Raw genomic sequence first — 230,686 nt, 5'->3', positions numbered from 1 at the left:
AGTGAACCGACACGATCCCAGGGGGTCCGGCGGGCAGCACGACAGCCCGACGATGCCGATCAACCGCAACCCGCGGCAGGGGCAGGCGGGCCCGAACGAGCGGCACGGCTGGCACGTCGCCGAGACGCAGCCGATCTCCGCCATCCCCGCCGAGCCCGGACCGGACCAGGCCTTCGAGCAGTCCGCCGAGCAGACCCAGGTCATCAGGCCGGTGTCGCCGGGCAAGCCGTCGCTGCTCAAGGCCAGCGGTTCGATGGCCATCGCCACCCTGATCAGCCGGATCACCGGCTTCCTCTGGAAGCTGCTGCTGGCGTTCGCGGTCGGCTTCGGCGTCGTCAACGACTCGTTCAACGTCTCCAACACGCTGCCCAACAGCATCTTCGAGCTGCTCATCGGTGGCGTGCTGACCAGCGTCGTGGTGCCGGTGCTGGTGCGCTCGCAGAAGGCCGACGCCGACGGCGGGCAGCGGTTCGTGCAGCAGATGATGACGCTGGCCGTGGTGGTGCTGGGCATCGGCACGCTCATCGCCGTCGTCGCCGCGCCGCTGCTGACCTGGATCTTCGTCACCGAGTCGGACACCTCGAACACCGAGCTGGTCAACGTCCTGGCCTACCTGCTGCTGCCGCAGATCTTCTTCTACGGCCTGTCCGCGCTGGCCGGCGCGATCCTGCAGTCCAAGCAGATCTTCAGCCCGCCGGCCTGGGCGCCGGTGGTCAACAACCTGGTCGTGATCGTCACGATCGGCGTGTACATGCTGCTGCCGGGCCAGATGTCGCTGAACCCCGTGTCGATGACCGACGCGCACGTGCTGGTGCTCGGCATCGGCGTCACGCTCGGCGTCGTCAGCCAGGCCGCGATCCAGATCCCGGCGCTGCGCGCCACCGGTTTCACCTTCCGCTGGCGCTGGGGCTGGGACTCGCGGCTGTCGGAGTTCGGCGGGCTGGCGCTGTGGATGCTGGCCTACGTCGCGGTCAGCCAGGTCGGCCTGGTCGCGCTGAGCCGGGTGGCCTTCACCGGTGACGAGGGCGGCTGGTCGACCTACAACTACGTCTGGATGCTGCTGCAGCTGCCCTACGGCGTCATCGGCTTCTCGATCATGACCGCGATCCTGCCGCGGATGTCGGCGGCCGCGGCGGACGAGGACTACGCCAAGGTGATCGACGACCTGTCGCTGGGCAACCGGTTGTCGACGGTGACCCTGATGCCGGTCAGCGCGGTCATGACCGCGCTGGGCGTGCCGCTGGCGCTGTCCCTGTTCGCGCTGCGCGGCGAGACCGGCTCGGCCACGACGCTCGGTGTGGCGCTGGCGATTTCGGCCTTCGGCGTGCTGCCGTACGCGCTGACGATGATGCAGATGCGGACGTTCAACGCGCTCAGCGATGCCCGCACCCCGACGCTGATCATGGTCGTGATGACCGCGGCGAAGGTGCTGCTGGCGATCCTCGTCGCGGCGATCCTGCCGTCCGATCAGATCGTCTACGGCCTGACCTTCGTCAACTCCTTCACGTTCATCGTCGGGTGGTTGGTCGGCGAGGCCTGGCTGCGGCACCGGCTCGGACCGCTCGGCAGCGGCCGATTCCTGGCCACAGCGGGGAAATCGCTGGTCGCCTCGGTGATCGGCGGACTCGCCGCGTGGGGTGTCGCCGTCGGCGTCGACGCGCTGATCCCGGGTGCGGCCGGGGCGGGGACCGGGTGGCTGCAGCTGCTGATCGGCAGCGCCGTCGGGTTCGCGGTGATCTTCGGGTTGATGTCCATGCTTCGAGTGGCGGAACTTCAGCCTGCGATCGGGCGCCTCACCGGTTTGCTACGTCGTCGCTGACTTTCACGTCACGTACCCTCGTCTACGAAGTCTCCTTCCGTGAGGGCAACCCGTAGGCGGACCGGAAGGAGCGGGAGAGGGAAGGTGACCAGCAAACCCACCGAGCGGATCGCGGCGGACAGCGACGACGAACCGGGAGCCGATGCTCCGGCGGAGCAGCTCACACCGGGCCGGGTCTTGGACCACGGCCGGTATCGGCTGCTCTCCCAAGTCGGCTCGGACGAACGCTGCAACGCAGAACTGTGGCGTGCCAAGGACGGAGTCCTCGGCCGCGACGTCGCGCTGACGATCCTGGTCGGGGATCGCGCGGACGCCGAGGCCGCCACCAACGCGCGACGCACCCTGGAACGCGCGATGCACGCCAGCACCTTCAACCACGTCGGCGTCGCGCGGGTGCTCGACGTCGTCACCTCGTCCGCAGGCGACCCGCCCGGAGTCCTCGGTCTGGTCATCGCCGAGTGGACCCACGGCACCGATCTGCTGGACCTGGTCGCCGAGGGCCCGCTGCCGCCCGGAACCGCCGCCCGGCTGATGCAGCCGCTGGCCGCGGCCGTCGAGGCGGCGCACCACGCCGGGCTCGTCCTCGGGGCCGATCACCCGCAGCGCATCCGGGTCACGCCGGAAGGCGAAGTGCGGATGGCGTTCCCGGGTCCGCTGGCGCACGCCACCTCCAGCGACGACGTGCGGGGGCTCGGCGCCGCGCTGTACCTGCTGCTCACCGGGCGCTGGGCGCTGGGCGACGCGCCCGAGGGGCTGCCGGCGGCACCGACCGGACCGGACGGGAACCTCGTCGCGCCGCGCACGCTGCGCCCGACCGTGCCGATGGAGCTGTCCACCGTCGCGGTCCGCGCGCTCGGCAACCCGGACTCGACCGGCACCACCGGGGGAGTCCGCACCGGCGCCGCCGTGCTGCGGGTGCTGGAGCAGTACGCGACCTACGAGCCGACCAACACCCTGTCCAACGGCGCCCCGCCCGCCGAGTCCAACGAGGTGTGGCGGCGCGAGGACCCGAAGCCGGACAAGACGCGGAACAAGAAGCTCGCGGTCAGCGTCGGCGTGCTCGCGGTGGCGACGATCCTGGTGATCGGCTGGATCGCGGTCGGCGTGATCGGCATCTTCACCGAGTCGAACCAGTCCAGCGGCACGGGCACGGTGATCAGCGGCAACAACCCGGGGACGTCCGCCCAGCAACCGTCCCCGCAGGCGGCACCGGTGCGGATCTCGGAGGGCACGTCGTTCACGGCGCAGGGCAATCCCGACGCGCCCGCGCGGATCAACAACCTCTTCGACGGCGACCCGAGCACCTACTGGTCGACCTTCGGCTACTTCCAGCAGCTGGGCCCCGGCGGCATCAACACCGCCACCGGTGCCGTGCTGACACTGGAGCGCCCTGCGGTGCTGCAGCAGGTCGTCATCAACTCGCCGAGCGCCGGTTCCAGGGTGGAGATCCGCCAGGTCGACGGCTCGCCGAGCATGAACTCCAAGCTGCTGGGCAGCGCGACCCTCAACGCCGGTGACACGCCGATCAAGCTGGAGGCGGTCGCCCCGAGCAGCAAGATCATGGTGGTGCTCACCCAGCTCGCGCAGGACGGCGGCGAGTACAGCTCCAAGATCAACGAGATCACGGTCTCCGGAAGCGCCGCCTGACCGGGAGAACCCGACGAAGCGGATGTGATCGCAGTCACGATCACATCCGCTTTTTCGTTGACGACCAGCGGAATTCGGTCACAATTCCGCACTCCGCCCTGGCGCCGACTCACGGTCAGTATTGTCTTGAGCCGTGTCTGTCCCTGCCCCTTCCGACGCCGAGCTCATCGCGGCGCACACACACGGGGATCCGCATGCGTTCTCCGAGCTCTTCCGACGACATCGGGATCGGCTGTGGGCCGTGGCCCTGCGGACCATGCGCGACCCCGACGAAGCGGCGGACGCGCTGCAGGACGCGATGATCTCGGCCTTCCGCAACGCCGCGTCGTTCCGCGCCGAGTCCCAGGTCACCACGTGGCTGCACCGGATCGTCGTGAACGCCTGCCTGGACCGGATCCGCCGCCGTCAGGCGCGGCCCACGGTCCCGCTGCCGGAGACCGGACCCGAACCGGCGGTCCCGCGCGACGCGATCGCCGATCAGGACACCAGAATGGCCGTGCAGGACGCGCTGGCCCAGCTCCCGGAGGACCAGCGCGCCGCGATCGTCCTGGTCGATGTGGAGGGGTATTCGGTGGCCGAAACCGCCGTGATGCTCGGGGTCGCCGACGGCACCATCAAGAGCCGGTGCGCGCGCGGTCGAGCCAGGCTCGCGAAACTTCTGGGGCACCTGCGGAACCCAAGTGCAGATGCGAACGTCCCAGATGACGCGATGGCAATGCGTCGACGGGAGGGACGATGAGTGGGGAGAGCGGGCGCGCGGGGGCGCCGCAGGGACCTCCTTGGTCCCTGGACCTGCTGGCCGATCTGCACGCGGGAGTGCTGGACGGCCCGACCGCCGACGAGCTGCGCCGCCAGGTCGAGGCCGACCCGGAGGCGCGGGAGATCATGGCCGCGCTGGACGCCACCAGCGCCGACCTCTCCGACCTGCCCCCGCTGACCATCCCGGACGACGTCTCGGCCCGGATCGACGCGGCGCTGCAGGACGAGGTCCGCGCCTGGACCGCCGAGCAGGAGCCGACCCGGCCGGTGCCAACGATGTCGACCCCGGTGACCAGCCCGGCAGCTGCGACCGGCGGCTCGGCGCAGGTCGTCGACTTCGCCGCGGCCAAGGCCCGCCGTCGCCGCCGGATGACGCTCGGCGCCGGGCTCGTGGGCGTCGCGGCGGCCGCGGCGGCGGTGATCTTCGCTGTCCTGCCCGGCACCGGGAGCGACAGCCACACCGCGCAGCCACCGGCCCCGTCGCACCAGCACGGGAACCAGGGCGCACCGCTGGCCCTGTCCGGCGACCAGGTGCACCTCGACGGGCAGCAGTTCTCGCAGGTCATGTCCTCGGACCAGTACGTGTCCGCGCTCGCCGACCCGCAGCAGCTGATCGGCTGCCTGCGGGCCAACGGCGTGCAGGGCGGCACACCGATGGGCGCCCGCGAGATCACCCTCAACGGCAAGCCCGCGCAGCTGCTGATCCTGCCGGGCGGTGGCCTCGGCAAGTTCCGCCTCTTAGCGGTCGGCCCCGACTGCGCCAGCGGCAACCCCTCGACCATCTCCGACAGCACGTTCGGCGGCTAGGTCGCGGCGTCCGCGACGCGCCCGGTTTCTCCCGCATCGTGGGAGGGACCGGGCGCGTTGTGCGCTGCGGCACCGGGTCCCGGAGATCGGGAACATCGCCGAATAGGATCGCGTTGATGCCAATACGGTCGCGCTCCTTGCGCGGCGCAGACGCGACGAGGGAAGGGGCACGGTGACCAGCGACGTCCGCAACGTGATCATCGTTGGTTCCGGTCCGGCCGGCTACACCGCTGCGGTGTACGCGGCCCGGGCAGAGCTGGAGCCGGTGATCTTCGAGGGAACCCAGTTCGGTGGCGCCTTGATGACCACCACCGAGGTGGAGAACTACCCGGGGTTCAAGGACGGGATCATGGGTCCCGACCTCATGGAGCAGATGCGCTCCCAGGCCGAGCGCTTCGGTGCCGAGCTGCGCACCGAGGACGTCGAGCGCATCGACCTCGCCGGTGACGTCAAGACCGTCGTCGCCAACGGGGTCGAGTACCGGGCTCGCGCGGTCATCCTCGCGATGGGCGCCGCGGCGCGCTACCTGGGCGTCCCGGGCGAGGAGACGCTGCTCGGCCGCGGTGTGTCCGCCTGCGCGACCTGCGACGGGTTCTTCTTCCGCGACCAGGACATCGCCGTCATCGGCGGCGGTGACTCCGCGATGGAGGAGGCCACCTTCCTGACCCGCTTCGCGAAGTCGGTGACGATCATCCACCGCCGCGAGGAGTTCCGCGCCTCCAAGATCATGCTGGAGCGCGCGCGGGCCAACGAGAAGATCAAGTGGCTGACCAACAAGGCCGTCGACGAGGTGCAGGGCGAGGGCAAGGTCGCCTCGCTGAAGCTGCGCGACACCGTCACCGACGAGACCTCCGAGCTGGCCGTGAGCGGCATGTTCGTGGCCATCGGCCACGACCCGCGCAGCGAGCTGGTGCGCGGTCAGGTCACCCTCGACGACGAGGGCTACGTGCAGGTGCAGCAGCCCAGCACGCACACCGGCATCCCCGGCGTGTTCGCCTGCGGTGACCTGGTGGACCACACCTACCGGCAGGCCATCACCGCCGCCGGTTCCGGTTGCTCCGCCGCGATCGACGCGGAGCGCTGGCTCGCCGAGAACGAGACCCCGCAGGCCGAGATCGCCTCCGAGCTGGTCGGCGGCGGCTACGGGGCCTGAGGCCCGCCGTCCCCGACACCCAGACCACCCCACTTTCAACACAAGGGAGATGAGCATGGCCGGCAACACCGTGACCGTGGACGCCGATTCCTTCAAGAGCACCGTTCTCGACAGCGACAAGCCCGTGCTGGTCGACTTCTGGGCCACCTGGTGCGGCCCGTGCAAGATGGTCGCCCCGGTGCTGGAGGAGATCGCCGACGAGCACGCCGACAAGATCACCGTCGCCAAGCTCGACATCGACCAGAACCCCACCGTTTCCCGCGACTACCAGGTGATGTCGGTCCCGACCCTGCTGGTCTTCAAGAACGGCGAGCCGGTCAAGCAGATCGTCGGTGCCAAGCCGAAGGCCGCGCTGCTGTCGGACCTCGAGGACTACCTCTGATCGCGAACCTGTGATTTCGCTGTGAAATCAGCCTCGTTTCGAGGCAACCGAATAACGCGGACCCGCCGTCTTGTCGATAGGACAGTGACGGCGGGTTCGTGTTTTCACCGCCGTGCGGGATCAGTCGTGTACGGTCCGTCGTCGCACGTCCGACCCACTGCCCCTGGGCCGCAGCGCCGGGGTGCGCAGCACAAGGCACAATGACCCGACGGGTCCGCCGGCAGCGGGCCCGCTCCGCAAACGCAGAACTCGGGGCAACCCGATCATCCTCCGCGTCGGTGTCGCGCCGACGCCTGAATCGAGCGAGGAGTGCATGCAGCTGCTCCACCGCGGTGACGTCGGTCCGGCCGTTGCCGAGATCAAGAACACCCTTGCGTCGCTGGGACTGCTGCCGGCCAACGGTCGGCCGGGGTCCGCGATCTTCGACGAAGCGGTGGAACAAGCGGTACGCGGATTCCAGCAGCAGCGCGGCCTGATCACCGACGGCGTCGTCGGCCCGGCCACCTACCGCGCTCTCACCGACGCCCGCTGGCGCCTCGGCGACCGCTCGCTCGCCTTCCTGGTGTCCAAGCCGGTCAGCGGCGACGACGTGTTCGCCCTGCAGGAGCGGCTCCTGGAGCTGGGCTACGACGCGGGACGACCGGACGGCATCTTCAGCGCCGAGACGGAGCAGGCGCTGCGCAGCTTCCAGCGCGACTACGGGCTCACCCCGGACGGCATCTGCGGCCCCGGCACCCTGCGCGCCCTCAAGCAGCTCGCCCCCAAGGTCCGCGGCGGCCGCCCGGTGTTCCTGCGCGAGCAGGAGAAGGTCCGCCGGGCCGGTCCGCGGCTGCGCGGCAAGCGCATCGTGATCGACCCGGGTCACGGCGGTTCGGACCGCGGTGTGACCGTCGGCGACGTCTCCGAGGCCGACCTGACCTGGGACCTGGCCCGCCGGCTGGAGGGCCGGATGGTGGCCACCGGCATGGAAGCGCTGATCACGCGCGGCCCGAACGCCTGCCCGCCCGACGCCGACCGCGCCGCGTTCGCCAACGAGGCGGGTGCCGACATGTTCCTGTCGCTGCACCTGGACGCCAACCCGTCGCCGCTGGCCGACGGCGTCGCGAGCTTCCACTTCGGCACCGGCAACGGCACCACCTCGACGGTGGGGGAGGCGCTGGCCGGGTTCCTGCAGCGCGAGATCGTGGCCCGCACCGGCATGCGCGACTGCCGGTCCCACCCGAAGACCTGGGACGTCCTCCGGCTGACCCGTATGCCCGCGGTCCGGATGGAGCTCGGCTACCTGACCAACGAGGCCGACCGCAGCCGCCTGCTCGACCCGTCGTTCCGCGACGTGGTGGCCGAGGGCCTGCTGGTCGCGGTCAAGCGGCTCTACCTGCTCGGCAAGGACGACCAGCCCACGGGCACGTTCACCTTCGACGACCTGCTGCGCCACGAGCTGGCGCGCGCTGAGGGCGCCTGAGAGCTTCCGAACCGCTCTTCAGGGAACCACCCGCCGCCGCGGGTTCTGAGCGGCTCTCCGGTGAGGACAGCCGCAGCGCCGTGCATCGGCGATACACCGGTCTCGGCTCCCGGAGTCGGCGAACCGATCACCCTCCGACGGCGGGTTCCGCCGTCTTGATGGTGACCGACGTCAGGAGGCGCTCCAGGGCCGCTTCGACGTCTTCCTTCCAGCTGATGGCGGTCCGCAGCTCCAGCCGCATCCGCGGCCACTTCGGGTGCTGGCGGACCGTCTTGAAGCCCACCTGCTGCAGGAAACCGGCCGGGATCACGCAGCTCTCGGCCTCGCCGGTCAGATCGCCGAACGCCTCGACCGCCTTCACGCCGCGCCGGGTCAGGTCCTTGGCGACGTCTGCTGCACCAGGACGCGGCCCAGGCCGCCGTCCTCGAACTCGGGCGTGACCTTCAGAGCCGTGAGCAGCACGGCATCAGCGCTCACCGGGGCGGTCGGGAAGGACGCGGCGCGCGGCACGGCGGCGGGAGGCGCGTAGATCGCGTACCCGGCCGGGACGCCGTCGACGTAGATGAGACGGCCGCAGGAGCCCCACTCCAGCAGCACGCTGGAGACCCAGGCCTCCTTCTCCAGCTCGGTCTCGCCGAACTCCTCCGCCTGCTCCCTGATGTGCGGCGCCAGCTCCCAGTAGACGCACCGGCGGCACTTCGGGGGCAGGTGGTCGAGGTTGTCCAGCGTGACGCCGACCACGCGTCGCGACACCTGACCTCCTGGCAAGCCGCACCAACCCGCGCTCTGCTCGGCGGGAGTACCGCCAGAATAGGCCGCTCACCTGCCCGACGGGAAGCACCGCTACGCACCCGGAACTTCTCGATGGGGTGAGATCCCTAACCGCAACCGAAACATGATCCACGGGCGGACGAGCGCGACCGGGACCAACCTGATGTTCCACGTGAAACGACGACAGCACAGCCCGCGGCCGCCAGGCGGCCGACCAGCGCCGACGAGAGGCCTGTTACACAGGCGATACCGCACGACGATAGGGCCTATAGAATCGCCCGAATCTTGGTGCGCCTAACCGAAACGGGAGCGCGATATGTCGGATCAAGGAAGCCAACCGGACCAGCCTGACCAGTCGCTGGACAAGGCCGCCCGCAACCTGGACGCCTACCGAGCTCGCTACGCCGAGCGCACGGCCGGGATGACCGCCTCCGAGATCCGAGCTCTCTTCGCCGTCGCCAGCCGCCCCGAGGTGGTCTCGTTGGCGGGCGGCATGCCCAACCTCGCCGCCCTCCCGCTGGACTCGCTGGCCACCGAGGTCGCCCGCCTGGTGTCCGAGGACGGGCAGGTCGCGCTGCAGTACGGCTCCGCGCACGGCGTGCCGGAGCTGCGCGAGCAGATCTGCGAGGTGATGGCCCTCGAAGGGATCAGCGCGCACCCGGACGACGTGGTGGTGACCGCCGGTTCCCAGATGGGCCTGGACATGGTCACCCGCATCTTCTGCGACCCGGGCGACGTGATCCTGGCCGAGGGCCCGTCGTACGTGGGCGCGCTGGGTTCCTTCGGGGCCTACCAGGCCGAGGTCGTCCACGTGGCGATGGACGACGACGGGCTTCAGCCGGAGGCGCTGCGCCAGGCGATCGACGAGGTCGGCAAGCAGGGCAAGCGGATCAAGTTCCTGTACACGATCCCGAACTTCCACAACCCGGGCGGCATCACGCTGGCGGTGAACCGGCGGGCGGAGATCCTGGAGATCTGCCGCCAGGCCGACATCCTCGTGGTCGAGGACAACCCGTACGGCCTGCTCGGCTTCGACGGCAAGCCCTACCCGGCGCTGCGGAGCATGGACCCGGACAACGTGGTGTACCTGGGGTCGTTCTCGAAGACCTTCGCCTCGGGCCTCCGCGTGGGCTGGGTGCTCGCCCCGCTGGCCATCCGGGAGAAGCTGGTGCTCACCGCCGAGTCCGCCACGTTGTGCCCGCCCACGTTGAACCAGATGATCGTCTCCCGATACCTGTCGACGCACGACTGGCAGGGCCAGATCAAGATCTTCCAGGAGCAGTACCGGGAACGCCGGGACGCGATGATGGCCGCGCTGGAGCAGTACATGCCTGCCGGGTGCACGTGGACCAAACCCGAGGGCGGCTTCTTCGTCTGGCTGACCGTGCCGGAGGGCGTGGACACCAAGGCGATGCTGCCGCGGGCGGTGACCCAGCGGGTCGCCTACGTGTCGGGCACCGGCTTCTACCGCGACGGCTTCGGCAGCAGGCAGATGCGGCTGTCCTACTGCTACCCGACGCCGGAGCGGATCCGCGAGGGCGTGCGCCGGCTCGCCAACACGCTGTCCGAGGAGATGGAGCTGGTCCGCACCTTCGGTACCGTGCCGCCCAGGAGCGTGCCGGGCCCGCAGGCGCCGTCGCCCGACACCGCGTGAGTTTTCCCCATCCACACGACCGGTCCACTGCGCCTCTCCGGGTGCGGTGGACCGCTACTTTTCCGAGGTGCTTGAAGAGTGTCTGATCGCTGGGTTGCCGTGCTCGCCGGTGGGCTTTCGCACGAGCGCGACGTGTCGCTGCGTTCCGGCCGCCGGCTGTCCGCCGCGCTGCGCTCGGTCGGCATGACCGTGGCGGAGTGGGACGCGGACGCGCGCCTGCTGTCGCGTCTCACCGAGGAGCGCCCGGACGCCGTGGTCATCGCGCTGCACGGAGGGGAGGGGGAGAACGGTTCGGTGCAGGCCGTGCTGGACATGCTCGGCATCCCCTACGTCGGCACCGGGCCGCACGCCTCGCGTCGCGCCTGGGACAAGCCCACTGCCAAGGCTGAGTTGGCCCGTGCGGGCCTGACGACGCCGGACTGGGTGGCTCTCCCGCACGCGACCTTCCGCGAGCTGGGGGCCCAGCACGTGCTCGACGCGCTCGTCGGCAAGCTCGGCCTCCCGCTGATGCTCAAGCCGGACCAGGGCGGCTCGGGGCTGGGCGCCCAGGTGGTGCGGGACGCCGAGGGCCTGCCGTCCGCGATGGTCGGCGCGCTGTCGTACGGCGACGCGGTGCTCGTCGAGCGCTTCATCGAGGGGACCGAGGTCGCGATCACCGTCGTCGAGGGACCGGACGGGCCGGAGGCGCTGCCGGCCGTCGAGATCGAGGCCGCCGACGGCGTCTACGACTACACGGCTCGCTACACGGCCGGGCTCACCAACTACCGGGCTCCGGCCGACATCTCCGCCGACACGGCGGCGGCCGCGGGAGAGCTCGCGATCGCGGCGCACAAGCTGCTCGGGCTCCGCGACATCTCCCGGACGGACGCGATCATCGACACCGACGGCGTCCCGCACTTCCTCGACGCGAAGGTGTCGCCGGGACTCACCGAGACCTCGCTGCTGCCGATGGCGGTCGAGGCGGCCGGTCGGTCGCTCGGGGAGACCTACGCCGGACTCGTCGAGCGGGCGATCAAGCGCGGCGCGTGACTCGCGCCTGTTTCACGTGAAACAAAAGCGGCGGACTCCGCGGAGTCCGCCGCTTTTTCGTCGGTAGCCGATCGTCACCGAGATCGGCTCATGTGATGACGGAACGTCATCGTCACCGTGACGTAAAGCCCTGGTGTCATTCCTCGCTGATTCCGCGGGCTTCCTGACCCAAGATCATCTCCGCGATGCGCTCAAGATCATCGACCGACCCGTACTCGATGGTGATCTTGCCCTTCCGGGTCCCGCGGGTCACCTTCACCTTGGTGTCGAAGTGGTTCGCGAGCCGATCCGCGAGCCGATCGAAGCCGGGGGCCTGGATCGGCTTCTTCGCTGCGGCCTTCTCCTTCGCCGGGCCCTCGGACTTCTTCAGCGTCACCTGCTCCTCGGTCGCGCGGACCGACAGCCCCTCCGCGACGATCCGCTTCGCGAGGTCCTCCTGGTGCCCGACGTCCTCCAGGCTCAGCAACGCGCGGGCGTGACCGGCCGAGAGCACCCCGACCGCCACCCGGCGCTGCACCTCCAGGGGGAGACGCAGCAGCCGGATCGTGTTGGTGATGACCGGGCGGCTCCGCCCGATCCGATCGGCGAGTTCGTCGTGGGTGACGCCGAACTCGTCGAGCAGCTGCTGGTAGGCGGCCGCCTCCTCCAGCGGGTTGAGCTGCACGCGGTGGATGTTCTCCAGCAGCGCGTCCCGGAGCAGCGCGTCGTCCTTGGTCTCGCGGACGATCGCGGGGATCTCCTCCAGACCCGCCAGCTGCGAAGCGCGCCACCGGCGCTCGCCCATGATCAGCTCGTACTGATCGTCCTCGATCTCGCGCACCACGATGGGCTGCATGAGCCCGAACTCGCGGATCGAGTGCTCCAACTCGTTGAGCGCTTCCTCGTCGAAGACCTGACGAGGCTGCTTCGGGTTGGGAGTGATCGACGCGATGGGGATCTCTTTGTACACGGCACCGGCGACGGACCCCTGCACCGTCTCCTCGGTTTCACGTGAAACAGGGGAGCTCTGCTCGGGAGTTCCGTACGCCGGCCCACCGCGAACCCCGGACGTCACCCCGCCCAGCGTGGCGCCATCGGCACCCGCCGGGGGAGCGCTCGGGATCAGCGCGGCGATACCGCGTCCCAGACCACCTCGTCGCTCGGTCATGCTGTCTTCCTTTCGGCACCCCGCTCCGCGATCTCTCGCGCCGCGTCCAGGTAGCTCATCGAGCCTCGTGATCCCGGATCGTAGGTCAGAACCGTCTGACCGAAGCCCGGAGCTTCAGAAATCTTCACGCTACGCGGGATCACGGTCCTCAGGGTGAGATCACCGAAGTGACCTCGCACCTCGGCGGTGACCTGATCCGCGAGCTTGGTGCGACCGTCGTACATGGTCAGCAGGATCGTCGAGACCCACAGCGCCGGGTTCAGGTGCGACTGCACCAGCTCGATGTTGCGGAGCAGCTGGCCCAGGCCTTCCAGCGCGTAGTACTCGCACTGGATCGGGATCAGCACCTCGTGCGCCGCGACCAACGCGTTCACCGTGAGCAGGCCGAGCGACGGCGGGCAGTCCACGAAGACGTAGTCGAAGTCCAACGCCTCGACCGCTTCGGCGTTCAGCGCCTCCTTGAGGCGGCCCTCGCGGGCGACCATCGTGACGAGCTCGATCTCCGAACCCGCCAGGTCGATCGTCGCGGGCACGCAGAAGAGGTTGTCGGACTGCGTGCTCTTGGCGGCCGCGTCCGCCACGCTGATCTCGCCGAGCAGCACTTCGTAGACCGACGGGACGCCACCGCGGTGCTCGACGCCCAGCGCCGTGCTCGCGTTGCCCTGAGGGTCGAGGTCGATCACGAGCACCTTGAGCCCGTGCAGCGCGAGACCGGCCGCGAGGTTCACCGTGGACGTCGTCTTGCCGACGCCGCCCTTCTGGTTGGCCACCGTGATGATCCGCCGGTTCTTGGGCCGGGGGAGGTCCAGCTCGTCGGGGTGGAGGACGCGCGTCGCGCGCTGCGCCTCCTCCATGATGGGAGTCCAGCCGATGTCGTCCCGGCCGAAGCTCATGGCGTTGCTCTCCGGGCCGGAGGGGAATCGCATGGCGCCCATCGCGCGCCCCCTTGTTTCACGTGAAACCCGACCCGCTCCGTTTTCCTCCGGATTCACCGTCCACGTTCCTTTCTCGCTCGACGTGCGTCACGACGCCGACCGGACGAGGTTCGGGCCGCCGCGACCCGCTCCACCACGACAACGGTCGTCGGCACCTCCAGTGCGCCGACACCGCATGATTTGACTTCGCCACGACCGCCACCGGCCGCGGCGATCGCCGCCGCATCCCGTTCGAGTTCCTCGGCCGCGCTTTCGCCCTTCATGGCGAGGAGGAGGCCGTTCTGTCGCAGCAGCGGGAGAGACCACTTCGCGAGCCGTTCCATCGGCGCCACGGCGCGCGCGGTCACGACGTCCTGATCGGCCAGTCGTTCGCGCACCGGACCCTCCTCGGCACGACCACGCACCACCTCAACGGTGAGTGCCAGCTCGGTGATGACTTCCTGCAACCACGTCACCCGCCGAGCCATCGGCTCCAGCAAGGTGAGGGTGAGATCCGGGCGAGCGATCGCCAACGGGATGCCCGGCAACCCCGCCCCTGAGCCTACGTCGACAACCCGGCTTTCAGGGGGGAGCAACTCCGCAATCACAGCAGAGTTCAGCAGATGTCTTTCCCAGAGTCGATCCAACTCGCGGGGACCGATCAATCCACGGCGGATTCCGTGCTCCTGGAGTAACTCGGCGAACCTCTCCGCCAGCTCCACCCGCTCACCGAAAACGACCCGCGCCGCCTCGGGCACCCCTGCGGTCAAGACACTCACCCCGCTGTTTCACGTGAAACCGAAGACTTCGCGTCTAGCCTGCCGGATCCACATCCAGCGTCATGCACCAACCCGCAGTTTCACGTGAAACACGCCGAACGAGTCCAGCGAACGCACCAACCATTCAGCCAGACCAGAGTTGCAAAACCATCGCGCCAAGACCCCAGGACCGCAACCAACCCAACCGCCGAAGGCGGTTTCTCAGTACCACGCAACCGGCGAAGCCGGTTTCTCCTTACCCCACCTGAACAACCGGCACCGCCGCGGGTTCTGACACGTCTTCTGGGGAGGACAGCCGACGTGCCGTGCATCGGCATACACAAGCCTCGGATCCCGGAGCCAGAAGGCGTGTCAGGTTCCGCTTCTGGCACCGCCAAGCAGGGTGGCCACAGAGTTCTTGATCAGTAAACCGGACCAGGACAAAAAGGTGTCCCCACCGGAACAGCCCGGTAGGGACACCAAACAGGGGAGTGAAAGATCCCTAGCTCTTGAAGATGACGACCTTGCGGTTGGGTTCTTCTCCTTCGGACTCCGAGTGCACCCCATCGATCGCCGCCACGGCATCGTGGATGATCTTCCGCTCGAACGGCGTCATGGGCCGGAGCCGAGCGGCCTGCCCGGTCTTGAGGACCTCCTCGGCCGAGGACCGGCCCATCTCCGACAGCTCTTCGCGTCGACCGGCCCGCCAGCCGGCGACGTCGAGCATGAGGCGGGACCGCACGCCGGTGTCCTGCTGGACGGCGAGGCGGGTGAGTTCCTGCAGCGCTTCCAGCACCTGGCCGCGGCCCCCGACGAGCTTCTCCAGGTCGGATCCGCCGTCGATGCTCACCACCGCGCGACCGGCCTCGACGTCGAGGTCGATGTCGCCGTCGTAGTCGAGCAGGTCGAGGAGCCGTTCGAGGTAGTCGCCGGCGATGTCGCCCTCCTGCACCAGCAGGGCCTCGGTGTTGGACACCTCGGCCGAAGCCGCCTCGGGGGAGGACTCGTCGGTGGCGGGGGAGTCGGTGGCCTCGGCGACGGCCGGGCTCTCCTGCACAGTTTCAGACACTGGGTGTCTCCTCTCCAGGGGTTCGTGATGCGGTCAGCGGGTCTCGCCCGGCTTGTCCGCATCGCGAGCGCGGTCTTCGATCACCCCGGGGATCTCACCGGGTTGGTCAGCGGACGCCTTCTCAGCGGTGGTGTCGCCGGTCGTCGACTCGACGGTCGACTCCACGGCGGCGGATTCGACGACCGCGGGCGCGTCAGCGGACGCAGCCTCCTCGCGATCGATCCGGCGGTACACCACTCGTTGCTGTCCCAGCGTCCAGAAGTTGTTGGCGAGCCAGTAAATCAGAATGGCCAGCGGCAGGAACGGACCACCGACGATAGCGAACATCGGGAAGATCCACAGCATCAGCTTGTTGGTCATCGCCGCCTGCGGGTTGGCGGCCGCGTCGGCGCTCTGGCGCTGCAGCGAGTGCCGGGCGGTGAAGTGGGTCGCGATCGCGGCGGCGATCATCAGCGGGACGCCCACGGTCATCATGGCCACGCGGTCGGTGCCGAAGGTGGCGAGCAGCTCGGGCGCCTGGCTGATGGTGTTGGAGAGCTTCGCCCCGAACAGGTCGGCCTCGACGAAGGAGGCGACGTCGGCCGCGTTGAAGACGAAGTTGCCGGGGGCGCCGGGCTTGAACCCGTTGAGGACGTGGAAGAGGCCGATGAAAACCGGGATCTGCACGAGCATCGGCAGGCAGCCGGACAGCGGGTTGAAGCCCTGCTCGGTCTGGAGCTTCTGCATCTCCGCGGCGAGCTTCTGCTTGTCGTCGCCGTGCTTCTCCTGCAGTTCCCGGACGAGGGGAGCGAACTCCTGCATCTTCTTCATCGACCGCACCTGGTGCACGAACGGCTTGAACAGCAGCGCGCGCAGCGTGAAGACGAGGAAGATCACCGAGAGCGCCCAGGCGAACCCGCTCGACGGTTCGAGCACGTACCCGAAGACCTTGTGCCAGAACCAGAGGATGGCCGACACGGGGTAGTAGATGAAGTCCAGCACGCGGGCTACTCCTCGGCGGGTTGGTCGGGAAGGCGAATGCCGGCTCGCCGCTCACGGGGTGGTGGGACCGGGTCCAGTCCTCCGGGGTGCCAGGGTCCGCAGCGCAGGAGCCTGCGGAGGGTGAGCCATCCGCCGCGGAACAGCCCGTGCGTGGTCAGCGCCTCGACGGCGTAGGCGCTGCAGCTGGGGTAGAACCGGCACATCGGCGGCAGCAGCGGGGAGATGACCTTGCGGTAGGCGTGGACGGGGCCGAGCAGGAGCCACGCGGGCGCACCGGCCTTCCGACCCGCAAGACTTTCGTCATGCGTATCGTCATGCCGACTTTCCGGTGCCATCTCCTACAACCCCGCCATCAACCGCTGTCCGGGCCCTCCAGGTACCGAACGCGAAGCTTCTTCAGCGCCGCGTCGATGTCCGATCCCAGCTCTCGGCTGGACGCGTCCGCTGCCGGGGGCAGCGCCCGGACCACCACCAGTGTGCCAGCGGGCAGGTCGGGGAGGCGGTCTCGCATCAGGTGCCGCAGACGGCGGGCGACGCGGTGGCGGACCACCGCCACGCCCACGGCCTTGCTTACGACAAAACCCACCCGGGTCGAGGCAGTCGAGTCCCGGGTGGGTGCCGTATTAGCTTGAGCCTCCGGCCGGGCCTCACTCACTCGAGCCCGGTACTGGTCCGGGCGCAGGACGTGAACCACCAGTCGGGGACGTCCGGCCCGACGACCACGACGGACCACCAGGCGGAAGTCCTGGTTCCTGGTCAGCCGGGCTGCCGTGGGAAGCACGGCCGGACGCGATCAGGCAGACAGCTGCGCGCGGCCCCGGCGACGGCGCGCGGCCACGATGGCCCGGCCGGCGCGAGTGCGCATGCGCAGCCGGAACCCGTGCTTCCTGGCACGGCGGCGGTTGTTCGGCTGGAAAGTGCGCTTGCCCTTGCTCACGGTCGGATCTCCCGGTTACTACAGGCACCGATGGTCGCTTGTGAACCACGGTTCGGTCTTGGTGTCCCCGGTTCTTCAACCCGCAGGTCCGCAGGTGCGGACCGAGAGCCGCAAGGCCGGGCGTGATGTCGGCGCGCCGACATGCCCGCTGCACAAGCGGGGGACTGTAAGAGGGTACGTCAGAGCCAACAGCGGGTGCACAGCCGGGGTGGCTTCCAGCGGTCTCGGCGCCATAACGAAGGCCACCGGTCCCGGCGAAGCGAGGTCGCCGGGTGAAGATCCAGGTCAGCGCAGGTGATCGGATCACCGCTCGTCGACGCACAACAGCCTGCCACATCACGATCACCGGGAAGCCCCCGGGATCTGCTTGTGGCGGCGCCCGCCGCTTGTTAGCGTGCCTCCCTGCGATGGCGCGGCCGGTGGGTGGGAGCATCGGTCGGCAGTCAGGGGGACTGACCTCGATCGCAGTGGGTACTACGGCCCCAGGGGGAGACACCGGAGCGGCCTGCCGTACCTTCATACACACGTTGTGGACAACTCTGTGGACACGTGTGTCCATCGAGTCGCCCACCTGTCCCGTGGTACCCGCTGCCCGTGCAACTGTGAGGGCTGGGGACCCGGGTCGCAACCGGGGAGCATCAAGCGAGGGGAGGGGAGCAGGCGGTGTCCGACCACCAAGCCGATCTCGGTCGAGTTTGGGAAGAGGTGGTGCAGGAGCTGTCCTCCGGCACGCTCTCGCCGCAGCAACGCGCGTGGATGCGGGTCACCCGCCCCATCGGCCTGCTCGACGGGACCGCGCTGCTGGCCGCTCCGAGCGACTTCGCGAAGGAAGCCATCGAGCGCGCGCTGCGCGACCCGATCACCGATGCCCTGTCCCGCCGCCTCGGCCGCGACGTCTCGCTGGCCGTCAAAGTCGACACCGCGGTGCCCGCGCCGACCCGTCCGGTCGCCGCGCCCGCGCCGGAGACCTGGAGCCCGCGCGGCGGGGACGAGCAGTCCCCGGCCGGCTACATCTCGGTGCCCGGCTTCGGCGGCGACAGCTCCTACGGTCACACCGCCCACACGGGCTCGATCGGGCACACGGGCTCGATCCCGATCGTGCCCAGCACGCCGGACACCCGGAACACCCCGGAGCGAGCGCCGGAAACGCGCAGCTCGGAGGGGCAGGGCAAGCACGCCGCGCCGGAACCGCACCCGGCTCCGGCCGCCAACATCGACTTCCCGACGGCCGAGTTCAAGTGGCCCAACGGGGAGATCCCCAAGCCGCCCGCGGCCAAGCCGGAACCCGAGGGGGAGGCCGAGGCGGACGCGGTTCCCGAAGAGGAGCCCGCCGAGCAGGAGGCTCCCGAACCCGCCGAGCAGGCCGCCGACGAGGGCGTGTGGCCGACCTTCGGCCGAGGTCAGGGGGCCCAGAGCGGTCCCGGCGGCCAGAACGGCCCGGGTGCCCAGAACACCCCGGGCGTGCAGACCTCGCAGACGATCCCGTCGGCCGAGCCGCAGCAGGGCCAGCCGTTCACGGCGCCCAAGCACGCGCCGCCGACGTCGCAGACCAGGCTCAACGCCAAGTACACCTTCGACACCTTCGTGATCGGTTCATCGAACCGGTTCGCGCACGCAGCCGCGGTCGCCGCGGCCGAGGCGCCCGCCCGGGCGTACAACCCGCTGTTCATCTGGGGCGAGTCGGGTCTCGGCAAGACGCACCTGCTGCACGCGGTCGGGCACTACACGCAGCGGTTGTTCCCGGGGATGCGGGTCCGCTACGTCTCGACCGAGGAGTTCACCAACGACTTCATCAACTCGCTGCGCGACGACCGGCAGGTGGCGTTCCAGCGCCGCTACCGCGACGTCGACGTGCTGCTGGTCGACGACATCCAGTTCCTGGAGGGCAAGGAAGGTACTCAGGAGGAGTTCTTCCACACCTTCAACACGCTGCACAACTCGAACAAGCAGATCGTGGTGTCGTCCGACCGGCCGCCGAAGGGGCTGCGCACGCTGGAGGACCGGCTGCGCACCCGCTTCGAGTGGGGCCTGATCACCGACATCCAGCCGCCCGAGCTGGAGACGCGGATCGCGATCCTCCGCAAGAAGGCGGCCCAGGACCGGATGAACGCGCCGGCCGACGTGCTGGAGTTCATCGCTTCCCGCATCGAGCGCAACATCCGCGAGCTGGAAGGCGCGCTGATCCGGGTCACGGCGTTCGCGTCGCTGAACCGGCAGCCGGTCGACCTGCAGCTGGCCGAGATCGTGCTGCGCGATCTGATCCCGGACTCGCAGACCCCGGAGATCACCGCGCCGACGATCATGGCGGTGACCGCGGACTACTTCGGCGTGACCATCGACGACCTGTGCGGACCGGGCAAGACGAAGGCGCTGGCCCAGGCTCGGCAGATCGCGATGTACCTGTGCCGGGAGCTGACGGACTCGTCGCTGCCGAAGATCGGCCAGTACTTCGGCAGCCGTGACCACACCACCGTCATGTACGCCGACAAGAAGATCCGCAAGGAGATGGCCGAGCGCCGGCGCGTGTACGAGCACGTCCAGGAGCTCACCGCCCGCATCAAGCAGCAGTCCCGCTGAACCACCGAACCTCGCCGAGGGCAACCGCCGTCCGAGTCGTCCTGCGTCCGCTTCCGCGCCGCAGGCCCGCTCCGAGGCGTTCAAGCCAACTCTCTGACCTGCACTTTTACACCGTCAGCCGCTCATTTGGCCGCTGACGGCATTTTTCGGGTCCCCCGGTGTGATTCCCTGGCCCGCGCGCGCTCGAACTTTCTGGTAGCGCGGCCTGCTCCGAGCCACCCGCTCCAGCAGTAAAGTTCCGCCGCCACGACGCGCCCCCACCCCCGCGCCCGACGCCCGCCCGGAGGCGCCGGCGTCGAAAACCGCAACATTCGCGCGTCGAAAACCGGGGTTTTCGACGCGCGAATGTTGCGGTTTTCGTCCCCGGGAGGGGAGTCGCGGGGTTTCTGATCGGGTGGTGGGGTCCGGCCGGAGGGGTGGAGCAGAAAGAATCGCGCTCCTGCGGGGGCTTCCGGACGCCCGTGCGCAAGAGTTGGGCGCCAACTTCACCACTTCCAGTGTTCATCCGAACGCGGTGCGTGGGACCGGGAACATTCACAGCCAGAACTTTTCTGCCGGGGCCCGTGGGCTTCACCTCACCCCGGCGGCAGAAAACCGGCCGGAACCGCCGACTGTCCACAGAAAATCGATCCCCAGGGTTGACCAGCCCTTTTCCCCACCCCATCCACAAGCTGTGCACAGGCTGCCCACATGGTTCGGACCGGTTGCCAACAGAGTTCCCACAACTCTGCCCACAACCCGACGGGTGGAGAAGGCTCGATCCACCCGGGGATGGGTACAACCGGGGGTCCGACTGTGGATGGGGGTGTGGACAACTGGGGATGGTTGTGGAGGAACTCGATGCGGCCAGAAGTTGTCCACCACCCGGCTGTCGCAGTCCCCGGTTACTTCCAGTGGCCATCCACACCGGCGCAGGCCACTCGACCAGCCCAAACGACGGTTGTCCCCACAACTCACAGGCCTTACTACTACTGCGGACATTTCTTCTCTTTGAAGAAAAAAGAAAAAGAGAACTAGGGGCGGTGGATAAGTGGACAACTCCCGGCCTCCCGGCTCGATCCGGCTCGGACCGAGTGCCCAGACCCGGATGCGGAGATCCGTGAGCACGCTCTACGGTGGAACTCCCGCAGCGAGAAGCCCTTGCCCGAACTCCTCGCGAAGTTCAGGCCGTTCTCGATGCGGGTCGCTTCGCCCCCGATGCGGAGCACACCGAACCTTCCAGCCGCGCACGGCTCGACACAGTTCTCGGCAGCCGAGCCACGGCTGAAACCGAAAGGACACCCATGAAGATCCGCGTGGAGCGTGACGGTCTTGCCGACGCCGTCGCCTGGGTCGCGCGCAGCCTGCCGTCGCGGCCACCGGTTCCGGTGCTGGGCGGGGTGCTGCTCGATGCGAGTACCGGGGAAGCGCTGACCATTTCCGGCTTCGACTACGAGGTTTCGGCTCAGGTCACTATCGACGCCTCGATCGACGCCAGCGGCAAGACCCTGGTCTCCGGGCGCCTGCTGGCCGACATCACCAAAGCGCTGCCGGCGCGCCCGGTCGAGCTGACCGTCGACGGTTCCCGGGTGACGATCACCTGCGGCAGCTCGCGGTTCAGCCTGCCGACCATGCCGGTCGAGGACTACCCGGCGCTGCCGGAGATGCCCGAGCACGTCGGCTCGGTGCCCACCGACCTGTTCAGCGAGGCGGTCGGCCAGGTCGCCATCGCCGCCGGCAAGGACGACACCCTGCCGATGCTGACCGGCATCCGGATGGAGATCGACGCGGACAAGCTCACGATGGTGGCCACGGACCGGTTCCGGCTGGCCATGCGCGAGATCACCTGGGAGCCGGGCACCAGCATCGAGCCCACCCAGGTCCTGGTCCCGGCCAAGACGCTCGCGGACTCGGCCAAGACGCTGGGCGCCGGTGCGAGCAAGGTCGAGATCTCGCTGGCCTCCGGCGACGGACTGCTCGGCCTGTCCGGCACGAGCCGGCGGAACACCAGCCGCCTGCTGGACGCGGAGTTCCCCAAGTACCGCCAGCTGCTGCCCTCCGAGACCGCGCTGACCGCGAACATCGACGTCGCGCCGCTGGCCGAGGCGATCAAGCGCGTGTCGCTGGTCGCCGAGCGCGGCACGCAGGTCCGGCTCGAGTTCTCCGACCGCCTGCTGCGGCTGTCCGCCGGCGGTGACGACGAGGGCAGCGCCGAGGAAGAGCTGCCGATCGAGCTCGACGGCGGCGAGGAGCTGACCATCGCGTTCAACCCGGCCTACCTGCAGGACGGGCTCAGCGCGCTGAAGTCGGAGCGCGCCCAGCTGCAGTTCACCACCGCCAACCGACCGGCGTTGATCAAGCCGATCGGTGACGACGGCCAGGTCCAGGAGGGCTACCTGTACCTGTTGATGCCGGTCCGGCTGCCCGGCTGACGTCCGCCCCGATCGCGGCGGTCCGCCTCGGGGTGGTGCGCGGCTCACATCCGGCGCACCACCCGGGCGGCCGTCCGGGTCCGCGGTCGTAGGCTCCGGCCAGATCGATTCAGCGGGTTCGCCCGCAGCGCGGCCGGCCACGCGCCGACCTCCACAAGTCGACACACAGTTCGGATAGGGAGTTCCAGTGCAACTCGGGCTTGTCGGCCTCGGCCGAATGGGTTTCAACATGCGCGAGCGGCTGCGGGCCGCCGGTCACGAGGTCGTGGGGTACGACCGCAACCCGGACGTCAGCGACGCGGCGTCCGTGGCGGAGATGGTCGAGAAGCTGTCCGGTCCGCGGATCGTGTGGATCATGGTTCCGCACGGCGACCCGACCCGGCAGACCGTCGAGGAGCTGTCCGGGCTGCTGTCCGCCGGTGACCTGGTGATCGAGGGCGGCAACTCGAAGTTCACCGATGACCAGGCCAACGCCGCGCTGCTCGCCGAGAACGGCATCAAGTACGTCGACGTCGGTGTGTCCGGCGGCGTGTGGGGTGCGCGGAACGGCTACGGCCTGATGGCCGGTGGCGATGCCGAGGACGTCGAGCGCGCGATGCCGATCTTCGACGCGCTGCGCCCGGAGGGGCCGCGCGACCAGGGCTTCGCGCACTCCGGTCCGGTCGGGGCCGGTCACTACGCGAAGATGGTCCACAACGGCATCGAGTACGGCCTGATGCAGGCCTACGCCGAGGGCTTCGAGCTGCTCGCCGCCTCCGACGTGGTCACCGACGTGCCGGCCACGATCAAGGCCTGGAGCCAGGGCACCGTCGTGCGCTCCTGGCTGCTCGACCTGCTGGTCCGCGCCCTCGACGAGGACCCGGAGCTGGCCGAGCTGCGCGGTTACGTGCAGGACTCGGGCGAGGGCCGGTGGACCATCGAGGAAGCGATCAACAACGCGGTCCCGGCCCCGGTCATGACCGCCGCGCTCTACGCCCGGTTCGCCTCGCGCCAGGAGGACTCGCCCGCCATGAAGGCGGTCGCGGCGCTGCGCAACCAGTTCGGCGGGCACGCGGTCCAGAAGTCCGAGGGCTGACCTCCCGCTTCCCGGGGTGGGGTGGTTCCACGACGACTTCCCCACCCCGAGGACCGGGGATTTGTCGACAAGTCGCCTTGTCCCCGGCGGCCGCGGACGTCCGCGCTGGTCGCGGTCGCGGACCGGGTGTCCGGCCCAGGTGTCCGGTACGGCCGGACACGTCACTTCGGACGGTGCCGGACGGCGTGACCGCGCGTCCCGGCACGAACCCGCCCGGCAAGAACAACTAAGTTGGATCGCCGTGTACGTGCGCCATCTGCAGGTGAACGACTTCCGGTCGTGGCCCCTGGCCGACCTAGAGCTCGAACCCGGGGTCACCGTGCTGGTCGGCTCGAACGGTCAGGGCAAGACGAACCTGGTCGAGGCGGTCGGCTACGTCGCCACGCTCGGTTCGCACCGGGTCTCGAACGACGCGCCGCTGGTCCGCTACGGAGCGGGCCGGGCGGTGGTGCGGGCTGCGGTCGTGAACCACGGCCGGGAGCTGCTGGTCGAGCTGGAGATCACCCCGGGCAAGGCCAACCGCGCCCGGATCAACCGCGGCGCCGCGGGTAAGCCGCGCGACGTGCTGGGAATCCTGCGCACCGTGCTGTTCGCGCCGGAGGACCTGGCGATCGTGCGCGGTGACCCGGGTGAGCGCCGCCGGTTCATGGACGACCTGCTGGTCGCGCGGGCGCCGCGCTACGCCGGTATCCGCTCCGACTACGAGCGGGTGCTCAAGCAGCGCAGCGCGCTGCTGAAGTCGGCGGGTGCCGCGCGCCGGGGCGGGGGCAAGGCGGATCTGAGCACCTTGGCGGTCTGGGACGGTCACCTCGCGCGCTTCGGCGCCGAGCTGCTGGCCGGCCGGTTGTCCCTGGTGTCGGCGCTGGCCCCGCACGTGACCGCGGCCTACGCCAACGTCGCCGCGACCGACGAGGCGAGCACGCCCTCCGGCCGAGTCGCCGACCTGCGGTACCGCAGCAGCCTGGGGGAGTCGCTGCCGGAGCGCTACGGGGTGCCCGGGGGACCGGAGGTCCCGTGGGACGAGGCGGTGCCGGAGCTGGAGGCGGCGCTGCTCGCCGAGCTGGAGCGGGTCCGGCCGCAGGAGGTCGAGCGGGGCGTGTCGCTGGTCGGCCCGCACCGGGACGACCTGGACCTGCTGCTCGGCGAGCTGCCGGCGAAGGGCTACGCGAGCCACGGCGAATCGTGGTCGTTCGTGCTGGCGTTGCGGCTGGCTTCCTACCACCTGCTCACCGAGGATGGCGCGGAACCGGTGTTGATCCTGGACGACGTGTTCGCCGAGCTCGACCGGCGCAGGCGCTCCCGGCTCGCCGAGCTGGTCTCGGGAGCCGAGCAGGTCCTGGTGACGGCTGCGGTCGGGGAGGACGTCCCGCCGGAGCTCGCCGGTACCCGATTCGACGTCCGGGAAGGTGAGGTGCACCGTGCCGCCTGACGGAAACGGACGAAAAACTACACGCAGAGTGACGGCAACCACGGAGTCATCCGTGGAACTACCCACATCTGGGGATAACCCTGTGGATGGTGTGGATAACTCGAAGGCCACTCGCGGCACCGACGGCGCCTCCTTGCCCGGGATCGAAACCCCAGGCCAGGGCGTTGACGGCGGCGAGCTGGCGGGCCCGGACCTGGCTCGCGCGGCGCTGCAGGCCGCGCGCGAGCAGTCCGCGGCCAAGCGCAAGTCGAGGGGCGCCGCGGGCAAACCGGGCAAGCTGCGCACCGCCCGGAGGCGTCGCGGCTGGACCGGCGCCGGGCCCGACGACCGCGACCCGCAGCCGCTGGGCAGGCTCGCCGCCCGCATCGCCAAGGACCAGGGCTGGACCGAGCACCTCTCCGGGGGTCAGGTCTTCGCGCGGTGGAACTCGCTGGTCGGCGAGGAGATCGCCGAGCACACCAAGCCGGTGCAGCTCAAGGAGGGCGAGCTGACCGTGCAGGCGCAGTCCACTGCTTGGGCCACCCAGCTGCGGCTGTTGCAGCGGCAGATCCTCAAGCGCATCAGCGACGGGGTCGGGCGCGACGTGGTCAAGCGGATCAAGGTGCAGGGACCGGCGGCGCCGAGCTGGCGACACGGCCCGCGACACGTCTCCGGACGAGGCCCGAGGGACACCTACGGCTAGTAATCTCCGCGCTGCGCGACGTCGAGGGGCCGAACCGGAGGCCTCGGAGCGCAGGTGGGAATCGTCGGGCGGCCGATCGGCGCGGAGAATTCCGAGCGGGTCTCCACGGCTCTCCGATGGTGGATAGATCCGAGTTCTCGACTCTGTGAGCAAGCTAGGGGCGTCCTTGCCCCACTTCTGCGGCGGGGGACCAGTAGAATCGCAGTGGGTGTGACCCGACGCGCTCCCCGGTCGTGAGAGGCGAGGGGTCCTGACCGGGCCGCGCCGGGGTGCGGCGCCGGCAGCCGAGTCGCCCCGAAGTGGTCGCAGAGGTGCGCCGGAGCCGGTAACCGGGCCGGCATCGACCGATCACCGTGACAGCACAGTCGGCTTGAGGAGAAATCGAGGCCCGTGGCACCGAAGAAGAGCGAATACAACGCTTCATCCATCACCGTTCTTGAGGGCCTGGAGGCCGTCCGCAAGCGACCCGGCATGTACATCGGTTCCACCGGTGAGCGGGGTCTGCACCACCTGGTGTGGGAGGTCGTGGACAACTCGGTCGACGAGGCGATGGCCGGGTACGCGAGCAAGGTCGAGGTCACCCTGCTCGCCGACGGCGGCGTCCGGGTCACCGACGACGGCCGAGGCATCCCCGTCGACATCCACCCGGTGGAGAAGAAGCCGACCCTCGAGGTCGTGCTGACCGTGCTGCACGCGGGCGGCAAGTTCGGCGGCGACTCCTACGCCGTCTCCGGTGGTCTGCACGGCGTCGGCGTGTCGGTGGTCAACGCGCTGTCGACCGTCCTCGAAGCCGAGATCCACCGCGACGGTCACGTGTGGCGCCAGCGGTACGAGGACTCCAAGCCCGTCGCCGATGTGGAGAAGGGCGAGAAGACCTCCCGGACCGGCACCAGCATCACCTTCTGGGCCGACCCGACGATCTTCGAGACCACCACCTACAACGCCGAGACGGTCTCCCGGCGGCTGCAGGAGATGGCGTTCCTGAACAAGGGCCTGACCATCTCGCTGCGCGACGAGCGGGTGGAGGAGTCCGCGGAGGGCGAGGACGCCGAGGGCGCCCAGGCCAGGGTCAAGGAGCGGACCTTCCACTACCCGGGCGGCCTGGAGGACTTCGTCAAGCACATCAACGCGACGAAGGAGCCGATCCACAAGAAGGTCGTCGCCTTCAACGCCTCCGGCAAGGGGCACGAGCTCGAGGTCGCGCTGCAGTGGAACTCCGGCTTCAACCAGTCGGTGTACACCTTCGCGAACACGATCAACACGCACGAGGGCGGTACCCACGAGGAGGGCTTCCGGTCCGCGCTGACCCGCGTGGTCAACGCCTACGCCAAGGACAAGAAGCTGCTCAAGGAGAAGGACGGCAGCCTCACCGGTGACGACGTCCGCGAGGGCCTCGCCGCGATCGTGTCGGTGAAGGTCTCCGAGCCGCAGTTCGAGGGCCAGACCAAGACCAAGCTGGGCAACACCGAGGTCAAGTCGTTCGTGCAGACCACGGCGTTCGAGTGGCTGACCGACTGGTTCGAGCGCAACCCCGCCGACGCGAAGACGATCGTGAACAAGGCGGTGTCCTCGGCGCAGGCCCGCGTCGCGGCGCGCAAGGCCAAGGAGCTGGTCCGGCGCAAGAGCGCGATGGACATCGGCGGCCTGCCCGGCAAGCTCAAGGACTGCCAGTCCAACCAGCCCGACGAGTGCGAGCTCTACATCGTGGAGGGCGACTCCGCGGGCGGCTCGGCGAAGGAGGGCCGCGAGTCGCGCTTCCAGGCGATCCTGCCGCTCCGAGGCAAGATCATCAACGTCGAGAAGTCGCGGATCGACAAGGTCCTCAAGAACAACGAGGTCCAGGCGATCATCACCGCGCTGGGGACCGGCATCCACGACGAGTTCGACCTGTCCAAGCTGCGGTACCACAAGATCGTGCTGATGGCCGACGCCGACGTCGACGGCCAGCACATCCGGACCCTTCTGCTGACGCTGCTGTTCCGCTTCATGCGCCCGCTGATCGAGAACGGCCACGTGTTCCTCGCGCAGCCGCCGCTGTACAAGATCAAGTGGCCGCGCTCCGAGCCGGAGTACGCCTACAGCGACAAGGAGCGCGACGCGCTGCTCGCCCAGGGCGCGGCCGACGGCCGGAAGCTGCCCAAGGACGACGGCATCCAGCGCTACAAGGGTCTCGGCGAGATGAACGCCGACGAGCTCTGGGAAACCACGATGAACCCCGAGTCCCGGCTGCTGCTGCAGGTGTCGCTGGACGACGCGGCCACCGCGGACGAGCTGTTCAGCGTGCTGATGGGCGAGGACGTCGAGGCCCGCCGCTCGTTCATCACCCGCAACGCCAAGGACGCCGGCTTCCTGGACGTGTGAGCCGCGCGCAGGTCACCCACCGAACTCTCCGAACCAGCAAGGGAAGAGCATGACGGACATCCTGCCGCCGGAGCATGGCCGGGTCGAGCCGGTCGAACTCCAGCAGGAGATGCAGAACTCCTACATCAACTACGCGATGAGCGTCATCGTCGCCCGCGCCCTGCCGGACGTGCGCGACGGTCTCAAGCCGGTGCACCGGCGCGTGCTCTACGCGATGTACGACTCGGGCTTCCGCCCGGATCGCGGGTACGTGAAGTGCTCCCGCGTCGTCGGCGACGTGATGGGCAACTACCACCCGCACGGTGACTCGGCGATCTACGACACCCTGGTCCGCCTGGCCCAGCCCTGGTCGATGCGGCACCCGCTCATCGACGGCCAGGGCAACTTCGGCTCGCCGGGCAACGACCCGGCCGCCGCCATGCGATACACCGAGTCGCGGCTTGCCCCGTTGGCGATGCACATGCTCGCCGACATCGAAGAGGACACCGTCGACTTCTCCGACAACTACGACGGGCGCACCCAGGAACCCGACGTGCTGCCGTCGCGGTTCCCGAACCTGCTGGTCAACGGCGGTGGCGGCATCGCCGTGGGCATGGCGACCAACATCCCGCCGCACAACCTGCGCGAGGTCGCCGACGGCGTCGTCTGGGCTCTGGAGAACCCCGACGCCGACGACGAGCAGCTGCTCGAAGCGATGATGGAGCGGATCAAGGGACCGGACTTCCCGACCCGGGGTCTGGTGCTGGGCACCAACGCGATCGCCGACGCCTACCGGACCGGTCGCGGCTCCATCAAGATGCGGGCCGTCGTCGCCGTCGAGGAGGACAGCAAGGGGCGCACCACGCTGGTCGTCACCGAGCTGCCGTACCAGGTCAACCCGGACAACCTCATCGAGAACATCGCGGGGATGCACCGGGAAGGCAAGATCACCGGCATCTCCGACATCGCCGACGAGTCCAACAGCCGGCGCGGCATGCGGATCGTGATCACCCTCAAGCGGGACGCGATCCCGAAGGTGGTCCTCAACAACCTCTACAAGCACACCCAGCTGCAGACGACCTTCGGCGTCAACATGCTGGCGCTGGTCGACGGCGTGCCGCGCACGCTGCGCCTCGACCAGGTGATCCGGTACTACGTCAAGCACCAGATCGAGGTCATCGTCCGCCGGACCCGGTTCCGGCTGCGCAAGGCCGAGGAGCGGGCCCACATCCTGCGCGGTCTGGTCAAGGCGCTGGACATGCTCGACGAGGTCATCGCGCTGATCCGCCGCTCGCCGACGGTGGACGACGCGCGCACCGGCCTGATCGAGCTGCTCGACGTCGACGAGATCCAGGCCAACGCGATCCTGGAGATGCAGCTGCGCCGCCTGGCCGCCCTGGAGCGCCAGAAGATCATCGACCAGCTGGCCGAGATCGAGCGGGAGATCGAGGACCTCAAGGACATCCTCGACAAGCCCGAGCGGCAGCGGCAGATCATCCGCGACGAGCTGATGGAGATCGTCGACAAGTACGGCGACGACCGCCGCACGAAGATCGTCCCGTTCGAGGGCGAGGTCTCGATGGAGGACCTCATCGCCGACGAGGACGTGGTCGTCACGATCACCCGCACCGGCTACGCCAAGCGGACCCGCACCGACCTGTACCGGGCCCAGAAGCGCGGCGGCAAGGGCGTGCAGGGCGCGGCGCTGAAGCAGGACGACATCGTGTCGCACTTCTTCGTCTGCTCCACGCACGACTGGATCCTGTTCTTCACCAACAAGGGCCGGGTCTACCGCGCGAAGGCGTACGAGCTGCCGGAGGCCAACCGGACCGCGCGCGGTCAGCACGTGGCCAACCTGCTGGCGTTCCAGCCGGACGAGCAGATCGCCCAGGTCATGCAGATCAAGGACTACACCGCGGCGCCGTACCTGGTGCTGGCGACCAAGAACGGTCTGGTCAAGAAGTCCCGTTTGACGGACTTCGATTCCAACCGATCGGGTGGTCTTATCGGCGTGAACCTGAAGGACGAGGACGAACTCGTCGGCGCCGTGCTGTGCTCGGCCGACGACGACCTGCTGCTGGTGTCGGCGGAAGGCCAGTCGATCCGGTTCCACGCCTCCGACGAGGCGCTCCGGCCGATGGGCCGGGCCACCTCGGGCGTGCTGGGCATGCGGTTCAACTCCGGTGACGAGCTGCTCGCGATGGGTGTGTGCCGCGATGACCGGTACGTCCTGGTCGCCACCGCGGGCGGTTACGCGAAGCGGACGCCCATCGAGGACTACCCGGTCCAGGGGCGTGGCGGAAAGGGCGTGCTGACTCTCCAGTACGACCGCAAACGTGGCAGGCTTGTGGGGGCGCAGATCGTCGAGCTGGAGGACGAGCTCTACGCCATCACCTCGTCCGGCGGGGTCATCCGCACCACCGCCAAGGAGGTGCGCAAGGCCGGTCGCCAGACCAAGGGCGTCCGCCTGATGAACCTCGACGAGGGGACGACGCTGCTGGCGGTGGCGCGCAACGCCGACGAGGCAGCGGATCCGGACGCCGCGCCGGAGCCCAAGCAGGCGTGAGCCCGCGCGGGTCGCGCTGAAGAACTGAACATGCCGTGGTATCCCACGGGGCACATCGACGCCGACGATCACCGAAGGATCGCTCGTGACTAGTTCCGAGAAGCCGGAGTCCTCGGACCCGCAGCAGGATGCGGGCCGGACTTCGGTCAGCACCCAGACAGTCGACGACAAGGTCTCCACGACCGGTTCTGAGGCTGCTGCCTCTGCGGACGGGACCGAGGAGTCCGGCTCTACCGCCGAGCCCACGACCGCCGACAGCGGTGCCGGCGAGCGCGCCGACGAGCTCGACGGCACCGACTCGCCGCCGCCGTGGCAGCGCGGCACCGCCACCGCCGCGGACGATTCCGACGGCGGTGCGGAGTCGAGCAGCCTCTCGGGTTCGCTGGCGGCGGGTGCCCTCGGCGGCACCGCCGGTGCGTCCGCGTCGTCGAACAGCGGCGTGGAGGACACGCAGACGATCCCGAAGGCGGTCACCGATCAGGAGACGGTCCGCACGCAGATCCCGCAGGCCTCGCGCACCCAGGTGTCCTACACCGGTGCCGGGGCCGGCGCGGGAGCGGGAACGCAGCAGCGCAGCACTCCCGGCGCCTCCGCGCGTCGCCCCAGCCGGGGCCCGCGGCGGGCGAGCCTCCAGGTCAAGCGGCTCGACCCGTGGTCGGTGCTGAAGCTGGCCCTGGTGCTCAGCGTCGCGCTGTTCTTCGTGTGGATGATCGCCGTCGCGGTGCTCTACGGCGTGCTCGACGGCATGGGCGTCTGGGACCAGCTCAACGGCACCTTCACCGAGCTCACCCAGCCCGACGACGCGGTCAACGAGCCGCTGATCAGCGCGGGCAGGGTCTTCGGCGTCGCCTCGATCATCGGTGCGATCAACATCGTCCTGATCACCGCGCTGGCGACGGTGGCCGCGTTCATCTACAACGTGGCGGCCGACTTCGCCGGCGGCATCGAGATCACGCTGTCCGAGCGCGAGTGACTCGCTGACCGTGCCGTGGCGGCGTTTTCCGAGGTCGGGGAGCGCCGCCACGGCACCGGCGGGACGAGGTGACCCCCCGTGACGCGGGCCGGGGACCGTCCTGTAATGTTTGCAGCACAACGAACGAGGGCCTATAGCTCAGGCGGTTAGAGCGCTTCGCTGATAACGAAGAGGTCGAAGGTTCAAGTCCTTCTAGGCCCACTCGGGAAGTTTTCCCTTTCTCCACAGACTCGAACATCACTGGCATGGATGCCACGTAGGAGGCGACCGGAATGAAGAAGCTGCTCGCACTCGCCGCAGTTGCCGGAGTCGTGCTGTTCGTCGTCCGTCGCAACAAGGCCGCCAAGGCCGAGGCCGACCTCTGGCGCGAGGCCACCGCCGAGGCCTGATCCTCAGGCCGGGGGCCCTGACCTCCGCCGCCATTGGGGGACGTAGCTCAATTGGCAGAGCACCGCCTTTGCAAGGCGGGGGTTAGGGGTTCGATTCCCCTCGTCTCCACGCAGCGATTCGAACGCCCTGCTCAACGCAGGGCGTTTTCGCTTTTGACCGCTCCGTCATCATCCGGGTGCGTCAGTTCCCCGGGCCTGGTCATCGACCAGCGGTTTCGTGCTCTCGTGATGCCACTGACTTCGCAGTAGTCGGTGGATGCACTCGCTATTAATGCTGAGCGTGGAAAAGCCGGGCCGTCGGGCCCGGCTTCGCGGTGCTGCTGGTCAGTGGGTTGGTGGCGTTGACCTGCGGGTTTCCACCTTCTCCTGGTGGCCGTCCGTCTCCGCGGGGGCGCGGTGGCGGGGTTGCGGGGCGCCCGGGGTGTGGGCGTCCCAGGGCTCGTCCTCCGCCGTCGCCAGCGGGAGCTCCTCCGGGCGGCGGGTCAGGGCGATCGCCGCTGCGGCCGCGCCCAGGAGCATCAGCACCAGCAGCGCCCACGGCCAGCGGCGGTGCTTCTTGGCCGGGGTCGGGTCGATCCGGGCCGCCAGCTTCTTGCGGGATTCCTTCGTGCGCTTCTCCCACGCCTTGCGGGCCTGCTTGGCCTGCTTGGCGAGCTCCTTGCGGGACTTGCCGGTGGCGCGCTGGGCGATGAGCTCCTGCAGCTCCTCGGTCGAGTAGCCGCGCTGGGCGAGCTCCTGCTCAGCTCGCGCCGCCGCCTGCTTGGAGAGCACCGCACCGGTCTCGCCCGCGCGCTTCGCGCCGTGGCGGGCCTGCTTGATGCCGGTGCCGACCGCCTTGCCCACGGTCTCGCCGGCCCTGGCCATCGCCTTCACTTCATCCATCGCCTGTTGACCTCCTCGGCCTGGCTTCTTCCACCAGATCGGGTTTCCCGGGATGAGCTCACGCCAATCGCCCGCCCGGCTCCGGAGCGTGGGAGAGCCGGGTAAAGGGCGCGGACCCGCCCATACTGCACCCAGACACCGCAATCGGCCCGCTCGATGGCAGGATGGTCGGGTGGCTGAAGACAACGGATCGCTCGTTGGGACGAAGTTGACCGCGACCCTGCACACCTCGCAGGGCGACATCCGGATCAACCTGTTCCCCGACCAGGCGCCCAAGACCGTGAAGAACTTCGTGGGCCTCGCCGAGGGACCCAGGAATACACGGAGCCGAACGCCAAGGGCGAACGCTCCGGGCCGTTCTACGACGGCGTGATCTTCCACCGGGTCATCGAAGGTTTCATGATCCAGACCGGTGACCCGACGGGCACCGGCCGGGGTGGCCCCGGATACCAGTTCGCGGACGAGTTCCACCCCGAGCTGCAGTTCACCAAGCCCTACCTGCTCGCGATGGCCAACGCGGGGCCGAACACCAACGGCTCGCAGTTCTTCGTGACCGTGGCGGCGACGTCGTGGCTGAACTACAAGCACACCATCTTCGGCGAGGTCGCGGACCAGGCGTCGCGCGAGGTCGTCGACACGATCGCCGGCACGGCGACCGGTCGCAACGACCGCCCGGTCAACGACATCGTCATCGAGAAGGTTTCGATCGAGCGCGGCTGACAGCGCCCGGGAAAGCAGGTCTCACCCGTGACTGTGCCACCCGGAACGACGCCCGGACCGGACGGGGCGCCGCCGCAGTTACCGACGTGCGTGCGGCACCCCGACCGGCCGACCGGCCTGCGTTGCACCCGGTGCGAACGCCCGGCCTGCCCGGAGTGCCTGCGCGACGCCTCCGTCGGGCAGCAGTGCGTCGACTGCGTCCGCGAGGCGGGCGCGTCGGTGCGGCGGCCGGTGACGGTCGCCGGAGCGCGGCTGCGCGACAAGCCGATCCTGGTGCCGCTGCTGATCGCGGCGAACGTCGTCGCCTACGTGGCCACCGCCGTCCAGGCGGGCAACTTCGGCGCGAACTACCACTCGAACCTGTTCATCGACTACGCCCTGGTGCCGATCACGGTGGCGGGCGGTCAGTGGTGGCGGCTGGTCACCTCGGGCTTCCTGCACATCGGCGTGGTGCACCTGGTGATGAACATGCTCGCGCTGTGGGTGATCGGGCGGGACCTGGAGCTGCTGCTCGGTCGCGCGCGGTTCGCCGCGGTCTACGGGTTGTCGCTGCTCGGCGGCAGCGCCGCGGTGTTCCTGCTGGGAGCGGGCGACAGCCCGGTGGCCGGTGCGTCGGGTGCGGTCTACGGCCTGATGGGCGGTATCGCGGTCGCCGCGCTGAGGCTCAAGGTGAGCCTGCGGCCGGTGGTCACCGTGATCGCGCTGAACATCGTGGCCAGCGTGCTCATCCCCGGCATCTCGCTGCTCGGGCACATCGGCGGGCTGATCCTCGGCGCCGCGTCGACGGCCGCCCTGGTCTACGCGCCGCGCGAGCGCCGCAACCTCGTCCAGGCCGGTGCGCTGATCGGGTTGCTGGTGGTGCTGCTGGTCGTGCTGTTCGTCCGCGACACCGGCTACGGCGACCTGTCCTGCGTCGGCTCCGGCTACGAGGTCGCCTGCGGCTGACGGATCACCTGCGCCCGAATTAGCCTGCGCAGGGCTCACCTGCGCAGGGCGTGCAGGGCGTCGGCCGCGGTGTAGGGGTCCTCGCCCAGGTCGAGGCGGGTGAGGACCGTGAGGTCCGGGTCCGCGTCGAGCTCCAGGCTGGCGCTGGTCAGGCCCAGCCTGCGGGTCTCCCGGACGCGGATGGTGACCTGGTCCCACGCGAAGTGCCTGCGGCCGGTCAGCGTGCGCACCGTGATGCCGGTGGCGTCGGCCTGCAGCCGGGGCCGGCAGAGCGTGCCGAACAGCGACGCGGCCAGCAGCGCCAGCGCGAGCACGCCCGCGAAGAGCCGGTCGGGCGGGCTGTCGGCGAGGATCGCCCAGGTCAGCGCGCCCGCGGCGAGCACCCAACCGCAGCCGACCAGGGCCGCCGGCGGTCCCCAGCGCTTCGCGTCCATCGTTGTCCACCCGCTATCGACGAGTTATCCACAGGACTTATCCCCACTGGGGACTAGTTACACACGTGTGTTTCGCTGACCGTCTGTCAAGACGGCGATGGGATGAGTGAGCTCCGAAGGAGTTCACCCCTTCGGAGCTCGTGCACGAAGCGTCGTGGTGCCCCGCGCGTCCTCGGCGCTCGAATTGCGCGTCCGGCCGACCGGCCTTACGACGCGGTCGAGGCCGGTGGACACCGCAGGTCAGCGGGTCGAGTCAGCGCCACCGCATGGTCATCAGCAGGCCGACGATCATGAACGCGAAGCCCACGGCGAAATTCCACCCGCCCAGGTCGCTCATGAATCCGATCTTGTCGCCCGCGATGTAGTTGACGACCAGCCAGAGCAACCCGATGATCATCAGGCCGAGCATGACGGCGACGTAGATCGGGTGCGACGGGCCGACGGCCTTCGCCTTCACCGGCGTGCGGCGATCGACAGCCGGGTTGGAGTCGTCCTTCTTGCGGACCTTGGACTTCGGCATAGGTGTCCTCGCCAGGTGATGCGGCACCGCCGTTCCGCGACATCACCCGATCCAGGGGCGGCGGAACGGCTCCTCTTCCACCTACCACGTTAACGTAATCACAGCGCTGATCGAGCACCCCTCGCAAAGCCGTGACCGGAGAGGAACGTCGTGGTTTCGTCCGTGCAGAGCCCGCCCCAGTCGCCGCCGCCGGAGCGGAGCCGGGTGCACGCCGTGATCCGGGTCGTCGGCGAGCTGATGATCACCGTCGGACTGGTGCTGCTGCTGTTCGTCTTCTACGTCGTCTACGTGACCGACCTGTTCACGGCGCGGGACCAGGCCAGCGCGACGGGCCGGATGCACGACCGGTGGCAGGCCCAGCAGCTGCACCCGATCGCCGAGCCACCGCCGCCCGCGCACGGCGCCGGGTTCGCCCAGCTCTACCTGCCGACGTTCGGGCCGGACTTCGACTTCACCGTCCTGGAGGGCACCGACCTCAAGACGCTCGCCCGCGGTCCCGGGCACTACGCCGGCACGGCCTGGCCGGGGGAGCAGGGCAACTTCTCGGTCGCCGGGCACCGGATCGGGCGCGGCGCGCCGTTCAACGAACTGAACGAGCTGCCCTCGTGCGCGCCGATCGTCGTGGAGACCGCGACCCACTGGTACGTCTACCGGGTGCTGCCGATGGGCGACGAGGTCGCGAGCTGGAACGGGCGCGGCGGCGACCCCCGCTGCCAGGGCGTCGCGCCGATCCCCGCGCCCTACGACCACGTCGTCGGCAGGCACGTCGTCCGGCCCGCGCAGGGCGAGGTGATCTTCCCCGTGCCCGGGGTGGAGCCGGCGGCGGTCCCGCGCGAGCAGCAGACCCGGCTGATCACCCTGACCACCTGCAACCCGGAGTTCTCCGCGCGGGAGCGGCTGATCGTCCACGGCGTGCTCACCAAGCAGTACCCCAAGGTCGCCGAGCACCCCGACCTGCGACCCCCGGAACTGGAGGAGCGCTGATGTACGCGTGGATCTGGCGGCACCTGCCCGGCCCGTTCCCGGCCAAGGCGCTGATCGCGCTGGTGCTCATCGCCGCGGTCGTGGCGCTGCTGCTGTTCGTGGTGTTCCCCTGGGCCGAGCCGATCCTGCCGTTCAACGACGTCACCACCGGCTGACCGGGTAAATCCCTTGTCGGGACCGCGTACCCTGACGGGGTGCGTGTTCTGGTGGTCGACAACTACGACAGCTTCGTCTACAACCTCGTGCAGTACCTCGCGCAGCTCGGCGCCGAGTGTGTGGTGCGCCGCAACGACGCCGTCACCGACGACGACGTGGCCGCGGCCGACGGGGTGCTGCTGAGCCCCGGTCCGGGCACTCCGGACCGCGCGGGCCGGACGATGGAGCTCATCCAGCGCTGCGCCGCCGAGCGCAAGCCCGCCTTCGGCGTGTGCCTCGGGCACCAGGCGATCGGCGCTGTCTGGGGCGGCACGGTCGAGCGCGCGCCCGAGCTGCTGCACGGCAAGACCAGCGAGATCGAGCACTCGGGGGCCGGCGTGTTCGCCGGGCTGCCGCAGCCGTTCATCGCGACCCGCTACCACTCGCTGATCGTCCGCGCCGACACGATCCCGGACGACTTCGAGGTCACCGCGCGCACCGAGTCGGGCATCGTGATGGGCATGCGCCACCGCGAGCTGCCGATCGAGGGCGTGCAGTTCCACCCCGAGTCGGTGCTCACCGACGGCGGCCACCGGATGCTCGCCAACTGGATGGCCGCCGCCGGCCACCCGGTCCCGGATCACCTCGTCGACCAGCTCGAAGCCGACATGCGCAAGGTCGCGGCAGCCGCTCGCTGACCCGCCTGAACGCGGAACGGGGCGGTGGCCGCGATGGCCACCGCCCGTTCCGCTTCGTCAGGATCAGGGGAACGGGAAGAACCCGCCCCCGTTGCCCGGCGGGGTGCTCGTGGACGAGCTGTCGTACTTGCCGACGTAGATCGTGATCGACTGGTTCTTGCTGATCTTCTGACCGGCCTGCGGCGAGCTGCCCACGACCTTGTCGTCCTTCGAGGAGTCGCCGGTCGGCTGCTCGGACTCGCTGAGCGAACCGCTCCAGCCCGCCGCCTTCAGCGCGGCCTCGGCCTCGTCCTTCGACATGCCCTCGAGGTTCGGCATGCTGATCTGGTTGCCCTTGGAGACCACCAGCGTCACCGTCGAACCGGTCCGGGCCTTGGTGCCGCCGGAGGGGGACTGGTCGATGACCGTGTTGGCCGGCTGGTCGGAGTCGCGCTGGTCGACCTTGACCTGGAACCCGGCGCCGACGAGGAACGCCCTGGCCGTCTCCAGCTGCTGACCGCGCAGGTCCTGGACCTCCGTCTGCGGGATGGCCTTGCCGACGACGACGTTGATCGTGGTGCCCTTGGCGACCTCCGTGCCCTTGCTGTCCCAGTCCATGATCTTGTCGACCATCGAGGAGTCGGAGGTCTCCTTCGTGTCCGGGGTCAACCCGATCTTGAGACCGACCTTCTCCAACTCCTGCTGGGCCTGGGTCATGGTCATCCCGGACAGGTCCGGGACCGGCGTCGACTCCGGACCGGTGCCCGAGCACAGCTCGATCTTGGTGCTCTCCTTGACGCCGAGCGCACCGGGCCGGGGGTTCTGCTCGACGATCGAGCCGACCTTGTCCTCGGGCGACGGGCACGAGCGCGGCAGCACCATCCAGCCCTCGGACTTGGCCTTCTCGTTCGCCGCCTGGGCGGTCATGCCCATCAGGTTCGGCACGGCCACCCGGTCCGGTTCTCCGGCACCGACCAGCATCGTCACCAGCCACGCGGCCAGCGCGAACACCGCCACGCAGGCCAGGGTGACCAGGGCGACCACGGCGTTCTTGCTGCGCCGCCGCTCCGGCGGGCCCGCCGGGTAGTCCTCGACGTCCTCCGAGCGATGCCTGCCGGAACCGATCATCTCGGTGGCGCCGCCCTGGCCGAGCATCGCGGTGTGCTCTTCCTCCGACATGATCATCGGAGCCTTCGGGCGCTGACCGGACAGCACCCGCACCAGGTCGGCACGCATCTCCGCCGCCGACTGGTAGCGGTTGGCCGGGTTCTTGCTCAGCGCCTTGAGCACCACCGCGTCCAGCGACGCCGGGGTCGCCGGGACGACGTCGGAGGGCTTGCGCGGCTCCTCCCGGACGTGCTGGTAGGCGACCGCGACCGGCGAGTCACCGGTGAACGGCGGCTCCCCGGTGAGCAGCTCGAAGAGCACGCAACCCGAGGCGTAGACGTCGCTCCGCGCGTCCACCGCCTCGCCGCGCGCCTGCTCGGGCGAGAGGTACTGGGCGGTGCCGATGACCGCCGCGGTCTGGGTGACCGCCGCCTGGCCGTCGTGCAGCGCACGCGCGATGCCGAAGTCCATCACCTTCACCGCGCCGGAGCGGGTGATCATGATGTTGGCCGGCTTCACGTCGCGGTGCACGATCCCGTGCCGGTGGCTGAAGTCCAACGCCGCCGAGGCGTCCGCCATGACCTCCATCGCCCGCCGGGGCGACAGCGGCCCCTCGGTCTTGACGATGTCGCGCAGCGTCCGGCCGTCGACGTACTCCATCACGATGTACGGGAGCGGCCCGTTCTCGGAGTCCGTCTCGCCGGTGTCGTAGACCGCGACGATGGCCGGGTGGTTCAGCGCGGCCGCGTTCTGCGCCTCGCGGCGGAAGCGCAGCTGGAAGGTGGGGTCCCGGGCGAGGTCGGCACGAAGGATCTTGACCGCGACGTCTCGGCTCAGACGGGTGTCGCGGCCCTTGTGCACCTCCGACATACCGCCGTAACCGAGAGTCTCGCCGAGCTCGTAGCGGTCGGAGAGAAGTCGAGGTGAACTCATCGAATCGTCGTTCCGATCCTTGTCAACGATCGTCCCATCTCACCCGCGGGAGGCATTCCGATCATGGGTTCCTGCCGATGCGAAGTCTGTCCCAAACCGTTCGTGGAATCCAGGCTCGGGGTGGCCACCGGACCGCGTCCGGCCATGCCCAGGTCGAAGCGGGGTACCGCCCAGTAGGTGAGCAGACCGATGGCGACCAGCAACACTACCGCCAGGAGCGCGATCAGAATCCACGCGACGACCCTGGTGTTGGCGTTCGTCCGGTGAGCATTGCCACCCATCGCCCCGGCCGCGCCCGCGGTGGGCATCGGCATCGGGGCCTGCTGTTGCGCGACCTGCTGTTGTGAGACCTGGTGTTGCTGAACCGCCTGCTGCGCCGGTTGCTGCTGCGCCGGCTGTTGTTGGGGCGCCTGCTGCTGCGCCGCCGGCTGCTGGGGTGGGATCACCCCGGGCGGGTAGGTGTTGCCCATCGGCGGCGAGCCCGGCGGAACCGGGTGCACCCCGGTCCCCGGCCCGGTCGCGCTCGCCGGTCGTTGCTGCTGTTGCTGCTGCGCGACCAGCGCGGACGGGGTCGGCAGCGGCCGACCCGCGCGCACCGCGGCGACCGCCGAGGCGAACTCCCCGCCATCGGCGTAGCGCCGCCACGGGTCCTTCACCAGGGTCGCCTCGACCAGCGCCCGCACCGCCGGGGGCACGTCCGGCGGCAGCGGCGGTGCGATCTCGCGGATGTGCATCATGGCGACCGTCACCGCGTTCTCGGAGAGGAACGGCCGGTGCCCCATCAGGCACTCGTAGCCGACCACCGCCAGCGAGTACACGTCGCTGGCCGGCGTGGCGTCGCTGCCGAGCGCCTGCTCCGGCGCGATGTAGTGCGCCGTACCCATCACCATCCCGTTGCGGGTGACCGGTGCCGCGTCGGCCGCCTTGGCGATGCCGAAGTCGGTCAGCTTCACCTTGCCCTCGGGGGTGATCAGGATGTTGCCGGGCTTGACGTCCCGGTGCACCAGGCCGCGCTCGTGCGCGGCCTGCAGCGCCTGACCCGCCTGCTCCAGCATGTCCATCACGTGATCGGTGTTGATCCGTCGTTCCCGAGCCAGGATCGCCGCGAGCGGCTCCCCCTCGACCAGCTCCATCACCAGGTAGGCGGTGTCCTCCGGACCGTCCGGGACGGCGGCGGTCTCACCGTAGTCGTGGACCGCCGCGATGCCCGGGTGGTTCAGCGACGCGGTCGTGCGGGCCTCGGTCCGGAAGCGGTGCAGGAACTCGGCGTCCCCGCACAGCTCGGCCTTGAGGACCTTGACCGCGACGGTCCGGTCCAGCCGGACGTCCACCGCCTCCCACACCTCGCCCATGCCGCCGACCGCGATGCGGCGGCCGAGGCGGTAGCGCTCGGCGAGTAACTGGCCGGTGGTCAGCACGGATCAGCCACCCCCTCGCAGACCGGCCCGGATGACCTCCCGGCCGATCGGGGCGGCCAGCGAACCGCCGGTGGCCTCGGCGCCCTCGTCACCGCCGTTCTCCACGATCACCGCGACGGCGATCGTGGGGTTCTCGGCCGGTGCGAACGCGACGTACCAGCCGTGCGGCTTGTCACCCGGGTCGCCGTGCTGCGCGGTCCCGGTCTTGGAGGCGATGTCGATACCGGTGATCTTGCCGGAGCCCTTGGTGTTCTTCTCCGACTGCAGCATCATGTCGCGGATCTTGCTCGCGATGTCGGGCGAGACGGCCTGGCTGAGCTCCTCCGGGCGGAAGGAGTCCAGCTCCTCCATGTCCGGGGCGCGGGTGGCCTTCACCAGCTGCGGCTTCATCACCTTGCCGCCGTTGGCGATCGCGGCGGCCATCATCGCGTTCTGCATCGGCGTGACGCGGACGTCGCGCTGGCCGATGCCGCTCTGGTACAGCGACGCGCCGTCGGCCATCGGACCCATGTCCGACTTGGCCACGCTCATCGGGATCTGCAGGTCCTGGCCGAAGCCGAAGGACGCCGCGGTCTCCCGCAGCTTGTCCGCGCCGACCTTGCCCGCGATCTCGGCGAACGCGGTGTTGCACGAGTGCGCCAGCGCCTGGGTCAGCGTGTCGCCCGCGCACTGCTTGCCGCCGTAGTTGGGCAGCGGCGTCGAGGACTGCGGCAGCGTGATCGAGGCGGCGTCCTGAACCTTGCTGTCCGGGTTGTACCCGTTCTCCAGCGCGGCCGCCGTGGTGATCAGCTTGAACGTCGAGCCGGGCGGGTAGATCTCGGACACCGCCCGGTTGGCCATCGGGTTGCCCTCGGCCTTCTCCAGCTCGGCCCACTGGTTGGCGACCTCGTCGTTGTCCGTGCCCGCGAGCCGGTTCGGGTCGTACGACGGGGCGTTGGCCATCGCCAGGATCTCGCCCGTCGACGGGTTCAGCGCCACGACCGAGCCCTGGTAGCCCTTGCTGGTCAGCTGGTCGTAGGCGACCTGCTGCATCTCCGGGTTGATGGTCAGCTCGACGCTGCCGCCCCGCGGGGCGTTGCCGGTGATCATGTCCGAGAACCGGCCGAACGCCATGCTGTCGTCGGTGCCGTTGAGGATCTTGTCGTCGGCCCGCTCGATGCCGTTCGACCCGTAGAAGAACGAGTAGAACCCGGTGACCGGCGCGTACAGCGGACCGTTCGGGTAGTTCCGCTGGTACTTGTAGCGGTCGTTGTCGATGGGCTTGGACGTCGCCAGCGACTGACCGGCCGCGATGATCTGCCCGCGCTCCCGGGAGAACTCCTCCAGCTGGGTGCGCGTGTTGCGGGCGTCGTCGCGGTACTCGTCGGCCTTGATGACCTGGACGTAGGTCATGTTGCCCATGAGCAGCAGGACCATCGCCATCATGGCCAGCGCCACGCGGCGCAGCGGCTTGTTCATCGAGGACGCTCCACCAGTTCCGTGTGTGCTTCGGCGATCGGCGCCTGCTTGGGCTTCGGCTTCGCCGGGGCCTGCGGGCGGCGGGCCGCGTCGGAGATCCGCAGCAGCAGCGCGATCAGCACGTAGTTGGCGAGCATCGACGAACCACCGGCCGCCAGGAACGGGGCCGTCAGACCGGTCATCGGGATCAGGCCCGTCGAACCGCCCGCCACGACGAACAGCTGCAGCGCGATGGTGAACGACAGACCGCCGGCGAACAGCTTGCCGAAGGAGTCGCGCACCGCCAGCGCGGTGCGCAGGCCGCGCATCATCAGCAGCACGTAGACCAGCAGCACGGCCATCATCCCGATCAGGCCGAGCTCCTCGCCCAGCGCCGGGATGATGAAGTCGCTGAACGACAGCGGCGTGATGTTCGGCATCCCGTTGCCCAGACCCGAACCCGGGATGCCGCCGTGCGCCATCCCGAACAGGCCGGTCCGCAGCTGGTAACCGGGGTCGGAGTCACCGTCCGGCACCCGCATCATCGGGTCCAGCCAGGTGTTGACCCGGACCTGGACGTGCGAGAACAGGTTGAAGGCGAGCACCGCGCCCGCCGCGAACAGCGACAGGCCCAGACCGACCCACACCGCGCGCTCGGTGGCGATGTAGATCATCACCAGCACGATGCCGAAGAACAGCAGCGAGGTGCCCAGGTCCTTCTCCAGCACCACGATGCCGATCGACAGCAGCCAGGCCACGAGCACCGGGCCCAGGTCGCGCGGCCGCGGCCAGTCCACGCCGAGGAACCGCTTGCCCGCCGTGGTGAACAGCTCGCGCTTGCCCACCAGGAACGACGCGAAGAAGATCAGCAGCAGGATCTTGGCGAACTCGCTCGGCTGGATCGAGATGAAGCCCAGGTTGACCCACAGCTTGGCGCCGTTGGCCTCCGAGATGCTCGACGGCAGCACACCGGGCAGCGCCAGCAGCGCCAGCCCGACGAAACCGCACGTGTAGCCGTACTGCGCGAGCGTCCGGTGATCCTTCACCAGCCACAGCACGGCGATGAACAGCGCCACGCCGGCCGTCGTGAACAGGATCTGCTTCGGCGTGTACGGCGCCCCGGGCACCGGGGCCAGGTCCAGCCGGTGCAGCATCACCAGGCCCACCCCGTTGATCAACGCCACCAGGGGCAGGATCAGCGGGTCGGCGTAGGGCGCGAAGTAGCGCACGCCGAAGTGCGCGGCACCGTAGAGCACCAGGAACGCGACACCGTAGAACAGCAGCTCGCGGGTGAGGGTCTGCTCCTGGGCGAGCTCCACCACGACGAGCGCCGCGGTGACGATGATCGCGGACAAAACGAGCATGAACAGTTCGGTGCCCCGCCGAGTGTTCACTCGGGGGGCCCCGTTGACTGCTCCGGACGTAGCGGCCGGTTCGGACATCAACTCACCGTCCGGCAGTTCACGCCCGGCTTCGGCTCCTCCGGTTGCAGCGGCGTGGCGTCCGCCGCGGACGGGTCCTGCGGCAGGGCCTGACCAGGCACCGGCGCACCCGGGGTGGGCGGCACCGACGGCTGACCCGGAGGAGGTGGTGTCGGCGCACCGGTGGTCGGCGCACCCGGCGTCGGGGAGCCCGGAACGGGCTGGCCCGGCACGGACGGGGGCACGGTCGGCACCGACGGCTCGGGGGTGGCGCACTCCGGCAGCAGAGCGGTCATCCGCAGCCGCCGCATCGCCTCCCGGGCCTCGGTGAGGCCGTTGACCTCGGTGATCCCGTTGCGCACGTCCGGACGCTGGGCTTCCTGGAGGTCGTCCAGCTTGATCGGCTGGCAGTCCTTGGCGGAGTCCGGCGGGCACGAGGTCTCGACCTGCCAGTTCAGCGCCACGCCCAGCGTGGAGCCCTGAACGCCCTGGTAGATCACGACCTCATCGGCGCTGTTCGCGCCGATGTAGTACTGGTTGAGCACCCACCAACGCCCAACCAGCGCGACAGCCGCCAACACGATGAGCACGCCGCAGGTCACCAGCAGCGACGTCAGCCAGCGCCGTTTGCGCGGCTGCTCCGCCGGAGGTGAGGTGGGCTCGAAACGCTTCGGCTGCGGCCGCGGCATGGTCACCGCGGACGCGCGCGCCGCCGACGAATCGGGTTGCGGATGCTCATCGCCATTTCCCGCCGCACCCCCCACTATGGGGGCGTCGTCGCCGAACTCGACGTCGACGACGTCGGCGATGATCACGGTCACGTTGTCCGGACCGCCACCTTTGAGCGCCAGCTCGATCATCCGGTCCGCGCACTGCTGCGGGTCCGGGATGCGCAGGGCCTCCGCCATCGTCTCGGTGCTCACCGGGCCGGTCAGGCCGTCCGAGCAGAGCAGGTAGCGGTCGCCCGCGCGCGCCTCGCGGATCGCCAGGCTCGGTTCCACCTCGTGGCCGGTCAACGCGTGCAGCAGCAGCGAGCGCTGCGGGTGGTTGGCGGCCTCCTCCTCGGTGATCCGGCCTTCGTCGATCAGCGACTGGACGAAGGTGTCGTCGTGGGTTATCTGGGTCAGCTCGCCGTCGCGGACCAGGTAGGCGCGGGAATCGCCGACGTGCACCAGACCCAGCTTGCTGCCTGCGAACAGCACAGCGGTGAGGGTGGTGCCCATCCCGTCCAGCTCCGGGTCGTTGGCCACCAGCTCGGCGATCGCGCTGTTGCCGTCCAGCACCGCGCCGCGGAGCTGTCCGAGCAGGTCGTCACCCGGTTCGTCGTCGTCCAACGGCGCCAACGCCGCGATGACGACCTTGCTGGCGACCTCACCGGCGGCATGTCCACCCATGCCGTCCGCGAGGGCGAGTAGTCGTGGGCCGGCATAGACCGAGTCCTGGTTGTTGGAGCGCACCAGGCCGCGGTCGCTGCGGGCTGCGTAGTGAAGGACGAGGGTCATGAGCGCAGCTCGATCACCGTCTTGCCGATTCTGATCGGAACGCCGAGCGGGACCTTGGTCGGCCCCGTGACCTTCGCCCGATCGAGGTATGTGCCGTTAGTGGAGCCTAGATCCTCCACGTACCAATCGGAGCCGCGAAGCGACAACCGAGCGTGCCGGGTCGACGCGTAGTCGTCGTCCAGCACCAACGTGGAGTCATCGGCTCGGCCGATCAGGATCGGCCGGCCGTCCAGGGAAATGCGCGTGCCGGCGAGAGCGCCGTGCGTCACCACCATCTGGCGGGGCGCCTTGCTCTTGCCCCGGGGCTGTTTGCCCGGGGCCCGACTCGCACCTGGCATCGGGACGCGCATCCCCGACGCGGAGTAGAGATCTGAACGAACCACGCGAAGCGCAGCCAGCACGAACAACCAGAGCAGGGCGAGGAACCCTGCTCTGGTCAGCTGAATCATCAGCTCCGGCACTTGTTGTGAACGCTCCTACTCGTAACGGGGATCGGCGATCCGCGCTCAGCCCTGCTGGGCGCGGAAGACCAGGGACGAATGCCCGACCCTGATCACGTCACCATCTGCCAACTGCCAAGTCTGCACCGGAGTGCCGTTCACCGTGGTGCCGTTTGTCGAACCGAGATCAGCCAGCATCGCGCTCTGACCATCCCAGGTGATCTCGATGTGCTTGCGCGAGACCCCCGTGTCGGGCAGCCGGAACTGGCCTTCCTGTCCGCGGCCGATGATGTTCGAGCCGTGCTGCAGCGTGTACGAGCGGTTCGACCCGTCGTCCAGGTGCAGCGTGGCGGTCATCTGACCACGCGGGCCGCCGGCCGGGTAGCCGCCGGGGGCGCTCTGCGGGTAACCGCCGCCGGGCTGGCCGTAGCCGCCCTGGTCCGGGAAACCGCCCGGGGCGCTCTGCGGGTAGGCACCGCCCGGCTGGCCGTAACCCTGGTCGAAACCGGGCTGCTGCGGGTAGCCCTGGTCGAAGCCCTGCTGCGGCTGGCCGTAGCCCTGGTCGAAACCGGGCTGTGCGTAGCCCTGGTCATAACCCTGCTGCGGCTGCCCGTAGCCCTGGTCGTAGCCGGGCTGCGGGGGCTGGCCGTAGCCCTGGTCGAAACCGGGCTGCGGGGGCTGCCCGTAACCCTGGTCGAAACCCGGCTGCTGCGGCGGCTGGCCGTAGCCCTGGTCGAAACCGGGCTGCTGACCGTAACCCTGGTCGTAGCCGGGCTGCTGCGGCTGGCCGTAGCCACCCTGCTGGTCGTAGCCGGGCTGCGGCGGCTGGCCGTAGCCACCCTGCTGGTCGTAGCCGGGCTGCGGCGGCTGGCCGTAGCCCTGGTCGTAGCCGGGCTGCTGGCCGTAGCCGTAGTTGGGGTCCTGGCCTTGGCCGTAACCCTGGTCGTAGCCGTACTGCCCCTGCTGGTTGTACGGATCTCCCTGGGGGTAGTGGCCTGGTGGCTGGCTCATGGGTCGGTCTCCTGCGGTACGCGGTTGTGTCGGCCGTCGTGTTACGTCGGGGTCGACGGTCGAACTGATTCGAAACTGTCCCGTGTGCAGCGTCTCAGAGCGCTCCAGGGAGACTACGACGTCACCATATGTGTCCCACCCCTGCTCGGTGAGATGCTCCTGAACGCAGTCGGCGAGAAGGTCCGTCACCCGGGCCTCATCGCCGGTGAGCCGATCATGGTCCGACGGGCTCAGTTGCACAACGTAGTGGTTACAAGCGAGCAACCGTCCACCGGCAAGCTCCCTGACCTTCAGCTCGGCATCGCGCTGCAAGGCCTGGGCGACTTCCTGCGGGACTACGTTCCCGCCGAACACGCGCGCAAAGCCGTTGCCGACGATGCCTTCGATCCGGCGCTCAAAGCGCTGCACGAGGCCCACGGCAACATCCCTCCACGCGTACGACTCCTGCTGACCATCGTATCTGGGCCAACGGCCCGAGACACCGCCCAGTTCCCAACTTCCTGACCCCCCTGCGCAGACCCCTCTCGGGGCCGTGCTAATGTTCTTCTTGCCAACAGGGCAGCAGGGAAAAGCGAAAGCAGACCCCGGTGCCCAGCGGTGAAAAGCGGCAAGCTAAGCTTCTCATCGTGCCACGGGCGAGTGGCGGAATGGCAGACGCGCACGGTTCAGGTCCGTGTGTCCGAAAGGACGTGAGGGTTCAACTCCCTCCTCGCCCACTTCGAAGGCCCCACCGGCTCATGCTTCGCCGGTGGGGCCTTCTTCGTATTCGTATTGGGGGGTCGAACCCCCCATGCCCCCCACGGTGCGGCTGGGCTCGTTCTTCCTGGTTGTTGCGTTCGTTTCGTGCTTGGCCTGCTCACGTAATGCCTCTTCTGCTCGGCTTCGCCGTCGCCGTGTGCTGGGGTCGTCCTCCTCCTCCTCCTCCTCGTCTTCCTGCTGGTTCTTCTTGGTTCCTTGCCTCTCCTTCTTGTGCTTTTCGGGTGTGCGGTTTGTCATGGGTGGGGTTCAGCGTTGAGCGAAATCTTTTCGTGACCTTTCTTGGTGTTCGGTTTGTCGTGTGCTGGGGTGGGGGTGTCCGGCTGGGGGTTGGGCCGTGGCTCGGAGGTGCCTCGTGGCGGGAAACAGTCGGGATCCTGGGCGGTCGGTGACCGCTCGGGCCTTGAGCGTGCTGACCGCGTTCGACGCCGAGCACGCTCGGCTCACGCTGACCGCCATCGCGCAGCGGGCCGACATCCCGTTGGCGACCGCGCACCGGTTGGTGCGGGAGCTGGAGCTGTGGGGTGCGCTGCAGCGCGACTCCGACGGGCGGTACGTCATCGGTCTGCGGCTGTGGGAGATCGGGCTGCTGGCCCCGGTGAACGGGCGGCTGCGCGAAGCGGCGCTGCCCTACATGCAGGAGCTGTGCGAGACCACGCACGACAACGTGCACCTGGCCGTGCGGGACGGGCTCGACGCCGTGTACGTGGAGAAGCTCACGACGCCGCGGGCCGTGCCGATCATCTCCCGGACCGGCGGGCGGCTGCCGATGCACGCGACCGGGGTCGGCAAGGTGCTGCTCGCGCACGCGCCCGCGACGGTCGTGCACTCCTGCTGCGAGCACGGGCTGACCCGGCACACCGCCTACACCATCACCGAGCCCGGCCGGCTCGGCCGCGAGCTCCAGGGCGTCCGCTCGCGCGGCTACGCCTCCGCCAACGAGGAGATGACCCTCGGGAACTGCTCGGTCGCCGTGCCCGTCCAGGACGCCTCCGGAACGGTCGTCGCGGCGCTCGGCGTCGTCGCCCACAGCGTCCGCGCGGACGTCACCCGGCTCGTCCGCTCACTGCTCCCCGCGGCCGACGGCATCCGGCAGCGGCTGGCTGACGGCGAACGGGTCAACCTCGACGCCATTCATCGGTGAATAATCTTCCGCTTACCGGTCGAATAATCCGTCAACTGTACATTTGTGCAGGTCGTATGACCGGCGCCGATATCATGCGGCGATTTTCCAGGCCACGAATGATGGGCGGGAGGCGTTGTCGTGCGGGTGTCGGGTAGCGATCACCCGTCTGGCCGCATCGCTGGGCTGAAGCCCCCATGTCATTCGTCGACCGGTCACCGACAGCTGCCCGCCGCCGATCGCAGCGACCCCCGATGAGCAGCGCAGAACCGCCTCGGAGCTGTTTTAGTCAACGTGGCCCCCGCACCGGTGACTGCCCCGCACCGGCGCCGGGGGGAGACGAAGACGCGGAGTGCACGTAGCCGAGGGAGGCGGAACGCTGTGACCGGAATTCCCGGACAAGCCTGGTCCGAAGACGAGCTCCGAGCCTGCTCGACCACGCAGGTCCGGTCGCCGCTGGGGCTGGCCGCCTCCGTGGGGGCGCTCGCCCAGCGGTCGGTCGACGCGCTGGGCTGGACCGGCAGCACGCTGCCGCCGGTCAAGCTGCTCGGGCGTCAGATCATCGCCACCGCGGAGCTGGTGCCCGACGCCCACGCCGAACGCCTCGTCTTCGGCAGCGGGCCCGTCCTCGACCGCGCGGAGATCGCCACCTGGGTCTGGCCCGAGATGGACGGCCGGGTGCCCCCGCCCGCCGCCCGGATCACCGGGTTCCTCGCGCCGGCCCGGCACTGGCGCACGGCGCTCACCGCCGCGGTGCCCTTCGCGCGGTTCGCCAACGCGGCGATCGTGGTGCCGCGCTCGGTGGCGGTCGCCCCCGACTTCACCGCGACCTGCCTGATCCGCGCCCGCCAGTTCGGCATCGCCGTGCTCAGCTCCGACGGTGACGACGTGCGGGAGGAGCTCCCGGGGCGCAGCTTCGACGACGCGCCGCCCGTGGAGCACACCGCTGTCTCGCGGTGGGTGAACGAGGTCGTCTACCAGCAGCTGCTGTCGGCCGAAGCGCCGGCGCCGTCGCGCAGCTGACAGGCCCCTGGGGGCCGCAGTTCCAGTTGGACCGGGGGGCTTCAACTGGAACTGCACCTACCAACCGGCGGGCGGGGGGCCAAGCCTGCTGGAGGGGGAGAGAAGCGGACGGAGACCCGCCGCGCGCACCGCGCAGCGTGGGGTGGGACTCCGTCCGCTGAGTTGTCCACAGATCTGTCCACAGGTGGGTTATCCCCAGGAACGGGGAGTTGTCCACAGGCCGTGCTTGAACGGTTGAGGAGCGTCATCGGACCTACCGTGGGGGCATGCGCATCGTCATCGCCGGAGCCCACGGGAAGATCGCTCGGCCGCTCGGCCGGCTGCTGTCCCAGCGGGGCGACCAGGTCCTCGGAATCATCCGCAACCCCGACCACGCGGCCGACCTCGAAACCGACGGGGTCGAGCCGCTGGTGCTCGACATGGAGAACCTCTCGGCGGCCGATCTGGCGGGCCGTCTGTCCGGAGTGGACGCCGCCGTGTTCCTCGCCGGCGCGGGCCCGGGCAGCGGTGCCCCGCGCAAGGACACAGTGGACCGCGGGGCGTCCGTGCTGCTCGCGGATTCCTGCCAGCGGGCGGGGATTCGGCGTTTCGTGCAGGTGAGCTCGATGGGCACCCGCACCCCCAACCCACCCGACGTGGACCCGGTGTTCGGGGCCTATTTGGACGCCAAGCGCGCCGCCGAGGAGGACCTGCGCGGGCGCGATCTGGACTGGACGATCCTGCGCCCCGGTCGGCTCACCGACGACGAGCCGACCGGCCGGGTGACGCTGGCTCCGGAGGTCGGCCGGGACGCGGTCACCCGCCGCGACGTGGCCGCCGTGCTGGCGGCTCTGCTGCCCGAAACGGGGACCGTCGGACGGGCCCTGGAACTCGTCAACGGTGACGTTGCGATCACCGAAGCGGTACGGGCCGCGGCGGCGTAATCAGTTCGGGTTATCCACAGGGCCGAGGACGCGCTCCAGGTACGCGTTGTGGAAGATCCCGCCGGGATCGACCGAGTCGCGGACCTGCCGAAACTCGGTGAACCGGGGGTAAAGGCCGGACAACGCCGTCGCGTCCAGGCGGTGCATCTTCCCCCAGTGCGGTCGCCCGCCCGCGTCCCGGGCGATCGACTCGAACGCGTCGAAGTAGGACCGGTACGGCATGCCCAGGTACTGGTGCACCGCGACGTAGCCGGTGTCCCGGCCGTGCGCCGTCGACAGCCACACGTCGTCGGCGCGGGCGACCCGCACCTCCACCGGGAACATCACCGGATCGGCCAGCCGCTCGGTCGCCGCCCGCAGCTCGCGCAGCACCTCCGGGACGACTTCGCGGGGGAAGGCGTACTCGGACTCGACGAAGCGGATCCGCCGCGGCGTGGTGAACACCCGGTACGAGCGGTCCCGGTAGGAGCGGGCCGACCAGGTCGACGCGCAGAGCCGGCTCAGCGGCCGGACCAGGGCCGGCACCGCGCGCCCGATCCCGCAGACCGCGCCGAACAGGCGGTTCTCCATCACCTCGTACTCCAGGAAGTGCCGCGCCGGGCTCAGCGGGCGCGGCGGTCCCGGGTGCCGGTTGTTCCGCTTGACCATCGCGTGGTGGCTGTGCGGGAACCAGTGGAACTCGAAGTGGTCGTTGGCCGCGGCCAGCCCGTGGAAGTCGCCGAGCACCTCCTCCAGCGGCGCCGGGCCCTCCTCGGCCGACAGCGTGAAGGACGGGACGCAGCGCAGGGTCACGGTGGTGATCACGCCGAGCGCGCCGAGACCGAGCCGTGCCGCGGCGAACAGCTCGGGGTTCTCCGCCGCCGAGCAGCTCACCTCGGAACCGTCGGCGAGCAGCAGGTCGAGCGCCTCCACCTGGGTCGACAGCCCGCCGAGACCCGCTCCGGTGCCGTGGGTCCCGGTGGAGATCGCCCCGGCGAGGGTCTGCCGGTCGATGTCGCCGAGGTTGGCCATCGCCAGCCCGAGCCCGTCGAGCTCGGCGTTGAGCACGTGCAGCGGTGTGCCGCCGTGCGCGGTGACCAGCCCGGTCGCCGGGTCGGCGTGGACGATCCCGGTGAAGTGCTGCAGGTCCAGCGCCACACCGGATTCCGGTGAGGCGACCGCCGAGAACGAGTGCCCGGAGCCGATCGGGCGCACGCGCAGGCCGTCCCGGGTCGCGGCGGCGATCACCTCGGCGGCCTCGTTGGTGTCGCGCGGGGTCGCGGTCCGCGCGGGGCGCGCGGTGGCCGTGCGGCCCCAGTTGGTCCACGGCCGTGCGGTGTTCGGATTTCGGGGGTTCGGATCGCGGGGGGCTGGACTGCCGGGGGCCAGATCACGCTGCATGCCGGGCCTCCAAGAGGGTGGCGCGCTCCAACGGGTGAGGTGCTCGGCGCGATGGGCTGAAGTTATGTGAAACCAATTCACATAACAAGCCCTGCGGCCTACGGTTGTCAGCGTGCGCCGGATCGAGGAGATCACCCGCGAAATCGAGCCACCGTTCGCCGCGGTGGACTTGGCAGCCTTCGACGACAACGCCCAGGACATGGTGCGCCGCGCGGCCGGTGTGCCGATCCGGATCGCCACCAAGTCCGTCCGGTGCCGGGAGCTGATCGCCCGCGCGCTGCGGACGGACGGCTACTCGGGCCTGATGTGCTACTCCCTCGCCGAAGCCCTGTGGCTGCACGGCGAAGGGCTCAGCGACGACCTGCTCGTCGCCTACCCGACCGCCGACCGCGCCGCGCTGCGGGAACTCGCCGCGAACCCGGCCGCCGCCGCGGCGATCAGCGTCATGGTCGACTCCACCGACCACCTCGACTTCATCGACGCCGCTACCGGTCCCGACCGGCCCGACATCCGGCTCTGCGCCGAGGTCGACGCGTCCTGGAAACCCCTGCCCGGCGTGCACATCGGCACCCGCCGATCACCCCTGCACAGCCCCGCGCAGGTCCGGCGCTTCGCCGAGACCGCGCAGCGCCGCAGGGGATTCCGGCTGGTCGGGCTGATGGCCTACGAGGGGCAGATCGCCGGGCTCGGCGACGTGCCGCCCGGCAGGCCGCTGCGCGGGGCGCTGCTGCGCGCGATCCAGCGGCGGTCCGCCGCCGAGCTCGCGCAGCGGCGCGCGGCGGTGGTGCGGGCGGTGCGCGAGGTCGCGGACCTGGAGTTCGTCAACGGCGGCGGCACCGGAAGCCTGGAGCGGACCGCGGCGGAAGAAGGGGTCATCACCGAGGTCGCGGCGGGGTCGGGGCTGATCGGCCCGACGCTTTTCGACGGGTATCGCGGCTTCCAGCCGCGTCCGGCGGTGCTCTACGCGCTGCCGGTGGTGCACCGGCCGGCGCGTCGCATCGCGACGCTGTTCGGCGGCGGCTACATCGCGTCGGGTCCGCCCGGGGCGGATCGGGTTCCGGCGCCGCACTGGCCGAAGGGGCTGGGGCTGCTGGGAACCGAGGGCGCGGGTGAGGTGCAGACGCCGGTGTCCGGCGCATCGGCACGTGACCTGCGGATCGGTGATCGGGTCTGGTTCCGGCACGCCAAGGCGGGCGAGCTCGCGGAGCGGTTCAACCGGTACCACCTGATCGACGGCCGCCTGGTGAGCGTGGGGCGCTCGGCCGTCGAGGAGGTGCCGACCTACCGCGGGGAAGGCAGGTCGTTCGGGTAGTTCGACACGATCGTCGGCCCGATCGGAGTCGAGGTCACCCGGTGTTCTTCGGTGATCCGGTTGGACAGGTACCCGCGGACCAGATCCTTGGCCTCGGCCAGGATCGCCTGATCACCCTGCGGATCGCGGCGGAACGCCAGGTGCAGCACGGCGTCCGCGGCCTCCACCGCGATGGTCAGCGGGAGAGCGAGATCGGCCGGGTCGAGCTGGAACTCCTCGGCGATCAGGCCGGTCAGCTTCTCCGCGATGACCGCGTTGTTGTCCTTGCCCGGGTCGAGCAGGCGCAGGTCGACCACGTCCCCGAAGTGCAGCCGGCTGAACGCCGGGACCTCGCGGTGCATGGTCAGGTAGGTGTCGAAGACCGCGTCGACGGCATCCCACCAGTGCGCCAGCTCGAGCTGCTCGAAGCGGCTGGACACGGTCCGCACGAACCGGTCCAGGTTGCGCAGCGTCAGCTCTTGCACGACTGCGCGCTTGTCCGGGAAGAACTGGTAGAGCGATCCGACCGCGACGCCCGCGCGTTCCGCGATCAGGGTGGTCGTTAATCCGTCGTATCCCACCTCGTCGATCAAGCCGGCGGTCGCGGCCAGCATCTTCTCCACTCGCTGGGCACTCCGCTGCTGCACGGGCTTGCGCCGCAGCGGGGCTATTTCTGCAGGCAATGCGCCTCCCTGGTTGGAGTTGTGCCGACCAGTCTGGTGCTGAGCCGACATCCGTGCGTTCCGGACATGCCGCGACACCGTCAGGCGAAGGGGTGAAATCGGCAAGCGTTGCTTGATTTTCGCCCAGTGTTACATCCCGTGCGGGTGAAAACGCTGATCGGCCTGGTGATCCGCCAGCGTTACAGGAAATCGGTATGCATTGAGTCATGTTGTCAACGCGGAGGGTCGCTATCTAGTGTGACGAGGGTCGTCATTCTCCGTGACAGAAGGGTCATTGTGGGTTACTGCACGGCTGCCCTCCGTCTGCTCGCCGTACTCGGGTTCGCCCGCCGGTGTGCCGAGACCACCCGCTCGGTCCCGGGTCCGCTCGGTGCCCCGGGTCCGTTCGGTGTGCGGCGTCCGTTCGGTGTGCGGCGTCCGTTCGGTGTGCGGCGTCCGCTCGGTACGCCGTGACGGCTCGGGATGGCGTGACGACTCGACAGGTGGAGGCGGAACTGCCGCTGCTGGAGGACGACTGGACGGTGGCCGAGATCCCGGCCCCCGGACCCTGGCGCGCGCTCACCCTCGCCGAGGCCAACGACCTGCTCACCGCGGGCGGCTACGGCCTCTGGGTCGAGCAGGGCCCCGGCGGGGCGCTGCTGCTCGCCGGCGTCGGCACCGGGATCCCGCTCGGCGAGGCCGCCACCTGGGCCGACCTGTACCGCGCGCTGGTCCGGCTCCGCCGCACCCGGCGGGTCTTCGACGCGGCGTGGCTGAACCGGCTCACCGGCGCCCTCGACCCGGAACCCGCCCGATCGCCGCAGATCACCGAGGTCCCGGCGGACCGGGTCGACCTGCTCGCCGGAACCGATCGCGAACTCGCGCACCGGGTGCTGGCCTCGCTGCGCGGCCCCGCCACCGGCCCCACCGTCCCGTTCCCCGAAGCCCGGGTGACCGTCGGCCGACGGGAACGCGCCGTGCGCGTGCAGGCCGTCGACTCCCGCGACCGCGCGCTGCGCGAGCTGCGCGGCTGGGAGCGGCTCGCCGCCGTCGTCAACGACGACCCCGAGCTGCGGATGCACTGCGCGACCCAGCCCGTGCCCGGCGCCGTCGTCGACACCGGCACCGGCAGCACCGCGCTGCTGCGCGTCGTCGACCCCGCGCCCGCGCACCCCCGGCACCCCGGCGGCACCATCGCCGCCGACCTCGACGCGCTGCTGCACCCCGGCTCCGACGGGACGCCGAAGCTGCTGCGCGTCGTGCTCGACAACCGGTTCGCGCGCCGCGAGGACGAGCTCGACCACTTCCTGGAGCACCTCGTCCGACCGCTGCTGCGGGTGTTCCGGCGCGCCCTCGACACCCACGGGCTCGGGATGTTCGCGCTGGACGAGACCGGGTTCGCCGTCGAGCTCTCACCCGAGCTGCAGGCCACCGGCCGGATCGTGGTCACCGACCACGAGCGGATCACCGCCGAACCCACCCGCGCCGAGGTCACCACCGGAGTCCGCGCGCTGGTCAGCACCCTGGAACGGCTCGGCGAGGGCTTCGCCGCGCTCGGCGGGGCCGACCGGGCCTGCGAGGTGCGCGACGCGGTCCGCCGGATCACCGGCGAGGAGCTGCGCTACCTCGCCCCGCACACCGCCGAGCTGCTCTCCGGCGAGCAGCCGCTGCAGAGCTACGCGCACACCGTCCCGGAGAGCCAGGACGCCGTGCTCAAGTCGGTCCTCGACCGCGTCCAGCAGGGCACCCGCCGACGGCGGTGGGACCCCGACGCGCCCCGGCCCGCCGTGGTCGTCGACGTCGACCTGTGCGGGCTGATCCCGCTGCAGCGCATCGCCGACGCCACCCGCGCCATCTCCGGACCCCGCCCCGGCGCGCCGGGCGGCATCCTCGAACTCGCCGGACCCGCCACGCTCCCGGTGCTGCCCACGCACGTGCCCGGCAGCTGGGAGAACTTCGTGCGGGCCAGCGGGCTCGGAGAGCGCTACCCGGGCGTGGACTGGGAAGCGCTGCGCGGCGACTTCCTGCGCGCCTTCCAGTCCCGGCCGCGCGAACGGCTCGGCACCGACCGCGTCAACGCCGGGCTCGCCCGCTTCGTCTGGGACGTGCACGACGCCGGGGGGCAGGTCGTGTTCTGCACGGCCCGCAAGGAGCGGTTCCGCGAGGTCACCGCCGAGGTGCTGGCCGAGGCCGGTGTCCCCGACGCGGTGCTGCTGGTCGTGCCCGACGAGGCGATCCGGCCGATCGCCGAGGTCAAGGCCGAGCGCATCCGCGCGCTCGGCGGTCTCGACGTCGTCGCCGTCTTCGACGACGAACCGGACAACCGGATCGCGGTGCGCGACGAATTCCGCGACGCGCTGCCGGTCGCCGTCGAGATCCCCGGGCTCGCGCCGCAACGACGCCCCGACGACCCGGTCGCCGACGGCGCCGCCGTGATCTCCACCTTCGAGACCCGGCCCAGCACGCCCGGCGGTCCGAAGCTGTCCAACACCCACTCGCTGGAAGAGCTGCAGATCGGCGCGCTGCGCCGGAACCGGATCTCCCGGCGCTGGGCCGTGCACCTCACCGAAGCCGAGACGCGGTCGATCGTGGACTCGATCCTCGCCGACACCGACCGGGCCGCGTTGCGCACCGGCCGCAGCGCCGCCGCCAAGTTCGGGGTCGACCGGCCCGCCGACCTAGACCGGCCCGCCGACGTCGACCGCGTCCTGGCCGCGCTGCACCACGTGCTGACCCGGAAGCAGTTCATCAAGGGTTCCCGCGCGAACTACCGGCTCGCCGACCTCCTCCGCGACGCCGAGGCACCGGTGCGGGCGGGCGAACCCATCGACGTGGTGCTGCTGGGATTCCCGGTCAAGCAGTGCCTCAACCGGCTCAAGGCCACCGGCCCGCTGCCCGACCTCGCCGAACTCGGCGCGATGGCCCGGCTCCGCGAGATGCAGCGCGCCGTCGCGACCGTCTACCCGCCGGGGCTGCACTTCAACATCCTCACCGACGGCAGGCACTTCCGGAGCCGGCCCGCCGCGATCGCCGACGCCTACCAGCGCAAGCTGCGCGAGTACGTCGACCTCGTCGGCATCGGCGACCGCACCACCGTCGCCGACATCGACGAGGTCGCCGAGCAGCGGCTCGGGCCCGGTCTGCCCGCCGAACGCGCCCGGCGCATCGCCAACTACCGCAAGCTGCTCAGCGACCGGCTCCGCGAGTTCGACATCACCGACAACCCGCTGCGCACCCTCGAAGCCGTGCACGACTGGTCGAGGTCGGAGACCGACTTCGCGCCGCACGTCATCGGGCTGTTCCGGGAGATCCTGATGTCGCTGGTCTACTCGGTCCCGGTGACGGTTCCCGCGGGCACAGACCGGATGGAGTGGTCGGCGGCGCTCTACACCGACGTCTACAACGTCACCGACCCCAGCACGTCCGCCGAGGTCCGGCAGGGTCGCCGGGCGGTGCTGCGCCGCGCCTGGCACACGGTCATCCGCTACATGGCGACCATGCAGGTCGACGAGGAGTTCGGCTACGAGCGGATGTTCCCGCACCGGGTCCGGTTGACGTTGAGCGCCGTTCGGCAGGGCTGCCTCGGGTTCACCTACCTCGGCGGTTCCGGCCTGCTGCCCTGGCAGGGGACCGGGGTCCTCGACCCGCGCGGGCACGTCGCGATCGACTTCGCGATCTCCTTGCAGGACCAGGGATTCGTGCCGGTGTACTCGCCGCTGCTGGGACCACGTCAACCCTGGGCGATGGTTCCCGCCGATCGAACCGAGCTGATCGAATCCAATGTTCCCGCTCCTCGGGGGGTTTCGCCTCGATCGGGGCTGCGGTTGGACGAGGAGTTCGTGAGGAAGGCTCGTCTGCGGCGAAAGTGAACCAGGCCACCGTCAGGCAAGCGCCGCAGGCGCTTTCGCAGTACCCCACCTAAGACGCTTGCACCGCCGCGGGTTCTCAGACGTTCTCTGGTGAGGACAGCCGTAGCGCCGTGTATTGGCATACATAAGTCTCGGATCCCGGAGCCAGAGGGCGTCTGAGGTTCCGCTTCTGGCACCGCCAAGCACGGGGACCACGGAGTCGTGTCGGTAGACGAACCAGGTACGGCACAGCCGTGTTCGTCACCTGACCGGCACCGGGAACAATCTCAAAGTTATGGAAAGGCCCTGGGCGCGAGTCGGGGATTTCGCGTCCAGGGCCTTTTCCTGCTCCGGGCCGTCCGGGGAAACGGTGATCCGGAGTGGTTGGAGTCCGCGGACCGGCACCGGTCGGGGGAGGGGAGTGCGTCAGCACCGGCCCGCGGAAGTCTGTTGAGTTGGTGGAGCTTGGTGGCGGCCGACTCGCGTTGGCCGGGGTCGGGGATTCGCGACTAAGCGCTCATCGGCCGCCACCCTGGCGGTTGCTCGGCTTCCCGGGTCGGGGAGGAGGTGCTGCTGTCCGGGGCCGAGTCCGCCGGCTTACGGCACCGGCGTGGCCGGCTGCAAAGCGTGCGCCGGTCGCAGGTGCCGTGCGGGACGGGGTGCGAGGGCGCCCGCCACCAGGTGCTCGTAGGCCGACTCCCACACCGTGCACGGTGCTTTCGTGGGACGTCGTCGTCCTGAGCACTCCGGGCAGTTGCCCTTCTCGTCGGCTTCGTGAGCGGTGAGCAGCGCCCGCCATCCCGCGGTCAGCCGCGGGAGTTCGTTGCGCGCCACGGACAGCAGGGAGGAGGCGTCCGCGCGGTCGGCGAGCTCGGAAAGCACATCGAGCCGCTCACGCACCGCGCTGCGCAACACCTGCCCCAGGACCTCGTCCATGAGACTCCACCGTCACTTTCTCGCCTGCGCTGCGGCATCCCGCAACGCCATCGACAACTGACCGGCACCGCGGCTTTCGAGCTCCGCGGCGTGGCCGGGCGGTCCGACGAGCACCACCTTGTCCCGATTGACGAGCACGGCCAGGCTCCGATGCGCGTTGGCGACATCGCGGCAGTCGACGTGCCACCAGCGACGGCGGTCGGCAGGCGCCGGAACGTGCGGGGTTCCGTCGCCCTCCTGCCGGTTCGTCGCTCGGATGTCCATCGTCCGCCCCAGATCCCGTCTGTGCTCGCTGCTTGCTGATGACTACATTGGTGCCTGGCGGTCGCTGCGCCTAGAGGACGGGCGACGACCGGACCGAAGACCGCGACGAGCGGTAAGCGGACTTCACCGCAACCGATCACCTCTACCGATACGGGCTTCACCGACTTGCCGCAGTGCGCTTACTCTGCGACCAACGCCCGTTCTAGAGCGTCAGGGGGTCAAATGAACATCATCGGATCTGGCGGCTCGCCCGTTACTCCCGACGTCTGGAACGAGCGGGACATGCGGGATGCGCTGGCCCGGAGAGACGTCAGCGAGGTCTACCGCCAACTGCGCAGGCACGGCGTCTCGCAGCGGCAGATCGCCGCCTCGACGGGGCAGTCCCAGTCCGAGGTGTCCGAGATCCTCAAGGGCCGGCAGGTCATGGCGTACGACGTGTTGGCCCGAATAGCCGACGGGCTCGGCATCCCGCGGGGCTACATGGGCCTCGCCTACGACGGGGCGACCGCCATGCGGGTCGCGAAAGCGACGAACGCCCTGGAAGCTGAGGAGGACGAATCGGTGAAGCGTCGGAAGTTCCTGTCCCACGCTGCCGCGGTGACCATGGGCGCCTCGGTGTTCGGCACCGAGGACAGCGCCTGGTCACCCGCCAGCGCCTCGACTCCGGCTCCGGCGCGCATCGGCATGACCGATGTGCAGCAGATCCAGGCCGCCACCAAGGCCCTGCGCGACCTGGACTACCGATACGGCGGCGGCACCTGCCGCGACGCCGTGGTCGCTCAGCTCTCCTGGGCCCAGCAGCTGCTGGACTCGACGTCCAGCGACCCCGTGCGCAAGCAGCTGTTCGTGGCCCTGGCCGACATGCACAGCCTGGCCGGCTGGACCTCGTTCGACGTGGGTCTGCTGGACCCGGCGCGCAGCCACTTCGGCCGCGCCCTGGAGTTCGCCAAGCGCGCTGACGACGACAGCCTCGTGGCCAGCGTGCTGTACCGGATGGGCCGGGTCTACCTGCACTACCAGGAGCCCAACGAGGCGCTGAAGCTGTTCCAGCTCGGTCAGATCGCCGCGCAGGAATCGGGTTCGTCGCTGACCGTCGCGGTGCTGTGCGCGAACGAGGCGTGGGCCTACGGGATGCTCAACAAGCCCGATCAGGTGCAGAAGATGGTGGGCCGCACCAAGGACGAGTTCGCCCGCGCCAACGTGGACGACGCCCCGGACTGGGTCCGCTTCTTCACCGAGAACGACCTGCACGGCATGATCGGCTCCGCGCACGACGCGCTGGCGGTGTTCGATCCCAAGAAGCACGCCTCGATCGCGGTGGCCGAGACCATCAAGTGCAACGAGGCCTACGGCGCGGACATGCAGCGCACCCACGTTTTCGGGCTGAGTCTGCAGGCAACCAACCACTTCCGGGCCGGCGACGTTCAGGAGGGCCTGAAGGTCGGACGTCGCGCGCTGCAGTTCGGTGAGCGCGTGAAATCCGCCCGTGTCGCCGACCGGCTCAAACCACTGGAGCTGGAAGCGGGCAAGCACCGGGCCAACTCGGATTCCCGCGACCTCTTCGAGGAAGTCCGGCGGTTCCGCCAGACCTGAGGTCCCCCTGACCTGGGGAGACCCACTGGCTCGTCGCCGGTGTGAGAGCACACACATGCGTATGAAGACATATCAGGTTCACCAGCACCAGTCCGTCCCGCCGGAGCTGGAGCTGGCGCTCACCGAGATCTGCGAGACCGTCGGCCTGAACCCGCGCGGTGCTCGCCTGCTCCGGTTCATCAACAACGGCGTCTTCCTGCTGCGGGACGAGCCGGTCATCGTCCGGCTGGTGCTGTCCCCGTCGTTCGCCCACCGGGCCCGCACCGCGGTCGAGGCCGCGCACTGGCTGGCGATGCACGGGGTTCCCGCGGTGCGGCTGCTGCCGGGCGTGGAGCAACCGGTCAGCTCCGGCGCGCACTGCGCGACGCTGTGGCAGTACGTGCCCGAGGAAGGCCGGGTCCCCGGCAGCGCCGACCTGGGAAATCTGCTGCGGCAGATGCACTCCCAGCCGTTGGCCGAGGAGACGTTCAAGCCCTGGAAGCCGATGGCCGACATCCGGCGCCGGTTGGGCGACGCCGTGGACATCGACCCGGAGGACCACCGGTTCCTCCAGCAGCGGTGCGACTACCTGGAGGAGCAGCTCGAACAGCTGGACTTCCCGCTGCCGCGCGCGGTCATCCACGCCGACGCCCACCTGGGCAACGTGATCGGCGGCCCGGACGGTCCGCTGCTGTGCGACCTGGACTCGCTGTGCATCGGCCAGCCGGAGTGGGACCTGACGCCGATCGCGGTGGGCAGCCTGCGGATGGGCTATCCGGCCGAGTGGCACCGCGAGCTGGCCGACGCCTACGGCTTCGACATCACCTCGTGGGAGGGCTTCCCGGTGCTCCGCGAGCTGCGCGAACTCAAGATCACGACCGGTGTGCTGCCGATCCTGCGGACCAACCCGAGCGTCCGCGAGCAGGTCTCCTGGCGGTTGCGGACCATCCGCGAAGGCGACCTCGACACCCAGTGGGCCCCCTACAGCTGACCGCGAAGTTTTCATGAAAACTTCCCCACCCCCACCACCCCCGATCAGAACTCCGGTCCGTCGAGGAGGAGGGAAGTTTTCATGAAAACTTCCCCACCACATGACCACCCGAACCGAGGGTTTCGGTCCCCTCGAAGATCTCCGACCTGGGAGTTCCGTTCCTGGGGGGAGGGAGGTTTTCATGAAAACCTCGCTCTCACAGGGGCCCTCGGACCCGGGGGGTTCGGTTCTTGGAGAGGGGGAAGTTTTCATGAAAACTTCCCTCCCCCCACGACGTTGGGAGTCGGGGGTCTTGGTTCCGATGGGGCGTCCGGTTGAAGCCGGTGCGGCCGTTCGGGGGATCTTGGTCGGTTCGCGGCGTCTTTCCGGTCGGTTGTGGTCACCGGATTCGACCTGAAGGGGTAGACCATACGAGCGAACTGGTGCATCGAGTCGGTGCTATAGCGGATGGGCTGTCGATGAGGATCGCTGAGTTCCCGCCGGGCGAGCGCGCCCCGCGCTCCCGCCGTGCCCGCGCTCTCGCCAGCGCGCGAGTGCTGGACGAGGTCGTGGACGACCACCTCCGGTCGCTGCGGCAACTGCCCCCGGAGTTCCGCGAGCCCTACGCCGATCACCTCGCCGAGCTGGTGCTGGTGGCCCAGGCGTACCGGCACTACGCGGCGGGCTGGATCTCGCGCCGGGAACTCCACCGACGCGCCCGCGCGGCGCTGCGTCGGATGGACGCCGGGTCGGATGGACGAGCCGTCCCCCGTGCAACTCGTCGACGGTGAATGACCGCTCGCAGACTGTCGCGCAGTCGCCCTCCGAAACGCCTGCCGGACCGTTCCCGGCCTGAGATTTCCCGCGTCCACCTGCGGGTTTCGCCGATCGGTTCCGGTCGGCTTCGGTCGAGCCGAACTTCGCGTCCCCTCGCGCAGCCGCCATCCGCTCACGTGGAAGGCCTGATGAGCGCTGCAATCGAAAAGGAGACGCGGTGTACGCAACCGGCACGCTGCCGGAACGCGCGCGGGAAGCACTCGCGCGCGACTCCCTCCTCGCGAAGTACTGCCTGGTCGGAACCGCTCCCCAGGACGCGGTCGGACTGGCGGACCTGCCTGAGCTCGCCGAACGAGATCGGGTCGAGCTCGTCGTGCGCCCGGTGGTCATCACGGTCCGGAGCCTGCTGGCGGTGGGCGCCGTCCCGGTCGGCGAACCGCGCGTCGACCTGGTCACCGGCCGGGTCGTGGTGCCCGACCTGGCCGCGGCCGAGCCCGCTCGCACGGCCGAGGCGATCAACCGGCTGCACCGGGCGCTGACCGCGATCAGCCCGGATACCGAGCGCGTCGTGGCCGAGGAGCTGCGGTTCTGCTCGGCGGGCCTGCTGTCGGTGCTGGCCGGCGATCACGCGTGGCGCCGCTTCGCCCACCACGTGCCGAGCGCTCAGAACGAGGTGCTGCAGCGGGTGCTCCGGCTGGTCAAGGAGCGGGCGAGCGCGCATCGCCGGAACCCGGACGTCCCGCGCCCGCTGGTGGCGCTGGACCTGGACTTCTGCGCCTTCCACCCCCGCACCCGCGTGCGCGAGGCCCTGGCGGCGCTCGGCGTGACCGAACCGCTGCCGGTGCTGCCCGGGCTGTACGAGCCGGGGTGGCGGCCGTTCCGCGAGATCGCCGGCCTGCCGGAGGCCCTGGCGCACGCGGACTTCCGGCGGGCGATCTCCTGGGACGACGAGGCGCTGCTGACCGACGAGCTCGCGCCCGGCGTGCGGCGGTTCACCGGCGACGTCGCGCAGGCCGGTGGCCGGGTGGTGCTGCTCACCGGCCGTCGCCACCGGATGCGCGCCGCCACCGAACGAGCCCTGGCCCGCCACGACCTCGGTCACCTGGAGCTGCTCACCACCGACGAGGGCGCGGACGTCGGGCGGCAGAAGGTCGCCGCGCTGCGCGGCATGACCGGCTGGGAACCGGTGGCGGCCTTCGACGACAAGGAGGCCAACCGCGTCGCGCTGCAGGAGGAGTTCCCGCAGGCCGTGGTGGTCCCGGTCGCCGCTCCCGGGTTCACCGGCGTGGACGAGCCGGACGCCATCGCCACCTTCGAGACCGTGCCGCAGCCGGTACCGCTGGGCCGCGGTCATGCGTCCGGACCGGGTCTGTCGCACGCGACGTCGATCGCGCAGCTGCGGCTCGACGCGATGCGCACCCGCCCGACGCTGTGGCGGCGCGGCGTGCGCCTGACCGAGGACGAGCAGGTGGGGATCGTGACCGCGCTGTGCCGCGGCGCCGAGGAGACCGGCGCTCGGCTCGGCGATCGGGTGGCGGCCATCGAGTCGGGCAGCGTCCGGGCGATCTGGCAGATCATGCAGGCGAAGCTGTTCGGCGCCTCCCGCTCGGCCTACCCGGTCCAGCAGGCCGAGGAGGACCTGTCCCGGGCGGTGGCGGCGGGGGAACCCGCCGCGCTCGTGCTCCTGGGGCCGCCGACGAAGCAGGACGGGTCCCGGCTCAAGGCGCTCGGCGGCCTGCCGGACCTCGCCGAGGTCGCGATGCTGGCGAGACTGCTGCAGCTGGACGCCGCGGTCAGGCGGGTGCACCCGCCGGGGATCAGGGTGACCGCGCTGGCCGACCCGAGCCACTTCCGGGTCCGCGAGGAGCGCCGGTACGGCGGCTACCAGCGGGAGTTCCGGCGGATGCTGGAGCTCACCGGTGCCGGCCGGATCGTGGAGGTGCGCAACGTCGACGAGGTCGCCGCCGAGTTCGGCTGCGGCGACGCGGACGAGCGCGCCGAGCTGCTGGAGCGGCACCGAGAGCGCTACCGCTCGGCGCTGGCCGGGCTGGACGTGCGCACCGACCCGCGCGGTGCGCTGGCCGAGGCCGACGAGCGCGACCCGGGATGCCCGGGCCAGCCGCGGTTCGCGGAGATGTTCCGGTCGATCGTGCACGCGGTCGACGTCCCGCGCGCGGGCGGCGATCCGGTGGAGTTCGCCCGCCGGGTCTACGCCGAGCCGTTCGACCTGACCGACCCGGACCTGGCGGGCACCCGCCGCGAGCTGCTGGCGCTGGCCTGGGACGAGACGATCACCTACCTGTCCAACAAGCACGTCGACGTCGACCTGGACTACGCGGCCCTGTGGCGCCGCGACCGGGTCCGGATGAGCTTGTCGCTGCGCCCGGAGCAGGGGCGGTTCCGGTTCGTCCCGCTGGGCGGTTCGGCGGTGATGCCGTGGCAGGGGACGGCGGCGCTGGGCAGGGGCAACGAGGTGTCGACGGACTTCGCGATCTCGCTGATCGATCAGTGCTACCTGCCGGTGTGGGCGCCCGAGGGGCACGCGCAGCCGTGGTTCATGGTGCCGCCGGATCTGGTGCGCGGCGGGGTTCTGCTCCCCGAGGTGCGCGACGGGATCCAGCTGCGTTCTAAATGATCATTCACGATCACCATTCACACCGGGGAAAGCGGAACGGGGAATTCCACAAGAACGCGTCGGAATTCCGGTGAAGGCGAGTGCGATTCCCGTTCTGCGAGCACGACGGGAGGGTGCCCGGGGAATCGGACACCCTCCCGGTTCTCGCGATCAGTCCTTCGGTTTGCCGAGGCGCAGGGCCAGCACCAGACCGAGGATCACGACCAGGACCGCACCGGCGATCCACGGCCAGATCGGCATCCCGCCGGAAGCGGGTTCTGCCTGGTCGGACGGCTGTCCGGAGTCCTGGCCGCCCTGCGGGGCCGGAGCGGGCGTGCCCTTGCCGGGGGCGGTCAGCGTGAAGCTGACCTTGCCCGGCACCGGGTGCCCGTCGCTGGACAGGATCCGGTAACCCACGGTGTAGGTCCCGGCCGGTCCGAGCTCGCGGACCGGGGCGATGACCGAGTTGCCCTCGACCCGCGCCGGGCCGTCCGCCCAGAACGTGCCGTCCGGCCCCACCACGTTGACCGTGTTGTAGGACTCACCCGCGCGGACCGGCTGGTCGAAGGTCAGCTTGACCTCGCGCGGACCGGTGGACAGCTGCGCGCCCTCGGCCGGATCGCTGCCGACCAGCACGTTGTGCGCGAGCGCCGGGGCCGCGCCGCCGAGCAGGGCGGCCAGGGCGAGAGCGCCGACGGTCAGCAACCGCCTCATGACTTCTCACCGCCGGAACGCCGTCCGCGGACCAGCGCACCCGCGCCGACGCCCACTCCCAGCGCGCCGACCAGCAGGCCGGCACCGCCGAGGTAGCGGGCCGTTTCGTCGGACGATCCGTGCTGGTCAGCGGCTTCCTCCGGTGCACCGGCCGGCGTTCCGCCGTGGCTGTGGCCCTCGCCCTGGGCGGCGATCAGCTTGACCGTCGGGGCCGGGTGCTCCGGCTCCTCGCCGCCGGGCGGCGTCGGCTGGTTCCACTCCACGACCTTGCCGTTGTCGTAGGTCTGGGTGGTGGGCAGCAGCAGCTCGTCGGCGTTCTCCGGCATGGCGCCGAGGGTGGCCTCGAACTCGTTGAACTGGTCCGGGCCGATCCGGGTGCCCGGCTCCGCGGTCCACGTGATGCTGCGGACCGCCTCGGTGACCTGGGCGCCGTCCACCTCGACCGGTGCGATCTGAGCCTTCTCGACCTGCGCGGTCCAGCCGGGGACCGGCTTGGTGCGCACCGAGCTCAGCGGGTACTGCTCCGGCAGCGTCACCTTGACCTGGACGGTCCCGGCCACCGGGTCCTCGTTGGGAACGCGGAAAACGATCTTGGCGTAGCCGCCCTTCTCGGCCTCCTCGGGCTGAGCGCTCACGTGCGCGTGGGCGGGCGCGGAACCCAGTGCGAGCGCGATTCCGCTGATCGCGAGGACGTTCGCGGATCGCGTGATCAATCGATTTGTCGACATGTTCTCTTGAGATCTCCAGGTTCGAGTTGTTAATCGCGCGCGTATAGGCGCGATTCATCGGAATGGCAATGATCAGATGCCGATATACATCGGATCGTTGCTTTCGAACGGAGATTTCGGAGGCCCGCGACGAGCGTGAATCCGCTGGTAGATCAGTTGTGCCAGGGTCCGGGGAACGGGTGCGGGGACGCACACGGCCGGTGGCGGAGTTACAACCGGTAACGGAGTCGTCTTCCGGGGGAAGATCGCCTGCAACAACCGGGTGACTACGAACAGTACGCGTTCCGCATGCGCCATGACCAGCGCCGTCAGCATGGTGACGATCACGTGGCCCAAGGTCATCAGGGCCGGTGACAGCGGGATCGGCGGCGGCCCGTGGAGGTGCCCGGAACCGTGCGCGCTGACCGCGGTGAGCTCGAGAAAGAAGTGAAGTGCCAGCTGGCTGACCGACAGTGCCCCTAGAATGCCCCACGACCCGCGCTTGCGATCAGCCAGCGCCACGCCGGCACCGGTCAGCAGAACGGTGATCACGACGGTGGGCCCCAGACCCGGGGTCGAGCCTCCCGCAGCAGTGTGGGCGGCTACCGACAGTGACGCCGCTGTGCAGGCCAAACCGGCACCGCGCAGGACGCGCAGAGCGCCCTGCGTCGGTGTCAGACCTGCCTTCACGGTGAGTCAGTCTAGGTGTCGGTTCGGCCACGCTGACCGCAGGTGAGCTTGCCTTGTTAACCCGTTTGGGTCACGGTTTACAGGTTGACGACGATTTGGAGCCACGAACTGAGCGAATTGGCGGTTCGATTGGTTCCGGAAACGTCGTAACCGACGACGGAGAGGAGGGGGCGTCGCCGAAAGTCGGCGCCGAAACCTGTGTCGACCGAAACTGAACAAAGCGGTGGGGCCGCCGGCGGCGGCCAATCCACCGGAGCAGATGCCGAGTTCCTCGGCAAACCAAGAACCGATTGGGTCGTTTTCGGCGTCACAGCGATCATCATGTTCTTGGTGGTCGCCTGGGGCGCGTTGGCAACCGACTCGTTGAGCAACGCCTCGTCGGCCGCGCTGACCTGGTTGATCAAGAACACCGGCTGGGGCTTCGTGCTCGCCGCCACCGGGTTCGTCGTGTTCGCCCTGTTCCTGGCCTTCAGCAAGTACGGCCGGATCCCGCTGGGCGGGGACGGTGAGGGACCCGAGTTCCGCACGGTGTCCTGGATCGCCATGATGTTCAGCGCCGGTATGGGCATCGGCCTGATGTTCTACGGCGTGAGCGAGCCGCTGAGCCACTTCGTCTCACCGCCGCCGGGCACCGTCCCGGGCGAGAGCGAAGAAGCGATCAAGACGGCCATGTCGACCTCGCTGTTCCACTGGACCCTGCACCCGTGGGCGATCTACGCGGTGGCGGGTCTGGCGATCGCCTACAGCAGCTTCCGCCGGGGTCGCAAGCAGACCATCTCCGGTGTCTTCACGCCGCTGATCGGCAAGAAGGCCGCCGAGGGTCCGCTGGGCAAGGTCATCGACATCCTGGCGCTGTTCGCGACGCTGTTCGGCTCCGCGGCCTCGCTGGGTCTCGGTGCGCTGCAGATCAAGTCCGGTATGCAGGCCGCCAACTGGCCGATGGGCGACGCCGGCACGAACGTGCTGGTCGGCATCATCGCCGTGCTGACGCTCTGCTTCATCCTCTCCGCGGTCTCGGGCGTGGAGAAGGGCATCCAGTGGCTGTCCAACATCAACATGGTGCTGGCGGCCATCCTGGCGATCTTCGTGTTCGTCCTCGGACCGACGGTGTTCATCCTGGACCTGCTGCCCACGGCGGTCGGCTCCTACATGAGCGAGTTCGGCGAGATGGCGTCGCGCGCCGGTGCCACCGGCGGTGCCGAGATGCAGGACTGGCTCGGCAGCTGGACCGTCTTCTACTGGGCCTGGTGGATCTCCTGGACGCCCTTCGTGGGCATGTTCATCGCCCGGATCAGCCGGGGCCGCACGATCCGCCAGTTCATCGGCGGCGTGCTGCTGGTGCCCAGCGTCGTGAGCCTCATCTGGTTCGCGATCTTCGGCGGTGCCGCGATCAACACCCAGAAGACCGGTGCGAACGTCTACGGCGACGGCAGCGCGGAGGCGCAGACCTTCTCGCTGCTCGACCACCTGCCGCTGGCGCTGGTCACCGCCGTGCTGGTGATGATCCTGGTCGCGATCTTCTTCGTCTCCGGTGCCGACGCCGCGTCCATCGTCATGGGCACGCTGTCGCAGCGGGGCGCGATCGAGCCCAGCAAGTGGGTCGTCATCTTCTGGGGTGCGGCCACCGGTGCCGTCGCCGCGGTGATGCTGGTGATCGGCCAGGACAAAGCCCTGGAAGGCATCCAGAACCTCACGTTCATCGGTGCCCTGCCGTTCGCGATCGTGATGATCTTCATGTGCATCGCCATGGTCAAGGACCTGCGGTCGGACGACATCACGGTTCGCGACCAGAAGGGCGCGGAGGTGCTCGAGCAGGCCGTCATCGCCGGTACTGAGGAGCACGACGGCGAGTTCCAGCTGGTCACGACTCCCGCCGAGAACCTCGACGAGGAGTCCGAATCGGCGGAAGCCGGTAAGAAAGAGTAAAAACAAGTGAATCTCCTGGATTTCATCGCATCCAGGTGGCAATCGTTGCTGGTCAACGCATACCAGCACGTCAGCATGGTGGTGCAGTGCATCCTGCTGGCAACGATCGTCGGCGTCCTGGTCGGGGTTGCGGTCTACCGCAGCCCCGCCGGGGCGGCGATCGCCACCGCTCTCTCCAGCGCGATCCTGACCATCCCGTCCTTCGCGCTGTTCGGCCTGCTGATCCCCGTTCTGGGCCTGGGCGTGGCCCCCTCGGTGGTGACTCTGGTCCTCTACGCACTGCTGCCGATCGTCCGCAACACGATCGTCGGCCTGTCGAACGTCGACCAGCCGATTCTGGACGCGGCGCGCGGGATCGGCATGAACCGCTTCAGCGTGCTCACGCGCGTCGAACTCCGCCTCGCCTGGCCGGCGATCCTCGCCGGCATGCGGGTGAGCGCCCAGATGCTGATGGGCATCGCGGCCATCGCCGCGTACGCCAAGGGCCCGGGTCTCGGGAACCTGCTGTTCCAGGGCCTCGGCCAGCTGGGCGGCGCGAACGCTCTGAACATGGCCATCTCCGGCACCGTCGGCGTGGTCATCCTGGCACTCGTGCTCGACGCCTTGTTCGTGCTGTTCGGGCGGTTGACGACTTCGAGAGGTATCCGTGGCTGACGACGAGAAGAAGACCGCCGGGCACGGCGTGGAGATCAAGCTGGAAGAGGTCTCCAAGCGCTACCCGGGGCAGAAGCAGGCCGCCGTCGAATCGGTGACCATGACCATCCCCGCCGGGGAGACGGTCGTGCTGGTGGGGCCCTCGGGCTCCGGCAAGACGACCACCATGCGGATGATCAACCGCCTGATCGAACCGACCTCCGGCAAGATCACCATCGGTGGTCAGGACGTGCTCAGCCTGGACGCGGACAAGCTGCGCCGCGAGATCGGCTACTCGATCCAGCAAGCGGGCCTGTTCCCGCACATGACCGTCGGCGACAACGTCGGCATGGTCCCCGGCCTGGTCGGCTGGGACAAGAAGCGCATCGCCGAGCGCGTGGACGAGATGCTCGACCTGGTCAACCTCGACCCGGCCGAGTACCGGGGCCGCTACCCGCGGCAGCTCTCCGGTGGTCAGCAGCAGCGCGTCGGCGTCGCCCGCGCGCTCGCGGCCAACCCGCCGGTGCTGCTGATGGACGAGCCGTTCGGCGCGGTGGACCCGATCACCCGCGGTGTGCTGCAGGACGAGCTGATGCGCCTGCAGGCAGACCTGGGCAAAACGATCGTGTTCGTCACGCACGACTTCGACGAGGCGGTCAAGCTCGGCGACCGGATCGCGGTGCTGGGCGAGCGCTCGAAGATCCTGCAGTACGACACCCCGGAAGCGATCCTGACCAACCCGGCCGACGACACCGTCGCCGGCTTCGTCGGAGCGGGCGCGGCCCTCAAGCAGCTCACGCTGCGCCGCGTGCGCAGATCGAGGTCGGCGAAGTGCCGACCGCGACGGTCGACGAGGCACCGTCGGTGCTGCGCGAACGCCTGGGCACCCGCCGCGGCGCGATCGGCCTGGTGCTCGACAAGCGCAACCGCCCGGTTCGCTGGGCGACCGCTCGCGAGGCAGGCTCGGTGTCGGACCTGGCGCGCGCCGGTCGTCCGGTGGAGGACTCGGTGTCGCGGGCCTCGACGCTGCAGGACGCCCTCGAAGCGATCCTGACCGACGACGACGGCGTGGCCGTGGTCGTGGGCTCGCGCGGTGAGTACGTCGGCGTCGTCGACATCGACACCGTGATGAACACGATCAAGGCGCTGCGCGAGGAGAACGCCGCCGACGAGTCCGAGGCGCCGGCTGCCGGGTCGGGGGCTGACGCCTCATGAGCAGCACGTTCGCTTCCGACTCCGGGTCCGGGCGCGCCGAGCGGCTGCGGCTGCTGGCGCAGCCGGTGACCGTGGTGGTGCTGGTCGCGGCGGTGCTCGGCTGGGCGTTCACCCGGGACAACGACGAGGTGACGCTGCGCAGCCTCAACTCGACGACGATCCTGAGCCTGACCTGGACGCACTTCCTGATCAGCCTCGCCGTGGCGCTGATCGTGGTGCTGGTCGCGGTGCCGCTGGGCGTGCTGCTCAGCCGGTCGTGGGCACGCCGCATCGCTCCCGTGGTGATCGGCATCGCCAACGTCGGCCAGGCCGCGCCGTCGATGGGTCTGCTGGTGCTGTTCTTCCTGTTCACCGGTGGTTCCACCGGGTTCTGGATCGCGGTCCTGCCGATCGCCTTCTACGCGCTGCTGCCGGTCCTGCGCAACACCATCGTGGGGCTGCAGTCGGTGGACGCGTCGCTGGTCGACGCGGGGCGCGGCATCGGCATGTCCGGTTCGGCCGTGCTGCTGCGCATCGAGATGCCGCTGGCGGTGCCGTTCATCCTCGCCGGTCTGCGGACCGCGCTGGTGCTGGCGGTGGGAACCGCGACGCTGGCGCTGTTCGTCGGCGCGGGCGGCCTCGGCGAGCTGATCGACACCGGGTACAAGCTCAACGACTACACCGTCATGATCGTCGGTTCGGTGCTGGCGATGGCGCTGGCGCTGCTGGTCGACTGGCTCGGCGCGCTGGCCGAGACCTACCTGTCGCCGAGGGGGTTGCGATGAAGCTCCGCACGCGCAGTGCGCTCAAGGCGGCCTCGCTGGCGGCGGCCGGGCTGATGCTCGCCGGATGCGGTCTCAGCTCCGGTTCGTCGGTTCCGCTGGCGGTGGAACCGGGCATCATCCAGCCCGTCCCTGAGCTGGAGGGCCAGACGATCACGGTGGGCTCGAAGAACTTCACCGAGCAGCTCATCCTGGGCTACCTCGGCGAGTTCGCGCTGTCCGCGGCCGGTGCCGACGTGCGGGACCTGAGCTCCATCCAGGGCTCGTCGACCGCGCGCAAGGCGCTGACCAGCGACCAGATCGACGTGCTCTTCGACTACACCGGCACGTCCTGGATCAGCTACAACGGCAACAACGATCCGATCCCGGACGCCCGCGCCCAGTTCGAGGCCGTGCGCGAGCAGGACCTCGAGCGCAACGGCGTGGCCTGGACCGCGGTGAACTACCAGGTGGACAACACCTACGCGTTCGCCGTCAACCAGGACGCCGCCCAGCGCCTGGGAGTCCAGAACCTCTCCGACATCCAGCAGGTCGTGGCCGAGCACCCGGAGGACGCCACGTTCTGCGTGGACACCGAGTTCGCCAGCCGCAACGACGGCCTGCCGGGCGTGGAGGAGACCTACGGGTTCAAGACGAACCCCGGCAACGTCAAGGTGCTCACCGAGGGTGCGATCTACCAGGCCACGGCCGACGGGACCTGCACCTTCGGCGAGGTGTTCACCACCGACGGCCGGATCCCGGCGCTGAACCTGAAGGTGCTGGCCGACGACAAGCAGTTCTTCCCGCGGTACAACGTCGGAGTCACGCTCCGGGACGAGATGCTCAAGCGCTACCCGCAGCTGACGCAGGTGTTCCAGCCGATCGCCGAGAAGTTGACCAACGAGGAGCTGATGAAGCTCAACGCGCAGGTCGACGTCGACGGGCGGGACCCGGCCGACGTGGCGCGGGACTGGATGGCCGAGAAGGGCCTGATCAAGATCCCCGGGCAGGGATGATCGCAGGTCAGGGCTGATCCCAGCAGTGCCGACGAGGGGCGCCTCCCGCGCGGGAGGCGCCCCTCGTCGGCTTTCAGCCCGTCGGGACGCCGAAGCGGGTGAGCAGCTCGTTCTCGATGCGGGTGAGCTCCTGGTTCACCGCGCGGTGCGCGGACTTGCGGCGCGGCGCCGGCATCCGCTCGGCGGCGCGGACCGCGCTGGTCAGCTGGGCCAGGCGCGCGTCGGCCTGCGCCGCGTAGGTCTCGGCGGCGCCGCGCTCCTCGCCGGTGGCCTGCTCCCGCAGGTCGCGCAGGGCGTGGGCGTCACCGGCGATGCGGGCGTGCAGCGCGGCCCCGCGCCCGGTGAACCGGCCCAGCTCGTCGACGCCGACGCCGAGCCTGCGGGCCCGGGACCGGTCGTAGCTCGCGCGGGCCGAGCTCGCTGCGCGCAGCGCGAACGGCGCGAGCACCGGGACGACGATCTTGCCGATCTTGATGATCTTCTTGGCGTTGCCCGGGGTGACCGTCCCGTACTCGCCCTTCTTGATCGCCTTCGCCGTCTGCTTGTCCGCCTTGCGCAGCGCCTTCGCCGCCTTCTTGCCCACCGGCGTCGGCGTCACCACCTGATTGGCGGCCTCGGTCTGCTGCGCTTCGGCCCGCTGAGCTCTCTCGGCCTTGCGGGCCGCCTTGTCGACTTGGCGACGTATCCGCTTCTCGGCCCTGGCCTTACCGGCGGCGCACCTCCGGCACCCCCGGTGCGTGACCGTCCCGCGTCGCCTGGCGAGTCTCCTCACCGCGCACACCTCCCCGGATCCGCGTTCTCCCAGCTCCCGCGATCACCATAAGTCCGGATGGAGCAGCGCACGAAAGCACGACGCGATCGGGTGCGCACTCGGCGTGGTCATCGCCGCCGCGCGATGTCACCGGGGTGATGGGCGCGGCTGTCGGAGCCACCGCATACCCTTTACGCGTGAAGGAGACGGTGCTGCTCGACGCGGGCGTGGTGACGCGGTGCCGTCGACGCGTGCACTTGGAGAACGACCCGGCGATGCGCGAGGTCGACACCGCGCCGCTGGACCTGGGCGTCGAGCAGCGCATCGCCGACGCCGCCGAGCACCGCCGCTCCGTCGCCGCCCAGCTCGGCGAGCTCCTCGGCGAGTCCTGGACCGAGATCCCGCGCGGCATCCCCTACGCCGACCGCGCCCGGCTCACGCTCGACGCGATGGGCGAGGGCGTCCGCCACATCTCCGGCGCGCAGCTGCCCGACGACGTCGACGGCGGCAGGCGCGGGGCCATCGACCTGCTGGTGCGCAGCGAGAACGGCTACGTGCCGGTGCTGGTGGTGCGGCACAAGGTCACCGACCCGGGCAGCGGCGCGAAGGTCTCGCCGATCGGCGAGCCGGTTCCCGAGGCCGCCGCGGTCGACCCGACCCGCAAGGTCCGCCCGCAGCCCCGCGACCAGCTCCGGCTGGTGCACGCGGTGCGGCTGCTGCAGGCGTGCGGGTTCGGCGCGAGCGACCGGACGGCGGGCGTGATCGGCGTGGACGCCGACGTCGTCGTCTGGCACGACCTGCGCAGCCCCAACTGGCCCGGCGGGCGCACCGCGCTGGCCGAGTACGACGCGCGCTTCGGCGATCGGCTCGACGTCGCCCGAGCCGCCGCGAACGGCGACGAGCCGCTGGCCCAGCCGTCCCGGATCACCGAGTGCCGCGGTTGCCCCTGGTGGCCGACCTGCGAGGCCCAGCTGCGCGAGCGCCGCGACGTGAGCCTGGTGGTGCGCGGCGAGGACGCGACCGCGCTGCGCGACCAGGGCATCACCACCGTCGACGAGCTGGCCGCCACGCCGCTGGCCGACGCCGAGCAGCTGCAGCTCACCGGTGTGCGCGACGCCGACGCGATCCTGCTGGCCAAGGCGTGGCTGCGGGAGATGCCGCTGGTGCGGCGGGTCCGCGACCTCGACGTGCCGCGCGGCGACGTCGAGGTCGACGTGGACATGGAGAGCTACGCCGACGCCGGCGCCTACATGTGGGGCTGCTGGTTGTCGGGCACCGACATCGGCGAGGAGCAGGGCTACCGGGCGTTCGTGACCTGGGAGCCGCTGCCGACCGACGACGAGGCGCGGTCGTTCGCCGAGTTCTGGAGCTGGTTCACCGGTGTCCGCCGCCAGGCGTTCGAGCGGGGCTTGAGCTTCCGCGCCTACTGCTACAACGAGCTGGCGGAGAACCGCTGGATGCTGGCCTCCGCCGAGCGCTTCGCCGGCAAGCCCGGGGTGCCGCCGGTGTCGGAGGTCAAGGAGTTCATCGCCTCCGCCGAGTGGGTCGACCTGTTCGCGGTGGTCCGCGACCAGTTCCTGTGCCCGAACGGCAAGGGGCTCAAGGTGATCGCCCCCAGCGCGGGCTTCGGCTGGCGCGACCCGGAGGCCGGCGGCGAGAACTCGATGCGCTGGTACCGCGACGCGGTCGCCCTCGACGGCGGCGAGCGCGACCTCACCCAGCGCGAACGCCTCCTCACCTACAACGAGGACGACGTCCGGGCCACCTACACCATCCGCACCTGGATGACCTCCGAAGCAGCCCACGACATCCCCTACGCCGAAGACCTCTGACCCCGAACCCCCCGGGGCCGCGGAGGTGGTCCGGTCGGGTGCGTTCGTCACCAGTGGACAGTTTTAGCCATAATTGTCCCGACATTTCGGACATTGATCATGGGTGATTATGGCTAAAACTGTCCACTGCCCAGGGCTCGGCGCCCGGCGCGGCCCCACCTCGGGTGCTCAGCCCGCCGAGGTGGGGCCGAGCGGGGTCAGCGCGGGGCCATGCGGAGGGCGCCGTCCATGCGGATGACCTCGCCGTTGAGGTAGTCGTGCTCTCGACGATGTCGAGGGCGAGCTGGGCGTAGTCCTCCGGGGTGCCGAGGCGCTTCGGGAACGGCACGCCGTCGGCGAGGCCCTGGCGGAACTCCTCGCTCACCGTCGCCAGCATCGGGGTGTCCACGATGCCCGGGGCGATGGTCATCACCCGGATCCCGGAGGACGAGAGGTCGCGGGCCGCGGGCAGGGTCAGGCTCGCGACACCGCCCTTGGACGCGGCGTAGGCGGCCTGCCCGATCTGCCCGTCGTAGGCCGCGACCGACGCCGTGTTGACCACGACACCGCGCTGCCCGTGCTGGTCGGCCTCGGTCTCGCCGATCGCGGCCGCGGCCAGCCGCATCACGTTGAAGGTGCCCAGCAGGTTGATCTCCAGGACCTTGCGGAACAGGTCGAGGTCGTGGACGCCCTTGCGGCCCGCGATGCGGGCGGACGGGCCGATGCCCGCGCAGTTCACCACGATCCGCAGCGGGTTCCCGGAACCGGCGGCCTGCTCGACGGCGGTCTGCACCTGGTCGGCGTCGGTGACGTCGGCCGCGGTGTAGGTGATGCCGTCGACGATCGGGGCCTTCTCGATCGCCCCCGGCAGGTCGACCGCGAACACCTTCGCGCCCCGCCCGGCCAGCGCCCGCGCCGTGGCCGCTCCGAGCCCGGAAGCCCCACCGGTGACGATCGCGGCGGTGTCGGTGATCTGCATTCTGCTTCGTCCTCCACTGGAGAGTTGTGGTCATCTTGCTCGGCGGTGCGGGTAGCGGAACCTGAGGTGGTCCTCCTGCTCCGGGCGCCCCGCCCAATACACCACGTCGAGGCGTCCTCGCAGGAGGACCGAACCCGCGGCGGTGCCGGCTGCTCAGGTGGTGGAAGAGGAAGCGGCTTCGCCGCTCGAACAACACCTGGTGTTGCCGGAGAGGTCACGTCGCTGGGCAGATGCTGTCCAGCGCCGCGAGGTCGTCGGGGCCGGGGACCCAGTCGGCCGCTTGCGCGTTGGCCCGGACCTGATCCGGGGTGGTGGCCCCCGCGATGACCGAGCCGACGGTGTCCTGCGCGGCGAGCCAGCCGAGCGCCACGGTGCCCATCGGGACGCCGCGCTGCTCGGCGAACACCCGCAGCTTCTCGATCCGGTCCCACGGCGCCTCGGCGAGCAGCTGCACCTGCCCGGCCAGCCTGCCGTCGGACGGCGGGACCTGGTCGCGCCGGTACTTGCCGGTCAGCAGACCGTTGGCGAGCGGGAAGTACGGCAGCAGACCGATCCCGAAGCGCCGCGCGGCGGGCACCACCTCGCGCTCCACCTCGCGGGACAGCAGCGAGTAGTGGTGCTGGCCGGACACCGGCGCGGTCAGGCCCGCCGAGTTCGCCGTCCAGGACGCGTCGGCGACCTGCCAGCCCGGGAGGTTGCAGTGCCCGACGTAGCGGATCTTGCCCTCGCGGACCAGGTCGTCGAGCACCGAGAGGGTTTCCTCCAGCGGTGTCAGCGGATCCGGCCGGTGCAGCTGGTACAGGTCGATCCAGTCGGTGGCCAGTCGCCGCAGCGAGGACTCCACGGCGCGGCGCACGTAGCGGCGGGAACCGCGCGCCCCGAAGTCGGGGCCGTTGGTGCCCTGCATGTCCACGCCGAACTTGGTGGCGATGACGGCCAGGTCGCGCCGCCCGGACAGCGACTGCCCGAGCAGCTCCTCGCTGCGCCCGCGCGGCGAGCCGTAGGCGTCGGCCACGTCGAAGAAGGTGATGCCGTTCTCCAGCGCTGCGTCCACGACGGCGCGCGCTCCGGCCAGGGTTTCGGTGGCGGTACCGGGCCTTCCGAGGTTGTTGCAGCCGAGACCGACCGCGCTCACCGCGAGACCCGATTCCCCCAGACGTCGCTGATCCACGCGCGCAGCCTAAACGGCAGGTTCCCATCTCGTCACCTGCGACGTCGGGAGCGTGAACTCTGGGCGAAGCGGGTTTTCCCAGCTCGAAGATGTGCCACGATCACTTTCGAGGGGGCTGGAGGCGACCGCCCGGTCGTTCAACGTGAAGGGGTTGGGGCCTGTGTTCGCCCGTCGAATCGTCGTTGTCGGCACCGGCTACGTCGGACTGACCACCGGTGCGTGCCTGGCGTCGCTCGGCCACCGCGTGGTGTGCAGCGACGTCAACGAGCAGAAGGTCGCCGAGCTCTCCCGAGGCGAGGTCCGGATCCACGAGCCCGGCCTGGCCGAACTGGTGCAGGAGGGCATCGCCGCAGGTCGGCTGGAGTTCGTGGTGGGTTCCGCGGGCGCCGTCGCCGAGGCCGAGGTGGTGTTCCTGTGCGTGCCGACCCCGATGGGTTCCGGCGGCGCCGCGGACCTGGCCGTGGTGGAGGCCGTCGCGCAGGAGGTGCGCGAGGTGCTGCCCACCGGCTGCGTGATGGTCACCAAGTCGACCGTCCCGGTCGGGACGTCGAAGCGGCTCGCCGAGCACCTGGACCGCGCGGACGTCGCGGTGGTGAGCAACCCCGAGTTCCTGCGCGAGGGTTCGGCGGTGCACGACTTCCTCAACCCGGACCGCATCGTCGTCGGATCCGACACCCAGGACGCCGCCGAGCGGGTCGCCGCGCTGTACTCCCGGCTGGGTGCGCCGACGGTGCTCACCGACGCGGCGAGCGCGGAGATGGTGAAGTACGCGGCGAACTGCTTCCTGGCCACGAAGCTGTCCTACGTCAACGCGATCGCGGAGCTGTGCGAGCAGCTGGGCGCCGACATCACCGACGTCACCGAGGGCATGGGCTACGACCGGCGGATCGGGCAGTCGTTCCTGCAGCCCGGACCGGGCTGGGGCGGGTCCTGCCTGCCGAAGGACACGGCCGCGCTGCTGCAGGTCGCCGAGGCCGTCGAGTTCGACTTCCCGCTGCTGCAGGCCACGATCTCGTCGAACTCGCACCAGCGGCAGCGGATGGTCGCCAAGGTCCGCGAGGCGTGCGGCGGCGTGCTGGCCGGCGAGCGGATCGGCCTGCTGGGGCTGACGTTCAAGGCGGGCACCGACGACCTGCGGGACTCGCCGGCCCTGGAGGTCGCGCAGCTGCTCGCCGCCGAGGGCGCCGAGCTCGTCGCCTACGACCCGGGCCTGCGCGGCGACGAACCGGAACTGCCCACCGGTCTCACCCTGGTCGACGACCCGTACCAGGCCGCCAAGGAGGCCTCGGCCCTGGTCCTGCTCACGGAGTGGCAGGAGTTCCGCTCCCTCGACTGGAACCGCATCGCCGACGCCCTGGCCGGTCTCGTCGTCGTCGACACCCGGAACCACCTCGACCCCGACGTCCTCCGCCGGGCCCACCTCTCCTGGCGAGGCGTCGGCCGCACCCCGGTCACCGCCCTCACCTGAACCCCGGTCCCGACGCGGGTGACGCGAATACGGCAGCAATCCGTACCCGGAACACGACCGCAATCCGACATCGGAACACGACCGCAATCCGACATCGGAACACGGCAGTAATCCGACACCGGAACACGGACGTGATCGGAACCCGGAGTACGGCCGTGATCCGTGCCCGGAACACGGCCGCAATCCGGTCGGGCACGTCGAGAACCGGTGGGGGCGTGGGGAATCGGACACTCGTCAGGGGATTTTCGGGGTCCTAGGGTGGGCGCGTGTTCACGACTCGGCCGGAGCTCGCCGGTACTCATGGGATGGTCGCGTCCACGCATTGGCTGGCCTCGGCGGTGGGGATGGCCGTGCTGGAGGACGACGGGAACGCGTTCGACGCCGCGGTGGCCGCCGGTTTCGTGCTGCAGGTGGTGGAGCCGCACCTGAACGGGCCGGGTGGCGAGGTTCCCGCGCTGTTCGCCACGGCGACCGATCCTCGCCCGAGGGCGTTGTGCGGGCAGGGGCCCGCGCCCGCCGGGGCGACCATCGGGCACTACCGCGACGAGCTCGGGCTCGACCTGATCCCCGGGACCGGGCTGCTCGCCACGACCGTGCCGGGGGCGTGGGACGGCTGGCTGACGCTGCTGCGCGACCACGGGACGAAGACGTTGCGCGAGGTGCTCGGCCACGCGATCGGCTACGCGCGCGGCGGCTACCCGATCGTGCCCCGGATCAGCGAGACGATCGGCATGGTCGCCGGCATGTTCCGGGAGCACTGGCCGACTTCCGCGCGGTGGTGGCTGACCTCCGGCGGGTCGGTGCCGGAACCGGGTTCGGTGCTGCGCAACCCGGTCCTGGCCGACACCTGGGAGCGCCTGCTGGCGGAGGCCGAGTCGGTCACCGGCCGGGAGGCGCAGATCGACGCCGCCCGCCGGGCCTGGTCGCAGGGCTTCGTGGCCGAGGCCGTGGAGCGGTTCGCGCGGATCCCGCACCGCGACAACTCCGGCCGCGACCACGCGGGCGTGCTCACCGCGCAGGACATGGCCGAGTTCGAGACCACCTACGAGGACCCGCTGACGGTGGACCTCCCCGGCGGCTGGACGTTGGCGAAGTTCGGGATCTGGTCGCAGGGCCCGGCGCTGGCCCAGCAGCTCCAGCTCGTCGAGGACCTCCCGGTGTCCTACGTGGACGGTGTAGCCTCGGCCGACACCGTCCACGCGGCGGTGGAGGCCGCCAAGCTCGCGTTCGCCGACCGCGAGGCCTGGTACGGCGATTCCGCCGACCCGGGTGTGCTGAGCGACCTGGTCTCCGGCGAGTACGCGGCGCAGCGCCGCGCCCTCATCGGCGAGACCGCCTCGCTCGACCTGCGGCCCGGCTCGCCCGGCGGGCGCACGCCCGTCCTACCGGCGTTCGTCGCCGAGGGCCGGGGCGTGGGCGGCGCGTTCGACCCGAGCGGGGTCGGCATCGGCGAGCCGACCGTGCTGGCCAACGGTGAGAGCCGCGGCGACACCGTGCACGTCGACGTCGTCGACCGCTGGGGCAACATGCTCTCCGCGACCCCGTCCGGCGGGTGGTTGCAGTCCTCGCCGACGATCCCGGAGCTCGGGTTCTGCCTGGGCAGCCGCGCCCAGATGTTCTGGCTGGACGATGGGCTGCCCAACTCCCTGGCACCGGGCAAGCGCCCGCGGATCACGCTGAGCCCGTCGCTGGCGCTGCGCGGCGGCGTCCCGGCGCTGGCGTTCGGCACGCCCGGCGGCGATCAGCAGGACCAGTGGCAGCTGTGCTTCTGGCTGGCGCACGTGCGCGGCGGGCTCGACCTGCAGGCCGCGATCGACGCCCCGGCCTGGCACAGCACCGCGTTCCCGCGCTCGTTCTACCCGCGCGAGTGGGAACCCGGTGGTGTGGCGGTGGAATCGCGCCTGGGCGCCGACGCGATCGCGGCCCTGGAAGCGCGCGGCCACCACGTCACCGACAACGGCCCCTGGTCGCTGGGCCGCCTCTCGGCGGTCTCCCGCGACCCGGATTCCGGCCTGCTCAAGGCCGCCGCGAACCCCAGGGGAGCCCAGGGCTACGCGGCGGGCCGCTGAGAGCTCTTCCGCGGTTCCGCTCCCCGCACCGCGGAGCGGGGCGACCACTTCGGTCACGCGGCCGGGAGGGTTGTCCCCAGCAGCAGCATTCGCAGGGTGCGGGCGGTGGCGTCGGTGATCAGCCGGGGTGCCTTGGTGATCGCGTCGGGGAGCGCGACCGGGCCGGTGAGGATGCCGGTGATCGCGTCGATGCCGTGCTCGTAGCTGGTGTCGGCGCCCGGGCCGATGGTGCCGCACAGCGCGATCACCGGTTTGCCGTGCCGCTTGGCCCGCCGCGCCACCTCGGTCGGGATCTTGCCGAGCGCGGTGGAGGCGTCGATGGCGCCCTCGGCGGTGATCACCAGGTCGGCGGTGCGCAGCCGCTGCTCCAGGTCGGTGCTGGTGAGGAACACGTCGAAGCGGGATTCCAGCCGTGCGCCGAGGATTCCGGCGAGCCCGGCCGCCAGACCGCCGGAGGCCCCGGCGCCCGGTAACTCGCCCAGGCTCGGGTCGAGCAGTCGGGCCCAGTTGTCCATCGCCGCGGACAGCAGCTCCACGTCGTCGGCCGAGGCGCCCTTCTGCGGGCCGTAGCGGCGGGCGACGCCGTCCGGGCCGCAGAGCACGTTGCGCGGGTTCACCGCCACCGTCATGTCCACTTCGGACAACCGGCGGTCGAGCCCGGAGACGTCGATGCGGCTCGCCCGCAGCAGTTCCGCGCCGCCCGCGCCGACCTCGCGGCCCTCGTCGTCGCAGATCCGCGCGCCCAGCGCCTGCAGCGCTCCCGCCCCGCCGTCGCAGATGCCCGAGTCGCCGCAGCCGACGACGATTCTCCGCGCGCCCGCGTCCAGCGCCGCGCGGATCAGCTCGCCGACGCCCCGGCTGGTGGTGCGGCCGGGATCGCGGGCTCCGGGCGGGACCAGCGACAGCCCGGCGGCCGCTGCCATCTCCACGAACGCGGTGTCGTCGTCGAGCAGCGCGAAGTGCGCCTCGACGGGATCGCCGACCGGACCGGTCGCGGTCACCGGCACCAGCGCACCCCCGGTCGCGCGGGCCATCAGCTTCGCCGAGCCCTCGCCGCCGTCGATCAGCGGCACGGTGTCGACGACGCTGCCCGGGATGACGCGCCGGATGCCGGCCTGGATGGCATCGGCCACCTGCTCGGCGTCCAGGCATTCCTTGAAACCGCTGGGAGCCACCACGATCCGAAACATCTTGTCCCCTCCAGGGATTGAAAATTGATTGGAATTGCGTTGCTTGGCGGTGCGGGTGGCGGAACCTGAGCGCCTTCGTGGACTCCGTGCGCCGCTCCTTGAGTATTGGAATACGCGGCGTCCCGGCGTACTCGCCACGAAGGCGCTCAGAACCCGCGGCGGTGCCAGTTGCCGGGGTGGTGGAAGAGAATGCGGCTCCGCCGCATGGTTGACGCACCCCCTAGAGCGACAGGCCCAGTGCGGGCCAGATGAGCAGGGCGAACAGCAGGACCAGCGCGGCGGTGAGCGGTCCGAGGACGAGGGCGAGGCGGCGCAGTTCACGGGGTTCGTACTCGTCGGCGAACAGCGCGAGCGGTTTGGCCGAGGACGGCAGCGTGTGGCAAAAACCGGCGGCCGCGGTCGAGGCGAACGCCACCGCGACCGGGTTCGCGCCGACCGCCAGCGCGGCGGGCACCAGCAGCGGGACCAGCACCGCCGAGCGCGCCGAGCGGGACGTGACCAGCAGGTGCAGCGCGGTGCTCAGCGCGACGACGGCGACCAGCAGCGTCACCGGGCTGTCGCCGACCAGCGCGTGCCCGGCGATCCACTCCGCCGCGCCGGAATCGGTGAGCGCGGTGCCCAGCGCGCCGGTCGCGGCCATGAACAGCAGCAGCGACCAGGGGATCTCGCCGACCGCGGCCTTCATCGGGACGGTCCCGAAGCGCGGCGAGACGACCAGCAGCGCGGCGCCGAGCGCGACCAGCGCGGGCGGCAGGCCGTGCCAGGGCTCGGTGCTCCACAGCAGCACCACGACGGCCAGCAGCGCGGCGGCCCGGACCTCGGCGGGCCGCATCGTCTCCGGCACCTCCAGCTCGGCGCGCAGCGCGGCGACGTCGACGCGCAGCGGGGTCCGCCGGTCCGCGCCGCCGGTCCGCAGCACGAGCTCGGCGGCCAGGTGCGAGCTGACCAGCGCGAACGGCAGTCCCCACAGCAGCCACCAGCCGAACCCGATGCCCTCGCCGGTGGTGGCGGCCAGCACCTGGCTGGTGATCAGGTGCGCTCCGGCACCGGTCAGGGTGGCGATCGCGGACAGCAGGATCACCACCGGAACCAGCAGTCCGGTCGTGCGGACCAGCCGTTCCGGCAGCGCGGACGAGAGCGCGCGGTGCAGCGGCAGCGCCATCGCGGCCCGGCCGCTGGTGCTGGGGATGAGCAGCGCCGTGCCGACCAGGCCGAGCGCGAGCAGGTGGCACAGCGACCGCGGTGTCCGCGCCCGCCCGGCCAGTCCTAGCGCGATCCGCGCGGGCAGTCCGGTCCTGTTGATGCCGGCGGCCAGCATGAACGCGGCCACCAGCAGCCAGATCTGGTCCTCGCCGAGCGCGGCGAACAGCCGCTCGGACTCCAGCACTCCCAGCACCGCGAGCACGGCGGCGGCCAGCAGCGCGACGAAGGTGTCGTCGACCCGCGCTCTCGTCCAGCCGATGATCGCCGCGCCGAACACGACCAGCGTCAGCACGCCGTCGCGGCTCAGCGATCCCTCCGGGGACTGGGCCGGGACGGTGAGCACCGCCAGCACTCCGAAGACGCCGACGCCGGCGAGGGTGAACCCCACGGCCCATCCCCACCCGGCGACCGGGTCCGCTTCCACGCTCTTGACCTGCACGAGAACCACTCTCGGGCGCACCCCTGAGGTTCCCGTGAACCTCCGGTGAGAGGCTCTTCATCCCCAGTTGTCCACACGCTTGTGGATAAAGTTATCCACAGGCGTGTGACCAGCGATGACCGAACCGCTCAGGCGTGGTTGTGCACAGCTGTGGAAAGACTTATCCACAGCTGTGCACGCACTCGCCCCACATCTCTCCCGCTCCGCCCGGGACACCGGTGCGTGGGATTTCAGCAGAAGTCGGGAACCCGATCTCAATGGAAGTCGGACACCCGATCCCCATCGAAATCGTGAGCACCGGCGGGGAGGCGAGGTCAGCCGCCGAGGCGGTAGCCCATGCCCCGCACGGTGCCGATGTGGCCGTTGCCGATCTTGCGGCGCAGCGCCCGGACGTAGACGTCGACGACGTTGGAACCGGGATCGAAGTCGTAGCCCCACACGTGCGAGAGGATCTGCTCGCGGCTGAGCACCTGGCCGGGGTGGCGCAGGAACAGCTCCAGCAGCGCGAACTCCCGGGCGGTGAGGTCCACCGTCCCGTCCGGCACCTGGGCGCGGCGGGTCCGCAGGTCCAGCGACAGCTCGCCGTCGCGCAGCACCGTGACCTCCTCGGCGCGCTCCGCCGAGCGCAGCCGCAGCCGGATGCGGGCCAGCAGCTCCTCGAACCGGAACGGCTTGGTCATGTAGTCGTCCGCGCCGCCCTCCAGACCGGCGACGGTGTCGTGCACCGTGTCCCGCGCGGTCAGGATGATCACCGGAAGCGCGACCCGCCTCGCGCGCACGTCGCGCAGCACCGAGAACCCGTCCCTGCCGGGCAGTCCCAGGTCGAGCACCGCCAGGTCGTACTCGCCGTCGACCAGGTGGTGCAGCGCGGCGTCGCCGTCGGTGACGACGGTGGTGGTGAAACCGTTGGCCCGCAGGCCCTTCTCGATGAACGCGGCGATGCGCTCCTCGTCCTCGACGATCAGGACCTTGCTCATGTCGCGTCCTCCGCGCTCGTCGCGGGCAGTTCCAGCCGGAAGGTCGCGCCCTGGCCGGGCGCTGACCGCACCAGCACCCGGCCGTGGTGCGCGTCGGCGATGGCCCGGACGATCGCCAGGCCCAGCCCGGCGCCGCCCTTGCGGCCGCTGCCGTGGGTGAACCGATCGAAGATCGAGTCGACCTCGGCCGGGTCGATGCCCGGTCCCTCGTCGCTGACCCACAGCTCCACGGTGCCGTCCCCGACGGCCGAGCCGATCCGGATCGTCGACCCGTCCTCGGTGTGCTGCACGGCGTTCTGCGCCAGCTGCACCATCGCCTGGGTGATCCGCTGGCCGTCCAGCTCGAACTCGCCCTCGCCCATCTCGGCCAGCACCCAGCGCCGGTCGCCCAGCGTGCGCACCTTGGCGTCGATGTCGCTGGTCAGCTCGGCCAGCGAGATCGGGGCGGGGGAGACGAAGTCCGGCCGGTCGGCCTTGGCCAGCACCAGCAGGTCGTTGACGATGCGGGTCATCCGGTCCAGCTCGTCGGTGCACAGCCGGACCACCTCGTCGCGCTCGGCGGGATCGACGCCGAGCAGCTCCAGGTTGCCGCGCACGATGGTGATCGGGGTGCGCAGCTCGTGCCCGGCGTCGTCGACGAACTGCCGCTGGATGCGGAAGGCGTCCTCCAGCCGGTCGAGCATCGCGTTGAACTGGTCTGCCAGCGCGGCGATGTCGTCGCGCCCCTCGACCGGGATGCGGCGGGTCAGGTCGTGCTCGGTGATCTCGGCGGCGGCCTGCCGGACCGCGCGCACCGGAGCCAGGATCAGCCCGGCGACGACCCACGAGATCAGCGCGGCGAGCACCACGCCGAGCGCGCTGACCAGCAGCAGCACCCGCACGCTGCGGTCCACCTCGGCGGTCTCGGCGGCGGTGTGCCGCTCGACCACGAACCACGCGCTGCCGCCCTGGGCGGTCTCGGCGCGCACCTTCACCCAGTGCACCGGCCCGGCGGCGGTGTCGAGGACGCCGTGCGCGGCGGGAGCGTCGATGATCCGCTGCAGCACCGCGCGGTCGTGCGCGACCGCCTTGATCGGCTCGGTCTGCTCCTGCGAGAGCACGCCGAGCCCGCCGGCCGCCGGCCACGCGCCGATCAGCGCCTCGTCGGTGTCCGGGTACTGGTGGCCGAGGTAGTTGTGCAGCAGCGTCGCGGGGTCGGCGAGCAGCCGGCCGCTGACCGGGTCGCGGCCGTGCTCGGCGAAGACCACGAACTCCTTGGCCTCCTGCTCCAGGGAGTTGGTGAGCCTGCGGTCGACCTCGTCGTGCAGGTACTCGCGGACGATCACGATGACCGTGAGCAGCACCAGGACCAGCACGAGCAGCAGCCAGCCCATGATCTGGGCGCGCGCCGGGACCCGGGTGCCGCGTCGACCGGCGAGGCTGGTCAGCGGGCGGGTCGGGTGGTCAGTCGTCATGGTCGTCCGCGTCGTCGGCGTCGTCGTCGTGGGGCGCCGGTGGCGGCAGCTCGGCGGGCGGGGGCGGCGCGTGCACGTCCGGCGGTGCGGGGGCCTCGGACGGCCCGGGGACGACCGGCAGCGGCACGTCGGAGCCCGGCTCCTGGTGGCCGGGGCCGGGAGTGCTGCCGACCCGCACGGTCTCGGGGATCTCGGGCGCGCGCGTGCCCCCGGTCAGCGCGAAGCTGACCAGCACGGCGGCGATGGGCAGTGCCAGGGCCGCGAGCAGCAGGACTCCCCGGGGGACGGAACGCATGGGTCCACTCTGACCTGTCACGGGCAACCGCGGGTGAAGCGGGGATGAGAACCTCCTCATCTTCGCCGCGGGCGGTGGGCGCGATCACCGGGCCCCGCCGGGCCCGAAAAGTGATCATTAATCGCGCTAAGCGTCCGAAAGGAATTCGTGAAAGAAATTCTTCCGAGCGTTCCCGGAAAATTGCTGACGAGTGATTTCGACATCATCATGACCAGCGTGAACGATCCCTTGAAAATGATTCACCGGTTCGCGTGCAGGAGTCGAACCGGACACGTCCAAGTCGATCGATCCGGTCTACTCTCCGGTCGTCGGGGAAATGCCGGACGGTCATTCCGGCAGTGATGATCTCGCATTGTCGATGTGCTTCACGGCACGCTGGGGAGAGAACGTGCGGAACCGAACTGCGGCCACCGAACCAACCACCCGGGCACCCGAGCTGGAGCAGCTGCACAGGCTGGTGAGCGACGGCTCGTGCGCCGTGCTGTCGCTGGACGTGTTCGACACGGTCCTGTGGCGGCGCGTGCCCCGGCCCACCGACGCGTTCGCGATGCTGGGCGCGCGGTTGTGGGCCGAGGGCCGCTGCCCGGGCTGGGTCACCGACGCCACCTTCCGGCTGATGCGCATCGACGCCGAGAAGCGGGCCCGCGAGCGCAGCCTGTCGGCCTGCGGCGAGATCTCGCTGTTCGACATCTGGCGCGAGATGCCGACCGACGTGCTCGGGCCCGGGGACCTCGACGACCTGGTGCGGGCCGAGGTCGAGCTGGAGCGCGAGATCACCGTGCCCGACCTGGAGATCGCCGAGGTGATCGCCACCGCCGAGCGCAACGCGGTGCCGATCGTGCTGGTCTCCGACACCTACTTCACCGCCGACCAGCTCGCGCACCTGCTGGACCGGCCCGCCCTCGCCCCGCTGCTGGGTGCCAAGACCTTCCGCTCGCACCAGCACGGCCTGGACAAGGCGTCCGGGCTGTGGGAGATCGTGCTGCAGGAGCTGGGCACCCGGCCCGAGCAGATCGTGCACGTCGGCGACAACGCCGTGGCCGACGACGAGGTCCCCGCCAAGCTCGGCATCCGGACCGTGCACCACGAGCGCATCGACGACGACTTCGCCGAGGTCCTCGACCGGGAGCGCGAGTCGACCGACTCCTTCGGCCCGCCCGACCGCCACCTGCACCCCGAGCACGGCGACGCCGGGCTGACCACGCTGCGCGCCAAGGCCGTCCGCGCCGCCTCCGACGAGTCCGGCGAAGCGGTGGAGGTCGCGTGGCGCTTCGGCGCGGGCGTGCTCGGACCGGTGCTGACCGGCTTCGCCGACTGGGTCGCCGAACGCGCCCACGAGCTGGGGCAGCGGGTCGTCTGGTGCCCGATGCGGGAGGGCGAGCTGCTCGCCGAGCTGGTCAACGAGGCCGCCGCCGCGCGCGGCCGGGACGTCACCGCGAAGCCGATCTGGCTGTCCCGGCAGGTCACCTCGCTGGCCGCGCTGGACAGCTACGACCCCGACGCGGTCGGCGAGTTCATCGGCCGCAGCTACCGGCTCACCGTCGCCCAGCTGCTCGCCTCGCTGCACCTGCGCCCGGGCGACGTCCCGGCGCTGGCCGACAAGCTCGACATGCTGCTCGACCAGCCGGAGCTCCGCGAGCGCGTCACCGTGGCGCTGACCGAGGCGCCGCACCTGCGGAACCGGCTGGCCGCCACCGTGACCGCCGCCTGCGACCGGCTGCTGCGGTCGCTGCGCGCGGCCGGGGCGCTCGACGGCGAGGAGATCGTGCTGGTCGACCTGGGCTGGGGCGGCACCATCCAGTACCAGCTGTCCCGGGTGCTGCGGCGCAACGGCATCGACGTCCGCACCTCCGGCCACTACCTGGCCACCGACCACCGCTCCAGCCGGTTGTCGCTGGCCGGGCAGCCCGCCGAGGGCTACCTGGGGCAGAGCGGCTGGCCGCACGACGTCGTCTACGCGCTGGTCCGCAGCCCCGAGGTCGTCGAGCAGTGCGTGAGCGCGCGGCTCGGCTCGCTGGTCGACTTCACCGAGTCCGGCGAACCCGTGCTGGGACCGTTCCACAGCACGCCGACCCAGGACCTGGAGTGGTGCGCGGTCCAGGACGGCGTCCGCGGCTTCCAGCGCACCTGGAACCGCTACGCGCGCGCCGCAGGCGGCGACTGGCCGACGCTGAACCGGGAGCGGCTCGCGGTGATCATCACCGCTGCGCTCAAGGCGCCCAGCGCCGCCGAGGCATCGGTGTTCGGGAACTGGTGGCACGACGACAACTTCGGTTCCTCGGTGGTCACCGGCATCGTGCCCCGCGACCTGCTGCCCGCCGTGCCGTACATGTCGCCGGGCGACCTGGAGGACCTGCACATGCGGGACGCGTTCTGGCCCGCGCTGCTCACCGCCGCCGATCCGCAGCTCGGCGCCGCGGTGAGCGCGCTGCACAGCGGCGCCGTCGACCCGGCCGTGTTCGAGAGGTCCGGCGAGTGCCCGAGCACGCGGCTGCGGTTCCGCACCGAGGACGACGAGTGGCACGACGCGTCGCGCCGCCGCGTCCGGATCAACCACAACGGCCTGTCGTTCGCCCGCCTGACCTTCGAGTCCCGGGGTGCGCTGGACGTCTCGCTGGCGATACCCGGGCAGCCCGCGATCGTGCGCATCGACTGGATCGAGGCCACCGCCTACGTGCGCGGCGACCCCGAGCCCCGCACCCTCCGCTGGGAGCGGGCCGAGGACTTCGCCGGTCTGGTGTTCGCCGACTGCGACTGGCTCGGCGGGACGATGGTCGAGTTCCACGAACCGCACGGCGCCGTCTGGCTGCCGCTGGCCCAGCGCGCCGGCGGGCCGATCACCTCGGCGCAGATCACCATCGCCTTCGCGAGCCTGCCGCAGTCCCGCTCCGGCCTGGCCCACCGGGTGCCCCCGGCGCCGGAGCTGGCGCGGCTGACCGGCCGCATCAGGGAGGAGCTGCGCACGCGCGGCGTGCGCGGCATCGCCGCGGGCGGCGCGCGGCTGGCGCTGCGCAAGATGGGAGGAATCCGATGACCCGCGTGCTCGAAACCGGTCTGGGGACCAGGGACGACCCGCACGCCCAGGCCCGCGACGCCCGGAACCAGCCGCTGCTGCTGCACTCGATGGCGCTGTTCCGCGAGCTGTTCGCGGAGCTCTTCGACCGGCGCTCGATCCGCACCGTCGTCGAGATCGGCGTGGAGACCGGGCAGGTCAGCGCCTGCTACGCCGAGCTCGGTGCCGAGGCCGTGCACTGCGTCGAGCCCGTCCCCTCGGACGAGATGCGGGCGGCGATGGCCGGGAACGACGCGCTGCACCTGGTGGAAGGCCGCTCGCCGCAGGTGCTCTCGCAGCTGCCGGTCGCCGACCTCTACGTCATCGACGGCGACCACAACTACGCCACCGTGCGCGCCGAGCTGGACTGGATCCTCACCCACGCCCCGGACGCGCTGATCGCGCTGCACGACGTGCTCTGGCCCTGCTCCCGACGCGATCAGTACTACGAGCCGCACGTGCTGCCCGCCGCGCAGACCCACCCGCGCACCGCCGACGGGCCGACCGTCTGGCACGACGAGGTCACCCCGGCCGGGTTCGTCGGCCTCGGCCAGTTCACCGCCGCCGAGCACGCGGGCGGCGAGGGAAACGGCGTGCTCACCGCCGTCGAGGACGCCCTCGCCGAGCACGGCGGGCGGCAGCTGGAGATCGTGCCCGCCGTGTTCGGGCTCGGCGTGATCCTCCGCGAGGACGCCGACCAGGACCTCTCCGACGCCCTGCGCCCCTTCACGAGCTCGGCGCTGCTGAAGGCGATGGAGAACAACCGGATCGCCCTCTACACGCGGGTTCTCGCGCTGCAGCACGAGGCCGTCGCGCACGCCGACGAGGCCGACCGGCAGGTGCGGCTGCTCGCCGAGCGCCACTCCGAGGCCGAGCGGCTGCGCCGCCGCTGCGACGAGCTGCGCGTCAGGCACGAGGAGGAGCTCGCCGCGCTCCGGAACCGCCACGCCGAGCTGCAACGCCGGTTCGACTCCGAACGCCCGCCGAGGCTCGTCCGCGAACTGCTCCGCGTCGCCCGGGGACTCCGCCGGAGATTCCGCCGCTGAACCCCGGAATTCCCCGACCCGCGACGGTCCCGCCCCGCCAGGCGCTAGCCTGCGTTCCAGGCAGGCGAACGGGTGAAGGGGTCCGATGGACGAGCGGCTGATCGACTGGACCGGGGAGCGCTGCGTTCCCTGGACCGAGGACGTGCAGGTGGTCTACGAGCACTACCACCGGTACGCGCTGGCGGCCCCCTTCGCGCGCGGCAAGCGGGTCCTCGACCTCGCCTGCGGCGAGGGCTACGGCGCCGCGCTGCTGGCCGCCGAGGGAGCCGAGGTCGTCGGCGTCGACATCGACGAGCGGACCGTGGAGCACGCCCGGCACAACTACGCCGGGCGGGACGTGAGCTTCGAGGTCGGCTCCATCACCGACCCCGACCTGCTCGCCGACGCCAAGCCGTTCGACGTCGTGGTGTGCTTCGAGGCCATCGAGCACGTCGACGACCACGCCGCGGTGCTGCGGCTGGTCCGGTCGCGGATGAAGCAGGGCGGGCTGTTCCTGTCCAGCACCCCCGACACCGCCGTGTACAGCCACGAGCACGGCAACGACAACCCGTTCCACGTCAAGGAGCTCACCGCGCGCGAGTACGAGTCGATGCTGGAGGAGTCCTTCCGGCACGTCGCGGTGCTCAAGCAGAACGTCACCGTCGGCTCGCTGGTGGTGCCCGCCGATCCCGGCGACCGCGACACCGCGATCGAGGGCGTCCGGCTGCAGACCATCGAGCGCACCGAGGCGGGGGACTGGTCGGTCAGCCGGGGCGTGCCGCACACCTACCTGCTGGGCGTGGCCTCCGACAAGCACCTGCCCACGCTCCCGGCGGCGGCCGTGCTCACCGACGCGAAGCTGACCCTGGCGCGCGCGGGCGACACCGCCGAGCTGGTCGGGCAGCGCGACGAGGCAGTCGCCGACGTCGCCAAGCTCAACGAGCTCTACCAGCGCAGCCGCGGCGAGGCCGACGAGCTCAAGGCCGCCATCGGACGTCTCGAGGAGCTGCGCCGCGGCGAGGAGCGGCGCGCCGAGTCCGGTGCCGCCGAGCTCGCCGAACTCCGCGAGCAGCTGCGCCGGCGCGGCCTGCAGGCGCAGCGCGACGCCGCACGCGTCGAGTGGCTGCGCGACACCGCTGCCCGGCTGGAGGGCAAGCTCGCCGACGCCGAGAGCCGCGCCGAGCGGCTCACCGCCGAGAACGCCGAGCTGGCCGCGCAGAACTCGGCGCTGGTGCAGCGCGCGGTCAGCAAGTACCGCCAGGTCGTCGAGCGCGTCGCCCCGCGCGGCACCACCCGCCGCGACGCCTACGAGATCGCGCTCGGCCGCAAGCCCGGCGTCCCGGAGGTCGCCGAGCAGGTCGAGACCGGGCCGCTGCCGGTGCCCTCCAGCGATCAGCCGCTGGTCAGCGTGATCGTCCCGGTGCACGGCAAGTGGCCCTACACCCGGCAGTGCCTGCGGTTCCTGGGCGGGCACCTGGTGTCGGTGCCGTTCGAGGTGATCGTCGTCGACGACGCCTCGCCCGACGACAGCGCCGAGAAGCTCGCCGCCTGCGAGGGGGTCCGGCTGGTGCGCGCCGAGCGCAACCTCGGGTTCATCGGTGCCTGCAACCTCGGCGCCGAGCACGCGCGCGGCGAGTACCTGTTCTTCCTCAACAACGACGCCGAGGTCACCGAGTCCTGGCTGGACGTGCTGGTGGACACGATCACCTCGGACCCGCGGATCGGGCTGGTCGGCGCCAAGCTCGTCTACCCCGACGGGCGGTTGCAGGAGTGCGGCGGCATCGTCTGGGCCGACGGCACCGGCTGGAACTACGGGCGCGGGACCGACGGCAGCGGCGCGGAGTTCAACGTCGTCCGCGACGTCGACTACTGCTCGGGCGCGGCGATCCTGGTGCGCGAGGAGCTGTTCCGGCAGGTCGGAGGCTTCGACACCCGGTTCGCGCCCGCCTACTACGAGGACACCGACCTGGCGTTCGCGATCCGCGCCGCCGGCTACCGCACCGTCGTGCAGCCGAAAGCCGTGGTGGTGCACCACGAAGGCGTCTCGAACGGCACCGACCTCAACTCCGGGGTGAAGAAGCACCAGGAGCTCAACCGCCAGGTGTTCGTCGAGAAGTGGGCCGACACGCTGCGCGCCGAGCACCTGCCGGAGGCCTCGCCGCGCAACCTGTGGCTGGCCCGGCAGCGCGGCAGCCGCGGTCATCACGGGTCGATCGTGCTGGTCAAGGACCATCAGGTGCCGCGCCCGGACTTCGACTCCGGGTCGGTGCGGATCTTCCGGGTGCTGCGGCAGCTCGTCGAGCTGGGCCACCGGGTGGTGTTCCTCCCCGGCAACCACGCGCCGCTGCAGCCCTACACCGAGGACCTGCAGCAGATCGGCGTGACCGTCCTGCCGCAGCCCGAGCTGCAGCAGGCGTTCCTGCACGAGGCCGGGTCGGAGATCTCGCTGGCGCTGCTGTCCCGGCCGCAGGTCGCGTGGAGCCTGGTGGAGGAGCTGCGCACCCGCGCGCCGCAGGCCGTCATCGCCTACGACACCGTCGACGTGCACTTCCTGCGCCTGGAGCGGGAGGCCGAGCTGGCCGAGCGCCAGGGCGAGACGGCCCGCGCGGAGGCGCTGCGCCGCAAGGCCTTCGCGTCGCAGCAGATGGAGCTGGGCCTCGCCCGCGCCTGCGACGTGACGCTGGTGGTCTCCGAGGCCGAGCGGACGCTGCTGGGCGAGCTGGTGCCCGACGCCGACGTGCGGGTGCTGTCCAACGTGCACGAGATCGACGACACCCCGGTGCACGTCGAGGGCCGCCGCGACGTGCTGTTCGTCGGCAGCTTCGACCACCCGCCGAACGTCGACGCCGCCCGCTGGGCCGCCCGCGAGATCATGCCGCTGGTGCGGGAGCGGTGCCCGGACGCGGTGCTGCACGTCATCGGCAGCAACCCGACCGACGAGGTCACCGCGCTGGCCGGTCCGGGCGTGGAGGTCCACGGCTGGGTCGAGTCGCTGGAGCCGCACTACGCGCGCGCCCGGGTCACCCTCGCGCCGCTGCGCTTCGGCGCCGGCGTGAAGGGCAAGGTCGGGGAGAGCCTCGCGGTGGGCGTGCCGGTCGTGGGCACCGGCGTCGCGGTGGAGGGCATGCACCTCAAACCGGGTCAGGACGTGCTGGTCGCCGACGACGAGGCGGGGCTCGCCGACGCCGTGACCCGCCTCCTCACCGAGGACGACACCTGGAGCGGTCTCGCCGCCTCGGGCCGGACCGCCGTCGAAGCCCAGTTCGGGCCCGAAGCCTCCCGGGCCGCGCTGGAATCCCTGCTGGACACCATCCCGCGCCCCTGACCACTCGGGCCCATGACCACTCGGGCCCATGACCCACTCGGGCCCATGACGACGAAGGCCGCCACCTCCGGTGAGGTGGCGGCCTTCGAGCACTGCCGGCGATCACTCGCGGATCGTCGGGGGAGTCTGGGTGAGCTGCTGGTCCAGGACCGCCTTGAAGGACTGCTGGGCCGCGTCCTTCTGCTCGGGCGCCCCGCTCACGTCGATGATCACCGCGTAGTTGTGCGCCACGTAGGCGGTCCGGAACGTCGCGCCCGTCGAGACGACCGAAACGCCCTGGTAGGACAGGTCCTCCACCTCGGACAGGCCCTGCTGCGCGGCCAGGTACTTGTCGACCACGGTCTTGGCGGCGTTGGTGTCGGGCATCTTCAGCGCGAGCAGCGTCGTCTTCGGCTGCACGCCGTCGGTGCCGTTGAACCAGCCCTCGACCAGGCCGTTCTGGAAGGCGGTGTCGAGCACCGGCTTGGGCTGCAGCAACCCGCCCTTGGCGCCCTGCAGGTTCGGCAGGTCCAGCAGCCCGGACCACGGGTGCGCCGGGCCGTTCGCGGCGACCAGCACTTCCTGCGTGGTGGCCGGCGGGGCCTTGGCGACCGGCGGTTCCGGCAGCCGGGTCGTCGTCGGCGCGGGCGGCGGAGGCGCGGGAGCCGCGGTCTCCCGCTCGTCGGTGCTCCCGCCGCTGCCCGCGAAGTAGAAGACGACCGCGACGATCACCACGACCAGCAGCACCGCGCCGATGGACAGGCCCGCGATCAGCTTGCCCTTGCCGGGCTTGCCCGCCGACTCGAAGACCTCCGGGCCCTGCCGCATCCAGGACGCCTCGCCGGAATCGCCGGATCCGGGCAGGTCATCGCCCCACGGAGTGCCGGTGGTCTCCACCGGTCCCCAGCCCTGCGGACCCTGCTGCCGGCCGGTCCACGGCGGCTGCGACTGACCCCACTGCGGCGGCGGGGGAGTCTGCGGGGGCTGTGCCTGGGGGTTCTGGGCCTGGGGGGTTTGGGGGACGCTGACGATCTGGGTGCTGTTGGAGTCCGCGGGCGGCTGCTGCTGTTGCTGCTGGGCGAACGGGTTCTGGACGACCTGCGTCGCCTCCTCGCCGGTGCCCTGCTGCGGCTGCTGCTTCGCGGCGTCGCCCCAGCTGAACGCGGGCGGGAACGGGCTCTGCGGCTGCTGCTGGGCCGGTTGTTGCTGGGCCGGTTGCTGCTGGGGGAAACCCCCGGACGAGGGATCAGCCGGTGGGGTCGTGTCCTGCTGCGGGAACCCGTCGGGGTTCGACGGAGTCCCGCCCTGCGCCCTGCCCAGCACCGCGTCCCTGCGCTGTCGGTACTCCTCGGCGGAAATGCGTCCCGCCGCGAGCTCGGCGTCGAGGTTCTGCAACTCGTCTTGCCAGGTCACCGATAGCGCCCTTTCCGGATTTCCATGAACGCCGCTGCTGCGAACGAGGACATTCTGGCACCCGGCGACACGTTCGGGGTGCACCGGCCGAATAACGATCCGGTGCGCACCCCTGGTCCGGACGGGCGTCCGGGTTGTAAAGGGGCCCCGCCGCGCGGACGGCCCGGCTAGGCTACGCAGCGTTTGACGTCCGCTCCGGGCATGAATCGATGGGGTGATCCGGGTTGAGCGCTGCGCGCGTGGTGCACGCTCGCCCCGAGCTGTTCGCCGCCCCGAACCACGGCTTCGCCTGGATCCGCATGATCGGCGCGCTGCTGGTCATCTACGGTCACAGCTCGCCGCTGGTGGGCAGCGGGGAGCTGTTCCCGCCGGAGTGGCCGGTGCAGCCCGACGAGGGCGTGCTGATGGGCTTCTTCGCGCTCAGCGGGTTCCAGATCACCGAGAGCTGGATGCGCGATCCGCACGCGCTGCGCTTCGCTGTCAAGCGGGTGCTGCGGCTGTGGCCGCCGATGCTGACGGTGTCGGTCGGGATGGCCCTCGTGGTCGGCCCGATGATCACGACGCTGCCGCTCGGCGAGTACTTCCGCGCCCACGAGACCTGGGGTTACATCGTCAACAACGCGGGGCTGCTGACCCTGCGGCACGACCTGCCCGGCGTGTTCGAGAGCAACCCGTGGCCGGACGCGGTCAACGGCTCGCTGTGGACGCTGCCGATGGAGCTGCTGGCCTACGGCGGCCTGTTCGCGCTGCTCCTGCTGGGCACGGCGAGGAAGAACCTCCGCTGGCTGACGGTGCTCGCGCTGATCGGCCTGGTCGCCTGGGACCGGCACCTGGAGCAGATCCCGGGCGCGGAGTCCGCGGGCTCGCTGCTGAGCGTGCCGGTCGAGTCGCTGGTGGCGTTCCTGGTGGCCTTCGCGGCGGGCGTGCTGCTGAACCTCTACCGGATCCCGCTGTCCCCGCTGGCCGCGGGGGCTGGCCTGGTCGTGCTGGTCGTGATGGGCAACACCATCACGGCGTCGGCGTGGATGGCGTTCGCGGTCAGCTACGCGGTGATCGTGGCCGGGCACTTCTGGCCGGCGAAGCTGACGGTGCCGGGGGTGTGGGTCAACGGCAGCTACGGCGTCTACGTCTGGGGCTTCCCGGTCCAGCAGCTCCTCGCCCTGGCCGGTCTCCGCAACCAGTGGCTGATGCTGCTCTGCGCCGCCCCGATCGCCTACGTCCTCGGCACGCTGTCGTGGAAGTACGTCGAAGACCCCACGATGCGCCTCCGCCACCTCCTCACCCCGGTCTCCCCGAAGCCCGGCACCTCACCGGACCCGTCGGACGCCCCCACGGAAGTCCTCCCCCCGGAACCGGCCTTCAGAACGCCTTCCCCGCCCCAGGGCGACGAGGTTTTCATGAAAACCTCCCCACCCCCACCTCCCGAACGGGACCGTTCGTCGGGGGAAGTTTTCATGAAAACCTCCTCCCCCTCAGGACCCCGTCGCCGAGGGGAACGTCCCCCGAGAACGCCCCCACCTGCGGGTAACGGGGTTCCGAGCGACGTACCCGGGACTTCCTCCCCCTCTCCCGGTGATCGTGGGGGTGGGGAAGTTTTCATGAAAACCTCCCCCGTCCCTCGACGGCCCGCGCCCAGGCGGATGCCGGAGCAGTCGCCGCTGTCGCGGCGGTTGTCCGGGGAGATCGACGAGCCCGAGGAGCCGCCGCGCGGCAGGCACGCGCGACCTCCGGAGCCCGGGCGTCACGGCGATCCCACTCGGCTGGATCGCCGTTGACCACGGCGTAGGCTGGGTCCATGTTCGGTGCGAAGCTGAAGATGATCGACCCGTCGTCGGCGCTGCCGGGCCGGGACTCGGCGATGCCGGTGGACGAGCACCACGCCGTGTTCCCGGATCGCCGGATCGTGCCGCCGTTCCCGGAGGGCATGGCCACCGCCGTGGTCGGCATGGGCTGCTTCTGGGGTGCCGAGCGCGTGTTCTGGCAGACCGAGGGCGTGTGGAGCACCGCCGTCGGCTACGCGGGCGGGTACACGCCGAACCCCACCTACGAAGAGGTCTGCTCCGGGCTGACCGGTCACACCGAGGCCGTCCTGGTCGTCTTCGACCCGAAGAGGATCAGCTTCCCGCAGGTCCTCAAGGCGTTCTGGGAGAACCACGACCCCACGCAGGGCATGCGCCAGGGCAACGACATGGGCACCCAGTACCGCTCGGCGATCTACTACGCCGACGAGCAGCAGAAGGCCGAAGCGGAAGCGAGCCGCGAGGCCTTCCAGCAAGCCCTGACCGCGGCGGGCAAGGGCGAGATCACCACCGAGATCGCTCCGCTGCGGGACTTCTTCTACGCCGAGACCTACCACCAGCAGTACCTCTCGGACGCCAAGAACCCCAACGGCTACTGCGGCCTCGGAGGCACCGGGGTCTCCTGCCCCGTCGGCCTCGGAGTCCAGAGCTGACCCACTCCTGAGCGGCTCGCGGGTGAGCGGAGCGTCACCAGGGGACGGTTTTTCCTCGAATCACCCATGATCGATGTCCGTTTTGCCCGGACAATTCGAGGAAAAACTGTCCCCTGCCTCCCCGAACGCGCCCGCACCGGTTGTCCGGACGGGCGAATTCCGGTTCTCTGATCGCGGCGAACGAGTTGTTCCGCGACTGGGGGTCGGCATGGTTCGCACGGGATGGCAGCGAGTGGGGAGCGTCCTGGCCGGAGCCGGGATGGTGCTGGGGCTGCTGAGCGCCCCGGCCCAGGCCGAGGTCGAGGTCGACCGGGGTGAGCTCCAACGGGCCCTGGACGAGCTGGTCGCGTCCGGGACCGCGGGCGCGCAAATCCGGGTGCACGACGCCCGGGGCGACTGGGTCGGCACCGCCGGCGTGCGCGACCTGGAGCACGGGGGACGGGTCCCCGCGAACGGGTCGTTCCGGGCCGGGAGCATCACCAAGACCTTCGTCTCCACCGTCGTGCTGCAGCTGGTCGGCGAGGGGCGGCTGATGCTCGACGACCCGATCGCCGAGCACCTGCCGCAGTTCGGCCTCGACCCGCGGATCACGGTCCGCATGCTGCTGCAGCACACCAGCGGCCTGTTCAGCTACACCGGCGAGAGCTTCCCGGACGGCCACACCGAGCCGGGGATCCCGACCGGCGGGCCCGAGTTCGTGGCCCACCGCTACCGCCAGTACTCGCCGCCCGAGCTGATCGAGTTCGCGCTCTCCAAGCCGCCGCGCTTCGCACCGGGCGGCGGGTGGAGCTACAGCAACACCAACTACCAGCTGCTCGGCATGCTGATCGAGAAGCTCACCGGTACCCCGTGGTCGTTCCAGGTCGAGCACCGGATCCTGCTGCCGCTGGGCCTGCGCGACACGGTGCTGCCGGGCTCGGCGACCGAGGTCCCGGACCCGCACGCGCAGGGCTACCTCGCCTACCCGGAGGCCGGTGAGCTCAAGACCGTCGACATCACCAGCCACAACCCGAGCTGGGGCGGGGCCGCGGGCGAGATCATCTCCACCACGGCCGACCTCGACAGGTTCCTCGGGGCGCTCTTCGCCGGTGCGCTGCTGCCGTCCGGGCTGCTCGCCGAGATGCGCGCCCCGCATCCGGACTCCGGTTACGGGCTCGGGCTCGAGTCGTTCGACGCGGGCGCGGAGTGCGGCGGCCGCTACCAGGGCCACTCCGGTGGCGTGGCCGGTTACCAGTCGCTGCTGTTCAGCAGCGCCGACGGCAGCACGCACTTCAGCGCGTCGATGACCACCGGTGCTCTGGACCCGCGCGATCCGGGCGCGATCGACCGCAACATCGCCGCGCGCGACAAGGTCGTCGAGATCGTCGCCTGCGGAACCGACCTGCCCGACCAGCGAATCTCCACGCCATGACAAAGCGAGAGGCCCGAGGTGGTTACCTCGGGCCTCTCGCTGCGAGCGGATGACGGGACTCGAACCCGCGACCCTCACCTTGGCAAGGTGATGCGCTACCAGCTGCGCTACATCCGCATCTTCATCGCCTCCCGGTGACTTCCGCCCCCGGTGGGCTGTTGGTGAATACTTTAGCCCATGGTTCGCGGGTCGTTCACCGGGGGTCCCCTCAGCCGATCGCGCGGGTCGGGGTGAGCCGGAGCAGCACTCGGTTCTCCCTGCGCATGGCTTCGCGGTAGGAGTCCCAGTCGTCGTGCTCGCCGGAGATCGCGCGGTAGTACTCCTCCAGCGGCGCCAGCGCGTCGGGCAGTTCGACGATCTCGACGCTCGCGTCGAGCTGGAACCAGCGCCCGAAGAACTCGTCCGGCAGCACGCACAGCCACGCGCGCGGATCGCGCCGCAGGTTGCGGACCTTGCCCGAGCCCGACCGGGTGCTGATCACCACCCGGTCCTCGGTGTCGAGGGCCGCCAGGACCGGCGTCATCAGCGGTGTTGCGTCGTCGCGCAGCGTTCCCAGCACGGCGCGGTGCTGGGTGCGGATCAGCTCGCGGGCCTCGTCGACGTCCATCGAGCACCTCCCGGAGTCGGTCTGCGGAGAAGCGTAGTGGTTCAGGTGGGTTGTTTCCGGGTTCGAGGGTTGGCCGGAGGACTCCGCATGATCGACAATGAGGTGGTGAACACGCACCGCTCCGTGTGCGGAGCCGGTACCGTGAGATCACGCTCGGTGACGGGTGTTCGTGAGTTGGCGATCGAGACCAGCCCGGGTGGGCGGGGAGGCGACGATGAACCGGGTGGTGCGGGGCTCCGACGGCCGCGAGTGGACGATCAGGGCGAACCTGGAGTGGTCCAACCCGATCGTGGTGGACGAGTTCGAGCACGACGTCAACGGCGGCAACGCGCCGGCGATCGTGGTGGGAGCCGCGCTCGCGGCCCTGGTGGTGGTGTTCGTCGCCTGGACGCCCGCCGAGGTGATCATCCCGGCCTGGCTGATCCTGGTGTTCGTGGTCGCGATCCTGTTCTTCCCGGTCCGCTGGGTGCTGCACCGCCCGTGGACGCTCACCGCGTCCACCCCGGGTGACGCCGACGAGAACCCGCCGGAGACCTGGGTGGGCGTCGTCCGCGGCTTCATCGAGGTCCGCACCGAGGTCTCGCAGGTCGCCCGCCACATCGAGCTCTACGCCGAACCCGACATGAACGGGCGGCTTCAACCCACCGAGTAGGGCCGTTCCTGGGGCACACTGGCGGTGTGCCGGAACTTCCCGAGGTGGAGGCGTTGGCCCAGCACCTCCGCGACCACGCCGTGGGGCGGACGGTCGCGCGCGTGGACGTCGCCTCGATGAGCGTCCTCAAGACCGCCGACCCGCCCTTCACAGCGCTGCACGGCCGCGAGGTCACCGGTGCCACCAGGCACGGCAAGTACCTCGACCTGGTCTGCGGCGACGCGGACCGGGGGGTTCTGCACCTGGTCGCCCACCTGGCCCGCGCCGGCTGGCTGCGCTGGTCGGACAAGCTCGCCGCGACGCCGCCGAAGCCGGGGCGCGGGCCGATCTCGCTGCGCGTGCACCTCGGCGGCGTCGGCTTCGACCTGACCGAGGCAGGCACCCAGAAGAGCCTCGCCGCCTGGATCGTCGAGGACCCGGCGCAGGTGCCGGGGATCGCCGGGCTCGGCCCGGACGCCCTGGACCTCGACGCCGACCGGCTCGCGGCGCTGCTGGACGGGCGGACCGAGCGGATCAAGACGGTGCTCACCGAGCAGTCCACGATCGCGGGGATCGGCAACGCCTACTCGGACGAGATCCTGCACGCCGCCAAGCTCTCCCCGTTCGCCACGGCGGGCAAGCTCGACGAGGCCGCGGTGACCCGGTTGCACGGCTGCGTCCAGGAGATCCTGCGCGACGCGGTGGAGCGCTCGCTGCGCCAGGACGCCGCGCGGCTCAAGGCCGAGAAGCGCTCGGGCCTGCGGGTGCACGGGCGCGCCGGTTTGCCGTGCCCGGTGTGCGGTGACACGGTGCGGGAGGTCTCCTTCGCGGACCGGTCGATGCAGTACTGCCCGACGTGCCAGACCGGTGGGAAGCGGCTGGCGGACCGCAGGATGTCCCGCTTGCTGAAGTGACCGGAGTTGTCCCCAGGTTGTGGACAACTCGTGGGGTTGTGCACAGGTGGATTACGGCGAACGGGTGAGCGGATTCCGCTGGATAGAAGGAACCCTGACCGTTCACCGACGGAAACCTCGCACTGGCCGTAGCCGCCTTGATTCGGAGTGTGCGACTCGGGCAGATTGATGTTGTGGCGCAGTTGTTGACAGAGCGGACGGTCCTGACCACGCTCGCGGCGCTCGCCGTGCTGGGCATGTTCGTTCTGCTGTGCCGGGCACGTCGGGTGAGCACCTCGGCGGAGGACGCCACGCTGGCGGCTCTGCACCGGGTGACCAGCGCGGCGCCCTACCTGCGCGAGGGCCTCAACCAGGAGTCGGCCGACAAGACCGGCCCGCACCTCCGCGAGCTGCTGGCCTGCGTCGCCGTCGGCATCGTCGACGCCGACGGAACCCTGCTGACCTGGGACGGCGAGGCCAACCACCACTACGCCGACCTGCGCACCAAGATCGAGCAGGTGCTGCGCACCGGCAAGCGCGACTTCCTCGACCACGGCGACGTCGTCTGCGAGCAGCGGCCCTGCCCGATGCGGCACGCGGCCGTCGTCCCGCTGGAGGTCGAGGGCCAGGTCCGCGGTGTGCTGACGGTGATCGCCGGGGGAGACCGCAAGCGGCTCCTGCGGGCGGCCGCCGAGGTCGCCCACCACGTCTCGACCCAGCTCGAACTCGCCGAGCTGCAGGAGTCCAAGGAGCGCCTGGCCCAGGCCGAGGTGCGCGCGTTGCGGGCCCAGATCTCCCCGCACTTCATCTACAACGCGCTGAACACGATCTCCTCGCTGATCCGCACCGACCCGGAGCACGCGCGGGACCTGCTGCAGGAGTTCGCCGACTTCACCCGCTACTCGTTCCGCAACAGCGGCCTCTACACGACGCTGGCCGACGAGATCCGCAACATCGACCGCTACCTGACGCTGGAGAGCGCCCGGTTCGGCCCGGACCGGCTCAACGTGCAGCTCAAGATCGCCCCCGAGGTGCTGCCGGTCGTCGTGCCGTTCCTGGCGCTGCAGCCGCTGGTGGAGAACGCGGTCCGGCACGGGCTCGCCAACAAGCCCGGCGGCGGCACCGTCTCGGTCACCGCCGAGGACAACGGCTCCGAGGCGCTGATCAGCGTCGACGACGACGGCATCGGGATGGACCCGGAGCTGCTCGACGCCGAGCTCGCCAACGCGCACCTCACCGGCGCGCACGTCGGGCTCGGCAACATCAACAACCGGATGCGCGCCACCTTCGGCAACGACTACGGGCTGGTCGTGGAGACCGAGAAGGGCGCGGGCATGAAGGTCATCATGCGGGTGCCCAAGTTCGCCCCGGGCGTGCGGCCCGAACCGCTGGCCACCGTGGAGGAGCCGAGCGTGGGCTTGGCCGCCGGACCCGCCGCCGGCCGGTAACGTCGAGGTATGGACGAGAAGGCACCGCAGAAGTTCGTCGACGTGGTCACGGCCAAGCTGCCCAAGGAGCTGACCGAGAAGTTCACCGGCAAGCTGCCGGGCGTGTCCGAGCGCGGCCCGGTCGTGGCGGTGGTCAAGCTGCACGGCGTCATCACGCCGCAGCCGTCGCCGATGGGGCGGCCCTCGATCTCGCTGCAGACCGTGGACTCGGCGCTCACCCGCGCGTTCTCCCACGACCGGCTCAGCGCCGTGGTGGTGTCGATCAACTCGCCCGGTGGTGCGCCCACCCAGTCGGCGCTGGTCGCCGACCGGATTCGCGGCCTGGCCCAGGAGAAGGGCGTTCCGGTGCTGGCGTACTGCGAGGACGTCGCGGCCTCCGGCGGTTACTGGCTGGCCTGCGCCGCCGACGAGATCTACGCGCACCAGACGTCGATGGTCGGTTCGGTCGGCGTGGTCAGCTCCAGCTTCGGCATGACCGGTCTGCTGGACAAGATCGGCGTCGAGCGCCGCGTCTACACCGCGGGTGAGAACAAGGTGCGGCTCGACCCGTTCCGGCCGGAGAAGGCCGAGGACGTGGAGTGGCTGCGCGGGATGCAGGACGAGTTGCACGGCCAGTTCACCGACTGGGTGCGCGAGCGTCGCGGCGAGAAGCTCAAGGGCGACGAGGGCGAGCTGTTCTCCGGCGAGGTCTGGACCGGCGCGAAAGCCGCTGAACTGGGCCTGATCGACGGCGTCGGCACGCTGCGCGAGATCATCGAGCGCAAGTACCCGGACGCCCACGTGCAGACCGTCGAGGGCCGCAAACCGCTGCTCGCGCGGCTGGGGATGTCCTCGGGCGTGTCCCGGAACCCCGTGGCCAACCTGATTTCCGGGCTCGACGCCCTGGAACACCGCGCCATGTGGGATCGTTTCGGCCTGTGAACCTCGCGCTTCGCGGTCCCCGCCGGATCTCGCGGCGGGGACCGTTTTGCGTGGAATTCCGGTGGAGAAGGGTCCGGTTCGCCGACTACAGCCTGGAGCGGTCAGACCAGATCTCTGATCCATTCGGGCGAAATTCGGCTTCGCGGAGCTGAAATTCGCCACCGCCCCCTCGTGAAGAACCCTCGTGCTGCGCTAACAACTAGGGTTCGCGCCCATTTTCGCGAACCGGTGCGGGAGGCACCGAAGGGGAAGAACGGGACATGGACAGTGCGCCGAAGGCGCGGCACGATATGGCGTTGCATTGAGTACACGTGAGAATCCCGCGGGCCTCGTCGTCCTTGCCGTCGACGACGAGCGGGCCGGACTTGACGAGATGAAGTTCCTTCGGCAGCAATCCTCGCGTCGGCAGAGTGCTGACCGCGTTCGACGCCGCCGAGGCGCTGCGCGTGCTGCGCAGCGACGATCCGGAGCTGGTCGGCCGCAAGGACGAAGACCAGTCCATTGTGGACGCGGTTTTCGCGGACGTGTCGATGCCGGGCCTGTCGGGCATGGAACTGGCCCGGGTGCTCACCGCGTTCCGCAACCCGCCCGCGCTGGTGTTCATCACCGGGCACGAGGAGAACGCGCTGGAGGCCTTCGAGGTCGGGGCGCTGGACTACATCATGAAGCCGGCCAACGCCGACCGCGTCGACCGGGCGCTGCGCGGCATCGAGAAGAACAAGCAGCAGGCCGGTCAGAGCAACGGCGGCCCGAAACCCCTGGAAGCGCCCGCGGCCGACGACGACGAGGTCATCCCGGTCGAGCTCGCGGGCACCACGCGGATGATCCCGCGCAAGGAGGTCCGCTGGGTCGAGGCGCAGGGCGACTACGCCCGGCTGCACACCACCGAGGGCTCGCACCTGGTGCGGATCCCGCTGGCGCAGCTGGAGGAGCGCTGGGGCGAGGCCGGGTTCCTGCGCATCCACCGGTCCTTCCTGGTCTCGCTGGCGCTGGTCACCGAGCTGCGGATGTCCTCGTCCGGGTACTCGGTGGTGCTCGGCGGCGGACCGCCCAAGGAGCTCCCGGTGTCCCGGCGCCACACCCGCGAGCTCAAGGACCGCCTGGTCAAGGCGCCGCGCGACAACTGGGGCCAGCAGTGAGCGAGGTGGCATGAGCCCGGAGAGCTTCGACGTCCGCGCCAGGCTCGGGGAGTTCTCACCCCGGCCGCGGCGCAAGCGCGTCGTGCTCGCCGACCGGCGCGGACCGCACGTCCCGCGCGTGCGCGTCGAGGTCGAGGAGCAGACCGGAGCTCTCGAAGGCCTCGTCCGCGACCTGGTCGAGAAGCAGCTCCGCGTCGCGCTCCTGCTCTCCGGCACCGTCGCGCTGGTGCTGTTCGGGCTGCCGCTGGCGTTCTGGCTGGCACCGACCCTCGGCGACGTCGAGCTCTTCGGCCTCCACCTCCCGTGGCTGCTCCTCGGAGTCCTGGCCTACCCGTTCCTGGTGGTCATCGGTCTGCTCTACAACCGCAAGGCCGAACGCAACGAAGAGGACTTCCTGGGAATGCTGGAGGAGTAGGGCCTGAGTCGTCACCGGCCGACGCATGAGAACCCGCGGCGGTGCCGGTGTCTCAGGTGGTCAAGGAGAAAGCGCCTGCGGCGCTTATCGACGGTTGTTTCGGGTCGACCGGCTGCTCTGCGTAAGGTGGGTGCGACTCTTCGGCACCAGGGCGGCTGGGTGAGATGTTGGCGAACTTGTGGTCCTTGGGCGGCGTCGCGCTGATCGTCGTCGCGACGCTGGGCATCGGCCTGTGGGGCTCGCGCTCGGCTCGGACCACCGATTTCTCCGCCGCCCGCAAGCCGGTTCGGGAAGAGCGCAACGCGGCGGCCATCTCCGGCGAGTACCTGTCGGCCGCGTCGTTCCTGGGCGTGGCGGGTCTAATCGTGAAGGACGGCGTCGACGCGCTCTGGTACCCGATCGGTTTCGCCGCCGGTTACCTGGCGCTGATGCTGTTCGTGGTCGCCCCGATGCGCCGCTCCGGCGCCTACACGATGCCGGACTTCGTCGAGGCGCGGCTGAACTCGCTGAACCTGCGCTCGCTGTCGACCGTGGTCGTGGTCGTGATCGGCTGGCTGTACCTGGTGCCGCAGCTGCAGGCGGCCGGGATGACGCTGGCCGCCGTCATCGGATTCCGGTACGAGGCGGGAATTCTCGTGGTCGCGCTGATCGTGCACATCAGCGTGGTCAGCGGAGCGCTGCGCGCGGTGACGCTGGTGCAGGCCTTCCAGTACTGGGTGAAGCTGTTCGCGATCACCCTGCCCGCGTTCGCGCTGCTGGTGGTGTTCCTGGTCAGCGGTCAGCGCCAGGCGCTGGACGAGCCGACCACGCCGTTCTTCCAGCAGGACACCGCGGTCCGGGTCGAGACCGACGTGACGCTGCGGGTCGGCGAACCGGTCTGGCTGACCTCCTCGGAGGAAGCAGGCCAGGAGGGTGCCGTCTACCTGCAGCCCGGCGAGTACCCGGTCCGCGCGGGCAGCGAGCTGCGGTTCCCGGCGGGCGCGGCGGTGCCGGTGGTGACCGGGTCGGTGCCGGACAACGCGAGCTGGCTGCGCCCCGAGCAGGAGGGCCTGCCGGGAGTGCTGGAGACCTACTCGGTGCTGATCGCGACGTTCCTGGGCACGATGGGCCTGCCGCACGTGCTGGCCCGCTTCTACGCGAACCCGTCGGGTTCGGGCGCCCGCCGGACCGCGCTGTACGTGCTGGGCATGCTGGGCGCGTTCTACCTGTTCCCGACGATCTTCGGGTTGCTGTCCCGGCTGTACGTGCCGCAACTGCTGGTCACCGGCCGGACCGACGCCGCGGTGCTGCTGCTGCCGAACGCGATGCTGGGCACCTGGGTCGGCGGCGTGCTGGCCGCGATCACCGCGGCGGGCGCGTTCGCGGCGTTCCTGTCCACCTCGTCGGGTCTGGTGATGAGCCTGGCCGGGGTGCTGTCCTCGCGGGACGTGCTGTGGGGCCGGAGCATGCGGTTCCGCGCGGCGGCGGTGCTGTCCTGCGCCGTCCCGGTGGTGCTGGCGCTGGCGGTGCACGACGACGACATCGCGCACAGCGTGGGGCTGGCGTTCGCGATGGCGGCCTCGACGTTCTGCCCGGTGCTGATCCTGGGGATCTGGTGGCGCGGGCTGACCGCGGCCGGCGCGGCGTGCGGCATGCTCACCGGCGGGTCGCTGGTGCTCGTCGCGGCGCTGGCCTCGCGGTTCGTCGGCCCGCACGGGGTGTGGGGCGAGCTGCTCGGGCAGCCCGCGCTGATCACCGTGCCGCTGGCGTTCGCGGTGACCTACCTGGTCAGCGTGGCCACCCGGAGCCGGGTTCCGGGTGGGGTCTCGCGGCTGATGCTGCGGCTGCACGCGCCGGACCGGCTGGGCTTCGTCGACAGCAGGCCGGTGGCCGAGCAGACGCCCCGCCAGGGCCGCCACGAGCGCTGACGACCGCGCGGACCCTACCGCTGAACGGGTAATTGGTCTCGCAATCGACTACTTTGCGTCGACAATTCGAGCCGATCAATCGTCCGTTCGTATGAAAAGCTTCTCAATCGACGCAATTCGTAGGATGCTGTTGAGGCGTCAAGCTTCACTCGATCGTTAGCAGGCGTACTCCCAACGGACCTACCCACCGGCACGTCGGATTCCGTAGCGTTCCGGCGTTGTGTGATTCAGGCTCACGCTTGCCGATTGCGCGAGAGTGGGCCTTTCTTTGTGGAAGGAGAGCCGTGAGCGCCACGGACCAAAACGGGTCCGGGTCCGGTATTGACGCCGAAACCTGGGCCGCTGCGCAAAGCAGTCCCGAATTCGCCCAACTGCGCAAGCGACTGCGCAACTTCGTCTTCCCGGTATCGGCGTTGTTCCTGGTCTGGTACCTGGTGTACGTGCTGCTCGCCGACTACGCGCACGGATTCATGAGCATCAAACTCGTCGGCAACATCAACGTCGGTCTGGTGCTCGGCTTGCTTCAGTTCGTGTCCACATTCGTGATCACGACCTGGTACGTCCGCTACGCCAACAAGAATCTGGACCCGGTCGCCGAACAGATCCGCGAAAACGTCGAGGGAGGCGGGAAGTGAGCTCGATGCAGGCAATTTCCGCCGCCCAGCCGCTCGCTCAGGAAGCGCACGGCGGCAACTCGCTGCTGAACATCGGCATTTTCGCGATCTTCGTCGCGGTCACGATGGTCATCGTGTTCCGGGCCAGCCGGAACACCAAGACCGCGTCGGACTACTACGCCGCCGGGCACGCCTTCAGCGGGCCGCAGAACGGCATCGCGATCTCCGGTGACTACCTGTCGGCGGCGTCGTTCCTCGGCATCGCCGGTGCCATCGCGGTCAACGGCTACGACGGCTTCCTCTACTCCATCGGCTTCCTGGTGGCCTGGCTGGTGGCTCTGCTGCTGGTCGCCGAGCTGCTGCGGAACACCGGCCGCTACACGATGGGCGACGTGCTCAGCTTCCGGATGCGCGAGCGTCCGGTGCGCACGGCGGCCTCGCTGTCGACGCTGGTGGTGAGCTTCTTCTACCTGCTCGCGCAGATGGCCGGTGCCGGCGGCCTGATCGCGCTGCTGCTGGGCATCACCGACAAGGGCGGCCAGGCGATCGTGATCGCCGTGGTCGGCGCGCTGATGATCCTCTACGTCCTGGTCGGCGGCATGCGCGGCACGACCTGGGTGCAGATCATCAAGGCGGCGCTGCTGATCGCCGGTGCCTTCGTGATGACCGTGTGGGTGCTGGGCCTGTACGGGTTCAACCTCTCGGCGCTGCTCGGTCACGCGGCCGACGTCGCCGGTGACAAGGTGCTCAACCCGGGCGCGCAGTACGGCAAGACCGAGACCAGCAAGCTGGACTTCATCTCGCTGGGCATCGCCCTGGTGCTGGGCACCGCGGGTCTGCCGCACGTGCTGATGCGCTTCTACACCGTGCCCACGGCCAAGGAGGCGCGTCGCTCGGTGGTCTGGGCGATCTGGCTGATCGGCCTGTTCTACCTGTTCACGCTGGTGCTGGGCTACGGCGCCGGTGCGATGGTCGGCCCCGACGCGATCAAGGACGCGCCGGGCGGGGTGAACTCGGCGGCGCCGCTGCTGGCCTCCCACCTGGGCGGTCCGCTGCTGCTCGGCTTCATCTCCGCGGTCGCCTTCGCGACGATCCTGGCGGTGGTGGCCGGTCTGACGATCACGGCCTCGGCCTCGTTCGCGCACGACATCTACGCGAACGTGATCAAGAAGGGCAAGGTCGACGACAAGCAGCAGGAGGTCAAGGTCGCGCGGATCACGGCGCTGGTCATCGGTGTCGTGTCGATCCTCGGCGGCATCGCGGCCAACGGGCAGAACGTGGCCTTCCTGGTCGCGCTGGCCTTCGCCGTCGCCGCCTCGGCGAACCTGCCGACGCTGCTGTACTCGCTGTTCTGGAAGCGGTTCAACACCATGGGTGCGCTGTTCAGCATCTACGGCGGTCTGGTGATCACCATCGTGCTGATCATCTTCTCGCCCGCGGTGTCGGGTGACGACGAGGCGATGTTCCCGGCGCTGGACTTCGCGCTGTTCCCGCTGAAGAACCCGGGTCTGGTGTCGATCCCGCTGTCGTTCCTGCTCGGCTACATCGGCACCAAGCTGAGCAAGGACGAGAACGGCGGCACGAAGTACGCGGAGATGGAGGTCCGCTCCCTCACCGGAGCGGGCTCGGAGAAGGCAGTCCAGCACTGACCTGATCCCTCCCGCAGAGCGCCCCGGACCCCTCGGTCCGGGGCGCTTCTCGCTGCGGTGAGGACAGTTTTAGCCATAATTACCCGGACAAAACGGACATTGATCACGGGTGATTATGGCTAAAACTGTCCCCACCCTCACCCCGATGACACGGCGGTCGTGGCAGCATCGGGGCGTGACTACTCCTCCTCCTGGACAGGTGCCCGGCGTCGAGCCGGAGGAACTGCCCGAGAAGCTGCCCGAGGGCAGCGTGCTGCTGGACGTCCGCGAGGACGACGAGTGGCAGGCCGGCCACGCCCCCGAAGCCGTGCACATCCCGATGAGCAAGCTCGTGGAGCGCCTCGACGACATCCCCGAGGCCGACCAGGTCTACGTGGTGTGCCGCTCCGGCGGCCGCTCGGCCAAGGTCACCGCGTACCTCAACGCCAACGGCTGGGACGCGGTCAACGTCGAGCGCGGCATGAACGGCTGGTCGGCCATCGGCCGCCCGCTGGTGGCCGCCGACGGCGACCCGTACGTGCTGTGACCGGGCAGCCCCAGCCGGACCGGGTGGAGTGGGTGGCCACTCCTCCCGGCGGACCGCGCCGCACCCGGCCGCCCCGGCGGCCGCGGCCCTACGCCGGTCCGCCGTCCTACCCGGCACCGCCGCGCTGGGGCTTCCCGCTGCTCGCCTGGCGCTGGCCGCTGGCGCTGCCCACGCACGACCGCGTCGACCACGACGAACGCGCCGGCGCCACCGCGGCCACCGCTATCGCGGCGCTGTGGGTGACCGCGGGCGTCGCCGCCCTGGCGACCGTCGCCGAGGTGTGGCGGTACGTGTTGCTGCTGCTCAGCAGGGGTGAGGCGCTGTCGCGCACGGTGCTGGCGATCTCGGACGCGCTGGTGGGCACCACCGGCGTGATCCTGGTGCTGATGGGCGTGCTGACCGGCGTGTTCACCGTGCTGTGGGGGCTGCGCGCGCGGGCCGCCGCGGCCGAGCGGATCGGCGTCCGCCCCGCCCGGCCGGACTGGCAGGTCGTGGCCGGGGTGCTGGTCCCGGGCCTGAACGCGCTGGTCCCGGGATCGGCGATGGCCGAGCTGGAGCACTGCCTGCTCGTCGCCGAGGGAGACCGGGACCGGGGCGCGCGTCCGTCGCCGAGCCTGCGCGTCCGGTTCTGGTGGGCGCTGTGGGCGGCGACGGTGCTGGTCGGCCTGCTCACCTTCGGCTGGACCTTCCGCGACGGAGTGCAGGCGCTCGCCGACGGCGTCGTGCTGCACGCGGTCAACAACGCGCTGGTCGCGGTGCTGGCGGTGGTGACGGCGCGGCTCATCGACCACCTCATGCGCCTGCTGCTGCCGCCCGACCCGACCGAGCTGAGCCTGCTGCGGGTGCACGCGGTCCGCGCGGCCCCGCCGCCGGAGCGCGCGCCGCGCCCGGGCACGGCTCCCCGCTGACGGGCCCGGAGCTGAGGGGCCCGGAGTTGGGGGGCCCGGAGTTGGGGGGCCCGGAGTTGGGGCGGAGCAGAATCGGTCACACGTGACGGCACGGACAGCGCCGGTTCCGGATACTGGAGGGGTGGCGGAGATTCCTGAGGTCGTCGCGCATCGGGGCGCCTCGGCGCACCGCGCCGAGCACACCCGGTCCGCCTACGAGCTGGCGCTCGAACAGGGCGCGGACGCGCTGGAGTGCGACGTCCGCGTCACCCGCGACGGCCACCTGGTCTGCGTCCACGACCGCCGCATCGACCGGACCTCCAACGGCCGGGGCGTGGTCAGCGCGCTGACGGTGGCCGCGATGGCCGAGATCGATTTCGGCCGCACGGCCGCCGAGTACGGCGTGCTCACCCTGGACGAGCTGCTCGGCATGGTGCGCGCGAGCCCGCGCCGGACGCGGCTGTTCGTCGAGACGAAGCACCCGGTCCGCTACGGCGGACTGGTGGAGCAGAAGCTGGTCGCCCTGCTGGCCAGGCACGGCCTGGCCGCGCCCGCCGACCCGGCGGGCTCGCCGGTGTTCATGATGTCGTTCTCGCCCGCCGCCGTCCGCCGCTTCAAGGAGGCCGCGCCCGCCGTGCCGACGGTCCTGCTGTTCTCCCGCTTCACCGGCGTCCGCCGGGGCGGCGTGCTACCGCCGTGGGCGGACCTGGCCGGACCGGACGTGCGGCTGCTGCGCGAGGACCCGGGTTTCGCGGCGCGCGCCGCCGCGCTGGGCCGGGACACCTACTGCTGGACGGTCGACGCGCCCGCCGACATCGACCTGTGCCGGAGCGCCGGGGTGCGCTACCTGGCGACCAATTCGCCGGAGGCGACCCGCCTCCACCTGGCTGATCCCGATTCCTCCCGATTCGGTAGCGTCGCGCTGTAGTCACCGCCAGCGATTGGATCAGCCGTGTCGAAGCGAGCCGCGACCAAGCCAGCCCAGCCCGAAGGCGCCGTCGGTCCCCGCCAGCCCTGCCCGTGCGGATCGGGCAAGCGCTACAAGGCCTGCCACGGCAAGGCCGGTGGTGCCGCGGACGTGATCGTGACCCGGCCGTTCGAGGGCCTGGCCGCCGAGTGCGAGCTGGTCGCGCTGCGCGAGTTCGTCCCGTCGGCGACGGCGGCGCTGCCGATGCGCGACGGCTCGGCGATCACCCTGGCCACGGTGCTGCCGATGGCGGCCGCCGCGCTGCACCGCAACGACGGCACCCGGTTCGTGGGCCTGCAGGTGCAGACGCACTCCGGTGACATCAGCCGCGACCTGGCCCGCGCGGTCGAGTGGGTGCAGGAGGCCGGCGAGGGCCAGTCGCTGTCGGTCGTCGGCCCCGAGACCGCCGAGGCCGGCACCGTCCCGGTCCGCCTGCAGGACCTGATCGACACCGATGCCGCCCTCGACGTCGAGCTGCACACCGATTTCGCCTGGTGGCTGCCCGAGGACGTGGACCCGACGGGCGAGGTCGCCCTGTCGCTGGAGCGCGCGAACGCCGCGATCATGCCCACCGACCGCCTCCGCGGCGAGGGCGTGACCTCGGCGTACTGGGTGGACGCGGGCGAGAAGGCGCACCTGCGCTGGGTCCGCCCGGAACCGGAGGAGCAGCTGCTGGCCGCGATGGCCCGGCTCTCGGCCCGCGGCGAGCTGGCCCTGGGCGAGGAGAGCCGCTACGCGGGTTCGTTCCGCGCGCACGGCCTGCTCGTCCCGGTCTGGGACCTCGACCGCGAACTGCACGCCCGCGAGTGGGACGAGCCCGCGGCAGCCCTCGGCTCCCGCCTCGACGAAGCCCTGGCCTCCCTGGACAGCGAGCCCCTGACCAGCACGGAGCGCCGCGCCAGGGACGGGCTACGAGGCCGCCAGATCACCATCCGCTGAAAGAACATGGCAGTGGTCCCCTTGCTCGGCGGTGCGGGTGGGGGAACCTGAGCGGCTCCGTGGACTCCGCGCGCCACTCCTGATGTATGCCGATGCACGGCGTCGCGGCGTGCTCGCCACGAAGCCGCTCAGAACCCCCGGCGGTGCGGGCCGCTCAGGTGGTGAAGGAGAAAGCGGCTTCGCCGCTTGCCTGACGTGCCTGCTCCGTTCGGGTGATCTCGGTTCCGTTGGGCAACGAAGTGGCGCGGTGGTGCGTATCCCTCCACAGTGGTACCCGGTGTCGAGGGGGTGGAGGGGTGACCGCGCACTCGCCTGCCGTGCCGGCCGCCGCTGAGGCGTCGGGACTACCTGTGGGGCAGGCGCGCCGGGGGGACATGGCTGCGACAGAAGACGACTTCGCCGATTTCGTCCGGGTGGCTCTGCCTGGGCTGATGCGGTACGGCCATGCCCTCACCGGCAACCCGCACGACGCCGCGGACCTGGTGCAGACGGTGCTGGAGAAGGTCGGCTCGCGCTGGAGCAAGATCAGCCGCACGACCGAGGACCCCACGGCCTACGTGCGCAAGGCGATGGCGAACGCGCACATCAGCCGCTGGCGCCGGACCCGCCGCGAGACGCTGCTGGCCGAGTTCCCGGACGTGCCCGCGATCCCGCAGCAGGACCGCTTGGAGAACGAGCCGGTGTGGCAGGCGTTGCGTGATCTGCCGCCGAGGCAACGCGCGGTGGTAGTGCTGCGTTACTACGAAGGTCTTTCCGAACTGGAGATCGCCGAGACCCTCGGCGTCAGCTGCGGAACCGTGAAGAGCCAGGCGAGCAAGGCGCTCACGTCCTTGCGGAAGCGGCTCGGCGAGACCGTCGAGGGAGGTGACGCGTGATGGATCTGGACGACGAGCTGCAGCGCCTGCTGCGCGACGACCGGCTGGACGTCCCGGTCCGCACCGGCGCGGAGTGGTCGCTGGTGGCCGCCGCGCGTCGCCGACGTCAGCGCAACTCGATGCTGGCCGCGACCGGTGTCGCGCTCGGGGCGGTGCTGCTGGTGGGCGGGGGAGTCGCGATGGTCAGCCACGAGCAGGGGCCGCTGCCGCCCGCGCGGCCGCCGGTGACCCAGCAGCCGGGAGGTCCGCAGGTCCTGCCGCCGCTGCCGTCGAGCGGATCGCTCGTGCCGCCGCCGACGGGTCACCTCCCGCCGCCGTCGTCACCACCGGGCACCCGCTGGCAGCAGACCGGTCCTTCCGAGCCGGAGCCCTCGATCAGCGAGTCGCACGACCCGTCGATCCTGCGCACCGGCCCGTCGGAGACCGCCGACCCGGAAACCTCGCAGCAGCAACCGGATCCGGAGACCTCGCAGCAGCAACCGCAGGAACCGCAGCAACCGGGCCCGTCGGAGCAGAGCCCGCCCAGCGAAATGCAGATCACCCCGAGCGGCTGAGCCGCTCGGGGTGATCTGCCCGGGTTTCGTCGAGCTCCGGGTTACAGCGCGCCGCCGGCCGCCTTGGGGGCGGTCGGGTCCGAGCCCTCGTCGCCGACCTGCTCGCGGGCGAGGAAGGCCTCGACGTCGAAGAGGTTGCCCTTGGAGCGGTCCACGACGTTGAGCAGGGTGGACATCGAGGAGACCTCCTCGACCTGCTCCTTGAGGAACCACTGCATGAACTGCTCGCCGATGTAGTCGCCCTCCTCGCGGGCGGTCTTGGCCAGCGTCTCGATCTCGCGGGTCACCTCGCGCTCCTGCTCCAGGGCGAGCGCGATCAGCTCCCGGGTCTCGGAGAAGTCGTTGCGGACCTGCTCGATGGCCGGGATCTGCGGCGTGATGCTGTTGTCCATGAGGTACTGGACGATCATCATCGCGTGGTTCCGCTCTTCCAGCGCCTGCTGGTAGAAGTGCGAGGCCAGCCGCGGCAGATCGTTGTCGTCGAACCAGACCGCGACCGCGATGTACTGCTGCGAGGCGGTGAACTCGTTCTTGACCTGTTCCTGCAGCAGGTTCTCGAACTTCGATTCCTTGTGCTGAATCTTCTTCGCGGTGACAGCCATGTGTCTCAATATAACCTTGAATCGGTCCAATCACATTCAAGGTGAGCCTTATTCTAATATGGTTAGCCTTAGTTTCCCAGGGTGGGAAGAAAGGTTTGCCTCAATTAATCAAGGCGAGCCACTACCTTGCCGTTCTCGCTGTCCGCGGCGCTGCTACCAGCGGAAACGGGGAAGGTCGTGCGATCCTTACCCGAAGCAACCTATCGGGTTCCGCTTATGAGTGCCGCCAAAATTCTACGGTTGTTCTCGATCACAGTCGAAATGTTCGCCCGATCAGGTGGACGCGATTCGCGTGTCACCGAGCGGAGCACGGCTGATCGGACACGACATGCAGCGCGGGCCGCCTCGTCCGGAACCCAGTTCCGAGCCGCTGATGCGCAGCACCTCGATGCCCGCGTCCTCCAGTCGCGCGTTCGTCTCGGCGTTGCGCTCGTAGGCCACGACCGCGCCGGGAGCGACCGCGAGCGTGTTGTTGCCGTCCTCCCACTGCTCGCGCTCGGCGGTCACCGGGTCCAGGCCGGTGTCGATCACCCGCAGCCGGTCGATGCCCATCGCCTCGGCCGCGGCGTCCAGGAACGGAGCCGGGCCGGAGACGTCCAGCGCGCCGTCCTTCGGGCGCAGCGCGTAGGCGGTCAGCGAGTGCTGGATCGCCGGGTACATCACCACCGCGTCGCGGTCGACCATGGTGCACACGGTGTCCAGGTGCATCGACGCGCGCGCCTGCTCGATCGGCACCGCCAGCACGGTGTGCGCGAGGTCGTCGGCGAACATCGACCGCGCCAGCGACTCCGCGCCTGCCGGGGTGGTGCGCTCGCCGACCCCGATGGCGACCACGCCGGGCGCCAGCAGCAGCACGTCGCCGCCCTCCACCGGTGCCGAGTGCGCGCCGTACGCGCGGGCCGCGTGCGAGAACCTCGGGTGGTAGGCGTAGATCAGGTCGGTGATCGCCGACTCGCGCCGCCGCGCGGGCATCGCCAGCGCCGCGATCGCCACCCGGCCGCCGATCCACACCGACGAGTCGCGGGTGAACAGCAGGTTCGGCAGCGGGTCGACGGCGAAGTCGTGCGGCCGGTGCATCCGGCGCACCAGCGAGCGGCCTTCCGCCTCCGGCAGCTCCTCGAAGGTCATGCCGCCGATGAGCACCTCGGCCAGCGTCTCGTCGGTGACGCCCGAGAGGTGCGAGCGCAGCGTGTCGGCCACGTCGGCGCCGAGCTTGAGCTCGTCGACGCCGGTGTGCACCGCGGCGGCCCGCGCGCGGGCGTCCGCGAGGGCCTCGGTGAGCAGGTCGCGCAGCAGCAGGACCTCGACGCCGCGTCCGCGCAGCACCTCGGCGAAGGCGTCGTGCTCCTCCTGTGCCCGGTCGACCCAGGGGATCGCGTCGAACAGCAGCTGGTCGTTGTTGCGCGGGGTGAGGCGCTTGAGCTCGGAACCGGGACGGTGCAGCACCACCGAGTTCAGCGGTCCGACCTCGCTCTGGACGTGCGGTCGAGTCACACCCGCAGACTAGCTGGGACGAACGTAATCGTCGCTGATCACGCGCGATTTCGATGGATCATTAACTTTCCCGGCGGCTGAACCGGCGATGCGTTGCGCGCCGCGCCGGAATCCAAGATCACGGGAGCCAGCCGACGCGCCCCCGCAGCGCCGCGTAGCCCACGAACGCGACCACGTCGATCAGCGCGTGCCCGATGACGAGCGGCACCAGCCGGTTGGAGCGCTGCCAGATCCGGCCGTAGACCAGACCCATCACGACGTTGCCCACGAACCCGCCGAAGCCCTGGTAGAGGTGGTAGCTGCCGCGCAGCACCGCGGCCAGCCACAGCGAGCGGTTCTCGCCCCAGCTGAGCTGTCGCAGCCGGGTCAGCACGTAGCCGACGACCAGGACCTCCTCGGCGAAGGCGTTGCCGAACGCCGACAGCACCAGCACCGGCGCCCGCCACCACGCGTCGGTCAGCGTCGAGGGCTGCACGGTCAGGCTCAGGCCGAGCGCGTGCGCCAGGAGGTACAGGCCGAGCCCGGGAATCCCGATCAGCGCGGCCAGTCCCGCTCCGCGCAGCGCGTCATTCCCCAACCGGGTGCGGTCCAGGCCGACCTTCCGCAGCGCGATCCCGCTGCGCCACAGCAGGAACGCGCCCAGCGCGCCCCACGAGATCAGCCGCAGCACGTTGACCAGCTGCGCCAGCATGTCCAGCAGCCCGAGATCGGCTCGCGGCTGGTTGATCGCGACCTGCTGCTGGGCCAGCGGCATCGGCTGCAGCAGCGCGTCCAGCAGGGAGATCAGGCTCTGCAGGCCCGACATGCCCAGCGTGACGGCGAAGACCACGAGCAGTTCGATGCGGATCGCCTTGCGCTCCGCCGGATCGGTGAACTCCTGGGGCTCATCGGGGCGTGTAGGGCTCAGCCAGGCGCGCAGGATGCTCACCGGACGCACCGTACCCGCAGCGGTGCCGCCACCGGATGCCCGTCGCGACTGGTTTCGGGAGGAGCGGAACCGCTGAGGGCTCCCGCTCCGTCGCATGAGTGTCGCCGACGCGAGAGGGTGCGCGTGGACGTTTACGTGTGGGGAACGCAGGAAGCCGAGCCGCTGGCGGAGAACCTGCCGGCGCTGGCCATGCGCGTGCTGCGGGAGGTGCGCGACTTCGACTCGATCAACTGCGCGCTGGGCGCCACGGACTTCTTCGGCATCCGCGACGGGCTCCTGGTGGAGCTGCAGTACGCGGAACCGGGCGGTCTGCAGGTCCGGTTCTCCGACGGGCTGACCGAGGGCCAGGCGTGGCGGGTGGCGCACGCCTTCCTGTGGCTGGTCACCCGGCAGCAGCAGATCGCCGAGGCGGTGCTGGTCGGCGAGGACGGCTCGCTGCGCTTCCGCCACGGCCGCATCACCCGAGCGACGTGGTTCTCCGACGAACTCACCTGACGGGACAGTTTTCATGAAAACTGTCCCACCCCGAACCCCAACACCCCTCACCACCGACGTTCGGTGGTGAGGGAAGTTTTCATGAAAACTTCCCCCGCCCAGGGGTCGATCCCCTCAGGGGGAGACGTCGTTCGGTGGGGACAGTTTTCATGAAAACTGTCACCGATCTCGTCAGGAGCCGTTGCGCTGCTGGGCGAGGAAGGGGCAGCCGACGAGGCGGCGGAGCTCGAAGCCGAGGCGCTCGGTGGTGTCGGCCGGTCGGGAGAAGCCCAGCCGGACGTCGTGGTCGCCGTCGGAGGACTCCACCCGCAGCCGCAGCCCGTAGCGATCCAGGCCGAGCGGCCGGATGTGGCCGCCGCGCAGCTGCTCCGGCAGGTGCCGGGCGAGCAGGCCCACGACGTCGCGGTGCGAGAGCTCCAGGTGCCGCAGCCAGTCGTCCTCGAAGGTGCAGAACGGGTCGGGTGTGGCGGCCTGGAACTCGGTCGGGTCCACCGAGTCGGTGCCCTCGGCGTCGGCGAGCACGATCGAGGCGGATTCCAGCCGCAGCACGCTGGCGCCGTGCCCGGCGTCGAGCAGTCGCGGGTCGGGCCGGTCGTCGACGATGGAGAGCACCTCGTGGTGCGCCTCCTCGGGGTCGAGCAGCCGCAGCCAGCCGGTCAGCCACAGCAGGCCGCGGACCGGTTCGCGCAGCCGCACCGGGGTCGGGTCGGCCACCTCCAGCACCGCCGCCAGCTCGCCGCGCGGGGCGTGCCAGCCTGCGGCGACCAGCGGGTGGTCGTCGGCGAGCAGCACGGTCGCGGTCCCGTCCGAGTGCACGTGGTGCAGCAAGGGGGCGACGCGGGCCGAGACCTCGCCCGACGGCAGCAGCGCGGCCTTCCCGCCGCGCTTGGCAATGCTCCTGGCTCGCTCCGCCACGCTCGGTCTGGCCGGCTTGCGGATCGTCTTCTCGCCCACCTGCTCACCTCCAACTTAGGCAAGCCTAACTTAAGCTGAAGCGCGAGAAAAGCCCCCGTCCCGGTGAGCGGACCACGGGTTCCGGGCCTCGAACGCGCTGCGGGGCTCCCCGCCGAACCCCTTACTACCAGGTGCGACGGTGGCGTGGGGAGCCGACCGGACCAGTGAGCGCAGGTCCGAGCGGGTGGTTGTCCGGGAGGAACCACCCGGGTGGTGGGTGGGGTGACTACGCAGGGGTGCATGATGTCCGCCAAACTCGTCCCAGGGAGGCGCATATGACCCGGTCAGACGTCCGTTTATCGGGCATCTTTGTTCACTGGCCGCAACGGCACTAGCGTGTCCACCGTGTCAAGCGCTGTTGAGCTTCGCGCGCCAGGTCCGCGCGGCATCCCACCCCTGTTCGCCCGACTGGTCGATGACGCCGCGCTCTTCCCGCCGCCCGGAAACCGCAACGAGGTGGCCACCCCGGTACCGCAGGCGGTCACCGACCACCTGGACGCGCGGGCCGGCGAGTTCGCCGGCCTGCTCGGGCCGATGCTGTGCCAGGCGTCCCGGCTCGCCGAGCTGATCACCGAGCTGGCCAAGGCCAAGCCGTCCTCGCCGATCCCGCTGTCCCTGGTGTGCGACACCGGCCTGGGCGGCGTGCCCAAGGCCCTGTCGATCATCGAGGGCAGGCAGGAGCTGCTCGCGCTGCGGATGGTCGAGATGCCCGCGCCGTCGGACGTCGACGACATCTGGCTGGAGCGCGTCTCGGAGTTCGTGCCCGAGGACATCACCCGCGTCGTAGAGCCCCGCCGCGGCGGGGAGGGCTGGTTGGACGGCATCCGCCGCGTCGCCGAGCACGGCTGCTGGCCCAAGCTGCGCACCGGCGGCCAGACCGCCGAGGCCGTGCCCACGGTCGACGAGGTCGCCGAGTTCCTCGCCGTCGCCGGATCGCTGGACGTCCCGTTCAAGGCCACCACCGGTCTCAACGCCGCCGTCCGGGGCGAGGACCCGGAAACGGGATTCACCCATCACGGTTTCCTCAACCTGCTCGTCGCGACCGCGCGCTCCCTTTCCGGCAAGGATGTGCGGGCGGCGCTGGAAAGCACCGACGGCGCCGCGCTGGCCGAGGAGGCCCGCTCGCTGTCCGACGACGCGGCCAACGCGGTGCGCGACGTCTTCGCCTCGTACGGCTCGTGCTCGCTGAAGGACCCCGTCGCCGAACTGGAAGGATTGGGGTTGCTTTGAGCTGGATCGAGGACGCGGAGTTCGCCCCGGACAAGCCGTTCGGGCCGCAGACCCTCCCGTACGGCGTGCTGGTCACCGGCACCGGTCCGGTGGTCGCGGTGCGCGTCGGGCGGCACGCCCTGCCGCTGCGGGGCATCTCCGGCGAACTCGGTCCTCGGCTGGCCGACCTCGTCTCCGGCGACTCCCTCGACCCGCTGCTCGCGGCGGGCCGGGACGTCTGGCGCGAGCTGCGGGAACGGCTCACCGGCATCGTGACCGCCGATCGCGCCCCGGCCGGGGCCGAGCTGGTGCGCACCGACTGGCACACGCTGTCGATGCCGTTCACCGTCGGCGACTACGTCGACTTCTTCGCCTCCCGGCACCACGCCGAGAACGCCGGTCGCATCCTCAGCCGGGGCGCGGCGCCGCTGCCGGAGAACTGGACGCACCTGCCGATCGGCTACCACGGGCGCGCCGGAACGGTGTGCGTGTCGGGCACCGACATCCACCGGCCCAGCGGCCAGCGCAAGGCGACCGGCGACGCGCACCCGGCGTTCGGCCCCACCCGGCGGCTGGACTTCGAGGCCGAGGTCGGGTTCGTGTGCGGCGGTGAGGCCGCCGCGCGCATCCCCACCTCGGAGTTCGCCGAACACGTCTTCGGCGTCGCGCTGGTCAACGACTGGTCGGCCCGCGACGTGCAGGCGTGGGAGTCCAAGCCGCTCGGCCCGTTCCTGTCGAAGTCCTTCGCGACCTCCGTCGCCGGCTGGATCACGCCGCTGGAGGCGTTCGAGCACGCGCGCGTCCCGGCCCCGCCGCCGGAGCACCCGCTGCAGCAGTACCTGGTGGAGTCCGAGCCGTGGGGCCTGGACCTGCGGCTGGAGGTGCGCTGCAACGAGACGACGCTGTCGCACCCGCGCTTCGCCGACATGTACTGGACCCCCGCGCAGCAGCTCGCGCACCTGACCGTCGCCGGCGCCCCGGCGCGGCCCGGCGACCTGTTCGCCTCCGGCACCGTGTCCGGGCCCGAGCGCGAGCACCGCGGCTGCCTGCTGGAGCTGACCTGGGGCGGATCGGACCCGATCACGCTGTCCGACGGCGAGCAGCGGACCTTCCTCCAGGACGGCGACCGGGTGACACTGAGCGGTAGCGCGCCGGGCCCCGGCGGCTCGGTCGTCGGGCTCGGCGAGGTGACCGGCACGGTGCTCGCGGCGGCTCGGAGGTGACGCGATGGCCCAACCCGATCCGACGCACGTCCCGCGCCTCCCGCACGAGGTGCCCGCGGGCACCAAGGAGAGCTCGCTGACGCTGGAGCGCGGGTTGAGCCTGCTCCAGGCGGTGGCCGACGCGGAGAGCGAGGCGCCGACGATCAGCGACCTGGCCGCGCGCATCGGCGTGAGCCGCGCCGCCGTGTACCGGCTGCTCGGGCCGCTGCAGAGCCGCGGGCTGGTGCGGCGCGAGGGGTCTCGGGTCCGGTTGGGTCTCGGCGTGCTGTGGCTGGCGGGACGGGTCCTGCCGCAGCTGCGGGTCGCCTGCACGCCCGCGCTGCGGGCGCTGGCGGAGAAGGTCGGCGCGACCGCGCACCTGACCGTCGCCGACGGCAGCGAGGCGCAGGCCGTGGCGGTCGTCGAACCCTCGTGGACCAGCTATCACGTGTCCTACCGGGTGGGCACGCGCCACCCCATCCAGCGCGGTGCCGCAGGGCGGGCGGTCGACCTGCCCGCGGGTGCGCCCCGGTGGATCTCCAGCAGCGGTGACCTGCAGCAGGGCGCCTTCGGCGTGGCCGCGCCGGTGCGCGGGGTGCCGGGGCTGCGCGCCAGCGTCGGAGTGGTGGCGCTGCAGCCGATCGCCGCCGACGAGATCGGGCCGATGGTGGTCGAGACGGCGGAGGCGGTCGCCGAAGCCCTCCGGTGACCGTCCGCTTCGGACGGCGCCACCTGATCGTTCGGGTGTTTCGTCCCAGGTGGGCGTCGTGGTCGCGCTGCGTGGATGAGGACCTAGGTCCCGCTGAGGTCGGGACGCTCGACCGGGCGATTGGGGGCCCTTGCCTCTGCGCGCGCACGCGTGCGGGCGGCAGTGTGGGGGCGTGGATCTGCTCGACATCGCGCGCTGGCAGTTCGGGATCACGACCGTCTACCACTTCCTGATGGTGCCGCTGACCATCGGACTGGCGATCCTGGTCGCCGGGATGCAGACGGCCTGGTACCGCACCGGGAACCGCCGATACCTGAAGATGACCAAGTTCTGGGGCAAGTTGATGCTGATCAACTTCGCCATGGGGGTGGTCACCGGGATCGTGCAGGAGTTCCAGTTCGGCATGGCCTGGAGCTCCTACTCCCGCTTCGTCGGCGACGTCTTCGGCGCGCCGCTGGCGATGGAGGGCCTGCTGGCGTTCTTCGTCGAGTCGACCTTCCTCGGCCTGTGGATCTTCGGCTGGGACCGGCTCTCCAAGGGCGTCCACCTGGCCTGCGCGTGGGCGTTCTCGCTGGCCACCGTGCTCTCGGCGTACTTCATCCTGGCCGCCAACTCCTGGATGCAGCACCCCGTCGGCATCCGGATGGTCGAGGGCAAGCCCGAGCTCATCTCGATCTGGGCGGTGCTGACCAACTCCACCGTCCTGGCGGCCTTCCCGCACACCGTCTTCGGCTGCTTCGCCGTCGCGGGCGGCTTCCTCATCGGCATCGCCGCCTGGCAGATCGTGCGGCAGCGCAAGCAGGCCGACAGCACCGGTGAGCCCGTCGACGAGGAGGACCGGCGCGCCTGGCACGGATCGATGCGGCTCGGCGCCTGGGTCGCGGTCGTGGCCTTCGCCGGGCTGGCGATCAGCGGCGACATCCAGGGCAAGCTGATGTTCGACCAGCAACCGATGAAGATGGCCTCCGCCGAAGCGCTGTGCCACAGCGAGGCGCCCGCCAGCTTCTCGATCTTCGCGGTCGGCGACGTCAGCCGCCCCAACTGCGAGGACGTCAAGAGCCTGACCGTGCCCTACATCCTGTCGTACTTGGCCGAAGGCGACTTCACCAGCGAGGTCGACGGGGTCAACGAGCTCATCCCGAAGTACCAGGCCGCGTACGGCACGCACTACCCGGACGACCCGCGGCTGGGGCAGTTCGCGGGCCAGCCGATCGACTACCAGCCGCTGCTGCCGGTGACCTACTGGGGATTCCGGTTCATGATCGGCTTCGGCGGGCTGGCCGCGCTCGGCGGCGTGGCCGTGCTGTGGCTGACCCGCAAGCAGCGGTTCCCCCGCGGCAAGTGGTGGGCGCCGCTGGCGCTGCTCGGCATCGGGGCGCCGTTCGGCGGCAACATCGCCGGGTGGGTGTTCACCGAGATGGGCCGCCAGCCGTTCGTCGTCGCGCCCAACCCGAACCCGTCCGGCGTGGACGGCGTGTACATGTACACCGCCTCCGCCGTGTCCTCCGGCGTGACGCCCGGCGAGATGCTGACCTCGGTGATCAGCCTGACCGCGCTCTACGGGGTGCTGCTGGTCGTGGAGATCTTCCTGATGATCCGCTTCTCGCGCGGCGGGTTCGACGCCGTGATGCCGCCGGAGAAGAAGTCCGACGCCGACGAAGCCCTGTCCTTCGCGTACTGAGAGGCCGAGATGGATCTCCCCACCTTCTGGTTCCTCGTGATCGCCCTGCTGTGGCTGGGCTACCTGTTCCTCGAGGGCTTCGACTTCGGCGTCGGGATGCTGCTGCCGATCCTCGGGCGCGACAACACCCAGCGCCGCGTCCTGATCAACACCATCGGTCCGGTCTGGGACGGCAACGAGGTGTGGCTGATCGTGGCCGGTGGCGCCACCTTCGCCGCCTTCCCCGGCTGGTACGCGTCGCTGTTCTCCACCGCCTACCTGCCGCTGCTGGTGCTGCTGCTCGTGCTGATCGGGCGGGGTGTCGCCTTCGAGTACCGGGGCAAGGTCGACACCGACCGCTGGCGGCGCACCTGGGACGCGGTGATCGTGCTGGCCTCCTGGATCGCGCCCGCGATGGTCGGACTGGTGCTGTCGGCCAACGTCTTCGGGCTGCCGCTGGACGCCAACGGCGACCGGGTCGGAGGCTGGTGGACGATCTTCAGCCTGCCCAGCGTCGTCGGCGCGATCGCCGTGGTCACCTTCTCGATGCTGCACGGCGCCGTGTTCCTCGCGCTCAAGACCGAGGGCGAGATGCGGTTGCGCGCCCGCCGGTTCGCGCTGCGCGCCGGCCTGCCGCTGCTGCTGCCGGTGGTCGCGCTGGTGCTGCTCGCCCAGTTCCGCGAGGGTTCGGCCTGGACCTGGATCCCGCTGGTGATCGCCCTGGCGGCGGGTCTGCTCGGTCTCGCCAGGGTCGCCGCCGACCGGGAGGGGCAGGCGTTCTTCCTGCAGGCCGTCGCGCTGACCGGTGTGGTGGTGACGCTGTTCGGCTCGCTGTGGCCGAACGTCATCCCGTCCACCGTGGACCCCGCGTTCTCGCTGTCCGTCGAGGACACCGCCGCCAGCGATTACCCGCTGATGATCATGACCTGGGTCGCCGCGTTCGGCACCCCGGCCGTGCTGATCTACCAGAGCTGGACCTACTGGGTGTTCCGCAAGCGCATCGGCACGAAGCACATCCCACCGGTGCACGCGCCGTGAGCGGCCCGCTCGGCGCCCTGCCCCGGCTGTCCGGGTCGACGCGGCGCGCGCTCGTCGTCGGCGGACTGCTCGCCGCGGGCAACGCGGTCGCGCTCATCGCGCAGGCGTGGGCGATCGGCAGCGCGCTCGCCGACGTCGTGGTGCGCGGGGTGCCCGCCGCCGAGATCGGAGACCGGCTGGTCGTGCTGGCCGTCGCCGTCCTCGCCCGCGCCGCGCTCGGCTGGGCCACCGAAGCGGTCTCCGCGCGCGCCGCCGCCGGTGCCAAGGAGGAACTGCGCGCCCTGCTGCTCGACTCCGCGCTGCGGCGCGGCCCCGAGTGGATCGGCAAGCGCGGGCCCGCCGAGCTCACCGCCCTGGCCACCCGGGGTCTCGACGCGCTCGACGCCTACTTCACCAAGTACCTGCCCGCGCTCGTCACCGCCGCGATCGTGCCGCCGCTGGTCGGCGCCTGGATCCTCTGGTCGGACTGGGTGTCCGCGCTGGTCGTGGTGCTGACCGTGCCGCTGATCCCGCTGTTCGCGTGGCTCGTCGGCCGCTACACCGAGCAGCGCACCGCCCGCGCCACCGACGCCGAGCACCGGCTGTCGGCCCGGCTGCTGGAGCTGATCCGCGCCCTGCCGGTGCTCACCGCGTTCGGCCGCGCGCGAGCCCAGCGCGAGGTCGTCCGCAAGGTCAGCGAGGAGCACCGCCGCAGCACCGTCGCCACGCTGCGGATCGCGTTCCTGTCCGCGCTGGTGCTGGAGCTGTTCTCGTCGCTGTCGGTGGCGATGGTCGCCGTCGGCATCGGTCTCCGCCTCGTCTCCGGTGATCTCGACCTGGCGACCGGGTTGTTGGTGCTGGTCCTGGCCCCGGAGTGCTACCTGCCGCTGCGCGCTGTCGGCGCCGCGCACCACGCCAGCGAGGACGGCGTCGAGGCCGTCAGCCGCGTCGACGAGATCGTGTCCGCCCCCGAGCCGACCGGGTTCGCGGTCACCGGGAACCCCGACGACGAGCCCGGTGTGCTGCGGGTGTCCGGACTGCGGGTCCGGCGCCGCGACGCGTTCGTGCCGGACGGGCTGAGCTTCACCGCGCGACCCGGATCCGTGCTGCGGCTCGCCAGCGGCGACCTCGGGTCCGGCGACATCGGTTCGGGTGACATCGGGTCCGGGGACATCGGCCCGAGCGGCAGCGGGAAGTCCACCGTGCTGGCCGTGCTGCTCGGCTTCGCCCACCCCGACTCCGGTGTCGTGACCTGCGGTGGAGACACCCCCACCGTCGAGGAGTGGCGGCGCCGGGTCGCCTGGGTGCCGCAGCGCCCGACGTTCACCGGTGGCACGGTCCGCGACGAGCTGCTGGTCGCCACCGCCGACCAGCCCGACCTCGCCGACCACGTCGACGGGACGCTGGCCGACGCCGCCGCCGGGCACCTGGCCGACCGCCGCATCGACGAGCTGTCCGCGGGCGAGCGCCAGCGCGTCGCCGTCGCCCGCGCCCTGCTGCGGCTGCGCGGCGACGCGACGTTCCTGCTGCTCGACGAACCGACCGCGCACCTCGACGCGGCCAGCGCCCAGCGCGTCGACGCCGCCGTCGCCCGCGCCGCCCAGCGCGGCGCGACCGTCGTCCTGGCCAGCCACCGGCCCACGTCCGAGAGCACCGGACCCGAGACGGCGGCCCCGGAAGTCGAGGCACCGGGCGCAGCGGAGACCACCGCGCGCGGCCGACTGCGCGACCTGATCGGCACGCGGACGCTCGCCGGTGCCGCGCTCGGCGCGCTGTCGCTGCTGTCCGGACTCGCGCTCACCGCCACCTCCGCCTGGCTGATCGCCCGAGCCTCCCAGCAGCCGCCGATCCTGACCCTGTCCGTCGCGGTCGTCGGCGTCCGCACCTTCGCGCTCTCCCGTGCCGCGCTGCGCTACCTGGAACGGCTCGTCACCCACGACGCCGCCTTCCGCACCGCAGGCGACCTGCGGGAACGACTGTGGTCCGCGCTGGTCCGGCTCGGTCCGGTCCGCACCGCCGGACTGCGGCGCGGTGAGGGCGTGGCCAGGCTCGTCGACGACGTCGACGAGGTCCGGGACCAGATCCCCCGCGTCGTCCTCCCTCCGCTGATCGCGTTCGTCGTCCTCGTGGCGGCCGTCGTGGTGCAGGCCCTGGTGCTGCCCGAAGCCGGCCTCGTGCTCGCCCTCGCCCTGGCGACCGCGAGCGTGGCGACCCCCGTCGTCGCGGTGCTCGCCGAGCAGCGCGCCAGCGCCGCCGTCGCCGAAGGCCGCCGCGTCGTGGCGGCCCGCGTGCTCGCGCTGCTCGACGGCGCCGCCGAACTGCTGGCCTTCGGCGCGCACACCCGGCGTCGCGCCGAACTCGCCGAGGCCGACTCGCGGCTCGCCGCCCGCGCCCGCCGCGCCGCCTTCGGCACCGGAGCCGCGACCGCCGTGCACACGCTGCTGATCGGCGCCGCCGTGCTCGGCAGCGCCCACCTCGCCGCGACCGCCGTCGCCGACGGCCGACTGGCGCCCGAACTCGCGCCGCTGCTCGCGCTCGTCCCGCTCGCCGCCGCCGAAGCCGTCGCGCTGCTGCCGCCCGCCGCGCAGCAGTGGCGCACGCTGCGCGCCGCCCACGACCGGCTCGCGCCGCTGCTCAGCGCACCGGAGCCCGATCAGCGCCCGGCCGGGACCGAGGGCGAGATCGACCTGGTCGGCGCCGACATCGCCTGGCCCGACGGGCCGGTGGTGCTCTCCGACGTCGACCTGCACGTGCCCGCCGGGTCGCACGTCGCCGTCGTCGGGCCCTCCGGGGCGGGCAAGTCGACGCTGCTCGCTTTGCTGCTCGGATTCGTGCCGGCCGCGGGCGGTCTCGCCCGGGTGCCGGACCGCGTGGCGTGGTGCCCGCAGGACCCGCAGCTGGTGACCACCACCGTCCGCGAGAACCTCCGGCTCGCCGCACCCGGCGCGACCGACGCCGAGCTCACCGACGCGCTCGACACCGCCGGACTGCCCGGTTGGGACCTCGACACCCCGGTCGGCAGCGGCGGAACCGAGCTCTCCGGTGGCGAGGCCCAGCGGCTCGCGCTAGCCCGAGCGCTGCTCGCCGACGCCGACCTGGTGCTGCTCGACGAGCCCACCGCGCATCTCGACGCCGAGACCGCGGACGCGCTGCTGCACCGGCTGCGCGACCGGCTCCGCGGCCGCACCGTCGTGCACGTGACGCACCGGATCAGCGAGACCGCGGGCAGCGACCTGGTGCTCCGCGTCAACGGCGGCCGGGTCGACCGTGACCAGGTGGACGGCAGCCAGGTCGACGGTGACCAGGTGAACGGGGGCCGGGCCCGCACCACGACCACGGCGGATGTGTCATGAACCGCACCAGCAACTCCCTTCACCGCGTGTACGGGCGCTATAGCCTCGAAAGCGTCATGGATTCCACCCTCGCCAGGCGGATGCTCACCGCGTCCACCGAGATCACCAGGGTGGCGCTGTCCGCGGAGTATCCCGAGGCGGTGCTGCCGCTGGTCGTCCGGCGCGCCGCGGAACTCGCCGAAGCGGACCTCGGCGTCGTCACGGTGCGGTCCGACGACGGACGTCTCACCGTCGAAGCCGCCTACGGCGCCCCGAGCGCGACCGGCCCGCTCGCCGATCCCGTCGGAACCGTGCTCTCCTCCCGTTCTGCGGCCGCACGCGTCGCGCGCAGCGGCGTTCCCGTGGTCGTCGACGACCTCATCGACGACCCGTTGACCGCGCCGTACGTGCCCGCGTCGCTGCGGGTGTACGGGCCGTTCGCCGTCGCCCCGTTCGGCACCCGCGAACGGCGCCTCGGCGCGCTGGCCGTCTACCGGCGACGCGGGGCGTCGACCTTCAACCGCGTCGCGGTCGACGTGCTCACCTCCTTCGCCGCGCAGGCAGGTCTCGCGCTGGTGCTGGCCGAGGGCTCCACCGCCCGGCAGCGGATCGCCGTCTACCAGGAGCGCGAGCGCATCGCCCGCGACCTGCACGACGTGATCGTGCAGCGGCTCTACGCCGCGGGCGTGCAGCTGGACGTGCTGCAGCGCCGCGTCGAGGGCAGCCTCGACAGCGCCGACGCCGACCGGCTGGCCGAGACCGTCGAGCAGATCGACCAGGCCATCGCCGAGGTCCGCGCGACCGCCCGCACGCTGCGCTCGGCCGACCCCGAGACGCCCAACCAGGCACCCGCGCTGGACGACTCGATCCGCTCCGAGGTGCAGATCGCCGGTGAACTGCTCGGCAGGCCGCCCAGGCTGGAGATCGACGGCGACCTCACCGACGTCCCGGTGCCGGTGGCCGACCACGCGCGGGCGGCGCTGCGCGAAGCGCTGTCCAACGTGGTCCGGCACTCGGGCGCGCGGACCGTCCTGGTGCGGGTCCGGCGATCGGAGTCCGGACTGCGGTTGCAGGTCGTCGACGACGGCTGCGGGATCCCGCGCGACGTGAGCAAGCGCGGTCTCCGCAACCTCGAAGAACGCGCAGCCGCGGCCGGCGGGCGCTGCACCCTCGCCTCCTCCCCGGACAGCGGGACGACCGTGACCTGGGAAGTCCCGCTCGCCTAGAAGGCGCTCCGCTCGATCGGCGACAGCCGGGTGCAGACCCAGCGCTGCGCTTGCCGCTCGATGCGCAGGACCAGGGCGCGGAACCGGTGCGCACCCACGATCAGGCAGGCCTCCACCACCGAATCCCCGACCGCGCACGCGTGCACCGAGTGCAGCCGGTAGTCCGGGTGGCCGGCGCCGTGCAGCCGGACGCCGATCAGGTTCCCGAAGACCGTGGCCGTCAGGGACTCGCGCACCCGGTCCGCGCGCGTGCGCCCGGCGAGCACGTCGAAGACCTGCCTGCCGATCATCGAGGCGACCGCCGTCGCGCTGCGCTGCGCCGCGTCCCGAGGACCTGGTGGTGGCTCGGTGCGGGAGCGGGCAGCCGACGCCGGACGGGCGATCGGACTGGGCGGGAAGGTGGTTCTGGTTTGCGAGGTGGTTCTGGGCCGGGCAGCGGTGCTGCCCTGGATCGCGGTCATGGGATCTCCTCCGTCGTCGGTTCCTCCCCCGATGTGAAAGAGGCGCGAGACCCGCGAATCCGGTCACGTTTCGGCCGGTACCACCCGATCGTGTGGCCTACGGTGCTGAACGTGGATCTGCGCGGACTGCTTCTCGACTACGCCGGAGTGCTCGACGAGCCCGGGATGGACGCGGTAGCCCGCGCGCTCCGGGCCACCGGGGTGCGCACCGCCGTCGTCTCCAACGCCGACCGGCTTCCCGATCCGGAGTTGGCGGACGGGTTCGATTCCGTGGTGCTCTCCGGAGCCGTCGGGTTCGCCAAACCCGATCCCGAGATCTACCGGCTCGCCGCGCGGCGGATCGGGCTCGAACCGGGGGAGTGCGTCTTCGTCGACGATCTCCGGCGCAACGTCGATGGAGCGGTCGCGGCGGGAATGGTCGGCATCCACCACTCGGACCGCGATTCCACGACCACGGAGCTGGAAGCCCTATTCGAGGCACGGCTGGCCCCCTGACCTGGGGTTTCACCCTTAAAGGGGGGGTGGTGTTCAGGGGGTTTTCGGGTGTGCGTAAAGTATTCCATGTCAGCGCGACACGGACCGGGGAAAACCGGGCCGGGCCTGACGGGGCCCCGAGAACCTCGCTTAAACCTTCGGGTGGTAGCGTGTTCGGAGCCCGGTGAGAACGGGTAAGACCTTTTGATAATGTGAATACCGATTGAGCGGTTGTTTCGCTTGATGTTGCGGAGTACGGGACTTGCTTGAAGGTCACGGAAAAGCAACGGCCGAGAATGAGACCCCCCGGTTTGACCGAGGAAATCAGGATGGTCTAAAGTGGGAAACACCGCGAGAGCGGGAATCACCGAGGAAATGACTCCCCGGACTTTGCGGCCCTGGAATGGGTGGTGAGGGATGGTGTGGGTGTGTTCTTTGAGAACTCAACAGTGGACTGTTTTGGTTAGTGTTCTTTTATGCCCCTAACCAACTGGATGCGGGTTTTGCCTGCTGATGGTGGTTGGTGGTTTCTTTGAGTATCACGCTCCGACCTTTGTGGTTGTTGAGTGTGTGCTGGGATTGTTTCAACAAGGCATTGTTGGAGAGTTTGATCCTGGCTCAGGACGAACGCTGGCGGCGTGCTTAACACATGCAAGTCGAACGATGAAGCCGCTTCGGTGGTGGATTAGTGGCGAACGGGTGAGTAACACGTGGGTAATCTGCCCTGCACTCTGGGATAAGCCTTGGAAACGAGGTCTAATACCGGATACGACACGTCACCGCATGGTGTGCGTGTGGAAAGTTCCGGCGGTGCAGGATGAGCCCGCGGCCTATCAGCTTGTTGGTGGGGTAGTGGCCTACCAAGGCGACGACGGGTAGCCGGCCTGAGAGGGTGACCGGCCACACTGGGACTGAGACACGGCCCAGACTCCTACGGGAGGCAGCAGTGGGGAATCTTGCGCAATGGGCGAAAGCCTGACGCAGCAACGCCGCGTGGGGGATGACGGCCTTCGGGTTGTAAACCTCTTTCGACAGGGACGAAGCGCGAGTGACGGTACCTGTAGAAGAAGCACCGGCTAACTACGTGCCAGCAGCCGCGGTAATACGTAGGGTGCGAGCGTTGTCCGGATTTATTGGGCGTAAAGAGCTCGTAGGCGGTTTGTCGCGTCGGCCGTGAAAACCTGCAGCTTAACTGTGGGCGTGCGGTCGATACGGGCAGACTTGAGTTCGGCAGGGGAGACTGGAATTCCTGGTGTAGCGGTGAAATGCGCAGATATCAGGAGGAACACCGGTGGCGAAGGCGGGTCTCTGGGCCGATACTGACGCTGAGGAGCGAAAGCATGGGGAGCGAACAGGATTAGATACCCTGGTAGTCCATGCCGTAAACGTTGGGCGCTAGGTGTGGGGATGGGTTCCACCGTTTCCGTGCCGTAGCTAACGCATTAAGCGCCCCGCCTGGGGAGTACGGCCGCAAGGCTAAAACTCAAAGGAATTGACGGGGGCCCGCACAAGCGGCGGAGCATGTGGATTAATTCGATGCAACGCGAAGAACCTTACCTGGGTTTGACATGCACTAGACAGCCTCAGAGATGGGGTTTCCCTTGTGGTTGGTGTACAGGTGGTGCATGGCTGTCGTCAGCTCGTGTCGTGAGATGTTGGGTTAAGTCCCGCAACGAGCGCAACCCTTGCCCTATGTTGCCAGCGCGTGATGGCGGGGACTCGTAGGGGACTGCCGGGGTCAACTCGGAGGAAGGTGGGGATGACGTCAAGTCATCATGCCCCTTATGCCCAGGGCTTCACACATGCTACAATGGCCGGTACAGAGGGTTGCGATACTGTGAGGTGGAGCGAATCCCTTAAAGCCGGTCTCAGTTCGGATCGGGGTCTGCAACTCGACCCCGTGAAGTCGGAGTCGCTAGTAATCGCAGATCAGCATTGCTGCGGTGAATACGTTCCCGGGCCTTGTACACACCGCCCGTCACGTCATGAAAGTCGGTAACACCCGAAGCCCATGGCCTAACCCCTTGTGGGAGGGAGTGGTCGAAGGTGGGACTGGCGATTGGGACGAAGTCGTAACAAGGTAGCCGTACCGGAAGGTGCGGCTGGATCACCTCCTTTCTAAGGAGCAATCAAACCCCGAACGTGGTTCGGGAGTTTCCAGATTTAGCATCCGAGTGTGGTGCTGTCTGGGTGCTCGATGGATTGTGGAACACACTAACGTTTAGCGAAACGGTTCACTGTTGGGTATCTGAGAGAGCACACTGCGCTCGTTGTGAGTGTGTGTTGTTTCTCGGGTTGTTGTTTGAGAATTGTATAGTGGGTGCGAGCATCTTTGTGGCCAAGTTTTTTAGGGCACATGGTGGATGCCTTGGTACCAGGGGCCGATGAAGGACGTGGTAGGCCGCGATAGTCCTCGGGGAGTTGTCAAACGAGCTGTGATCCGAGGGTGTCCGAATGGGGTAACCCAGCCCGAGTGATGTCGGGTTACTCATGCCTGAATATATAGGGTGTGAGGGGGAACGCGGGGAAGTGAAACATCTTAGTACCCGTAGGAAGAGAAAACACTGGTGATTCCGTGAGTAGTGGCGAGCGAAAGCGGAAGAGGCTAAACCGTGCGCGTGGGATACCTGGTAGGGGTTGCGTGTGCGGGGTTGTGGGACACTGTTGGGCGGATCTACCAGTCCGCCAGCGTGGCGATGATGGCTAGTTGAATAGGTTGGGAAACCTGACCGTAGACGGTGAGAGTCCGGTAGGCGAAAGTCATTGTTGTGCGTGTGGTGGTGTTCCCGAGTAGCAGCGCTTTCGTGGAGGGTGCTGTGAATCTGGCGGGACCACTCGCTAAGCCTAAATACTTCCTGGTGACCGATAGTGGATAGTACCGTGAGGGAATGGTGAAAAGTACCCCGGGAGGGGAGTGAAATAGTTCCTGAAACCATGTGCCTGCAATCCGTCAGAGCCTCCTTTGCAGGGGTGATGGCGTGCCTTTTGAAGAATGAGCCTGCGAGTTACTGCTGCGTGGCGAGGTTAACCTGGTTGTGGGGTAGCCGGAGCGAAAGCGAGTCTGAATAGGGCGTTCTAGTCGCGTGGTGTAGACCCGAAGCGGGGTGATCTACCCATGGCCAGGGTGAAGCGCGGGTAAGACCGTGTGGAGGCCCGAACCCACCAGGGTTGAAAACCTGGGGGATGAGCTGTGGGTAGGGGTGAAAGGCCAATCAAACTCCGTGATAGCTGGTTCTCCCCGAAATGCATTTAGGTGCAGCGTCGCATGTTGCTTGGGTGGGGTAGAGCACTGGTTGGTTGATGGGCCTTCACGGGTTACTGAGATCAGCCAAACTCCGAATACGCCTGAGTTGAGTGTGGCAGTGAGACGGCGGGGGAGAAGCTTCGTCGTCGAGAGGGAAACAGCCCAGAGCATCGGCTAAGGCCCCCAAGTGTGCGCTTAGTGGGAAAGGATGTGGGATCGCTTAGACAACCAGGAGGTTGGCTTAGAAGCAGCCATCCTTGAAAGAGTGCGTAATAGCTCACTGGTCAAGTGGTCCTGCGCCGACAATGTAGCGGGGCTGAAGCGCACCGCCGAAGCCATGCCAATCCAGATTTTTCTGGGTTGGGTAGGGGAGCGTCCTGCACGAGGTGAAGCGTCCGCGGAAGCGTGGTGTGGATTGTGTGGGAGTGAGAATGCAGGCATGAGTAGCGAGTGAAGAGTGAGAATCTCTTCCGCCGGATGACCAAGGGTTCCTGGGGAAGGTTCGTCCGCCCAGGGTGAGTCGGGGCCTAAGGCGAGGCCGACAGGCGTAGTCGATGGATAACGGGTTGATATTCCCGTACCCGTGCATATGCGCCCATGATGAAACGGTTGAGACTAACCATCCGCGATGTGTGGATCCTTCGGGTGAAGCATTGAGTGCATGGGACCTGATTCTGCGGTAGTCAAGTGATGGGGTGACGCAGGAGGGTAGCTCTGCCAGTGAGTGGTTGTACTGGTGTAAGCCTGTAGCCCGGTGTGTAGGTAAATCCGCATGCCTTGTGGGTGAGGGGTGATGCGTAGCCGTTGTGGTGATGTGAGTGATCCCATGCTGCCGAGAAAAGCCTCTAGCGAGTGTGTGCACGGCCCGTACCCGAAACCGACACAGGTGGTCAGGTAGAGAATACCGAGGCGGTCGGGTGAACTGTGGTTAAGGAATTCGGCAAATTGCCCCCGTAACTTTGGGAGAAGGGGGGCCACTGCTGGTGAACGCCCTTTGCGGTGGGAGCTGGTGGTGGTCGCAGAGGCCAGGGAGAAGCGACTGTTTACTAAAAACACAGGTCCATGCGAAGCTGTAAGGCGATGTATATGGACTGACGCCTGCCCGGTGCTGGAACGTTAAGAGGACCCGTAAAGCCCTTTGGGGTGTAGCGGAGAATTTAAGCGCCAGTAAACGGCGGTGGTAACTATAACCATCCTAAGGTAGCGAAATTCCTTGTCGGGTAAGTTCCGACCTGCACGAATGGCGTAACGACTTCTCCGCTGTCTCGACCACAGGCCCGGTGAAATTGCAGTACGAGTAAAGATGCTCGTTTCGCGCGGCAGGACGGAAAGACCCCGGGACCTTTACTATAGCTTGGTATTGGTGTTTGGTTCGGCTTGTGTAGGATAGGTGGGAGACTGTGAAGCTATCACGCTAGTGGTGGTGGAGTCGTTGGTGAAATACCACTCTGGTCGTTCCGGGCATCTAACTCGGGTCCGTGATCCGGATCGGGGACAGTGCCTGGTGGGTAGTTTAACTGGGGCGGTTGCCTCCTAAAGGGTAACGGAGGCGCCCAAAGGTTCCCTCAGCCTGGTTGGCAATCAGGTGTTGAGTGTAAGTGTATAAGGGAGCTTGACTGTGAGACTGACGGGTCGAGCAGGTGCGAAAGCAGGGACTAGTGATCCGGCACTGGCTGGTGGAAGCGGTGTCGCTCAACGGATAAAAGGTACCCCGGGGATAACAGGCTGATCTTGCCCAAGAGTCCATATCGACGGCATGGTTTGGCACCTCGATGTCGGCTCGTCGCATCCTGGGGCTGGAGTTGGTCCCAAGGGTTGGGCTGTTCGCCCATTAAAGCGGCACGCGAGCTGGGTTTAGAACGTCGTGAGACAGTTCGGTCCCTATCCGCCGCGCGCGTAGGAGACTTGCGGAAGGCTGTCCCTAGTACGAGAGGACCGGGACGGACGAACCTCTGGTGTGCCAGTTGTTCTGCCAAGGGCACGGCTGGTTGGCTATGTTCGGGAGGGATAACCGCTGAAAGCATCTAAGCGGGAAGCCTGTTCCTAGATGAGGTCTCCCGCCCCTTTGTGGGTTAAGGCTCCCGGTAGATGACCGGGTTGACAGGCCGGATGTGGAAGCACAGTAATGTGTGGAGCTGACCGGTGCTGATAGGCCGAAGACTTGCTCACGAAGGTGTTACGCACCCACTATACGATGTCTGAGACAACAACCCATGGGTTGTTGATAATCGGATATGTGTGTCAACGTTGATTGACACCCGATGGTTTTCCCGCGGTTTCGTGGGAACGAGGGTTGTCGGTGGCGATGGCGGGGAGGGTCCGCCCGGTCCCATTCCGAACCCGGTAGCTAAGCTCCCCAGCGCTGATGGTACTGCACTCGCTAGGGTGTGGGAGAGTAAGACACCGCCGACACATTCCTTACAACGGGGCCGGTAGAAGGCAACTTCTACCGGCCCCGTTTTTTGCGTTCTGGAGAAAGGAGGGGCCGGGCCGACGGAGGTCGGCCCGGCCCCGACAGATCAGGCCGACCAGCGGCGGCGGAGTTCGAAGCAGAGCACCGCCGCAGCGCTGGCGACGTTGAGGGATTCGACGCCGCCGGCCATCGGGATGGACAGGGGCTGCGCGATGCGCTCCTCCACCTCGGTGGACAGGCCGGCAGTCTCGCTGCCGAGGACGAACACGGCGCGGTCGCCGAAGTCGGTGTCGTAGAGGCTGTGCTCGGCGTCGGCGTCGAGGGCGTAGAGCGGGTAGCCGGCTTCGGTGAGGAGTTCGGCGGCTTCGGCGGCGGTGCGGCTGCGCAGCACGGGGGCGTGGAACGCGACACCGGCGGAGGCCTTGATGACCAGCGGGTCGAGTCCGGCGACTCCGCGGTGCGGGACGACGATGCCGTCGATGCCGGCGGCGGTCGCGGTGCGCAGGATCATGCCGACGTTGGCCGGCGTGGTCAGGCCGTCCAGCAGCAGGACGGTGCGCGGTGCCGAGGCCGGGTCGGCGAGAGCGTCCACGAGCGGTCGCATCCGGCGGGCGACGACGTCGGCGACGACGCCCTGGTCGTGCCTTCCGTTCCCGGCGAGGACCTTCACCCGGTGCGCGCTGGCGCGCTGCACCTTCACCGCGCGGTCGGCCGCCGCTTCCTCGATCTCCGAGATGGCCCCGCCCCAGAGCCCTTCGGCGACGATCACCTTGTCGACCCGCAGGTCGTAGTCGGCCAACGCCTCCAACACGGGCTTGCGGCCGTAGACGGTGACGAATCGGTCCTTCGGGGAAACTTCGCTGGTCACACCATCAAGTGTCACATGCCCGCCTGAGGGCCCGGCGGGTGAACCCCTCGGTCCGCAGGCCATGTGTGCCAGGATCTCGGCATGCCCGATCGTCTTTCCGCCGTCGACGCCTCCTTCCTCTACCTGGAGGACTACACGACCCCGATGCACGTCGGTGGTGTCGCGGTGTTCCGGCGGCCGCGGAGCGGTTTCGACTACGAGCACCTGCTGTCGATGGTCGATCGCAGGCTCGGTCTGGTTCCGCGCTACCGGCAGCGGGTGATGGAGGTGCCGGGCAGCCTCGCACGACCGGTGTGGGTGGACGACCAGGACTTCGACCTCACCTACCACGTGCGCCGGTCGGCGCTGCCGAAGCCGGGCAACGACGATCAGCTGCACGACCTGGTGGCGCGGCTGATGTCGCGCAAGCTCGACCACACCCGGCCGCTGTGGGAGCTGTACCTGGTGGAGGGCCTGTCCCGGAACCGGATCGCGATCATCACCAAGACCCACCAGGCGATGATCGACGGGATCGGCGCGATCGACATCGGGCAGGTCATCTTCGACGTGCAGCGCAACCGCGAGATCGAGGACCCGGACGCGCTGTGGATGCCGCGGCCCGCGCCGACGGTGACCCAGCTGCTGGTGGAGGCCGCCACCGACGTGGTCCAGCGGCCCGGCGAGATCGTGGAGAACGCTCGGGCCGCGATGGTCGACGCCTCGGCGACGGTGCAGAAGGTGACGCGAGCGCTCGGCGGCGTCGCCTCGGCGGTCCGGGCGGCGGTTGTGCCCGCGCCGAGCGGGCCGCTGAACGCGCCGACGTCGACGCAGCGCCGGTTCGCGGTGGCCAAGGCGAAGCTCGACGACCTCCGCGCGGTCCGGCGGGCGCACGGCAGCACGGTCAACGACGTGGTGCTGGCGGTGGTGGCGGGTGCGCTGCGGAACTGGCTGCTCTCGCGCGGCGAGGTGGTCACGCCGTCGACGACGTTGCGCGCGATGGTGCCGGTGTCGGTGCGGTCCGACGACGCCGAGGCGGACGCGGCCTACCAGGACACCGCGAGCCTGCCGGTCGGGTCCGCGGGCAACAAGGTCTCGGCCTACCTGGTGGACCTGCCGGTGGGCGAGGGCAATCCGACGATGCGGTTGCACCAGGTCAGCCACGCCATGCGGGCGCACGCCGAGTCGGGCCAGTCGGTGGCGGCGGACGCGCTGGTGAAGGTCAGCGGTTTCGCCCCGCCGACGTTGCACGCGCTGGGAGCCCGGGTGGCCAACCAGTTCTCGGACCGGTTGTTCAACGTGCTGGTCACGAACGTGCCGGGCCCGCAGGTGCCGCTGTACGCGGCGGGGGCGAGGATGATGGAGATGTTCCCGGTGGTGCCGCTGGCCAAGAACCAGTCGCTGTCGGTCGGGGTGACCTCGTACAACGGCGCGGTGTACTTCGGACTGAACGCAGATCGGGATGCGATGCCCGACGTCGGCGTGCTGGCGGCGATGATCGGTGAAGCTGTAGACGAGATGATCGGGACGGTCGACGCATGAGGATTTACCTGCCCGCCACGCTGCCGATGCTGCAGCAGCTGGTGGCGGACAAGCAGCTGCAGCCGCTCGGCGGGACGGCTTTCGCGTTGACTCCGGCGCTTCGCGAGTCCTACGCCACCGGCGACACCGAGGAGCTGGAGTACGCGGCGATGCGGGAGGCCGCTCGCGCGTCGCTGCGGCTGCTGGCCGCCGACGAGGACGGCAAGATCGAGCAGCGCCGCGTGGTGGTCTCGGCCGACGTCGACGACGTGACGTTGCGGCCGGACCTGGACCACGCGGTGGTGAAGGTGTCCGGCCCGGTGAGCTGGAAGCAGCTCGCCGCGGTGCACGTGGACACCACCGAGGCGGAGGACGCGGTGAAGGCGGCGGTCGAGGTCATCGACGCCGCGGACCTCGGCGACCCGGACGCGGAGTTCGCGCTCGGTGAGGCCGAGGACCACGAGCTCGCCTGGTACGCCCCGCAGGAGGTTCCGTTCCTGCTGGAGCTGATGTAGGTCAGCGCGGCTGCGCCATCGGCGGGAGTCCGTCGAGGACGCCGACGTCGTTCGCCGGGGGCAGCGGGATCTCGACCGGGCTGCCCCAGTCGCGGTAGGTGGAGGTCAGCGAGACCTCGCCGGCCTGGGCGACGCGGGTGGTGGCGGCGAACTTGGCGGGCAGGCCCTGGTCGTCGAGCCAGAGCTGGTAGCCGAGTTCCCGCTCGCCGTCGTCGGCGGCCTGCTGGAAGCGCTCGCGCTGCTGCTCGTCGGGCGCGATCTCGGCGGCCTCGTCGGTGAGGATGCGCAGCTCGTAGCGGGTGGTGGGCCGGCCGTCGACGGTGTCGGGGGCCGTGCCCTGGATGCGGGTGGCCGCTTCGACGCCGCTGAACGTGGCGCGCGGGTCGACGGATTCGTGCAGCTGGTCCAGGGCGGGGCTGAGCAGCTTGGAGCCGAAGTCCGAGCCGTCCTGGGAGATCTTCAGCCACTGCTTGCTCGGGTCGGGCCGGGCGAGCGGGGTGTTGAGGTACCCGGTGTTGTCCACGATGGACACGGCGAGCTTCTCGGTGCGCGTGTTGCGGGTCTTGCCGTCGAGCGCGAGGTCGGCCTGCGGGCCGCGGTAGCGGACGACTCCGTCGGCGTTGAGCTGTCCGACGACGCCGAGGCTGCCGGTCATGGTCGCGTGCGCGGTTCCGGTGCTGTTGATCTTGCCGATGGTGTCGGCGAGCATCGACTCGGCGGCCGGGCGCGGATCTGGGCGGGCGGCGGCCCGGGGTGCGGCCGCGTGGGGCTGGGGCTCGCTGGTGCAGGCACCGAGTGCTGCGGTCAGGGCGAGACCGGCGGACAACACCGCAGTCCTGGTGCGGGCTCGGGGCATCGGGACGCGCTCCTCCGGCGGGTGGCGGGATGGCTCGGATTCCGCTGGCCAACGTAGCAACGAAGCCGGGAGCTCACCGGGGACGCGCGTCCCCGTTCGGGGGACGCCCCGAGATCACCGGATCAGGACTCGTCCAGGCCGGCGCGGGAGCGCAGGAGCCTGCGGAGCGAGCTGAGCTGCTCGGCGCTGCCGCCCTCCTCCGCCGCGTAGGTGTCGAGGTGGCAGTCCGGGTCGTCGGTGCCGCCGAGGTGCCCGCAGTTCGGCGGGCACTCCTCGGCTGCTTCGGCGAAGCCCTCGAAGGGGGCGATCACGTCGTCGGCGGTGACGTGGGCGAGGCCGAAGGAGCGGATGCCGGGTGTGTCGACGACCCAGCCTCCGCCGGGCAGCGCGAGCGCGACCGCGGAGGTCGAGGTGTGCCGGCCCTTGCCGACGCCGCTGACCTCGCCGGTCGCGCGTTCGGCAGCCGGGACCAGCTCGTTGACCAGCGTGGACTTGCCGACGCCGGAGTGGCCGACGAGCGCGGAGACCCGGCCGGAGAGCAGCGAGCGCAACTCGTCGGGCTGGGTGCTGAGGCTGGTGATGGTGATCGGCATGTCCAGCGAGGAGTAGCTGGCGATCCACTCGCCGGGATCGGCGAGGTCGGCCTTGGTCAGGCACAGCACCGGGGAGAGTCCACCCGCGTAGGCGGCGACCAGGCAGCGGTCGATGAAGCCGGGGCGCGGCGGCGGGTCGGCCAGCGCGGTGACGATGATCAGCCGCTCGGCGTTGGCGACGACGACCCGCTCGTAGGGGTCGGTGTCGTCGGCGGTGCGGCGCAGCACGCTGGATCGGTCGGAGACGCGCACGATGCGCGCGAGCGTGTCGGGCTTGCCGGAGATGTCGCCGACGACGCCCACCAGGTCGCCGACGACGACGGGCGTGCGGCCGAGTTCGCGGGCGCGCATGGCGGTGACGACGCGGTCCGGGTCGCCGTCGAGGGCGACGGTCCAGCGGCCGCGGTCGACGGCGATGACCATCGCCTCGGCGGCGTCGGCGTGCTTGGGGCGTTGCTTGCTGCGCGGCCTGCTGCCGCGCCCGGGCCGCACCCGCACGTCGGATTCGTCGAGGTTGCGCCACCCGCGCTTGCTCATCTGCCGGCTCCCGGGATCACGCGGTCTCCTCCAGCATCGCGGTCCACATCCCGGGGAAGTCGGGGATGGTCTTGCTGGTGGTGGCGATGTCCTCGACGACCACGCCCGGGACCTTGAGGCCGAGGATGGCGCCCGCGGTGGCCATCCGGTGGTCGGCGTAGGAGTGCCACTCGGCGCCGGACATCGGGGCGGGGTCGATGACCAGGCCGTCCTCGGTCTGGCCGGCCTGCGCGCCGAGCTTGTTCAACTCGGTCTCCAGGGCGGCGAGCCGGTCGGTCTCGTGCCCGCGCAGGTGGGCGATGCCGCGCAGCCGCGACTGGCCGGTGGCCAGGGCGGCGAGGGCGGCGACGGTGGGGGTGAGCTCGCCGACGGCGCGCAGGTCGATGTCGACGGGGGCGAGCTCGTCCGGGCCGGTGACGGTGAGCCCGTCGGCGTCGAGGCGGACCTCGGCTCCCATCCGGTCCAGGATCTCGCGGATCGCGTCGCCGGGCTGGGTCGTGCGGGTGGGCCAGCCGGGGACGGTGACCGTGCCGCCGGTGACCGCGGCGGCGGCCAGGAACGGGGTGGCGTTGGACAGGTCGGGTTCGACGTCGCAGTTCAGCGCGCTGATCGGGCCGGGTTCGACGCGCCAGGTGTTGCGCTGCGAGCGGTCGGCGACGACGCCGGCGTCGCGCAGCATCTCGACGGTCATGTCGATGTGCGGCAGGGACGGCACGGGCGGTCCGGAGTGACGGACGGTCACGCCCTGGTCGAAGCGGGGCGCGGACAGCAGCAGGCCGGAGACGAACTGCGAGGACGCCGAGGCGTCGATGGTGACGACGCCGCCGGTCAGCGCGCCGGTGCCGTGGACCTCGAACGGCAGGGCGCTGCCGGTGATGTCGGCGCCGAGCGCGCGCAGCGCGTCGAGCACGGTGCCCAGCGGGCGCTTGCGGGCCTGCGGGTCGCCGTCGAAGGCGATCCGGCCGACGGCCAGCGCGGCCACCGGCGGCACGAAGCGCATCACGGTGCCGGCCAGCCCGCAGTCGACCTCGGCGGGTCCGCGCAGGTCAGCGGGGGTGACCTGCCAGGATCCGTCCGGTCCGTCGGTGATCGTGGCGCCCAGCGAGCGCAGCGCGGAGGCCATCAGCTCGGTGTCCCGGCTGCGCAGCGGTGCCCGCAGCGTCGACGGGCCGTCGGCGAGCGCGGCGAGCACCAGCGCCCGGTTGGTGATCGACTTCGAACCGGGCAGCGGGACCGTCGCGCGCACGGTGCCGGTGGCGACGGGAGCGGGCCAGAGCTGGGTCATGGGTCAATGATCCCGCACTCCACCCGGTTGTTTCAGCGCCGGGGCGGTCGGGACGCTCGCCTGGGGCGAAGCGGACTGCCAGGATGAAGTGGACTGACGGCTCGTCGGCACGCGGGAGGGTGGAGAAGCGGATGTGCGGCAGGTACGCCTCCAGCAAGGATCCCGGCAAGCTCGCCGCGGAGTTCGCGGCCCTGGACGCCACCGGTGGTGCGGCGCCGGGCGCGGACTTCAACGTGGCCCCGACCAAGCGGGTGCTCACGGTGGTGCAGCGGCATCCGCGGGACGAGGCCGCGGAAGCCGACCTGGAGCGCACCGAGCGGTCGATCCGGGTGATGCGGTGGGGTCTGGTGCCGTTCTGGGCCAAGGACAAGTCCATCGGCAGCCGGATGATCAACGCCAAGTCGGAGACGGTGACCAGCAAGCCCGCGTTCCGCAGCTCGATCAAGCGCTACCGCTGCCTGGTCCCGGCCGACGGTTGGTACGAGTGGAAGCGCGAGGGCGGGCGCAAGCAGCCGTTCTTCATGACCCCGCCGGACGGGTCGAGCCTGGCGATGGCCGGGATCTACTCGACGTGGCGGGAGAACGACGAGGCCGAGCCGCTGGTGACCTGCTCGGTGCTGACCGCGGCGGCGGTCGGGCAGCTGACCGAGGTGCACGACCGGATGCCGCTGCTGCTGGAGCCCTCGGCGTGGGCGCACTGGCTGGACCCCGATCAGCCGGACGTGTCGGACCTGCTGGCGCCGCCGTCGCTGGACGTGGCGGAGTCGTTGGAGGTCAGGCCGGTGTCGACGGCGGTGAACAACGTCCGCAACAACGGCGCGGAACTGCTCGATCGCGTGTCTCTCGACGCTTCCGGCGAAGCGGTAGGTTTGGACCCTCGGACGTAGGCGGTGTTGGGGCGTGCGGCGGAGCCGCGAAGTGAGTTCTGAACGATTTCCTTGGTCGAGGTGAGGGCGGATGTGCGGGCGTTACGCCGTGCGGCAGGACCCGGCGGCGTTGGCCGAGGAGTTCGACGCCGTGGATCGCACCGCGGGTGCGACCGGCGCGGACTTCAACATCACGCCGACCAAGACCGTGCCGATCGTGGTGCAGCGGGGTGCCGAGCGCAGCGTCCGCCCGGTCCGCTGGGGACTGGTGCCGACGTGGGCTAAGGAGGCCGACGGCGGGCCGCCGATGATCAACGCCCGGGCGGAGACGATCACGACCAAGCCCGCCTACGCCGAGTCGGCGCGGCGCCGCCGCTGCTTGATGCCCGCGACCGGCTGGTACGAGTGGCAGCCCGGTGACAAGCGCCGCCAGCCCTACCTGTGCCGTCGTCGGGACGACCGGAGCATGGCGATGGCCGCGGTGTTCTCCGCGTGGTGGGACCCGAACTCGGCGGCGCAGCCGCTGGTGACCTGCGCCGTGGTCACCACCGACGCGGTCGGCGAGCTCGCCGACGTGCACCACCGGATGCCGCTGGTGCTGCCCGAGGAGAGCTGGGCGGACTGGCTGGACCCGACGCGAAGCGAGATCGACGAGTTGCTGCGCCCCGAGCCCGGCGTGCTCGGCGAGCTGGCGCTCCACACGGTGTCGACCGAGGTGAACAGCATGCGCAACAACCATCCTGACCTCCTGGAACCCGCCGACCCGGTGCCCGCGCCGGCCGAGCAAGCGGCGTTGTTCGAGTCATGACCAGCATCGAGGTCGACACCCCGCACGGCCCGGCTCGGGCCGAACTGCACTGCGCCGAGGAGGGCCGTGCCGCGCTGCTGCTCGGGCACGGCGCGGGCGGCGGCGTGCACGCGCCCGACCTGGTGGCGGCCACCCGCGCGGCCACCGACGCCGGGGTGCACGTGGCGCTGGTCGAGCAGCCCTACCGGGTGGCCGGCCGCAGGGCTCCCGCGCCGGCCAAGCAGCTGGACGCCGCCTGGCTGGCGGTGGCCGAGGACCTCGGCGAGCGCTGGTTCGCCGACCTCCCGCTGATCTTCGGCGGGCGTTCCTCCGGTGCCCGGGTGGCCTGCCGCACCGCCGAGGCGGGTGAGGCGCAGGCCGTGCTGTGCCTGGCGTTCCCGCTGCACCCGCCGGGCAAGCCGGAGAAGTCCCGCGCCGCCGAGATCGACGCGGTCGAGAACCCGGTGCTGGTCGTGCAGGGCGAGCGGGACGCCTTCGGTCGCCCGGAACCGGCTCATCACCGCGAGGTCGTGCTGGTGGCCGGTGACCACTCGCTCAAGGCCGACGTCGAGGCCGTGCACCGGGCGACGTCGGAGTGGCTGGCGAAGGTCGTCCGCCTGCTGGACTGAGATCGCTCCATCGGGTGGCTTCACCAGGTGGAGCGGAGGTGTTCGGATCGTGTTCCAGCTGGTCGCGACGGGAATCGCGAGCTTCGATCACCATTTGAAATTCCCCGGATTGCTCCTGCGATCGCAAGCCAGCAGGATCTCCTCGGCGCTGGGCCCCCGAGCGGTCTTCCAACCGGGCAGGACGATTCCCCCGTCCCTGCTCGGAGCGGGGTGCGGCTGTTGCGCGGCAGCGGCACCGGGCGCCGAGGGGAGCGACCTGCGGGTCGCTCCCCTCGGGCTTTTCAGGGCGGTGCTCCGCTGCTCGCGGGTTCGGTTCAGCCCGCGATGTCGGCGAACCCGGCTTGCAGGAGGTCGGCGAGGTCCTGCGGGGCCAGTTCGATCTCGAGCCCCCTGCGGCCCGCGCTGCAGTAGATCGTGTCGAAGGCCCGGGCCGAGGTGTCGATGACGACGGGGAGGCGCTTCTTCTGGCCGAGCGGGGAGATGCCTCCCGCGACGTAGCCGGTGGCTCGTTCCGCTGCGGCGATCTCGGCCATCTTGGCCTTCTTGCCGCCCGCCGCGGCGGCGAGCGCCTTGAGGTCGAGCTGGCCGGTGACAGGAACCACACCCACGGTGAGTGAGCCGTCGACGTCCGCCACCAGCGTTTTGAACACTCGATCGGGTGATTGGCCGAGTGCTTCGGCCGCTTCGAGGCCGAACGACTCGGCGCGCGGGTCGTGGTCGTAGGCGTGCACGCGGTGCGTCACGCCCTTCTTGCTCAACAGCGCGGTCGCTGGAGTTCCCTTGCCTGCCACGCACGTCACCTTAGAGCCCGGAATAGCGCTCCCGGAGCCCGTGTTGAACCCAGCGTGACGATGGATTCGACGAACACCTGCGTGCTGGACCGCCCACCGCGCACGCCGCTGTTGCCTACCGGTAATAGCAGGACAGCGCGGGTATCCTCGAACACGGACCATGCGAAGGAGTGCATGGGTTCGTCGTCTGCCGCCACCAAGCCCGGGCGGCGGGAAAGGAGCCTGGTGCCTGGCACCCCAGAGGACTCTGTGAACACCGCGGACTCCACCACCACCGCGAACCGCGACGTCGCCCCGGAGAAGGAGCAGGACGTCGTGGAGGAGACGGACGAGCAGCGCGCGGCCCGCTTCGAGCGGGACGCCATGCCGTTGCTGGACCAGCTCTACGGCGCCGCGCTGCGGATGACCCGCAACGCGCAGGACGCCGAGGACCTCGTCCAGGAGACCTACCTGAAGGCCTTCTCGGCGTTCAAGTCCTTCACCCAGGGCACGAACCTGAAGGCCTGGCTGTACCGGATCCTCACCAACACCTACATCAACGGCTACCGCAAGCGGCAGCGCCAGCCGCAGCAGCAGCCGACCGATGAGATCGCCGACTGGCAGCTCGCCCAGGCCGAGAACCACACCTCGACCGGGCTGCGCTCCGCCGAGGTCGAGGCGCTGGACCGGCTGCCCGACACCGACGTCAAGGCCGCGCTGCAGCTGCTGGCCGAGGAGTTCCGCATGGTCGTGTACCTCGCGGACGTCGAAGGTTTCGCCTACAAGGAGATCGCCGAGATCATGGGCACCCCCATCGGCACGGTGATGTCGAGGCTGCACCGTGGTCGCAGGCAGCTGCGTGAGATGCTCACCGACGTCGCCCGTGATCGAGGCTTCTTGCGGGAGACCCAGCAGGAGGTGAGCACTTCATGAATTGCGGTGAGCCCGACGAGGCCTCCTGCCAGGACGCGCTCGCCGAGGTGTGGCTGTTCCTGGACAACGAGTGCGACCAGGCGCGGCGCGAGGCTGTGCAGCGCCACCTCGACGGTTGCGGGACGTGCCTGGAGCACTTCGGCATCGAGGAGCACCTCAAGGCGCTGCTGCAGCGCAAGTGCAGCGGCGAGCACGCGCCGACCGAGCTCAAGGATCGGCTGCGCTCCTCCATCCGCGAAGCGGTCCTGAGCAAGGCCGAGATCACCGTCGAACACGGTCCGGAAGGAACCTCGGTCGAGGTCCGGACCAAGAAATGACCACGATCCGCCGTCAGCCTGCTCGGCGGCGCGGGTAGGGAAATCCGAGCCGCACTGCGCCAGGGTGGTGGAGGAGAAACCGGCTTCGCCGGTTGGTTCGCGCGATCCGGCTCGTGCGGCCCGGTCACTTCTCGCGGCGGGCGACCCAGGCGGCGGCCTGGGTCCGCCGCTCCATCCCGAGCTTGGCCAGGACCGAGGTCACGTAGTTCTTGACGGTCTTCTCGGCGAGGAACAGGCGCTCGGCGATCTGCCGGTTCGTCAGGCCCTCGCCGATCAGCTCCAGGACCCTGCGCTCCCGTTCGGTGAGCGCCGCCAGCTCGTCCGGTTCCGGGCTGCTGGACTGGCGCAGGTGGGCCAGCACCCGCCCGGTGGTGACCGGGTCCAGCAGCGACCGACCGGCCGCGACCTCGCGGACCGCGTTGACCAGGTCCTGCCCCCGCACCTGCTTGAGCAGGTAGCCGGAGGCGCCGGCGTTGATCGCGCCGACCAGGGCCTGCTCGTCGTCGAAGGCCGTCAGGACCAGGCAGTACGGCGCGTCGGGGAGCGCTCGCAGCTTGCGGCACAGCTCCAGGCCGTCGCCGTCGGGCAGTCGCATGTCGATGACCGCGACGTCCGGGGCGACGGCCTGCGCGCGCGCCAAGGCCTCGCCCACGCCGCCCGCCTCGGCGACGATCTCGACGTCGGATTCGGTGTCCAGCAGGTCCCGCAGACCGCGCCGCACCACTTCGTGATCATCGACCAACAGCACTCTGACTGCCACGACGACCACGCTAATGGGCGGTCCGGACACCGCGCGCAGCGGTGTCCGCCCGAGGTGACCTACTTCTTGTTCTTCTTGGCGGTCTTCTTCGCCTTCTTGGCGCTCTTGCGGGCCCGGTAGCCGACGCTGGGCTTGCCGCCGGTGTCGACCGAGGCGAGCAGGACGCCGCCGAGGAGGCCGAGGTTCTTCAGGAAGTGGATCTGCTGCTCGCCGCGCTGCTGCGGGTCCTCGTGCTCCCAGAACCGGTGCGCGGCCAGGGTCGTCGGCACGATGCTGCCCGCCAGCAGCAGCGACGCCAGCCGCGGGAACTTGCCCAGCGCCAGCATCGCGCCCGCGCCGATCTTCACGGCGGCGTCGACGCGCACCAGCGTCTCGGGGTCCGTGGGCACCTGGTCGGGCAGCGAGCCCTGGACCGGTCCGGTGACCTTGTCGAGCACCGGCGCGGCGGCCTTGGCGTGGTTAGACGAGTCGCGGAGGGCACCGATGCCGCCCCAGATGAAGATCGAAGCGAGCATCGGACGCGCCAAACGGCGAATCAGCATCGGGAGAACCTCCTGACGTGGGTAGTCCGTGCCCGACGGTACTGACTCGCTCCTGCGCCCGCCTGGCAACGGATCTCAGTGCAGATCGACCTGGGCGAAGACCTCGTCCCAGGCCGCGGCGACCTGCCGGGCGCACAGCTCGGGGGCGGCGCCGCCGATGCCGGTGCCCAGGCCGGGCATGGCGATGGAGTGCACGACGCGGTGGACCGGGGCGCCGTTGTCGAGGACCGCGCTGGCCCACAGCCGCAGCACGGCGCGCGCGGCGAGGTAGGGGTGCACGGTGTCGGCGGGCAGCGACTCGCCGGGTTCGCGCATGGTGGGCGCGCTGATCAACCAGATCGGGCTGGGCGCGCCGGTGGGGACCAGCAGCGCTTCGCCGACCGGCAGCTCGCCGCCGTGGTAGGCGAGCACCGCGCTGCGCACCTGCTCCTCGACGTCCGGGAAGGCGCGGGCGTACACCGCGTCGATGCCACCGCGCATCCAGCCGTAGGAGTTGGCCGGGCTGACGACGGCGTCCACGTGCACGTCGAGCACCGAGCCCTGATGAACGGACATGCCTGGCCGGCTCTCCGCGATCTCCTGCCAGGCCGCGGCCAGCGGCTCGTCCAACGCGCAGAGGACGAGCTGCAGCTCCGGCTCCGCTCCTTCTGCCGATGAGCGCCCCGAATCTGCGGTCACGCCACACAGCATCGCAGGAATGCACCGCGTAGTGGCATTGGGTAGGTCACATCTGCGGCGACGTGGCGTTTAGCCGGTTCGGTGGCCGCGCGAGCGGTCACGGAGCGTGGAAACCGCCGAGTGGTCGGTGAAAACCGTTCACGTGAGGCCCGGTCGTCGGGTTCGGGGCGGGCCGCTTCACCGGGCCCGTAACCTGGGCGCGTGCCCGACATCGCCTATCTCGGCCCGCCCGGAACTTTCACGGAGCAGGCGACGCGCTTGCTGACCGAGGACTTCGACGCCGAACTCGTGCCCTGCGACACCGTTCCGGTGGCCCTGGCCGCGGTGCGATCGGGGGAGGTGCTGGCCGCCGGCGTCCCGGTGGAGAACTCCGTGGAGGGCTCGGTGCCGGCGACCCTGGACGCGCTGACGATCGACGAACCGCTGGTCGCGGTCCGGGAGGCCGTGATCCCGGTCCAGTTCGACGTGCTCGCCCGCCCGGGCATGACGTTGGAGCGGGTCGAGACGGTGGCCAGCCACCCGCACGCGCTGGCGCAGGTGCGCGGCTGGATGGGCGAGAACCTGCCGAAGGCGGACGTGCGGGCGGTCAGCTCGACGGCCGCGGCGGCCGCCGCCGTGGCCGACGGCGACTTCGACGCGGCGATCTCGGCGCCGGTGGCCGGTGAGCACTACCCGTCGCTGGAGCGGTTGGCGACCGGCATCGCCGACGTCCGCGACGCGGTCACCCGGTTCCTGCTGGTCCGCAAGCCGGGCACGCTGCCCGAGCCGACCGGCGCGGACCGGACGTCGATCTGCGCGGTGATCAGCCACGAGGTCGGCACGCTGACGGACATGCTGTCGGAGCTGTCGCTGCGCGGGATCAATCTGAGCCGGATCGAGTCGCGGCCGGTCAAGGACAGCTTCGGGCACTACCGGTTCTTCCTGGACTTCGACGGGCACGTCGCGGACGCGCGGATCGGCGAGGCGCTGGGGGCGCTGCAGCGGCGCTGCGACTCGGTGCGGTTCCTGGGGTCGTACCCGAAGGCGGACCGGGCGGCCGCGCCGGTGCGGCCGGAGTCGTCGGAGCAGGCGTTCCGGGAGTCCGCGGAGTGGTTGGCCGCGGTGCGCGAGGGGAGGTTGGCGTGAGCGGGTTCGAGCTGTCGGCCCCGGCGGGCGTGCGGTTGGTGCTGGCCCGGCACGGGCAGACCCCGGCGAACGTGGCGAAGCTGCTCGACACGCTGCCGCCGGGCCCGGGTCTGACCGAGCTGGGGCGGCAGCAGGCCGAGGAGCTGGCGGAGCGGCTGGCCGAGCGCGACGACAAGATCGTCGGGGTGCACGCCAGCCACGCGGTGCGCGCGCAGCAGACCGCCGAGCCCGTCGCGCGGCGCCTCGGGCTGCCGTTGCAGCTGGTCGAGGGCACGCACGAGGTGTTCGTCGGTGAGCTGGAGGGCTTGGGCGGTCCGGAGGTGCTCGCGGTCTTCGACGAGGTCTACGCCGCGTGGCACAGCCACGACCTCGACGTGCCGATGCCGGGTGGCGGCGAGACCGGGCGGGACGCGATCACCCGGTTCCTGGCCGGCGCCCGCAGCGCCCTGGAGGGCGTGTCGGAGGGCGCGGTGGTGATGGTCAGCCACGGCGCGATGCTGCGCCTGGTCGCCGGTGTGCTGGTGGAGGAGATCACCGGCGCGGAGGCCGATTCGCTGCACCTGCCGAACACGGGCCTGATCATCATCGAGTCCGACCCGGCCACCCGCACCGGCTGGCGCTGCCTCGGCTGGGACGGCCTGCTCTAGCGCGACGGGGGCGTTCCGCCGCCAGGCCTCGTAGCCGGGTTGGGCGTAGACGGTGTCGCAGATGTTCTTCGGCAGCGCGACACGTGAGTGATGTCGGCCTGGCCGACGACCTGGGCGAACCTCGTGCCGAGCCTGGGAGGTGGCCGGGAACCGGCGGGTGTCGGGGGCACGGCCTACGGTTTCGCGCATGAGCGAGCTGAACGCGGTGGTGGGCGAGGCGCTGGAGTTGTTCGTCGACGCTGTGGAGCGGGTTCCCGACGGGAGCTGGGACGAGCCGTCGATCCTCGACGAGTGGAGCGTGCGGGAGCTGGTCGGGCACGTGACCGGCAGCGCGACGAAGGTCGCCCTGCTGCTGGAGGGCGGGGAGACCTGGCAGACGCCGTCCGAGCCCGCCGACTGGGTGTGCCCGGACCCGGCTTCGCGGCTCCGCGAGATCGGCGGCCGGATCGAGCGCGCGCTGCCCGGTGCCGACCTGGAGTCGCCGCGACCGTCCCCGGCCGGCGAGGTGCCGTTGCGGCAGGCCGTCGCGTTCCCGGTCGCCGACCTCGCCATGCACGCCTGGGACCTGCGCCGCAGCTGCGGCGGTTCCGCCGAGTTCTCCGAGGGCCTGCTGCGCTACTGCCAGGGCCTGATCGACTCGGTGCCGGAGGAGATGATGCGCGGCGAGGGCGGTTTCGCCCCGGCCACGACCCCACCGGCGACCGCCACCCCCACCGACCGCCTCATGGCCCACCTTGGCCGGAGCGCCGCTTAGGGCCGCGGAGGGAGTTCCTCAGCCCCAGCCGAGTTCGTGGAGCTTCTCGTCGTCGATGCCGAAGTGGTGGGCGATCTCGTGGACGACGGTGATCGCCACTTCCTCGACGACGTCCTCCTCGTCCTCGCACATGGCCAGCAGCGGGTCGCGGAAGATCGTGATCGTGTCCGGCAGGACGCCGCTGTAGGTGTGGTCGCGCTCGGTCAGGGCGATGCCCTCGTAGAGGCCCAGCAGTTCCGGGTCCTCCGGGTGGGTGTCCTCGACCAGCACCACGACGTTGTTCATCGCGTTCGCGAACTCGGTCGGCAACCGGTCCAGGGCGTCGCCGACGAGCTCGTCGAAGCGGGCTCGGGTCATCTCCACCGGCATGTCAGCGCGGCTGCTCGGTCGCCGGGGCGCCGGGCTCGGTCGGCGTGTGCTGGCCCGCCGGGCTCCTGCCGACCTGCACCTGGCCCTTGACGCTGCCGGTCACCGGGGCCAGGCCGCTGCCGTCGGGCAGCTGGGCGCTGAGCTTGCAGTTGACCTGCCGCGACCCCGCCGCCCAGCTCTGCTCGGTGAGGGTGTCCCAGTAGACGATCAGGCCCTTGTCCCTGGCGACGTCCGGGCCGCCCGCGTAGGCCGCGGTCAGCTCCTCGCACTTGGTGGCCAGGAAGCCGTCCTGGTCGTTCTCCGGCGGGTAGTCGCCCTGGAACTGGTCGGACAGATTGATCACGCCGCTGAGCTCGACCGCGTGCGGGCGGGAGCAGTCCACCGGGTCCCAGACCTGCGTGCCGTTGATGCCCAGGCAGCGGCCCGCCGGGTAGACGTTCGACTGGTCCACCTTCGCGATCTCGCCGGTGATCGGGAACAGCTTCCCGGACGGTCCCGGCTGCTGCAGCCCGCAGTGCAGGGTGCGGTCGCCGTCGGCCCAGCCGTCCTGGCTCGGGGTGAAGGCGCCGACGGTGAAGCGGCCCTCCTCGTCGTACCGGCCGCCCAGGTACTGGTCGGAGACCTCGATGCAGCGCTGCTGCTTGATCTGCTGCCACTGCTGGGTGCTCGGGAACGGCGCGGTCGGGCCGAACTCGCGCAGGTCGTACGGGCCGGTGACCTCGAACAGGTGCGGCTCGGCGCAGGTCACCTTGCGGATGTCGGCGGCGTCCGCCTCGGTCCAGTTCAGGCACTCACCGGCGCGCGTCTCGAAGACGACCTCGGGAGCGGGTGCTTCGCCGACCCCGGCGGGCCCGCTGGTCTTGCCGGACTCCATCGGCCAGTTCAGCAGGATGCTCACCGTGAGGATCAGCAGAGCGCCGATCGCCGCCGCGACCATCACCAGCTTGGCGTTGGGCGGCTTCTTCCGACCGGTTTCGGTCGTCCGATCGGGATTCGGGGTGCTTTCGGACTGGGCCATCGAACACATGATGCCTGGCGCGCGTGTGCGCTGCGCGCAGTCTGCGCCGGAAACGGAGCGGAAAGGAACGCATTCGTTGCCGGTTGCGTCACTTCTTTGAGTAGTGTGGCGGCTGGGAGTAGGGGCGATGACGGAGAACAAGCCAGTGTCTGACAACGGAAGACCTCAGGGGGACGACTCGTCCTCCGACGAGCCGACCCAGCAGGTCCCTGCGGACGCTCAGGGCAGCATCCGCTACCAGGACCCGCAGAGCACGACGCCGCGCGAGCCCACGCTGGCCGAGCAGAAGGCCCGGCAGATGGCGGAGCAGCGCCGCGCCGACGCCGAGCGCGCCGAGCAGGCCGCGGCCGCCGCGAAGACCGCCAAGCGCCGGAAGATGATGATCGGCGGCGGCGCGACCGTCGGCGTCGTCGCCCTGGTGGCCGCGATGTACACGGCGTCGGAGGTCAGCGCCTCGGCGAACGCCGCGACCGAGTACTGCGCGACCGAGCAGAACGGTCAGCCGGGTGTGCGCGACCAGGACGACTACTGCGACGAGAACTACGTCACCAGCCACGGCGGTCACGTCAGCGGCGGCATGTTCTTCATGCCGATCTTCCTGCCCGGCGGTGGCATCGGGGGCTACAACTCGTACCGGTACGCCTACACGCCGCGCGGGGACGGCCGCGCCGCCGATCGGCTCGCCCGCGACCGGGTCGACCTTCAACAAGCCGTCCGGCAGCACGGTGAAGAACACCAAGGGCTCGACCGTCCAGCGCGGCGGGTTCGGGATCTCCAGCAAGTCCGGTAGCAGCGGGAGCTGAACGAGTGAAGCGCAAGACCGGGGCCCGGCGCCCGGACTGGCAGTCGAAGGTCGAAGAGCTCGGGCTCGTGTTCGGGACCCCGGCGCGCGCCGCCGACGGCAGCAACCGGCCCTACTGGGACGAGAGCGTGCACTACGAGTTCAGCCTCGACGAGGTCCTCTCGCTGGAGGCCGACGTCGAGCTGCTGCACTCGATGTGCCTGGACGCCGTCGACCACGTGATCACCACCGAGCGGTACAAGGACTTCGGCATCGCCGAGTGGGTGTGGCCGCACATCGCCGAGTCCTGGCGGCGCCACGACCCGCACCTCTACGGGCGCTTCGACCTGCGCTACGACGGGTCGGGCCCGGCGAAGCTGCTGGAGTACAACGCCGACACGCCGACCTCCCTGCTGGAGGCCGCGGTCGTGCAGTGGCACTGGCTCACCGAGGTCCACGAGGGCGACGACCAGTGGAACTCCATCCACGAGAAGCTCGTGGAGCGCTGGGGCGAGATCAAGCCGCAGCTGGCGACCAACGAGGTGCACTTCACCTGGTCCGGCCAGGAGCACACCGGTGAGGACAACATCACCGCCGCCTACCTGCAGGAGACCGCCGCCGAGGCCGGGCTGAACACGGTCGGGCTGGCGATCGAGGAGATCGGCTGGGACAGCCTGCTGGAGCGCTTCGTCGACCTCGAAGAGGCGCCGATGAACTCCGTCGCCAAGATCTACCCGTGGGAGTGGATGGTCGACGACGAGTTCGGCAAGCACGCGGTGAACACGCTGCCCGCGACGCAGTGGGTCGAGCCGCTGTGGAAGATGCTGCTGTCGAACAAGGCGCTGCTGGCGATCCTGTGGGAGATGCACCCCGGTCACCCGAACCTGCTGCCGACCTACCTGGACCAGCCCGGGCTGCTCACCGAGTACGTGCGCAAGCCGCGGCTCGGGCGCGAGGGCAACAACATCACCATCGCCGCGCCCGGCTGGGAGACCGAGACGGGCGGTTTCTACGGCGAGGAGGGCTACGTCTACCAGGCGTTCGACCCGCTTCCCGAGTTCGACGGGATGCGGCCGGCGCTGGGAGCGTGGGTCGTCGGCGACGAGTCCGCCGGGCTCGGGATCCGGGAAACCGCTGGTCTGATCACCGACGACGGTGCCGCTTTCGTCCCCCACCGGATCCCGCAGGGGTAGTCGGACCCGGCGCGGGGCGCGGGTTCCAGGCGGACTACGCTGACCAGCTGTGATCGACCTGAAGACGCTACGCGATGATCCGGAAGCGGTGCGCGCGTCGCAGCGCGCACGTGGTGAGGACGCGTCCCTGGTGGACGCGCTGCTGTCCGCCGACGAGCGTCGCAGGTCCGCGGTGTCCCGGGCGGACAACCTGCGCGCCGAGCAGAAGCAGCTCGGCAAGCAGGTCGGCAAGGCCCAGGGCGAGGAGCGCGACGCGCTGCTGAGCCGGGCCAAGGAGCTGGCCGCCCAGGTCAAGGAGGCCGAGGCCGAGCAGGCCGAGACCGACGCCGAGCTGCTGCGCCTGCAGAAGGCGATCCAGAACGTCGTCGAGCCGGACGTCCCGCCGGGTGGCGAGGCGGACTTCGCGGTGCTCAAGCACGTGGGCGTGCCGCCGGAGTTCGACTTCGAGGTCAAGGACCACCTGGAGATCGGCAACGCGCTCGGCGCGTTCGACATGGAGCGCGGGGCGAAGGTCTCCGGCGCCCGCTTCTACTTCCTCACCGGTGTCGGCGCGCAGCTGGAGCTGGCGCTGCTGAACATGGCTGCCGCGCAGGCCACCGCGGCCGGGTTCACGCTGGTCGTGCCGCCGGTGCTGGTGCGCCCGGAGATCATGGACGGCACCGGGTTCCTCGGCGCGCACTCCAGCGAGGTGTACCGGCTGGAGGAGGACGACGCCTACCTGGTCGGCACCTCCGAGGTCCCGCTGGCCGGGTACCACTCGGGCGAGATCCTGGACTTCGGCGACGGCCCGGCGCGCTACGCGGGCTGGTCGACGTGCTTCCGCCGCGAGGCCGGCTCCTACGGCAAGGACACCCGCGGCATCATCCGCGTGCACCAGTTCAACAAGCTGGAGATGTTCGTCTACTGCCGGGAAGAGGACGCCCGCGACGAGCACCAGCGGCTGCTGGCCTGGGAGGAGGAGATGCTGGCCAAGATCGAGGTGCCCTACCGGGTGATCGACACGGCGGCCGGTGACCTCGGTTCCAGCGCGGCCCGCAAGTTCGACTGCGAGGCCTGGGTGCCGAGCCAGCAGACCTACCGCGAGCTGACCTCGACGTCGAACTGCACGACGTTCCAGGCGCGGCGGCTCAACACCCGCTACCGGGACGCCGAGGGCAAGACCCGCTTCGCGGCGACCCTCAACGGCACGCTGGCCACCACCCGCTGGATCGTGGCGATCCTAGAGAACCACCAGCAGCCCGACGGCTCCGTCCGGGTTCCGGAGGCCCTCCGCCCCTTCCTCGGCGGCCGCGAGGTCCTCGAACCGAAGTGATTCCCGGCCCGGTGTTCCTTCCGGGCCCTGTTGGCATGTGGTGGGGAAGTTTTCATGAAAACTTCCCCACCCACGAGAAGACTCGACACGAGAAGACCCCAGGTGACCTGGGGTCTTCTTCGTATTTCGACGTTTTCATGAAAACTGCGCGTCACCCCACGGCCGAGGCGAGGCTGCGGTCGAGGGTGGTGCGCACCAGGGCCGCGGCGAGCCTGGCGAGGTCGTGGCCCTCGACGAGGTCGGCGAGAGCGTCCGGGTCGGTGGGCAAACCGAGCTTCTTGGCGCCGCTGAGCGCCTTGGAGTCGAAGTAGGGGCGCAGCTCCGGCCAGACGAGCTGGGCTTCGCGGCAGAAGATGTCGGCGCCGACCGGGCCCAGGCGTGGGAGGTCCATGAGCAGGGTGCGCATCTGCTCGGGATCCCCATCGGCCTTGGCGCGCAGTTTCCGCAGGTCGCCGTGGTACTGGTCGAGGATCTTCTCGGCGCCCCGGCCCAGGGCGGTCGAGGTGCTCTCGTCGTAGCGCCGGTAGTGGGCGCGTCCGAGGGCGTCGACGCGCTGCTGCCAGGTGGCGTCGAACATCTTCTGGGGGCTGTTCCACTGCGCCAGCTCGCGGGCGGCGTCCACCGCGATCTCGGCCTTGATCCGCGTGGACAGCAGCACCGACAGCACCACGAGCCGGTACAGCGGCGAGGGCTTGTCGGCCAGTTTGATGCCGGCTTCGGACGCGTAGCTCGTGCCGCCCTCGTCGAGCAGCGCCTGCACCTTCTCGCGCATCGACACCATCGTCACCACCTCCTTGCCGTGGACGGATACCCACGTCCCGGAGGTGGCACACCTACAGCTCGGGCAGGACCTCCGAGGCGATCTCCTCGACCGTGGACTCCGAGCCCTGGTAGGGGCTGTCGGGGCGGGGCCAGTGGGTGATGACGTCGGTGAAGCCGAGCTCGTCGGCGCGGCCCACCACGTCGCGGAAGTGCTCCACACTGGACAGCGAGAACGTCGGAGCCGCGTCGACCTGCAGGTACCGGTCGACCTTCTGCGGGTCGCGGCCCTGCTGGTGGCAGACGTCGGTGAAGCGCAGCGACAGCTCCGCGACCGCGCGCCACCAGCTCTCCATGTCGTCCCCGCCGCGCCCGGTCGTCACCCAGCCCTGGCCGTACTGGGCGGCCAGCTCCATCGAGCGGGTTCCGTTGGCGGCCATCACGAACGGCATCCGCGGCAGCTGCACGCAGCCGGGCGCGCGCCGCGCCTGCACCGCCGAGTAGTAGCTGCCGTCGTAGTCGGTGACGTCGAAGCGCAGCACGTGGTCGAGCAGCTCGACGAACTCGGCGAAGCGGTCGGAGCGCTCGGCCGCGGTCAGCTCGGGCTGTCCCAGCACCGACGCGTCGAACCCGGTGCCGCCCGCACCGATGCCGAGGGTGATGCGGCCGTCGGCGATGTCGTCGAGTGCGGTCAGCTCGCGGGCGAAGTGCACCGGGTGCCGGAAGTTCGGGGAGGCGACCAGCGTGCCGAGCCGGATCGTCGAGGTGACGGTGGCGGCGGCGGTCAGCGTGGGCACGGCGTCGTACCAGGCCCTGTCCACCAGGGAGCGCCAACCGAGGTGGTCGTAGGTCCAGGCGTGGGCGAAGCCGTACTCCTCGGCCATCCGCCAGAGCGGCTCCGCGGCCCACCACCGATGTTCGGGCAAGATCACGATCCCAACGCGCACGGGTAGACGGTACTGGTAGCGCGTCGGACGTTTCGACCCGATCAGGTGACGAACATCCCGTCGGGAGCTCACCAGCGATGATGTCCGGATTTGCGGCGCGGCGGGCATGATGGACGGCGTGCGTGAACCTGGCCTGGTGGCATCGGACGTGGACGGAACCCTGCTCGACCCGAGGGAGGAGGTCTCCGGCCGCACCGCGGCGACGGCGGGCAGGGTGATCGCATCCGGAACGCCGTTCGTGCTGGTCACCGGACGTCCGCCGAGGTGGATGCCGCGCATCGTCGCCGCCCTGGGGGTTTCCGGGATCGCGGTGTGCGCCAACGGTGCGGTCACCTACGACACCGCCGCCGACCGGGTGCTGCACAGCCACGACATCGATCCGGTGACGCTGCACGACGTGGTGCGCGAGCTGCGGCGGGAGCTGGGCGGCTGCGCGTTCGCGGTCGAGCGAGCGACCCGCAGCGCCCGCGACGACCTGCGCGAGCAGTTCCTCGCCGAGGCCGACTTCCACCGCAACTGGATGAACACCGACATCCGCGTCGCGCCGACCGACGAGCTGACCGGCAAGCCGGCGATGAAGCTGCTGGTGATGCATCCGGGTCTGACCAGCGGGGAGCTCGCGGCGGCGACGCAGGAGATCATCGGTGATCAGCTGCGGTCGACGTACTCGACGGACTCGGGCCTGATCGAGCTCTCGGCGCCGGGCGTGGACAAGGCCTCCGGCCTGGCCGCCGCGGCCGCCGAGCTCGGCATCGCGCGGTCGGACGTGATCGCCTTCGGCGACATGCCCAACGACGTCCCGATGCTCACCTGGGCCGGGCACGGCGTGGCGATGCGCAACGCGCACCCGGACGCCCTCGCCGCGGCCGACGAGGTCACCGCTTCCAACGCCGAGGACGGCGTCGCGCAGGTCCTGGAGCGCTGGTGGTGACAGTTTTAGCCATAATCGTCCGGGCATAACGGACATGATCATGGTGCAGTTATGGCTAAAACCGTCACCTCGCGACCTCAGGGGCGACCGGAGCGCTGGGCGTCGGCGGCCTGGGCTCGGATGGCGCCGAGCTGGTCGTAGCCGCGCTTGCCCGGGCAGGCCGTGTAGGCGGCGTCGCGGTGGCCGAAGATCGTCGGCAGCGAGACCTCCTGCCCCGCCGGGTACTTCGAGCCCTCCGGGGCCTCGGAGACCAGGCGCGTGGAGCCGTCGGCGGGCACGCCCGCGGTGTCGAGCTTCCAGGCGGCCATCTCGGCCACCGAGCGCACCGTCTCCGGTGTCGGGGTGACGCCGTCGTAGTTGCCCATCATCGAGATGCCGAAGGTGTTGCGGTTGAACCCGCGCACGTGGCCGCCGATCACGTCGCCCGCCAGACCGCCGGTGCGGCCCTCGAAGACGGTGCCGCACTTGTCGACCAGCGCGTGGTAGCCGATGTCGCCCCAGCCCAGCTCGACCGCGTGGTACTGGTAGATCCCGCGCACCAGCTCCGCGGACCGGTCGCAGGTGTAGTCGTTGGTGCCCGCGGTGTGGTGCACGACGGCGGCCTTGGTGGTGGTCGGCTCGACCGGCCAGGTCATCTTCGACTCGTCGGCGCCCCACTGCGCCCGGGTCACCACCGGCGGCATGCCCGCCTGCTGCGCCGAGACCTGCGGTGGCGCCGAGATCTGGGGTGGCGCCGAGACCTGGGGTGGCGGGGCACCTTCGGCGGGGTCGATGCCGACGAAGTTCAGCTGGTCGGTGATGTCCTCGCCCCGGCTGCTGGCGCGGACCTGCGCGTCGGTGCTGCGCCCGGTCCACATCGGTTCGCTGCCGCCGTCCTCGGTGTCCAGCCGCGTCCACGGGCCCCAGCTCTCGCCCTCGCGCACCCGGACCTCGATGTGGTCGGGTGCCCGGCCCTTCCAGGTGAGCCCGAGCATGTCGAAGGGCTTGTCGCTGCGCACCTCGCGGACCGAGGAGCGGTCGCGGGCGGTGTCGCGCAGCGGGATGTGCACGGTCTGCGTCCCGGGTTCGGGGGCGGTTTCGGCGGCGCCGGACGGTCCCGTGATCGGCAGTACGGCCAGGGTCAGCAGCGCGGCGGCTGCCAGTCGCGGGCGCGTGGACCGAGAACGCATGGGCGATACCTCGCTTCGGCTGGAGGGCGGGTGTCCTTTCTCGACACTCGCTTCCTGACGAATATCGAGTATGGGTCCGGAAGCGATCATTCGCCGCCCGGAACTCCCTTATGCCCGAATCCGAAGGGTGGAATCAGCGTCCCGGAATCAGAGAACGGCTCGTGAATTCCGGGGAATTCACCGGGCGTCGGCCGAGACGGGCGCGGGCGATGGCCGCGCACACGAGGAATCCGATCCCGATCAGCGTGTAGGCGTTGCCCACGATCTGCTGCGAGAAAGTCCAGTCGAGTTCGCGATCATCGGTGTTGGGCAGGTACCACTGGGGCCCGGCGAGCACGGTGATCGCCGAGATCACCACCGCGATCGTCATCCCGTACCAGCGGTTGCGCAGCGACATCACGAACACCAGCGCAAGCGCCGGGCCCGCCCACACCCAGTGGTGCGACCAGGAGATCGGTGAGACGAGCAGCACCCACACCGCGTTGATCATCAGCGCCAGCGGCACGTCGCGGACGCTCAGCGCGTAGCGGATGCCCATGATCGCCAGGACCAGCAGCAGCAGCGATCCGCCGATCCACAGCGAGTTCAGCGCGAAGCCGGTCAGCTCCTGCTTGGCTAGCAGGCTGCGCAGCGTCAGGTTGCCGGCGTAGACGGTGCCGAAGGAGTCGCCGGTGGACAGCATCTTGTCCAGCCACCAGTCCGCCGAGTCGCGCGGCGCGGCCAGGAAACCGACGAACACGGTGGTGGCGAAGGTGACGCCGGTGATGGACATCGCCCGGTAGTCCTTGCGCAGCAGGAACAGCAGCAGGAAGCCCAGCGGGGTCAGCTTGATCGCGGCGGCGATGCCGACGAGCATCCCGCGCGGCCAGCGGGTGCGCGGCAGCAGGCAGTCGGCGGCGACCAGGCCCATCAGCACCAGGTTGATCTGCCCGTAGTTGAGGGTCTCCCGCGAGGGCTCGATGATCGTCAGCCACGGCAGCAGCAGCGCGGTCGCCACCGCCACCCGGCCCGCGTGCGGCGCGAGGTGGCGCGAGGAGCGCGCCAGCGAGTAGGCGGTCACCAGGATCGCCAGGTGCGAGCACAGCGCGACCACCACGACGGCGGCCGTCTCGGACAGCCAGGTCAGCGGGATGAACAGCAGCGCGGCGAACGGCGGGTAGATGAACGGCAACGTCGCGGAATCCGGCGTCTCGGGGGTCAGATCGTCGCCGTAGACCTGGTAACCGTTGAGCCACGCGCGCGCACCAAGGCGGTAAATCTCGGTGTCCATGTACCCGCGGGTGTCGATCCAGTGCACGAACCAGACCGCCAGCACCTCGAGCACGATCGCCGCGATCAGCACGTGACGCCCGTCACGGGCGCGTGTCGGCACTACAGCTCACCACCCAGCGTTGCGCGCCTCGGACCTGCGTGAAGGGTTTTCACCGGCGCGTCGGTACGGCGCGATGGTAGCCGCCGCCCGACTCGCCGGGCGGGTCGCCTAACGGGTATTAACAGCCACGAATAGTCGCCGCCGGTGTCCTGATCCTCACCCCGGGTGGGTGACGAAATGCCTGGCCAACGAGGAATGGGCGTTGTTCGGCAGTGATATCGACACTCTTCGTGGTCATATGTAGCCAATAACGTCAACGCGGTTTCGGGGTGGCACCGCGCTCCAGCTACCCTCGACGACTGTGAGCTTCGCAGGCTATGACCTGATCGTTGTTGGTTCCGGATTCTTCGGCCTCACGATCGCAGAGCGCGCCGCCACCCAGCTGGACAAGCGGGTGCTGGTGCTGGACCGTCGTGACCACATCGGGGGCAACGCCTACTCGGAGGCGGAGCCCGAAACCGGTATCGAGGTGCACCGCTACGGCGCGCACCTTTTCCACACGTCGAACAAACGCGTGTGGGATTACGTAAACCAGTTCACCGAATTCACCAACTATCAGCACCGGGTGTTCACCAAACACCAGGGGCAGATTTACTCGTTCCCGATGAACTTGGGCCTGCTGTCCCAGTTCTTCGGTCGTGCGTTCACCCCGGACGAGGCGAAGGCGCTGGTCGCCGAGCAGGCGGCCGAGATCGACACCGCGGACGCGCAGAACCTCGAGGAGAAGGCGATCTCGCTGATCGGCCGCCCGCTGTACGAGGCCTTCGTGCGCGGGTACACGGCCAAGCAGTGGCAGACCGACCCCAAGGAACTGCCCGCGGCGATCATCAGCCGGCTGCCGGTTCGCTACAACCTCAACAACCGGTACTTCAACGACGACTTCGAGGGGCTGCCCGTCGAGGGCTACACCGCGTGGTTGGAGAAGATGGCCGAGCACCCCAACATCGAGGTGCGGCTGGCCACCGACTTCTTCGACGTGCGCGGCGAGCTGCCCACCGACGTCCCGGTCGTCTACACCGGTCCGCTCGACCAGTACTTCGAGTACGCCGAGGGCGAGCTGGGCTGGCGGACGCTGGACTTCGAGACCGAGGTCGTCAACACGGGTGACTTCCAGGGAACGTCGGTGATGAACTACGCCGACGAGGAGGTCCCCTACACCCGGATCCACGAGTTCCGGCACTTCCACCCCGAGCGGGACTACTACCCGACGGACAAGACGGTGGTCGTGCGCGAGTACTCGCGGTCCGCGGAGAGCGGCGACGAGCCGTACTACCCGATCAACACCCCGGAGGACCGGCGCAAGCTGGAGGCCTACCGCGAACTGGCCAAGAAGGAGGCCAAGGAGCGCAAGGTCATCTTCGGTGGTCGTCTGGGCACCTACAAGTACCTGGACATGCACATGGCCATCGGTTCGGCGCTGAGCATGTTCGACAACAAGATCGCTCCTTACTTCACCGAGGGTCGTTCGCTGGACGGCTCGCTGGAGGACTGACGTGACCGACCGGACCCCCCGAGAGCCCAACGCCGCTGGTGAGAGCAAGCTCAGCGACGTCACTTCGGTGCGCGCCGGGACCTCGGACGTGGCACCCGAGCAGGTGCTGCAGCGGATCGTGTTCCCGCGCGGCGAGGACCCGCTGGACGTGCGTCCGCTCTACATCGACGAGCCCGAGGCGCTGGCCAGCACCGTCACCGTGGTGTCCCGCCGGCACCTGCGCGTCCCCGCGCACAGCAAGATCTCGCTCGCGTCCTACTTCAACGCCTTCCCGGCCAGCTACTGGAAGCGTTGGACCAAGATCGAGGAGACGGTGCTGCGGCTGCGGGTCAGGGGGTCCGGTCGGCTCGACGTCTACCGCTCGAAGGCCAACGGCGACAGCGTCCACCTGCAGGGAACGCCCGTCTCCAGCGAGGACTGGACCTCGCTGGAGTTCAAGGTGTCGCTGCAGCCGTTCGAGGACGGCGGCTGGATCTGGTTCGACCTGTTCACCAACGACGCCGAGCTGGAGATCAGCGACGGCGCCTGGACGACCGACCAGCCGATGCCGCACCAGCAGGTCGTGGTCGGCACCACCACCATCCGGCCCTCGGAGTGCATCGAGGCGCTGAAGACCCTCGGGGAAGACCCGCAGGTCATGGCGGTGGTCGAGCGCGTGATCGTCGCCGACCAGGGCCCGCAGAAGATCCACGAGGTGGAGGGCTTCGACGAGGCCGCCAAGGCCATCGGCGACAAGCTGCACGTCATCGAGCAGGACAACCTCGGCGGCTCCGGCGGGTTCGGCCGGGTCATGTACGAGGGCATCCACAACTCCGACGCCGCCCAGGTGATGGTCATCGACGATGACATCGCCCTGGAGCCGGACGGCGTGCTGCGGGCCAACGCCTTCGCCCGCGCCGCCACGCAGCCGGTCATCGTCGGTGGTCAGATGCTCAACCTGCAGGCGCGCTCGCGGCTGCACACGATGGGCGAGGTCGTCGACCTCGGCCAGGGCATCTGGCGGGCCGCGCCGGGCGCGGTCACCGACCACGACTTCGCCAAGAAGCCGCTGCGCAAGACCAAGAAGCTGCACCAGCGCATCCACTCCACCTACAACGGCTGGTGGATGTGCCTGTTCCCGCGCGAGATCATCGAGCGCACCGGGTTGCCGCTGCCGCTGTTCATCAAGCACGACGACTCGGAGTACTCGCTGCGCGCGGGCGGCCACGGCTACCCGACGGTGACGCTGCCGGGTGCGGCCATCTGGCACATGCCGTGGACCGACAAGAACGACGCCACGGACTGGACCGCCTACTTCCACACCCGCAACCGGCTGATCCTGGCCGCGCTGCACAGCCCGGAAGAGGTCAAGAACAACATCGTCAAGCAGGGCCTCAAGCTCACGCTGCGGCACCTGCTGTCGATGGAGTACTCCACGGTCGCCGTGCAGCAGAAGGCCATCGAGGACTTTCTGAAGGGCCCGTCGGGCCTGTTCGACAGTCTCCGCTCGGCGCTTCCCGAGGTCCGCGAGCTGCGCAAGGACTACGACGACGCCAAGACGCTGCCCTCGGCGCGGGAGTTCCCGCCGCCGAGCGCGGACCCGATCATGGCCGAGGGCCTGCTCAACCCGCCGGTGAACCCGGCGGTGATCGCGGCCCGCGCGTCCAAGGCGCTGCTGCACAACCTCAAGGAGCCCGCGCACGACGCGACGGACCGGCCGCAGCTCAACGTTCCGGCCGCCGCCGCCCGCTGGTTCCTGCTGGGCAACCTCGACAGCGCCACGGTGTCCAACGCCGACGGCAGCGGGGTGGCGTTCCGGCGCCGCGACCCGGAGACCTTCCGCAAGCTTGGCCTGGAGGCGCTGGCCAACTACAAGCGGCTGGGCCAGGAGTGGGCGCGACTGCGCGAGGAGTACCGGGCGGCGCTGCCCGAGCTGACCAGCGCGGAGTCCTGGAAGCAAGTCTTTGATCCCCGATGACGCCGACCTTCCCGGAGACGAAGTGGCAGAGCTGACTACGTTGATCGGCCCCGACGACGTGACCGACCTCAAGCAGGACGAGCAGGTCACGGCCGAGACCGTCGCGCTGCGCAAGGTGCAGGGCGCGCTGGCCAAGCCCGCGGTCGTCAAGACGGCGCACGCGATGTCGCTGTTCGGCGAGCACGCGGCGGGCTGGCTGGCCATCGGTGCCGTCGGCGCGCTGGCCGATCGCAAGCGCCGCGGTGAGTGGGTCACCGCCGCTGCCGGGGTCGCCGCCGCGCACGCGGCGTCGATCGCGGTCAAGCGGGTGGTCCGCCGCCCGCGCCCGAAAGACCCCGAGATCCAGGTGCTGGTCGGTACGCCGAGCCAGCTGAGCTTCCCGTCCTCGCACGCGACGTCCACGACGGCCGCCGCGGTGCTCTACGGCGGGTTGACCGGCAAGAAGCTGACCCCGGCCCTCGTGCCGCCGATGATGGTCAGCCGTCTTGTCCTGGGGGTTCATTACCCGAGCGATGTGGTCGCCGGTTCGGTGCTCGGCGGTGCCGTGGCACTGGCCACCCGGCGATTCATGAGACGGCGGAGGAACCGTGCCTGACAACAAGCAAGCTTCGGCCGACGTGGCCGAGACGCCTGATGCCGAGAAGGCTCCCGATGCCGAGGAGGCGACCGACGCCAGGAAGGCTGAGGTGGAGTCTGACGCGGAAGGCACCATCGGCGCCGAGTTCGGCGACGAGGTGCTGGAATCCGAGCCGGCGAAGACCGACGACGACAAGGACAAGTCGTCGGACGCCTACCACGCGAAGGTGACCGCCAAGGCGGGCACGCCCGCGGGCCTGGTGACCGGTCTGATCAAGGAGCTTCGCCCGAAGCAGTGGGTGAAGAACGTCCTGGTGCTGGCCGTGCCGTTCGCGGCGGGCGAGATCCTGGACCCGGCCATCCTGCTCGACGCGGTGGTCGCGTTCGTGGTGTTCTCGATGGCCGCGTCGGGCATCTACTTCGTCAACGACGCGATCGACGTCGAGGCGGACCGGCAGCACCCGACCAAGCGCAACCGGCCGATCGCGGCCGGGCTGATCCCGGTGCCGATCGCCTACGTGGTGTGCGTGCTGCTGCTGGGCGGCTCGCTGGTGATCTCGGCTCTGACGAGCATGCAGCTGCTGGCGGTGATGGCGCTCTACATCGCGGTGCAGCTGGGCTACTGCTTCGGCCTCAAGCACCAGCCGGTGATCGACCTGTGCATCGTGGCCTCCGGGTTCCTGCTGCGCGCCATCGCCGGTGGTGCGGCGGCGAACCTGGTGATCACCCAGTGGTTCTACCTGATCGTGGCGTTCGGCTCGCTGTTCATGGTGGCGGGCAAGCGCTACGCCGAGGTGAAGCTGGCGGCCGAGACCGGCGCGAAGATCCGCAAGTCGCTGAAGGCGTACTCGCCGTCGTACCTGCGGTTCGTGTGGGCGATCGCGGCCGCGATCACGATCATGACCTACTCGCTGTGGGCCTACGACATCCGCGAGTTCGAGATGTCGCGTTGGGGCCTGATCTCCATCGTCCCGATGGTGATCGCGATCCTGCGGTACGCGGTGGACATCGACAAGGGTGTCGCCGGTGAGCCGGAGGAAGTGGTCCTCAAGGACAAGGTCCTGATGGTGCTCGGCGCGATCCTCGCCGGCTGCCTGTTCCTGGCGTTCTACCTCTGAGCAACGCTTCTCGGCGAAGCCCCCGGCCCCTGGTGGCCGGGGGCTTCGCCGTTCTGCACGGTTTGTTCATCGACGATCATCGGCCCGTTCACCCCGCGCGGTGAGAGTGGACGGCGTTCCCGAATCGATGGAGGACCTGCTGTCATGGACGTTTCGAAGCTCTCGCGGCGGCACGTGCTGCTGGGCGGTGCCGCGGGTGCCGCGGCGCTGACGGTGGCCGGCGCCCCGTCGGCGTTGTCGTTGCCGGGTGCCGGTGCGGTCCGACGCGCCGGGGTGTTCAGCTTGGGCGTGGCCTCGGGCGACCCGCTGCCCGACGGGTTCGTGCTGTGGACGCGGTTGGCGGCCGACCCGCTGGCGGAGGACGGCATGGGCGGCATGCCGAACAAGGCGATCCCGGTGGAGTGGGAGATCGCCGAGGACGAGAACTTCACCCGCGTGGTCCGCCGCGGCGAGGCCCAGGCCGCGCCCGAGCTGGGGCACAGCGTTCACGTGGAGCTGGAGGGCCTGCGCCCGGGCCGGGACTACTTCTACCGCTTCCGCGCCGAGGGCGAGGTCTCGCCGGCCGGACGCACCCGCACGGCCCCGCTGCCGGGCACGATGGGCGAGCTGCACATGGCTTTCGCCTCCTGCGCCCAGTACGAGCACGGCTACTTCACCGCGTACCGGCACCTGGGCGACGAGCGCCCGGACCTGGTCCTGCACCTGGGCGACTACCAGTACGAGTACCAGGCGGGCGACTACGAGATCCCGGGCGGCAACATCCGCGATCACGCCGGGCCGGAGACCGAGACGCTGGCCAACTACCGGCAGCGGCACGCCCAGTACAAGACGGATGCCGACCTGCAGCACGCGCACGCCGCGGCCCCGTGGGTGGTCGTCTGGGACGACCACGAGCTGGACAACAACTGGGCGGACGAGGTCTACGAGCACCCCGACGAGCCGCAGCCGAACTTCCTGGAGCGCCGCAAGGCCGCGTTCCAGGCGTACTACGAGAACATGCCGCTGCGCCGAGCCCAGGTCCCGCAGGGCATCGACCTGCGGTTGTTCCGGCGGATCGAGTGGGGTTCGCTGGCGACGTTCCACATGCTCGACACCCGCCAGTACCGCGACGACCAGGTCGGCAACGACGAGTTCCCGACGCAGGACCCGGCGCGCCTGGACCCGAAGCGCAGCCTCACGGGCGCGGAGCAGGAGCGCTGGCTGCTGCAGGGCCTGCGCTCGTCGCGAGCCCGGTGGGACGTCCTCGGCCAGCAGGTCATGTTCGCCGAGATCGACTACCTGAACGGCGACGAGAAGGCGTACAACCCGGACGCCTGGGACGGCTACGTCGGTTCCCGGAAGCGGGTGATCGAGGGCTGGAAGCAGGCGGGCACCCGGAACCCGGTGGTGCTCACCGGAGATGTGCACACCCACTGGGCCAACGAGATCCACGACGGCGAGGACGTGGTCGCCACCGAGCTCACCGCGACCTCGATCACCAGCGGCGGCGACGGCTCAGCGGAGCTCACGGACAAGGAGAAGGCCTACTTGGCGGAGAACCCCCACGTGAAGCTCTACAGCAACCAGCGCGGCTACATCTCCACCAAGATCACGGAGGAGAAGGTGGAAGCCACCTACAAGGTCCTCCCGCACGTCTCCAAGCCGGGCGCCGAGGCGGAAGACCTGGCCACCTTCACGATCCAGGACGGAACCCCAGGCCTGAACCCAAGCTAAGAGCCTGAAAACCAAGAAATACCAATACGTTTCGAAACGAACGAGACCAAACCAACCCAAGCTTCGGCAGAAGCGACCCACTACGGGTGCGTTTCGAAAGGCAGTGGAAACTTCGCCTGAAATTGGCAACCCCCACAACGCGAGGAGAACCGAGGAACGAAGCCAATTTCAGGCGAAATCGCCACTCCGAACCCTCGCAGAAGGACCCCGCGAAGCGCCCCTGAACAGACCCCAAGGGGTGGGGAAGTTTTCATGAAAACTTCCCCACCCACCCACAAGACGAAACCCCAAAACCCCAGCTCAACCACCTCGAAGGCCCCAAAACCCCACCCCCGAGGACGTCCCGAGAGACGGGAAGTTTTCATGAAAACTTCCCCACCCCCCAGAGGAAGGTCAGCGAAGGCCCAACCGCTCGGTCACCTCGTGCGCCATCGCGATCGCGTACGACTGACCCCGGTCCTGGGGGTAGATCTGGGACATCGTGGCCAGGGTGACCCCGGGCAGGTGCGTGGTGTGCGGGGGGATCAGGGACCGGTAGGTCGGAGTCACGATGGGCTGGGCGAAACCGGCCTTGGAGAAGTGCCAGTTCCGGATCCAGGAGCGGTCGAAGTCGGGGTTGAGCCGCTTCAGCCAGGGCACGTACCGGTCGAGCAGGTCCGCCGGGTCGGTGGTGAACCGCCAGTCGTCGCGCGGCACGTAGTTGCCGACGTAGACGACGTGGTTCCCCCCGTACTCATGCCGGTCGACCATGTTGGTGTGCTCGACGACCGCCAGGAACGGGAACTCCGGGTCGTTGATGTTGAGCCAGTAGTACGGGATGACGCTGCGGTCGAGCTCCAGGATGAAGCAGGTCGCGCCGAGGTACTGATTGCGCCAGAGCACGTCGTCGGACTCGATGTCGGCGGCCTTGGCGAACGCGGGCTGCGGAACCGTGACGATGAGCCGGTCGAACTCGTACTCGCTCCCATCACCGGCCCTGACCAGCACCTCCTCCCCGGGCTGGGCGATCGACGACACCGGTTTGCCGAACTCGATCTTCCCGCCGCGCTCGCTCACCGCCTCGGCCAGCGCCCGGTACACCTGCTCGAAACCGCCGTGCACGTACCCGAGTTCGAACGTCCGGCAGTGGATCCGAGCCCACAGCCACGCCATCGAGATCTCCTCGGCGTGCTCGCCGAACTTCCCCTGCAGCAGGGGCTCCCAGATCTTCGAGGTCACCTTCGGCCCCGCCCACCGGCGCATCCAGTCCAACGCCCGCACCTCGTTGAACCGGGCGCCGTCGTGGATCACCTTGAGCGCGGCCGAGGACGCGCCGAACCGGAACCGGTCGATCATCGAGAACTCGGGGAACTTCAGCATCTCCACCGGCGTGCCGAAGTCGTGCAGCTTCCCGTCCAGGTAGATCCCGGTGGTGGGCTTGTGGAACCGCAGCTTGTCCCGCAGCCCGAGCTCCTCGATGAGCTCGATCATCGCGGTGTCGCTGGCGAAGCTGTGGTGGTAGAAGCGCTCCAGCGGGGTGCCGCCGACCTGGAGGGAGGCCGCGAGCCCGCCGAGCTCGTCGGAGGCTTCCAGCACCGTCACGTCGTGTCCGGCGCGCACCGCGTCGAAGGCCGCGGTCAGGCCGGTGGCGCCGGCGCCGACGATCCCCACTCTCATCCGAAACTCCACCTCTTGTTGATCGTGTACTGGAACAGCAGGACGACGGGCAGGCTGGCGAGCTTGACGAGGTTGGCGTCGATGCCGAGACCGGTCGAGAACGCCGCGAGCAGCAGGAACGTGAGCACGATCCCGGCGATGCCCACCGCGTAGAAGCGCAGGAACCGCACCAGGATCCGGTCGGTCTTGCGGAAGTTGAACACCGAGTTGAGCACGAAGTTGTTGGTGATCCCGGCGGTCGTGCTGAGCGCGTTGGCGACCTGGTGGTGCACGCCGACGTAGTTGAACAGCACCAGGAACAGCAGGTAGTCGAGCAGCACGCCGCTGCCGCCGATCACCGCGTAGAGCAGCAGTTCCCGGCTGATCAGCCGGGGGCGCGGCTCAAGCTTGGTCATGCCGGATCACATCCCGGACGATGTAGAGGGGGCGTTGCTGCACTTCGTGGTAGATGCGGCCGATGTAGCTGCCGATGACCCCCAGCGACAGCATCTGCAGACCGCCCAGGAACAGCATCACGACCATCAGCATCGTCCACCCGGACACGGTGATCTCGGGGAAGAACAGCCGCAGCGTTACCGAGTAGATGATCCCCGCGAGCGCCAGCGCGAGACTCGCGAACCCCATCCGGGTGATGAGCTTGAGCGGGACGGTGGAGAACCCGGTGACGCCGTCGGCGGCCAGCCGCAGCATCTTGCGCATCGGGTACTTGGTCTCGCCCGCCACGCGCTCGTCGCGGTCGAAGAGAAGTTCCTGCTGCTCGAAGCCCATCGAGGCGACCATGCCGCGGATGAACCGGCTGCGTTCGCGGAAGCTGCGGAGCTCGTCGGCGGCGCGCTTGTCGAGGAGCCGGAAATCGCCGGTGTCGACGGGGATGTCGACCTCGGCGCAGCTGCGCAGCAGCCGGTAGTAGGCGTGCGCGGTGAACCGCTTGAACGGGGTGTCGCGGCGGGTCCGGCGCCGCGCCTGCACGACCTCCGCCCCGGCCAGCCACGCGTCGATCATCTCGAGGCTGACCTTCGGCGGGTCCTGCAGGTCGGTGTCCATCACGATCACCGCGTCGCCGGTGGCGAGGTCGAGCCCGGCGGTGATGGCGATCTGGTGGCCGAAGTTGCGCGCGAAGTCGACGACCCGCACCCGCGGGTCGTTCTTGGCGATGTCCCGCAGGATGCGCAGCGATCCGTCGGCGGAACCGTCGTTGACGTAGACGAACTCGTAGTCGAACTCGGGCCGCCCGGCGACGGTGGAGGTCAGTTCGGCGTGGAAGTGCTTGATGCCCTCGGCCTCGTTGTAGACGGGAAGGACGTAGGAGATCAGCTGCCCGGTCTCGTCCTCGTGCCGCTGCTTCTGCTGCGGCACCGGTATCCCGACCTCGTGGCGAATCGCGTCGGACATGGTCACTCCCCTCGCCAACCCCACCGCGGCTCGTCAACGCGTTGGACGTCGAATCGGTTGCCCGGGTAGGGGTATTCCACCTCGAACAGGTGTCCCCACTCGGAGTAATCGGGTGTTTTCTCTTCTCCGTTGAGCCTTGTCGGGATCTCTTTTTGGACACCGACGTCGCGGACCCCGGCGAACGCCCCGCCGATGCCGCGCTCGAAGGCGGCGGTCCCGCCGAAGCCCATCGAGTTCGGCGGCGTCACCAGGTACGCGGGCGGTTCGACCAGGCCGTCCTGGACCTTCGGCAGGTCCCGCAGGCACGGCGCGTTCCAGGTCATGGACCAGTCGACGTAGGTCGGGGCCTTTCCGCGCATGTACTCGGGCAGCGGGATGACCTGCCGGATCCGGGGGCCGCTGACCGCGACCCAACCGGCCGGGTCGGTGGTGCCGTCGAGTGCGGTGATGCGGACCCGGTCGGCGCCGGGCGGGATCTGCGCGGGGGAGAGGTGCAGGTCGCGCCAGCCGGGGTGGTCCTGCGGCTCGTCCTCGATGACGTGATCGGTCGGGTAGGTCTCGCGCTCGTCGGCGTCGCGCCAGGTGTCGTCGAGGATGACTTCGCGGGTGCCGCCGGGGCCGGAGAACTCCAGGGCGACGCGGTTGCCGTCGCCACTGCGCCCGGCGACGCCGACGGCCAGCTCCTGGTCCTCGGCGAGCGCGGGCAGCGGGAACCAGCCGGTGGTGACGGTGCCGGTGTTGATCTGCCCGCCGGTCAGGCTGCCCCACACCGGGGCGCCTTCGGGCGGGGTGAACCCCGGTGCGAACCCGGTGCCCTCGGTGAACCCGGCCATCTCGGCGCCGTCGCCGCCGCGCAGCGGGGCGAGGTCCGGGGTGACGACGATCTTGTCGGCGATGCCGCAGCTGCCGCCGCGCACCGCGTCGAGGCCCTGGCCGCCGATCGAGTAGGCGTCGTGGCCCTGCCGGATCGGTGCCACCGCGAACGAGCCGAGCACGATCGTCACCGCCACCCCCATCGCCGTGACGCAGACCAGTGCGGGCGTGCGGATCAACGCCTGGCGCATCCGGTCGTCCCGTCGCCGGACCAGCGCGGATCCGGCCATCAGCAGCCCGGCGATCAGCAGCCAGCACAACGGGTTGTTCAGCGGCCGGACCGGGCCTTCGCCCCAGGGCACCCCGTACTGGGAGTGCAGGAACCAGTTGTTCTTGCCGGAGAAGACCAGCGCCGCGGTGCCCCCGGCGAGCGCGGTGGTCACCAGCGCGGCGACGAGCACCACCCGGTCCCGGCTCGCGGCGGCCGCGGTGATCCCGATCACCACCGCCCCAGCGGCCAGCGTAGCGGCTCCCACTCCTGCGAGCGCGCCGAAGTAGTGCGTCCACTTCGACGGCGTCAAGGTCATCACACCCACGCTCACCAGCAAGGAAGCAGCCGGCACGTGCACCAACCACAACCCGTCACCCCGGTCACCCGTTCGAACACCCCGGCTTTCGTCGGGGGAGAACTGCGGTGCCCGACCCGGGCGCGGAGGAGGACGACGAGCGTGTAGGCGGCGAGGAGGAGGGTGAGCAGGACCGCTGCTCTGCGGGCGATGTCGCCTTGCAGGTCGAAGCCGAGGAGGTACTGGTAGCGGGTGATCTCCTGGAACCAGGGGACGTTCGGGCCGTAGTAGCCGTGCAGGTCGGTGGCCTTGGCGGTGGTGAACACCGATTGGTCGGCGAACATCGCGACCAGGCCGACCGAGGCGATGCCCGCCATCACCGCGAGGACCGCCGGGCCCGCCATCCGCCAGAGGCGCGGGGCCAGGACCAGGAACGGGGCCACGGCGGTGAGGCCCATCGGGTTGATCGCGATCGACAGGCCCGCGCACAGGGCCGCCACGCCGAGCCAGAGCCGCCGCTCGGTGCGGGCGGCCTGCAGAACAGCGGCGAGGACGGCCGTGAGGCCGAGCGCCTCGAACGCCTCCGGGCGGACGCCCATGCCGAACGGCAGCCACCAGCCCAGGAACGCGATCACGGCCACCGCGCGGACCAGCGGATGGCGGTGCCTGCCGGGCAGGGCCGCGCCGAGCACGCCGCGGCTGAGGATCAGCCAGGTCAGCAGCGCCGCGAGGATGCTGGGAACGCGCATGGCCAGCGGGTTCTGGTTCCACTCGGCGACCGGCAGCAGCAGCTGCTGGACCAGCGTGAACGGTGCCTCGGAGGCGTTCTCCCAGCGGTAGTAGTTGCCGATGTCGCCGGTGTTGAGCCCGTTCTGCACGGTCACCGAGGCGAACGAGTCGTCCGGCGAGTTCGGCCCCAGCAGCCACCACCCGGCGAGCACGGCCAGCACCACCAGGTCGAAGCCGTAGCCGATCAACCGGTGCAGCGGGCGCTGGACCGGGCGCTCGACGTCGCGGCGCCGTCGGCGGTCCAGCACCGCCAGGACCGCGAACCCGGCCGCCGCCAGCAGCAGCTGAACGCCGATGAGCAGCAGCTTCCCCTGCGTCGGGGACGTCGCGAACCAGTTCGCGGTGACCACGTCGACCCGCGTCCCGTCCGCCTCGGCGGGGGAGAGGTCGGTGGCGAAGGCGACGATGTCGCGGACCCCGGCGGGCACCGAGGCCGTCCGGTCGCCGATGCGGACCGTCGAACCGGACGGGCCGCCGTCGACGGCCACGTCGCAAGCCCCCGCGATCGGGGCGCTCGCGATGGGAGCGCGCAGCGCCTCGACCCCGGCGACCAAGACGATCACGTGGTCCTGCGCGGTGGTGACCGCGAAACCCTCGGTGGGCTGGCCGGGCGGCCGCGAGGACACCAGCGTCGTCGGCGCACCCCGGTCCTGACCTGCGCGAACCGCCTCGCACGGAACCCGGACGTGGACCTGGTCCGGGTGGTACGGGACGACGAACGCGAGCGTGGACTCCGGCTGCTGACCGGCCTGCGGCCACGTGACGGTGACCCGCTCGCCGATCACCGGCGCGAACGGCACGACCAGCGCGGCCAGCACCGCGAGGACGCCGACGAGCAGACCCGCGACGTGCGCGAATCGGCGGCGCGGTGCGAGTGCTGCGGGTGCGGGCGGTGAGGCGTCCGCGGTTCGCTCCATCCCGTCCAGCACCGTTCCCCCAGCTCAGCGACGTTCAGCGGGTGGGCCTGATTCCGGCCCCGGGAAGGTCAGTTTCAGGCATCCCGCCGTCTCCCGCATGCACGATCACCCCTGATCGAACGGGTAGTCACCGTCCCCATCGGCGCCGCTGACGCGTTCCCGCCGGCGAGTCGTGGTGTAGGCGTCGTGCTCGCGGTCGTAGCGGACCGCGAGCAGGTGACCCCAGCTGTAGCCCGGCGCCCCGCGCAGCCGGGTGGGCAGCTCCATCCGCTGCGAGACCATCGGCACCCCGGCGAACACGCCGCCGAGCTCGGCGTCGTAGGCCATCGAGTACTCGCCCTCCGGCGGCGTGATCAGCATCCGCGGGGTCGCCGCGACACCGTGCCCGACCTGCGGGTAGTCGCTGCGGCAGGGGAACACGAAGCTCATCGGCCAGTCGGTGAGCACCGGTCCCTGCGCGTCCAGCGCCTGCCGCAGCCCCACCACGTCGCGCACCACCGGGCCGCTGATGCTCAGCCAGCCCTGCCGGTCGGTGCTGCGGTCGGTGGCCAGCACGCGAACCCGGTCGGCCCCGGCCGGGATGTCGCCGGGCTCGACGGTCAGCGAGCGCCAGGCGGTGAAGTCGCGCCAGTCGTCCTCGCGGCCGTGCCGGGGGTCCTTGAACGGCAGGTCGGTCGGCGGCGGGTCGCGCAGCACCTCGCGCCCCAGCGGGCGCTGCCCGGCGGCGAACTCCAGCGTCAGGGTGTTGCCCTGCTCCGGGCGGCCCGACACCCACAGCGACAGGGTCTGCTCGGCGCCGACCTCCGGGAGCCCGAACCACGGGGTGATCAGCGATCCGGTGTTCTGCGGCCCGCCGGTCCGGCTGGTCCAGGCGAAGTCGCTGGCGCTGCGGGCGGTGGGCTCGTCGCCGCGCGGGTCGTCCGGATCGGCCGGTTCCGGCCGCTGCAGCGGGCCGCCGCGATCTTCCAGCCGCAGGTCCGGTTCCTGCGGCGGGGCTCCGCCGGCGGTGAACCCGTCCAGCTCGCCGGTGGCGCCGGGGTCGAGGGGGCGGAGGGATTCGGCGACCGGCAGCGCCTGCACCTCGTCCTCCAGGCCGCAGCTGGTGGCCTCGTGGCTGAGCCGGTTCATCCGGGCCACCGAGAACCGGTCGCCCATCGTCTCCGGCACCGACAGGAACGATCCCAGCAGCACCAGGGCCATCGCCAGCGACGAACCCGCCAGCACCGACGCCGGTGCGACCGTCCACATCAGACCGCCCAGCGGCCGCGACCGCAGCCGCATCCGGATCAGCAGCGCGACCAGCGTGAGCAGGCCGGTCACGAGCCCGACGAGCATCCAGAGCACCGGGCTGTCCAGCGGCACGTCCGGCCGCACCGGGGTGTCCGACCACGGCATCGCCAGGTTCGACTGCCACGGCCACGCGTTCGGGCCCATGAACGCCAGCCCCGCCGCGACCGAGGCCGCGATCGTCCCGAACACGCCCAGCAGCCGCGCCTCCCGCTGCGCGTCGGGGAGCTTGCCGACGCGCACCAGCAGCACCGCGGTCACCGCCACCAGCGCCGGGCCGACGCCGATCAGCGCGCCGAAGTGGTGCGTCCACTTCGACGGGGTCAGCCACAGCGCCGCCAGCACCGAGGCGACCGAACCCAGCAGCAGCGGCAGCTCCGGCATGTCGACCGACCGGTGCAGCCGCCGCATCGCGCAGGCCGCGCTGATCAGCACCGCCGTGATCACCAGGAACACCACCAGCCGCTTGCTCGCGGTGCCCCACATGGTGGTGCCCAGCAGCTTCGCGTAGCGGTCGATCTCCTGGTACCAGCCCAGGCTCGGCCCGAACTCGTCGTGCACCCGGGTCGCGCCCAGCACGCCGTTGAGCGACGAGTCGGCGAACATCGCCACCAGCCCGACCGACCCCAGGCTCGCCAGCAGCGCGACCCGCGTCGGCACCAGCACCCAGCGCGGCAGGGCCCCCGGCCGCATCAGCAGCGCGGCGATGCGCGGGGCGAAGACCAGCACCATCAGCAGCGCGCTCACCCCGGTCGGCGTGATCGACACCGTCAACCCGCAGGCCAGCGCGGCCACGCCCAGCCAGCCGAACGGCGCGGAGCTGCGCGAGGCCAGCAGCAGCGACGCCACCAGGATCGAGGTGCCCAGCGCCAGGAACGGCTCCGGGCGGATGCCCAGGCCGTACGGCAGCCAGCAGGCCAGGAAGAGCACGGCCGAGACCAGGTGCACCGGCAGCCTGCGGCTGTTCCGGCAGAGCGGGGCGACGATGCCGCGGCTGACCAGCAGCCAGGTCAGGAACCCCGCGATCGCGCTGGGCGTCCGCAGCCAGAACGGGTCCAGCCCGTCCGCCGACCACCAGCGCATGAAGTGCTGCACCAGCGTGAACGGGGCCTCGGAGGCGTTGAACCAGCGGTAGTAGTTGCCGATGTCGCCGGACTCGGCGTAGTTGCGGACCGTCATCATCGCGAAGCCGTCGTCGTCGGTGAGCGGGCCGACGAACAGCCACGTCCAGATCACCGCCGCCACCCCGGCGTCCACCGGCCACAGCAGCGGGCGCACCCGGAACCGGCCCAGCACCGGCGGGGTGTGGGCGAACAGCAGCAGCAACGAGCACACCGCCAGCAGCAGCGACGCCTCGATCAGGCTCCGCTTGGTCTCGGTGGGCGCGGTGTCGGCCCACGAGTATGTGCGCGCGGTGACCGAGAACCCGCGCAGCTGCTCGCCTTCCAGCGCCGTGGCGAGGGTGAACACCTCCGGCGCCGGCACGCCCGGCAGGGCGATCGGCGCGCGCCCGGCCGGTTCGACGACCGAGTTCATCCCGTCGCCGCGCACCGTCAGCCCGCACGTCCCGGCGGGCAGCCGGACCTCGCGCTCGCCCAGCAGCAGCCGCGGCTTCCCGTCCTGAGTGGACAGAGTCAGGCCCTCGCGGTCGCTGCCCGGCGGCAGCGTGCTCAGCACCGTCGTCGGCTCCGGCCGGGCTTGGGCGGCGCGCATCGTCGCGCACGGCACCGTCGCGCGGAACTCCGCCGGTCGGTAGGGCGTGAGGAACGCCGTCGTCGTGGGGTTCTCGCCGGTCCCGGCCTGCTTTTGCACATCAGCCGGCCAGTGCACCTCGGTGCGGTCCAGCAGCACCGGCGCCAGCGGCAGGGCGAGCGCGCAGCACAGGCCCGCGATCCCCAGGCAGAGCGCGACGACGTGCGCCAGCCACCGGCCCAGGCGCGAACGCCGAGGCCCCTCGTCGTGGTGCGGCTCGGCTGCCGGTTCGGCGGCGGCGGTGTCCGTCAGGTACTTCACGCTGGGGGTCTCCCGGGATGCCGGTGGAAGAACTGCGTTGAGTCTCTTGCAGTTTCACGAGTCCCGCCCCCGGCCGGGTTGTCCGACACGCCGGAAGGCGTCCGACGAGACGTCAGTGGGACTTGCGCGCGACCGCCATGAGATGAGGGCTCGCGCCCAGCAGCTCCGGCACCGACTCGACGCGGCGGATCGCCTTGAGCACCGCGTCCCGGTGCCCCGGGTCGGCGAGCCTGCGGGTGTCGGTCGCCCACGCCGCCGCGCTCTCCACCGCCACCAGCTCGATCGCCCGGAAGCCCGCGTCGGCGACCTCGTCGCGCAGGTCGGAGGGCCGGTGGAAGTAGGTCAGGGTGAACCAGCGCGGGTGCTCGCCCGGGTCGGTGTTGCGGTGCAGGCCGTCGTCCAGCACGCCCTCCACCAGCTCCTGGAAGTCCTCGTCGCCGATGTCGCCCACCGCCACCCCGTCGAACGTCGAGGCGTACCGCGACACCGCGGCCGCCAGCAGCACCCCGCCCGGCTTGAGCACCCGGTGCGCCTCGCGCAGCGCCCGCAACCGGTCGGCGCGCTCCAGCAGGTGGTACAGCGGGCCGAGCAGCAGCACCGCGTCGGCGGTGCTGTCCTCGAAGGACAGGTCGCGGGCGTCGCCGACCGCGCAGCTCGCCAGCGGCGCCGCCGGTTGGGCCGCCGAGGCCTCCGCGGCGGCCGCCACGTGCGGCTCCCACGCGTCGACCAGGTGCACCGCGTAGCCGTCGCGGGCCAGCGGCAGGGCGTAGGCGCCCTCCGCGCCGCCGATGTCGTAGACGACACCCGGCGCGGGCGGCAGGTGCCTGCCCAGCAGGTCCGCGGTGCGCAGCGCTTCCAGATATCCCCAGGTGCTCAGGCGATCCCGTTCCGGACCGAGCCGGTAGTACTCGGCGATGGCCGTCTCGAAGTCGTCCACGAGGGATGAGGCTACTGCCGGTGTCCAGTCGCCCACGTGCGGTACCGGTGAACGCGCCGGAGATGGGCCGAACGGGCGAAAAACGCGGTGTTCCCGGACTGCTCGCGAAACCTGGCAACGGGGGCGCGCGTCTCACGGACGTTCCGTGGGTCCCCCGGAACTTGAGGGCAGGCGGAGGACCCACGGACGCGGATGCCTGGGGAACCCCACTTCTCCGGGCATCCGCGCTTCCTGACGGAAGCCTGGCAGGCGTCGCGAGCCCGCACAATGACAGATCGCTGCGCAGGGCCGAAACGTTGCCCGCCGATGACAACAACTTATCCCAAAGCGGGAACGCGGCGGTGGCGGTCGGGGAGGGGAGAACGGGCCGAAGACGAGAACGGGGCCGCCGGGAAGCACCCGACGGCCCCGCTGAGCTCACCCGATCAGAACGGCAGCTTCTTGAAGATGAAACGCGGGACGTGCTTGAGCACGAACATCACCCAGCGCATCTGGCCGGGCGCGTAGACCTCTTCCTTGCCCTTGCGGACGCCGTCGATGATCGCCGCGGCGACCTGGTCCGGGGTCTGCGACATGGGCGGCGGCTTCATGCCCGCGGTCAGCTTCGTGTGCACGAAGTTCGGGCGGATCACGGTGACCTTCACACCGTGCTCCTCCAGCGCGTAGGTCAGCCCGGTGTAGAAGATGTCCAGGCCGCCCTTCGACGAGCCGTAGACGAAGTTCGAGCGGCGAGCGCGCTCACCGGCCGGGGAGGCCATCACCGCGATGCTGCCGTGGCCCTGCTTCTTGAGCTTGTTGGCCAGCAGCACTCCGAGGCCCACCGGGGCCACGTAGTTGATGTCGGCGACCGCGCGGGCGGCCTCGAAGTCCGTCCAGCCCTTCTCGTTGTCGCCCTGGATGCCGAAGGCGATCAGGGTGACGTCGACGTCGCCGTCGGCGAAGGCCTTGTCGATGACCTCGGCGTGCGTCTCCGGCTTGCGGGCGTCGAAGTGCAGGATCGACACCGTGCTGCCGGTCTTGCGCAGCTCCTCGGCCGCGGCGTTGAGGCGCTCCGACTCCTCGGGGCGGTCGGCCAGCACGATCCGCAGCGGCTGCGCCTGCGCGTACTGCTTCGCGGTGGTCAGCGCGATGTCCGAGGTGCCGCCCAGCACCAGCAGCGATTGGGGGTTGCCAACAGCGTCGATCACAGCTCAAGCCTCCGGCTCATGTCTGAGGCGAATTTGCCTTCGGGGTCAATGGTCTTGCGGATCTTGGAGAACTCCTCCGCCCGCGGGTACATCTTGTGGAAGTTCTCGGCCGTCGTGCGCGAGTCCTTCGCCGTGTACAGCCGGCCGCCGAGGCCCATGATGTCCTCGTCCAGCTCCTGGCAGAAGCGGCCCAGACCGTCCACGATCGGGAAGTCCAGGCACACCAGCCAGCCGGGGTGCGGGTAGGACAGCGGGGCGCGGTTGCCCTCGCCCATCTTCTTGATGACGTTCAGGAACGACACGTGGCCGGAGTTCGCGACCTTGCGGATGATCCGCTTCAGGTCCTCGTCCTTGCCGTACGGCAGCGAGAACTGGTACTGCAGGAAGCCCTGCGAACCGTACGCGCGGCTCCACTCGCCGATCAGGTCCAGCGGGTGGTAGAAGGCCGTCAGGTTCTGGATCAGGTCCCGGCCGCGCTTCGGCGTCTTCATGTAGTACAGCTCACCGATCGTGCCGAACGTGAGCTTGTTCGCCAGCCGCGGCGGGAAGATGTCCGGCAGCGTCAGCAGCTGCGGCGCGTCGAACTTCAGCGGGTCGGCCCGCAGCTTCGGCGGCAGCTGGTCCAGCGTCGCCAGCGAACCGCGGCCGAACGCGCCCCGGCCCAGCTTCGGGCCCGTCGACATCGAGTCGAACCACGCCGACGAGTACGTGTACTTGTCGTCCGAACCGTCGTTGAACAGCTCGATCGTCTCGTCGAGGTTCGCCGTCCGGTCGGCGTCGGCGATGAAGTACGCCGTCTCCGTCCGGGTCATCCGGATCGACGCCCGCAGGATGATGCCGGTCAGGCCGATGCCGGCCACCGTCGCCCAGAACAGGTCGGCGTCCGGGCCGTTCGGCGTGATCGTGCGGATCTCGCCGTCCGCGGTCAGCAGATCCATCGCCACCACGTGGTTGCCGAAGCTGCCCGCCGAGTGGTGGTTCTTGCCGTGGATGTCGTTGGCGATCGCGCCACCCACCGTGACCTGCCGAGTACCCGGCAGAACCGGGACCCACAGGCCGTACGGCAGCGCGGCCTTCATCAGCTCTTCCAGGCTCACGCCCGCGTCGACGTCGACGATGGCGGTGTCCGGGTTGATGTCGTGAACGCGGTTCAGCGCGGTCATGTCGACGACCACGCCACCGGCGTTCTGCGCGACGTCGCCGTAGCTGCGGCCCAAGCCGCGGGCGATGACGCCCCGCTCGTCGGCGGTGCGCACCGCCTCGGCGATGGCGTCGACGTCGGTCGTGCTGAGCACGCGCGCCCGGGACGGCGCGGTTCGTGCCCAACCGGTCAGCGTGCGGTACTCCATTGCTGCGGTCACAGGCCCAGCCTTCGCGAAAGGTCGAGTTGATTCATCTGCACGTGTGCGACGTGCTCGAACTTGGTGATCTCCAGGAGGCCGTCAGGCGATTCCAGCCGGCCGACGGTCGTCCAGGACAGCTCCGAGGGTGCACTCCCGAGCGTGCGGACGCGGACCTCACCGTCCGCTACGAGCAGACCCGGCGACCGGAGCGGACCGCCGAAGCCTCCCTGCCAGTGGTGGTCGGCGGACGCACCGACAACGGCCCTGGTCGGCGCCGTGCGCGCCCGGCCTCTCGGTGTCAGCGAGTCGTCCTTTACCGATCCCACCCAGCCGAGTCTATCCGCGCATCGGGTTGTTCTACCGCCGGGTACGAGCGGTCCCCGGCGATGCGCGAAGCGTCATCGCTACACTCGCGAGGGACGTGTCTACCGCTGTCCGGGCAACCTGGACGCGGACGGTCCTGGGCGTCCGGTCCTGCCGTCGTTGCTTGAAGGTGAACCTGTGACAGTGGCCGAAACCGCAACCGAACCCAAGAAGCTGGGGGTTCTAGCCCAGCTGACCCGCTTCATCGTCATCGGCGGTGGGTGCGCGGTCATCGACTTCGGGACCTACTCGCTGTTGCTGGGCGTGCTCGGGTGGCCGGTGTGGTTGTCGAAGTCGATCTCGTTCATCCTCGGGACCACGGCGTCCTACATCATCAACCGGAAGTTCACCTTCCAGGGCGCCGGCCAGGGCAACACCACCGCGAAGGCCGGGGCCTTCGCCGTGCTCTACACCACGACGTTCTTCGTGAACATGGGCTCCAACCAGGTGCTGTGCGTGCTGTTCAACGCGCAGGAGGCCTGGCAGTTCACCCTCTTCTGGGTCATCGCCCAGGGGCTCGGGACGATGATCAACTTCATCATGCTGAAGCTTCTGATCTTCCGGGATTGAGGGTTTTTCAGTTTTCGGGGCGCTCGGCCGGGACGGCCGGGCGCCCCTTTTTTGGGGGGTGGGGTGGGGAAGTTTTCATGAAAACTGCGCCACCTCTTGGGGTTCTTCGGGGGCGCTTCGCGGGGTCCTTCTGCGGGGCTGCGGAGTGGCAATTTCGCCAGAAATTGGCTTCGTTTCGTGTTCTTCTTGCGTTGTGGGGGTTGCCAATTTCAGGCGAAATTTCCACTGCCTTTCGAAACGTACCCGTAGTGGGTCGCCTCTACTGAAGCCTGGGTCGCCTTGGTCGCGTTCGTTTCGAAACGTATTCGTAGTGGGTTGCTTCTACTGAAGCTTGGGTCGCTTCGGTCGCGGTTGTCGCTAAACGTAGACGCGCCCACCAAGCCAAAGGACCTGGTGAGCGCGCCTGGCGTTTCCCTTACTGGTCTGACTCCTCCGGGGCTTCGAAGCCCTTGACGTCGTTCCTGTCGTCGGAGCTGGGGACGTCGCCCGGGAGTTGCAGGGTCTTCGGGAGGGGGCCCGGGGACCACCTGCCCCAGTGGGTTTCCGTGTGGACGTCCATCGCCGTCTGGGCCGGGACCGCGTCCTGGTCGTACGGGTCGACCGCGTAGAGGGAGCCCCAGTCCCGGTGGATGTTGTTCTTCATGTAGGTCGGGAGCTCGCGCATGCTCGTGGCGACGTTGAGCCAGCCGAACGGGCCGCCCGCGTCCGGCGAGGACCAGCCCTGGCCGATGTCCCGCACCTCCGCGCCCGCGGCGACCCGGAACTTCGGGATCTCCGCGACGCCGTGGTGCACGCCCGGGAGCTGCAAGCACGGGTGGACCAGGGCCGCCGTCCACTCCACGAACGTGGGCTGGTCACCGACGAAGTCGGTCATGTTCACCAGCTGCGGGGCTCGTGGTGCGCTGACCGCGACCCAGCCGTTCGGGCCGAGGGCGTTGTCGACCGCGACCACGCGCATCTTGGTGGCGCCTTCGGACTTGCCGCCCAGGGTGTAGCGGAAGTCCCGCCAGCTCGGGGCGCCCTGCTGCACCACGTACTTGCGCTCGGTGATGAGGAAGCCGTTGGGCGTGTCGTGGCCGAACTCCAGCGCCACCGAGTTCGCGCCCAGCTCCGAGCCCGCGAGCGACAGGACCACCGGCACCTCGCCCTTCTGGGCGCGCTCCGGCAGGTCGTACCACTGGGTGCGCAGCTCACCGGTGCCCACGCCCGCGGTGTCGTAGCTGCCCCAGACCGGGGCGTTGTCGTTGCCGAACTGGTGCGGCGGCTTCCAGTTGGGTTCCTGCGGGTCCGTGCCGTCGCCCGGGGGCAGGCCCGGCCGGTTGAAGCCCTGCAGCTTGGCCTTCATGTACTGCTGGGCGTCTTCCTTGTCCTGCAGGCGCTTCGGCGGGACCCCGATGTTCTCGTCCTCCGACGGGGCCGCCACCGAGGGCTGGTCACCCGACACGCGCAGCATCCCCGACTGGGGATTGGTCTCCACGTAGATGTAGTCCGAGAGGCCGCAGCTGCTTCCCACGACCTGCTTGATGTTGTCCGCGCCGAGGCTGTAGCTGCCCCACTGCTTCTGGATCACCTTGCCGAAGTTCGCCAGCTCGAACAGCACCAGCAGGGCGCAGATGATCGACAGCGGGGCCGTGCCCATCCGCAGGGCCCGGCTGCGGCCCTCCTCGCGGTTGAACCGCTCGTCGACGACCTTCGGGTTGTGCTCGTCGATGCGCAGGTGCTCGATGAACGCCACGACCATGGCGATGAACGCGATGATCAGCAGCACCGTGCTCAAGTGCCTGCCCAGGAACTGCGGCGGCATGTTGTACCAGGGCACGCCCCAGCCCGAGACGTACCACCAGGCGTTCGGGCCGGTGGCGGCGAAGGCCAGGATCACCATCAGGCCCGCGAAGAACACGGCCCGGTTGCGCTTCGACCGCAGCACCGTGCTGCTCGTGGCCAGCGCCGTCAGCGCCGCCAGCGCACCGCCCGTGGCGGCGAAGATGCCGAAGTGGTGCGACCACTTGGTGGGGGTCAGCACCAGCACGGCGAACGACATGGCGCTGATCGCCAGCAGACGGCGGCTCGGGCCCAGCGCCGCACCCCGGATCCGGCCGCGGCGCAGCAGCACCACCGCGCACGTCGCCAGGCACAGGATCACCAGCAGCACCGGGAAGCGCCGCGTCATCGACCCGTCCGCCGTGGGGCTGAACAGCAGGTTGTAGCGGCTCAGCTCCTCGTACCAGCTCTGGCTCGGACCGATGTCAGTGCGCAGCTCGGTCGCGTCCATCACCGACTGCCACGTCTGGTCGGCGAACACCAACGTCAGGATCACGAACCCGGACGAGGCGATCGGCGCCAGCACCGGCAGCCAGCCGAACTCCATCGCCCGCTTGCGGACGAGCCGGAACAGCGGCTTGAGCGCCGCCACGAACGGCAGCACCGACACCATGCCGTGCGGGTTCGCGCCCACCGACAGCGCCGCCACGACCAGGCCCAGCGCGGCCGGCATCAACCGGTCCGTGGCCACCGCGCGCTCCACCGCGCACAGCGCCAGCAGCGAGAACAGCACCACGACCGGCTCGGGGCGCAGACCGTTGTCGTAGGGCAGCCAGAACGCCAGGAACACCGCGGCCGCGGCCCAGCCGGCGGCGTTGGAGCGCCGCACCTGCTGGCCGAGCCTCGGCAGCACCTCGCGGGAGATCAGCAGCCAGCTGATGATGCCCATCAGCAGCGCGGGCAGCCGCACCCACGGCGTCGCCGTGGAGACCTGCACCCACAGCGAGTAGACCTCGTAGAACCAGCCGAACGGCGCCTCCGGGACACCGAACCAGCGGTAGTAGTTGCTGATGTAGCCGAAGCTCTCGCGCGTCCGCGCGATGTTCAGGATGTAGCCGTCGTCCGAGGTCATCGCACCGATGACCCACCACACCAGCAGCGAACCGATCACCGCGATGTCCCGGAACGTCGGCTTCCACCAGCCGACCGCCAGCCACTTCGGAGGACGGCGGCCCGCGCGCACGTCCAGGCGCCGCAGGCACACCACCGAGCCGATGAACGCCAGCACCGCCAGCGCCATCGCCGCCAGCTTCAGCGGCGTCGCCTGGCTCTCGTAGCGGGTGTCCACCCGCGCCTCGAACGACAGACCGTTCACGTCGTCGCGCTGGTCGTCGATGCTGGAGTAGATGCCCGTCAGCTGCGGACGCTGGTCACCGCGCATGTTCGCGATCGACCGGTCGCCGACGCTGGCGGTGCTGCCGTAGCCGTCCGAGTGCAGCGAGATCGAGCAGTCGCCCGCCGGGATCGGGGCCGTGCCCACCTGCTGGCCCTTGGTCAGCAGCGTCAGCTGGCCGTTGTCGACCTGCAGCGTCAGGCCCGTCAGCGCGCCGTAGTCCGACGACGGCGGGTTGGTGCTCAGCAGCACGCCCGGGCCCGTCGTGCGGGCGTCGAGGCTGCGCGCCGAGGTGCACGGCACCTCCGCCTTCAGCCACAGCGGCGAGTAGCCCACCAGCGGGGCCGACACCGACTTCGTCCCCTCCGACGTCGGCCACTTCAAGGTGGTGATGTCGTGGTTGACGGGGAGGAACGGAACCGCCAGCGCGAGGACCGTGCCCAGCAGGCCCAGAACGGAGGCGAAGAGCTTCAACCGCTTGGCCGACGGTCGAGCGCGGTCGGTCCCGTTGTCTGCCGAAGGGTCGTCCGTTCGGCGGCTGTCATCCTGGCCACTGAGCACGAAGGGAGAATAGTAGTTGCTGGTCCGAGCGCTTTCGCGGCATTCCGGCGATGTGCGAATCGACACCAGCGGTAACGCCGTGAGCTGCGAACTCAGTTCGATCTCAGGCGCGTCTAAGCGTTTCGTGATCTTCCGGTTATCGAGTCCCCGTGAAGCCCGTGTGAAAAAAGTCGAGCGGCCGTCGCAGAACCGACGACCGCTCGATCCGCTGATCCGATCAGCGGCGGAAGAACCGCTCCTTGCGCCCCTGGATCACCAGCCGCAGCCACTCCCGGAACGCCTTCGGGTCCTTGCGCTGCACCACGAAGTACAGGCCGAACCGGATCACCTCGAGCGCGCCGATCTTGCGCATGCCCGGCTGCGAGAGCAGGTAACCGCGGTTGCGGTAGGTGTAGTAGCGCTTGTTGTCGTCCGAGGGGTCCTGCGCGTGGAACCGGCCGCCCAGCATCGGCTTGAACTCCGCCGATCCGTCCGGGTGCAGGAACTTCGTGCGGAACGTGGTGCCGAACGGCAGGCCCGAGCGCACCAGGCGGCGGTGGATCTCCACCTCGTCGCCGCGGAAGAACAGCCGGTAGTCCGGAACGCCGACCACGTCCAGCGTGCTCGCCCGGAACAGCGCGCCGTTGAACAGCGAGGCGATTCCCGGCAGGAACTCCTCCGGCAGCTCGCTGACCTTGCGCTTCCAGGTCAGGCCGCGACGCAGCGGGAACGCCAGGGTGTCCGGGGTGTCGATGTTGACCACCACCGGCGACACCGCGGCCAGCCGGCGCTTCTCGGCGACCTCCAGCAGCGTCGACAGCGCGTGCTCGTCGGCCGGGCGGCCGTCGTCGTCACCCAGCCACACCCACTCCGCGCCCAGCGACAGCGCCGTCAGCATGCCCAGCGCGAAGCCGCCGGCACCGCCGAGGTTGCGCTGCGAGGCGATGTAGGTGGAGGGCACCGGGCAGTCGTCGACCACGTCGGAGGCCGACTGGTCGGGGCCGTTGTCGACCACGACCAGGTGGTCCGGCAGCCGCGTCTGGCTCGCGATGACCTTCAAGGACTCGGCCAGCAGCTCGCGACGGTGCCTGGTGACGATGACCGCGACTACGGATCCGGCGGGCAGCTGCTGTGCGGAGTCGGTGCTCATGAGCCTTCTTTGCTCCCGATCGTGGCCCGGGATTCGCCGATCCGGGCCAGGGTTTCCTCACTCAGGTTGTTGAAGGGGTCGTACCCCTTGTAGTGCGTCAAGACCTCGCGCAGCGAGCCCTCTTCGCGAATACCGCCCTTGTCCATCCAGATCGCGGTGCTGCACAGCTCGACGAGGAATTCATCGGAGTGGGAGGCGAAGACAAGCATGCCGGACCGCTTCACGAGGTCGTTGAGGCGGTCCCGCGCCTTCTCCAGGAACTCCGCGTCGACCGCGCCGATGCCCTCGTCCAGGATCAGGATCTCGGGGTCGATCGAGGTCACCACGCCCAGCGCGAGCCGGACCCGCATACCGGTGGAGTAGGTGCGCAACGGCATCGCCAGGTAGTCACCCAGCTCGGTGAACTCGGCGATGTCGTCGATCCGCTTCTCCATCTCCCTGCGGGACATGCCGAGGAAGAGGCCGCGGATGATGATGTTCTCGTAGCCGGAGATCTCCGGGTCCATGCCCACGCCGAGGTCGAACACCGGCGCGACCTTGCCGACCACGCGGGAGCTGCCCCGGGTGGGCTCGTAGATGCCCGACAGCAGCCGCAGCAGCGTGGACTTGCCCGCGCCGTTGTGGCCGACCAGGGCGACCCGGTCACCCTCGCGCAGCGAGATGTTGATGTCGTGCAGCGCCTCGATGACCGGCACCCGGCTGTCGGTGCCGATCTTGCCCCCGGCCCGGCCGAGCACGGCCTTCTTCAGCGAGCGGGACTTCGCGTCGAAGATCGGGAAGTCGACCGCCGCGTTCCAGACGTCGATGCTGACCATGATTGTTCGGCCTCACTCAGACCCAGTAGGAGACACGGGCACGGTAGTTGCGCAGCACGATCAGCGCCAAAGCCCAACCCACGACGGTGATCACGCCGCACACCAGCCAGTGGTGCCAGGCGATCGGCGTGCCGAGCATCGGCTGCCGGATGATCTCCAGGAAGTGCATGAACGGGTTGATCTCGGCGAGCTTGGCGCGCTCGGCGATCGCGGGGTTCGGGTTCGTCTTGAACTGGTCGTAGTTCCACACGATCGGCGTCATGAAGAACATCAGCTGCACGATGCTCTGCGTCACCGGCGGGATGTCGCGGAAGCGGGTGGAGATGGTGCCGACGACCAGGATCACCCACGCGCCGTTCATCGCGATGAGCATGAAGGCCGGGACGGCCAGCAGCACCGTCCAGCTCAGCGGGTGCGGGAAGACCACGATCAGCACGAAGTAGACGACGAGGTTGTGCGCGAAGAACAGCATCTGCCGCCACAGCAGCCGCAGCACGTGGATGCTGACCGGCGCCGGGAGCTGCTTGATCAGGCCCTCGTTGGAGATGAAGACCTCGGAGCCCTCGTTGACGCAGTTGCCGATGAAGCCCCACACGATGAATCCGACCGCGAGGTAGGGGAGGTGCTCCGCCAGCGGCTGCTCGAACAGCTGCGAGTACAGCAGACCCAGTGCGGTGACCGTGACCGCCATGCTGATGGTGATCCACAGCGGGCCGATGACCGAGCGCCGGTAGCGCTGCTTGATGTCCTGCCAGCCCAGATGAGCCCACAGCTGTCGCTGGCTGAGGGCGTCACTGATGTCCTTGAACGCTTTTCGCCAGGACCGCGGCGAGTTCTCGGAAGGCGCCGGAGGTCGGTCTAGCGTGCTCGTAGCATGCACGAGCGAAAGAGTACCGACCACGGCTGCGCACTTTCGGGCTGGGCATCACTCGAAGGGGTAGCGCCCGCTTGACGTCGAGCGCTACCTACCGTTACGGCGTGAGCGGTTAGAGGTACTGCCCGGTGCCCTTCATCGGCCCCATGTCCGGTTCGCCGGACCCGGCGGGCAGGCCCCGGCGCATCTGCTCCAGCTGAGCTCGCGCGGCCATCTGCTGGGCGAACAGCGCCGTCTGCAGGCCGTGGAACAGGCCCTCCAGCCAGCCCACCAGCTGCGCCTGGGCGATCCGCAGCTCGGCGTCCGAAGGCGTGCTCTCCTGCGCGAACGGCAGCGACAGCCGCTCCAGCTCCTCGATGAGCTCCGGCGCCAGGCCCTGCTCCAGCTCCCGGATCGAGGACTGGTGGATCTCCTTGAGCCTGCTGCGGCTGGCCTCGTCCAGCGGCGCCTGGCGGACCTCCTCCAGCAGCTGCTTGATCATCGTGCCGATGCGCATCACCTTGGCCGGCTGCTCGACCATGCCGTTGATGTCCTCGCCCTGCTCGTGGCCTTCTCCGCCCGCCTCGGCGGCGGCCTCGGCGGACGCGGCGCCGACCGGGTTGCCGTCCTCGCCGACCACGAACACCTGCGGGCGCTGTTGCTCGTTCATGCCTCCCATGCTTCCAGTCTGCCGCGCCCGCGCGGGCCGCGTAGTCCCGACTCGCCCGCAGCGCTGGGGAAACGGATCACGAATGATGCAGTATTGGCCACCCGGAGGGGGAAACGCGGCTCGCGTGTGCGTAGTGTCTGAATCATGGCGTTCGACGTCGCGGCGGTTCGCGGACTCTTCCCCGCGCTCGGCGACGGGTGGGTGCACCTGGACGCCCCGGCCGGCATGCAGGTTCCCGAACAGGTGGCCACGGCGGCGTCGACGGCGCTGCGGGCCCCGGTTTCCGGGCCTGGCGGGAACTTCCCCGCCTCGCAGCGCGCCGAGGCGATCGTGGAGGCCGCTCGTCGCGCGATCGCGGATCTCGTAGGTGCCAAGCCTTCCGGGGTGGTGCTCGGGCCGAACTCGGCCGTGCTCCTCGGGCGGCTCGCCGACGCGCTCGGCGACGGCTGGATGATCGGCGACGACGTCGTCGTGTCCCGGCTCGACTCGCCCGCCAACGTCGACCCGTGGCAGCGCGCCGCGCAGCGCTCCGGCTCCACCGTGCGCTGGGCGGAGATCGACATCGAGACCTGCGAGCTGCCGACCTGGCAGTACGGCGAGCTGGTCACCCCGCGCACCAAGGTGGTGGCGGTCACCGCCGCCTCCGGTGCCGTCGGCACCCGGCCCGACCTGCGCCCGGCCGCCGAGGCCGCCGACGAGCACGACGCGCTGCTGGTCGTCGACGCCTCCGCGGCGGCCCCGTTCGTGCCGCTGGACATCACCGAGCTCGGCGCCGACGTCATCGCCGTCAACGCCTCGGCGTGGGGCGGGCCGCAGGTGGGCGCGCTGGCGTTCCGCGACCCGGCGATGCTCGACCACCTGCCGTCGGTGGCGCTGGACCACAGCGCCCGCGGCCCGGAGCGGCTGGAGATGGGCCCGCACGCGCTGCCGCTGCTGGCGGGCCTGGTCGCCTCGGTGGACTACCTCGCCGGGCTCGACGACGCGGCCATCGGACCTCGGCGCGAGCGGCTGCTGACCTCGTTGCGCGCGGTGAAGTCGTACCAGGCGGGGCTGCTGAACACCCTCCACAACGGGCTGCGCAAGATCGACGACGTGATGCTCATCGGCGACTCGATGCGGCGGATCCCGGCGGTGGCCTTCACCGTCAGCGGCGTGAAGGCCGAGGACGCCGTCGCCCACCTCGCCGACCGGGGGATCTGCGCCTTCGCCGACCCGGGCACCCACGGGGTCTTCGCCGCGCTGGGCGCGGCCGAGGTGGGCGGGGCCGTCTGCGTGGGCCTGGCCCACTACACCAACACCACCGAAGTCGACCAGCTGCTCCAGGCCGTCGCCGAACTCACCTGACCGGGTGGGAGTTCGGACCTCGCGCGGAGCTCGAACCCGCGATCGATTCGAACTCCGCGCGACATCCGAACCCGTCACCGCACCAGGAGGATCTTGCCCCGGACGTCGCCTGCTTCGAGGGTGGCGTGGGCGCGGGAGGCCTCGGCCATCGGGACGCGGGCGTGCACCGGCATCCGCACCTCGCCCGCTTCGACCAGCGGCCAGAGGCGCTCGCGCACGTCGGCGACGATGCGGGCCTTGCCGTTCGGGCCCTCGACGGGGCGACCGCGCAGCCCGAGCATCGACATCCGCAGCCGCTTCATGAGCATCTTGCCCATGTTCAGCTCGGCCTTGGCGCCGCCCTGCATCCCGATCACGGCCAGGAAACCGTCGGGGGCCAGCGCCGAGAGATTGCGGTCCAAATAGGACGCACCCATGTTGTCCAGGATGATGTTCGCGCCGCCGAGTCCCTTGAGGACCTCGACGAAGTCCTCGTCGCGGTAGGAGATCACCGGGTCCGCGCCCAGCTCCGCGCACAGCGCCCGGCTCTCCGCCGACCCGGCGGTCGCCGCGACCCGCGCGCCCAGCGCCTTGGCGACCTGGATGGCGCAGGTGCCGATGCCGCCCGCGCCGCCGTGCACCAGGAACAGGTGCCCTTCCCGGAGACCCGCCTCCATCACCACGTTCGACCAGACCGTGCAGGCGACCTCGGGAATGCCCGCCGCCTCCACCAGGTCCACCCCGTCGGGCTTGGGCAGCACCTGCGCGGCCGGGACCGCGACCCGCTCGGCGTAGCCGCCGCCGGCGAGCAGCGCGCAGACCTCGTCGCCGACGTTCCAGCCGGTCACGCCGTCACCGATCTCGGCGATGGTGCCGGAACACTCCAGTCCGGGGATGTCGCTTGCGCCCTTCGGCGGCGGGTAGTTGCCTTGGCGCTGAGCGAGGTCGGCGCGGTTGACCGCTCCGGCGGCGACGTCGATGACCACTTCACCGGGGCCGGGTTCCGGGTCCGGGTGCTCCGTCCACACCAGAACGTCGGGGCCGCCCGGCTCGCTGATTGAAATCCCATGCATGCCCGTGACGGTAGTCAGCCGCGGGCGGCGCGAAAACCGAGAACTCGGGTCCGGCCGGGAAAAACGGGAAACATTCCCACTTCTGAACTCGTGCGGGTTTCGCTTGACTGGGATCCTCATCCACCCATTCCACTCAAAACGGGGAGCACGATGAGTTCGCGAACCATCACACCCAGACGCACCGCGGCGGCGCTGATCGCCACCTGCGCGGCGGCGCTGGTCGCCATCGCCCCGGCCTCGGCCGCCCCCGCGGGGCTCGGCGACCGGGTCACCGGCGACGCGGTGAACCGCCACCTGAACGCGTTGCAGCGCATCGCCGACCTCAACGGCGGCAACCGCGCGTCCGGGCTGCCCGGCTACGAGGCGAGCGCGGACTACGTGGCGGGCAAGCTGCGCGGCGCGGGTTTCGACGTGACCACGCCGAGTTCACCTACGACGCCTTCTACCTGGACTCCTTCAGCCTCGCGGTCGCCGGTCAGCCCACCGAGGGCGATGCGCTGGAGTACTCCCCGGCCACCCCGCAGGGCGGCATCACCGCCCCGCTGTCGGTCGCCGCGGTCGACGACACCCCGGGCTGCGAGGCGAGCGACTTCGGTCCCGAGGTGGCGGGCTCGGTCGCGCTGATCCAGCGCGGTTCCTGCACCTTCGCGCAGAAGCAGCAGGTCGCGGCCGACGCGGGCGCCGCGGGCGTGATCATCTACAACAACGTCGAGGGGCCGCTCAACGGCACGCTCGGCGACCCGGCCGACGCGCGGATCCCCAGCGCGGGCACGTCCATGCAGGTCGGGCAGGCCCTGGCCGGTCAGGCGGGCGCCGAGGTGAAGCTGGACGTCCAGTCGCGGCTGGAGACCGTCACCACCCGCAACGTCGTGGCCCAGACCCGCACCGGCCGCCCGGACAACGTCGTGATGGCCGGCGCGCACCTCGACAGCGTGCCGGAGGGGCCGGGCATCAACGACAACGGCAGCGGCAGCGCCGGGCTGCTGGAGACGGCGCTGCGGATGGGCGGCAGCCCGCGGTCGGAGAACGCGGTCCGCTTCGCCTGGTGGGGCGCGGAGGAGTCCGGGCTGGTCGGCTCGACGCAGTACGTGCAGGGCCTGACCTTCGAGCAGCAGCTGGACATCGCCCTGTACCTGAACTTCGACATGATCGGCTCGCCGAACGCCGCCTACCTCGCCTACGACGGCGACGACTCGGACGGCGTCGGCTCGGGTCCGGGACCGCAGGGGTCGGGTCAGATCGAGAAGGACCTGACCGCGGCGATGGCCGCGCAGGGCGTGGAGCTGGAGGGCACCGACTTCGACGGGCGCTCCGACTACGGCGAGTTCATCGCCAACGGCATCCCGGCGGGCGGCCTGTTCACCGGCGCCGAGGAGGTCAAGACCGAGGAGCAGGCGGCCAAGTGGGGTGGCACGGCGGGCGTCGCGTTCGACCCGAACTACCACCAGCCCGGCGACGACCTCGGCAACATCGACCGCGTCGCCCTGGAGCGCAACGCCAAGGGCCTGGCCAACGTCATCGAGGCGTACTCGCACAGCACCGAGGGCGTCAACGGGATGCGGACCCGCGAGGAGCGGGCCGCACTCCGCCACTCCCAGCTGAGCGCGTTCGCCGAGCACGCCCGCGGCCCGGCCGTCCCGCACGGCCACAACGCGAGCTGACGGCGGTAGGTGATGAGCGGGGTGCGGTGCTCGACCGCACCCCGCTCGTTCGCGCTGATCAGGAGATGGTCACCTCGGTCGGGAGTTGCAGCGTGCCGCTGAGCGTGGCGCTGGTCCCGCCGTCGCACAGCAGCCCGCTCTCGCTGATCGGGAACGAGGCGCCGGAGTTGGCGGTGAGCTGGTGCGTCCCGTTGTCCCAGCCGTTGGCCGGGACCGAGACGTTGTCGACCCGGATGGAGCAGACGCCGCTGATGTTCACCGTCGCGCTGGCCTGACTGATGTCCACGTTGCTGGTACCGGTCGCGGTGGCCAGCCACTGACCGGACGCGGTGACGGTCGTCGCCGCCGACGGTGCCAGCGTGTTGGTGCAGTTGGTGATGGTGGGCGCCGCAGGTGCGCCGGCGCGGTCCACGGTGCCGGCGACTGCCGGGTTCCCGCCGGTGGGCGCCAGCACGTTGCCGCTGACGGTGCCGCACCTGACTTCGACGCCGGTGTTGGACCGCATGACCAGCTGCGTTCCGGCGGCCAGGGTGATGGGCTCGACGGTGTTCTGCGGGTTCCACTGCACGGCCTGCGCCGTGGCGGCCTGGGCCGCCGCCGCGCCGCCGAGGGTGAACACGGTGATCAGCGCCGCGATCGCGGTTCTGCTTCGTGCTGGACGCATCGTGACCTCCTTGTCGTCCGGGCGTGCCTCGGCTCTCCGAGACGCGTCATCTCGCGTCGCGGAGTGGTTCGCAGTGGTGGTGAATTCGAGGCGGTGCCCGAGGAAGACCTATAGAAACATGAGTGTTTCTAAACTGCAAAGAAGAGTTCGATCACGGTTCGTGCGCATCGCACCTGTTCGTCGGGAAAAGCGGGGCGAATCGGGTGAGCCGATGCGCCAATCGAGCGTGATCGACCGTCTCCCTGCGTAATTCCTCGCGCACGAGTTGCCTGACCGCTCCGACCACGAATTCGATCGTCGTCGCGTGCTCGCTCGCGCCGCAGGGCAGGTTCATCTCCACGATCGACCTGGTCAGGTGGGCTCTAGCGGCACGGGTGTAGGCGGTCAGCCTCGGGTGTTCCGCCTGCCCGCAGTCGCCGAAGTAGAGCCGGGCGGCCGCCGGGTTCTCGGCCAACCAGGTGATCAGCGCGTCGATCGCTGCGTCGTATCGATCCAGGCAGTTCCGATTCTCCGAACAGGCTCTCCGACAGGCCTGGTGCCACGCTTCGACCGCATCGGTGAACGAGTTCGGAGAACGCGAAATCCAATGTTCGCCTTCGTTCCCCGAAATGTGCACGCGGGCACGTTAGCGGGCCGGTAAGCTTGATTTGAAGATCATTCCCATCCGAATCGTCGACCACGAGCGAGGTGGCAGGCAGGTGGGCGCCAAGGCTCCCCGCGCGCAGCGCAGGCTGCCACCCGGGAGGCACGGGATCCCGGCGGAACAGGTCGCCGGTGACCAGCGCGAACGCATCCTCGCCGCGGCCACGGCCGCCGTCGGCGAACGCGGCTACGCCGACGCGACCGTCGAGGACTTCATCAGCCGCGCGGGTGTCTCCCGCAAGACCTTCTACCAGCACTTCGCCAACAAGCAGGCCGCGTTCCTGGCCGCCTACGACCAGGTCGCCGAGCGCGTCGTCGGCGCCGTTCGCGAGGCCTACACGGCCCACGACGACTACGTCACCAGCGCCCGCGACGCCCTGGAGTGCACCCTCCGCGAGCTCGCCGTCGACCCGGACGCCGCGATGCTGGGCATCGTCGAGATCTTCGCCGCCGGTCCGGAGGCGCTGCGGCGGCGCAGCGCGATCATCGGCGCGCTCACCGAGCTCATCACCGAGCAGACCCGCGACCTGCCGCAGGCCGCGCCGGGCGCCAGCTTCACCGCCGAGACGATCGTCGGAGCGGTCCTCGAAGTCCTCTACAACCGCGTCCAGCGGGGCGAAGCCGACCGGCTCCCGGATCTCCTGCCCGACCTGCTCTACTGCGTCGTGGCCCCGTTCCTCGGTCACGCCCGCGCGACCGAGGAACGGGCCAAGGCTCTCCCGTCGGGCTGACTCAGCGGCGCCAGAAGAAGTGGTGCTCGACGCCGCTCGGCGCGGTGATGCGCTCCAGGTGGTAGCGGTCGGTCAGCTCCTCGGGGCTGTTCCACAGCCGCACGCCGTCGCCGAGCTCGATCGGGACGACGGCGATGTGCATCTCGTCGATCAGGTCGGCGTCGATGAACTCCCGCAGCGTGCTGATGCCGCCGCCGATGCGCACGTCCTTGCCGTCGGCGGCGGCCTTGGCCTTCTCGACGGCTTCCCGCGGCGTCACGTCGACGAAGTGGAACGTGGTGTCGGACAGCGTGAAGGAGGGCCGCTCGTGGTGGGTGAGGACGAAGACCGGCGTGTGGAACGGCGGCTCGTCGCCCCACCAGCCCTGCCACTCGTGGTCCTGCCACGGGCCGCGCTGCGGTCCGAACTTGTTGCGCCCCATGATCTCGGCGCCGATGTTGCGGGTGAAGTCCCGCGAGATGTAGTCCTCGAACCCGCGCGTGCCGCCCTCGTCGGTCCGGTTCGGCCAGCTGGCGGTGGCTCCGACCCAGGACATCAGCGACATCGGGTTCACGGCCCCGCCGAACGGTTGCTCGAAGCTCTGGTCGTGCCCGGCTCCGATGCCGTCCCGGGAAACGCTCATGCAGTGAACGCGAACGCGTTGCGTCATGGTGTGCCTCGTCTTCGTGGTCGTCGTGACACCACGAACCTAGGCCGTCGGCGCGTCCAGGTCTTCTCCGATCTTGCGCACTCCAGCGCGCGCTCGGAGGTCGCGCGACATCCCGTGCGCGCGGCGAACGGAATCTCGCGCGAACCCCGCTCGAAGGGCCCGCTCGAAGGGCCCCGGTCAGGCGCCGACGGTCTCCGCGTCGGCGCGCTCGCCCGCCAGCAGCGCCACCCGGTAGTGGGCCAGCGACTTGTTGAGGCGGTCGCGGGCCAGCTTCGCCTGTTCGTCGTCGACCCCGATCCCGAGGTGCGCGCACACGGCGGCGCCGGTGGGCTTCGGCCGGGCCTTCACGTCCTGTGTCTCATCCACGGACACCATGCTCGCAGCCTCGGGCCGACATCGTTCCCCGAGGCTGCCGTCCAGCCGATGAACCCGCCGTGACCAGCGCGTTCATGCCTGGACGACCACGCCCATGGCCTCGAGGAACCGCAGCGCCAGCGGCTTGGCCGGGACGATCCGGTGGGCTTCGAAGCGCGCCACGTCGGACTCGGCGATGCCGGCCGACGCCGCGAGCCTCGCGTGGTCCCAGCCCAGCTCCTGGCGCGTGAGGAGCACCAGCCGGACCAGGTCTTCGGTGTCGTGGGGGTGTTCTCGCTCGGTTCCACTCACGCGCCGACCCTAGCGACCCAAGATCACCGGTTCGTCACCCCGACGTCAGGCTCACAGATCGAGGGCGGGTGCGAGCTCGCGCAGCGCGGGCAGCGGGTCGTCGGCGGGACCGTCCCCGAGGACCTGGATGACCACGTGGTTCGCCCCGGCGTCGAGATGCCGCCGCACGTGCGCGGCGATCGACTCGGCGTCGCCGATGGCCACCAGGTGCTCGGCGAGCTCGTCCGAGCCGCCGACGACGAGGTCGGACTCGTCGAAGCCCTGCCGCAACCACGAGTTCCGGTAGTTCGGCAGCTGCGAGTACATGTGCAGGTGCTGGTGGGCTCGCCGAAGCCCGACCTCGCGGTCGGTGGTGAGCGCGACGGCCTGCTCGCTGACCACCCACTTGTCCGGTCCGAGCAGCTCGCGCGTGGTCGCGGTCTGCTCCGGTGTGATCAGGTAGGGGTGCGCGCCGTCGGCGGCGGTGCCCGACAGCTCGATCATCTTCGGGCCGAGCGCGGCCAGCAGCCGGGTCGGCCGCGGCGCACCGGGCTCGACCTTGGCGGAGAGCTCGTCCATGCGCTGCAGGTAGTCGCGCATCGTGGCCAGCGGTTTGGCGTAGGTCCCGGCGTTGCCCTCGACCAGGGGAGCGTGGCTGACGCCGAGCCCGAGCACGAAGCGCCCCGGGTGCAGCGCGCTGAGCGTGCGGCCACCGGCTTCGGCGGCCTTGGCATCGCGCGCGTGGATGTTGGCGATGCCGGTCCCGACGACGAGCCGCTCGGTCGCCCCGAGCAGCGCCCCGGCCTGCGTCAACGACTCCTTGCCGAACGCCTCCCCGTAGAACAGCGATCCGTAGCCGAGCCGCTCCAACTCCTTCGCCCGGACCCGCACGTCCTGGATCGCCCAGGCATCGCTGGTCCACCACACACCGACACGGGACTGGAAATCGATCTGAGCCATGACCCGACGCTATACCCGTGAACCGCGCTTCGCGGGACGCTGAGAAGCGGCTGAAATCTCGGGCGTTCGGGCTCCGCGCGCGGTGCGCAGGCGCAAGACTGGGGGGCATGTTCAAGAAGCTTTTGGCCGCGGTCGGCGTGGGCGGCGCCGACGTGGAGACCGAGCTGCACACCCCGGGTGTCCAGCCGGGTGGTCAGGTCCAGGGCGTCGTCCGGCTGCGCGGTGGCGAGGTCCCGCAGCGGTTGGACGGTGTTTCGGTCGAGTTCGTGACCCGCGTGGAGCGCGAGACCGACGACGGCGAGACGGAGTCCAAGCGCGCGTTCGGGCAGCAGCGGGTCGGCGAGGGCGTCGAGCTGCAGCCCGGTCAGGTCGTGGAGCTGCCCTTCCAGGCGCTGGCCCCGATGGAAACCCCGATCACCTTCTACAACGGTCGCCACCTGCCGGGCGGCGAGGTCGCGGTCCGCACCCGCCTGGAGATCAGCGGCGCCGTGGACGCCACCGACACGGACCCGATCGGCGTGGGCGCCCTCCCGGCCCAGCACGTCCTGCTGGAGGCGGTGGAGCGCCTCGGCTTCCACCTGCACCGAGTCGACTGCGAGGCCGGGCACCTGCGCGGAACCCGCCAGACGCTGCCGTTCTACCAGGAGATCGAGTTCCACGGCTCCCCGAACTACCCGCGCCTGAAGCAGCTGGAGGTCACCTTCATCGCAGGCCACGACGGTCTCGACGCGGTCATCGAGGGCGACAAGAAGGCGGGCCTGCTCACCAGCGGCCGGGACCTCACCAACGTCCTCAACATCGACTACGGGGCCATCGACCAGATCGACTGGGCGGCAGAACTCCACGACCACCTCTCCCGAATGGCAAGCGGCTGGCTCTGACGAGAGGAGTTTCAACTGAAACGTCTCCGTCCGAACCCAACGGGACCCCGTAGGCGACGTCTCATGGGGACGCGAAGTTTTCATGAAAAACTGCACCCCCACGAGGTGCCAACCCGAGTGAAACCCGGGGTGCCCCCGTGCAGGGAGGGGACAGTTTTCATGAAAACCGTCCCCTCCTCCGGTGTGGGCGCGGTTTTCATGAAAACTGCACAACCACCCGGCGAGCGAGAGCGAGTCCGGGTTCGCTGCCGGATCCTGATCGCGACTAGCCGACAGGTCGGCCCGCCAGGTGTTTCAGGACCCGTTGCCGGAGGAGGGCGTACTCCACGTCCATGCGGGTCTTGCCCGTCGGGCGGGGGACCGGGGCGCCTTCGCCGACGAGTTCGTCGGGTGCGAACTGCTCTCGGGTCAGGTCCAGTTCCAGACCGTTGCCGAAGCGGTTCCACCAGTGGTAGTCGACGTGCTCGCCGTCGCGGTGGACGGGTCCGCACATCAGCTCCCCGCCGAAGAAGTCGTGGAGCACGAGGGCAGTGGTCCCGCACTGCCCTCGTGCCGGATTGCCGGGGTGCCAATCGGGAACGTCCTCCGGCGCGCAGGTATCCGCACCCCACGAATCCCGGAGCGCCCGTTCCACGTCGACCAACGACCACAGGATCATGCCCGCAACCATGCCCCGCCCCACCGACAGCGGCCGCTGATCAGCTCTCTTCCAGGTAGACGAGTTCGTTGCCGTCCGGGTCGGTGAAGGCGAACATCGGTGGCTGGCCCTCCCAGCGCAGGACTTCGGCGTTGCGGACCGTGGCGCCCGCTTCGCGGAGGCGGGCGTGCGCGGCATCGGCGTCGGCCGTGCCGAGGCGCACGGCCACCGGGATCTCGCTGTTCGCCGGCAGCAGCAACAGCGCCACGTCCGACCCGGGCGGTGCCACCACCACGAGCCTGGCGCCGGGCCACACCTCGACGTCGGCGCGGCATTCGCAGCCGAGGACCTCGGTGTAGAACTGCAGCGCCCGGTCCTGGTCGGCCACGGGGATTGAGACGCTCTGGACGTTCGTCGTCATAGCTGCGGTCTGCTCGGTCATCGTTCCCTCCTCGTCGGACTTCTCAGGAGTGCAGACCGATCGGCCCCCCGGAACTAATCGCGCACGGCCTCCTCCAACGGCAGGTCGCGGGTGTGGCGGAGCGGTGAGGTGAGCAGCCACGCCGAGGACAGCAGGACGCCGATCGCCGCGATCCACAGGGTGGGGCGCATGCCGAGATGAGTCCCGCTGATGCCGCCGAGCAGAGCACCGAACGGGGCGGTGGCGCGGAGCATGAAGCGCATCGTGGCGTTCATCCGGCCCAGCAGGTGGTCGGGGCACAGCATCTGGCGGAAGCTGACCTCCACGACGTTCAGCGAGATGAGGCAGAACCCGCTGATCACACCGCCGATGGCGTACCACGCGACCTGCAAGCCAGGACCGGTCAGCGGCACGAGCAGCATCCCGGCGCCGAGCCCGACGATCGCCACCAGCATCAGCCGCGCCTGCCCGATCCGACGCGCGAGGGCGTTCGTGGTCAGCGCCGACGCCACCGCCCCGAGCGGGCCGATGCTGGCGAGCAGACCGACTTCTCCGGGCGACAGGCCGATCTCCAGCGACAGGAACGCGATCGCGATCGCGATGCTCATCGACTGGAAGAACACGACGCACGCCCCGCTGCACGCGATCGCCCGCACGATCGGATGCCGGAAGACGAACCGCAGCCCCTCCCGGATCTCGGGCACCAACCGGGTGCGGCTCCGCTCCCGGGGAGGTTCGGAGGTCTTGATCGAGCGCAGCCATCCCGCCGACCACAGGAAGCTCAGCGCGTTCACGACGATCGCCACCGGCGCGGTCAGGAACTGCACCAGGAACCCGCCGGCGGCGGGCCCGGTCACCTCGGCGACCGACATGTTCGCCTGCAGCTTCGCGTTGCCCTCCACCAGTTGAGACCGGTCGACCAGGCGAGGCAGGTAGGACTGGTGCGCGACGTCGAAGAACACGGTCAGCACCCCGGCCACCGCCACGACCGCGTACAGCTGCCACAACGTGAGCACCCCGAACCAGGCCGCCACCGGCAGCGACCCCAGCGCCACCGCCCGCCCCACGTCGGCGACCAGCAGCACGGGCCGATTCCGCCACCCGTCGCACCAAGCCCCGACCGGCAACCCGACGACCAGGAACGCAGCCGTCTCCAGCACGGCCAGCAGCGACACCTGGAACGGCGAAGCCCCGAGCTCGCTGATCGCCAGCAGCGGCAACACCACGAACCCGACCCGAGACCCGATCTGGCTCAACCCATCAGCAACCCAAAGCCGCCGGAAGTCGCTGCCCAGAGCCGATTTCGAATCGGCCGAGGCGTCAGATCGATTCGATGAGTCCGACACGGGCGCTACTGCTGGGTGACGAAGGTGCCGCGTCCGTGCACCACGGTGATCGTGCCGGACTCGACCAGTGAGCTCAGCGCGCGCCGAACGGTCCCGCGCGCGACCCCGTAGAGCTCGGAGAGCTCGGCCTCGCTGGGCAGCCGAGAGCCCCGCGCCAGCGCACCCGACTCGATGTCGGCGGTGACGTCGTCGGCGACCTGCTGCCAAATGGTCTTCGCCGCGCCGTGGTCGATACGGCCGGACCGGTCTTCCCAGGACATGCCACCCAGCCTGGTTACCCCATGACCTGTAGGGATGAACCTCTACGTCTAGAGATGTCCAGAGACGTACATAGTTGTCTATATTGTGAGCAGGAACTTTGAGCGTGGCTGAGGTTGGGGAGCGGACGAGGTGGAGCTGGAGGTCGTGATCGTCGACGACCGGGAGTGGTACGCCTGCCCGGTCGGTGGCCCTCGCTGCGGTCGAAGCCTGGTCGACAGCGGCCGAATGGGCCTCGACGCCCTCGACTGGCACGTGCGAATCACCCACAACCTCGCCCTACCCATCGACCAGGCCTCCACCCGCCCCAAGCCCACAACCCCGAAACCCGCCCCAACGCAGGCGAAGACGGCGAGCTAGGGGAAACCGCAGCTGCGTGGTGCGGTGCTCGCCGCTACAGCCCGCAGGCGCCGCGGTCGAGTCGGAAGTACCGGGCGTTGGCCCACCGGCACAGCCAGACGCCGACCACGACGCCGACGATCGTGGCGAGGGCCGGGAGGTATCCGCTGGCGACCTGAATGATCGGGATCGCCGGGCAGCCGCCCGAGATCGCCCAGCCGGTGCCGAACAGGACGGCCCCGGGGATCACACCGCCGTGGATGCGTCCCGGCGTGCGGCGGACACCCGCCACGGTGAAGACCACCACGATGATCCCCACAGCTCCGGCGAAGGCGTACAGCATGCGCGGGTCCTGGAAGGTGAACATGCGGTTCAGCTCGGCGTAGTCGCCGAACCCGATGCTGGTGACGATGAACCCGAGCGCGAGTCCGGTGATGATGTTGGCGACGAGCAGTGCTCCCTTGGTGCGCATCAGACCGCCTTCCACAGCAGGAACGACACGAGCACGGCGGTGCCGAAGAACACCGCGGTGGCGACCAGGCTGACCGGGCGCAACCGACCGCAGCCGCTGAGCCCGTGGCCGGAGCTGCAGCCTCCGGCCAGACGAGTGCCGAAGCCGACGAGGAGGCCTCCGATGAACAGAACACCGACCATGATGTTGGAATCGGTGGTGACGAGCTGGCGGAAGCCTTCGCCCATGTCGTAGCGGATCTCGAATCGGCCTGAGCTGACCGCCGCGATCCATCCGCCGATGAAGATCGACAGGAGCAGGGCGGCTTGGGTGATCAGAGGTGCCGGGCGCGTGGGTCCGGCTGCGGCGTGCTCGGCGGCCGGTCCGAGGTCCGGGTCGCGGCGCGCTTCATCAACCGGCGCGGCTGTTGCGTATTGGGTACCGAACTCCGCCGCGGTGGCCAGGGCGAACGCCTCTTCCAGCTCGCGGCTGTTGGCGAACTCGGCCTCCTGCTTCTCGAAGCGGCGTTCGGCGCGCCAGTGCAGCACGCGATCCCATGCCGTGGATACGCCGAAGGACCGGTCGGTGATCAGCGTGTAGTTGATGGTGACGAGGGCGAGTCCGATCGCGCCCGCCCACCAGGGCCAGTAGCTGGTCATGCGGGGTCTCTCATCCAGTCGGCGAGTCGGGTCCACCAGCGGCGCTTGCGCCTCCGCGCTCGCGCGGGCCTTGCCTCCGGTTCGGGGACCGGCAGGTCACCGCGGCCTTGTGGGGCACTTGATCGTGAAGCCGCGTCGGGCTGCTGTACGGGTGCTTCGCGTGGCCGGACAGGTTCCGGCGTCGGCGTCGGTTCGAACCAGGCCACCGTGCCGTTCGACTCGGAAAGGTGAGGTGACGGCGGCGTCGGTTCCGCAGCGGCGGAGCGCTCTGCGTTCTTTCGGATGTGGCCCGCGTCAGCCCCGTTGGGCAACAGTGAAATCGGCACGAGCTGGCCGCGGGACGCCAACCGGTACCGGGTGCATTCCTGCCAACGCCTCTCACTGTCGCAATAGGACTCGCGCCAACCACGCAAACTTGCCTTCAGCAGGGGGAAGAGGGGGCAGGTCCTGGCGTGGGAGCAGCCCATAGCTCTCCGATCTGACCGGCGACACCACCCTGGGGGATTAGGTGGCATGGCGCGATCTTGTCGTTGAAATAAGCCGGCTTGTGGTCGCACGACGTCACGGTGGGGGAACTCACCGTGACTCGTGCGTCATCATCGACGTGCTAATCCCGCGTGGCACCAGATTTGTTACTTCCCGTGCTTTGCCTCCGAAATCGGCGCGCTTCGACCAGCAATGCGCCGCGACCAGCGAACTCCACGAGTGACTGCGAGTGGTGCGAACCAATAGGCGGTGAGCATAGTTATTGGACCGTGATCAGAAAGTTCTCGTACCGATGTGGGAAAATGTGGATTAAGTCATGCTTCGGAACGGGCTCCCTGCGCTCGCGCGGGGTATGGGTGGAGATTGAAATCCGGAGCAAGTTGTCTTGCGTGATGCACGTAGCTGGCAACATAACACCAGGTCAAGAAGGCTTATTTGACCCAACCGGGAGATTTTTATCCGGATGTTCGGCTCGTTGAGCAGAAACGTCGTACGCCGCATGGGGATGCTGGATTCAATCGATGGTGCGGCCGTGGGTTTGGCCGGGACGGCGTAACGGACCGCGTCCCGCGTCGATAGTCGGAGCGAAAGCTGACCGGCGGAGTAATGGAGTGTGGCGTTCCGGAAACTCTGCGTGGTCTGCATGGGAAGCGCTGCTTCCTGAGGTAAAGGAGTACCGATTGACCAGCCATGATGACACGGCGTTGACATATCTTTACGGGCGGTTGGATTTCGCGCGAAAGATGATGACCGATCCCACGTGCAGCCGTGAAAGTCGTCGGGATTGGGCTATGCGTGCCGAGGAGTTGCGCCAATGCCTCCGGCGATTGGAACTATGGCGTTCCGAAAAAGTCGGGGATCGGTACGGGAGCGACGACCTGACGGCAATCGAAATCCTGCCACCGAGGGAATCCCCCGAGAACCTGCGCTGAAGCGCACATACCCACTCGGCAAGCTTGCGATTGACGGCGTGACGCCACCGAACCCGGCGAACCAGCCCTGTTCGACGTCCAAGGCAGATCTGATCGCCGATCCGCCTCCGACGCGATTCGGCGCAATCACCGGCCAAGGGAGCCGGTGGGGGAGATCCCCGCCGGGCCCTGGTCGTGCTGGTCAGCTGAGCGGAAGCGGCGGGATTCGAACCCGCGGTCGGTCTCCCGACGCTCGCTTTCAAGGCGAGTGCATTCGGCCGCTCTGCCACGCTTCCACGCCGCAGCGTAGCCAACCGCGGATGATCGGACTACAGGCGGTCCGGGGTCAGTCGAGGGCGCGGAGGTGGTCGGTGAGGCGGGTGAAGACGGCGGCGAGGGTCTTCTGCTCGTCGTCGTCGAGGAGGTCGATGATGTGCTCGCGGACGCCCCTGACGTGGGCGGGGGCGGCTTCGCGGAGCTTGGCCAGACCGTCCTCGGTGAGGACCGCTAGGACGCCTCGGCCGTCGTCCGGGCACTCCTGGCGGCGGACCAGACCTTCCTTCTCCAACCTGCGGATCTGGTGGGACATGCGGCTCTTGGAGTGGGCGATGCCGTTGGCGAGCTCGCTCATCCGCAGCTGCATGTCCGGGGCCTCCGACAGCGAGACCATGATCTCGTAGTCGGCGATCGACAGACCGTGGGTGAGCTGCAGCTCCCTGTTGAGCCGGTGCTCCAGCAGGGCGCTGCCCACGATGTAGGCGCGCCAGGCCGACATCTCCGTCTCGCCCAGCCAGGGGGTCAGCTGCTCGGTCGCCTCACTCACCCAGCCAGGTTACCGAGGTCGGAAGCGCTGCGGGCCGGGACGGAAACCTCCCGCCAAAAATGTGCTGTCACCGGTCCGCTTCGCGCGACTAGCATCGAGTGCCGAACCAGGGGGGCGATGTGGCGGTCGCGGTCGAGGTCCACGAGCTGGTCAAGCGGTATCCCAAGAGCCGGGCCAACGCGGTCGACGGGCTGTCCTTCCAGGTGCGAGCCGGCGAGGTCTTCGGGCTGCTCGGGCCCAACGGTGCGGGCAAGACCACCACCGTGGGCATCCTCACCACCCGCGTCGAGCCGACCGGCGGGAAGGCGGTGGTGGCCGGGGTGGACGTGGCCGCCGACCCGGTGGCCGCGCGCCGCAAGGTCGCCGTGGTGCCGCAGCGGGTCAACCTGGACCGGTCGCTGAACTCGCGGCAGAACCTCATCTGGCACGCCACCTACCACGGTGTCGCCCGCGCCGAACGGCGTCGGCTCGCCGACGAGCTGCTGGAGCGGATGGGCCTCACCGACAAGGCCAAGGCCCGCGTCGACGACCTCTCCGGCGGGCAGGCGCAGCGGCTCATGATCGCCCGCGCGCTCATCCACCGGCCCGAGGTGCTGTTCCTCGACGAGCCCTCCACCGGGCTCGACCCGCAGGCCCGGCTGTTCGTGCACGACCGGATCGACGACCTGCGCTCCGAAGGCGTCACGGTGGTGCTCACCACCCACGACATGGACGAGGCCGAGAAGCTCTCGGACCGCGTCGGCGTCGTCGACCACGGCCGGCTGCTGACGCTGGACACCCCCGAGGCCCTGATCCGCTCGCTGCCCGGCAGCGGCACCCTCGACGCCACCCTGCGGGCCGACGGCTACGAGCCGGACAAGATCACCGGGTTGCTCTCCGAGATCCGCGGTGTCGAGCAGGTCGAGCGGATCAGCCCTGACGACGCCGCCGAGCTGCGGCTGCGGCTCTACGTCGCGTCCGAGCCCGCCGGGCTGCTCGGGCCGATCGCCCAGGCCCTGCACGAGCAGCGGATCCCGGTCAGCGACCTGTCGCTGGGCTCGGCGACGCTGGAAGACGTCTTCATCGACCTGACCGGCCGGGAGCTGCGATGATCTCGATCCGCGCGTTCCTCGCCGTCCTCGGGCGCGACGTATTCGTCACCGGCCGCGAGCTGCCGAGCTTCCTGGCGCAGGTGCTGGTCCAGCCGGTGGCGCTGCTGTTCATCTTCGGCAAGGTCCTCGGCGAGCTCGGCTACACCCAGCCCGGCTACGCGCAGGTGCTGCTGCCCGGGATGATCGCGCTCAACGCGTTCCTGGTGTCGCTGCAGAACACGTCGTTCCCGCTCGTCCTGGACTTCTCGTACTCGCGGGAGATCGAGGACCGGCTGCTGGCGCCGCTGCCGATCAGCTGGGTGGCCGTGGAGAAGATGCTCTTCGGCGCGCTGCGCGGCCTGTTCGCCGCGGTGCTGATGGTGCCGATGGGCGTGTGGATGCTCGGCCGGATCGACTGGGACCTGAGCGGTCTGCCGTTCGCGCTGCTGTGCATGGTGCTCGGGTCGGCCTCCGGCGCGGCGGTCGGCATGACGGTCGGCGCGGCGGTGCCGCCTCGGCGGATCAACATCATGTTCGCGGTGATCCTGGCGCCGCTGATGTTCACCGGCGCCACCCAGTTCCCGTGGGCGCAGCTGGAGCACCTGCGCTGGTTCCAGGTGCTGTGCGCGATCAACCCGCTGACCTACGTCAGCGAGGGAATGCGGGGAGCGCTGCTGCCGGGCATCCCGCACATGGCGCCGTGGGTGTGCGTGCTGGCCCTGCTGGTCGCGATGCTGCTGTTCGGGACCTTGGGGATCCGCTTCTTCCTCCGTCGCGCGCTCGACTAGGCATCGCTGGACAGGGGGAAAAGATCCACACGATCAGGTGATCGGCTCTTGGTAACGAGGCTCCGCTGACGATAAACGAGAACCGTTTTCGCTGATCAGGGGCCGGAAGTCGATCGAACCCCCGGTGCGGGCCGGTGCGGTGGTGCGTGCACGCCCGGATAACTTCCCGTCGGCATGTGATCACTCGGATCAGCTGCCCACCTCCGGGCGTCCCAAGGCGCTCCGCCCGGAGGACCACAGAGTCGACGGGCCAGGAGCCGATGATGAGCCTACGTCGCACCGCCGGCGGCACCGCACGCGCGGCCCGGTCGCTCGCGGCCGCCGCGCTGGGCCTGTCATGCCTCGCGCTGACCGGATGCGCGGGCACCGCGCCCGCCCCCGCCGAACGGCCGCCGTACGCGATGGCCAGGGCGGACCTGGGCATGCAGGCCGACGCCACCACCTTCACCGAATTCCCCACGGCCCCCGCCGATCCGGCACCGGGCGGGGACACCGACGGCGTCGTGCTGCGGGTGCAGGCGGACACCGCGGTGCACTCCTCGCCCGGCGGACCGGTGTTCGCCAAGCTGCCCGCCAAGCAGCTCGACAACCCCACGTGGGTGCCGGTCATCGCCGAGCGCGGCAAGTGGGCTCAGGTCCTGCTCCCGTCCCGGCCGAACGGGGCCACCGGCTGGGTGCTGGAGGACCAGCGGACCCAGCGCGCCCGCACGCCCTACGCGGTCGACGTCGAGATCGACGCGCGGCGGCTCACGGTGCTCCGCGACGGCGCACCGATCGGGCAGTGGGTGGTCGGTGTCGGGGCGTCGGACTCGCCGACGCCGCGCGGCCGGACGTTCATCATGGCGGCGATCGAGGAGACGGTCACCAAGTTCAGCCCGATCATCCTGCCGCTGGGCACCCACTCCAACACCTTCAGCACGTACGGAGGCGGGCCGGGCACGGTCGCGCTGCACGGCTGGCCGGAACCCTCGGTGTTCGGCCAGGCCAGCAGCGACGGCTGCGTCCGCGTCCCCGACGACGCGCTGCGCCTGCTGGCAACGCTGCCACTGGGCACGCTCGTCCACCTGCGGTGACCCCGCCGAGGGTGGAGTTCCCCCGAGAAACCAGGAAGAGGAAGCGATCTATGCGCAAGACGGCTTACATGGCGGGCGCTCTGGCAGTGGGCACCGCGGGCATGGTCATCGGTGGCACCCAGGCCTTCGCCGACAGCACCGACAACGACGGCATCAACATCGGCAACGACAACAACACGAGCGTGCTGCCGATCCAGCTGTGCGGCAACAACATCGCGATCCTCGGCGCCGTCGTGCCGGTCGCGTCCCCGCAGAACGTGGTGTGCGCGGCCAACGCCCCGATCGAGGAGGGCCCGAGCGAGCCGCCGGCCGAGGAGCCGCCGACCGAGGTCTCCCCGGGCTACGAGCCGCCCGCGTCCTCCGACTCGACCGAGAAGCTGCCCGAGGCCCCGGCACCCGTTGCGGTGCAGGGGCACCACGCGGTGACCGGTTGATCCCCACCCGGACGGACGGGCCGGCCACCTGAACGGGTGGATCTCCTGTCGCTTCTGTAGCGGCGGGCCCGGCCCGCCACTACATTCCGGTGCTGCGTAGATCGCTACGCGTAAGAAGTGGCCGTTTCGGCTCAAGCGGCCACGATCGCAGCGGTGGTGGCTGGCGAAGTACTCCCCCTCTCTTCGCCGGTCACCACCGTTGCTCTTTCTCCGGGCTTCTCCCGCCTTCTCAGCCGAACGACTTGGCCGCGGCCAGGAACGCGTCGTTCTCCGCGGGCTGACCGATCGTCACCCGCGCGCCCTCGCCGGCGAAAGCCCGCACCACGACCCGGTTCTCGAGGCAGTGCTCGTTGAACGCGGCGGTGCGCTCACCCAGCGGCAGCCACACGAAGTTCGCCTGCGTCTCCGGGACCTCGTAGCCCAGCGCCACCAGTTCGCGGTGCACCCGCGCCCGCTCGGCGACCACGTCCGCGCAGCGGCGGCGGAGCTCGTCCTGTGCCTGCAGCGAGGCGATCGCGGCGGTCTGGGCCAGCGCGTTGACGCTGAACGGGATGGTGACCTTGCGCAGCGCCTCGGCGACCTCCACCGGTCCGATCGCGTAGCCGACGCGCACGCCCGCCAGGCCGTAGGCCTTCGAGAAGGTGCGCATCGACACGACGTTGTCGCGGACGCGGGTGATCTCCACGCCGTCCGGGGCGTCGGCGTCGTCGACGAACTCGAAGTAGGCCTCGTCGAGCACCACCAGGACGTCCTCGGGAACCCGGTCCAGGAACGCCTCCAGCTCGGCCTTGCGGACCAGGGTGCCGGTGGGGTTGTTCGGCGTGCACACGAACATCAGCCGGGTCGCCGGGGTGATTGCCGCCAGCATCGCTTCGAGGTCCAGCGCGTGCTCGCCGGTCAGCGACACCTTCACCTGCCGGGCTCCGACGACCTGCGTGATGATCGGGTAGGCCTCGAACGAGCGCCACGGGAAGACGACCTCGTCGTCGGCGGTGCAGGTGGCCTGCACCAGCTGCTCGCACAGCGCGACCGAGCCGCAGCCGACCGCGATCCGCTCCGGCGCGACGTCGTAGTGCGCGGCCAGCGCCTCGGTCAGCGCGCCCACGCCCATGTCGGGGTAGCGGTGGACCTCGGTGGCGGCCTCGTTGATCGCCGCCACCGCGCTGGGCAGCGGGCCCTCGGAGACCTCGTTGCTGGCCAGCTTGATCGACCCCGGCACGGTCCGCCCGGCCACGTAGGGCGGCAGCTGTTCCAGGTCGGCACGGGTGCGCACGCTCATCGACTACTCCTACCTCGATCCGTCTCCGGAGGACGTTAACCCGGCGTCATCCACCTCCACACCACCGCTGTCCCCTTCCCGCCGCACCCGATCCCGGTGCCGGGCCGGGCGGGAGCGGAGGGTGCGATGACGATGGATCCGGGAGGGGGACAGTTTTAGCCATAATTGTCCGGACAAAACGGACTTCGATCCTGGGTGATTATGGCTAGAACTGCCCGTTGCCAATGCTCATTGTCATCGTGACGGCCCCATCCGGGTCCTTTCGGTCACGTGTTGGTCCTTATGGATGACGGTGTTGCCCCCTGTTCACATACCTGTGGTTACCTGCCGGGCATGATCCGAACCCGTACCGAGACGATCGCGCTCACCGACGGAACGGCGCTGCGACTCACCGTCGCCGAGCCCGACAACGTGGTGCGCGGAGGCCTCGTCTTCCTGCACGAGGCGCGCGGCATCACGGAGCGGGTCCGCAAGCTCTGCAGCGCGCTGGCCGAGGAGGGCTGGCTCACCGTCGCCCCGCACCTCTACCACCGCGACGGCACCGACGAGCTCGCCGCCGACCAGTGCGAGCACGAGCAGGTCCAGAAGCTCTCCGGCGACTCGATCCTCGCCGACACCGACGCCGCGTTCCTCTGGCTGTCCGACCAGGGCGTCCCCGCCGACCGGCAGGGGATCATGGGCTTCGACATCGGCGGCTCGGCCGCGCTGGTGGTGGCTGCGAGCCGCTCGCTCGGTGCGGCGGTCAGCGTCGGCGGCACCGGCATCCTCGATCCGCTGTCGGCGAAGCTCCCGCCGCTGGTGGAGGTCGCGGGCGAGCTCTCCTGCCCGTGGCTCGGCCTCTACGGCGACGACGTGGAGGCCGGTGAGGTCGACAAGCTCCGCGAGGTCACCGACGCGGCCGAGGTCGTCACCGACGTCGTCCGCTACCCGGGTGCCGGGCACCGCTTCGACGTCGGCCCCGAGGCCGCCGACGAGGCGTGGCGCCGCGCCCGCAACTGGTTCGACCTGCACCTTCGCTGAGGCCCCGCGGTCCGGGTGACGTTCGCCCTGGCAGGAACGGCATGCGGTGGGTTAGGAAGTAGCTCATGACGACCGCACCGGAGCTGTTGTGGGAACCGACTCCGGAAGGCGTGGCCGCCAGCCGGATGGCCGCCTTCCGCGCGTGGCTGCGCGAGCAGCGCGGGCTGGACCTGCCGGACTACCGCGCCCTGTGGGAGTGGTCGGTGGCCGACCTGCCCGGTTTCTGGTCGGCGATCGCGGAGTTCTTCGACGTCGTCTTCCACGACCGCGCCGAGCAGGTGCTGCCGGAGGAGGTCATGCCGGGCGCCCGCTGGTTCCCCGGCTCCACGCTGAACTACGCCGAGCACGCGCTCCGCGCCGGCGAGGGCAAGACCGACGACGACCTGGCGGTGGTCTTCGTCCGCGAGGACGGCCGCAGCGAGGAGATCGGCTACGGCGAGCTGCGGCACCGCGTCGCCGCCGCCCGCTCCGCGCTGGCGGAGCTCGGGGTGGGTGCCGGTGACCGGGTCGCGGCGCTGGCCCCGAACTGCCCGGAGACTCTGGTGGCGTTCCTGGCCGCCGCGAGCCTGGGCGCCACCTGGTCCTCCTGCTCCCCGGACTTCGGCACCCGCGCGGTCGCGGACCGCTTCGTGCAGATCGAGCCGAAGGTCCTCATCGCCGTCGACGGCTACTGCTACGGCGGCCGGCGCTTCGACGTCCGCGAAACCGTCGACCAGCTCCGCGCGGAGATGCCGGGCCTGGCCGCCACGGTCCTGATCGACTACCTCGGCGAGGAGCACGGCCTGCCGGGCGCGCTGGACTGGTCGGAGCTGCTGGCCCACCACCGCGGCGCCGCGCTGGAGTTCACGCCGGTGCCGTTCGACCACCCGCTGTGGATCCTGTACTCGTCGGGCACGACGGGGCTGCCGAAGGGCATCGTGCACGGGCACGGCGGCATGGTCCTGGAGCACCTCAAGGCCATCGGCCTGCACTGCGATCTCGGCCCGGGGGACCGGTTCTTCTGGTTCACCACCACCGGCTGGATGATGTGGAACTTCCTGATCGGCGGCCTGCTGACGGGCACCACGCTGGTGATGTTCGACGGCAGCCCGGGGTACCCGTCGCTGTCGGTGCTGTGGGAGCTCGCCGCCCGGTACCGGGTGAACTTCTTCGGCACCTCGGCCCCGTTCATCCAGAGCTGCCTGAAGCGGGAGCTGCGCCCCAAGGACGACTTCGACCTCTCGGAGCTGCGCGCGGTGGGCTCGACCGGGGCCCCGCTGACCACCGACGGGTTCCGCTGGGTCGCCGACGCGGTCGGTGCGGACGTGCAGATCGCCAGCGTCTCCGGCGGCACGGACCTGTGCACGGCGTTCGTGGGTGCGAGCCCGGACGTCCCGGTGTGGCTGGGCGAGATCTCGTGCCCGCTGCTGGGCGCCGCGGCGGCCTCCTTCGACGAGTACGGCGAGGAGCTGCACGAGGAGGTCGGCGAGCTGGTGCTGACCAGGCCGATGCCGACGATGCCGGTGTTCTTCTGGAACGACCCGGACGGTTCTCGCCTGCGCGAGGCCTACTTCGACGAGTTCCCGGGCGTCTGGCGGCACGGCGACTGGGTCCGGATGACCGACCGCGGCTCGCTGGTGATCTACGGCCGGAGCGATTCGACGCTCAACCGGGGCGGCGTCCGGATGGGCACCGCCGAGTTCTACCGCGTGGTCGAGGGTTTCGAGCAGATCGCCGATTCGCTGGTGATCGACACCTCCGGCGCGGGCGAGACCGACGGCGAACTCCTGTGCTTCCTGGTCCTGACCGAGGGGACCGCGCTGAAGGACGTGCTCGGCGACCTCAAGGCGGCCCTGCGCACCGAGCTCTCGCCGCGGCACGTCCCGAACCGCTTCCTCGTCGTCGACGAGATCCCGCGGACGTTGAACGGCAAGAAGCTGGAGGTGCCGGTGAAGAAGATCCTCGCCGGAACTCCGCCTGAGCGGGCCGTCAGCCGCGACGCCTTGCAGAACCCGGCGTCGCTGGAGCCGTTCGTGCAGCTCAGCAACGCTGCGAAGGAGTGAGCGGAGATTTGGGGGACCCCCCGTTCGAGGCCGCTGAAGGGGTGTGTAAAGTTATCTCCGGTGGCCGCGAAGGACGCCGGGAGGCTTCGCCTAGTCTGGTCTATGGCGCCGCACTGCTAATGCGGTTGGGGGTTACGCCCCCTCCCGGGTTCAAATCCCGGAGCCTCCGCAAGGGCCCTACCCTAGGGTGGGACCCGACAATTGAACAAGCGCCCGTAGCTCAACGGATAGAGCATCTGACTACGGATCAGAAGGTTTGGGGTTCGAATCCCTACGGGCGCACGTCTGGTCGAGACAGCAGAAACCCCCTCAAGCAGGGGGTTTCTTGCTTTTCAGGGGTCTCCTCGACCGGAGGGTGAAGTGGCACCGGATCGAGCGCGGACCGGGAGAGATGGGTCACTCCGGCCATTCCCGGTCTTCGACGACTCGGAGGAGCGCCTCCGCCGTTGGGGAGTGCCACCTGCGTTCGTCGAGGACGAGGGTCAGCGGTACCTGCGGGCGTGGTGGGCGGAGCGCTTTCAGACGACCGCGCTGGAGGGCGTCCGCGCACGCGATCGCCGGTAGGACGGAGAGGCCGAGGCCCGCTTCGACGCAGGAGCGGGCGGCTTCGATGCTGCCGAAGCGGGTGATCTGCGGGCGGATCGGGCTGCGCCGTTCGAGTTCGCGCACGAAGTCGTCGCTGTAGCTGCACCCCTCTTCGAGCAGGAAGTAGGGGTGTTCGGCCAGTTTCGCCCAGGTCATCTCCTCGCGGGTGCTCGGGTGACCGGGTGCGGCCACCAGCGCGATCGGTTCGGCACCGAGCGGACGCGGGCTGAGCGGGCTCGGGGCGGGGGCGTGGTCGAGGACCAGCCCGATGCCGAAGCGACCGTCGAGAACTCCGCGGAAGGTCTCGCTGGTTCCCGCGGGAACCAGGTGCACGGTGGTTCGGGGGTGTTGCTGCCGCAGCGCCGCGATGGCTCGCGGGAGCCGGTAGGCGCAGACCGATTCGGGTGCTCCCACGACGACCTCGCCGGCGGGTTCGGTGGAGGCGGAGTCCTCGACCAGGCGTCGTTCCGCGTCGAGGACGGCGTGGGCGTGCCCGGCGGTGCGGTGCCCGGCTTCGGTGAGCCGGGCACCGTCCGGAAGACGATCGAGCAAGCGGGTTCCGAGGGCCTTCTCCAGCGCCTTGATCCGGCTCGTCACCGTCGACTGGACCAGGTTCAGCTCCGCTGCGGCGGCCGTGAAGCTCTCGTGACGCGCCACTGCGAGGAATGTGCGCAGCAGGTCGGTGTCCACGCGTCCAGGGTATCGGTTCTGTCGATCGGATGGATCGAAACTCATCGTTTGATTGAATGACCGGCCGGGGGGACAGTGAACGCATGGCTGAAATTCACCGCTACGCCGCGTTCACCACCACCCCTGAGGGCGGAAATCCTGCGGGAGTCGTGCTGGACGCGCGGGACCTCGACGAGGCCCGGATGCAGCAGATCGCCGCCGAGGTCGGCTACTCCGAGACCGCGTTCGCCGTTCCCACCGGGCCGCGCCGCTTCACCCTGCGCTTCTTCAGCCCGCTCGCCGAGGTCGCCTTCTGCGGGCACGCCACCATCGCCACCGCGGTCGCGCTCGCCGAGCGCACCGCGGTCGGAGACCTGCTCTTCGACACCCGTGCGGGGGAAATCGCGGTCAGCACCAGCGCGGACGAGACCGGTGCCGTCCGGGCCGGCCTGCGCAGCGTCCCCACCACCAGCCGGGCGGCCACCGAGGCCGAGGTCCGGGATGCGCTGAAGGCGCTGCGGTGGAACGCCGAAGATCTCGACAGCGCCTTCCCGCCGCACGTCGCCTTCGGCGGCAACGAACACCTGGTGCTCGCCGTCCGCGACCGAGAGCGGTTGGCGGAGCTGGACTACGACTTCGACGCGCTGAAAGCGCTGATGCTGGAGCGGGATTGGACCACGCTCCAACTCGTCTGGCGCGAGGACGACGGAACCTTCCACTCGCGCAACCCGTTCCCGGTCGGCGGAGTGGTGGAGGACCCGGCGACAGGAGCCGCCGCGGCGGCGTTCGGCGGCTACCTGCGCGCCCTCGGCCGGGTGACCGAGCCGCTCCGGCTGGCGATCGTCCAGGGCGAGGACATGGGTCGGCGGAGCGAGATCACCGCGCACGTCGACCCCGACGACCCGCGGGTCACCGTGACCGGCGGTGCCGTGCCCATCCCGGGGTGACCGCTCCGGTCTGCGTTTGACGGATTTCCGGTGCGGGCATGCACTGGGTGGTGGGGTGTGCCTTCCCCCGCTGGCGTCCTGAACTGCCGAGCCACCACCGGAGGGACGAAGAACGATGGTCGACCAGAACCGAAAACCCGCGACGACGACCGATGCGGGCATCCCGGTCACCAGCGATGAGCACTCGTTGACGGTCGGGCCCGACGGCCCGATCCTGCTGCAGGACAACTACCTGATCGAGCAGATGGCGCAGTTCAACCGGGAGCGCATCCCGGAGCGCCAGCCGCACGCCAAGGGCAACGGTGCGTTCGGGCGGTTCGTGGTGACCAACGACGTCAGCGCCTACACCCGGGCCGCCGTGTTCCAGCCGGGTACCGAGACGGACGTGATGATCCGGTTCTCGACGGTGGCGGGTGAGCGGGGCAGCCCGGACACCTGGCGCGACCCGCGCGGCTTCGCGGTGAAGTTCTACACCAGCGAGGGCAACTACGACATGGTCGGCAACAACACGCCGGTCTTCTTCGTGCGGGACCCGATGAAGTTCCAGCACTTCATCCGCTCGCAGAAGCGGCGCGCCGACACCAACTCGCGCGACAAGAACATGCAGTGGGACTTCTGGACGCTCTCGCCGGAGTCCGCGCACCAGGTCACCTGGCTGATGGGCGATCGGGGCATCCCGAAGACCTGGCGGCACATGAACGGCTACTCCAGCCACACCTACATGTGGGTCAACGCCCAGAACCAGAAGTTCTGGGTGAAGTACCACTTCAAGACCGACCAGGGCGTCGAGTGCCTGACCCAGGAGGAGGCCGACCACCTGGCCGGCGCGGACGGCGACTACCACCAGCGCGACCTCTACGAGTCGATCGAGCGGGGCGATTTCCCCAGCTGGACGCTGAAGATGCAGATCATGCCGTTCGAGGACGCCGAGACCTACCGGTTCAACCCGTTCGACCTGACCAAGGTGTGGCCGCACGGCGACTACCCGCTCATCGAGGTCGGCAAGCTCACGCTGGACCGCAACCCGACGGACCACCACACCGAGATCGAGCAGGCCGCGTTCGAGCCGAACAACCTGGTCCCCGGCATCGGCCCGAGCCCGGACAAGATGCTGCTGGCCCGGCTGTTCTCCTACGCCGACGCGCACCGGGCCCGGCTCGGCGCCAACTACAAGCAGATCCCGGTGAACTCGGCCGACGCCCCGGTGCACAGCTACAGCAAGGACGGGGCGATGCGCGTCAACAAGGTCGCCGATCCGGTGTACGCGCCGAACTCCTACGGCGGGCCGGCAGCCGACACCGTCCGGTTCGGCGAGCCCGCGGGCTGGAGCACCAGCGGCGAGATGGTGCACGCCGCCTACACGAAGCGCCGCGATGACGACGACTTCGGGCAGGCGGGAACGATGGTCCGCGAGGTGTTCGACGACGACGCCCGCGCCCGGCTGGTTTCCAACGTGGCCGGTCACCTGCTGGACGGCGTCACCGAGCCGGTCCTGCAGCGCGCCTTCGAGTACTGGCGCAACATCGACGAGGACATCGGCAAGCGCATCGAGCGCGCCGTCACCAACGGCGGCAGCTGACGCCGACGACGAGAGCCCCTGCCGGGTGACACCCGGCAGGGGCTCTCGCGTTCGGTGGGCTGGTGGCGATCAGTTGTCGTCGCCGTCCTCCTGGCCGCCGTCCTCCTGGCCGCCGTCGTCCTGCTGCTGGTCGTCTTGCTGCTGCCCGTCGTCCTGCTGCTGGTCGCCGTCCTGCTGCTCCTGCTGGTCCTCCTGCTGCGGGGGCTGGGCGAAGTCGCACCCGGCGGTCACGCCGAGCGCGAAGACGGCACCGGCGACGGCCGTGACGATCCGGACTCTCGAGTTACGCATAACAGGACGATACGGGCGAGACGGGTGATCCGTCAGGCAGTTCGGGGTTGAGAGGTACGCGAACTCGAGTGCGCATGAAGATCACTCAATAAGGGGCGATCACACAGAGTGACGATGACCTGCTCAAGATCTGGCCTCAGATCCGCAAGCGTGATTCATGTGCGATCCCGTTGGGGATCAGGAGCATGCCGCGCCACGAGCTCGTCCGAAAGAACGACTGGTTTCCGTGCGTGGAGTGCAGCGACGAGATCAGCTCCCCAAGAGCTTCCAGGGGCCGATCCACTTAAGGAGAGCGGTGACAGCACCGCGGGCAATCCCTGGCAAGCTCTTGGGGAGCTGATGTACTCAGTCTAACGGACCTCGGAAGCCTGGTCGAGCTTCCTCGTGCCCCCGTGCCTTCATCACCCGAACGGACTTGAGGCAAGTCGTTGTCAGCACCGCGCGGGATCCTCGGCGAGCTCGTGAGGGGTCGATTCGCGCGGCCTGGCAGGGATCCGCAGCACCAGGACCGCCGCGATCAGGCACAGTGCGCCGGTGGCGGGCCAGAGGAGCGCGTAGCCGCCCGCGGCGTCCCGGACGAGCCCGCCGAGGAAGGCGAGGAGCCCGGCGCCGAGCTGGTGGGCGACGCTGATCCAGCCGAAGACGATCGGGCCGTCGGCGCCGTGGAGTCGCCGGCACAGGGCGATGATCGGCGGGACCGTCGCCACGTCGAGCAGGCCGAACACCACCACGAACGCGATCATCCCGGGCCGCACCACCGGGCCGAACAGCCCGGGCAGCAGCGCCAGCGAGACCCCGCGCAGCGCGAAGCACGCGGTCAGCAGCAGGCGCGGGTCGAGCCGGTCGGTGAGCCAGCCGGAGCCGACCGTGCCCAGCACGTTGACCACGCCGATGACCGCCAGTAGGGAGGACGCGATGCCGGTCGGCATCCCGTGATCGTGGGCGGCCGGGGTGAAGTGGGTCCACATGATGCCGTTGGTCGACGCCCCGCAGATCGCGAAAGCACTTGCGATCAGCCAGAAGGAGCCGCGCCGCAGCGGGAGGGCGCGCACCGCGCGCGTCAGCGGGGCGGTCGGCGTCGGCGGTTCCGGGCGCGTCGCGCCGTAGGGGAGCAGGCCGACGTCGGCGGGACGGTCCCGCAGCACCGCCCAGGCGAGCGGGGTGACCAGCAGGGCGATCCCGATCAGGGTTCCGGTCGCCGCGCGCCGGTCGACGTCGGTCAGCAGCGCGAACACCGGCAGCAGCGCGAACTGGCCGAAGACCGTGGCGGCGGTGAGCACGCCCGCGACCAGGCCGCGGCGGGCGGCGAACCAGCGGTCGGCCACCAGCGCGGCGAACGTGGTCGCCAGCGCCCCGCAGCCGGTCCCGACGAGCACGCCCCAGCCGAGCACGAACTGCCAGGGCGCGGTCATCCACGTGGTGAGCGCGGCACCCGAGGCGATCAGCAGCAGCGCGGCGGTGACGATCCGGCGCAGGCCGAAGCGGTCCATCGCGGCGGCGCCGAACGGCGCGGTCAGCCCGTACAGCACGAGGTTCACCGAGGAGGCCGCGCCGATCGTGCCGTGCGACCAGCCGAACTCGTCGTGCAACGGCGTCACCAGCAGGCCCGCGGTCGTCGCGCAGGCACCGGCGCCGATGATCACCAGCGCGGCCACCGCGGCGACCCACCAGGCTCGATGAAGAGGCATGGCCCCACCCTGCGAGCCGGTGATGCCCGGGAACAGTGGCCCGATGGCCAACATGTGCAAGGATCGGGCCATGACGACTCGGGTGGCGGTGCTGGTCCGCGACGGCGTGATGCCGATGGAGCTCGGGCTGGTGCACCAGCTTTTCGGCTGCGCCCGCTCGTCCTCGGGTGACCCGCTGTACGAGGTCGTGACCTGCGCCGTCGTGCCAGGGGTGATCCGCACCGACGCCGACTTCCCGATCCACGTCGAACGGGGTCCCGAAGCGCTGGACGACGCGCGCACGGTCTTGCTGCCCGCCAGCCACGAGCCGGACGAGACCGAGACGGAGGGGAGACTGCCCGCCGACCTGGCGGCGGCGCTCGCCCGGATCCCGGACGGCGCGCGGATCGCGTCGATCTGCACGGGGGCGTTCGTGCTGGCCGCCGCCGGGATGCTCGACGGCCGGAGGGCGACCACGCACTGGAAGTCCTGCGAGCACTTCCGACGACTGTTCCCGCAGGTCGAGCTGGTTCCTGACGTGCTCTACACCGACGACGGGGACGTGCTGACCTCGGCGGGGGAGGCCTCGGGCATCGACCTGTGCCTGCACCTGATCCGGCGCGACCACGGGGCGGCGGTGGCCAACGACGTCGCGCGCACCACGGTCGTGCCGCCCCACCGGGAGGGCGGTCAGGCGCAGTACATCCGTCGGCCGGTGCCAGAACCTGCGGTGTCGACGACCGCGCGGGCGCGGGCGTGGGCGCTGGAGCACCTCGACCGGCCGATCGCGCTGCGGGAGCTCGCCGCGCAGGACGCGTTGAGCGTGCGGACTTTCACCAGACGATTCCGCGAAGAAGTCGGCATTTCCCCGTTGCAGTGGATTACCGGGCAACGCGTGGAACTCGCGCGACGTCTATTGGAGGAAACCGACCTACCGGTCGAAAGAATCGCGAGCGATTCCGGATTCGGAACTGCCGCATCGCTGCGCCAACACCTGCAAACCGAACTCGGTGTTTCGCCGAGCGGTTACCGCGCGACGTTCCGAGGAGCACCCAGGTCGGAGGCGTAGCTGCGGGACGTGGGTGAGGCCCCGCCGGGTGTGGCCGGCGGGGCCTCGGTACGGGGATGGGTCAGCCCATGATGCCCGCGTTGATGACGGAAGTATCGGTGTCGTTGTCCTCGACGCTTGTGTCCTGGTCCAACCAGTTGCAGGAGAAGACGTCGCAGACCCCGTCTCGCGGCTGCATCTCCGCGGCGGAGGCGAGGCCGGCTCCGGCGAACACGAGGGGCAGGGCGAGAGCGCCGACCACGAGGGGGCGAACCAGCGAGCGCATAATTGCCTTCCTTCCCATTCGACTGACCCATTGAATATTTCCGGATCACGATGACCCGGAATCGGGCAATTCAAGGTGTACCTGCCGCGCCGCTGGGGTGCAGATTCGCCGACGGGGTGTTCACCGGAAAGTGTTTCCGCTGCGAACCGTTGCTTGTATCAACTCAATTCACGCTGCGAAGTGGCCGCTTTCCCGCATTGTCACATTGGGTGTTGAAAAGGAATCCGAAAGGGTGGTTTGCGGGTGAACTCCACGACGACGGCCGATTCGGCCCTCGCACCACACGTCCACCGATCCCCGGACGGTGGAGTTCTGGATTGACCCGAACTCCACCGCCGGAACGCCGGGGTCACCCCAGCAGCAGCGGCAGCCTGCTGACCCCGGTCATGTTGGGGCTGGGGAGGAATCGCGGAGCGTCGTCCGGGTCGGTCCGCAGCCGCGGGAAGCGGTCCAGCAGGAGGTTCAGCGCGATCCGGCCCTCCAGCCGGGCCAGCGGAGCGCCGAGGCAGAAGTGGATGCCGCGGCCGAACCCGATCTGCGGGTTCGGGTCCCGGGTCACGTCGAAGGCGTTCGGATCGGTGAACTGGCGCGGATCGCGGTTGGCGGAGGCGACCCACAGCAGCAGCATCTGATCCGCCGGGATCCGGACGCCGCCGAGCTCGGTGTCGGTCTCGGTCACCCGCGACACCGCGGCGAACGGGCTCAGGAACCGCAGCGACTCCTCGATCGCGTGCGGCACCAGCGACCGGTCCGCCCGCACCCGCTCGAACTGGTCCGGGTGCGCGTCCAGGCACAGCAGCGTGTTGCCCAGCAGCATCGTGGTCGTGATGTGCCCGGCGACCAGCAGGACCATGCCGAAGTTGGTGATCTCGGCGTCGCTGAGCCGGACCCCGTCCACCTCGGCCTCGACCAGCTTGGTCAGCAGGTCCTCGCGGGGGCGTTGGCGGCGCTCCCGGACGTGCTCGCCCAGGTAGGCGACGAGCTCGCCGACGAGCTCCATCGCGGAGTTGAAGTACTCCTCGTCCTCCGGTGAGCGGTCCTTGAGCGAGACCTTGTTGGTGGAGTTGAACATCCCGTCCACCCACCGCTTGAACCGGTCGCGGTCGCTCGCGGGAACCCCGAGCAGCTCGGCGATGACGATCACCGGCAGCGGGTAGGCGAGGTCGGTGACCAGCTCGCTCTTCTCGCCCATGCCGTCCATCAGCTCGGTGGTGAGCCCGGCGATGCGCGGTTCGAGATCGGCCACCACCTTCGGCGTGAAGGCGTGGCTGACGAGCTTCCGCAGCTTCTGGTGGTCCGGCGGGTCCATCTGGACCAGGTTGCCCTCGGAGAACCCGCCGGCCTCCGGGACGAGTCGTTGGGTGTGGGAGGAGAAGGTGGCGGGGTCGCTGAGCGCCCGCAGGATCTCCGGGTACCCGTGGACCTCCCACATGCCGGTGCTCTCGTCGTAGCGGACCTCGTGGTCCGGCCGTTCGCCGCGCAGCCAGAACTGCGCCGCGTTGATCCCCCAGGTGTCGGCCAGTGCGGTCATGTCGTGCCCCCAATCGCGGCCGGGTCTCAGCCGCTGCGCGGTGGTGTGTAGATCCACTCCCGGAACTGCGCGTTGAGCTCGTCGAAGAGGTTGCCGATCTCGCTCGCCACGGTGGCCAGCGACGAGGGATCGGGTTCGCCCTCGGGCTCGAAGGCGGCGCGGATGGTGTGCGCCAGCGCGTCGGCCTTGGTCTCGTCCGCGAGGGCGGCGAAGTCCGGGTTGATGGCGTCGGTGAAGTGGAAGCCGCTCGCGGTTGCCGTGAGCGCCAGGTACGCGTTCGGCAGGTCGTCGCGGAGCAGCCGGTGCTTGAAGATCAGCTCGCGGTAGCGGTCGCCGAAGCGCTGCGCCTCCCCGCTGCGCCCGAACCGCTTGAGGTTGCCGAGCAGCTCGGTGTCCCCGGTGACCAGGGCTTTCATCAGCGGGTCGTGCGCGGTGAGCAGGAAGCTGCGGCGGAAGAACCGGTGCGGCCGCGCCTCGGCGGGGTCGGCGCGCATCGCCTCCGTCAGCTCGTTGAGCATGCCGATCGACTCGCGCATGATCAGCGCCTCGAACAGCTGCTCCTTGGTGCGCCAGTGCAGGTAGACGGTGCCCTTGCCGACTTCGGCGCGGCGTGCGATGTCGTCGATGGTGACCTTGCGGTAGCCCAGCCGGACCATGAGCTCGCCCGCCGCGTCGAGGATGCGGTCGGCTCGGTCGGTGGGCTGGGTCATGACTCTCCTTCGTGACGTGATGACCGGAATCGTCAATCCGGTCACGCGGTCAGTTCACGGTAGATCCGCCGCACGACCCGCGCAAGGTCTCACTCGGAAGAGTGAGCAGCGGGGTGTTGCGGCGAGCACGGAGAGCTCGGCGGGCTTAGCTTCGCCGGGAGCGGTCGACAAGGCTTTTCACAAGGCCTGGGAAGGAGCACCATGGGCTTCGGAGACTTCAAGGACAAGCTGCAGAACCTCGGCGAAGAGCACGGCGACAAGGTCGAGCAGGGCATGGACAAGGCCGGCGACATGGCCAAGGACAAGTTCGGCCACGAAGACCAGGTCGACCAGGCCGTCGAGAAGGGCAAGGGCCTCTTCGGCGGCGGCGGAGACGAGGAGCAGCCCCCGCCCGGGCAGTGAACCACCCGGACAACGGCGCTCCGGCCGAAGCTGGCAGCGGGACTGGAGAAAGTCCCGACCAGTGGTCGAGCGCACCATAGAAGAGGTCGCCCCCACGCACAGGGCGACCTCTTCTTTTGCTTCTTCTACTGTCCGTGGTCGCTCTGCTCAGCGGTGCGGGTGGCGGAACCTGAGCGCCTCCGTGGACTCCGTGCGCCGCTCCTTGAGCATGTGAATACGCGGCGTCCCGGCGTACTCGCCACGAAGGCGCTCAGAACCCGCGGCGGTGCCAGTTGCTTAGGTGGGGTAAGGAGAAACCGGCTTCGCCGGTTGCCTGGCGGTGGTTTTGCTTATCCCATTGGGACTTCTGTTGTGGCTTGGTCCTCGTGGATCGCGGTCACGCGGCCTCCGAGTTCGCCGAGGTCGCGGAGGCGGGGGAGGGCTTCGGGGCGGAGGCGGACCGAGGAGGTCGTGGTGCCTTCGCCCGAGGCCACGGCTTCGAGGCGGTTCCGGGCGTCGTGGCCCGAGTCCAGTGTGGACTTCAGTCCTCCGGTCGAGGCCAGCGAGCCCCGGGCCGCGCCCAGGCGGCCGAGCGCGTCGTCGACCGCGTCGAGCAGGGCGGCCTTGTTGCCCTCGGTCATCGCGCGCACCAGCTCCGGGTTGCTGCCCGCGACCCGGGTCGCGTCCCGGAACGAGCCCGCCGCCAGCGACAGCGCCAGCGGACCGCCGTCCGCGCCGACCGTCGCGAGGATCGCCGCGAACAGGTGCGGCAGGTGCGAGATCCTGGCGACCGAGTCGTCGTGGGCCGCCGCGCCAGTGGGGACCACGTGGGCGCCGCAGTCCAGCGCCAGCTGCGCGGCCTCGCGCCACGCCTCGATCGTGGTGGCCTCCTCGATCGTCACCGCCCACGCCGCTCCCCGGAAGAGCTCACCCGATCCGGCGGCGAAACCGGAGGACGAGGTTCCCGCCATCGGGTGACCACCGGCGTAGCGGGCGTTCGGCGCGAGCTTGCGGACCTCGAAGTCGACCGGGTCCTTCACGCTGACCACGTCGGTGAGCCAGGCGCCCGGGTGGAACTCCGCGATCTTGCGCAGCACCTCGCGGACCGCGGTCAGCGGCACCGCGATCACCACCAGGGCGTCCTCCTGCTTCGCCCTGCGCAGCGCCGAATCGGTTTCGAGCACCTCGAAACCCTCGTCACGCGCTGCGGCGGCGTCCGCCTCCGACGCGGTCGCACCCCACGCGGGGCGCCCGGCGCCGGACGCGGCCCGCAGCACCGATCCGCCGATGAGTCCCAGTCCGATCACGCACACGGCACGCATCCGTCCATCCTGCCCGACGGCGCCGATTCGCACGCACCCGGTTGAGCGCAATCCGTCCCCTGATGGTTACGACCGTCGCAATAGTGCTTTCGGGTGGCCTTCGTACGCTTTACGGTGTCTCCATGACGGTGCAGGAGCCGGTCGCTGGCTTCGCCGTCGCCGTGGTCCGAGAAGACGGGCGGTGGCGGTGCAGCGCGATGGACAACTCGGTGCTGACCGGCCTTGACGCCTCGATCACGGCGTTGCGCGAGCTGCGTTCCACCGGCGCGGTGTTCGGAATGTGCAATGTGGACGACGAGTTCTTCGTGCTGATCAGGCCGGTGCCCGGCGGCGTGGACCTGCTGGTGTCCGACGCCGCGGCGGCGCTCGACTACGACATCGCCGCGGACGTGCTCGACCTGCTGCGCGTCGATCCTCCGGACGAGGACGACGAGGAGGTCTGGCCGGAGGGCAACCTCGCGGTCCTGTCCGACCTGGGGCTCCCCGAGGGCGAGCTGCTGGTCATCATCGAGGAGGTCGACCTCTACCCGGACGAGCAGCTGGAGATGATCGCCCAGCGCTGCGGGTTCGGTGACGACTTCTCGGCCCTGTTGGAGAAGATGGAGCGGTGAACACCACCGAGGCCCGTCCCGGCGACGTCGAGCTGGTGCGGGCCGCGTTGCGGGTGGCCGCCGACGCGCCGGCCACCGGCGACGTGCCGATCGGCGCCGTCGTCGCCGACGCCGAAGGCCGGGTCATCGCCGAGGCGTGCAACCGCCGCGAGGCCCACGGCGATCCCACCGCTCACGCCGAGGTCCTCGCCCTGCGCGCCGCCGCGCGGGCGCACGGCGACGGCTGGCGCCTGGAGGGCTGCACCCTGGCGGTCACCGTCGAACCCTGCACCATGTGCGCGGGCGCGCTCGTGCTGTCCCGGGTGGCGCGGGTCGTCTTCGGCGTCTGGGAACCGCGCACCGGCGCGGTCGGATCGCTCTGGGACGTGGTCCGCGACAACCGGCTGAACCACCGCCCCGAGGTCGTCGGCGGCGTCCTCGCCGACGAGTCCGCAGCCCTCCTCGAATCCTTCTTCACCACCCACCGCGAGGTCCGTCCCGGGAGTGGGGCGTCACCAGGGGACAGTTTTAGCCATAATTGACCGGACAAAACGGACATCGATCATGGTCAGTTATGGCTAAAACTGTCCGACTCCCGCACCCGCACCCGGGTGACCAGGGGTGACGACCCCGGAGGGCTCCGGGGTGCCCCCCGGTCGCAGTCGGTGAGGAGGGTGCCGGTAGCCTTATCGGCGGTAGCGTGTCCGAGCGGCCTAAGGAGCGCGCCTCGAAAGCGCGTGTGGTTAACAGCCACCGTGGGTTCGAATCCCACCGCTACCGCTCGGCAGAGGGCCGGTCCCATCGGGACCGGCCCTCTTGCGTGTCCGCGCCCGGGGCGGTGGATCTTGGTGAGTCCTGCCGAGCCGTTCCCGTCGGTCCGTCCCCGAGCTCACGGGATGATGTTCTGGTTCAGGTGGAAGAGGTTGTCCGGGTCGTAGCGGCGCTTGATCTCGGCCAGGCGGTCGTAGTTCTGCCGGTAGTTGGCCTTGACGCGTCCCTGGTCGTCGGCGGCCATGAAGTTGACGTAGCCGCCCTCCTCGGAGTGCGGAGCGGTCGCGGCGTAGTAGTCCCGGACCCACTCGATGTTGGCCTCGTTGTCCGCCGGATCCGGCCACATGCCCGCGATCACCGTCGCGAAGTTCGCGTCCCGGTAGGCGAAAGCCGTCTCGTCCGCCGCGACCCGGTGGCAGGCGCCGTCGATCGGGTAGATGTGCACCGTCGAGTTCACCACCGGGACGCGCGGCCCGTGCTGGACGTGGGCGGCGATCATGTCGTCGGTCAGCTCGGTGGCGAAGTTCGCCTTCCAGTAGTGCTGCAGGCCGGGCGGGACGAGGGCGTCGAAAGCCGAGTTGAGCGCCGGGTAGGGCATCGGCCCGACGTGCTCGGCGACCACCGGAGCCAGGTCGCGCAGCGGCGCCACCGCCGCCGGCCCGTCCTCGGCGGGACCGGCCCAGCAGGTCACCACCGCGATGTGCGCGACGCCGTGCCGCTGCTCCGGGATGAACGGCAGCGGCGGCGCGATCTGGAACGCCGGGAACGCACCGAGCTGCTCGGGCGCCTCGGCGATCAGGTCGCGGAAACCGCGCAGCACCTGCGCCGCGTGCTCCAGGTCGAAGAAGATCGGGCCGCCGTAGATCTCGCTCACCGGGCTGAGCCGGTACTCGAAGGACGTCACCGCGCCGAAGTTGCCGCCCCCGCCGCGCAGCGCCCACAGCAGATCGGGGTTGCGCAGCTCGTCGGCCACCACGATCTCGCCGGAGGCGAGCACGACGTCGGCCGAGACGAGGTTGTCGCAGGAGAGCCCGAGACCCCGGGCGAGGTAGCCGATGCCGCCGCCGAGGGTGAGCCCGCCGATCCCGGTGGTGGAGATGATGCCGCCGGTGGTGGCCAGTCCGTAGGCGTGCGTGGCCGCGTTGAAGTCGCCCCAGGTCGCGCCGCCCTCCGCGCGGGCGGTGCGCCGCTCGGCGTCGACGCGGACACCGCGCATCCCGGACAGGTCGGCCACCACGCCGCCCTCGCAGGTGCCGAACCCCGGCACGCTGTGCCCGCCGCCGCGCACCGCCAGATCCACCGCGTTGTCCCGCGCGAAGTCGGCCACCGCTGCCACGTCGCCGGCGTTCGCGCAGCGCACCACGGCCTGCGGGTGCAGGTCGATCATCGCGTTGTACACCACTCGGGCCTGGTCGTAGCCGGGATCGGCGGAGGTGATCACCGGTCCGCGCACCCGTTCCCGCAGTTGTTCGATCGTCATCCCCACGACAGCCGCCTCCGCTCCGCTCGCGCGCGTTCGCCTGGTCCGAACGGTGCGGCCGCAGCGGCCCGCTGCACAGGGGAGTTCTACCCGGAAGACGAGAAAGAGCCCCGGACCGAGTGGTCCGGGGCTCTTCGCGAGCGGAGGATACGGGATTCGAACCCGTGAGGGCTATCAACCCAACACGATTTCCAATCGTGCGCCTTAGGCCGCTCGGCCAATCCTCCGTGCGGAAGCCTATCAGGGGACTCCGGCGATTCCGCTGGGGGGCCTGAGCGGCGGAGAGCGCTGGTGACGCGGGTCGCGGCCCCCGGTTCTTCGAGCTGTCGCGGCGTCTGGGTACACTGTCCGTGGACCTCGTGCGGCGTCCATCCTGTGAACTCCCCCAGGGCCGGAAGGCAGCAAGGGTAAGCGGGCTCTGACGGGTGCACGGGGTCCCCTTACTTTCCGGGGGAAGCTCACCCTCGTCCGAGTTGTCAGTCCGACCGCGTAGGGTTCCGACCGTGGCGCTCGCCCTTTACCGCAAGTACCGTCCGGCGACCTTCGCTGAGGTCGCCGGGCAGGAACACGTCACCGAGCCGTTGCGGACCGCGCTGGCCGCCGGGCGGATCAACCACGCCTACCTGTTCTCCGGGCCTCGCGGCTGCGGCAAGACCTCCAGCGCGCGCATCCTGGCCCGGTCGCTGAATTGCGCCCAGGGCCCGACCCCGGACCCGTGCGGCGAGTGCGACTCGTGCGTGGCGCTCGCGCCCGAGGGCGGCGGCAGCGTCGACGTCGTCGAGCTCGACGCGGCCAGCCACGGTGGCGTGGACGACACCCGCGAGCTGCGGGACCGCGCGTTCTTCGCGCCCGCCCAGTCGCGGTACCGGATCTTCATCATCGACGAGGCCCACATGGTCACCACGCAGGGCTTCAACGCCCTGCTGAAGATCGTGGAGGAGCCGCCCGAACACCTGATCTTCGTCTTCGCCACCACCGAGCCGGACAAGGTGCTCACCACCATCCGGTCCCGGACCCACCACTACCCGTTCCGGCTGATGCCGCCGGGCGTGATGCGCGAGCTGACCGAGCGCATCTGCGACGACGAGGGCGTGAAGGTCGAACCGGCGGTGTACCCGCTGGTCATCCGGGCCGGTGGCGGCTCGGCGCGCGACACGCTCAGCGTGCTCGACCAGCTGCTGGCCGGAGCCGGGGACGAGGGCGTCACCTACGACCGGGCGGTGGCGCTGCTCGGCGTCACCGACGTCGCGCTCATCGACGACATGGTCGACGCGCTCGCCGCGGGCGACGCCGCGTCGGTCTACGCCACGGTCGAGAAGGTGGTGGAGGCCGGGCACGACCCGCGCCGCTTCGGCTCCGACCTGCTGGACCGGCTGCGCGACCTGGTGCTGCTCAGCTCGGTGCCGGACGCGGGCGACCGCGGTCTGGTGGAGACCCAGGGCGACGAGCTGACCCGGATGCAGCAGCAGGCCGAGCAGCTGGGTGCGGCGACGCTGTCCCGGTTCGCCGAGATCGTCCACACCGGACTGTCCGAGATGCGCGGCGCCACCGCACCGCGACTGCTGCTGGAACTGCTGTGCGCCCGGATGCTGCTGCCCGCCGTGTCGGACTCGGAAACCGCGCTGCTGCAACGACTTGAGCGCGTCGAGCGCCGGATGACCATCGCCCCCGGCGAGGCCCCGGCCGCCGAACCCGGTGCGCCTGCGCCCGCCGCGTCGGGTGACGGGGACAAGCCCAAGCGGGTCTTCCAGCGCCCGCACGAGCGCGCCGCCGCCGAGGCCGAGCAGGAGGCGTCCGCGCCGAACCCGGCGGAAACCCCTGCGGCGCAGGAGAAACCCGCTCCGGAACCGGCGCCGCAGCGCGCGCCGGAACCCGAGCCCGCTCCGGCTCAGCCCGCTGAGCCCGCACCGGCCGCCGCTCCTGCGGCGTCCGCGCCGAGCGGGTTCGACGCCGCCGCCGTGCGCCGGGTGTGGACCGACGTGCTGCAGGGCGTGGCCAAGCGCAACCGGCCGACGCAGGCGCTGCTGCTCAACGCCACCGTGCAGGACCTCAACGACGGCGCGCTGGTGCTGTCGATGCCGACGTCCGGGCTGGTCAAGCAGCTCGCGCAGGAACGCCGCTTGAACTTCGTCAAGGAGGCGCTGCGCGAGGTCGTCGGCGGCGAGTGGGACATCCAGTGCGTCGAGGCCGGAGCCGCCCCACCGGCGCGTCCGGCCGCGCCGCCGAAGCAGCCGCCGCAGCGCCGGGAAGCCCCCGCGCAGCCCCAGCAGGCCCAGAACCAGCAGGCGCAGAACCAGCAGGCCCAGAACCAGCAGGCGCAGAACCAGCAGGCCCAGCCCGCTCGGTCCGAGCACGCCGAGCAGCCGAAGCCGCCGGAGGCCAAGCCCTCCGGCAACGGTCAGCGGAATCCCGGTGGTGCGCGCGGTGGTTCGGTGCCGCGTCCGCCGGAGCCCGACGACATCCCGCCCCCGCCGGAACCGCCGGACGAGGAGCCACCGCCGCCGGACGACGTCCCGCCGCCCCCGGAACCCGAGCGCAAGCCGGATCCCCAGCGGAGTCCGGGGCCCCAGCAGAGTCCGGAGCCGCAGGACGAGGAGGACGCCGAGTCGATGATGGCCGAGTCCTCGCCGATGGAGGCCGGTGCGCGCGTCGGCCCGGACCCGGACGCCAGGGCCGTGGAGATGTTCGAGCGCGTGATGGGCGCTCGCCGCCTCGAAGGCTGAACCCGGCTCAGCTCAGCCAACGTCCCAGGAAGTCCAGCGCTTTCGGGTAGGCGTCGAGCCGGTTGGCGCGCTTGGCCAGACCGTGCCCCTCGTCGGGGTAGACGTGGAACTCGCACGGGACGTCGTTGGCGCGCACGGCTTCCACGATCTGCTCGGCCTCGCTCAGCGGCACCCGGGGGTCGTTGGCGCCGTGCAGCACGAACAGCGGTGCGGCGATGGCGGACGCGCGGTTGAGCGGGGACGCGGCGCGCAGGAAGTCGGCGTCGTCGGTGAGGCTGCCGTACTCGCGCTCGCGGTGCGCGCGCCGGTACGGCGCGGTGTTCTCCAGGAACGTGACGAGCGAGGAGATCCCGACGATGTCCACGCCCGCGGCCCACAGCTCGGGCTGGAACGCCAGGCCCGCCAGCACCATGTAGCCCCCGTACGACCCGCCCCACAGCGCCGCGCGGTTCGGGTCGAGTCCGACCGCGGGAAGCCATCGGTGCAGGTCGGCGAGGTCGTCGACGGAGTCGAGCCGGCGGCGGGTGTCGTCGGCGGAGTACCAGCGCTTGCCGTAGCCGGTGGAGCCGCGGACGTTGGGCACCAGCACGGTGTGCCCGCGCGCGACCATCGCCTGCACCAGGGGGTGGAACGCGCGCACCGACTGGCTCTCCGGCCCGCCGTGGATGATCAGCACCGCGGACCCGTCGGGTTCCGCGGGGGCGTAGCGGAAGCACGGGATCTGCTCGCCGTCGCGCGCCGGGACCCGGTGCACGGCGGGTTCGGCCAGGGGTTCGCCCGCCAGCTGCGCCGCGGAGAAGGTGAGCGGCTTGCAGGTCCCGGTCGCGGTGTCGACGAGCAGCACGTCGCCGGGGGTGGTGGGGGAGCTGAACGACACGGCGGCGAACCGGGAGTCCGGTGACCAGGCGGGTTCGGGCAGCGGGTAGCCGCACCAGCCCTCGGCGGGCAGCGCGACGTCCATCAGGTGCTCGCCGGTTCCGGCGTCGTGCAGCGCGAGCCGGTGCGCGCCGTCGACGGCGGTGGTCACCAGCAGGGTCCGCCCGTTGGGGGAGAGCCTGCCGCTGAGGTCGTGGGCGTCGGAGGTGATCAGCCAGCGGCGGTCGCCGGTGCGCGGGTCGAGGCGCGCGATGCCGGTGCGGTCGCGGTCGGCGTCGCTGGTCACGACGAGCCCGGTGGGGTGCCAGCCGGGGTGCAGGTGCCGGGCGGCGAGGTCGCGGCGGGTGAGCTCGCGCCGCCGGTCGGCTCCGGTCTCGGGCATGGTGTCGGCGAGGATCACCTGGTCCGACAGGGGTTTCGCGGCGGGCACGGTGATCGCGGCGAACCGCGAGTCGGGGGAGACCGAGACCTCGGCGACCATGCCGCCCCCGTCGTGGACCACGTGCTCCTCGCCGGTGGCGACGCTGCGGATGATCACGTCGAAGTCGACGCCGTTGCGGCGGTTGGTGGCGTAGACGATGCGGCCGGGCAGCACGTCGAGCAGCCGGTGCACGTGGTCGGGGTCGCGGACCAGCGGTTCCAGCTCGGACAGCGGGGCGGGCCTGCTGCGGCGGTCGTCGAGCCGGAGCAGCGAGAGCTGGCCGCGCTCGTTGCCGTCGCTGTCGTGCTGCACGACCACGGCGCGCTCGCCGGGCAGGTAGCGGCCGGACACGGCGCCGGGGAGGGCGGTCAGCTCGGTGCGCCGGTCCTCGGCGAGCTCCACGAGCTGCACCGAGCCGGACTCGTCGCAGCCCGCGAGCACCCGCCCGTCGTCGGTCACGTCGAACGCGCGCCAGGTGGTCAGGTCCAGCAGCCGCGAGATCTCCAGCGTCACGTGAGCACCTTTTCACGTCGGGTGACGACGACCAAGGGACCGAGCCCCGGTGGAGTTCGCGTGCAAGCGGCGGAGCTGCGAGGCGTGCCCACCGCTCTCGCAGCCGGCGGGCCGCTGAGGTTCCGCTACCCGCACCGCCAAGCAAGGTGAGTTCGGAGTCAATCGCACCAACCTCTACGCTGGACTTGTGCCCCATTGCTGGGGGTATTTGCCCGGCCTACGGAGGAGTCAACGGTGCAGCCAGGTGGCCAGCCGAACATGCAGCAGATCATGGAACAGGCGCAGAAGATGCAGGAGCAGCTGATGTCTGCGCAGCAGGAGCTCGCCGAGGCGGAGGTCACCGGGAGCGCGAGCGGCGGGTTGGTGACCGCGACGGTCACCGGTTCCGGTGAGCTCAAGGGCCTGGTGATCGACCCGAAGGCGGCCGATCCGGAGGACACCGAGACGCTGGCGGACCTGGTCGTCGCGGCCGTGCGCGACGCCAACCGGGCCGCGCAGGAGCTGCAGGCGCAGAAGATGGGCCCGCTGACGGGTGGTCTGGGCGGCGGCCTGGGCGACCTGGGCCTGCCGGGTCTGTGATCCGGGGCGAGTCGACGTGTACGAGGGTCCGGTACAGGATTTGATCGATGAGCTGGGACGTCTTCCCGGCATCGGTCCGAAGAGCGCGCAGCGCATCGCCTTCCACCTGCTGGCCGCGGAGCCGGCGGACGTGACCCGGTTGCAGGAGGTTCTGCAGCAGGTCAAGGAGGGCGTGGTGTTCTGCGACGTCTGCGGCAACGTCTCCGAGGAGCCGACCTGCCGCATCTGCCGGGACGCCCGGCGGGACAAGACGCTGGTGTGCGTGGTGGAGGAGCCCAAGGACGTGCTCGCGGTGGAGCGCACCCGCGAGTTCAAGGGCCGGTACCACGTGCTGGGCGGTGCGCTGGATCCGCTGTCCGGCGTGGGGCCGGACCAGTTGCGGGTCCGGGAGCTGCTGGCGCGGATCGGGACCGACGAGATCACCGAGGTGATCATCGCGACGGACCCGAACACCGAGGGCGAGGCGACCGCGACGTATCTGGTTCGGATGTTGCGGGACTTCCCGGGTCTGAACGTCACCCGACTCGCTTCCGGACTTCCGATGGGTGGCGACCTGGAGTTCGCGGATGAATTGACGCTCGGCCGGGCGCTGTCCGGTCGTCGTTCGATGTAGTACTCGCGAGCACTCCACGCGCGAACAATTCAATACTCGAAAGGGACGGCGCCTTCCTTCTCGGTTTCTCGGGAGGTCAGGCGCCGTCTTCGCGTCGCGAGGAAACAAGTCGCCAACGTCTTGACTGGGCGGAGGAATTCCACTATCCGCCCGCGATTAGCGCAGCTTCCGCAGTTCTGGCAAGGCTTTTCCTTTGTCCGGTTGATGCCCGTTCGGTGAGGACT

At 70.0% G+C, this 230,686-nt stretch carries 197 protein-coding genes, 9 tRNA genes, 3 rRNA genes, 1 other RNA gene and 7 pseudogenes; 120 read left to right on the top strand and 97 right to left on the bottom strand.

Features of this window, described 5'->3' with window-relative positions:
* The first annotated feature begins 1 nt into the window (after position 1).
* The 7 genes from murJ to REH65_RS17565 all read left to right on the top strand — a co-directional run bounded on the left by murJ (position 2) and on the right by REH65_RS17565 (position 8,029).
* Positions 2–1,819, top strand: coding sequence for a murein biosynthesis integral membrane protein MurJ (gene murJ, locus REH65_RS17595; RefSeq protein WP_406688351.1), 1,818 nt, complete (start codon positions 2–4; stop codon positions 1,817–1,819).
* An 84-nt stretch (positions 1,820–1,903) separates the two neighbouring features.
* Entirely contained in the window at positions 1,904–3,466 is a 1,563-nt protein-coding gene (locus tag REH65_RS17590; RefSeq protein WP_406688350.1) for a protein kinase family protein, read from the top strand.
* A gap of 133 nt (positions 3,467–3,599) precedes the next feature.
* Positions 3,600–4,205 (top strand): RNA polymerase sigma factor SigM, encoded by a 606-nt coding sequence (sigM, locus tag REH65_RS17585; RefSeq protein WP_406688349.1) that lies wholly within the window; start codon positions 3,600–3,602, stop codon positions 4,203–4,205.
* Positions 4,202–5,032, top strand: coding sequence for a hypothetical protein (locus REH65_RS17580; protein ID WP_406688348.1), 831 nt, complete (start codon positions 4,202–4,204; stop codon positions 5,030–5,032). Before sigM ends, REH65_RS17580 begins: the two co-directional genes overlap by 4 nt.
* Before the next feature lie 172 nt (positions 5,033–5,204).
* The gene (gene trxB, locus REH65_RS17575; protein ID WP_281457608.1) at positions 5,205–6,185 is read left to right on the top strand and encodes a thioredoxin-disulfide reductase; all 981 of its coding nucleotides are present in this window, start codon (positions 5,205–5,207) and stop codon (positions 6,183–6,185) included.
* Positions 6,186–6,240: 55 nt separating this feature from the next.
* On the top strand, positions 6,241–6,567 hold the full coding sequence (gene trxA / locus REH65_RS17570; RefSeq protein ID WP_281457609.1) for a thioredoxin: 327 nt from the start codon (positions 6,241–6,243) through the stop codon (positions 6,565–6,567).
* 313 nt (positions 6,568–6,880) lie between these two features.
* The gene (locus tag REH65_RS17565; protein WP_281457610.1) at positions 6,881–8,029 is read left to right on the top strand and encodes an N-acetylmuramoyl-L-alanine amidase; all 1,149 of its coding nucleotides are present in this window, start codon (positions 6,881–6,883) and stop codon (positions 8,027–8,029) included.
* Between the two features lie 127 nt (positions 8,030–8,156).
* Here REH65_RS17565 and REH65_RS17560 read toward each other — a convergent pair.
* A pseudogene (locus REH65_RS17560) lies at positions 8,157–8,782 on the bottom strand (GNAT family N-acetyltransferase).
* Between the two features lie 334 nt (positions 8,783–9,116).
* On the opposite strand from REH65_RS17560, the gene REH65_RS17555 reads away from it, so the two are divergent.
* On the top strand, positions 9,117–10,454 hold the full coding sequence (locus tag REH65_RS17555) for a PLP-dependent aminotransferase family protein (RefSeq protein ID WP_281457612.1): 1,338 nt from the start codon (positions 9,117–9,119) through the stop codon (positions 10,452–10,454).
* 78 nt (positions 10,455–10,532) lie between these two features.
* Positions 10,533–11,483, top strand: a complete 951-nt coding sequence (locus tag REH65_RS17550; protein WP_281457613.1) for a D-alanine--D-alanine ligase — start codon at positions 10,533–10,535, stop codon at positions 11,481–11,483.
* Positions 11,484–11,619: 136 nt separating this feature from the next.
* On the opposite strand, the gene REH65_RS17545 is transcribed toward REH65_RS17550, so the two are convergent.
* The 8 genes from REH65_RS17545 to rpmH form a co-directional block, all read right to left on the bottom strand.
* Positions 11,620–12,630: a ParB/RepB/Spo0J family partition protein gene (locus REH65_RS17545; protein ID WP_281457614.1), complete on the bottom strand. Its 1,011-nt coding sequence runs from the start codon at positions 12,628–12,630 to the stop codon at positions 11,620–11,622.
* On the bottom strand, positions 12,627–13,556 hold the full coding sequence (locus REH65_RS17540) for a ParA family protein (protein WP_281457632.1): 930 nt from the start codon (positions 13,554–13,556) through the stop codon (positions 12,627–12,629). The genes REH65_RS17545 and REH65_RS17540 overlap by 4 nt, the downstream gene beginning before the upstream one ends.
* Before the next feature lie 62 nt (positions 13,557–13,618).
* A complete protein-coding gene (gene rsmG / locus REH65_RS17535; protein WP_281457615.1) occupies positions 13,619–14,314 on the bottom strand; it encodes a 16S rRNA (guanine(527)-N(7))-methyltransferase RsmG in 696 nt (231 codons plus the stop codon).
* 490 nt (positions 14,315–14,804) lie between these two features.
* Complete coding sequence (locus REH65_RS17530) at positions 14,805–15,371, bottom strand: protein jag (RefSeq protein WP_406688347.1); 567 nt, start codon at positions 15,369–15,371, stop codon at positions 14,805–14,807.
* Between the two features lie 33 nt (positions 15,372–15,404).
* Positions 15,405–16,352, bottom strand: coding sequence for a membrane protein insertase YidC (gene yidC / locus REH65_RS17525; protein ID WP_406688346.1), 948 nt, complete (start codon positions 16,350–16,352; stop codon positions 15,405–15,407).
* A gap of 5 nt (positions 16,353–16,357) precedes the next feature.
* Entirely contained in the window at positions 16,358–16,687 is a 330-nt protein-coding gene (gene yidD, locus REH65_RS17520) for a membrane protein insertion efficiency factor YidD (RefSeq protein ID WP_406688345.1), read from the bottom strand.
* A gap of 17 nt (positions 16,688–16,704) precedes the next feature.
* On the bottom strand, positions 16,705–17,133 hold the full coding sequence (gene rnpA, locus REH65_RS17515; RefSeq protein WP_406688344.1) for a ribonuclease P protein component: 429 nt from the start codon (positions 17,131–17,133) through the stop codon (positions 16,705–16,707).
* 12 nt (positions 17,134–17,145) lie between these two features.
* Positions 17,146–17,289 carry a 50S ribosomal protein L34 gene (gene rpmH / locus REH65_RS17510; protein WP_125092573.1) on the bottom strand — a complete coding sequence of 48 codons (144 nt, stop codon included), beginning with the start codon at positions 17,287–17,289 and terminating at the stop codon, positions 17,146–17,148.
* A gap of 663 nt (positions 17,290–17,952) precedes the next feature.
* On the opposite strand from rpmH, the gene dnaA reads away from it, so the two are divergent.
* From dnaA to REH65_RS17455, 11 genes and pseudogenes are all read left to right on the top strand, one after another.
* Complete coding sequence (gene dnaA, locus REH65_RS17505) at positions 17,953–19,866, top strand: chromosomal replication initiator protein DnaA (protein WP_406688343.1); 1,914 nt, start codon at positions 17,953–17,955, stop codon at positions 19,864–19,866.
* Positions 19,867–21,149: 1,283 nt separating this feature from the next.
* A complete protein-coding gene (gene dnaN / locus REH65_RS17500; RefSeq protein ID WP_281457621.1) occupies positions 21,150–22,277 on the top strand; it encodes a DNA polymerase III subunit beta in 1,128 nt (375 codons plus the stop codon).
* Positions 22,278–22,464: 187 nt separating this feature from the next.
* A complete protein-coding gene (gene gnd, locus REH65_RS17495) occupies positions 22,465–23,352 on the top strand; it encodes a phosphogluconate dehydrogenase (NAD(+)-dependent, decarboxylating) (protein WP_281457622.1) in 888 nt (295 codons plus the stop codon).
* Positions 23,353–23,593: 241 nt separating this feature from the next.
* On the top strand, positions 23,594–24,781 hold the full coding sequence (recF, locus tag REH65_RS17490) for a DNA replication/repair protein RecF (protein ID WP_406688342.1): 1,188 nt from the start codon (positions 23,594–23,596) through the stop codon (positions 24,779–24,781).
* 133 nt (positions 24,782–24,914) lie between these two features.
* The gene (locus REH65_RS17485; RefSeq protein WP_281458921.1) at positions 24,915–25,463 is read left to right on the top strand and encodes a DciA family protein; all 549 of its coding nucleotides are present in this window, start codon (positions 24,915–24,917) and stop codon (positions 25,461–25,463) included.
* Positions 25,464–25,853: 390 nt separating this feature from the next.
* A complete protein-coding gene (gyrB, locus tag REH65_RS17480; RefSeq protein ID WP_406688341.1) occupies positions 25,854–27,824 on the top strand; it encodes a DNA topoisomerase (ATP-hydrolyzing) subunit B in 1,971 nt (656 codons plus the stop codon).
* A 49-nt stretch (positions 27,825–27,873) separates the two neighbouring features.
* A complete protein-coding gene (gyrA, locus tag REH65_RS17475; RefSeq protein WP_281458882.1) occupies positions 27,874–30,369 on the top strand; it encodes a DNA gyrase subunit A in 2,496 nt (831 codons plus the stop codon).
* An 85-nt stretch (positions 30,370–30,454) separates the two neighbouring features.
* Positions 30,455–31,342, top strand: coding sequence for a DUF3566 domain-containing protein (locus REH65_RS17470; protein WP_406688340.1), 888 nt, complete (start codon positions 30,455–30,457; stop codon positions 31,340–31,342).
* Positions 31,343–31,469: 127 nt separating this feature from the next.
* Positions 31,470–31,543, top strand: a tRNA-Ile gene (locus REH65_RS17465).
* A 71-nt stretch (positions 31,544–31,614) separates the two neighbouring features.
* A pseudogene (locus tag REH65_RS17460) lies at positions 31,615–31,722 on the top strand (DLW-39 family protein); the annotation flags it as partial.
* A gap of 45 nt (positions 31,723–31,767) precedes the next feature.
* A tRNA-Ala gene (locus REH65_RS17455) sits at positions 31,768–31,840 on the top strand.
* Between the two features lie 215 nt (positions 31,841–32,055).
* Here REH65_RS17455 and REH65_RS17450 read toward each other — a convergent pair.
* Entirely contained in the window at positions 32,056–32,613 is a 558-nt protein-coding gene (locus tag REH65_RS17450) for a hypothetical protein (RefSeq protein WP_281458884.1), read from the bottom strand.
* A gap of 172 nt (positions 32,614–32,785) precedes the next feature.
* Here REH65_RS17450 and REH65_RS17445 point away from each other — a divergent pair.
* A pseudogene (locus tag REH65_RS17445) lies at positions 32,786–33,333 on the top strand (peptidylprolyl isomerase).
* Positions 33,334–33,360: 27 nt separating this feature from the next.
* The gene (locus REH65_RS17440; RefSeq protein ID WP_281458885.1) at positions 33,361–34,278 is read left to right on the top strand and encodes a rhomboid family intramembrane serine protease; all 918 of its coding nucleotides are present in this window, start codon (positions 33,361–33,363) and stop codon (positions 34,276–34,278) included.
* Between the two features lie 35 nt (positions 34,279–34,313).
* On the opposite strand, the gene REH65_RS17435 is transcribed toward REH65_RS17440, so the two are convergent.
* Entirely contained in the window at positions 34,314–34,712 is a 399-nt protein-coding gene (locus REH65_RS17435) for a PH domain-containing protein (protein ID WP_406688339.1), read from the bottom strand.
* Positions 34,713–34,965: 253 nt separating this feature from the next.
* Positions 34,966–35,232: a cell division protein CrgA gene (gene crgA, locus REH65_RS17430; RefSeq protein WP_093419552.1), complete on the bottom strand. Its 267-nt coding sequence runs from the start codon at positions 35,230–35,232 to the stop codon at positions 34,966–34,968.
* 162 nt (positions 35,233–35,394) lie between these two features.
* Between crgA and REH65_RS17425 the strand changes: the two genes are divergently transcribed.
* Genes REH65_RS17425 through REH65_RS17415 form a run of 3 tightly spaced genes read left to right on the top strand, consistent with a single transcriptional unit; the run spans position 35,395 to position 37,049 of the window.
* Complete coding sequence (locus REH65_RS17425) at positions 35,395–36,216, top strand: class E sortase (protein ID WP_406688338.1); 822 nt, start codon at positions 35,395–35,397, stop codon at positions 36,214–36,216.
* Positions 36,216–36,371 (top strand): hypothetical protein, encoded by a 156-nt coding sequence (locus REH65_RS17420; RefSeq protein WP_281458888.1) that lies wholly within the window; start codon positions 36,216–36,218, stop codon positions 36,369–36,371. The genes REH65_RS17425 and REH65_RS17420 overlap by 1 nt, the downstream gene beginning before the upstream one ends.
* A 39-nt stretch (positions 36,372–36,410) precedes the next feature.
* The gene (locus REH65_RS17415) at positions 36,411–37,049 is read left to right on the top strand and encodes an aminodeoxychorismate/anthranilate synthase component II (protein ID WP_281458889.1); all 639 of its coding nucleotides are present in this window, start codon (positions 36,411–36,413) and stop codon (positions 37,047–37,049) included.
* Between the two features lie 63 nt (positions 37,050–37,112).
* Here REH65_RS17415 and pknB read toward each other — a convergent pair whose 3' ends face one another.
* Genes pknB through REH65_RS17380 form a run of 7 tightly spaced genes read right to left on the bottom strand, consistent with a single transcriptional unit; the run spans position 37,113 to position 46,714 of the window.
* Positions 37,113–39,068 (bottom strand): Stk1 family PASTA domain-containing Ser/Thr kinase, encoded by a 1,956-nt coding sequence (gene pknB / locus REH65_RS17410; RefSeq protein ID WP_406688337.1) that lies wholly within the window; start codon positions 39,066–39,068, stop codon positions 37,113–37,115.
* Positions 39,065–40,486: a serine/threonine-protein kinase gene (locus REH65_RS17405; protein WP_406688336.1), complete on the bottom strand. Its 1,422-nt coding sequence runs from the start codon at positions 40,484–40,486 to the stop codon at positions 39,065–39,067. The genes pknB and REH65_RS17405 overlap by 4 nt, the downstream gene beginning before the upstream one ends.
* Before the next feature lie 3 nt (positions 40,487–40,489).
* Positions 40,490–41,944 carry a peptidoglycan D,D-transpeptidase FtsI family protein gene (locus REH65_RS17400; protein WP_406688335.1) on the bottom strand — a complete coding sequence of 485 codons (1,455 nt, stop codon included), beginning with the start codon at positions 41,942–41,944 and terminating at the stop codon, positions 40,490–40,492.
* Positions 41,941–43,365 carry an FtsW/RodA/SpoVE family cell cycle protein gene (locus REH65_RS17395; protein WP_281458893.1) on the bottom strand — a complete coding sequence of 475 codons (1,425 nt, stop codon included), beginning with the start codon at positions 43,363–43,365 and terminating at the stop codon, positions 41,941–41,943. Before REH65_RS17395 ends, REH65_RS17400 begins: the two co-directional genes overlap by 4 nt.
* Positions 43,365–44,846: a PP2C family serine/threonine-protein phosphatase gene (locus REH65_RS17390; RefSeq protein WP_281458894.1), complete on the bottom strand. Its 1,482-nt coding sequence runs from the start codon at positions 44,844–44,846 to the stop codon at positions 43,365–43,367. Before REH65_RS17390 ends, REH65_RS17395 begins: the two co-directional genes overlap by 1 nt.
* On the bottom strand, positions 44,843–45,307 hold the full coding sequence (locus tag REH65_RS17385; protein WP_281458895.1) for an FHA domain-containing protein: 465 nt from the start codon (positions 45,305–45,307) through the stop codon (positions 44,843–44,845). The genes REH65_RS17390 and REH65_RS17385 overlap by 4 nt, the downstream gene beginning before the upstream one ends.
* Before the next feature lie 45 nt (positions 45,308–45,352).
* On the bottom strand, positions 45,353–46,714 hold the full coding sequence (locus REH65_RS17380; protein ID WP_406688334.1) for an FhaA domain-containing protein: 1,362 nt from the start codon (positions 46,712–46,714) through the stop codon (positions 45,353–45,355).
* A gap of 216 nt (positions 46,715–46,930) precedes the next feature.
* Between REH65_RS17380 and REH65_RS17375 the strand changes: the two genes are divergently transcribed.
* The 4 genes from REH65_RS17375 (at position 46,931) to REH65_RS17360 (ending at position 50,122) form a co-directional block, all read left to right on the top strand.
* A tRNA-Leu gene (locus REH65_RS17375) sits at positions 46,931–47,013 on the top strand.
* A gap of 395 nt (positions 47,014–47,408) precedes the next feature.
* A complete protein-coding gene (locus tag REH65_RS17370) occupies positions 47,409–48,197 on the top strand; it encodes an IclR family transcriptional regulator (RefSeq protein WP_406688333.1) in 789 nt (262 codons plus the stop codon).
* Positions 48,198–48,557: 360 nt separating this feature from the next.
* Positions 48,558–49,199, top strand: a complete 642-nt coding sequence (locus tag REH65_RS17365) for a hypothetical protein (protein ID WP_281458898.1) — start codon at positions 48,558–48,560, stop codon at positions 49,197–49,199.
* A gap of 266 nt (positions 49,200–49,465) precedes the next feature.
* Positions 49,466–50,122: an SDR family oxidoreductase gene (locus REH65_RS17360; protein WP_281458899.1), complete on the top strand. Its 657-nt coding sequence runs from the start codon at positions 49,466–49,468 to the stop codon at positions 50,120–50,122.
* Here REH65_RS17360 and REH65_RS17355 read toward each other — a convergent pair whose 3' ends face one another.
* Positions 50,123–51,502: a D-arabinono-1,4-lactone oxidase gene (locus REH65_RS17355; protein ID WP_406688332.1), complete on the bottom strand. Its 1,380-nt coding sequence runs from the start codon at positions 51,500–51,502 to the stop codon at positions 50,123–50,125.
* Between the two features lie 112 nt (positions 51,503–51,614).
* Here REH65_RS17355 and REH65_RS17350 point away from each other — a divergent pair, with 112 nt between their 5' ends.
* Positions 51,615–52,814, top strand: a complete 1,200-nt coding sequence (locus REH65_RS17350; protein ID WP_406688331.1) for an amino acid deaminase/aldolase — start codon at positions 51,615–51,617, stop codon at positions 52,812–52,814.
* Here REH65_RS17350 and REH65_RS17345 read toward each other — a convergent pair.
* The gene (locus REH65_RS17345; RefSeq protein ID WP_281458922.1) at positions 52,784–53,407 is read right to left on the bottom strand and encodes a TetR family transcriptional regulator; all 624 of its coding nucleotides are present in this window, start codon (positions 53,405–53,407) and stop codon (positions 52,784–52,786) included. The genes REH65_RS17350 and REH65_RS17345 overlap by 31 nt on opposite strands.
* A gap of 536 nt (positions 53,408–53,943) precedes the next feature.
* On the opposite strand from REH65_RS17345, the gene REH65_RS17340 reads away from it, so the two are divergent.
* The gene (locus REH65_RS17340) at positions 53,944–57,324 is read left to right on the top strand and encodes an L-tyrosine/L-tryptophan isonitrile synthase family protein (RefSeq protein ID WP_406688330.1); all 3,381 of its coding nucleotides are present in this window, start codon (positions 53,944–53,946) and stop codon (positions 57,322–57,324) included.
* Positions 57,325–57,900: 576 nt separating this feature from the next.
* Here the strand turns inward: REH65_RS17340 and REH65_RS17335 are convergent.
* Positions 57,901–58,239, bottom strand: coding sequence for a hypothetical protein (locus tag REH65_RS17335; RefSeq protein WP_281458903.1), 339 nt, complete (start codon positions 58,237–58,239; stop codon positions 57,901–57,903).
* A 12-nt stretch (positions 58,240–58,251) separates the two neighbouring features.
* Positions 58,252–58,503 (bottom strand): hypothetical protein, encoded by a 252-nt coding sequence (locus REH65_RS17330; RefSeq protein WP_281458904.1) that lies wholly within the window; start codon positions 58,501–58,503, stop codon positions 58,252–58,254.
* A gap of 222 nt (positions 58,504–58,725) precedes the next feature.
* Here REH65_RS17330 and REH65_RS17325 point away from each other — a divergent pair, with 222 nt between their 5' ends.
* The 4 genes from REH65_RS17325 (at position 58,726) to REH65_RS17310 (ending at position 64,457) form a co-directional block, all read left to right on the top strand.
* The gene (locus REH65_RS17325) at positions 58,726–60,096 is read left to right on the top strand and encodes a helix-turn-helix domain-containing protein (RefSeq protein ID WP_406688329.1); all 1,371 of its coding nucleotides are present in this window, start codon (positions 58,726–58,728) and stop codon (positions 60,094–60,096) included.
* Between the two features lie 61 nt (positions 60,097–60,157).
* Positions 60,158–61,066 carry a phosphotransferase enzyme family protein gene (locus REH65_RS17320; RefSeq protein WP_093419507.1) on the top strand — a complete coding sequence of 303 codons (909 nt, stop codon included), beginning with the start codon at positions 60,158–60,160 and terminating at the stop codon, positions 61,064–61,066.
* A 458-nt stretch (positions 61,067–61,524) separates the two neighbouring features.
* On the top strand, positions 61,525–61,836 hold the full coding sequence (locus tag REH65_RS17315) for a hypothetical protein (protein WP_406688328.1): 312 nt from the start codon (positions 61,525–61,527) through the stop codon (positions 61,834–61,836).
* Between the two features lie 203 nt (positions 61,837–62,039).
* Positions 62,040–64,457, top strand: a complete 2,418-nt coding sequence (locus REH65_RS17310) for an L-tyrosine/L-tryptophan isonitrile synthase family protein (RefSeq protein ID WP_406688327.1) — start codon at positions 62,040–62,042, stop codon at positions 64,455–64,457.
* Positions 64,458–64,607: 150 nt separating this feature from the next.
* Here REH65_RS17310 and REH65_RS17305 read toward each other — a convergent pair whose 3' ends face one another.
* The 3 genes from REH65_RS17305 to REH65_RS17295 form a co-directional block, all read right to left on the bottom strand.
* Positions 64,608–65,150, bottom strand: coding sequence for a copper resistance protein CopC (locus tag REH65_RS17305; protein WP_406688326.1), 543 nt, complete (start codon positions 65,148–65,150; stop codon positions 64,608–64,610).
* Positions 65,147–65,863 carry a YcnI family protein gene (locus REH65_RS17300; protein ID WP_406688325.1) on the bottom strand — a complete coding sequence of 239 codons (717 nt, stop codon included), beginning with the start codon at positions 65,861–65,863 and terminating at the stop codon, positions 65,147–65,149. Before REH65_RS17300 ends, REH65_RS17305 begins: the two co-directional genes overlap by 4 nt.
* An 87-nt stretch (positions 65,864–65,950) precedes the next feature.
* On the bottom strand, positions 65,951–66,409 hold the full coding sequence (locus REH65_RS17295; protein WP_406688324.1) for a hypothetical protein: 459 nt from the start codon (positions 66,407–66,409) through the stop codon (positions 65,951–65,953).
* Positions 66,410–66,868: 459 nt separating this feature from the next.
* On the opposite strand from REH65_RS17295, the gene REH65_RS17290 reads away from it, so the two are divergent.
* The 5 genes and pseudogenes from REH65_RS17290 to REH65_RS17270 all read left to right on the top strand — a co-directional run bounded on the left by REH65_RS17290 (position 66,869) and on the right by REH65_RS17270 (position 72,077).
* Positions 66,869–68,473 (top strand): BCCT family transporter, encoded by a 1,605-nt coding sequence (locus tag REH65_RS17290; RefSeq protein WP_281458911.1) that lies wholly within the window; start codon positions 66,869–66,871, stop codon positions 68,471–68,473.
* Between the two features lie 6 nt (positions 68,474–68,479).
* Positions 68,480–69,127, top strand: coding sequence for an ABC transporter permease (locus tag REH65_RS17285; RefSeq protein ID WP_281458912.1), 648 nt, complete (start codon positions 68,480–68,482; stop codon positions 69,125–69,127).
* A pseudogene (locus REH65_RS17280) lies at positions 69,120–70,321 on the top strand (ABC transporter ATP-binding protein). Before REH65_RS17285 ends, REH65_RS17280 begins: the two are co-directional and overlap by 8 nt.
* Entirely contained in the window at positions 70,318–71,085 is a 768-nt protein-coding gene (locus tag REH65_RS17275) for an ABC transporter permease (RefSeq protein WP_093419484.1), read from the top strand. The pseudogene REH65_RS17280 and the gene REH65_RS17275 overlap by 4 nt, the downstream one beginning before the upstream one ends.
* Positions 71,082–72,077: a glycine betaine ABC transporter substrate-binding protein gene (locus REH65_RS17270; protein ID WP_406688323.1), complete on the top strand. Its 996-nt coding sequence runs from the start codon at positions 71,082–71,084 to the stop codon at positions 72,075–72,077. The genes REH65_RS17275 and REH65_RS17270 overlap by 4 nt, the downstream gene beginning before the upstream one ends.
* 73 nt (positions 72,078–72,150) lie before the next feature.
* On the opposite strand, the gene REH65_RS17265 is transcribed toward REH65_RS17270, so the two are convergent.
* Positions 72,151–72,849, bottom strand: a complete 699-nt coding sequence (locus tag REH65_RS17265; RefSeq protein WP_406688322.1) for a DUF6474 family protein — start codon at positions 72,847–72,849, stop codon at positions 72,151–72,153.
* Positions 72,850–73,025: 176 nt separating this feature from the next.
* Here REH65_RS17265 and REH65_RS17260 point away from each other — a divergent pair, with 176 nt between their 5' ends.
* A complete protein-coding gene (locus REH65_RS17260) occupies positions 73,026–74,660 on the top strand; it encodes a TM0106 family RecB-like putative nuclease (RefSeq protein ID WP_406688321.1) in 1,635 nt (544 codons plus the stop codon).
* Positions 74,661–74,857: 197 nt separating this feature from the next.
* On the opposite strand, the pseudogene REH65_RS17255 reads toward REH65_RS17260, so the two are convergent.
* Positions 74,858–75,618: pseudogene (locus REH65_RS17255) on the bottom strand (SDR family NAD(P)-dependent oxidoreductase).
* A gap of 214 nt (positions 75,619–75,832) precedes the next feature.
* Complete coding sequence (locus REH65_RS17250; RefSeq protein WP_406688320.1) at positions 75,833–76,789, bottom strand: aldo/keto reductase; 957 nt, start codon at positions 76,787–76,789, stop codon at positions 75,833–75,835.
* Between the two features lie 160 nt (positions 76,790–76,949).
* On the opposite strand from REH65_RS17250, the gene REH65_RS17245 reads away from it, so the two are divergent.
* Together REH65_RS17245 and REH65_RS17240 are read left to right on the top strand one after the other, a co-directional pair.
* Positions 76,950–78,257 (top strand): UDP-glucose dehydrogenase family protein, encoded by a 1,308-nt coding sequence (locus REH65_RS17245; RefSeq protein ID WP_406688319.1) that lies wholly within the window; start codon positions 76,950–76,952, stop codon positions 78,255–78,257.
* A 266-nt stretch (positions 78,258–78,523) separates the two neighbouring features.
* Positions 78,524–80,326, top strand: coding sequence for a gamma-glutamyltransferase family protein (locus REH65_RS17240; protein ID WP_406688318.1), 1,803 nt, complete (start codon positions 78,524–78,526; stop codon positions 80,324–80,326).
* 53 nt (positions 80,327–80,379) lie between these two features.
* On the opposite strand, the gene REH65_RS17235 is transcribed toward REH65_RS17240, so the two are convergent.
* From REH65_RS17235 to REH65_RS17215, 5 genes are all read right to left on the bottom strand, one after another.
* Entirely contained in the window at positions 80,380–81,516 is a 1,137-nt protein-coding gene (locus tag REH65_RS17235) for a glycerate kinase (protein WP_406688317.1), read from the bottom strand.
* A 220-nt stretch (positions 81,517–81,736) separates the two neighbouring features.
* Complete coding sequence (locus tag REH65_RS17230) at positions 81,737–83,158, bottom strand: SLC13 family permease (RefSeq protein WP_406688316.1); 1,422 nt, start codon at positions 83,156–83,158, stop codon at positions 81,737–81,739.
* 314 nt (positions 83,159–83,472) lie between these two features.
* Positions 83,473–84,135, bottom strand: coding sequence for a response regulator transcription factor (locus REH65_RS17225; protein ID WP_281458960.1), 663 nt, complete (start codon positions 84,133–84,135; stop codon positions 83,473–83,475).
* Positions 84,132–85,589 carry a sensor histidine kinase gene (locus REH65_RS17220; RefSeq protein WP_406688315.1) on the bottom strand — a complete coding sequence of 486 codons (1,458 nt, stop codon included), beginning with the start codon at positions 85,587–85,589 and terminating at the stop codon, positions 84,132–84,134. The genes REH65_RS17225 and REH65_RS17220 overlap by 4 nt, the downstream gene beginning before the upstream one ends.
* On the bottom strand, positions 85,579–85,884 hold the full coding sequence (locus REH65_RS17215) for a hypothetical protein (protein WP_406688314.1): 306 nt from the start codon (positions 85,882–85,884) through the stop codon (positions 85,579–85,581). The genes REH65_RS17220 and REH65_RS17215 overlap by 11 nt, the downstream gene beginning before the upstream one ends.
* Before the next feature lie 388 nt (positions 85,885–86,272).
* Here REH65_RS17215 and REH65_RS17210 point away from each other — a divergent pair, with 388 nt between their 5' ends.
* The 3 genes from REH65_RS17210 to REH65_RS17200 all read left to right on the top strand — a co-directional run bounded on the left by REH65_RS17210 (position 86,273) and on the right by REH65_RS17200 (position 93,286).
* Positions 86,273–88,918 (top strand): HAD family hydrolase, encoded by a 2,646-nt coding sequence (locus tag REH65_RS17210; protein WP_406688313.1) that lies wholly within the window; start codon positions 86,273–86,275, stop codon positions 88,916–88,918.
* Positions 88,915–89,982 (top strand): class I SAM-dependent methyltransferase, encoded by a 1,068-nt coding sequence (locus tag REH65_RS17205; protein ID WP_406688312.1) that lies wholly within the window; start codon positions 88,915–88,917, stop codon positions 89,980–89,982. Before REH65_RS17210 ends, REH65_RS17205 begins: the two co-directional genes overlap by 4 nt.
* 85 nt (positions 89,983–90,067) lie before the next feature.
* On the top strand, positions 90,068–93,286 hold the full coding sequence (locus REH65_RS17200; protein WP_406688311.1) for a glycosyltransferase: 3,219 nt from the start codon (positions 90,068–90,070) through the stop codon (positions 93,284–93,286).
* 102 nt (positions 93,287–93,388) lie between these two features.
* On the opposite strand, the gene REH65_RS17195 is transcribed toward REH65_RS17200, so the two are convergent.
* Positions 93,389–94,678 (bottom strand): hypothetical protein, encoded by a 1,290-nt coding sequence (locus REH65_RS17195; RefSeq protein WP_406688310.1) that lies wholly within the window; start codon positions 94,676–94,678, stop codon positions 93,389–93,391.
* 224 nt (positions 94,679–94,902) lie between these two features.
* On the opposite strand from REH65_RS17195, the gene REH65_RS17190 reads away from it, so the two are divergent.
* The 3 genes from REH65_RS17190 to REH65_RS17180 all read left to right on the top strand — a co-directional run bounded on the left by REH65_RS17190 (position 94,903) and on the right by REH65_RS17180 (position 98,541).
* Entirely contained in the window at positions 94,903–96,453 is a 1,551-nt protein-coding gene (locus tag REH65_RS17190) for an acyltransferase family protein (protein ID WP_406688309.1), read from the top strand.
* Between the two features lie 20 nt (positions 96,454–96,473).
* Positions 96,474–97,130, top strand: coding sequence for a peptide-methionine (S)-S-oxide reductase MsrA (msrA, locus tag REH65_RS17185; RefSeq protein ID WP_406688308.1), 657 nt, complete (start codon positions 96,474–96,476; stop codon positions 97,128–97,130).
* Positions 97,131–97,338: 208 nt separating this feature from the next.
* Positions 97,339–98,541, top strand: coding sequence for a serine hydrolase domain-containing protein (locus tag REH65_RS17180; RefSeq protein WP_406688307.1), 1,203 nt, complete (start codon positions 97,339–97,341; stop codon positions 98,539–98,541).
* A 44-nt stretch (positions 98,542–98,585) separates the two neighbouring features.
* Here the strand turns inward: REH65_RS17180 and REH65_RS17175 are convergent.
* Positions 98,586–98,658, bottom strand: a tRNA-Gly gene (locus REH65_RS17175).
* 91 nt (positions 98,659–98,749) lie between these two features.
* Positions 98,750–99,148 (bottom strand): PPOX class F420-dependent oxidoreductase, encoded by a 399-nt coding sequence (locus REH65_RS17170; RefSeq protein ID WP_281458951.1) that lies wholly within the window; start codon positions 99,146–99,148, stop codon positions 98,750–98,752.
* 214 nt (positions 99,149–99,362) lie between these two features.
* Between REH65_RS17170 and REH65_RS17165 the strand changes: the two genes are divergently transcribed.
* The 15 genes and pseudogenes from REH65_RS17165 (at position 99,363) to REH65_RS17095 (ending at position 113,513) form a co-directional block, all read left to right on the top strand.
* Positions 99,363–99,800 carry a DUF983 domain-containing protein gene (locus tag REH65_RS17165; RefSeq protein ID WP_406688306.1) on the top strand — a complete coding sequence of 146 codons (438 nt, stop codon included), beginning with the start codon at positions 99,363–99,365 and terminating at the stop codon, positions 99,798–99,800.
* Between the two features lie 26 nt (positions 99,801–99,826).
* Positions 99,827–100,693, top strand: a complete 867-nt coding sequence (locus tag REH65_RS17160) for an Fpg/Nei family DNA glycosylase (RefSeq protein WP_406688305.1) — start codon at positions 99,827–99,829, stop codon at positions 100,691–100,693.
* 173 nt (positions 100,694–100,866) lie between these two features.
* Positions 100,867–102,120: a histidine kinase gene (locus REH65_RS17155; RefSeq protein WP_406688304.1), complete on the top strand. Its 1,254-nt coding sequence runs from the start codon at positions 100,867–100,869 to the stop codon at positions 102,118–102,120.
* 9 nt (positions 102,121–102,129) lie between these two features.
* Entirely contained in the window at positions 102,130–103,041 is a 912-nt protein-coding gene (locus REH65_RS17150) for a S49 family peptidase (protein ID WP_281458947.1), read from the top strand.
* A gap of 373 nt (positions 103,042–103,414) precedes the next feature.
* Positions 103,415–104,180 (top strand): annotated as a pseudogene (locus REH65_RS17145) (LytR/AlgR family response regulator transcription factor).
* Positions 104,181–104,190: 10 nt separating this feature from the next.
* Complete coding sequence (locus REH65_RS17140; RefSeq protein ID WP_406688303.1) at positions 104,191–104,595, top strand: hypothetical protein; 405 nt, start codon at positions 104,191–104,193, stop codon at positions 104,593–104,595.
* A gap of 164 nt (positions 104,596–104,759) precedes the next feature.
* Positions 104,760–106,502, top strand: coding sequence for a cation acetate symporter (locus REH65_RS17135; RefSeq protein ID WP_406688302.1), 1,743 nt, complete (start codon positions 104,760–104,762; stop codon positions 106,500–106,502).
* 284 nt (positions 106,503–106,786) lie between these two features.
* The gene (locus REH65_RS17130) at positions 106,787–107,137 is read left to right on the top strand and encodes a DUF485 domain-containing protein (protein ID WP_406688301.1); all 351 of its coding nucleotides are present in this window, start codon (positions 106,787–106,789) and stop codon (positions 107,135–107,137) included.
* Positions 107,138–107,142: 5 nt separating this feature from the next.
* The gene (locus REH65_RS17125) at positions 107,143–108,765 is read left to right on the top strand and encodes a cation acetate symporter (RefSeq protein ID WP_406693186.1); all 1,623 of its coding nucleotides are present in this window, start codon (positions 107,143–107,145) and stop codon (positions 108,763–108,765) included.
* A 175-nt stretch (positions 108,766–108,940) separates the two neighbouring features.
* Entirely contained in the window at positions 108,941–109,291 is a 351-nt protein-coding gene (locus REH65_RS17120; protein ID WP_281458943.1) for a rhodanese-like domain-containing protein, read from the top strand.
* A 32-nt stretch (positions 109,292–109,323) separates the two neighbouring features.
* Entirely contained in the window at positions 109,324–110,199 is an 876-nt protein-coding gene (locus REH65_RS17115; RefSeq protein WP_281458942.1) for a DUF4328 domain-containing protein, read from the top strand.
* 121 nt (positions 110,200–110,320) lie between these two features.
* Complete coding sequence (locus REH65_RS17110) at positions 110,321–111,106, top strand: glycerophosphodiester phosphodiesterase (RefSeq protein WP_406688300.1); 786 nt, start codon at positions 110,321–110,323, stop codon at positions 111,104–111,106.
* Positions 111,107–111,130: 24 nt separating this feature from the next.
* On the top strand, positions 111,131–112,084 hold the full coding sequence (locus REH65_RS17105) for a DUF5926 family protein (protein ID WP_406688299.1): 954 nt from the start codon (positions 111,131–111,133) through the stop codon (positions 112,082–112,084).
* Between the two features lie 296 nt (positions 112,085–112,380).
* Complete coding sequence (locus tag REH65_RS17100) at positions 112,381–112,959, top strand: SigE family RNA polymerase sigma factor (protein WP_406688298.1); 579 nt, start codon at positions 112,381–112,383, stop codon at positions 112,957–112,959.
* Positions 112,959–113,513 (top strand): hypothetical protein, encoded by a 555-nt coding sequence (locus REH65_RS17095; protein WP_406688297.1) that lies wholly within the window; start codon positions 112,959–112,961, stop codon positions 113,511–113,513. The genes REH65_RS17100 and REH65_RS17095 overlap by 1 nt, the downstream gene beginning before the upstream one ends.
* Before the next feature lie 41 nt (positions 113,514–113,554).
* Here REH65_RS17095 and REH65_RS17090 read toward each other — a convergent pair whose 3' ends face one another.
* From REH65_RS17090 to REH65_RS17080, 3 genes are all read right to left on the bottom strand, one after another.
* The gene (locus REH65_RS17090) at positions 113,555–114,115 is read right to left on the bottom strand and encodes a ferritin (RefSeq protein ID WP_406688296.1); all 561 of its coding nucleotides are present in this window, start codon (positions 114,113–114,115) and stop codon (positions 113,555–113,557) included.
* A 273-nt stretch (positions 114,116–114,388) separates the two neighbouring features.
* On the bottom strand, positions 114,389–115,609 hold the full coding sequence (locus tag REH65_RS17085; protein WP_281458936.1) for an arginine deiminase: 1,221 nt from the start codon (positions 115,607–115,609) through the stop codon (positions 114,389–114,391).
* A gap of 118 nt (positions 115,610–115,727) precedes the next feature.
* Positions 115,728–116,537: a CPBP family intramembrane glutamic endopeptidase gene (locus REH65_RS17080; RefSeq protein ID WP_406688295.1), complete on the bottom strand. Its 810-nt coding sequence runs from the start codon at positions 116,535–116,537 to the stop codon at positions 115,728–115,730.
* Positions 116,538–116,660: 123 nt separating this feature from the next.
* On the opposite strand from REH65_RS17080, the gene REH65_RS17075 reads away from it, so the two are divergent.
* Positions 116,661–117,032 (top strand): hypothetical protein, encoded by a 372-nt coding sequence (locus REH65_RS17075; protein ID WP_281458934.1) that lies wholly within the window; start codon positions 116,661–116,663, stop codon positions 117,030–117,032.
* Between the two features lie 171 nt (positions 117,033–117,203).
* Here the strand turns inward: REH65_RS17075 and REH65_RS17070 are convergent, their stop codons facing one another.
* Positions 117,204–117,986 (bottom strand): DUF2470 domain-containing protein, encoded by a 783-nt coding sequence (locus REH65_RS17070; RefSeq protein ID WP_281458933.1) that lies wholly within the window; start codon positions 117,984–117,986, stop codon positions 117,204–117,206.
* A 345-nt stretch (positions 117,987–118,331) separates the two neighbouring features.
* On the opposite strand from REH65_RS17070, the gene REH65_RS17065 reads away from it, so the two are divergent.
* From REH65_RS17065 to REH65_RS17035, 7 genes are all read left to right on the top strand, one after another.
* Positions 118,332–119,216: a hypothetical protein gene (locus REH65_RS17065; protein ID WP_406688294.1), complete on the top strand. Its 885-nt coding sequence runs from the start codon at positions 118,332–118,334 to the stop codon at positions 119,214–119,216.
* Entirely contained in the window at positions 119,213–120,418 is a 1,206-nt protein-coding gene (locus REH65_RS17060; RefSeq protein WP_406688293.1) for a fumarylacetoacetate hydrolase family protein, read from the top strand. Before REH65_RS17065 ends, REH65_RS17060 begins: the two co-directional genes overlap by 4 nt.
* A 4-nt stretch (positions 120,419–120,422) precedes the next feature.
* Complete coding sequence (locus tag REH65_RS17055) at positions 120,423–121,106, top strand: IclR family transcriptional regulator (protein WP_406688292.1); 684 nt, start codon at positions 120,423–120,425, stop codon at positions 121,104–121,106.
* Between the two features lie 172 nt (positions 121,107–121,278).
* Entirely contained in the window at positions 121,279–122,787 is a 1,509-nt protein-coding gene (locus REH65_RS17050) for a cytochrome ubiquinol oxidase subunit I (RefSeq protein WP_406688291.1), read from the top strand.
* A gap of 9 nt (positions 122,788–122,796) precedes the next feature.
* A complete protein-coding gene (cydB, locus tag REH65_RS17045) occupies positions 122,797–123,804 on the top strand; it encodes a cytochrome d ubiquinol oxidase subunit II (RefSeq protein WP_281458928.1) in 1,008 nt (335 codons plus the stop codon).
* Entirely contained in the window at positions 123,801–127,136 is a 3,336-nt protein-coding gene (cydC, locus tag REH65_RS17040) for a thiol reductant ABC exporter subunit CydC (protein ID WP_406688290.1), read from the top strand. Before cydB ends, cydC begins: the two co-directional genes overlap by 4 nt.
* A 56-nt stretch (positions 127,137–127,192) precedes the next feature.
* Positions 127,193–128,341 carry a GAF domain-containing protein gene (locus tag REH65_RS17035; protein WP_406688289.1) on the top strand — a complete coding sequence of 383 codons (1,149 nt, stop codon included), beginning with the start codon at positions 127,193–127,195 and terminating at the stop codon, positions 128,339–128,341.
* On the opposite strand, the gene REH65_RS17030 is transcribed toward REH65_RS17035, so the two are convergent.
* Complete coding sequence (locus REH65_RS17030; protein WP_406688288.1) at positions 128,338–128,802, bottom strand: Rv3235 family protein; 465 nt, start codon at positions 128,800–128,802, stop codon at positions 128,338–128,340. The genes REH65_RS17035 and REH65_RS17030 overlap by 4 nt on opposite strands.
* Before the next feature lie 111 nt (positions 128,803–128,913).
* On the opposite strand from REH65_RS17030, the gene REH65_RS17025 reads away from it, so the two are divergent.
* The 4 genes from REH65_RS17025 to rrf all read left to right on the top strand — a co-directional run bounded on the left by REH65_RS17025 (position 128,914) and on the right by rrf (position 134,932).
* Complete coding sequence (locus REH65_RS17025; protein ID WP_281458924.1) at positions 128,914–129,297, top strand: HAD-IA family hydrolase; 384 nt, start codon at positions 128,914–128,916, stop codon at positions 129,295–129,297.
* 574 nt (positions 129,298–129,871) lie between these two features.
* Positions 129,872–131,394: ribosomal RNA gene (locus REH65_RS17020) — 16S ribosomal RNA — on the top strand.
* 218 nt (positions 131,395–131,612) lie between these two features.
* Positions 131,613–134,689, top strand: a 23S ribosomal RNA gene (locus REH65_RS17015).
* Positions 134,690–134,815: 126 nt separating this feature from the next.
* A 5S ribosomal RNA gene (gene rrf / locus REH65_RS17010) occupies positions 134,816–134,932 on the top strand.
* The 16S, 23S and 5S rRNA genes sit together here, the layout of an rRNA operon.
* Before the next feature lie 107 nt (positions 134,933–135,039).
* On the opposite strand, the gene REH65_RS17005 is transcribed toward rrf, so the two are convergent.
* Positions 135,040–135,801 carry a TrmH family RNA methyltransferase gene (locus tag REH65_RS17005; protein WP_406688287.1) on the bottom strand — a complete coding sequence of 254 codons (762 nt, stop codon included), beginning with the start codon at positions 135,799–135,801 and terminating at the stop codon, positions 135,040–135,042.
* An 81-nt stretch (positions 135,802–135,882) separates the two neighbouring features.
* Here REH65_RS17005 and REH65_RS17000 point away from each other — a divergent pair, with 81 nt between their 5' ends.
* Together REH65_RS17000 and REH65_RS16995 are read left to right on the top strand one after the other, a co-directional pair.
* Positions 135,883–137,319, top strand: a complete 1,437-nt coding sequence (locus tag REH65_RS17000) for a WS/DGAT/MGAT family O-acyltransferase (protein ID WP_406688286.1) — start codon at positions 135,883–135,885, stop codon at positions 137,317–137,319.
* Positions 137,316–137,813 carry a DUF6912 family protein gene (locus REH65_RS16995; protein ID WP_281458291.1) on the top strand — a complete coding sequence of 166 codons (498 nt, stop codon included), beginning with the start codon at positions 137,316–137,318 and terminating at the stop codon, positions 137,811–137,813. The genes REH65_RS17000 and REH65_RS16995 overlap by 4 nt, the downstream gene beginning before the upstream one ends.
* Position 137,814: 1 nt before the next feature.
* On the opposite strand, the gene REH65_RS16990 is transcribed toward REH65_RS16995, so the two are convergent.
* From REH65_RS16990 to aroA, 3 genes are all read right to left on the bottom strand, one after another.
* Positions 137,815–138,669 (bottom strand): hypothetical protein, encoded by an 855-nt coding sequence (locus REH65_RS16990; protein WP_281458292.1) that lies wholly within the window; start codon positions 138,667–138,669, stop codon positions 137,815–137,817.
* A 122-nt stretch (positions 138,670–138,791) separates the two neighbouring features.
* Positions 138,792–139,799, bottom strand: coding sequence for a ribosome small subunit-dependent GTPase A (gene rsgA, locus REH65_RS16985; protein WP_406688285.1), 1,008 nt, complete (start codon positions 139,797–139,799; stop codon positions 138,792–138,794).
* A gap of 16 nt (positions 139,800–139,815) precedes the next feature.
* The gene (gene aroA, locus REH65_RS16980; RefSeq protein ID WP_406688284.1) at positions 139,816–141,084 is read right to left on the bottom strand and encodes a 3-phosphoshikimate 1-carboxyvinyltransferase; all 1,269 of its coding nucleotides are present in this window, start codon (positions 141,082–141,084) and stop codon (positions 139,816–139,818) included.
* A gap of 131 nt (positions 141,085–141,215) precedes the next feature.
* Here aroA and REH65_RS16975 point away from each other — a divergent pair, with 131 nt between their 5' ends.
* The 3 genes from REH65_RS16975 (at position 141,216) to REH65_RS16965 (ending at position 143,366) form a co-directional block, all read left to right on the top strand.
* Positions 141,216–141,971, top strand: a complete 756-nt coding sequence (locus REH65_RS16975; protein WP_281458295.1) for an SOS response-associated peptidase — start codon at positions 141,216–141,218, stop codon at positions 141,969–141,971.
* A gap of 70 nt (positions 141,972–142,041) precedes the next feature.
* Positions 142,042–142,758 (top strand): SOS response-associated peptidase, encoded by a 717-nt coding sequence (locus REH65_RS16970; RefSeq protein WP_406688283.1) that lies wholly within the window; start codon positions 142,042–142,044, stop codon positions 142,756–142,758.
* Positions 142,755–143,366, top strand: a complete 612-nt coding sequence (locus REH65_RS16965; RefSeq protein ID WP_406688282.1) for an alpha/beta family hydrolase — start codon at positions 142,755–142,757, stop codon at positions 143,364–143,366. Before REH65_RS16970 ends, REH65_RS16965 begins: the two co-directional genes overlap by 4 nt.
* A gap of 314 nt (positions 143,367–143,680) precedes the next feature.
* On the opposite strand, the gene ybaK is transcribed toward REH65_RS16965, so the two are convergent.
* Positions 143,681–144,157, bottom strand: a complete 477-nt coding sequence (gene ybaK, locus REH65_RS16960) for a Cys-tRNA(Pro) deacylase (protein WP_406688281.1) — start codon at positions 144,155–144,157, stop codon at positions 143,681–143,683.
* Positions 144,158–144,382: 225 nt separating this feature from the next.
* Between ybaK and REH65_RS16955 the strand changes: the two genes are divergently transcribed.
* Complete coding sequence (locus REH65_RS16955) at positions 144,383–145,069, top strand: sigma-70 family RNA polymerase sigma factor (RefSeq protein ID WP_406688280.1); 687 nt, start codon at positions 144,383–144,385, stop codon at positions 145,067–145,069.
* Positions 145,066–145,386: a mycothiol system anti-sigma-R factor gene (rsrA, locus tag REH65_RS16950; RefSeq protein WP_281458299.1), complete on the top strand. Its 321-nt coding sequence runs from the start codon at positions 145,066–145,068 to the stop codon at positions 145,384–145,386. The genes REH65_RS16955 and rsrA overlap by 4 nt, the downstream gene beginning before the upstream one ends.
* A 124-nt stretch (positions 145,387–145,510) precedes the next feature.
* Here rsrA and REH65_RS16945 read toward each other — a convergent pair whose 3' ends face one another.
* The 3 genes from REH65_RS16945 to REH65_RS16935 form a co-directional block, all read right to left on the bottom strand.
* A complete protein-coding gene (locus REH65_RS16945; RefSeq protein WP_281458300.1) occupies positions 145,511–146,146 on the bottom strand; it encodes a response regulator transcription factor in 636 nt (211 codons plus the stop codon).
* Between the two features lie 59 nt (positions 146,147–146,205).
* Entirely contained in the window at positions 146,206–146,688 is a 483-nt protein-coding gene (locus tag REH65_RS16940) for a DoxX family protein (RefSeq protein WP_281458301.1), read from the bottom strand.
* A 75-nt stretch (positions 146,689–146,763) separates the two neighbouring features.
* On the bottom strand, positions 146,764–147,378 hold the full coding sequence (locus REH65_RS16935) for a macro domain-containing protein (protein ID WP_281458302.1): 615 nt from the start codon (positions 147,376–147,378) through the stop codon (positions 146,764–146,766).
* Between the two features lie 189 nt (positions 147,379–147,567).
* Between REH65_RS16935 and pheA the strand changes: the two genes are divergently transcribed.
* From pheA to REH65_RS16920, 3 genes are all read left to right on the top strand, one after another.
* Positions 147,568–148,491, top strand: coding sequence for a prephenate dehydratase (gene pheA / locus REH65_RS16930; RefSeq protein ID WP_406688279.1), 924 nt, complete (start codon positions 147,568–147,570; stop codon positions 148,489–148,491).
* Complete coding sequence (locus REH65_RS16925; RefSeq protein ID WP_406688278.1) at positions 148,488–149,138, top strand: histidine phosphatase family protein; 651 nt, start codon at positions 148,488–148,490, stop codon at positions 149,136–149,138. Before pheA ends, REH65_RS16925 begins: the two co-directional genes overlap by 4 nt.
* 187 nt (positions 149,139–149,325) lie before the next feature.
* Complete coding sequence (locus tag REH65_RS16920; RefSeq protein WP_406688277.1) at positions 149,326–149,892, top strand: TIGR03086 family metal-binding protein; 567 nt, start codon at positions 149,326–149,328, stop codon at positions 149,890–149,892.
* An 18-nt stretch (positions 149,893–149,910) separates the two neighbouring features.
* Here the strand turns inward: REH65_RS16920 and REH65_RS16915 are convergent, their stop codons facing one another.
* A complete protein-coding gene (locus REH65_RS16915) occupies positions 149,911–150,261 on the bottom strand; it encodes a metallopeptidase family protein (RefSeq protein WP_281458307.1) in 351 nt (116 codons plus the stop codon).
* Between the two features lies 1 nt (position 150,262).
* Positions 150,263–151,279, bottom strand: a complete 1,017-nt coding sequence (locus REH65_RS16910) for a septum formation family protein (protein WP_406688276.1) — start codon at positions 151,277–151,279, stop codon at positions 150,263–150,265.
* Positions 151,280–151,424: 145 nt separating this feature from the next.
* Between REH65_RS16910 and REH65_RS16905 the strand changes: the two genes are divergently transcribed.
* Genes REH65_RS16905 through serS form a run of 3 tightly spaced genes read left to right on the top strand, consistent with a single transcriptional unit; the run spans position 151,425 to position 154,565 of the window.
* Entirely contained in the window at positions 151,425–152,069 is a 645-nt protein-coding gene (locus REH65_RS16905; protein WP_406688275.1) for a hypothetical protein, read from the top strand.
* Between the two features lie 17 nt (positions 152,070–152,086).
* Positions 152,087–153,253, top strand: coding sequence for a glutathionylspermidine synthase family protein (locus REH65_RS16900; protein ID WP_281458310.1), 1,167 nt, complete (start codon positions 152,087–152,089; stop codon positions 153,251–153,253).
* A 49-nt stretch (positions 153,254–153,302) separates the two neighbouring features.
* Positions 153,303–154,565, top strand: a complete 1,263-nt coding sequence (gene serS, locus REH65_RS16895; protein ID WP_406688274.1) for a serine--tRNA ligase — start codon at positions 153,303–153,305, stop codon at positions 154,563–154,565.
* 151 nt (positions 154,566–154,716) lie between these two features.
* On the opposite strand, the gene REH65_RS16890 is transcribed toward serS, so the two are convergent.
* Together REH65_RS16890 and REH65_RS16885 are read right to left on the bottom strand one after the other, a co-directional pair.
* Complete coding sequence (locus REH65_RS16890) at positions 154,717–155,346, bottom strand: endonuclease (RefSeq protein WP_281458370.1); 630 nt, start codon at positions 155,344–155,346, stop codon at positions 154,717–154,719.
* Positions 155,347–155,398: 52 nt separating this feature from the next.
* On the bottom strand, positions 155,399–156,271 hold the full coding sequence (locus tag REH65_RS16885) for an LLM class flavin-dependent oxidoreductase (protein WP_406688273.1): 873 nt from the start codon (positions 156,269–156,271) through the stop codon (positions 155,399–155,401).
* A gap of 118 nt (positions 156,272–156,389) precedes the next feature.
* Between REH65_RS16885 and REH65_RS16880 the strand changes: the two genes are divergently transcribed.
* The gene (locus tag REH65_RS16880; RefSeq protein ID WP_406688272.1) at positions 156,390–157,202 is read left to right on the top strand and encodes an HAD family hydrolase; all 813 of its coding nucleotides are present in this window, start codon (positions 156,390–156,392) and stop codon (positions 157,200–157,202) included.
* A gap of 77 nt (positions 157,203–157,279) precedes the next feature.
* Here REH65_RS16880 and REH65_RS16875 read toward each other — a convergent pair whose 3' ends face one another.
* Both REH65_RS16875 and REH65_RS16870 read right to left on the bottom strand, forming a co-directional pair.
* Positions 157,280–158,371 (bottom strand): peptidoglycan recognition protein, encoded by a 1,092-nt coding sequence (locus REH65_RS16875; protein WP_406688271.1) that lies wholly within the window; start codon positions 158,369–158,371, stop codon positions 157,280–157,282.
* 133 nt (positions 158,372–158,504) lie between these two features.
* Positions 158,505–159,743, bottom strand: a complete 1,239-nt coding sequence (locus REH65_RS16870) for a glycosyltransferase 87 family protein (RefSeq protein ID WP_406688270.1) — start codon at positions 159,741–159,743, stop codon at positions 158,505–158,507.
* A gap of 301 nt (positions 159,744–160,044) precedes the next feature.
* On the opposite strand from REH65_RS16870, the gene glf reads away from it, so the two are divergent.
* The 5 genes from glf to REH65_RS16845 all read left to right on the top strand — a co-directional run bounded on the left by glf (position 160,045) and on the right by REH65_RS16845 (position 166,599).
* Complete coding sequence (gene glf, locus REH65_RS16865; protein ID WP_281458316.1) at positions 160,045–161,235, top strand: UDP-galactopyranose mutase; 1,191 nt, start codon at positions 160,045–160,047, stop codon at positions 161,233–161,235.
* A gap of 1 nt (position 161,236) precedes the next feature.
* Positions 161,237–163,192: a glycosyltransferase gene (locus tag REH65_RS16860; RefSeq protein ID WP_406688269.1), complete on the top strand. Its 1,956-nt coding sequence runs from the start codon at positions 161,237–161,239 to the stop codon at positions 163,190–163,192.
* Between the two features lie 22 nt (positions 163,193–163,214).
* The gene (locus REH65_RS16855) at positions 163,215–163,787 is read left to right on the top strand and encodes a phosphatase PAP2 family protein (protein ID WP_406688268.1); all 573 of its coding nucleotides are present in this window, start codon (positions 163,215–163,217) and stop codon (positions 163,785–163,787) included.
* 139 nt (positions 163,788–163,926) lie between these two features.
* Positions 163,927–164,886 (top strand): decaprenyl-phosphate phosphoribosyltransferase, encoded by a 960-nt coding sequence (locus REH65_RS16850; RefSeq protein ID WP_406693185.1) that lies wholly within the window; start codon positions 163,927–163,929, stop codon positions 164,884–164,886.
* Positions 164,887–165,030: 144 nt separating this feature from the next.
* The gene (locus REH65_RS16845; protein WP_406688267.1) at positions 165,031–166,599 is read left to right on the top strand and encodes an alkaline phosphatase D family protein; all 1,569 of its coding nucleotides are present in this window, start codon (positions 165,031–165,033) and stop codon (positions 166,597–166,599) included.
* Positions 166,600–166,992: 393 nt separating this feature from the next.
* Here REH65_RS16845 and REH65_RS16840 read toward each other — a convergent pair whose 3' ends face one another.
* From REH65_RS16840 to REH65_RS16795, 10 genes are all read right to left on the bottom strand, one after another.
* Complete coding sequence (locus tag REH65_RS16840; protein ID WP_406688266.1) at positions 166,993–168,255, bottom strand: NAD(P)/FAD-dependent oxidoreductase; 1,263 nt, start codon at positions 168,253–168,255, stop codon at positions 166,993–166,995.
* Positions 168,252–168,650, bottom strand: coding sequence for a GtrA family protein (locus REH65_RS16835; RefSeq protein WP_406688265.1), 399 nt, complete (start codon positions 168,648–168,650; stop codon positions 168,252–168,254). Before REH65_RS16835 ends, REH65_RS16840 begins: the two co-directional genes overlap by 4 nt.
* Positions 168,637–169,647, bottom strand: coding sequence for a glycosyltransferase (locus REH65_RS16830; protein WP_406688264.1), 1,011 nt, complete (start codon positions 169,645–169,647; stop codon positions 168,637–168,639). The genes REH65_RS16835 and REH65_RS16830 overlap by 14 nt, the downstream gene beginning before the upstream one ends.
* A 2-nt stretch (positions 169,648–169,649) precedes the next feature.
* Positions 169,650–171,047 (bottom strand): arabinosyltransferase C-terminal domain-containing protein, encoded by a 1,398-nt coding sequence (locus tag REH65_RS16825; protein WP_406688263.1) that lies wholly within the window; start codon positions 171,045–171,047, stop codon positions 169,650–169,652.
* 11 nt (positions 171,048–171,058) lie between these two features.
* Complete coding sequence (locus REH65_RS16820) at positions 171,059–172,732, bottom strand: arabinosyltransferase domain-containing protein (protein ID WP_406688262.1); 1,674 nt, start codon at positions 172,730–172,732, stop codon at positions 171,059–171,061.
* Positions 172,733–172,837: 105 nt separating this feature from the next.
* Positions 172,838–176,032: an arabinosyltransferase domain-containing protein gene (locus tag REH65_RS16815; protein WP_406688261.1), complete on the bottom strand. Its 3,195-nt coding sequence runs from the start codon at positions 176,030–176,032 to the stop codon at positions 172,838–172,840.
* A 112-nt stretch (positions 176,033–176,144) separates the two neighbouring features.
* Entirely contained in the window at positions 176,145–176,969 is an 825-nt protein-coding gene (locus REH65_RS16810; RefSeq protein WP_406688260.1) for a class I SAM-dependent methyltransferase, read from the bottom strand.
* A 425-nt stretch (positions 176,970–177,394) separates the two neighbouring features.
* Positions 177,395–178,156, bottom strand: coding sequence for a decaprenylphospho-beta-D-erythro-pentofuranosid-2-ulose 2-reductase (locus REH65_RS16805; RefSeq protein ID WP_093423073.1), 762 nt, complete (start codon positions 178,154–178,156; stop codon positions 177,395–177,397).
* A complete protein-coding gene (locus tag REH65_RS16800) occupies positions 178,153–179,505 on the bottom strand; it encodes an FAD-binding oxidoreductase (protein ID WP_281458372.1) in 1,353 nt (450 codons plus the stop codon). Before REH65_RS16800 ends, REH65_RS16805 begins: the two co-directional genes overlap by 4 nt.
* A gap of 8 nt (positions 179,506–179,513) precedes the next feature.
* On the bottom strand, positions 179,514–179,825 hold the full coding sequence (locus REH65_RS16795) for a hypothetical protein (protein ID WP_281458326.1): 312 nt from the start codon (positions 179,823–179,825) through the stop codon (positions 179,514–179,516).
* A 181-nt stretch (positions 179,826–180,006) separates the two neighbouring features.
* Between REH65_RS16795 and REH65_RS16790 the strand changes: the two genes are divergently transcribed.
* A complete protein-coding gene (locus REH65_RS16790; RefSeq protein WP_406688259.1) occupies positions 180,007–180,432 on the top strand; it encodes a GtrA family protein in 426 nt (141 codons plus the stop codon).
* A 415-nt stretch (positions 180,433–180,847) separates the two neighbouring features.
* Here the strand turns inward: REH65_RS16790 and REH65_RS16785 are convergent, their stop codons facing one another.
* From REH65_RS16785 to REH65_RS16765, 5 genes are all read right to left on the bottom strand, one after another.
* Positions 180,848–184,147, bottom strand: a complete 3,300-nt coding sequence (locus tag REH65_RS16785; protein WP_406688258.1) for an arabinosyltransferase domain-containing protein — start codon at positions 184,145–184,147, stop codon at positions 180,848–180,850.
* A 217-nt stretch (positions 184,148–184,364) separates the two neighbouring features.
* Complete coding sequence (locus REH65_RS16780; RefSeq protein WP_281458329.1) at positions 184,365–185,276, bottom strand: glycosyltransferase family 2 protein; 912 nt, start codon at positions 185,274–185,276, stop codon at positions 184,365–184,367.
* Positions 185,273–186,091, bottom strand: coding sequence for an ABC transporter ATP-binding protein (locus REH65_RS16775; protein WP_281458330.1), 819 nt, complete (start codon positions 186,089–186,091; stop codon positions 185,273–185,275). The genes REH65_RS16780 and REH65_RS16775 overlap by 4 nt, the downstream gene beginning before the upstream one ends.
* Positions 186,092–186,107: 16 nt before the next feature.
* Positions 186,108–186,971 carry an ABC transporter permease gene (locus tag REH65_RS16770; RefSeq protein WP_281458331.1) on the bottom strand — a complete coding sequence of 288 codons (864 nt, stop codon included), beginning with the start codon at positions 186,969–186,971 and terminating at the stop codon, positions 186,108–186,110.
* A 106-nt stretch (positions 186,972–187,077) separates the two neighbouring features.
* Positions 187,078–187,614: a bacterial proteasome activator family protein gene (locus tag REH65_RS16765; protein WP_281458332.1), complete on the bottom strand. Its 537-nt coding sequence runs from the start codon at positions 187,612–187,614 to the stop codon at positions 187,078–187,080.
* A gap of 144 nt (positions 187,615–187,758) precedes the next feature.
* Between REH65_RS16765 and REH65_RS16760 the strand changes: the two genes are divergently transcribed.
* The gene (locus REH65_RS16760; protein WP_406688257.1) at positions 187,759–188,958 is read left to right on the top strand and encodes a cysteine desulfurase-like protein; all 1,200 of its coding nucleotides are present in this window, start codon (positions 187,759–187,761) and stop codon (positions 188,956–188,958) included.
* A gap of 74 nt (positions 188,959–189,032) precedes the next feature.
* On the opposite strand, the gene REH65_RS16755 is transcribed toward REH65_RS16760, so the two are convergent.
* The gene (locus REH65_RS16755; RefSeq protein WP_281458334.1) at positions 189,033–190,010 is read right to left on the bottom strand and encodes an NAD(P)H-quinone oxidoreductase; all 978 of its coding nucleotides are present in this window, start codon (positions 190,008–190,010) and stop codon (positions 189,033–189,035) included.
* Between the two features lie 150 nt (positions 190,011–190,160).
* Between REH65_RS16755 and REH65_RS16750 the strand changes: the two are divergent.
* Positions 190,161–191,671, top strand: a pseudogene (locus REH65_RS16750) (M28 family metallopeptidase).
* Positions 191,672–191,729: 58 nt separating this feature from the next.
* Here REH65_RS16750 and REH65_RS16745 read toward each other — a convergent pair.
* Both REH65_RS16745 and REH65_RS16740 read right to left on the bottom strand, forming a co-directional pair.
* Positions 191,730–192,335, bottom strand: coding sequence for a hypothetical protein (locus REH65_RS16745; protein ID WP_406688256.1), 606 nt, complete (start codon positions 192,333–192,335; stop codon positions 191,730–191,732).
* A gap of 151 nt (positions 192,336–192,486) precedes the next feature.
* Positions 192,487–192,951 (bottom strand): hypothetical protein, encoded by a 465-nt coding sequence (locus REH65_RS16740; protein ID WP_406688255.1) that lies wholly within the window; start codon positions 192,949–192,951, stop codon positions 192,487–192,489.
* Positions 192,952–193,033: 82 nt separating this feature from the next.
* On the opposite strand from REH65_RS16740, the gene REH65_RS16735 reads away from it, so the two are divergent.
* Positions 193,034–193,708: a TetR/AcrR family transcriptional regulator gene (locus tag REH65_RS16735; RefSeq protein ID WP_406688254.1), complete on the top strand. Its 675-nt coding sequence runs from the start codon at positions 193,034–193,036 to the stop codon at positions 193,706–193,708.
* A 1-nt stretch (position 193,709) separates the two neighbouring features.
* On the opposite strand, the gene REH65_RS16730 is transcribed toward REH65_RS16735, so the two are convergent.
* The 4 genes from REH65_RS16730 to REH65_RS16715 all read right to left on the bottom strand — a co-directional run bounded on the left by REH65_RS16730 (position 193,710) and on the right by REH65_RS16715 (position 195,962).
* Positions 193,710–194,357 carry a dihydrofolate reductase family protein gene (locus REH65_RS16730; protein WP_406688253.1) on the bottom strand — a complete coding sequence of 216 codons (648 nt, stop codon included), beginning with the start codon at positions 194,355–194,357 and terminating at the stop codon, positions 193,710–193,712.
* 177 nt (positions 194,358–194,534) lie between these two features.
* Positions 194,535–194,723, bottom strand: a complete 189-nt coding sequence (locus tag REH65_RS16725) for a hypothetical protein (protein WP_139274162.1) — start codon at positions 194,721–194,723, stop codon at positions 194,535–194,537.
* An 81-nt stretch (positions 194,724–194,804) separates the two neighbouring features.
* Positions 194,805–195,023 carry a hypothetical protein gene (locus REH65_RS16720; RefSeq protein ID WP_406688252.1) on the bottom strand — a complete coding sequence of 73 codons (219 nt, stop codon included), beginning with the start codon at positions 195,021–195,023 and terminating at the stop codon, positions 194,805–194,807.
* A 51-nt stretch (positions 195,024–195,074) separates the two neighbouring features.
* Positions 195,075–195,962: an LLM class F420-dependent oxidoreductase gene (locus REH65_RS16715; protein WP_406688251.1), complete on the bottom strand. Its 888-nt coding sequence runs from the start codon at positions 195,960–195,962 to the stop codon at positions 195,075–195,077.
* A gap of 107 nt (positions 195,963–196,069) precedes the next feature.
* Between REH65_RS16715 and REH65_RS16710 the strand changes: the two genes are divergently transcribed.
* A complete protein-coding gene (locus REH65_RS16710) occupies positions 196,070–196,843 on the top strand; it encodes a sporulation protein (protein WP_406688250.1) in 774 nt (257 codons plus the stop codon).
* A 265-nt stretch (positions 196,844–197,108) separates the two neighbouring features.
* On the opposite strand, the gene REH65_RS16705 is transcribed toward REH65_RS16710, so the two are convergent.
* From REH65_RS16705 to REH65_RS16690, 4 genes are read right to left on the bottom strand one after another with little or no spacing between them, the layout of a single operon-like run.
* Complete coding sequence (locus REH65_RS16705) at positions 197,109–197,513, bottom strand: hypothetical protein (protein WP_406688249.1); 405 nt, start codon at positions 197,511–197,513, stop codon at positions 197,109–197,111.
* A gap of 28 nt (positions 197,514–197,541) precedes the next feature.
* Positions 197,542–197,922, bottom strand: coding sequence for a VOC family protein (locus REH65_RS16700; protein ID WP_406688248.1), 381 nt, complete (start codon positions 197,920–197,922; stop codon positions 197,542–197,544).
* Positions 197,923–197,975: 53 nt separating this feature from the next.
* Entirely contained in the window at positions 197,976–199,247 is a 1,272-nt protein-coding gene (locus REH65_RS16695; RefSeq protein ID WP_406688247.1) for an MFS transporter, read from the bottom strand.
* 5 nt (positions 199,248–199,252) lie between these two features.
* Entirely contained in the window at positions 199,253–199,507 is a 255-nt protein-coding gene (locus REH65_RS16690) for a GntR family transcriptional regulator (RefSeq protein ID WP_281458343.1), read from the bottom strand.
* 130 nt (positions 199,508–199,637) lie between these two features.
* Between REH65_RS16690 and REH65_RS16685 the strand changes: the two genes are divergently transcribed.
* On the top strand, positions 199,638–199,865 hold the full coding sequence (locus REH65_RS16685) for a hypothetical protein (RefSeq protein WP_406688246.1): 228 nt from the start codon (positions 199,638–199,640) through the stop codon (positions 199,863–199,865).
* A 34-nt stretch (positions 199,866–199,899) separates the two neighbouring features.
* Here REH65_RS16685 and REH65_RS16680 read toward each other — a convergent pair whose 3' ends face one another.
* The 4 genes from REH65_RS16680 to REH65_RS16665 all read right to left on the bottom strand — a co-directional run bounded on the left by REH65_RS16680 (position 199,900) and on the right by REH65_RS16665 (position 203,126).
* Positions 199,900–200,316, bottom strand: coding sequence for a YeeE/YedE thiosulfate transporter family protein (locus REH65_RS16680; protein WP_406688245.1), 417 nt, complete (start codon positions 200,314–200,316; stop codon positions 199,900–199,902).
* Positions 200,316–200,954, bottom strand: coding sequence for a YeeE/YedE family protein (locus REH65_RS16675; RefSeq protein WP_406688244.1), 639 nt, complete (start codon positions 200,952–200,954; stop codon positions 200,316–200,318). Before REH65_RS16675 ends, REH65_RS16680 begins: the two co-directional genes overlap by 1 nt.
* A gap of 1,608 nt (positions 200,955–202,562) precedes the next feature.
* A tRNA-Ser gene (locus tag REH65_RS16670) sits at positions 202,563–202,647 on the bottom strand.
* Between the two features lie 50 nt (positions 202,648–202,697).
* A complete protein-coding gene (locus REH65_RS16665) occupies positions 202,698–203,126 on the bottom strand; it encodes a MarR family winged helix-turn-helix transcriptional regulator (RefSeq protein WP_281458373.1) in 429 nt (142 codons plus the stop codon).
* Positions 203,127–203,293: 167 nt separating this feature from the next.
* Here REH65_RS16665 and REH65_RS16660 point away from each other — a divergent pair, with 167 nt between their 5' ends.
* From REH65_RS16660 to REH65_RS16645, 4 genes are all read left to right on the top strand, one after another.
* Positions 203,294–204,265 (top strand): ABC transporter ATP-binding protein, encoded by a 972-nt coding sequence (locus REH65_RS16660; RefSeq protein WP_406693184.1) that lies wholly within the window; start codon positions 203,294–203,296, stop codon positions 204,263–204,265.
* Positions 204,262–205,032 (top strand): ABC transporter permease, encoded by a 771-nt coding sequence (locus REH65_RS16655; protein WP_281458345.1) that lies wholly within the window; start codon positions 204,262–204,264, stop codon positions 205,030–205,032. The genes REH65_RS16660 and REH65_RS16655 overlap by 4 nt, the downstream gene beginning before the upstream one ends.
* A 263-nt stretch (positions 205,033–205,295) precedes the next feature.
* Positions 205,296–206,105 (top strand): L,D-transpeptidase family protein, encoded by an 810-nt coding sequence (locus REH65_RS16650; protein WP_406688243.1) that lies wholly within the window; start codon positions 205,296–205,298, stop codon positions 206,103–206,105.
* A 50-nt stretch (positions 206,106–206,155) separates the two neighbouring features.
* Entirely contained in the window at positions 206,156–206,539 is a 384-nt protein-coding gene (locus tag REH65_RS16645; RefSeq protein WP_406688242.1) for a hypothetical protein, read from the top strand.
* A 229-nt stretch (positions 206,540–206,768) separates the two neighbouring features.
* Here the strand turns inward: REH65_RS16645 and hisC are convergent, their stop codons facing one another.
* Positions 206,769–207,818 carry a histidinol-phosphate transaminase gene (hisC, locus tag REH65_RS16640; protein WP_406688241.1) on the bottom strand — a complete coding sequence of 350 codons (1,050 nt, stop codon included), beginning with the start codon at positions 207,816–207,818 and terminating at the stop codon, positions 206,769–206,771.
* Between the two features lie 333 nt (positions 207,819–208,151).
* Between hisC and REH65_RS16635 the strand changes: the two genes are divergently transcribed.
* The 4 genes from REH65_RS16635 to REH65_RS16620 all read left to right on the top strand — a co-directional run bounded on the left by REH65_RS16635 (position 208,152) and on the right by REH65_RS16620 (position 211,162).
* A complete protein-coding gene (locus tag REH65_RS16635; protein WP_281458349.1) occupies positions 208,152–208,838 on the top strand; it encodes a dienelactone hydrolase family protein in 687 nt (228 codons plus the stop codon).
* A 65-nt stretch (positions 208,839–208,903) separates the two neighbouring features.
* Complete coding sequence (locus tag REH65_RS16630) at positions 208,904–210,880, top strand: acetoacetate--CoA ligase (RefSeq protein ID WP_406688240.1); 1,977 nt, start codon at positions 208,904–208,906, stop codon at positions 210,878–210,880.
* Positions 210,881–210,959: 79 nt separating this feature from the next.
* Positions 210,960–211,049: transfer RNA gene (locus REH65_RS16625), tRNA-Ser, on the top strand.
* Positions 211,050–211,089: 40 nt separating this feature from the next.
* A tRNA-Arg gene (locus tag REH65_RS16620) sits at positions 211,090–211,162 on the top strand.
* Positions 211,163–211,276: 114 nt separating this feature from the next.
* Here REH65_RS16620 and REH65_RS16615 read toward each other — a convergent pair.
* Positions 211,277–212,155, bottom strand: a complete 879-nt coding sequence (locus REH65_RS16615; RefSeq protein ID WP_406688239.1) for a LysR family transcriptional regulator — start codon at positions 212,153–212,155, stop codon at positions 211,277–211,279.
* Between the two features lie 83 nt (positions 212,156–212,238).
* On the opposite strand from REH65_RS16615, the gene REH65_RS16610 reads away from it, so the two are divergent.
* Together REH65_RS16610 and REH65_RS16605 are read left to right on the top strand one after the other, a co-directional pair.
* Positions 212,239–213,081, top strand: coding sequence for a PhzF family phenazine biosynthesis isomerase (locus tag REH65_RS16610; RefSeq protein ID WP_406688238.1), 843 nt, complete (start codon positions 212,239–212,241; stop codon positions 213,079–213,081).
* A 115-nt stretch (positions 213,082–213,196) separates the two neighbouring features.
* Positions 213,197–214,660: a catalase gene (locus tag REH65_RS16605; RefSeq protein ID WP_406688237.1), complete on the top strand. Its 1,464-nt coding sequence runs from the start codon at positions 213,197–213,199 to the stop codon at positions 214,658–214,660.
* A 69-nt stretch (positions 214,661–214,729) separates the two neighbouring features.
* Here REH65_RS16605 and REH65_RS16600 read toward each other — a convergent pair whose 3' ends face one another.
* Positions 214,730–214,951 carry a hypothetical protein gene (locus REH65_RS16600; RefSeq protein ID WP_406688236.1) on the bottom strand — a complete coding sequence of 74 codons (222 nt, stop codon included), beginning with the start codon at positions 214,949–214,951 and terminating at the stop codon, positions 214,730–214,732.
* A gap of 431 nt (positions 214,952–215,382) precedes the next feature.
* Entirely contained in the window at positions 215,383–216,639 is a 1,257-nt protein-coding gene (locus tag REH65_RS16595) for an MFS transporter (RefSeq protein WP_406688235.1), read from the bottom strand.
* A 43-nt stretch (positions 216,640–216,682) separates the two neighbouring features.
* Between REH65_RS16595 and REH65_RS16590 the strand changes: the two genes are divergently transcribed.
* Entirely contained in the window at positions 216,683–217,687 is a 1,005-nt protein-coding gene (locus REH65_RS16590) for a GlxA family transcriptional regulator (RefSeq protein WP_406693183.1), read from the top strand.
* A 61-nt stretch (positions 217,688–217,748) separates the two neighbouring features.
* On the opposite strand, the gene REH65_RS16585 is transcribed toward REH65_RS16590, so the two are convergent.
* The 3 genes from REH65_RS16585 to REH65_RS16575 form a co-directional block, all read right to left on the bottom strand.
* Complete coding sequence (locus tag REH65_RS16585) at positions 217,749–217,952, bottom strand: hypothetical protein (protein ID WP_406688234.1); 204 nt, start codon at positions 217,950–217,952, stop codon at positions 217,749–217,751.
* A gap of 349 nt (positions 217,953–218,301) precedes the next feature.
* Positions 218,302–219,483 (bottom strand): cytochrome P450, encoded by a 1,182-nt coding sequence (locus REH65_RS16580; protein ID WP_406688233.1) that lies wholly within the window; start codon positions 219,481–219,483, stop codon positions 218,302–218,304.
* 26 nt (positions 219,484–219,509) lie between these two features.
* Entirely contained in the window at positions 219,510–220,193 is a 684-nt protein-coding gene (locus REH65_RS16575) for a TetR/AcrR family transcriptional regulator (RefSeq protein WP_406688232.1), read from the bottom strand.
* Between the two features lie 201 nt (positions 220,194–220,394).
* On the opposite strand from REH65_RS16575, the gene REH65_RS16570 reads away from it, so the two are divergent.
* The gene (locus REH65_RS16570; protein WP_281458360.1) at positions 220,395–220,595 is read left to right on the top strand and encodes an antitoxin; all 201 of its coding nucleotides are present in this window, start codon (positions 220,395–220,397) and stop codon (positions 220,593–220,595) included.
* Positions 220,596–220,924: 329 nt separating this feature from the next.
* Here REH65_RS16570 and REH65_RS16565 read toward each other — a convergent pair whose 3' ends face one another.
* Entirely contained in the window at positions 220,925–221,896 is a 972-nt protein-coding gene (locus tag REH65_RS16565; protein WP_406688231.1) for a prephenate dehydrogenase, read from the bottom strand.
* Positions 221,897–222,018: 122 nt separating this feature from the next.
* On the opposite strand from REH65_RS16565, the gene REH65_RS16560 reads away from it, so the two are divergent.
* From REH65_RS16560 to REH65_RS16550, 3 genes are all read left to right on the top strand, one after another.
* Positions 222,019–222,507, top strand: coding sequence for a tRNA adenosine deaminase-associated protein (locus REH65_RS16560; protein WP_281458362.1), 489 nt, complete (start codon positions 222,019–222,021; stop codon positions 222,505–222,507).
* The gene (locus REH65_RS16555; protein ID WP_406688230.1) at positions 222,504–223,028 is read left to right on the top strand and encodes a nucleoside deaminase; all 525 of its coding nucleotides are present in this window, start codon (positions 222,504–222,506) and stop codon (positions 223,026–223,028) included. The genes REH65_RS16560 and REH65_RS16555 overlap by 4 nt, the downstream gene beginning before the upstream one ends.
* 152 nt (positions 223,029–223,180) lie before the next feature.
* Positions 223,181–223,266: transfer RNA gene (locus REH65_RS16550), tRNA-Ser, on the top strand.
* A 109-nt stretch (positions 223,267–223,375) separates the two neighbouring features.
* Here the strand turns inward: REH65_RS16550 and REH65_RS16545 are convergent.
* Both REH65_RS16545 and REH65_RS16540 read right to left on the bottom strand, forming a co-directional pair.
* Entirely contained in the window at positions 223,376–224,737 is a 1,362-nt protein-coding gene (locus REH65_RS16545; protein WP_406688229.1) for an FAD-binding oxidoreductase, read from the bottom strand.
* A gap of 141 nt (positions 224,738–224,878) precedes the next feature.
* Positions 224,879–224,964, bottom strand: a tRNA-Ser gene (locus REH65_RS16540).
* 122 nt (positions 224,965–225,086) lie between these two features.
* Here REH65_RS16540 and ffs point away from each other — a divergent pair.
* An RNA gene (ffs, locus tag REH65_RS16535) (signal recognition particle sRNA small type) lies at positions 225,087–225,181 on the top strand.
* A gap of 59 nt (positions 225,182–225,240) precedes the next feature.
* Positions 225,241–227,460, top strand: coding sequence for a DNA polymerase III subunit gamma and tau (locus REH65_RS16530; RefSeq protein WP_406688228.1), 2,220 nt, complete (start codon positions 225,241–225,243; stop codon positions 227,458–227,460).
* A 7-nt stretch (positions 227,461–227,467) separates the two neighbouring features.
* Here the strand turns inward: REH65_RS16530 and REH65_RS16525 are convergent, their stop codons facing one another.
* Entirely contained in the window at positions 227,468–229,270 is a 1,803-nt protein-coding gene (locus REH65_RS16525) for a S9 family peptidase (protein WP_406688227.1), read from the bottom strand.
* 258 nt (positions 229,271–229,528) lie between these two features.
* Between REH65_RS16525 and REH65_RS16520 the strand changes: the two genes are divergently transcribed.
* Together REH65_RS16520 and recR are read left to right on the top strand one after the other, a co-directional pair.
* Positions 229,529–229,849 carry a YbaB/EbfC family nucleoid-associated protein gene (locus REH65_RS16520; RefSeq protein ID WP_281458376.1) on the top strand — a complete coding sequence of 107 codons (321 nt, stop codon included), beginning with the start codon at positions 229,529–229,531 and terminating at the stop codon, positions 229,847–229,849.
* Between the two features lie 16 nt (positions 229,850–229,865).
* A complete protein-coding gene (gene recR, locus REH65_RS16515) occupies positions 229,866–230,462 on the top strand; it encodes a recombination mediator RecR (RefSeq protein ID WP_093422968.1) in 597 nt (198 codons plus the stop codon).
* Positions 230,463–230,686: the final 224 nt, after the last annotated feature.

Origin of the sequence: Saccharopolyspora sp. ID03-671, assembly GCF_045278815.1 — a bacterium.
Taxonomy (GTDB): Bacteria; Actinomycetota; Actinomycetes; order Mycobacteriales; family Pseudonocardiaceae; genus Saccharopolyspora; species Saccharopolyspora ipomoeae.
The sequence above is the reverse complement of the archived record's forward strand: the minus strand, read 5'-3'. Positions and strand labels throughout refer to the sequence as shown.

Coding starts and splice junctions, on each gene's coding strand:
- REH65_RS17580 (WP_406688348.1), top strand. CDS start 4,202: ATGAGTGGGGAGAGCGGGCGCGCGGGGGCGCCGCAGGGACCTCCTTGG.
- trxA (WP_281457609.1), top strand. CDS start 6,241: ATGGCCGGCAACACCGTGACCGTGGACGCCGATTCCTTCAAGAGCACC.
- REH65_RS17565 (WP_281457610.1), top strand. CDS start 6,881: ATGCAGCTGCTCCACCGCGGTGACGTCGGTCCGGCCGTTGCCGAGATC.
- REH65_RS17555 (WP_281457612.1), top strand. CDS start 9,117: ATGTCGGATCAAGGAAGCCAACCGGACCAGCCTGACCAGTCGCTGGAC.
- REH65_RS17545 (WP_281457614.1), bottom strand. CDS start 12,630: ATGACCGAGCGACGAGGTGGTCTGGGACGCGGTATCGCCGCGCTGATC.
- REH65_RS17540 (WP_281457632.1), bottom strand. CDS start 13,556: ATGCGATTCCCCTCCGGCCCGGAGAGCAACGCCATGAGCTTCGGCCGG.
- yidD (WP_406688345.1), bottom strand. CDS start 16,687: ATGGCACCGGAAAGTCGGCATGACGATACGCATGACGAAAGTCTTGCG.
- dnaN (WP_281457621.1), top strand. CDS start 21,150: ATGAAGATCCGCGTGGAGCGTGACGGTCTTGCCGACGCCGTCGCCTGG.
- gyrA (WP_281458882.1), top strand. CDS start 27,874: ATGACGGACATCCTGCCGCCGGAGCATGGCCGGGTCGAGCCGGTCGAA.
- REH65_RS17450 (WP_281458884.1), bottom strand. CDS start 32,613: ATGGATGAAGTGAAGGCGATGGCCAGGGCCGGCGAGACCGTGGGCAAG.
- REH65_RS17435 (WP_406688339.1), bottom strand. CDS start 34,712: ATGGACGCGAAGCGCTGGGGACCGCCGGCGGCCCTGGTCGGCTGCGGT.
- crgA (WP_093419552.1), bottom strand. CDS start 35,232: ATGCCGAAGTCCAAGGTCCGCAAGAAGGACGACTCCAACCCGGCTGTC.
- REH65_RS17420 (WP_281458888.1), top strand. CDS start 36,216: ATGTACGCGTGGATCTGGCGGCACCTGCCCGGCCCGTTCCCGGCCAAG.
- pknB (WP_406688337.1), bottom strand. CDS start 39,068: ATGAGTTCACCTCGACTTCTCTCCGACCGCTACGAGCTCGGCGAGACT.
- REH65_RS17400 (WP_406688335.1), bottom strand. CDS start 41,944: ATGAACAAGCCGCTGCGCCGCGTGGCGCTGGCCATGATGGCGATGGTC.
- REH65_RS17395 (WP_281458893.1), bottom strand. CDS start 43,365: ATGTCCGAACCGGCCGCTACGTCCGGAGCAGTCAACGGGGCCCCCCGA.
- REH65_RS17390 (WP_281458894.1), bottom strand. CDS start 44,846: ATGACCCTCGTCCTTCACTACGCAGCCCGCAGCGACCGCGGCCTGGTG.
- REH65_RS17360 (WP_281458899.1), top strand. CDS start 49,466: ATGCGCATCGTCATCGCCGGAGCCCACGGGAAGATCGCTCGGCCGCTC.
- REH65_RS17355 (WP_406688332.1), bottom strand. CDS start 51,502: ATGCAGCGTGATCTGGCCCCCGGCAGTCCAGCCCCCCGCGATCCGAAC.
- REH65_RS17345 (WP_281458922.1), bottom strand. CDS start 53,407: ATGCTGGCCGCGACCGCCGGCTTGATCGACGAGGTGGGATACGACGGA.
- REH65_RS17335 (WP_281458903.1), bottom strand. CDS start 58,239: ATGGACGAGGTCCTGGGGCAGGTGTTGCGCAGCGCGGTGCGTGAGCGG.
- REH65_RS17330 (WP_281458904.1), bottom strand. CDS start 58,503: ATGGACATCCGAGCGACGAACCGGCAGGAGGGCGACGGAACCCCGCAC.
- REH65_RS17325 (WP_406688329.1), top strand. CDS start 58,726: ATGAACATCATCGGATCTGGCGGCTCGCCCGTTACTCCCGACGTCTGG.
- REH65_RS17320 (WP_093419507.1), top strand. CDS start 60,158: ATGAAGACATATCAGGTTCACCAGCACCAGTCCGTCCCGCCGGAGCTG.
- REH65_RS17315 (WP_406688328.1), top strand. CDS start 61,525: ATGAGGATCGCTGAGTTCCCGCCGGGCGAGCGCGCCCCGCGCTCCCGC.
- REH65_RS17305 (WP_406688326.1), bottom strand. CDS start 65,150: ATGAGGCGGTTGCTGACCGTCGGCGCTCTCGCCCTGGCCGCCCTGCTC.
- REH65_RS17290 (WP_281458911.1), top strand. CDS start 66,869: ATGTTCTTGGTGGTCGCCTGGGGCGCGTTGGCAACCGACTCGTTGAGC.
- REH65_RS17275 (WP_093419484.1), top strand. CDS start 70,318: ATGAGCAGCACGTTCGCTTCCGACTCCGGGTCCGGGCGCGCCGAGCGG.
- REH65_RS17270 (WP_406688323.1), top strand. CDS start 71,082: ATGAAGCTCCGCACGCGCAGTGCGCTCAAGGCGGCCTCGCTGGCGGCG.
- REH65_RS17235 (WP_406688317.1), bottom strand. CDS start 81,516: ATGTTTCGGATCGTGGTGGCTCCCAGCGGTTTCAAGGAATGCCTGGAC.
- REH65_RS17225 (WP_281458960.1), bottom strand. CDS start 84,135: ATGAGCAAGGTCCTGATCGTCGAGGACGAGGAGCGCATCGCCGCGTTC.
- REH65_RS17220 (WP_406688315.1), bottom strand. CDS start 85,589: ATGACGACTGACCACCCGACCCGCCCGCTGACCAGCCTCGCCGGTCGA.
- REH65_RS17215 (WP_406688314.1), bottom strand. CDS start 85,884: ATGCGTTCCGTCCCCCGGGGAGTCCTGCTGCTCGCGGCCCTGGCACTG.
- REH65_RS17205 (WP_406688312.1), top strand. CDS start 88,915: ATGACCCGCGTGCTCGAAACCGGTCTGGGGACCAGGGACGACCCGCAC.
- REH65_RS17200 (WP_406688311.1), top strand. CDS start 90,068: ATGGACGAGCGGCTGATCGACTGGACCGGGGAGCGCTGCGTTCCCTGG.
- msrA (WP_406688308.1), top strand. CDS start 96,474: ATGTTCGGTGCGAAGCTGAAGATGATCGACCCGTCGTCGGCGCTGCCG.
- REH65_RS17180 (WP_406688307.1), top strand. CDS start 97,339: ATGGTTCGCACGGGATGGCAGCGAGTGGGGAGCGTCCTGGCCGGAGCC.
- REH65_RS17170 (WP_281458951.1), bottom strand. CDS start 99,148: ATGGACGTCGACGAGGCCCGCGAGCTGATCCGCACCCAGCACCGCGCC.
- REH65_RS17165 (WP_406688306.1), top strand. CDS start 99,363: ATGAACCGGGTGGTGCGGGGCTCCGACGGCCGCGAGTGGACGATCAGG.
- REH65_RS17150 (WP_281458947.1), top strand. CDS start 102,130: ATGGACGAGAAGGCACCGCAGAAGTTCGTCGACGTGGTCACGGCCAAG.
- REH65_RS17140 (WP_406688303.1), top strand. CDS start 104,191: ATGAGCCCGGAGAGCTTCGACGTCCGCGCCAGGCTCGGGGAGTTCTCA.
- REH65_RS17135 (WP_406688302.1), top strand. CDS start 104,760: ATGTTGGCGAACTTGTGGTCCTTGGGCGGCGTCGCGCTGATCGTCGTC.
- REH65_RS17125 (WP_406693186.1), top strand. CDS start 107,143: ATGCAGGCAATTTCCGCCGCCCAGCCGCTCGCTCAGGAAGCGCACGGC.
- REH65_RS17095 (WP_406688297.1), top strand. CDS start 112,959: ATGGATCTGGACGACGAGCTGCAGCGCCTGCTGCGCGACGACCGGCTG.
- REH65_RS17090 (WP_406688296.1), bottom strand. CDS start 114,115: ATGGCTGTCACCGCGAAGAAGATTCAGCACAAGGAATCGAAGTTCGAG.
- REH65_RS17055 (WP_406688292.1), top strand. CDS start 120,423: ATGGCCCAACCCGATCCGACGCACGTCCCGCGCCTCCCGCACGAGGTG.
- cydB (WP_281458928.1), top strand. CDS start 122,797: ATGGATCTCCCCACCTTCTGGTTCCTCGTGATCGCCCTGCTGTGGCTG.
- REH65_RS17035 (WP_406688289.1), top strand. CDS start 127,193: ATGGATTCCACCCTCGCCAGGCGGATGCTCACCGCGTCCACCGAGATC.
- REH65_RS17030 (WP_406688288.1), bottom strand. CDS start 128,802: ATGACCGCGATCCAGGGCAGCACCGCTGCCCGGCCCAGAACCACCTCG.
- REH65_RS17000 (WP_406688286.1), top strand. CDS start 135,883: ATGCCCGATCGTCTTTCCGCCGTCGACGCCTCCTTCCTCTACCTGGAG.
- REH65_RS16995 (WP_281458291.1), top strand. CDS start 137,316: ATGAGGATTTACCTGCCCGCCACGCTGCCGATGCTGCAGCAGCTGGTG.
- REH65_RS16990 (WP_281458292.1), bottom strand. CDS start 138,669: ATGCCCCGAGCCCGCACCAGGACTGCGGTGTTGTCCGCCGGTCTCGCC.
- rsgA (WP_406688285.1), bottom strand. CDS start 139,799: ATGAGCAAGCGCGGGTGGCGCAACCTCGACGAATCCGACGTGCGGGTG.
- aroA (WP_406688284.1), bottom strand. CDS start 141,084: ATGACCCAGCTCTGGCCCGCTCCCGTCGCCACCGGCACCGTGCGCGCG.
- REH65_RS16975 (WP_281458295.1), top strand. CDS start 141,216: ATGTGCGGCAGGTACGCCTCCAGCAAGGATCCCGGCAAGCTCGCCGCG.
- REH65_RS16970 (WP_406688283.1), top strand. CDS start 142,042: ATGTGCGGGCGTTACGCCGTGCGGCAGGACCCGGCGGCGTTGGCCGAG.
- REH65_RS16965 (WP_406688282.1), top strand. CDS start 142,755: ATGACCAGCATCGAGGTCGACACCCCGCACGGCCCGGCTCGGGCCGAA.
- rsrA (WP_281458299.1), top strand. CDS start 145,066: ATGAATTGCGGTGAGCCCGACGAGGCCTCCTGCCAGGACGCGCTCGCC.
- REH65_RS16940 (WP_281458301.1), bottom strand. CDS start 146,688: ATGCTGATTCGCCGTTTGGCGCGTCCGATGCTCGCTTCGATCTTCATC.
- REH65_RS16935 (WP_281458302.1), bottom strand. CDS start 147,378: ATGCTGTGTGGCGTGACCGCAGATTCGGGGCGCTCATCGGCAGAAGGA.
- REH65_RS16920 (WP_406688277.1), top strand. CDS start 149,326: ATGAGCGAGCTGAACGCGGTGGTGGGCGAGGCGCTGGAGTTGTTCGTC.
- REH65_RS16915 (WP_281458307.1), bottom strand. CDS start 150,261: ATGCCGGTGGAGATGACCCGAGCCCGCTTCGACGAGCTCGTCGGCGAC.
- REH65_RS16910 (WP_406688276.1), bottom strand. CDS start 151,279: ATGGCCCAGTCCGAAAGCACCCCGAATCCCGATCGGACGACCGAAACC.
- REH65_RS16890 (WP_281458370.1), bottom strand. CDS start 155,346: ATGGTGTCGATGCGCGAGAAGGTGCAGGCGCTGCTCGACGAGGGCGGC.
- REH65_RS16875 (WP_406688271.1), bottom strand. CDS start 158,371: ATGCGTTCTCGGTCCACGCGCCCGCGACTGGCAGCCGCCGCGCTGCTG.
- REH65_RS16845 (WP_406688267.1), top strand. CDS start 165,031: ATGGACGTTTCGAAGCTCTCGCGGCGGCACGTGCTGCTGGGCGGTGCC.
- REH65_RS16840 (WP_406688266.1), bottom strand. CDS start 168,255: ATGAGAGTGGGGATCGTCGGCGCCGGCGCCACCGGCCTGACCGCGGCC.
- REH65_RS16835 (WP_406688265.1), bottom strand. CDS start 168,650: ATGACCAAGCTTGAGCCGCGCCCCCGGCTGATCAGCCGGGAACTGCTG.
- REH65_RS16830 (WP_406688264.1), bottom strand. CDS start 169,647: ATGTCCGACGCGATTCGCCACGAGGTCGGGATACCGGTGCCGCAGCAG.
- REH65_RS16825 (WP_406688263.1), bottom strand. CDS start 171,047: ATGACCTTGACGCCGTCGAAGTGGACGCACTACTTCGGCGCGCTCGCA.
- REH65_RS16820 (WP_406688262.1), bottom strand. CDS start 172,732: ATGGAGCGAACCGCGGACGCCTCACCGCCCGCACCCGCAGCACTCGCA.
- REH65_RS16800 (WP_281458372.1), bottom strand. CDS start 179,505: ATGGAGTACCGCACGCTGACCGGTTGGGCACGAACCGCGCCGTCCCGG.
- REH65_RS16780 (WP_281458329.1), bottom strand. CDS start 185,276: ATGAGCACCGACTCCGCACAGCAGCTGCCCGCCGGATCCGTAGTCGCG.
- REH65_RS16775 (WP_281458330.1), bottom strand. CDS start 186,091: ATGGTCAGCATCGACGTCTGGAACGCGGCGGTCGACTTCCCGATCTTC.
- REH65_RS16765 (WP_281458332.1), bottom strand. CDS start 187,614: ATGAACGAGCAACAGCGCCCGCAGGTGTTCGTGGTCGGCGAGGACGGC.
- REH65_RS16760 (WP_406688257.1), top strand. CDS start 187,759: ATGGCGTTCGACGTCGCGGCGGTTCGCGGACTCTTCCCCGCGCTCGGC.
- REH65_RS16755 (WP_281458334.1), bottom strand. CDS start 190,010: ATGCATGGGATTTCAATCAGCGAGCCGGGCGGCCCCGACGTTCTGGTG.
- REH65_RS16745 (WP_406688256.1), bottom strand. CDS start 192,335: ATGCGTCCAGCACGAAGCAGAACCGCGATCGCGGCGCTGATCACCGTG.
- REH65_RS16730 (WP_406688253.1), bottom strand. CDS start 194,357: ATGACGCAACGCGTTCGCGTTCACTGCATGAGCGTTTCCCGGGACGGC.
- REH65_RS16715 (WP_406688251.1), bottom strand. CDS start 195,962: ATGGCTCAGATCGATTTCCAGTCCCGTGTCGGTGTGTGGTGGACCAGC.
- REH65_RS16710 (WP_406688250.1), top strand. CDS start 196,070: ATGTTCAAGAAGCTTTTGGCCGCGGTCGGCGTGGGCGGCGCCGACGTG.
- REH65_RS16705 (WP_406688249.1), bottom strand. CDS start 197,513: ATGGTTGCGGGCATGATCCTGTGGTCGTTGGTCGACGTGGAACGGGCG.
- REH65_RS16700 (WP_406688248.1), bottom strand. CDS start 197,922: ATGACCGAGCAGACCGCAGCTATGACGACGAACGTCCAGAGCGTCTCA.
- REH65_RS16690 (WP_281458343.1), bottom strand. CDS start 199,507: ATGTCCTGGGAAGACCGGTCCGGCCGTATCGACCACGGCGCGGCGAAG.
- REH65_RS16680 (WP_406688245.1), bottom strand. CDS start 200,316: ATGCGCACCAAGGGAGCACTGCTCGTCGCCAACATCATCACCGGACTC.
- REH65_RS16675 (WP_406688244.1), bottom strand. CDS start 200,954: ATGACCAGCTACTGGCCCTGGTGGGCGGGCGCGATCGGACTCGCCCTC.
- REH65_RS16665 (WP_281458373.1), bottom strand. CDS start 203,126: ATGTCGGCCTGGCGCGCCTACATCGTGGGCAGCGCCCTGCTGGAGCAC.
- REH65_RS16655 (WP_281458345.1), top strand. CDS start 204,262: ATGATCTCGATCCGCGCGTTCCTCGCCGTCCTCGGGCGCGACGTATTC.
- REH65_RS16650 (WP_406688243.1), top strand. CDS start 205,296: ATGAGCCTACGTCGCACCGCCGGCGGCACCGCACGCGCGGCCCGGTCG.
- REH65_RS16645 (WP_406688242.1), top strand. CDS start 206,156: ATGCGCAAGACGGCTTACATGGCGGGCGCTCTGGCAGTGGGCACCGCG.
- hisC (WP_406688241.1), bottom strand. CDS start 207,818: ATGAGCGTGCGCACCCGTGCCGACCTGGAACAGCTGCCGCCCTACGTG.
- REH65_RS16635 (WP_281458349.1), top strand. CDS start 208,152: ATGATCCGAACCCGTACCGAGACGATCGCGCTCACCGACGGAACGGCG.
- REH65_RS16630 (WP_406688240.1), top strand. CDS start 208,904: ATGACGACCGCACCGGAGCTGTTGTGGGAACCGACTCCGGAAGGCGTG.
- REH65_RS16610 (WP_406688238.1), top strand. CDS start 212,239: ATGGCTGAAATTCACCGCTACGCCGCGTTCACCACCACCCCTGAGGGC.
- REH65_RS16605 (WP_406688237.1), top strand. CDS start 213,197: ATGGTCGACCAGAACCGAAAACCCGCGACGACGACCGATGCGGGCATC.
- REH65_RS16600 (WP_406688236.1), bottom strand. CDS start 214,951: ATGCGTAACTCGAGAGTCCGGATCGTCACGGCCGTCGCCGGTGCCGTC.
- REH65_RS16595 (WP_406688235.1), bottom strand. CDS start 216,639: ATGCCTCTTCATCGAGCCTGGTGGGTCGCCGCGGTGGCCGCGCTGGTG.
- REH65_RS16590 (WP_406693183.1), top strand. CDS start 216,683: ATGGCCAACATGTGCAAGGATCGGGCCATGACGACTCGGGTGGCGGTG.
- REH65_RS16585 (WP_406688234.1), bottom strand. CDS start 217,952: ATGCGCTCGCTGGTTCGCCCCCTCGTGGTCGGCGCTCTCGCCCTGCCC.
- REH65_RS16580 (WP_406688233.1), bottom strand. CDS start 219,483: ATGACCGCACTGGCCGACACCTGGGGGATCAACGCGGCGCAGTTCTGG.
- REH65_RS16575 (WP_406688232.1), bottom strand. CDS start 220,193: ATGACCCAGCCCACCGACCGAGCCGACCGCATCCTCGACGCGGCGGGC.
- REH65_RS16570 (WP_281458360.1), top strand. CDS start 220,395: ATGGGCTTCGGAGACTTCAAGGACAAGCTGCAGAACCTCGGCGAAGAG.
- REH65_RS16565 (WP_406688231.1), bottom strand. CDS start 221,896: ATGCGTGCCGTGTGCGTGATCGGACTGGGACTCATCGGCGGATCGGTG.
- REH65_RS16560 (WP_281458362.1), top strand. CDS start 222,019: ATGACGGTGCAGGAGCCGGTCGCTGGCTTCGCCGTCGCCGTGGTCCGA.
- REH65_RS16545 (WP_406688229.1), bottom strand. CDS start 224,737: ATGACGATCGAACAACTGCGGGAACGGGTGCGCGGACCGGTGATCACC.
- REH65_RS16520 (WP_281458376.1), top strand. CDS start 229,529: ATGCAGCAGATCATGGAACAGGCGCAGAAGATGCAGGAGCAGCTGATG.